187 protein-coding genes, 3 tRNA genes, 4 rRNA genes and 1 pseudogene (2 of these 195 only partly in view) are annotated in these 230686 nt (G+C 60.9%); 90 read left to right on the top strand and 105 right to left on the bottom strand.

What is annotated here, in order from left to right; all coding sequences use genetic code 11:
• The 7 genes from LOY67_RS01495 to LOY67_RS01465 all read right to left on the bottom strand — a co-directional run.
• Positions 1-165: the start of a GNAT family N-acetyltransferase gene (locus LOY67_RS01495; RefSeq protein WP_265065630.1), read on the bottom strand. Its footprint begins 273 nt before the window's first position; the window shows 165 of its 438 coding nt (coding positions 1-165); its start codon is at positions 163-165; its stop codon lies off the left edge, out of view.
• Positions 166-178: 13 nt separating this feature from the next.
• Entirely contained in the window at positions 179-925 is a 747-nt protein-coding gene (locus tag LOY67_RS01490) for a 2OG-Fe dioxygenase family protein (RefSeq protein WP_265065629.1), read from the bottom strand.
• 195 nt (positions 926-1120) lie between these two features.
• Complete coding sequence (locus tag LOY67_RS01485; protein ID WP_265065628.1) at positions 1121-1792, bottom strand: DsbA family protein; 672 nt, start codon at positions 1790-1792, stop codon at positions 1121-1123.
• A 290-nt stretch (positions 1793-2082) separates the two neighbouring features.
• The gene (locus tag LOY67_RS01480) at positions 2083-2277 is read right to left on the bottom strand and encodes a hypothetical protein (protein WP_265067679.1); all 195 of its coding nucleotides are present in this window, start codon (positions 2275-2277) and stop codon (positions 2083-2085) included.
• Positions 2278-2527: 250 nt separating this feature from the next.
• Complete coding sequence (gene aguA, locus LOY67_RS01475) at positions 2528-3634, bottom strand: agmatine deiminase (protein ID WP_265065627.1); 1107 nt, start codon at positions 3632-3634, stop codon at positions 2528-2530.
• Positions 3635-3637: 3 nt separating this feature from the next.
• Positions 3638-4516 carry an N-carbamoylputrescine amidase gene (gene aguB / locus LOY67_RS01470; protein ID WP_265065626.1) on the bottom strand — a complete coding sequence of 293 codons (879 nt, stop codon included), beginning with the start codon at positions 4514-4516 and terminating at the stop codon, positions 3638-3640.
• Between the two features lie 222 nt (positions 4517-4738).
• Positions 4739-7651, bottom strand: a complete 2913-nt coding sequence (locus LOY67_RS01465) for an aminotransferase (RefSeq protein WP_265065625.1) — start codon at positions 7649-7651, stop codon at positions 4739-4741.
• A 253-nt stretch (positions 7652-7904) separates the two neighbouring features.
• Between LOY67_RS01465 and rfbB the strand changes: the two genes are divergently transcribed.
• The 7 genes from rfbB to LOY67_RS01430 are packed head-to-tail and all read left to right on the top strand — an operon-like array spanning position 7905 to position 15031.
• On the top strand, positions 7905-8987 hold the full coding sequence (gene rfbB, locus LOY67_RS01460; RefSeq protein WP_265065624.1) for a dTDP-glucose 4,6-dehydratase: 1083 nt from the start codon (positions 7905-7907) through the stop codon (positions 8985-8987).
• Positions 8984-9859: a glucose-1-phosphate thymidylyltransferase RfbA gene (gene rfbA / locus LOY67_RS01455; RefSeq protein WP_265065623.1), complete on the top strand. Its 876-nt coding sequence runs from the start codon at positions 8984-8986 to the stop codon at positions 9857-9859. The genes rfbB and rfbA overlap by 4 nt, the downstream gene beginning before the upstream one ends.
• Positions 9856-10401 (top strand): dTDP-4-dehydrorhamnose 3,5-epimerase, encoded by a 546-nt coding sequence (rfbC, locus tag LOY67_RS01450; RefSeq protein ID WP_265065622.1) that lies wholly within the window; start codon positions 9856-9858, stop codon positions 10399-10401. The genes rfbA and rfbC overlap by 4 nt, the downstream gene beginning before the upstream one ends.
• Positions 10398-11282, top strand: a complete 885-nt coding sequence (rfbD, locus tag LOY67_RS01445; protein ID WP_265065621.1) for a dTDP-4-dehydrorhamnose reductase — start codon at positions 10398-10400, stop codon at positions 11280-11282. Before rfbC ends, rfbD begins: the two co-directional genes overlap by 4 nt.
• A 59-nt stretch (positions 11283-11341) precedes the next feature.
• Entirely contained in the window at positions 11342-13150 is a 1809-nt protein-coding gene (locus LOY67_RS01440) for a sensor histidine kinase (RefSeq protein WP_265065620.1), read from the top strand.
• Positions 13147-14538 carry a sigma-54-dependent transcriptional regulator gene (locus tag LOY67_RS01435; RefSeq protein WP_265065619.1) on the top strand — a complete coding sequence of 464 codons (1392 nt, stop codon included), beginning with the start codon at positions 13147-13149 and terminating at the stop codon, positions 14536-14538. The genes LOY67_RS01440 and LOY67_RS01435 overlap by 4 nt, the downstream gene beginning before the upstream one ends.
• 37 nt (positions 14539-14575) lie before the next feature.
• On the top strand, positions 14576-15031 hold the full coding sequence (locus tag LOY67_RS01430) for a thioesterase domain-containing protein (RefSeq protein WP_265065618.1): 456 nt from the start codon (positions 14576-14578) through the stop codon (positions 15029-15031).
• 34 nt (positions 15032-15065) lie between these two features.
• On the opposite strand, the gene cysQ is transcribed toward LOY67_RS01430, so the two are convergent.
• Together cysQ and nudE are read right to left on the bottom strand one after the other, a co-directional pair.
• Entirely contained in the window at positions 15066-15893 is an 828-nt protein-coding gene (gene cysQ / locus LOY67_RS01425) for a 3'(2'),5'-bisphosphate nucleotidase CysQ (protein WP_265065617.1), read from the bottom strand.
• Positions 15890-16456: an ADP compounds hydrolase NudE gene (nudE, locus tag LOY67_RS01420; protein WP_265065616.1), complete on the bottom strand. Its 567-nt coding sequence runs from the start codon at positions 16454-16456 to the stop codon at positions 15890-15892. Before nudE ends, cysQ begins: the two co-directional genes overlap by 4 nt.
• An 88-nt stretch (positions 16457-16544) precedes the next feature.
• Here nudE and yrfG point away from each other — a divergent pair, with 88 nt between their 5' ends.
• Positions 16545-17207, top strand: coding sequence for a GMP/IMP nucleotidase (gene yrfG / locus LOY67_RS01415; RefSeq protein WP_265065615.1), 663 nt, complete (start codon positions 16545-16547; stop codon positions 17205-17207).
• A gap of 97 nt (positions 17208-17304) precedes the next feature.
• Here the strand turns inward: yrfG and lysM are convergent, their stop codons facing one another.
• Positions 17305-17754, bottom strand: coding sequence for a peptidoglycan-binding protein LysM (gene lysM, locus LOY67_RS01410; protein WP_265065614.1), 450 nt, complete (start codon positions 17752-17754; stop codon positions 17305-17307).
• 137 nt (positions 17755-17891) lie between these two features.
• On the opposite strand from lysM, the gene LOY67_RS01405 reads away from it, so the two are divergent.
• The 4 genes from LOY67_RS01405 (at position 17892) to LOY67_RS01390 (ending at position 22738) form a co-directional block, all read left to right on the top strand.
• A complete protein-coding gene (locus LOY67_RS01405; RefSeq protein WP_265065613.1) occupies positions 17892-18779 on the top strand; it encodes a LysR family transcriptional regulator in 888 nt (295 codons plus the stop codon).
• A gap of 92 nt (positions 18780-18871) precedes the next feature.
• The gene (gene fdhD / locus LOY67_RS01400) at positions 18872-19711 is read left to right on the top strand and encodes a formate dehydrogenase accessory sulfurtransferase FdhD (RefSeq protein WP_265065612.1); all 840 of its coding nucleotides are present in this window, start codon (positions 18872-18874) and stop codon (positions 19709-19711) included.
• Positions 19708-22056 (top strand): FdhF/YdeP family oxidoreductase, encoded by a 2349-nt coding sequence (locus tag LOY67_RS01395; RefSeq protein ID WP_265065611.1) that lies wholly within the window; start codon positions 19708-19710, stop codon positions 22054-22056. The genes fdhD and LOY67_RS01395 overlap by 4 nt, the downstream gene beginning before the upstream one ends.
• Before the next feature lie 205 nt (positions 22057-22261).
• Positions 22262-22738: a glycine zipper domain-containing protein gene (locus tag LOY67_RS01390; protein WP_041024668.1), complete on the top strand. Its 477-nt coding sequence runs from the start codon at positions 22262-22264 to the stop codon at positions 22736-22738.
• Between the two features lie 66 nt (positions 22739-22804).
• Here LOY67_RS01390 and LOY67_RS01385 read toward each other — a convergent pair whose 3' ends face one another.
• From LOY67_RS01385 to LOY67_RS01375, 3 genes are all read right to left on the bottom strand, one after another.
• Positions 22805-23224 (bottom strand): acyl-CoA thioesterase, encoded by a 420-nt coding sequence (locus LOY67_RS01385; protein WP_265065610.1) that lies wholly within the window; start codon positions 23222-23224, stop codon positions 22805-22807.
• A gap of 42 nt (positions 23225-23266) precedes the next feature.
• Positions 23267-24484, bottom strand: coding sequence for a 3-hydroxyacyl-CoA dehydrogenase (locus tag LOY67_RS01380; RefSeq protein WP_265065609.1), 1218 nt, complete (start codon positions 24482-24484; stop codon positions 23267-23269).
• 107 nt (positions 24485-24591) lie between these two features.
• On the bottom strand, positions 24592-26520 hold the full coding sequence (locus tag LOY67_RS01375) for an ATP-dependent DNA helicase RecQ (protein ID WP_265065608.1): 1929 nt from the start codon (positions 26518-26520) through the stop codon (positions 24592-24594).
• A 254-nt stretch (positions 26521-26774) separates the two neighbouring features.
• On the opposite strand from LOY67_RS01375, the gene LOY67_RS01370 reads away from it, so the two are divergent.
• The 4 genes from LOY67_RS01370 to LOY67_RS01355 all read left to right on the top strand — a co-directional run bounded on the left by LOY67_RS01370 (position 26775) and on the right by LOY67_RS01355 (position 30455).
• Entirely contained in the window at positions 26775-27839 is a 1065-nt protein-coding gene (locus tag LOY67_RS01370) for a S8 family peptidase (RefSeq protein WP_265065607.1), read from the top strand.
• 464 nt (positions 27840-28303) lie between these two features.
• Positions 28304-28570 (top strand): hypothetical protein, encoded by a 267-nt coding sequence (locus tag LOY67_RS01365; protein WP_265065606.1) that lies wholly within the window; start codon positions 28304-28306, stop codon positions 28568-28570.
• Between the two features lie 119 nt (positions 28571-28689).
• Positions 28690-29184, top strand: a complete 495-nt coding sequence (locus tag LOY67_RS01360; protein WP_265065605.1) for a helix-turn-helix domain-containing protein — start codon at positions 28690-28692, stop codon at positions 29182-29184.
• Positions 29181-30455, top strand: coding sequence for a type II toxin-antitoxin system HipA family toxin (locus LOY67_RS01355; protein WP_265065604.1), 1275 nt, complete (start codon positions 29181-29183; stop codon positions 30453-30455). Before LOY67_RS01360 ends, LOY67_RS01355 begins: the two co-directional genes overlap by 4 nt.
• Before the next feature lie 53 nt (positions 30456-30508).
• Here LOY67_RS01355 and LOY67_RS01350 read toward each other — a convergent pair whose 3' ends face one another.
• From LOY67_RS01350 to LOY67_RS01340, 3 genes are all read right to left on the bottom strand, one after another.
• Positions 30509-32053, bottom strand: coding sequence for a phosphoenolpyruvate carboxykinase (locus LOY67_RS01350; protein WP_265065603.1), 1545 nt, complete (start codon positions 32051-32053; stop codon positions 30509-30511).
• A 178-nt stretch (positions 32054-32231) separates the two neighbouring features.
• Complete coding sequence (hslO, locus tag LOY67_RS01345) at positions 32232-33134, bottom strand: Hsp33 family molecular chaperone HslO (protein ID WP_265065602.1); 903 nt, start codon at positions 33132-33134, stop codon at positions 32232-32234.
• A 256-nt stretch (positions 33135-33390) separates the two neighbouring features.
• Positions 33391-33795: an RNA-binding S4 domain-containing protein gene (locus LOY67_RS01340; RefSeq protein WP_265065601.1), complete on the bottom strand. Its 405-nt coding sequence runs from the start codon at positions 33793-33795 to the stop codon at positions 33391-33393.
• Between the two features lie 241 nt (positions 33796-34036).
• On the opposite strand from LOY67_RS01340, the gene LOY67_RS01335 reads away from it, so the two are divergent.
• Both LOY67_RS01335 and rimK read left to right on the top strand, forming a co-directional pair.
• Positions 34037-34519 (top strand): ATP-dependent zinc protease, encoded by a 483-nt coding sequence (locus tag LOY67_RS01335; protein ID WP_041024672.1) that lies wholly within the window; start codon positions 34037-34039, stop codon positions 34517-34519.
• Entirely contained in the window at positions 34516-35421 is a 906-nt protein-coding gene (rimK, locus tag LOY67_RS01330) for a 30S ribosomal protein S6--L-glutamate ligase (protein ID WP_139646277.1), read from the top strand. Before LOY67_RS01335 ends, rimK begins: the two co-directional genes overlap by 4 nt.
• 133 nt (positions 35422-35554) lie before the next feature.
• On the opposite strand, the gene LOY67_RS01325 is transcribed toward rimK, so the two are convergent.
• Entirely contained in the window at positions 35555-36868 is a 1314-nt protein-coding gene (locus LOY67_RS01325; protein WP_265065600.1) for an ATP-binding protein, read from the bottom strand.
• Between the two features lie 112 nt (positions 36869-36980).
• Positions 36981-37721: a two-component system response regulator OmpR gene (gene ompR / locus LOY67_RS01320; protein WP_134922415.1), complete on the bottom strand. Its 741-nt coding sequence runs from the start codon at positions 37719-37721 to the stop codon at positions 36981-36983.
• Between the two features lie 358 nt (positions 37722-38079).
• On the opposite strand from ompR, the gene LOY67_RS01315 reads away from it, so the two are divergent.
• The 7 genes from LOY67_RS01315 (at position 38080) to tauD (ending at position 46425) form a co-directional block, all read left to right on the top strand.
• On the top strand, positions 38080-40404 hold the full coding sequence (locus LOY67_RS01315; RefSeq protein ID WP_265065599.1) for a Tex family protein: 2325 nt from the start codon (positions 38080-38082) through the stop codon (positions 40402-40404).
• The gene (locus tag LOY67_RS01310; RefSeq protein ID WP_047699945.1) at positions 40404-40787 is read left to right on the top strand and encodes a PaaI family thioesterase; all 384 of its coding nucleotides are present in this window, start codon (positions 40404-40406) and stop codon (positions 40785-40787) included. The genes LOY67_RS01315 and LOY67_RS01310 overlap by 1 nt, the downstream gene beginning before the upstream one ends.
• Positions 40788-41040: 253 nt before the next feature.
• Positions 41041-42624: a glutamate--cysteine ligase gene (gene gshA, locus LOY67_RS01305; protein WP_265065598.1), complete on the top strand. Its 1584-nt coding sequence runs from the start codon at positions 41041-41043 to the stop codon at positions 42622-42624.
• Positions 42625-42899: 275 nt separating this feature from the next.
• The gene (gene tauA, locus LOY67_RS01300) at positions 42900-43877 is read left to right on the top strand and encodes a taurine ABC transporter substrate-binding protein (RefSeq protein WP_265065597.1); all 978 of its coding nucleotides are present in this window, start codon (positions 42900-42902) and stop codon (positions 43875-43877) included.
• Positions 43878-43903: 26 nt separating this feature from the next.
• Positions 43904-44698: a taurine ABC transporter ATP-binding subunit gene (tauB, locus tag LOY67_RS01295; RefSeq protein WP_265065596.1), complete on the top strand. Its 795-nt coding sequence runs from the start codon at positions 43904-43906 to the stop codon at positions 44696-44698.
• On the top strand, positions 44695-45534 hold the full coding sequence (gene tauC / locus LOY67_RS01290; protein ID WP_265065595.1) for a taurine ABC transporter permease TauC: 840 nt from the start codon (positions 44695-44697) through the stop codon (positions 45532-45534). The genes tauB and tauC overlap by 4 nt, the downstream gene beginning before the upstream one ends.
• A gap of 48 nt (positions 45535-45582) precedes the next feature.
• Complete coding sequence (gene tauD, locus LOY67_RS01285; protein ID WP_265065594.1) at positions 45583-46425, top strand: taurine dioxygenase; 843 nt, start codon at positions 45583-45585, stop codon at positions 46423-46425.
• Between the two features lie 36 nt (positions 46426-46461).
• Here the strand turns inward: tauD and mgrA are convergent, their stop codons facing one another.
• Together mgrA and LOY67_RS01275 are read right to left on the bottom strand one after the other, a co-directional pair.
• On the bottom strand, positions 46462-47499 hold the full coding sequence (gene mgrA / locus LOY67_RS01280) for an L-glyceraldehyde 3-phosphate reductase (protein WP_265065593.1): 1038 nt from the start codon (positions 47497-47499) through the stop codon (positions 46462-46464).
• A 242-nt stretch (positions 47500-47741) separates the two neighbouring features.
• Entirely contained in the window at positions 47742-48632 is an 891-nt protein-coding gene (locus LOY67_RS01275; protein ID WP_265065592.1) for a LysR family transcriptional regulator, read from the bottom strand.
• Between the two features lie 120 nt (positions 48633-48752).
• Between LOY67_RS01275 and LOY67_RS01270 the strand changes: the two genes are divergently transcribed.
• Positions 48753-49493: an SDR family oxidoreductase gene (locus LOY67_RS01270; RefSeq protein WP_265065591.1), complete on the top strand. Its 741-nt coding sequence runs from the start codon at positions 48753-48755 to the stop codon at positions 49491-49493.
• Positions 49494-49505: 12 nt separating this feature from the next.
• Here LOY67_RS01270 and betT read toward each other — a convergent pair whose 3' ends face one another.
• Positions 49506-51467: a choline transporter BetT gene (betT, locus tag LOY67_RS01265; RefSeq protein ID WP_265067678.1), complete on the bottom strand. Its 1962-nt coding sequence runs from the start codon at positions 51465-51467 to the stop codon at positions 49506-49508.
• 461 nt (positions 51468-51928) lie between these two features.
• Here betT and LOY67_RS01260 point away from each other — a divergent pair, with 461 nt between their 5' ends.
• From LOY67_RS01260 to LOY67_RS01205, 12 genes are all read left to right on the top strand, one after another.
• On the top strand, positions 51929-52921 hold the full coding sequence (locus LOY67_RS01260; protein WP_265065590.1) for a D-cysteine desulfhydrase: 993 nt from the start codon (positions 51929-51931) through the stop codon (positions 52919-52921).
• 303 nt (positions 52922-53224) lie between these two features.
• Positions 53225-54025, top strand: coding sequence for a cystine ABC transporter substrate-binding protein (gene tcyJ, locus LOY67_RS01255; protein ID WP_265065589.1), 801 nt, complete (start codon positions 53225-53227; stop codon positions 54023-54025).
• Positions 54025-54690: a cystine ABC transporter permease gene (gene tcyL, locus LOY67_RS01250; RefSeq protein WP_265065588.1), complete on the top strand. Its 666-nt coding sequence runs from the start codon at positions 54025-54027 to the stop codon at positions 54688-54690. Before tcyJ ends, tcyL begins: the two co-directional genes overlap by 1 nt.
• Positions 54691-54693: 3 nt before the next feature.
• A complete protein-coding gene (tcyN, locus tag LOY67_RS01245; RefSeq protein WP_265065587.1) occupies positions 54694-55455 on the top strand; it encodes an L-cystine ABC transporter ATP-binding protein TcyN in 762 nt (253 codons plus the stop codon).
• Positions 55456-55896: 441 nt separating this feature from the next.
• Positions 55897-56667: a hypothetical protein gene (locus LOY67_RS01240; protein WP_265065586.1), complete on the top strand. Its 771-nt coding sequence runs from the start codon at positions 55897-55899 to the stop codon at positions 56665-56667.
• Positions 56668-56995: 328 nt separating this feature from the next.
• A complete protein-coding gene (locus tag LOY67_RS01235) occupies positions 56996-58237 on the top strand; it encodes an SfnB family sulfur acquisition oxidoreductase (protein WP_265065585.1) in 1242 nt (413 codons plus the stop codon).
• Between the two features lie 22 nt (positions 58238-58259).
• Positions 58260-59453, top strand: coding sequence for an SfnB family sulfur acquisition oxidoreductase (locus tag LOY67_RS01230; protein WP_265065584.1), 1194 nt, complete (start codon positions 58260-58262; stop codon positions 59451-59453).
• Positions 59453-60811, top strand: coding sequence for an LLM class flavin-dependent oxidoreductase (locus LOY67_RS01225; RefSeq protein WP_265065583.1), 1359 nt, complete (start codon positions 59453-59455; stop codon positions 60809-60811). Before LOY67_RS01230 ends, LOY67_RS01225 begins: the two co-directional genes overlap by 1 nt.
• 166 nt (positions 60812-60977) lie before the next feature.
• Positions 60978-61787, top strand: a complete 810-nt coding sequence (locus LOY67_RS01220) for a MetQ/NlpA family ABC transporter substrate-binding protein (protein WP_265065582.1) — start codon at positions 60978-60980, stop codon at positions 61785-61787.
• 2 nt (positions 61788-61789) lie between these two features.
• A complete protein-coding gene (locus tag LOY67_RS01215) occupies positions 61790-62908 on the top strand; it encodes a methionine ABC transporter ATP-binding protein (protein WP_265065581.1) in 1119 nt (372 codons plus the stop codon).
• Positions 62898-63542 (top strand): methionine ABC transporter permease, encoded by a 645-nt coding sequence (locus LOY67_RS01210; protein WP_265065580.1) that lies wholly within the window; start codon positions 62898-62900, stop codon positions 63540-63542. The genes LOY67_RS01215 and LOY67_RS01210 overlap by 11 nt, the downstream gene beginning before the upstream one ends.
• 57 nt (positions 63543-63599) lie before the next feature.
• Entirely contained in the window at positions 63600-64226 is a 627-nt protein-coding gene (locus LOY67_RS01205; protein WP_265065579.1) for a class I SAM-dependent methyltransferase, read from the top strand.
• A 179-nt stretch (positions 64227-64405) separates the two neighbouring features.
• Here the strand turns inward: LOY67_RS01205 and LOY67_RS01200 are convergent, their stop codons facing one another.
• A complete protein-coding gene (locus tag LOY67_RS01200; protein WP_265065578.1) occupies positions 64406-64972 on the bottom strand; it encodes a transporter substrate-binding domain-containing protein in 567 nt (188 codons plus the stop codon).
• Positions 64973-65105: 133 nt separating this feature from the next.
• Between LOY67_RS01200 and LOY67_RS01195 the strand changes: the two genes are divergently transcribed.
• Complete coding sequence (locus tag LOY67_RS01195; RefSeq protein WP_265065577.1) at positions 65106-65531, top strand: DUF4399 domain-containing protein; 426 nt, start codon at positions 65106-65108, stop codon at positions 65529-65531.
• Positions 65532-65728: 197 nt separating this feature from the next.
• Here the strand turns inward: LOY67_RS01195 and serA are convergent, their stop codons facing one another.
• Positions 65729-66958 (bottom strand): phosphoglycerate dehydrogenase, encoded by a 1230-nt coding sequence (serA, locus tag LOY67_RS01190; RefSeq protein ID WP_265065576.1) that lies wholly within the window; start codon positions 66956-66958, stop codon positions 65729-65731.
• 201 nt (positions 66959-67159) lie between these two features.
• Here serA and LOY67_RS01185 point away from each other — a divergent pair, with 201 nt between their 5' ends.
• From LOY67_RS01185 to LOY67_RS01170, 4 genes are all read left to right on the top strand, one after another.
• On the top strand, positions 67160-68554 hold the full coding sequence (locus tag LOY67_RS01185) for an FAD-binding oxidoreductase (protein ID WP_265065575.1): 1395 nt from the start codon (positions 67160-67162) through the stop codon (positions 68552-68554).
• Between the two features lie 41 nt (positions 68555-68595).
• Entirely contained in the window at positions 68596-69261 is a 666-nt protein-coding gene (locus tag LOY67_RS01180; RefSeq protein ID WP_265065574.1) for a fumarylacetoacetate hydrolase family protein, read from the top strand.
• 231 nt (positions 69262-69492) lie between these two features.
• Positions 69493-70425 (top strand): SdiA-regulated domain-containing protein, encoded by a 933-nt coding sequence (locus LOY67_RS01175; RefSeq protein ID WP_265065573.1) that lies wholly within the window; start codon positions 69493-69495, stop codon positions 70423-70425.
• Between the two features lie 116 nt (positions 70426-70541).
• Entirely contained in the window at positions 70542-71453 is a 912-nt protein-coding gene (locus LOY67_RS01170; RefSeq protein ID WP_265065572.1) for an SdiA-regulated domain-containing protein, read from the top strand.
• Between the two features lie 151 nt (positions 71454-71604).
• On the opposite strand, the gene rpiA is transcribed toward LOY67_RS01170, so the two are convergent.
• Positions 71605-72279, bottom strand: a complete 675-nt coding sequence (gene rpiA, locus LOY67_RS01165; protein WP_265065571.1) for a ribose-5-phosphate isomerase RpiA — start codon at positions 72277-72279, stop codon at positions 71605-71607.
• 137 nt (positions 72280-72416) lie between these two features.
• Here rpiA and ilvA point away from each other — a divergent pair, with 137 nt between their 5' ends.
• Entirely contained in the window at positions 72417-73931 is a 1515-nt protein-coding gene (gene ilvA / locus LOY67_RS01160; RefSeq protein ID WP_265065570.1) for a threonine ammonia-lyase, biosynthetic, read from the top strand.
• Between the two features lie 46 nt (positions 73932-73977).
• Positions 73978-74406: a DUF2269 domain-containing protein gene (locus tag LOY67_RS01155; RefSeq protein ID WP_265065569.1), complete on the top strand. Its 429-nt coding sequence runs from the start codon at positions 73978-73980 to the stop codon at positions 74404-74406.
• Positions 74407-74500: 94 nt separating this feature from the next.
• On the opposite strand, the gene LOY67_RS01150 is transcribed toward LOY67_RS01155, so the two are convergent.
• Positions 74501-75157, bottom strand: a complete 657-nt coding sequence (locus tag LOY67_RS01150; protein WP_265065568.1) for an HAD family hydrolase — start codon at positions 75155-75157, stop codon at positions 74501-74503.
• A 143-nt stretch (positions 75158-75300) separates the two neighbouring features.
• Here LOY67_RS01150 and LOY67_RS01145 point away from each other — a divergent pair, with 143 nt between their 5' ends.
• Positions 75301-75780 carry an RNA pyrophosphohydrolase gene (locus LOY67_RS01145; RefSeq protein ID WP_003186867.1) on the top strand — a complete coding sequence of 160 codons (480 nt, stop codon included), beginning with the start codon at positions 75301-75303 and terminating at the stop codon, positions 75778-75780.
• Positions 75781-75802: 22 nt separating this feature from the next.
• Positions 75803-78082, top strand: a complete 2280-nt coding sequence (ptsP, locus tag LOY67_RS01140; protein WP_265065567.1) for a phosphoenolpyruvate--protein phosphotransferase — start codon at positions 75803-75805, stop codon at positions 78080-78082.
• A gap of 131 nt (positions 78083-78213) precedes the next feature.
• Here ptsP and LOY67_RS01135 read toward each other — a convergent pair whose 3' ends face one another.
• A complete protein-coding gene (locus tag LOY67_RS01135) occupies positions 78214-78960 on the bottom strand; it encodes an NRDE family protein (RefSeq protein ID WP_265065566.1) in 747 nt (248 codons plus the stop codon).
• Between the two features lie 308 nt (positions 78961-79268).
• Between LOY67_RS01135 and LOY67_RS01130 the strand changes: the two genes are divergently transcribed.
• The 3 genes from LOY67_RS01130 to LOY67_RS01120 all read left to right on the top strand — a co-directional run bounded on the left by LOY67_RS01130 (position 79269) and on the right by LOY67_RS01120 (position 81952).
• The gene (locus LOY67_RS01130) at positions 79269-80051 is read left to right on the top strand and encodes a sulfite exporter TauE/SafE family protein (protein ID WP_041021511.1); all 783 of its coding nucleotides are present in this window, start codon (positions 79269-79271) and stop codon (positions 80049-80051) included.
• A 68-nt stretch (positions 80052-80119) separates the two neighbouring features.
• Positions 80120-80929, top strand: coding sequence for a prolipoprotein diacylglyceryl transferase (gene lgt, locus LOY67_RS01125; RefSeq protein WP_042730278.1), 810 nt, complete (start codon positions 80120-80122; stop codon positions 80927-80929).
• A 51-nt stretch (positions 80930-80980) separates the two neighbouring features.
• Positions 80981-81952: a thymidylate synthase gene (locus LOY67_RS01120; RefSeq protein ID WP_265065565.1), complete on the top strand. Its 972-nt coding sequence runs from the start codon at positions 80981-80983 to the stop codon at positions 81950-81952.
• A 142-nt stretch (positions 81953-82094) separates the two neighbouring features.
• Here LOY67_RS01120 and cadR read toward each other — a convergent pair whose 3' ends face one another.
• Entirely contained in the window at positions 82095-82541 is a 447-nt protein-coding gene (gene cadR / locus LOY67_RS01115) for a Cd(II)/Pb(II)-responsive transcriptional regulator (RefSeq protein ID WP_265065564.1), read from the bottom strand.
• Positions 82542-82628: 87 nt separating this feature from the next.
• On the opposite strand from cadR, the gene LOY67_RS01110 reads away from it, so the two are divergent.
• Positions 82629-84842 carry a heavy metal translocating P-type ATPase gene (locus LOY67_RS01110; protein WP_265065563.1) on the top strand — a complete coding sequence of 738 codons (2214 nt, stop codon included), beginning with the start codon at positions 82629-82631 and terminating at the stop codon, positions 84840-84842.
• Positions 84843-84986: 144 nt separating this feature from the next.
• On the opposite strand, the gene LOY67_RS01105 is transcribed toward LOY67_RS01110, so the two are convergent.
• From LOY67_RS01105 to LOY67_RS01075, 7 genes are all read right to left on the bottom strand, one after another.
• Positions 84987-88034 (bottom strand): efflux RND transporter permease subunit, encoded by a 3048-nt coding sequence (locus tag LOY67_RS01105; RefSeq protein WP_265065562.1) that lies wholly within the window; start codon positions 88032-88034, stop codon positions 84987-84989.
• A complete protein-coding gene (locus LOY67_RS01100; protein WP_265065561.1) occupies positions 88031-89095 on the bottom strand; it encodes an efflux RND transporter periplasmic adaptor subunit in 1065 nt (354 codons plus the stop codon). Before LOY67_RS01100 ends, LOY67_RS01105 begins: the two co-directional genes overlap by 4 nt.
• Positions 89092-90195: an efflux RND transporter periplasmic adaptor subunit gene (locus LOY67_RS01095; protein WP_265065560.1), complete on the bottom strand. Its 1104-nt coding sequence runs from the start codon at positions 90193-90195 to the stop codon at positions 89092-89094. The genes LOY67_RS01100 and LOY67_RS01095 overlap by 4 nt, the downstream gene beginning before the upstream one ends.
• A 623-nt stretch (positions 90196-90818) precedes the next feature.
• On the bottom strand, positions 90819-91601 hold the full coding sequence (locus LOY67_RS01090) for a MetQ/NlpA family ABC transporter substrate-binding protein (RefSeq protein ID WP_265065559.1): 783 nt from the start codon (positions 91599-91601) through the stop codon (positions 90819-90821).
• A gap of 180 nt (positions 91602-91781) precedes the next feature.
• On the bottom strand, positions 91782-92714 hold the full coding sequence (locus tag LOY67_RS01085; RefSeq protein WP_265065558.1) for a sigma 54-interacting transcriptional regulator: 933 nt from the start codon (positions 92712-92714) through the stop codon (positions 91782-91784).
• A gap of 49 nt (positions 92715-92763) precedes the next feature.
• Positions 92764-93345, bottom strand: a complete 582-nt coding sequence (locus tag LOY67_RS01080) for an alpha/beta hydrolase (RefSeq protein ID WP_265065557.1) — start codon at positions 93343-93345, stop codon at positions 92764-92766.
• Between the two features lie 213 nt (positions 93346-93558).
• On the bottom strand, positions 93559-93804 hold the full coding sequence (locus LOY67_RS01075; RefSeq protein WP_258629785.1) for a DUF2789 domain-containing protein: 246 nt from the start codon (positions 93802-93804) through the stop codon (positions 93559-93561).
• Positions 93805-93959: 155 nt separating this feature from the next.
• Between LOY67_RS01075 and LOY67_RS01070 the strand changes: the two genes are divergently transcribed.
• Positions 93960-94484 (top strand): NfeD family protein, encoded by a 525-nt coding sequence (locus LOY67_RS01070; RefSeq protein WP_265065556.1) that lies wholly within the window; start codon positions 93960-93962, stop codon positions 94482-94484.
• Position 94485: 1 nt separating this feature from the next.
• Positions 94486-95247: a slipin family protein gene (locus tag LOY67_RS01065; protein ID WP_144929741.1), complete on the top strand. Its 762-nt coding sequence runs from the start codon at positions 94486-94488 to the stop codon at positions 95245-95247.
• 137 nt (positions 95248-95384) lie between these two features.
• On the opposite strand, the gene LOY67_RS01060 is transcribed toward LOY67_RS01065, so the two are convergent.
• From LOY67_RS01060 to LOY67_RS01040, 5 genes are read right to left on the bottom strand one after another with little or no spacing between them, the layout of a single operon-like run.
• Positions 95385-96347 (bottom strand): sulfotransferase family protein, encoded by a 963-nt coding sequence (locus LOY67_RS01060; RefSeq protein WP_265065555.1) that lies wholly within the window; start codon positions 96345-96347, stop codon positions 95385-95387.
• Complete coding sequence (locus LOY67_RS01055; RefSeq protein WP_265065554.1) at positions 96335-97120, bottom strand: aspartyl/asparaginyl beta-hydroxylase domain-containing protein; 786 nt, start codon at positions 97118-97120, stop codon at positions 96335-96337. The genes LOY67_RS01060 and LOY67_RS01055 overlap by 13 nt, the downstream gene beginning before the upstream one ends.
• Positions 97121-97132: 12 nt before the next feature.
• Positions 97133-98644 carry a TolC family protein gene (locus LOY67_RS01050; protein ID WP_265065553.1) on the bottom strand — a complete coding sequence of 504 codons (1512 nt, stop codon included), beginning with the start codon at positions 98642-98644 and terminating at the stop codon, positions 97133-97135.
• A 47-nt stretch (positions 98645-98691) separates the two neighbouring features.
• Positions 98692-105012: an Ig-like domain-containing protein gene (locus LOY67_RS01045; protein WP_265065552.1), complete on the bottom strand. Its 6321-nt coding sequence runs from the start codon at positions 105010-105012 to the stop codon at positions 98692-98694.
• A 52-nt stretch (positions 105013-105064) separates the two neighbouring features.
• Positions 105065-105910: a sulfotransferase family protein gene (locus LOY67_RS01040; RefSeq protein ID WP_265065551.1), complete on the bottom strand. Its 846-nt coding sequence runs from the start codon at positions 105908-105910 to the stop codon at positions 105065-105067.
• 284 nt (positions 105911-106194) lie between these two features.
• Here LOY67_RS01040 and LOY67_RS01035 point away from each other — a divergent pair, with 284 nt between their 5' ends.
• The 3 genes from LOY67_RS01035 (at position 106195) to LOY67_RS01025 (ending at position 107880) form a co-directional block, all read left to right on the top strand.
• A complete protein-coding gene (locus LOY67_RS01035) occupies positions 106195-106782 on the top strand; it encodes a phage tail protein (RefSeq protein ID WP_265065550.1) in 588 nt (195 codons plus the stop codon).
• Between the two features lie 45 nt (positions 106783-106827).
• Complete coding sequence (locus LOY67_RS01030; protein WP_265065549.1) at positions 106828-107139, top strand: DUF6916 family protein; 312 nt, start codon at positions 106828-106830, stop codon at positions 107137-107139.
• 153 nt (positions 107140-107292) lie between these two features.
• Entirely contained in the window at positions 107293-107880 is a 588-nt protein-coding gene (locus tag LOY67_RS01025; protein WP_265065548.1) for a phage tail protein, read from the top strand.
• A 177-nt stretch (positions 107881-108057) separates the two neighbouring features.
• Here LOY67_RS01025 and LOY67_RS01020 read toward each other — a convergent pair whose 3' ends face one another.
• From LOY67_RS01020 to LOY67_RS01005, 4 genes are read right to left on the bottom strand one after another with little or no spacing between them, the layout of a single operon-like run.
• Positions 108058-108549, bottom strand: a complete 492-nt coding sequence (locus LOY67_RS01020) for a GNAT family N-acetyltransferase (protein WP_265065547.1) — start codon at positions 108547-108549, stop codon at positions 108058-108060.
• Between the two features lie 9 nt (positions 108550-108558).
• Positions 108559-110655: a biotin/lipoyl-binding protein gene (locus LOY67_RS01015; protein ID WP_265065546.1), complete on the bottom strand. Its 2097-nt coding sequence runs from the start codon at positions 110653-110655 to the stop codon at positions 108559-108561.
• A gap of 1 nt (position 110656) precedes the next feature.
• Positions 110657-111976, bottom strand: a complete 1320-nt coding sequence (locus tag LOY67_RS01010; RefSeq protein WP_265065545.1) for an efflux RND transporter periplasmic adaptor subunit — start codon at positions 111974-111976, stop codon at positions 110657-110659.
• Positions 111973-112752, bottom strand: coding sequence for an efflux RND transporter periplasmic adaptor subunit (locus LOY67_RS01005; protein WP_265065544.1), 780 nt, complete (start codon positions 112750-112752; stop codon positions 111973-111975). The genes LOY67_RS01010 and LOY67_RS01005 overlap by 4 nt, the downstream gene beginning before the upstream one ends.
• 477 nt (positions 112753-113229) lie before the next feature.
• Between LOY67_RS01005 and LOY67_RS01000 the strand changes: the two genes are divergently transcribed.
• Positions 113230-113919 (top strand): NYN domain-containing protein, encoded by a 690-nt coding sequence (locus tag LOY67_RS01000; protein ID WP_265065543.1) that lies wholly within the window; start codon positions 113230-113232, stop codon positions 113917-113919.
• Between the two features lie 27 nt (positions 113920-113946).
• On the opposite strand, the gene LOY67_RS00995 is transcribed toward LOY67_RS01000, so the two are convergent.
• The 10 genes and pseudogenes from LOY67_RS00995 to LOY67_RS00950 all read right to left on the bottom strand — a co-directional run bounded on the left by LOY67_RS00995 (position 113947) and on the right by LOY67_RS00950 (position 127504).
• A complete protein-coding gene (locus LOY67_RS00995) occupies positions 113947-116382 on the bottom strand; it encodes an alpha/beta fold hydrolase (protein ID WP_265065542.1) in 2436 nt (811 codons plus the stop codon).
• A gap of 9 nt (positions 116383-116391) precedes the next feature.
• Positions 116392-117834: a TIGR01777 family oxidoreductase gene (locus LOY67_RS00990; protein WP_265065541.1), complete on the bottom strand. Its 1443-nt coding sequence runs from the start codon at positions 117832-117834 to the stop codon at positions 116392-116394.
• Positions 117827-118315 (bottom strand): cell division protein, encoded by a 489-nt coding sequence (locus LOY67_RS00985; RefSeq protein WP_265065540.1) that lies wholly within the window; start codon positions 118313-118315, stop codon positions 117827-117829. The genes LOY67_RS00990 and LOY67_RS00985 overlap by 8 nt, the downstream gene beginning before the upstream one ends.
• A gap of 231 nt (positions 118316-118546) precedes the next feature.
• Complete coding sequence (locus tag LOY67_RS00980; RefSeq protein WP_265065539.1) at positions 118547-119413, bottom strand: ABC transporter permease; 867 nt, start codon at positions 119411-119413, stop codon at positions 118547-118549.
• 12 nt (positions 119414-119425) lie between these two features.
• Complete coding sequence (locus LOY67_RS00975) at positions 119426-120286, bottom strand: ABC transporter ATP-binding protein (protein WP_265065538.1); 861 nt, start codon at positions 120284-120286, stop codon at positions 119426-119428.
• A 5-nt stretch (positions 120287-120291) separates the two neighbouring features.
• Positions 120292-121316: pseudogene (locus LOY67_RS00970) on the bottom strand (ABC transporter substrate-binding protein).
• 36 nt (positions 121317-121352) lie between these two features.
• Positions 121353-122258 (bottom strand): TauD/TfdA dioxygenase family protein, encoded by a 906-nt coding sequence (locus LOY67_RS00965; RefSeq protein ID WP_265065537.1) that lies wholly within the window; start codon positions 122256-122258, stop codon positions 121353-121355.
• Positions 122259-122603: 345 nt separating this feature from the next.
• On the bottom strand, positions 122604-123971 hold the full coding sequence (locus LOY67_RS00960; protein WP_265065536.1) for an HlyD family type I secretion periplasmic adaptor subunit: 1368 nt from the start codon (positions 123969-123971) through the stop codon (positions 122604-122606).
• Positions 123961-126117, bottom strand: a complete 2157-nt coding sequence (locus LOY67_RS00955) for a type I secretion system permease/ATPase (protein ID WP_265065535.1) — start codon at positions 126115-126117, stop codon at positions 123961-123963. Before LOY67_RS00955 ends, LOY67_RS00960 begins: the two co-directional genes overlap by 11 nt.
• Positions 126118-126154: 37 nt before the next feature.
• Positions 126155-127504: a TolC family outer membrane protein gene (locus LOY67_RS00950; RefSeq protein WP_265065534.1), complete on the bottom strand. Its 1350-nt coding sequence runs from the start codon at positions 127502-127504 to the stop codon at positions 126155-126157.
• Positions 127505-127863: 359 nt separating this feature from the next.
• Between LOY67_RS00950 and LOY67_RS00945 the strand changes: the two genes are divergently transcribed.
• Together LOY67_RS00945 and LOY67_RS00940 are read left to right on the top strand one after the other, a co-directional pair.
• On the top strand, positions 127864-140121 hold the full coding sequence (locus LOY67_RS00945; protein WP_265065533.1) for a LapA family giant adhesin: 12258 nt from the start codon (positions 127864-127866) through the stop codon (positions 140119-140121).
• A gap of 119 nt (positions 140122-140240) precedes the next feature.
• Positions 140241-140579: a tryptophan synthase subunit beta gene (locus tag LOY67_RS00940; protein WP_265065532.1), complete on the top strand. Its 339-nt coding sequence runs from the start codon at positions 140241-140243 to the stop codon at positions 140577-140579.
• Between the two features lie 136 nt (positions 140580-140715).
• On the opposite strand, the gene LOY67_RS00935 is transcribed toward LOY67_RS00940, so the two are convergent.
• From LOY67_RS00935 to lapG, 3 genes are all read right to left on the bottom strand, one after another.
• Positions 140716-141075: a DUF6124 family protein gene (locus tag LOY67_RS00935; protein WP_265065531.1), complete on the bottom strand. Its 360-nt coding sequence runs from the start codon at positions 141073-141075 to the stop codon at positions 140716-140718.
• An 867-nt stretch (positions 141076-141942) separates the two neighbouring features.
• Positions 141943-143889: a cyclic di-GMP receptor LapD gene (lapD, locus tag LOY67_RS00930; RefSeq protein WP_265065530.1), complete on the bottom strand. Its 1947-nt coding sequence runs from the start codon at positions 143887-143889 to the stop codon at positions 141943-141945.
• Positions 143890-143903: 14 nt separating this feature from the next.
• Positions 143904-144527: a cysteine protease LapG gene (gene lapG / locus LOY67_RS00925; RefSeq protein WP_265067677.1), complete on the bottom strand. Its 624-nt coding sequence runs from the start codon at positions 144525-144527 to the stop codon at positions 143904-143906.
• Positions 144528-144792: 265 nt separating this feature from the next.
• Between lapG and LOY67_RS00920 the strand changes: the two genes are divergently transcribed.
• From LOY67_RS00920 to LOY67_RS00895, 6 genes are all read left to right on the top strand, one after another.
• Positions 144793-145482, top strand: coding sequence for a GntR family transcriptional regulator (locus tag LOY67_RS00920; RefSeq protein ID WP_265065529.1), 690 nt, complete (start codon positions 144793-144795; stop codon positions 145480-145482).
• A gap of 686 nt (positions 145483-146168) precedes the next feature.
• Entirely contained in the window at positions 146169-146945 is a 777-nt protein-coding gene (locus tag LOY67_RS00915) for a DUF3050 domain-containing protein (RefSeq protein ID WP_265065528.1), read from the top strand.
• Positions 146942-147874 (top strand): diiron oxygenase, encoded by a 933-nt coding sequence (locus LOY67_RS00910; protein WP_265065527.1) that lies wholly within the window; start codon positions 146942-146944, stop codon positions 147872-147874. The genes LOY67_RS00915 and LOY67_RS00910 overlap by 4 nt, the downstream gene beginning before the upstream one ends.
• A gap of 10 nt (positions 147875-147884) precedes the next feature.
• On the top strand, positions 147885-151385 hold the full coding sequence (locus LOY67_RS00905) for a non-ribosomal peptide synthetase (protein ID WP_265065526.1): 3501 nt from the start codon (positions 147885-147887) through the stop codon (positions 151383-151385).
• Between the two features lie 31 nt (positions 151386-151416).
• Positions 151417-151881, top strand: coding sequence for an SRPBCC family protein (locus LOY67_RS00900; RefSeq protein ID WP_265065525.1), 465 nt, complete (start codon positions 151417-151419; stop codon positions 151879-151881).
• 699 nt (positions 151882-152580) lie between these two features.
• Positions 152581-153549 (top strand): IS110 family transposase, encoded by a 969-nt coding sequence (locus LOY67_RS00895; protein ID WP_265064259.1) that lies wholly within the window; start codon positions 152581-152583, stop codon positions 153547-153549.
• Positions 153550-153654: 105 nt separating this feature from the next.
• Here LOY67_RS00895 and LOY67_RS00890 read toward each other — a convergent pair whose 3' ends face one another.
• Both LOY67_RS00890 and LOY67_RS00885 read right to left on the bottom strand, forming a co-directional pair.
• A complete protein-coding gene (locus LOY67_RS00890; protein ID WP_265065524.1) occupies positions 153655-155535 on the bottom strand; it encodes a methyl-accepting chemotaxis protein in 1881 nt (626 codons plus the stop codon).
• A 300-nt stretch (positions 155536-155835) separates the two neighbouring features.
• Complete coding sequence (locus LOY67_RS00885) at positions 155836-156909, bottom strand: fatty acid desaturase (RefSeq protein WP_265065523.1); 1074 nt, start codon at positions 156907-156909, stop codon at positions 155836-155838.
• A gap of 100 nt (positions 156910-157009) precedes the next feature.
• Here LOY67_RS00885 and LOY67_RS00880 point away from each other — a divergent pair, with 100 nt between their 5' ends.
• Positions 157010-158014: an AraC family transcriptional regulator gene (locus LOY67_RS00880; protein WP_265065522.1), complete on the top strand. Its 1005-nt coding sequence runs from the start codon at positions 157010-157012 to the stop codon at positions 158012-158014.
• Between the two features lie 126 nt (positions 158015-158140).
• Here the strand turns inward: LOY67_RS00880 and LOY67_RS00875 are convergent, their stop codons facing one another.
• From LOY67_RS00875 to LOY67_RS00865, 3 genes are all read right to left on the bottom strand, one after another.
• Entirely contained in the window at positions 158141-159379 is a 1239-nt protein-coding gene (locus tag LOY67_RS00875) for a type II toxin-antitoxin system HipA family toxin (RefSeq protein WP_265065521.1), read from the bottom strand.
• The gene (locus LOY67_RS00870; protein WP_201869661.1) at positions 159372-159620 is read right to left on the bottom strand and encodes a helix-turn-helix domain-containing protein; all 249 of its coding nucleotides are present in this window, start codon (positions 159618-159620) and stop codon (positions 159372-159374) included. Before LOY67_RS00870 ends, LOY67_RS00875 begins: the two co-directional genes overlap by 8 nt.
• Positions 159621-159730: 110 nt before the next feature.
• On the bottom strand, positions 159731-160417 hold the full coding sequence (locus LOY67_RS00865) for a Crp/Fnr family transcriptional regulator (RefSeq protein ID WP_265065520.1): 687 nt from the start codon (positions 160415-160417) through the stop codon (positions 159731-159733).
• Positions 160418-160502: 85 nt separating this feature from the next.
• On the opposite strand from LOY67_RS00865, the gene LOY67_RS00860 reads away from it, so the two are divergent.
• Entirely contained in the window at positions 160503-161027 is a 525-nt protein-coding gene (locus tag LOY67_RS00860; RefSeq protein ID WP_265065519.1) for a DUF962 domain-containing protein, read from the top strand.
• Positions 161028-161169: 142 nt separating this feature from the next.
• Here LOY67_RS00860 and LOY67_RS00855 read toward each other — a convergent pair whose 3' ends face one another.
• From LOY67_RS00855 to dibA, 9 genes are all read right to left on the bottom strand, one after another.
• Entirely contained in the window at positions 161170-163386 is a 2217-nt protein-coding gene (locus LOY67_RS00855) for a GMC family oxidoreductase (protein WP_265065518.1), read from the bottom strand.
• Positions 163383-163901, bottom strand: coding sequence for a sorbitol dehydrogenase (locus tag LOY67_RS00850; protein WP_265065517.1), 519 nt, complete (start codon positions 163899-163901; stop codon positions 163383-163385). The genes LOY67_RS00855 and LOY67_RS00850 overlap by 4 nt, the downstream gene beginning before the upstream one ends.
• The gene (locus tag LOY67_RS00845; protein ID WP_265065516.1) at positions 163898-165262 is read right to left on the bottom strand and encodes a cytochrome C; all 1365 of its coding nucleotides are present in this window, start codon (positions 165260-165262) and stop codon (positions 163898-163900) included. Before LOY67_RS00845 ends, LOY67_RS00850 begins: the two co-directional genes overlap by 4 nt.
• A gap of 257 nt (positions 165263-165519) precedes the next feature.
• The gene (locus tag LOY67_RS00840; protein WP_265065515.1) at positions 165520-166509 is read right to left on the bottom strand and encodes a sulfate/molybdate ABC transporter ATP-binding protein; all 990 of its coding nucleotides are present in this window, start codon (positions 166507-166509) and stop codon (positions 165520-165522) included.
• A gap of 3 nt (positions 166510-166512) precedes the next feature.
• A complete protein-coding gene (cysW, locus tag LOY67_RS00835) occupies positions 166513-167382 on the bottom strand; it encodes a sulfate ABC transporter permease subunit CysW (RefSeq protein ID WP_265065514.1) in 870 nt (289 codons plus the stop codon).
• 12 nt (positions 167383-167394) lie between these two features.
• Positions 167395-168213: a sulfate ABC transporter permease subunit CysT gene (gene cysT / locus LOY67_RS00830; RefSeq protein ID WP_175363839.1), complete on the bottom strand. Its 819-nt coding sequence runs from the start codon at positions 168211-168213 to the stop codon at positions 167395-167397.
• 188 nt (positions 168214-168401) lie between these two features.
• Positions 168402-169415 (bottom strand): sulfate ABC transporter substrate-binding protein, encoded by a 1014-nt coding sequence (locus tag LOY67_RS00825; RefSeq protein WP_265065513.1) that lies wholly within the window; start codon positions 169413-169415, stop codon positions 168402-168404.
• A gap of 130 nt (positions 169416-169545) precedes the next feature.
• Positions 169546-169728 (bottom strand): sulfur starvation response protein OscA, encoded by a 183-nt coding sequence (gene oscA / locus LOY67_RS00820; RefSeq protein WP_265065512.1) that lies wholly within the window; start codon positions 169726-169728, stop codon positions 169546-169548.
• A gap of 242 nt (positions 169729-169970) precedes the next feature.
• Positions 169971-171878, bottom strand: coding sequence for a phosphodiesterase DibA (gene dibA, locus LOY67_RS00815; RefSeq protein WP_265065511.1), 1908 nt, complete (start codon positions 171876-171878; stop codon positions 169971-169973).
• Between the two features lie 146 nt (positions 171879-172024).
• On the opposite strand from dibA, the gene desA reads away from it, so the two are divergent.
• Positions 172025-173209, top strand: a complete 1185-nt coding sequence (gene desA, locus LOY67_RS00810; RefSeq protein ID WP_265065510.1) for a delta-9 fatty acid desaturase DesA — start codon at positions 172025-172027, stop codon at positions 173207-173209.
• A 197-nt stretch (positions 173210-173406) separates the two neighbouring features.
• Positions 173407-174396 (top strand): GGDEF domain-containing protein, encoded by a 990-nt coding sequence (locus tag LOY67_RS00805; protein ID WP_265067676.1) that lies wholly within the window; start codon positions 173407-173409, stop codon positions 174394-174396.
• 128 nt (positions 174397-174524) lie between these two features.
• Here the strand turns inward: LOY67_RS00805 and LOY67_RS00800 are convergent, their stop codons facing one another.
• The 3 genes from LOY67_RS00800 to gabD form a co-directional block, all read right to left on the bottom strand.
• The gene (locus LOY67_RS00800) at positions 174525-175742 is read right to left on the bottom strand and encodes a response regulator (protein ID WP_265065509.1); all 1218 of its coding nucleotides are present in this window, start codon (positions 175740-175742) and stop codon (positions 174525-174527) included.
• Positions 175743-175876: 134 nt separating this feature from the next.
• Positions 175877-177154, bottom strand: a complete 1278-nt coding sequence (gene gabT, locus LOY67_RS00795; protein ID WP_265065508.1) for a 4-aminobutyrate--2-oxoglutarate transaminase — start codon at positions 177152-177154, stop codon at positions 175877-175879.
• 175 nt (positions 177155-177329) lie between these two features.
• The gene (gabD, locus tag LOY67_RS00790; RefSeq protein ID WP_265065507.1) at positions 177330-178772 is read right to left on the bottom strand and encodes an NADP-dependent succinate-semialdehyde dehydrogenase; all 1443 of its coding nucleotides are present in this window, start codon (positions 178770-178772) and stop codon (positions 177330-177332) included.
• Positions 178773-179121: 349 nt separating this feature from the next.
• Here gabD and LOY67_RS00785 point away from each other — a divergent pair.
• Positions 179122-179198 (top strand) — tRNA-Arg (locus LOY67_RS00785).
• Positions 179199-179416: 218 nt separating this feature from the next.
• Positions 179417-179992, top strand: a complete 576-nt coding sequence (locus tag LOY67_RS00780; RefSeq protein ID WP_265065506.1) for a hypothetical protein — start codon at positions 179417-179419, stop codon at positions 179990-179992.
• Between the two features lie 260 nt (positions 179993-180252).
• On the opposite strand, the gene LOY67_RS00775 is transcribed toward LOY67_RS00780, so the two are convergent.
• The 9 genes from LOY67_RS00775 to LOY67_RS00735 all read right to left on the bottom strand — a co-directional run bounded on the left by LOY67_RS00775 (position 180253) and on the right by LOY67_RS00735 (position 188336).
• Entirely contained in the window at positions 180253-180870 is a 618-nt protein-coding gene (locus tag LOY67_RS00775; RefSeq protein WP_265065505.1) for a hypothetical protein, read from the bottom strand.
• Positions 180867-181439, bottom strand: coding sequence for an RNA polymerase sigma factor (locus LOY67_RS00770; RefSeq protein ID WP_265065504.1), 573 nt, complete (start codon positions 181437-181439; stop codon positions 180867-180869). The genes LOY67_RS00775 and LOY67_RS00770 overlap by 4 nt, the downstream gene beginning before the upstream one ends.
• A gap of 162 nt (positions 181440-181601) precedes the next feature.
• On the bottom strand, positions 181602-183281 hold the full coding sequence (locus tag LOY67_RS00765; RefSeq protein WP_265065503.1) for a vWA domain-containing protein: 1680 nt from the start codon (positions 183279-183281) through the stop codon (positions 181602-181604).
• 147 nt (positions 183282-183428) lie between these two features.
• Positions 183429-184082 carry a DUF799 domain-containing protein gene (locus LOY67_RS00760; protein ID WP_265065502.1) on the bottom strand — a complete coding sequence of 218 codons (654 nt, stop codon included), beginning with the start codon at positions 184080-184082 and terminating at the stop codon, positions 183429-183431.
• Positions 184079-184438: a DUF4810 domain-containing protein gene (locus tag LOY67_RS00755; protein WP_265065501.1), complete on the bottom strand. Its 360-nt coding sequence runs from the start codon at positions 184436-184438 to the stop codon at positions 184079-184081. The genes LOY67_RS00760 and LOY67_RS00755 overlap by 4 nt, the downstream gene beginning before the upstream one ends.
• A 30-nt stretch (positions 184439-184468) precedes the next feature.
• A complete protein-coding gene (locus LOY67_RS00750; protein WP_258629676.1) occupies positions 184469-185149 on the bottom strand; it encodes a CsgG/HfaB family protein in 681 nt (226 codons plus the stop codon).
• A gap of 47 nt (positions 185150-185196) precedes the next feature.
• Entirely contained in the window at positions 185197-185766 is a 570-nt protein-coding gene (locus LOY67_RS00745) for a hypothetical protein (protein WP_265065500.1), read from the bottom strand.
• A 523-nt stretch (positions 185767-186289) separates the two neighbouring features.
• Entirely contained in the window at positions 186290-187603 is a 1314-nt protein-coding gene (locus LOY67_RS00740; protein ID WP_265065499.1) for an MFS transporter, read from the bottom strand.
• A 172-nt stretch (positions 187604-187775) separates the two neighbouring features.
• Positions 187776-188336 carry a YbhB/YbcL family Raf kinase inhibitor-like protein gene (locus LOY67_RS00735; RefSeq protein ID WP_265065498.1) on the bottom strand — a complete coding sequence of 187 codons (561 nt, stop codon included), beginning with the start codon at positions 188334-188336 and terminating at the stop codon, positions 187776-187778.
• Between the two features lie 138 nt (positions 188337-188474).
• Between LOY67_RS00735 and LOY67_RS00730 the strand changes: the two genes are divergently transcribed.
• Positions 188475-190010, top strand: coding sequence for an FAD-dependent oxidoreductase (locus LOY67_RS00730; RefSeq protein ID WP_265065497.1), 1536 nt, complete (start codon positions 188475-188477; stop codon positions 190008-190010).
• A 114-nt stretch (positions 190011-190124) separates the two neighbouring features.
• Here the strand turns inward: LOY67_RS00730 and pgaD are convergent, their stop codons facing one another.
• The 14 genes from pgaD to LOY67_RS00660 form a co-directional block, all read right to left on the bottom strand.
• A complete protein-coding gene (gene pgaD, locus LOY67_RS00725; protein ID WP_265065496.1) occupies positions 190125-190628 on the bottom strand; it encodes a poly-beta-1,6-N-acetyl-D-glucosamine biosynthesis protein PgaD in 504 nt (167 codons plus the stop codon).
• The gene (gene pgaC, locus LOY67_RS00720; RefSeq protein ID WP_265065495.1) at positions 190625-191980 is read right to left on the bottom strand and encodes a poly-beta-1,6-N-acetyl-D-glucosamine synthase; all 1356 of its coding nucleotides are present in this window, start codon (positions 191978-191980) and stop codon (positions 190625-190627) included. The genes pgaD and pgaC overlap by 4 nt, the downstream gene beginning before the upstream one ends.
• Before the next feature lies 1 nt (position 191981).
• Entirely contained in the window at positions 191982-193979 is a 1998-nt protein-coding gene (gene pgaB, locus LOY67_RS00715) for a poly-beta-1,6-N-acetyl-D-glucosamine N-deacetylase PgaB (protein WP_265065494.1), read from the bottom strand.
• Positions 193980-193991: 12 nt separating this feature from the next.
• Entirely contained in the window at positions 193992-196472 is a 2481-nt protein-coding gene (gene pgaA / locus LOY67_RS00710) for a poly-beta-1,6 N-acetyl-D-glucosamine export porin PgaA (protein ID WP_265065493.1), read from the bottom strand.
• Positions 196473-196710: 238 nt separating this feature from the next.
• On the bottom strand, positions 196711-198216 hold the full coding sequence (locus LOY67_RS00705; RefSeq protein WP_265065492.1) for a YdgA family protein: 1506 nt from the start codon (positions 198214-198216) through the stop codon (positions 196711-196713).
• Positions 198217-198372: 156 nt separating this feature from the next.
• Positions 198373-199008 carry an NADH:ubiquinone oxidoreductase subunit N gene (locus tag LOY67_RS00700; protein ID WP_265065491.1) on the bottom strand — a complete coding sequence of 212 codons (636 nt, stop codon included), beginning with the start codon at positions 199006-199008 and terminating at the stop codon, positions 198373-198375.
• 194 nt (positions 199009-199202) lie between these two features.
• A 5S ribosomal RNA gene (gene rrf / locus LOY67_RS00695) occupies positions 199203-199318 on the bottom strand.
• 108 nt (positions 199319-199426) lie between these two features.
• Positions 199427-199542, bottom strand: a 5S ribosomal RNA gene (rrf, locus tag LOY67_RS00690).
• A gap of 156 nt (positions 199543-199698) precedes the next feature.
• A 23S ribosomal RNA gene (locus LOY67_RS00685) occupies positions 199699-202589 on the bottom strand.
• Positions 202590-202835: 246 nt separating this feature from the next.
• Positions 202836-202911 (bottom strand) — tRNA-Ala (locus LOY67_RS00680).
• 30 nt (positions 202912-202941) lie between these two features.
• Positions 202942-203018 (bottom strand) — tRNA-Ile (locus LOY67_RS00675).
• Positions 203019-203100: 82 nt separating this feature from the next.
• A 16S ribosomal RNA gene (locus tag LOY67_RS00670) occupies positions 203101-204637 on the bottom strand.
• The 16S, 23S and 5S rRNA genes sit together here with 2 tRNA genes alongside, the layout of an rRNA operon.
• Positions 204638-205262: 625 nt before the next feature.
• Entirely contained in the window at positions 205263-206483 is a 1221-nt protein-coding gene (locus tag LOY67_RS00665; protein WP_265065490.1) for a CaiB/BaiF CoA transferase family protein, read from the bottom strand.
• Positions 206484-206496: 13 nt separating this feature from the next.
• Positions 206497-207678 carry an acyl-CoA dehydrogenase gene (locus tag LOY67_RS00660; protein WP_265065489.1) on the bottom strand — a complete coding sequence of 394 codons (1182 nt, stop codon included), beginning with the start codon at positions 207676-207678 and terminating at the stop codon, positions 206497-206499.
• A gap of 157 nt (positions 207679-207835) precedes the next feature.
• On the opposite strand from LOY67_RS00660, the gene LOY67_RS00655 reads away from it, so the two are divergent.
• From LOY67_RS00655 to LOY67_RS00610, 10 genes are all read left to right on the top strand, one after another.
• Complete coding sequence (locus LOY67_RS00655) at positions 207836-208732, top strand: LysR family transcriptional regulator (RefSeq protein ID WP_265065488.1); 897 nt, start codon at positions 207836-207838, stop codon at positions 208730-208732.
• Between the two features lie 435 nt (positions 208733-209167).
• Entirely contained in the window at positions 209168-210289 is a 1122-nt protein-coding gene (locus tag LOY67_RS00650) for a Re/Si-specific NAD(P)(+) transhydrogenase subunit alpha (protein WP_265065487.1), read from the top strand.
• Between the two features lie 15 nt (positions 210290-210304).
• Positions 210305-210625 carry an NAD(P) transhydrogenase subunit alpha gene (locus LOY67_RS00645; protein WP_003220416.1) on the top strand — a complete coding sequence of 107 codons (321 nt, stop codon included), beginning with the start codon at positions 210305-210307 and terminating at the stop codon, positions 210623-210625.
• A complete protein-coding gene (locus tag LOY67_RS00640; protein ID WP_265065486.1) occupies positions 210625-212061 on the top strand; it encodes an NAD(P)(+) transhydrogenase (Re/Si-specific) subunit beta in 1437 nt (478 codons plus the stop codon). The genes LOY67_RS00645 and LOY67_RS00640 overlap by 1 nt, the downstream gene beginning before the upstream one ends.
• Before the next feature lie 198 nt (positions 212062-212259).
• Positions 212260-213753, top strand: coding sequence for an acetyl-CoA hydrolase/transferase family protein (locus LOY67_RS00635; protein ID WP_265065485.1), 1494 nt, complete (start codon positions 212260-212262; stop codon positions 213751-213753).
• A gap of 324 nt (positions 213754-214077) precedes the next feature.
• A complete protein-coding gene (locus LOY67_RS00630) occupies positions 214078-214293 on the top strand; it encodes a DUF1127 domain-containing protein (RefSeq protein ID WP_024778486.1) in 216 nt (71 codons plus the stop codon).
• A 321-nt stretch (positions 214294-214614) separates the two neighbouring features.
• The gene (locus LOY67_RS00625; protein WP_265065484.1) at positions 214615-214932 is read left to right on the top strand and encodes a DUF2388 domain-containing protein; all 318 of its coding nucleotides are present in this window, start codon (positions 214615-214617) and stop codon (positions 214930-214932) included.
• A 105-nt stretch (positions 214933-215037) separates the two neighbouring features.
• Positions 215038-215346 (top strand): DUF2388 domain-containing protein, encoded by a 309-nt coding sequence (locus LOY67_RS00620; protein ID WP_265065483.1) that lies wholly within the window; start codon positions 215038-215040, stop codon positions 215344-215346.
• 26 nt (positions 215347-215372) lie between these two features.
• Positions 215373-215693, top strand: a complete 321-nt coding sequence (locus LOY67_RS00615) for a DUF2388 domain-containing protein (protein ID WP_092167636.1) — start codon at positions 215373-215375, stop codon at positions 215691-215693.
• Entirely contained in the window at positions 215690-217651 is a 1962-nt protein-coding gene (locus LOY67_RS00610; protein WP_265065482.1) for a DUF4105 domain-containing protein, read from the top strand. Before LOY67_RS00615 ends, LOY67_RS00610 begins: the two co-directional genes overlap by 4 nt.
• 154 nt (positions 217652-217805) lie before the next feature.
• Here LOY67_RS00610 and trpA read toward each other — a convergent pair whose 3' ends face one another.
• Positions 217806-218618, bottom strand: coding sequence for a tryptophan synthase subunit alpha (trpA, locus tag LOY67_RS00605; protein ID WP_265065481.1), 813 nt, complete (start codon positions 218616-218618; stop codon positions 217806-217808).
• Entirely contained in the window at positions 218618-219850 is a 1233-nt protein-coding gene (trpB, locus tag LOY67_RS00600) for a tryptophan synthase subunit beta (RefSeq protein ID WP_041024238.1), read from the bottom strand. Before trpB ends, trpA begins: the two co-directional genes overlap by 1 nt.
• Before the next feature lie 113 nt (positions 219851-219963).
• On the opposite strand from trpB, the gene LOY67_RS00595 reads away from it, so the two are divergent.
• Positions 219964-220881: a LysR family transcriptional regulator gene (locus LOY67_RS00595; RefSeq protein ID WP_265065480.1), complete on the top strand. Its 918-nt coding sequence runs from the start codon at positions 219964-219966 to the stop codon at positions 220879-220881.
• Here LOY67_RS00595 and LOY67_RS00590 read toward each other — a convergent pair.
• Entirely contained in the window at positions 220854-221180 is a 327-nt protein-coding gene (locus tag LOY67_RS00590; RefSeq protein WP_024778479.1) for a DUF883 family protein, read from the bottom strand. The genes LOY67_RS00595 and LOY67_RS00590 overlap by 28 nt on opposite strands.
• A gap of 168 nt (positions 221181-221348) precedes the next feature.
• On the opposite strand from LOY67_RS00590, the gene LOY67_RS00585 reads away from it, so the two are divergent.
• The 3 genes from LOY67_RS00585 to LOY67_RS00575 all read left to right on the top strand — a co-directional run bounded on the left by LOY67_RS00585 (position 221349) and on the right by LOY67_RS00575 (position 223387).
• Positions 221349-221564, top strand: a complete 216-nt coding sequence (locus LOY67_RS00585) for a dodecin (RefSeq protein ID WP_041024236.1) — start codon at positions 221349-221351, stop codon at positions 221562-221564.
• Positions 221565-221680: 116 nt separating this feature from the next.
• Entirely contained in the window at positions 221681-221905 is a 225-nt protein-coding gene (locus LOY67_RS00580) for a DUF1161 domain-containing protein (protein ID WP_265065479.1), read from the top strand.
• A gap of 243 nt (positions 221906-222148) precedes the next feature.
• On the top strand, positions 222149-223387 hold the full coding sequence (locus tag LOY67_RS00575; RefSeq protein ID WP_265065478.1) for a DNA cytosine methyltransferase: 1239 nt from the start codon (positions 222149-222151) through the stop codon (positions 223385-223387).
• Here the strand turns inward: LOY67_RS00575 and LOY67_RS00570 are convergent.
• Complete coding sequence (locus LOY67_RS00570) at positions 223326-224000, bottom strand: hypothetical protein (protein WP_265065477.1); 675 nt, start codon at positions 223998-224000, stop codon at positions 223326-223328. The genes LOY67_RS00575 and LOY67_RS00570 overlap by 62 nt on opposite strands.
• 96 nt (positions 224001-224096) lie before the next feature.
• Positions 224097-225104: an LLM class flavin-dependent oxidoreductase gene (locus LOY67_RS00565; protein ID WP_265065476.1), complete on the bottom strand. Its 1008-nt coding sequence runs from the start codon at positions 225102-225104 to the stop codon at positions 224097-224099.
• A gap of 231 nt (positions 225105-225335) precedes the next feature.
• On the opposite strand from LOY67_RS00565, the gene LOY67_RS00560 reads away from it, so the two are divergent.
• The gene (locus LOY67_RS00560; RefSeq protein ID WP_041024233.1) at positions 225336-225767 is read left to right on the top strand and encodes an OsmC family protein; all 432 of its coding nucleotides are present in this window, start codon (positions 225336-225338) and stop codon (positions 225765-225767) included.
• A gap of 132 nt (positions 225768-225899) precedes the next feature.
• Complete coding sequence (locus tag LOY67_RS00555; RefSeq protein ID WP_265065475.1) at positions 225900-226133, top strand: DUF1161 domain-containing protein; 234 nt, start codon at positions 225900-225902, stop codon at positions 226131-226133.
• On the opposite strand, the gene LOY67_RS00550 is transcribed toward LOY67_RS00555, so the two are convergent.
• Complete coding sequence (locus LOY67_RS00550; protein WP_265065474.1) at positions 226130-226555, bottom strand: hypothetical protein; 426 nt, start codon at positions 226553-226555, stop codon at positions 226130-226132. The genes LOY67_RS00555 and LOY67_RS00550 overlap by 4 nt on opposite strands.
• Before the next feature lie 39 nt (positions 226556-226594).
• Positions 226595-227008, bottom strand: coding sequence for a hypothetical protein (locus LOY67_RS00545; protein WP_265065473.1), 414 nt, complete (start codon positions 227006-227008; stop codon positions 226595-226597).
• Between the two features lie 60 nt (positions 227009-227068).
• Between LOY67_RS00545 and LOY67_RS00540 the strand changes: the two genes are divergently transcribed.
• Positions 227069-228145: an aminopeptidase gene (locus tag LOY67_RS00540; protein ID WP_265065472.1), complete on the top strand. Its 1077-nt coding sequence runs from the start codon at positions 227069-227071 to the stop codon at positions 228143-228145.
• Between the two features lie 81 nt (positions 228146-228226).
• On the opposite strand, the gene LOY67_RS00535 is transcribed toward LOY67_RS00540, so the two are convergent.
• On the bottom strand, positions 228227-228877 hold the full coding sequence (locus LOY67_RS00535) for an HAD family hydrolase (protein ID WP_265065471.1): 651 nt from the start codon (positions 228875-228877) through the stop codon (positions 228227-228229).
• 104 nt (positions 228878-228981) lie between these two features.
• Positions 228982-229527 carry a gamma carbonic anhydrase family protein gene (locus tag LOY67_RS00530; protein ID WP_265065470.1) on the bottom strand — a complete coding sequence of 182 codons (546 nt, stop codon included), beginning with the start codon at positions 229525-229527 and terminating at the stop codon, positions 228982-228984.
• 99 nt (positions 229528-229626) lie between these two features.
• Between LOY67_RS00530 and prlC the strand changes: the two genes are divergently transcribed.
• A protein-coding gene (prlC, locus tag LOY67_RS00525; RefSeq protein ID WP_265065469.1) for an oligopeptidase A crosses the window boundary here: on the top strand, positions 229627-230686 show its 5' portion. The gene runs 992 nt beyond the window's last position; the window shows 1060 of its 2052 coding nt (coding positions 1-1060); the start codon lies at positions 229627-229629; its stop codon lies beyond the right edge, outside the window.

Raw genomic sequence — 230686 nt, 5'->3', positions numbered from 1 at the left:
CAGGTACGCCGTGGTGGTCTCCTGCAACAACACCCCTCGCAAGAACCGCGCATCCTGCCATTCGCAGAACGACACTTCGTCGAAACCGCGAAAAAACTGCTCCATGCGCTCGGCGTCCCTGACCATCGCTCGGCGCAACAGTACCTGCGGCTCAGGATCGTCCATGGGGACCAGCTGTTCAGCGAACAATGTCAAAAGCGGTCCCGGGCCGCGAGAAGGAGATCGCCAGGATCTGCCTGAACGCCATCTCATGACTGTGGACATTGCGAGCAGGGGTCACGTAGTGACGCATGTCGCGATCGAGGAAGAAGGTCGTATCGAGGATGTCCTCGTAGGTAGTCGCCGCCAACTGTTCTTCCTGGGCAGTGTACAACCGGCTCTCCGCGCCCGCCACATTGTGACGTCCCCAGAAGTGTACGCCGCTGAATGGATACCCGTCGCAGTGAATCCCTTCGGGGGTGATTTCAAGTTGCTTGCCCGGCTTGATCTCGATGCGGATCTGATGGATCTGGCACTGCCAGATTTCATCATGCAGTTCCTGCGGCAGGACGTTCTTGTACACCTCGAAGTCCGTGTCGATCAGGCTGCGCATCACCGGGGAATTGATCACTTCGTTGGAGAAATCCTGGAAGTGCCGCTCCAATCCACCGACGTAGCTGTTGTTGGCCTTGGACTGGATATAGGCCCGGTGTTCGAGCTGCTTGAGCTCGCGGGTCTGGGGGTTGTACTCGAAGTCGCTGTAACGGCGAAAACGCATGCCTGACTCGGCCTGGCCGTAATAGCTGTCGGGTTCCATGTTGTCCCAGCTTTTGGTCAGCCGGACAAAATCGCCGAAATGACCGTAGAGATTGAAGTCTCCACCGCGGACGTTAACGTATTTGTCACGTCGTAGCGCTTCGCCCACTTCCCTGTTCAGAACGATCATTTTTATTAGGTCTCCACTGCATTGAGCGGCCTAATCTAGTAGGTGCAGAATTTCCGTCCATGAAAAAGAATTTGAGTCACTTCAAGCCGTACTTGAAACGAAGGGTGAAGGACCATTCGTACGACTTTTTATCGGGAAAACCGACGACTTCAGCGAGGTTTCTGGCGCCAAAAGCCAAAAAAACCGAGTCTGGTTTCATGAAGAACAGCCATCCAGGCTGCAGCTTTCCAAGGTGGTGGAAACCTGCGCCGGCAGCGATTGCTTCAACCACTCGGCGAAAGCCTCGGGTTTACCGAGCCAAGGGCCGATGTCCACCCGGGTGAACAGACCATCCTGCTCCAGAGCCAGTGTCGGGAAGCCCTGGCCGCCGACCTTGGCAAGCATGGCGCGACCGGCCTTGATATGGGCTTCTACATCGACTGCTGTGAAAGCCGACTGGAACGCCTCGGATTCGAGCCCGATAGACTGGACCAGCTCCAGCAGCACCGTTTCGTCGGCAATTCTCCGGCCTTCGACGTAGTGTGCGGTTTGCAACCGCTCCAAAAGGTCCAGGCCTCGACCGCCCAACTGTTCGGCAGCGAGAATCGCCGCAGTGGGCGGCGTCGAATCGAACACCGCGCCCTCATCCCGCAGCAGGCCGTCGAAATAGGCCTCGCCAAACGGCTGCCCGGTGTACTCGGCAATCCGCCGGTCATGGGGCATCACGTAATTGCGCAATTGAGGTGAAACCGGTTGGCGGTTGGCGCCGGTCATCATGCCGCCGCCATGGACAATCACCGGTAGCACCGTCCGGGCGGCGTGCACCAGCGGCTTGGCGCCGTAGCACCAGCCGCAGAGCGGGTCGTAGATGTAATGAAGAGTGGTCATGGAGACTCCGCTGGTCATCAGGCCTGAATAACGGCAGCGTAGCCTTGAACACCTCGGGGAAAAACGTCGGAATGGCTTTCAGTTTGTTTCATGAATCGGTCAAATGCCGGACCACCTGTGGGAGCGAGCCCGCTCGCGATAGTGGTGGATCAGCAACATCGATGCTAGCTGACACGCCGCCATCGCGAGCAGGCTCGCTCCCACCCTGGTCTGCTTGAAAGCTTGTGAGCCTGGCGCACAAAAAAAGCGCTGCCATCCCGGCCAGCGCTCTTTATCAATCCGTCGAATTCTTATCCTTGCATGACATCCCACAACGCTTCCAGCTCCGCCTCGCTGAATAGCCCAGCGGGATAGCGTTCCATGATCAATCGACGCGGATCAGGCTCTCTGATCTGACGCGTTCCATTAGACTTCAACCACTGCGCCAGGGCTTGAAGCGACTCACCATTAACGGCCAAGGGATGGCATGCGCGCTCGCTTATCATATTCACTCCAGCGCCCTCTCCTGGTTGATGAGCGGCCAATTTATCCAAGGTTTATTACAAAACAACTCAGCTCCGCTCCCCGGAACCGCCGGGATGCAGATACAAGAGCTATGCCAATGTATCCGACGACGCCAATAAACAGGCGCAAAAAAGCCCGCACCCCAATCGGGCTGCGGGCTCGCTGAAATGGATCCAAAAACGCCGGCGCAGAGCCGGCGCAAACGCTCTCACTTGGCTGTTACATCGCCACTCATTTTGTGTACGGCGCCGGTTGCTGTTGAGTAAGGCAATGGATATTCCCGCCCCCCAGTAACAGTTCGCGCCCCGGAACCATGACCACTTCGTGCTGCGGGAACAGGTTCTGCAGAATCTCCCTGGCCGTGGCATCCAGCGGGTCGTCGAAGCTTGGCGCGATGATGCCGCCATTGACGATCAGGAAGTTCACGTAGGAACCGGCCAGTCGCACACTCGGGTTGCGTTCCTGAGAACCTTCCACCGCATCCACGCCGGCGCATTCCGCATCGGTGGCATACAGTGGTCCCGGAATCGGCATCTTGTGCACCATGAACGAGCGCCCCTTGGCGTCGGTGCTGTTTTGCAACACATCCATCGCCGCGTGGCAGCGCGCGTAGTTCGGATCCTGTGGATCGTCGGTCCAGGCGAGCAAGACTTCGCCGGGGCGCACGTAGCAGCAGAAGTTATCCACATGGCCGTCGGTTTCGTCGTTGAACAGGCCGTCCGGCAGCCAGATGATCTTGTCCACCGCCAATTGGGCGCTGAGTACGGCCTCGATTTCCTCGCGGCCCAAATGCGGGTTGCGGTTGCGATTGAGCAGGCATTCCTCCGTAGTGATCACGGTGCCTTCGCCATCGACGTGGATGGAACCGCCCTCGAGCACGAAACCTTCCGTGCGGTAACGCGGGCTGCGCTCGATCTCGAGGATCTTGCTGGCCACTTGCGAATCCCGATTCCACGGTGCGTACAGGCCGCCATCAAAACCGCCCCAGGCGTTGAAATCCCAGTCGACGCCGCGTACTTCGCCATGATCATTGATGACGAATGTCGGACCGGTGTCCCGGATCCAGGCGTCGTCGCTGGACATTTCCACCACGCGGATGTTCGGAACGTCGAGGCGCGACCGGGCGTTTTCATATTGAGCCGCGGACACTGCCACGGTCACCGGCTCGAAACGGGCGATGGCCTTGGCGACCGCCACGTGGGCAGCCTGCGCAGGCTTGCCGCCCAGGCGCCAGTTGTCCGGGCGCTCGGGCCAGATCATCCAGACCTGGGTCTGGGTTGCCCACTCGGCAGGCATGTGGAAACCATCCGCGCGGGGAGTGCTGTGCAACGTTGTCATGAGTCAGGACTCCAGTGAGCCGTCGAGGGTTTTGATCGCTCCGTACAGGTTCGGACGGCGATCCCGGAAAGTGCCCCAGGCACTGCGAATGCGCTCCAACTCGTCGAGATCGAAGCTGTGTACCAAAATACCTTCTTCGGTTTCGTTCAGTTCCTGGACTTTTTCACCGAACTGATTGGCGATGAATGACGAGCCGTAGAAGGTGATGTCATAGCCATCCTGTTCCTCATTGCCAATGCGGTTGCTGGCCACCAGCGGCATCAGGTTGGCGCCGGCATGGCCTTGTTGCACACACTGCCAGTGATCGCGGGACGAAATGGTCTTGTCGTGCGGTTCGCTGCCGATGGCCGTCGGATAGAACAGTATTTCCGCGCCCAGCAGCGCCATGCTGCGGGCGCATTCGGGAAACCACTGGTCCCAGCAGATGCCCACGCCGATCTTCGCATAACGGGTATTCCAGACCTTGAAGCCGGTATCACCCGGGTTGAAGTAATACTTCTCATGGTAGCCGGGACCGTCCGGGATGTGGCTCTTGCGGTACACCCCCAGGTTCCGGCCGTCGGCATCGATGATTGCAATGCTGTTGAAGCGCGCACGTCCGGCCAGCTCGAAGAAACTGATCGGCAGCACGACCTGCAGCTCTTTCGCCAGCTTCTGGAAATGCTTGATGGCTACGTTCTCTTCGACCGTGGTCGCCAGCAGCAGGTAGTCCGGGTTCGGCTTCTGGCAGAAGTACGGAGTCTCGAACAATTCCTGGATCAGAATGATCTGGGCGCCTTTGGCTGCGGCCTCGCGAACCCGATTTTCAGCGGTCTCGATGTTGGCTTCGAGGTCCCAGGAACAGGCCATCTGGGTGGCGGCAACGGTAACGATACGGCTCATGAATCATCTCCGGGCGATGTGCAGCGGATGACAAAAGAGGATAAAGGCGGGCGCGAAGCGATCAAGGCTTCGGGCAACGAAGACTTTATAATCGATAAAAATCGGACTTTAAAGATAAAAAATTTTCCCAGGCAAAAAAAATCGCGAATATCATCGATAAAAATCGAAAAGTATTCGCGATCAACTGGAGAAGCGAACCTCCTGGGAAGCATCAACCTCGGGTCAGAGACCTTCGTCCAACACCTTCGACAGCATATCGACGAAGAAATCCACGCTCTGGCGGGTCGTGACCATCGGTGGCTTGATTTTGAGGATGTTCAGGTAGTCACCGGTGGGTTGCATGAAGATGCCCAGCTCCCGAAGGCGGTTGCACAGCATCGCGGTTTCCTCGGTCGCGGGCTCCAGGGTGTCGCGGTTGCGGATCAGCTCCAGACCCAGGTAGAACCCGGAACCATGCACCGCACCGACCAATGGGTATCGGTCGATCAGGGCTTGCAGCCGCGCCTTGAAGTGACCACCCACCACCCGGGCGTTTTCCCACAGCCCTTCTTCCTCCATGACATCCAGCACCGCGATACCGATCTGGCAACTGACCGGACTGCCGCCGGACGACGAGAAGAAATAACCCTCGGCTTCCAGCGCCTCGGCGATTTCCCGGCGGGTGATGACCGCGCCCAACGGCTGGCCGTTGCCCATGCCCTTGGCCATGGTAATGATATCCGGCACCACGCCTTGCTCTTCGAAGCCCCAGAAAAACTCGCCCATACGCCCGTAGCCGACCTGTACTTCGTCAGCGATGCACACGCCGCCGCGTTCGCGCACCAGCCCATAGACCTGTTTCAGATACCCGGGTGGCAGTGCGATACCGCCGGCATTGCCATACACCGGTTCGCAGATGAAACCGGCGAGCTGACGTTTCTGCTCGGCGATTTTCGCCAGGTTGTGCTCGACACTGCGCACGTAGTCCGGCGCGCTGTCAGGGCCACGGAATTCACCGCGATAAGTATTGGGAGCGGTCACCGGGTGCACCCAGTCCGGGCGGCTGCTCAGGGCCTTGGGGTTGTCGGCGATGGACGTCGAGACCGCATCCGCCGCCACCGACCAGCCATGATAGGCCTCCAACACACTGAGCATGTCCCGCCCGCCGCTGTAGGCCCAGGCCAGGCGGATCGCCAGGTCGTTGGCCTCAGTGCCGCTGTTGACCAGGAATACACGATCCATGTTTGACGGCGCCAGTGACAACAACCGCTCGGAAAACTCGGCAATCGCCGCGTAGTGGAAACGGGAGTTGGTATTGAGCAGCGACCACTGGCGGGCAGCCACGGCCGCCATGCGTGGATGACCGTGCCCCAGTACGGCGACGTTGTTGAGCATGTCGAGGTAGGAGCGCCCTTGCATGTCGATCAGGTGATTGCGCCAGCCACGCTCGATGCGCGGCGGGTCGACGTAATAGTGTTTCTGGGTACGGGCGAAGCTCGCATCGCGACGAGCCAGCAATGCCTTGGCGTCGATTTCCTCCTCGGCATCGCAGGCCAGCCCGAGCAACACCGCCGGTGAAGGGCACAATGCCTGCCAGGCCGAGGCTGAGGACGGCGTGCAGAACAGCGGTGGGTTCAAATGCGCACCCCGGCACAACTGAACCCGCAACGGGCCAGCCACTTCGCCCAGTACCTGTCCCTTGACCAGTGCGGCCCCGGAATGAAGCGGCGACGCCACACCCCACAGCCGTATGCTCAACTGCGCACTGTCCAATTGCAGCAGGCCGTCGGCGTGCTTGTGCAAAACCCCGGCGAACGGCGACTCCAGCGGCGTGCCGCGCGGTACATGCAATTCCACATGCAGGGGGTAGGTGTCAGGCTCTGCGGCACTGTCCGGCCGAGTGCGCGACAACCGGTACTGCCCGTAACGGCTGGCGGCCAAGCCGTGGACGGTGGCGGCTTCGCTCAGCAGACGCTGGTCGATGCCCGGCTGTTCCCAGTTGCCGGCCTCGAAATGCGGACTCAGCACACCCAGGTCGATCAAGGCGAACTCACGGCCCACCAGGGTCGGCAGCAGCGGTACAAAGCCTTCACTGACAATCGGCGGCAGATTTTGACCAACAGCGCTCAGGATCGCCGCTTCCATCAGCTCGAACGGCACCGAGTGGGCAACCCGGAAGATTTCCCATTCGTGCGCCAGGTTGGCGCGACTGTACGCGTTGTCCGGGTCGATAGACACCTGTTGCTCACCACTGAGCACCAGCACGGCGGCACGTGCCACGATCAGCGGCCAGAGCGCCAGCAGTTCTTCGCGCTGCAACGGGTTCGCCGCGTGATAAGCCTGGATCGCCGGCAGGATGAAGAACGGATCGCCATCGGCGTGGTGCAACAATGCTGCACAAGTCACCGACAGCTCGGTGATGCGCCAGGTGCGGATCAGGTCACCGAAATCGATGACACCTTGCAGTTGCCACTGGCGCTGGGCATCACGCTGCCAGACCACATTGTCATCGGTCAGGTCCATGTGGATCGCCTGCACCGGCAGGTTGGCCTTGAGCGGATGCAGGCGTCGTTCGGCCCGTTGCGCAGCCTCGGCGATCAGGCTGCGTTGCTGATCGTCCTGAATGACCGGCAGCAGGTGGCCGATCAACGTATTGGCATGGCGGGCATCCCATTGCAGGGTGCGCTCCAGGCCCGGATGCTCGAACGCGGCCAGGGCAAGGTCGACTTCCGCACACAAGCGCCCCAGGCCGCTCACCAGCTCCAGCCCCAGATGCTTGAGTTGGGTCAGGGGTTGGCCGTCGATGTATTCCAACAGCCGGACATGAACCGTCTGTCCGTCGACATCGAGCGTCAGCAGATCCTCGCCGTTACCGGCCACGATCACCCGCGGCACTTTAACCGTGCCGTGACCGGCCAGTTGCCTGAGGGCCGCATGTTGGGCCTGGAGCTCCTGGACGGCGTAGTCGCCATGGCAAATTTTCAACACAAAGCGCCCGCGCTCGCTGTCGACGCGGTAGTTGAGATCCTGCTGGCTGCCAAGGGGTCGCAGGTCGCCGCTGAGTCCGTAATTCAAGCGCAGCAGCACCAACGCCTGCTCGGCGTTGATCTGTGGGCTTGGCAAACTGGCACGGTGAACCAACGTAGCGAGTGGCATACAACGACCCCTGATGTAGTTTTTATTGAACACCTATCACGCCATTGAGCCGGGGAATAAGCAACCCCTCTCTGTGGAGAAAGGGTCATCCACACGCTTTTGCGGACTGACGGATACTTTTTGCGAGCTGCCTCATCCCGGTTGACCTGCGGATGCCGGGACACAGCCCGAAATATGCCACTTGCACCGTTACCTACATGCCGACAAGCTATGCTCCATATCTTTGTCGTCTCATGGAAAAAGGCTTAACCGGATGCGTATCCTCATCACTGGCGGTGCCGGTTTCATTGGCTCGGCCCTCGTACGGCATTTGATCCTTGATACCGAACACCAGATCCTGAACCTCGACAAGCTGACGTACGCGGGCAATCTCGAATCGCTGAGCAGCGTCGATCACAGCAGTCGTTATGAGTTCGTACAGGCCGATATTGTCGATCAACCCACCGTCAGTGCCGTGCTGGTGCGGTTCAAGCCCGATGCAATCATGCACTTGGCAGCGGAGTCCCATGTGGACCGGTCCATTGATGGCCCGGCGGACTTCATCCAGACCAATATCGTGGGCACCTACAGCCTTCTAGAAGCCACCCGAGCCTATTGGCAGAGCTTGCCTGAAGCCCGGAAACACGCGTTTCGTTTCCACCATATCTCCACCGATGAAGTGTACGGCGACCTACACGGCGTGGATGACCTGTTCACCGAAACCACCCCATATGCACCCAGTTCTCCTTATTCGGCCAGCAAGGCGGCGTCCGACCATCTGGTCCGCGCCTGGCAGCGCACCTACGGCTTGCCCGTGCTGCTGACCAATTGCTCGAACAACTATGGGCCGTTCCACTTCCCTGAAAAGCTGATTCCGCTGGTGATCCTCAACGCCTTGGCCGGTAAACCATTGCCGGTGTACGGCGACGGGCAACAGGTGCGGGATTGGCTGTATGTCGAAGACCATGCCCGTGCACTGCTGAAGGTCGTCACCGAAGGCGTGGTCGGCGAGACCTACAATATTGGCGGCCACAATGAGCAGAAGAACATCGACGTCGTGCGCAACATCTGCGCGTTGCTCGAAGAACTGGCGCCCAACAAGCCCGAGGGGATCGGACGCTATGTCGACCTGATCACCTTCGTCAGGGACCGCCCCGGCCACGACCTTCGCTATGCCATCGATGCCGGCAAGATCGAACGGGAACTGGGCTGGACACCCCGGGAGACCTTCGACACCGGCCTGCGCAAAACCGTGCAGTGGTACCTTGAGAACCTCCAATGGTGCCGACGTGTCCAGGACGGCAGCTATCAGGGCGAACGCCTCGGCTCGCTCGACGAAAAGGAATCGATTGCATGATGAAGGGCATTGTTCTGGCCGGTGGTTCCGGCACGCGGCTGCACCCCATTACCCTCGGAGTTTCCAAGCAACTGCTGCCGGTCTACGACAAACCGATGATCTACTACCCGATTTCGGTGCTGATGCTGGCGGGCATCAAGGACATCCTGGTGATCTCCACCCCGCAGGACCTGCCGCAATATCGCAGCCTGCTGGGCAACGGCAGCCAATTCGGTGTGCAGATCAGCTATGCCGAGCAGCCTTCACCCGATGGTCTGGCCCAGGCGTTCCTGATAGGCGAACAGTTCATTGGCAGCGATCCGGTGTGCCTGATCCTGGGTGATAACATCTTCCACGGACAGCACTTCGGCGAACAGTTGCAGACCGCCGTCAACCGACAGCAGGGTGCGACCGTATTCGGCTATTGGGTCAAGGATCCGGAGCGTTTTGGCGTGATCGACTTCGACGCTGAAGGTCATGCCCTTTCCATCGAGGAAAAACCCTCCGAGCCCAAATCCAGCTATGCGGTCACCGGCCTGTATTTCTACGATAACGACGTGATCCAGATCGCCAAGACAATAAAGCCCTCCAAACGCGGGGAACTGGAAATCACCGACGTCAACAATGCCTATCTGCAACGCGGCGACCTGCATGTCGAGCGCTTCGGCCGCGGTTTCGCCTGGCTGGACACCGGCACCCACGACAGCCTGCTGGAAGCCTCGCAGTACGTACAGACCATCGAGCATCGCCAGGGCCTGAAAGTGGCGTGCCTGGAAGAAATCGCCTATCAACAGGGCTGGATCAGCCGCGAGCACATGCTCGAGCGCGCCGAATACTTCGGCAAGACCGGCTACGGACAGTATCTGTTCAAGATCGCCGGAGAAACACGTTGAACGTCATCGCCACCCAATTGCCGGACGTCTTGATCATCGAGCCGAAAGTCTTCGGTGACGAACGCGGCTTTTTCTACGAAAGTTTCAACGCCCGGACATTTGCCGACGCCACTGGCTGCGACCTGCAGTTCGTCCAGGACAACCACTCACGTTCGGCCAAGGGTGTGCTTCGTGGCTTGCACTATCAGATCGAACAGGCCCAGGGAAAGCTCGTGCGCGTCATCGCCGGCGAAGTACTGGACGTGGCGGTGGACATTCGCCGCAGCTCGCCCACTTTCGGCCAATGGGAGAGCGTGCATCTGTCGGCGCAGAACCAGCGACAGCTGTGGATTCCGCCAGGCTTCGCCCACGGTTTCATAGTGCTGAGTGAGTCAGCGGATTTTCTCTATAAAACCACGGATTACTACGCGCCTGTGGCCGAGCGCTGCATCCGTTGGGACGATCCGGACCTGGCTATCGACTGGGAGCTGGAGGGCGCACCCACCCTCTCACCCAAGGACCAGAACGGCAAGTTCCTGCATGAGGCCGACCTGTTCCCATGAGTGAGTCCTTGCGAATCCTGATCATCGGCAAGAACGGCCAGGTGTCCCGGGCACTCCAATCGCGCCTGGCCAACACCGGCGAGCTTATTGTGCGCGGCAGCGATCAGCTTGACCTGGCACGCCCGGATCAACTGCGCGCGCACATCGGTGCCCTGCGCCCCAACCTGATCATCAATGCCGCCGCCCACACAGCCGTCGACCAGGCCGAGAACGAGCCGGAACTGGCCTTTGCCATCAACGCCGCCGCACCGGGGATCCTGGCCCAGGCCGCGAACGAGCTGGGCATCCCGCTGATCCACTACTCCACTGATTACGTTTTCGATGGCAGCAAGCCTGGGCCCTACACAGAAGACGACACACCCAACCCGTTGAGCGTCTATGGGCGCAGCAAACTGGCCGGCGAGGATGCCATCCGCCAAGCCGGCGGCCAGCACCTGATATTGCGCACCAGTTGGGTGTACTCGACCGAAGGCCGCAATTTCCTCCTGACCATGCAGCGTCTGCTCCAGGAAAAACCCCACCTGCGGGTAGTAGCCGACCAGATCGGAGCGCCGACCTGGGCTGGCACCATCGCCGACAGTACCGCCAGGGTTATCGAGCGCTGGATGGCGAGCCGCTGCGGTGCCTGGGGCACCTATCACCTGACGGCCCAGGGCGAGACATCCTGGTTCGGTTTTGCCCAGGCCATCGGCGAACGGTTGATCGAGCAGCACAAGCCTTGTGCGGTCATTGAACCCATCCCGTCCAGCGACTACCCGACGCCGGCCCCACGTCCGCTGAACTCGCGCCTGGATTGCACACGCCTGTTGCAGGAATGGGGGGTGAGCCAGCCAGACTGGCGAAGCGCATTGCAGCAGTGTCTTGCCGGACAAGCCCAGTAAATACTGTTTGTGAGGCAGGACACTGGGCATAATGCGCTTGTTCCTACAGGCGCACGCTCATGCATTCCACCCTTCCCCGCAGACCCCGTTGGCGCAGCCTGGCCTTGCTTGCGCTGTGCCTGGCGCCGTTGCTATGGCCGCTGGAGCATCTGGCCGAACGTTATTACCGCAGCGAACTGGCCGGGCAGAATCGCCAGACACTGGATCTTTACGTCGCCAACCTGTTGGGCACGCTGCACCGTTACGAGGTCCTGCCGCAGATTCTCGGCGACCTGCCGGCCCTGCGTGCGGCGTTGGCTGCCCCGGAGGATGAATTCACCCAAGGCAACGCCAATCAGCTGCTGAAGAAAATCAGCACCCAGACCGGCGCCGAGGTGATGTACCTGATGGACGCCAACGGCAAGACGCTGGCGGCCTCGAACTGGGACAAACATGACAGCTTTGTCGGGCGCAATTTCGCCTTCCGGCCGTACTACATCGAAGCCATGGCCGGACGCCTGGGGCGCTTTTTCGGCCTGGGCACCACGTCGGCCAAGCGCGGTTATTTTTTCGCCGCCGCCGTGCGTGAGCGCGACCGCGTCATTGGTGTGCTGGTGGTCAAGGTCGACCTGGACCACACCGAAAGCCTGTGGGGCAAAACCCCGGAGCAGTTGCTGGTCACCGATCACAACGGGGTGGTCATCCTCACGTCACGGCAGGAGTGGCGATTCCGCTCGACCCGCCCGTTAAACGACGATGAACATAACGCAATCAGCGCCGTGCAACCCTACCCGACCCGCGATCCCAAACCGCTGAACCTGGATCCACGGGCCTGGCTGACCCAGACCCAGACCATCGACGAAACGGGCTGGAGCGTGAGCATCCTCGCCCCACGCACCCTGATCGACCGCCCGGTGCGCACCGTCGTCGCCACCGGCGGTGCAGCGTTGCTGGTCTTGATGCTGTTGCTTGGCTTGATGATGCAACGCAGGCGGCACTACCTGGACCGGATCGCCTTCGAAGGCAAGGCGCGACACGAGCTGGAAGGCCGGGTGGCCGAGCGCACCAGCGACCTGGAAGGACTGAACCGACGACTGAAGCAGGAAGTCCTGGAGCGCGAGCAGGCGCAACAGGAGCTTGTCCGTGCCCAGGATGACTTGGTGCAGGCCGGCAAACTCTCGGCCTTGGGCACCATGTCGGCCAGTATCAGCCACGAACTCAACCAGCCGCTGGCAGCGATCCGCAGCTACGCGGAAAACGCCGAGATACTGCTCGACCACCAGCGCACCGAGGACGCCAGGGGCAACCTCAAGTTGATCAATGAACTGACCGGGCGCATGGCATCGATCATCGCTCACCTGCGGGCCTTTGCCCGCCGCGACCGTCATGCACCGGAAAGCGTCGCCTTGCAACCGGCCCTGGACGATGCCCTGGCGCTGCTCGCCAAGCGCCGGCGCAGCATGGAAGTGGAACTGATCCGCGACCTCCCGGCCGCCACGCTGTGGGTCGAGGCCGGGGAGACCCGCTTGCGCCAGGTGCTTGGCAACCTGCTGGCCAATGCCCTCGACGCCCTGACCGAAAAAGGTCCTCCGCGCAGACTCTGGCTCAGTGCCCAGGCCACTGAAACCGGCGTCAACCTGTACATCCGCGATAACGGCCCGGGTTTCTGCATGGAAGCCCTGGGCCGTGCCGGCGAACCCTTCTACACCACCAAGACCCGCACCCAGGGCCTTGGCCTGGGACTGGCGATCTGCGACACCCTGATGCGCGCTTTCGGCGGCGAGCTGTCGTTCGCCAACCACAAGGAAGGCGGCGCCCTGATCACCCTCAAACTGCGCGCCGGCGCGCCTGGGGTAAGCTTGCAACCGTCCGAGGACCGTAGCGTATGACCATCGATAACCGGATTGAGGTGGTGCTGATCGACGACGATCCCCATCTGCGTCAGGCCCTGAGCCAGACCCTCGACCTGGCCGGCCTGAACATTCTGTCCCTGGCCGAGGCCAAGGGCCTTGCCGGGCAACTGCCGCGGGACTGGCCGGGCGTGGTGGTCAGCGATATCCGCATGCCGGGCATCGACGGCCTCGAACTATTGAATCAACTCCACGCCCAGGACCCGGAACTTCCTGTGCTGCTGATCACCGGTCACGGCGATGTGCCGTTGGCGGTCCAGGCCATGCGCGCCGGCGCCTATGACTTCCTGGAAAAACCCTTCGCCAGCGATCATCTGCTCGACAGCGTGCGCCGGGCCCTGGCCTTGCGCCGCCTGGTGCTGGACAACCGCAGCTTGCGCCTGGCCCTCAGCGACCGTCATGAACTCAGCGCCCGCCTGGTCGGCCAGTCCACACCGATGCTGCGCTTGCGCGAGCAGATCGGCGCCTTGGCGGCGACCCGCGCCGACGTGCTGATCCTTGGTGAAACCGGTGCAGGCAAGGAAGTGGTGGCCCGTGCCCTGCACGACCTTTCGAGCCGGCGCAACGGCCCGTTCGTGGCAATCAACGCCGGGGCCCTGGCTGAGTCGGTGGTGGAAAGCGAGCTGTTCGGCCACGAGCCCGGAGCCTTCACCGGCGCGCAGAAACGTCGCATCGGCAAGTTCGAGTTCGCCAATGGCGGCACACTGTTCCTCGATGAAATCGAAAGCATGAGCCTGGACGTCCAGGTCAAATTGCTGCGGCTGTTGCAAGAACGCGTGGTGGAGCGCCTGGGAGGCAATCAACAGATCCCGCTGGACATCCGCGTCATCGCCGCGACCAAGGAAGACCTGCGTCAGTCCGCCGACCAGGGACGCTTTCGCGCCGACCTGTATTACCGCCTTAACGTGGCACCGTTGCGTATACCGCCGTTGCGCGAGCGGGGTGAGGATGCGTTGATGCTGTTCCAGCACTTCGCCGACGAAGCCAGCACGCGCCATGGTTTGCCGCCCCACGAGCTGCAACCGGCACAACGGGCGCTGCTGCTGCGCCACAGTTGGCCGGGCAACGTCCGGGAGTTGCAGAACGCCGCCGAACGTTTCGCCCTGGGCCTTGAACTGGCTCTGGACAACAGCACGCCGGATGGCACGCCCGGCACACCGGTGGAAATCATCAGCGGCGGCTTGAGCGAGCAGGTGGAGAACTTCGAAAGAACCCTCATCGCCGCCGAACTGGCTCGCCCCCACAGTTCGGTACGCAGCCTCGCCGAAGCCCTGGGCATTCCGCGCAAGACCCTGCACGACAAGTTGCGCAAGCATGGACTGACCTTCGGCGACAGCAGCCCTGGCGCAGCCGATGAGTCCGATTGAGTTATCGTAGTCTTCCCTTCAAGCAAGAGGCCCGGCAATGAACCGCGACAGCCGTTACCTGGAATCGATCCTGCACCACGACATTCCGTTGACCCGGGACATGGGTCTCAAGGTGCTCGATTGGCAGGCCCGACAACTGCGCCTGTTCCTGCCGCTGGAGGCCAACGTCAACCACAAGAGCACCATGTTCGGCGGCAGCCTGTATTGCGGCGCCGTGCTCGGCGGCTGGGGTTGGCTGCACCTGGCCCTGCGCGACGAAGGCATTGAAGACGGACATATCGTGATCCAGGAAGGGCAGATCAGCTATCCGTTGCCGGTCACCCGCGACGCGGCGGTCCTTTGCGACGCGCCAGAGGAGAAGGTCTGGAAGCGTTTCCTGGCCACCTATCAGCGTTATGGACGGGCGCGGTTGACCCTGCAGACGCGAGTGGTGAATGAGGGCAGCGAAGACGCAGCGGTGCGGTTCGAGGGGCAGTACGTGTTGCACCGCTGACAGGGCTGTCACAAACAAACAAAGCATAGATGACTCAGGAACGAGCGAGCTCCAGCAGTTTCTCACGCCACGCCGCCTTCGCCGGCAGCGCCAGGAACGACGCATTCAGCAGCGACTCCCGCGGCGGATAACAGAACCGCTCGCCGCTCAAATCCAACACCTCACCGCCCGCGCCTTCCAGCACACCCTGGGCCGCAGCGGTGTCCCACTGGGACGTCGGCGCCAGCCGTGGATAGCAATCCGCCGCGCCTTCGGCCAAAAGACAGAACTTCAATGAACTGCCGATGTTGGTGAGCTGCAACTCCCCAAGGCTCTGGCTCAAGCCGCTCAAGAGGCGTTCCTGCTCCGGGCTGGTATGACGACGACTGGCGACCACGGTGAATGCTTCGCCCGGCGCCCGCACGTTACGCACGCTTACTGGCACAGGCTCGGCGCCCTTGTCACCCCGCCAGGCGCCCAGCCCCGCGCCGCCGACGTAGAAGCGACCATTGGTGGGCATCGATACCACGCCAAACACCACGCGGCCCTGCTCGACCAGCGCAATGTTGACGGTGAACTCCTCGCTGCCGGAAATGAACTCCTTGGTCCCATCCAACGGATCGACCAGCCACCAGCGTTGCCAGCCGGCGCGCACATCCCGGGCAATATTGGCGTCCTCTTCGGAGAGGATCGGGATCTCCGGGGCCAGGGCCGTCAGCCCGGCCACAATGACATCGTGGGCAGCCATGTCGGCGGCGGTGACCGGCGACTCGTCAGCTTTGTGGACAACCTGCACATTGGCCCGCCAGAAAGGCAGGATCGCCTCGCCGGCCTTGAGTGCCAGTTCGACCACCGGGGCCATCAGGGAATGAGGGTAATTCATGCCAGGAACGCTCCGCGCAGGGTCAGCAGGTCACGGGCCAGGTACAACGCCGCCAAGGCGCGGCCCTCGGTGAATTGTGGGTTTTGCGCCAGGGAGGACAATTCGCGCAGGTTGACCTTGTCCACGCGCATCGGCTCAGGCTCGTCGCCTTCCAGCCGTTCCTCGTACAGGTCCGTCGCCAGCACCACCTGGATTTTCTGGCTCATGTAGCCGGGAGACAACGACAGCTCGGTCAGGTGCTCCAATTGACGCGCACCAAAACCGGCTTCCTCCTTGAGCTCCCGCTCGGCCGCCGCCAGTACATCCTCACCCGGCTCGACCAGGCCCTTGGGCAATGACAGCTCGTAAGCGTCGGTACCGCCGCAATACTCTTCCACCAACACAGCATGGTCGGCATCGAGCATCGCCACGATCATCACCGCACCGTAACCGGTGCTCTTGCCCGCCAAACGCTCATAGGTGCGCTCCACACCATTGGAAAAACGCAGTTTCAGTTCCTCCACGCAAAACAGGCGGCTGGTGGCGACGATCCGTCGATCGAGTATGGTGGGCTTCTGGCGCATAAACGGCTCCCTGGGCGATAGCAGGCTACTATACCCGGCCTATCCTGATTGTTTATGGCGGATATCCGATTACCGCTGGAGAAGTTTTATGGCCTTGCTGCCCTGGCACGAGATCGACACGGTGCTGCTGGACATGGACGGCACCTTGCTGGACCTGCATTACGACAACCATTTCTGGATGGAACACCTGCCCCAGCGCTATGCCGAACTGCATGGCGTAAGCCGGGCCATGGCCGAAATGGAGCTGCAACCGCTGTTCGAACGCAACGCCGGTCAGTTGCAATGGTATTGCCTGGACTTCTGGAGCACCGAGCTGAAGCTGCCGGTGCGCGAACTGAAACTGGAAACCGCGCACCTGATCGCCTTGCGCCCGGATGCCGATACCTTCCTGGCGGCGATCCAGCGAGCCGGCAAACGCGTGGTGATGATCACCAATGCCCACCGCGACTCGCTGTCCCTGAAGCTGGAGCGTATTGAGCTCGCGCCCTATTTCGAGCGCCTGATCAGTTCCCACGACTACGGTTTCCCCAAGGAAAACCCGCAATTCTGGGACGCGCTGAAAACCGACCTGAACTTCGACCCGGCCCGCAGCCTGTTCATCGACGACACCTTGCCGGTACTGCGCAGTGCCCGGGATTTCGGCGTGGCGCACCTGCTGGCCGTCAGCGAGCCGGACAGTCGCAAGGGGCCGAAGGATACGGGGGAGTTCGAGGCGCTCGGGGACTATCGGGATCTGATTGCAGGGCTTTGAACAGCGTTGTCCCCATCGCGAGCAGGCTCGCTCCCACAAGGATACTGGGCCTGTGGGAGCGAGCCTGCTCGCGATGGGGACAATGCGGTCTTGAGGTTTACTCGGGAATGCGCAGCACCTGCCCCGGATAGATCTTGTCCGGGTGCTTGAGCATCGGCTTATTGGCATCGAAGATTTTCTGGTACTTGTTCGCATCGTCATAGACACGCTTGGAAATCGCACTCAAGGTGTCGCCTTTTTCCACCGTAACGAACCTGGACTCCTTCGCGACCGGGCCGGTCACCGTGATCTGGTCATCGACACCACTGATACCCGCCACATTACCCAACGCCAACAGGATCTTTTCCTTCTCTTCCTGACTCGCGGCTTCACCCGTGGCTACGACTTTTTCGCCCTCGACCTTCACCTGGATCTTCGAAGTATCAATGCCTGTCAGCGCGTCCTGCACGTGCCGGGTCAGCGCTTCGCCATTGGCCTGCGCCTTGTCGGGTGTCAACGCATCAAGGATTTTCTCACCGGCATCTTTCAAAAAACTGAAAAGGCTCATCGTATTCTCTCCCTGGGTTTGAATGTCCAGAACGTAACAGCCTAGACCCGAACGAGACGGACCTCGTTGCCGGCCGACCAATGACCGCGCCACGCGCAAGCGCTAGAATCCGAATCTTCCCGCGCCCTGGAGCGAAGATGGACATCAAGCAGCTGAAATTTCTCATCGCGCTGGACGAAACCCGCCACTTCGGCCAAGCCGCCGCACGCTGTCACATCACCCAGCCGACTTTGTCGATGCGCCTGCGCAGCCTTGAAGAGGAACTGGATCTGCCGCTGGTCAATCGCGGCCAGCGCTTCGAGGGCTTCACCGCGCCAGGGGAGCGGGTACTGGCGTGGGCGCGCACGGTGCTGGCGGCTTATGACGGCCTGCTGGCCGAAGCGGCGGCCTGCCGTGGCAATCTGGTCGGTACCCTGCGCCTGGGCGTGGTGCCCCTGTCCGACTTCGATCCATTGTCGATGATGCAGCGCCTGCACGCCGAGCACCCTGACCTGCATTTCGAACTGTCATCCCTGAGCTCCGAACAGATCCTCGAACAACTGGCAAACAATCGCATTGACCTGGGCGTTTCCTATCTCGAGCGCCTGGACAACGAGCGCTTCGAATCCTTGCCGTTCAGTCCAACCCGCATGGGCCTGCTCTATGACCAGCGCTTTTTCTTTTTCGGTGAACAGCCACTGACCTGGCAGGCGCTGATCGAGTTACCCCTGGGCATGCTCACCAGCGGCATGCATTTTCGCCAGTCCATCGATCACAACTTCCACAGCCGCAGCCTCGCGCCCCGTCCGGTATTGCAAACCGACGCGGTGCACCAACTCCTGCAAGCCGTACACGGTGGACTGTGTTGTGCGGTGATGCCGCTGAACAGCGGCCTGGATGTCCTGACCGAAGACCTGCGCATGCAACCCATCGTCGATGCGCAAACCCTGGTCCCGCTGGGGCTCATCATGCGCCGCGGTGCCCCGCGCTCGGCGTTGGCAGAGGCCTGTTTCGCCCTCTATCAGAAATCAACAGCAACATCTTGATCGACGTCATCTATTGATAGATCGGTAATAGCGATTAGACGTGGCAGATTGCCGCATTTAGTCTTGTCACTATTCAAATCGTCGGTGATGCCATGAAAGCCAAGCCTCCGGCCTGTCCGGTGCCCGCCGCGCAAACGCCAGCGCCCAGTGCCAGCCAGAGCTATCACTACAGCAATCCGGACCATTCCCAAACGGACAGCACCGCGCTGGCCGAGGAGGTGGCGTTGGCGATCGCCTATAACGGCATCAGTCAGGCCGTCATGCTGGTCACCCCCACCGATCTTGAGGATTTCATCGTCGGCTTCAGCCTCGGCAGCGGCATCATCACCGAGCCGTCGGACATCTATGACCTGCAACTGAGCGGCACCGGCTCCGCACAGTACGCCCAGGTGACCATCGCCAACCGCGCCTTCTGGAACCTCAAGCAACAGCGCCGGCAACTGGCCGGTACCAGTGGCTGCGGGCTCTGCGGCGTGGAAGCCGTGGAACAAGCGCTGCCGGACCTGAAAGTGCTGCCCGGCGCAGCGCTGCCACCGGCGCAATGGCTCGATGGCCTGCGCCAGCGCATCGGCCAGTTCCAACCCCTGGGCCAGCACTGCGGCGCGGTCCACGCGGCGCTGTTCATGAATGGCCAAGGCGAATTGCTGCTGGGCCGCGAAGACATCGGCCGACACAACGCCCTCGACAAACTGATCGGTGCCTTGGTCCGGCAACAGATTTCGATGGTCGATGGCGTGGCGATCGTCACCAGCCGTTGCAGCCTCGAACTGATCCAGAAAGTGTTGCGGGCCGGCATCCAGACCCTGGTGAGCCTGTCGTCTCCTACCGGCCTTGCCGTGCAATGGGCCCGCAAACACAACCTCAATCTTATCCACCTGCCGCAGAAGAGTGCGCCGCGGGTCTACAGCCCTGCGATGGAGAAACACGCGTGAGCAAGCATCAACTAGCCGACCAGAAACCCGTACCGCGCTATAAGCCCTACAAGGGCCCGGCCGGTGGTTGGGGGGCGCTGATCAGCGTTGCCCAGGCCTGGCTGACCAGCGATAACGCGCTGAAGAACATCCGCATGATGCTCAAGACCAACCAGAACGGTGGCTTCGACTGCCCGGGCTGTGCCTGGGGCGACTCGCCGGAAAGCGGCATGGTCAAGTTCTGCGAAAACGGCGCCAAGGCGGTGAACTGGGAAGCGACCAAACGCCGTGTCGATGGTGCATTTTTCGCCCGGCACAGCGTTACTTCACTGCTGGAGCAGAGCGACTACTGGCTCGAATACCAGGGCCGCCTGACCGAGCCGATGAGCTACGACGCCGAAACCGATCGCTACAAACCCATTAGCTGGGAGGCGGCGTTTGCCCTTATCGGCAAGCACCTGCAAGGGCTGTCCAGCCCGAACCAGGCCGAGTTCTACACCTCCGGCCGGGCCAGCAATGAAGCGGCGTACCTGTACCAATTGTTCGTGCGCGCTTACGGTACCAATAACTTTCCTGACTGCTCGAACATGTGCCACGAAGCCAGCGGTGTGGCGCTGTCCCAGAGTGTCGGCGTGGGCAAGGGCACGGTGACGTTCGACGATTTCGAGCATTCCGACGCGATTTTCGTCTGGGGCCAGAACCCGGGTACCAACCATCCACGGATGCTTGAGCCATTGCGCGAAGCAGTGAAGCGCGGTGCTCAGGTGGTGTGCATCAATCCACTCAAGGAGCGTGGCCTGGAGCGCTTCCAGCATCCGCAGAACCCGTTCGAGATGCTCACCAACGGCAACAAACCCACCAATACCGCTTTTTTCCGCCCAGCCCTGGGCGGCGACATGGCCATCTTGCGCGGCATGGCGAAGTTCCTGTTGCAATGGGAACGTGAAGCCCAAGCCTGCGGCGCTCCCGCCGTGTTCGATCACGCCTTCCTCAACGAGCACAGCGCCAACGTGCTGGAATACCTGGCCGTGGTCGACGACACCCCGTGGGAGCAGATCGTCGAGCAGTCGGGCCTGGCCCTGGTGGAGATCGAGCAAGCGGCGCGCATGTACGCCAACAGCAAGAATGTGATCATGTGCTGGGCGATGGGCATCACCCAACATCGTCACTCGGTGGCGACCATCCAGGAAATCGCCAACCTGATGATGCTGCGCGGCAACATCGGCCGGCCGGGCGCAGGCCTGTGCCCGGTTCGGGGCCACAGCAACGTGCAGGGCGACCGGACCATGGGGATCAACGAGCGCCCACCGGCTGCGTTTCTCGACACATTGGAGCGACGCTTCCAGTTCAAGGTGCCACGGGAGGATGGCCACAACGTGGTCGAGGCGATCCACGCCATGGCCGATGGCCGGGCGAAAGTGTTTATCGGTCTGGGCGGCAACTTCGCCCAGGCCACCCCGGACAGCCACCGGACTTTCCAGGCCCTGGGCAACTGCGACCTGACCGTACAGATCAGCACCAAACTCAACCGCAGCCATCTGGCCCATGGGAAGCAAGCGTTGATCCTGCCATGCCTGGGTCGCACCGACATCGACCGGCAAACCGCCGGCTCGCAAGCGGTCACCGTGGAAGACTCTTTCAGCATGGTCCACGCCTCCAAGGGGCAACTGGAGCCACTGTCGAACCAGATGCGTTCCGAGCCCTGGATCATCGCTGGCATGGCTGCCGCCACCCTCGGTGACCGTCCGGTGGACTGGAACTGGCTGGTGGCCGACTACAGCCGCATCCGCGACCTGATCGCCGACACCATTCCCGGTTTCAAGGACTTTAACGAGAAACTGCACAACCCTGGCGGCTTCTATCTGGGCAACAGCGCCAGCGCACGTCGTTGGAGTACCCCGTCGGGGCGCGCCAACTTCAAGCCCAACCGCTTACCGGCTGACCTGGTGCATGAACGTACCCGCGCCACCGGCCAGTTGCCGGACCTGATCATGCAGTCCATGCGCTCCCACGACCAGTACAACACCACCATCTATGGCCTCAACGACCGTTATCGTGGTGTCAAAGGCCAGCGTGACGTGCTGTTCGTCAATGAAGCCGACATCATTCGCCTGGGCTTCAAGCCGGGGCAGAAGGCCGATATCGTCTCGCTCTGGGACGACGGCCGCGAGCGACGGGTCAAGGGTTTCACCCTGCTGGCATTCGACATCCCTGCCGGGCAGGCTGCCGCCTACTACCCAGAGGTGAATCCATTGGTACCGCTGGAAAGCACTGGCGACGGCAGCGACACGCCAACCTCGAAGTTCGTGGCAATCCGCCTGGAGGCGGCGAGCGAAAATGGAATGATCCTGGCCAGGTCGGCCTGATCTTTTAACCCGCGCACAAAAAAGGCCGTTTTCCATAGAAAACGGCCTGTCCGAAGTAGCTAAAGACCGGCGGAATTACGTTAAGTTCCGGCCAGAAAACAATAACTTAGAGAATTGTGCACAAGTCGTGTTACTCGTCGGATTTCGATTGTCACCAAGCGAAGCCAGCCTCAGGATCGCGCCGTCATCCCTTTGAGGCTCCTCTATGAAGTTCTCCTCCATTCTCTTGTTGTCCCTTGGCCTGATCAGTGGCGTCGCGTCTGCCGGCGGCACCGCCGAAGCAGGCGTCGGCGGCGCATTGGGCGGGGTTTTGGGTTCGGTTGTCGGCCAGTCCCTGGGCGGCAATACCGGTTCGACCATCGGTGCGGCCCTGGGCGGCGCGGGCGGTAGCGCCGTCGGTGCAGACAAGCACAGCCGCGGCGAAGCGGCGATCGGCGGCGCGCTGGGCGCAGCCGGTGGTAACGTGGTCGGCCGTAGCGTGGGCGGCAGCACCGGCAGCCTGATCGGTGCAGCAGCGGGCGGTGGCGCCGGCGGCGCACTGGGTAACTACATGGGCAAGGACGATGACGACGATCGTCGCTATGAGGGTCGCCGTGGTGACCGTCGCTACTACCGTGACGGTCATCCGGGTCGTGGCCATGCCTACGGGCATCGCAAGCATCACCGCTACTATCGCGACTAATAGCTGACTGATACCAGCTACTGAAAATCGCAGCCTACCGCTTGCCGGAGGCTGCGATTTTTCGTTTCAAACGACCAATTGCTCCAGGGCTGCACGCAACCGATCCGGAATTGCCACCGGCCGGTTCGATGCCCGATCCACGAACACGTGCACGAAGCGCCCCGCTGCGCAGGCCTCCGCCTCGCCCGCCTTGAACACCGCCAGTTCATATTGCACCGAACTGCTGCCCAACTTCCCGACCCGCAGGCCCACTTCAATGCGCTCGGGGAATGCGATGGAGGCAAAGTAGTCGCAGGCTGAACTCACCACGAACGCCACGACCTCCCCACCCTGGATATCCAGGCCGCCGACCTCGATCAGATAGGTATTCACCGTCGTATCGAAGAAGCTGTAGTAGGTGACGTTGTTGACGTGACCGTACACGTCGTTGTCATGCCAGCGCGTGGTGATGGGGTGCAGGTACGGGTATTCGTGGCGTTGGGGCATCGCTTGTCCTTTTCGGTTGTCAGTGGTCGTTGCGAAAGCTGGTTACCGCTGCGCGAATCCCTTGCCCTGCGCCGCAAGCTCCCCGATCAAGCGTGCCGGCCTCCACTGGTCTCCCTGCTTCGTTTCCAGCTCCAGCAGTCGCGCATGGATATCCTCAAGTCCTTGCTCATCGGCCCAGGCCATCGGGCCACCTTTGTCCGCCGGGAAACCGTAGCCGTTGAGGTACACCAGGTCGATATCGTGGGCCGAGCCGGCAATGCCTTCCTGCAGGATCTTCGCGCCCTCGTTGACCAGAGCCAGCAAGCAACGCTCGAGAATTTCCTCGTTGCCGATCTCCCGACGCTGAAAACCCAGTTCCTCACTGACCCGCTGCACCAGCGCATCGACCTCTACGTCGTGCTCGGCCTGTCGGCTGCCGGGCTCGTAGTGATAGTACCCGTTGCCGCTTTTCTGGCCGAACCGCCCGAGTTCGCACAAGCGGTTGTCCACCTGCACCTCGGGCGCGTCCTGGCCTTCGCCGGCCAGTTCCCGTGCACGCCACTCCAGATCGATCCCGACCACGTCGTACATCCGGAACGGTCCCATGGCAAAACCGAAGCCTTGCAACGCCGCATCAATCTGCTGGGGAAACGCGCCCTCCAGCAACATCTTGCGAGCCTCCAGCACATAAGGGTGGAGCATCCGGTTGCCGATGAACCCGTGGCAATTGCCCGACACCACACTGACCTTGCCCATGCGATTGCCCAGCGCCAGGGCTGCATCCAGCACCGCTCTGGAGGTTTGCCCACCGCGAACGACTTCCAGCAATTTCATGATGTGCGCCGGACTGAAGAAATGCAGGCCCAGAACCTGGCCTGGCCGGCGCGTGGCGGCGGCAATGGCATCGATGTCCAGGGCCGATGTGTTGCTCGCCAGAATGGCGTCGGGTTTGAGCAGGCCATCCAGCTCGCTGAAGATCTTCCGTTTGAGTTCAAGGTTCTCATAAACGGCTTCGATCACCAGGTCCACATCACGGATCGCCGCGTAATCGCCTGCCCGCGTCACCCTTGCGAGCCGAGCATCGGCCTCACCCTGGTCGATACGGCCCTGGCGCACGCCATGAGCGTAGGTCTCAGCCACGGCGGCCAGGGCCTGTTCGAGCATCTGCGGGTTGTTGTCCACCCAGCGCACCGTCACGCCAGCATTGGCCAGGCACATCACGATGCCCCGTCCCATGGTGCCTGCACCGATCACGGCGGCGTGCTCAATCGTCTGGCTCATGTCTGTTCTCTCATTGGCGATCCAAAGACAGCCTTCACCTTAGTCAGCCACAGGCTGTTTTTGAAATTTATTCGTGTGATGAACGGCATTCAGTGGATGGATGCAGCTCACAAGTGCGCCTGGGTCCACTGGCGAACCTGGGCGTACGGATACTCCTCCAGCGCGGCGTATCCCCGGATCGTCCGCGCCTTCAATCGGGTGAACAGCGGCATGCTGATTCCGCACAGAAACCGGGTCAGCCGCTCCGCAGACGGCGCGTTGCCCGTGTGCTGCCCGTGCCTGTGGATAAAGTCGCCACACAGCGCCTCGAAGTTTTTATCCACAAGTGCCGGCAACTCCGGTGGTTCCGGCAGGCGCGCGATCTGACCATGGCACACCGAGCAATGACCGCAGGGGTCTGGCGCATTGTGATCACCGAAATACTCCGCCAATCGGTAACCGAGGCAACGGTCGGCGGCAAACAACTCGAGCATCCCGTGGATCCGCGCTATTTCACTGCGCTCGTGCCCGGTGAAGCAGGCGTGCAGCTCGGCACCCAAGGCCTGCACATCAAGGTCCGCCTCCAGCACGCTGTAGACCTCGGTCATCTGTTTGCTTTCCAGCTCGATCCAGCCCTTCTCGTGGAAATAATCCAGCGCCTTGACCACGCGATGACGCTCAGCGTGATAGTGCTGGTACATCCCGTCGAAATTCACCGTGGCCCAGGTCCGGGCACGGCTTGAGGTCTGGATGATGGCCGAAACGAAGTCCTTTCGCTCCCCTTCAAAATGCTCCAGCAGCGCCTGCGGCTCGGTCAGGAACTTGAAGCGGTACTCCGCAAAATAGACATAGCGCGGTGCGATCAGCCGACGCAGCTCCAACTGGACCAGCAGCGTCTTGAGGGGTAGCTGGCGGATGTTGCTCTGATCCGCCAGCGGTCCCAGCAAGAACTCCCATTGCCCATCGGGGGCAGCGGCCTTCAACTCTTCGAGCACGCAACGAATGCCTTCCAGCTCCGGTGTATCGCCATAGACAAAGTTTTCCAGGACGTTGAGGCTGTCGCGGTTAGCCAGCACCAGGCAATCGGAGGGCCGTCCGTCCCGCCCGGCGCGGCCAATCTCCTGGCTGTAGTTTTCGATGGATTTGGGCAGGTCGAAATGCACCACGTTGCGGATATCGCTCTTGTCGATGCCCATGCCGAAAGCGATGGTCGCGACGATGCAGTTCGACTGACCACCCATGAACCTGCGCTGAATGGCTTCGCGTTGCTCATGGGGCAAGCCGGCGTGATAGGCCTCGGCGTCGATACCGTGCTGGCCCAGGTGGTCGGCAATCTGCTCGGCGGTTCGTTGCAAGGTCACGTAGACGATACTCGGTTGCCCGACACGCTCGCCCAGCCATTGCACCAGCCGCCCACGCTTGTCGGCACCGCGCACCGGCTCCACCAGCAGATTGAGATTGGATCGATAGAAGCCGGTGGTCACCACATCCTCGGCAGCGATGGCGAACCTGGCCTGCATGTCGGCGATGACCTGGGGGGTTGCCGTGGCCGTCAGCAGCAGCACCTGGGGAATATTGAATTGACGCTGATAATCGGGAAGCTTGAGGTAGTCCGGTCGGAAGTTATGACCCCACTCCGAAATGCAATGGGCCTCGTCCACCACCAGCAAGGAGATCGGTACCTGTTGCAGGAAATTGCGGAAACGCTCGTTCTTCAGCCGCTCCACCGAAATCATCAGAATCTTCAACTCACCCGCACGGGCCCGCGCCATGACGTCATTGGTTTCATCACGGCGCTGGGTCGAGTCGATACTGGCCGCCGCGATACCGTGGCGCTGCAGGAACGCCAACTGGTCCTGCATGAGCGCCAGCAATGGTGACACCACCACGACCAGGTGCGGCAAGAGCAGGGCCGGCAATTGATAACACAGTGACTTGCCGGACCCGGTGGGGAAAATGGCCGCGGCCGAGCGCCCGGCCAGTATTGCGCTGATGGCCGCCTCCTGACCGGGGCGAAACTGTGGGTAACCGAAGACCTGTTCCAGGGTGCTGTGCATAAGCGGTCGCTCCTTTGACTGCTGTGAAGCCAAAAGCCTAGCGGCACAGCGCAGCGAGTCGAGTAAAGGCCGGGATAAAAAGCGCTACCGGATGATACAGCCTCGGCAGCCTTTTTCTTTGCCACGAGGTGATACAAATCCGGGCACTTTGATGCCTCGTTCCTGCTTCGTTTGCAGGTTAAGGTGCGCCGTCAATTCGCATTACATCGGGCCAGGAGGCCTGGTGCTCAAGAACCCCGTTCAAGGACCGAACCATGCCCCACCTGTTTACCGCGCTACGCATCCTGGCGATCACGTCAGCCTCATTGCTGGTCGGCTGCCTGACCATTCCCGAACAATCCGGCGTGGAACCGGCCGTGTTCGAAACCCCTGAGTATCTCGCGCAACAAGGCCTGTCCGTCGTAAAAGCCTCGACCTTGTATGCACGTGGCGGCACCGGCCAGGACGTGACCGTGGCGCTGATCGACTCAGGACTCAACGCCCACCTGCAGGAGTTCGAAGGCAGGCTGGACGATCCGGGATTCGACCATGTCGAAAATCGTCCCGGCACAGTCGACCGCGTCGGCCATGGCACCCAGATGGCGGGCATCCTCGCCGCCAACAAGGACGATCAGGGCATGCATGGGATCGCCTTCAACGCCCGGCTGATCCCCTTTCGCTTTGGCGACGACAACGAGCCCTTTTTCTTCGACAGCGAAATTGCCCGATCCTGGCAAAGTGGCTTCGACAAGGGCGCCCGCCTGTTCAACAACTCGTGGGCCAACGCCATCCCCGCAACCGAAATCACCGAATCACGCTACAACCAGGTGATGCCCGCCTCCCTGGGCGTTGCCCGGAAACTGGTATCGGAGGGCGCCGTGCTCGTCTTCCCGACCGGCAATGAACTCAAGCGTCAGCCCCTGGCCGAACCGGGGCTGCCAGTGGCATTGCCTGAACTGGAAAAGGGTTGGATCGCAGTTGTTGCACTGAAGAACGACGGCAGCGCCATCAACGGCAAATCCAACTATTGCGGCGTCGCGGCAGCCTGGTGCATCGCCGTTCCCGGTGGCGACGCAGGTGCTCAGGCAGGCCTGCTCACTGTCGCCAAGGATGGACGTTACGTACATACCGCCGGCACCTCTCCGGCCGCAGCGTTAGTCACCGGCGCATTGGCTGCGCTGCAAAGCCTGTATCCACAACTCAGCCCGCAACAAGTACGCGAACACCTGCTGGCGACAAGCAATCGCACGGGCATCTACGCCAATAGCGAGGCCTATGGTCGAGGGTTGATGGACCTTGAAGCGGCGTCCCGACGCGTTCCTGGATCAATGGTTGATTGATTGGATTTTCAGAGGAAAAAACCATGACGTACAAGCTGACCCTGCTCATCGTGATTTCCGTATCCCTGCTGTTGGGCGGATGCATGAGATTACCCGAGGTACCGCCACTGCTTGCCAACTGCAAAGCCCCGGCTCTAACGCCTACGACTTCTTCATTGCTTGGCTGACCCTGCGCATAGAGGTGTTTTGCTCACCGAGGATCTGATGGGGCTGTGATCTATTACGGCCCTCTCAGAAGCAGCCTACCGCCTCTTGGGCGATACCTACAGCGCTTGTGTAGGACCTGACGGAGAGTTACGCGGAAAACGGGACAGCCAGCAAGAATCAGGAACAAGGCCCTTATCCGAACGTCAGACGCCGGTAAACGTCCTACGCAACCTGTCCCTCCAAGCCATATTGCGGTCCCCGAATAGAGCTCTCTATAGTCCACGGCGCGATTCAAAAGTCGTATTGAAGAGGCCCAAATGCAAATATCCCACCCGCCTGTCGAGCAATACCAGCGGCTCAACAGCACACCTGTGCTGGTCATCGACACCGAAGCTGATCTCCAACACCTCTGCGACGCCGCCGCCCAACGAATCCAAGCCTCCAGCAACCTGCTCGAAACCCTGCATTGTCTTTGTTTCAAGCATGCCGATGTGAAAGACATACCCAGCATTGTTCATGCGCTTTATCTGTTGGTTCAGGATGGTCATGAGTTGCTGGAGGTGGTGCGGCAGAGATTGCGCTAACCATTAGGCCCTGCGGAATAACGACAGAGTTAAGTGGCAATATTCTGGCTATTTTTGGCCCTCAGTTTAAGTGTTAATATTCTGGCAGTTAACGCGTATAACTGAAGGAATATTGGCATATGGCCAAGAAAACTGCGCCTCTGCTGCCGACATCATCCAGGCTATTGTCCGAATTTGGCGAACGACTGAAGCTTGCCCGACTACGTCGCAAGCTGACGGCCAAACAAGTCGCCGAGAGATCGGGCATGTCCCTGACCACCTTACGCTCTCTGGAATCAGGCGGGGCAGGAGTCACCATTGGCGCTTATCTGTCAGTCATGCAGGTGTTGGGCCTGGAGAGAGATTTGAACAAACTCGCGGCAACCGATGAAATCGGAAGGCAACTGCAGGACGCTCAATTGCTCCCGTTGGCAGGCACCCCGACTGCCAAGGGTCTGCGAGCACGCAGAGCAACCTCCGTAAAAAAATCCCCTACAACTGGCAAGAGCACGGATGTGGTTGAGAACAGCAATCGAATTTCTGATGTCTCTGCTGACTTTCCTTTCAACACCCAGTCGCTTTCCAATTTGTTGATCAAGGAAAAAAAGACCAAACCCTCCACAGGTGAACAATGACCCTGATTGCCGTATACGCCGACTGGGAAACTTTGGAAGGTCCAAGACGCCTTGGCTTCCTGCACACCAGGAAGGCTCGCTCCGCCAATGTGTTCGAGTTCGAATACGACCCCGCCGCGCTGTCCGACCCGGCACTCAACTTCACGCCTCTGGATCCTCGCATCAGTCTGTTTGCGGGTCGTCAGTTTCCCGGGCAGCATCAAACCCGCTTTGGCGTATTCGCTGATTCGAGCCCGGATCGCTGGGGACAACTGCTGATGAAGCGACGACTGGAGCGGGACGTTCGAGATGGCCTGCGTCCAAAAGACACCAAGCTGTACGAGGCCGACTACCTTTTAGGTGTTCATGACCAGTATCGAGTCGGGGCCATCCGATACAAACTTGATGATGAAGGCAACTTTCTCGACGATCGCGACCACGTAGCGGCCCCCCCTTTTGTTGAATTGCGCGCATTGGAACAGGCAAGCCGAGCGCTGGAAAACGATCCAGACAACACGTCGGCCGATGGCCGACAGTGGTTGAACATGCTGATCGCGCCGGGTGGTTCCCTCGGCGGAACCAGACCCAAGGCCAGCGTTGCAGACGAACACGGCCATTTGTGGATAGCCAAATTCCCAAGCCCCCGCGATGACTATGATGTCGGCGGTTGGGAAATGGTGGTGAACGCCCTGGCCAATCATTGTGGCTTACAGGTCGCTACCGGTCTCGCTCGACGCTATGCGAGCGATCATCACTGCTTCATGATCAAGCGTTTTGATCGCACAGAACGAGGCGGCCGGTTACATTTCGCCTCAGCCATGACCATGACTGATCGAGTGGACAGTGATGACGCGTCTACAGGTGCCAGCTATCTCGAACTCGCGGAGGTCTTGATGGAGCATGGTTCGGAAACCAGGGCGGACTTGCGTGAGCTATGGTCACGAATTGTGTTCAACATTCTGGTTTCCAATACCGACGACCATCTGCGCAACCACGGTTTCATCCTGGACCCCGGCCGGGGATGGCGTCTGTCCCCGGCCTACGACATGAACCCGGTATCACACGCCGATGGCCTGAAACTCAATATTACCGAAGCAGACAATGCCTTGGACCTGGAGCTTGCCCTGGAAGTAGCTGAATACTTTCGGGTCAACCAGGCAAATGCGCATGACATCATTGCGCAATTTAAAGAGGTAGTCAGCCAATGGCCCGTATTGGCTGGAGCCTTGGGGTTGTCCAGGCGTGATCAGGACAGCATGGCACCCGCCTTCCACCTCTCCTCACACAAATAGCCGCCCACAAAAAACCGCCCCGAAAGGCGGTTTTTTCATTCGCTGACCCAACCTTACAACTGTGGGCCCGCAGCCTTGATCGCGTCGCTCACTTCGAACTTCTTGAAGTTCTCGATGAACAGGCCGGCCAATGCCTTGGCGGCGGCGTCGTAGGCAGCCTTGTCGGCCCAGGTGTTGCGTGGGTTCAACAGGCCGGTCTCGACGCCTGGAACGGCCAGCGGCACGTCCAGGTTGATGATGTCCAGGTGTTCGGTTTCAGCACCGATCAGCGCACCGCTCTGGATCGCTGCGATCACCGCACGGGTGGTCGGGATGTTGAAGCGTTTGCCGACGCCGTAGCCACCGCCGGTCCAGCCGGTGTTGACCAGGTAGACCTTGGAGCCGAAGCCACGGATACGCTTGATCAACAGTTCCGCGTATTCACCGGCAGGGCGCGGGAAGAACGGAGCGCCGAAGCAGGTGGAGAAGGTCGACTTGATGCCGCTGCCCGAACCCATTTCGGTCGAGCCCACCAGTGCGGTGTAGCCGGACAGGAAGTGGTAGGCGGCTTGTTCTTCGCTGAGGATCGACACCGGTGGCAGGACGCCGGTCAGGTCGCAGGTCAGGAAGATCACGGCGTTAGGCTCGCCACCGAGGTTTTTCGGTGCGCGTTTTTCGATCAGTTCACGCGGGTAGGCGGCACGGCTGTTCTGGGTCAGGCTGTCGTCGGCGTAGTCGGCTTTCTTGCTGACCGGGTCCAGGACGACGTTTTCCAGTACGGCGCCGTGCTGGATGGCTTTCCAGATCACCGGCTCGTTCTTCTCGGACAGGTCGATGCACTTGGCATAGCAACCGCCTTCGATGTTGAAGACCACACCCACGCCCCAGCCGTGCTCGTCGTCACCGATCAGGTAGCGGCTTTCGTCGGCGGACAGGGTGGTCTTGCCGGTGCCGGACAGGCCGAAGAACAGGGTCACATCGCCCTCTTCGCCCATGTTCGCGGCGCAGTGCATTGGCAGTACGTCAACGGCCGGCAGCAGGAAGTTCTGGACGGAGAACAGGGCCTTCTTCATTTCACCGGCGTAGCGCATGCCGGCGATCAGGACTTTCTTGGCCGCGAAGTTGATGATCACGGTGCCGTCGGAGTTGGTGCCATCACGCGCAGGCTCGCACACGAAGTTCGGTGCGTTGAGGATCTGCCATTCATCCTTGCCGCCGGCGTTGTACTGCTCGGGGTTGATGAACAGGCAACGACCGAACAGGTTGTGCCAGGCAGTCTCGGTGGTCATCTTGACCGGCAGGTAGTGCGCAGGATCGGAACCTACATGCACGTGAGACACGAAACGCTCGCGCTCGCCTAGGTAGGCTTCAACACGACTCCACAGGGCATCGAACTTGTCGGCCGGGAACTTGCGGTTGATCGGGCCCCAGGCAATGGCGTTCTGGGTGCTCGGTTCTTCTACGATGAAACGGTCGGCTGGCGAGCGGCCGGTACGATGGCCGGTACGAACAACCAGCGCGCCAGTATCGGCAAGCTCGCCTTCACCGCGATTCAGGGCTTCTTTGACCAGATCATCAACACTCAGATCGGTATACACGGCGTTATTGGCTTGCGTCATGTGGTTCCCCATCGGCCCTTGGCCGAGTGCTCCAAACGTTTTGTAGTAGGAAGTCGCGCACTACTACCCGAAAAAAGTGGGCCGGATTATGCCAGAAAACCCCAAAAAGAGTAGGGCCCTCCCGTCAGTACGGCGTAAATCCGGCGTTTGTCAGGAGATTTACCTGCACTGAACCGATTCAGTGACGAGTATCTGACGGTGCGTCGACACCCGCTCCGGCGAACAATTGGGCAACGTCCGCCCCATCGAACAGGTAGCGCTCATTGCAAAACTGACAATCGATCTCGATGGCGCCGCCATGCTCGATGACCAGTTGCTGCGCATCTTCCAGACCCAGACTGACCAGCGCATTGCCGGATCGTTCACGAGAGCAACTGCATTGGAAGCGCAGCGGCAGCTCGTCGAACAGGCGCACGGCTTCTTCGTGGTAGAGACGATGCAGTACCGTTTCGTTGTCCAGGCCCAGCAACTCGTCGGCGCTCAAGGTGCCGGCCAGAGCGGTAACGTGCTGCCAACTGGCATCACGCTCTTCCGGATCGCGAATGCGGTCGACGGGCAGTTGCTGCAGCAGCAGGCCACGGGCGCGCCGCCCGTCGGCATAGAGCCAGAATCTGGTGTTGGTCTGCTGGGACATGACGAAGTAATTGGTGAAGCATTCAGCCAGGGACGCGCCGTCGAGATCGACAATGCCCTGGTAGCGCTTGCCGTGGGTCGGATCGACCGTCAGGGCCAGCACACCATTGGGCATCAGGTCGGCCAGCGTCGCGCCAGGGGCGATCTGATCGGCGTGATAGCGGGCCAGGCCTCGAATTTCGCGCTCGCTGGAGCATTCGATCATCAGCATCGGCACCGGGCCTTCGGAGCGGGCCTGGAGGATCAGCAAGCCATCGAACTTCAACGTGCCGATCAACAGCGACGCGGCCGCCATCAATTCACCGAGCAGTTGCGCAACCGGCTCCGGATAGGGGTGCTTGGCAAGGACTTCGGCATAACTACGCTCCAACGCCACCAGTTCGCCACGGGCGTCGATGTCATCAAAGATGAAACGTTGGGTGCAATCGTTAACCGGTAAATCAGTCATAGGGGTGGGTATCTGAGGTGATGGCAAAGGATGCCGAACATTTTATGGGCATTCGAGGGTGGTTCCAAGCAAGGAAGGGAGTGGGGCTGGACAGCCGCACCGTTCGTTGCATCCAGCCCCCCTTTTGTGGCGAGGGGATTTATCCCCGCTGGGCTGCGTAGCGGCCCCAAAAAAACAGGGCCGCTGCGCGCCCCAGCGGGGATAAATCCCCTCGCCACAGATACCCCCCTCAGACATTGCGTATCTGAAAGTACTTTTATTCACTGTTGCTGCCGCGAAACTTGAACAAATCCCGGCGCTGCTTCTTGCTCGGCTTGCCATCGGTACTGACCCCCAGGGCACCGGCCTTGCGTTGGGCAGCGGCGGCTTCGCGCCTGGCGACGCTGGCTTCGGTTTCGCGATACAGGGTCTGCGCTTCAGGCGCCCCGCGCCGCACGATCGACAACGCCTCGACCACCACGGTTTTTTCATCGAACCCGGCGCGAATGACGAACTCGTCGCCGATGCGCGGCTCTTTGCCCGGTTTGCAACGTTCGCCCCGATGATGAACCTTGCCGCTTTCGATGGCGGCCTTGGCGAGTGCACGTGTTTTATAGAATCGCGCCGCCCACAACCATTTATCGAGACGGACCTTGTCGTCCTCTTCCTGTTTTTGTGCCACTGCAATTCCTCTTTCTGCCAATACCCAGAACTGTACTACCGTTTTTGTCGGGCGCACGAATCCACGCCGACAGATAGAATGCCCACCGAACCGGCCGCACTGACAAATCCTGGTGCCGAAGTCGAGCTGCACGAATTAGCCACAGGCCACTGGATAACTGTCGCCATTTTGTGATTATTCTGTGGGAATGCCGCGACTCGCAGGCCCCATGATCCGACGTACCGATCACAGGTTGTTTTTATTGAAGACTTTTGACCATTTGACCGTTGTCGGTCTGCGCGAGTGGGTGGCGCTCCCGGATCTGGGGGTCGCGGGCCTACGGGCAAAAATAGACACCGGCGCCAGTACCTCCAGCCTGCACGCCACCGACATCGAGCCATTCGAGCGTGACGGTGAAAAGTGGGTACGCTTCACCGCGCACCTGGGCACGGTGGTACAACTGCGTCATCGCCGCTGCGAAGCCCCGCTGGTGGCGCGCAAGACGATCAAAAGCTCCAACGGTCATGCCCAGGTCCGCTACGTGATCAGTACCACCCTGGCACTCGGGGATCGGATCTGGCGGGTCGAGTTCACCCTGGCTTGCCGCAAATCCATGCGCTATCGCTTGCTGCTGGGCTCCAAGGCCTTGATCGACGGCCAGTTGGTGGTCAATCCAGGCATCAAATACGTTCAAGACAAGCCGGCATTCCCGGTGTCCACTACCTCTGCCACAGGTGTTGCATGAAGATCGCTGTGCTGTCGCGTAATCCGCGTCTGTATTCCACTCGTCGCCTGGTTGAAGCCGGGACTGAGCGTGGCCATGAAATGGTGGTGATCGACACCCTGCGCGCCTATATGAACATCGCCAGCCACAAGCCGCAGATCCACTACCGGGGCCAGCCGCTGGAAGGGTTCGACGCGGTGATCCCGCGTATCGGCGCATCCGTGACCTTCTATGGTTGCGCCGTGTTGCGTCAGTTCGAAATGATGGGAGTGTTCCCGCTCAACGAATCCGTGGCTATCGCCCGTGCCCGGGACAAGCTGCGTTCGCTGCAACTGCTGTCGCGGCGCGGCATCGGCCTGCCGGTCACCGGTTTTGCCCATTCTCCCGACGACATCCCCGACCTGATCGCGATGGTCAATGGCGCACCGCTGGTCATCAAGGTGCTGGAAGGTACCCAGGGTATCGGCGTGGTCCTGTGTGAAACCGCGACGGCGGCAGAATCGGTGATCGAAGCATTCATGGGCCTGAAGCAGAACATCATGGTCCAGGAGTACATCAAGGAAGCGGGTGGCGCGGACATCCGCTGTTTCGTGGTCGGCGACAAGGTCATCGCGTCGATGAAGCGTCAGGCCCGGCCTGGGGAGTTTCGCTCCAACCTGCATCGCGGCGGCAGCGCCAGCCTGATCAAGATCACCCCGGAAGAACGCATGACCGCCCTGCGCGCCGCAAAGGTCATGGGCCTGGCCGTGGCGGGTGTCGACATCCTGCGCTCCAATCACGGCCCTTTGGTGATGGAGGTCAACTCCTCGCCAGGCCTGGAAGGCATCGAGACCACCACGAGCAAGAACGTGGCGGGGATCATCATCGAGCATCTGGAAAAGAATGGCGGGCCGAACATGACCCGGACCAAGGGCAAGGGTTAACGTCCCCCTTGTGGGAGCGAGCCTTTGTGGGAGCTGAGCTTGCTCGCGATAAACGATAACGCGGTTTCAGGTGAACTGCGGCGCCTTCATCGCGAGCAAGCTCGCTCCCACAGGGCTCGCTAGCACAAGTTTGCTATACCGCATCCCTGGGCAACATCAACCCCAACGGCAACCGCACCCGCGCTTCGAGCCCGCCACCAACGCGGTTGCGCAGCTCGACGTTGCCACCGTGCATCGAGGCAATGCGCTTGACGATCGCCAGGCCCAACCCCGTGCCCTTTCCACCCCGGGCACGGTCGCCACGGGTGAAGGGATTGAAAATGGCTTCCAGCTCCGACGGATCGATCCCGGCACCACGGTCCATGACGCTCAGCACCACATAAGGCGCGTTGGTGTCGCCAGAAACATAGGCTGCCACCTCGACGCCAGTGCCGGCATGGTTCAGGGCATTGCCGATCAGGTTGTTCAGCAACCGCTTCATCGACACCCGACGCAACGGGAACGGCTGGATCGGCTCCAGTTGCAGATGCACTTTTTCGTCGCCCTGGTTGTAGGGCGCGACCACTTCGCGCACCAGCTCGCTGAGGTCCACTTCCTCCACCGACTCATCACGTCCGTCGCGGATGAACGCCAGGAACTGGTCGAGAATCGCATCCATGTCTTCGATGTCACGGACCATTTCATGGGTCAGGTCGGTATGCTCGCCCATTAGTTCCAGCGACAGCCGCAACCGGGTCAGCGGCGTGCGCAGGTCATGGGAGACACCGGCGAGCATCAGCTCACGCTCGCGTCCGGCCTGCTCGACATCCTCGGCCATCTGGTTGAAGGCCCGGTACACCTCGGTCATTTCACTGGGCGTGTCACTGATGGGCAGCCGCACGCTGCGCCCCTGGCCCAACTGTCGGGCGGCATAGACCAGGCGTTTCAACGGCTGGTTGAGCTGGCTGACAAAGATCCACGCCGACGCCGTCGACAGCAGGCCGATGGCCAGGAACCAGCCCAGCACGTTCCAGATTTTCTGCCCACGCAGGGGATGCGGGTACAACGGCACCTTCAGCCAGCCATCCCCCAGGCTCGGAGCGCGCACCCACAGCGCCGGGGGCGAGTGCATGCGCAAGCGCACCTCGGTATCGGCGCCTAGTTCGGCCTGCATCTGCCGTTGATAGATCTCGCTGTAGGGCCAGTGCTGTTCGCCTTCCGGTACACCGGCACCGACCACCCGGATCAGCGTCGCCGCCTCGGCGATCTTCGCCCGATTGGTTTCATCGGCCGCCCAATAGGCCCGCAGGGTCAAGGCAACGCCATGACTGTACTGGCGGTCCACCAGGACGTCTTCGTTCATCAGCAGGTAGACCAACGTCAGCGCCTTGGAAAAGAGCACGACGATCAGCACCAGCCAGAGGGTGCGGGAGAAGAAACTCTGGGGAAACCAAACCGGGGTTTTCATGGATAACCGCTACATACTTGCAGGAGCGAGCGATGCTCGCATACTGACGGACCGCGAGTCGCCTGGAAGAAGAACTCAACCTGCCAGGCCACCCGTTCCTACAAATCGCCGATCATTTGCCGGCGGCGCCATCCGGCACGAATACATAGCCCACGCCCCAGACGGTCTGGATATAGCGCGGCTTGGAAGGATCGGGTTCGATCATCCGGCGCAGACGGGAAATCTGTACGTCGATGGAGCGCTCCAGCGCATCCCACTCGCGACCACGGGCCAGGTTCATCAGCTTGTCCCGGGTCAACGGTTGACGAGCGTTCATCACCAGGGCCTTGAGCACGGCGAATTCGCCGGTGGTCAGCATGTGAACCTCGTCGCCACGCTTGAGCTCACGGGTGGCCAGGGACAGTTCATAGTCGCCGAAGGTCACGCTTTCATCTTCGCTGCCCGGGGCACCCGGCACCGGGGCCGACTGACGACGCAGGACCGCCTTGACCCGGGCCATGAGCTCGTCCGGATTGAACGGCTTGGCCAGGTAGTCGTCGGCGCCCAGTTCCAGGCCCTTGATACGGCTCAGCTCATCGCCCTTGGCGGTGAGCATGATGATCGGGATCTGGTTGTTCGCGCCGCGCAGGCGGCGGCAGGCTGTCAGGCCGTCCTCGCCAGGCAGCATCAGGTCCAGTACCACCAGGTTGAAGACTTCACGGGCCAGCAGCCGATCCATCTGTTCGGTATTGGGTACGGTGCGGGCGCGGTAGCCCTTGCTGACGAAAAAACGCTCCAGCAGGCTGCTCAGCCCCGGGTCGTCGTCAACGATAAGAATTTTTTCGCCTTCAGCAGTTTGTGCAGTGCTGCTCATAGGAAGCTCCTTTGATCTCGGCGCGCATTATGGCCTAGCTGCCGTTATACGCACCGTGTGCATTGTTAGCAGATTTTTCCTCCATCTCCACAAATATGGGTATCGGGCCTACAGACCATGACGCCCCCGAAGGACGGAACGCTGGTTATAATGCGCGGCCTTTTGTGCCAGGGAATGTCGGATCGTTACCTTCGACGTGCCTTTTTCCTTCTGGCCAGGCAGCACTTTTTGAATTTCGCGGGTCAACAGGCAGCCCCTCTTGACCCAGGCAGCGGCCCACGCCAGGCCGCTCAACCAGTCTCGCCGAGCCTTGTTTCTGCGCCGGCGGGCCTGATTTCATAATTTGTCAGGTGGTTTTATGGACAGCATCAACAGCCGCATCGCCGAGGAACTCGGCGTACGCCCGCAACAGGTCGAAGCGGCCGTAGCGCTACTCGATGAAGGCTCCACGGTGCCTTTTATCGCCCGTTACCGGAAAGAAGTGACCGGCAGCCTCGATGACACCCAATTGCGTCATCTGGAAGAGCGCCTGCGCTACCTGCGTGAACTCGACGAACGGCGCATCAGCATCCTGGCCAGCATCCAGGAACAGGGCAAGCTGACCCCGGCGCTCGAACGCGACATCAAGTTGGCGGACACCAAGACCCGCCTCGAAGACTTGTACCTGCCCTACAAGCAGAAGCGTCGGACCAAGGGCCAGATCGCCCTGGAAGCCGGCCTCGGTGAGCTGGCGGACGGGCTGTTCAACGACCCGACCCTGGCGCCGGAAGCCGAAGCCGCGCGTTTCGTCGATGCCGCAAAAGGCGTGGCCGACGTGAAGGCGGCGCTGGAAGGCGCCAAGTACATCCTCATGGAGCGCTTCGCCGAAGACGCCAACCTGCTGGAGAAACTGCGCAGCTTCCTCAAACAGGAAGCCATCCTCAGTGCCCGCGTGATTGCCGGCAAGGAAGAGGAAGGGGCGAAGTTTCGTGATTACTTCGAACATGACGAACCGCTCAAGAGCATGCCGTCCCACCGCGCCCTGGCGATTTTCCGTGGCCGCAACGAAGGTATCCTCAGCTCCGCGCTGAAGGTCGGCGATGAGTTGCCCGGCACCATGCACCCCTGCGAAGGCATGATCGGCCAACAGTTCGGCATCCAGAACCAGAACCGGGCCGCCGACAAATGGTTGGCCGAAGTGGTGCGCTGGACCTGGAAGGTCAAGCTCTACACCCACCTGGAAACCGACCTGCTGGGCGAACTGCGCGACAACGCCGAGACCGAGGCCATCAACGTCTTCGCCCACAACCTGCACGACCTGCTGCTGGCCGCACCGGCCGGCCCACGCGCCACCCTGGGCCTGGACCCGGGCCTGCGCACCGGCTGCAAGGTGGCGGTGGTGGATTCCACCGGCAAGTTGCTGGATCACGCGACAGTCTACCCGCACGTGCCGCACAACAAATGGGACCAGACCCTCGCGGTGCTCGCCGCCCTGTGCGCCAAGCATTCGGTGGACCTGATCGCCATTGGCAACGGCACCGCCAGCCGCGAGACGGACAAACTGGCCGCCGATCTGATCAAGAAATACCCGGCCATGAAGATGACCAAGGTCATGGTCTCCGAGGCCGGCGCTTCTGTTTACTCCGCATCGGAACTGGCCTCCAAGGAGTTCCCGGACCTGGATGTGTCGATCCGTGGCGCGGTATCGATTGCCCGCCGCTTGCAGGATCCCCTGGCGGAGCTGGTGAAGATCGACCCGAAATCCATCGGTGTCGGCCAATACCAGCACGACGTGTCCCAGCTGAAACTGGCCCGCGGCCTGGACGCCGTGGTGGAAGACTGCGTGAACGCCGTGGGTGTGGACGTGAACACCGCTTCGGTGGCGCTGTTGGCGCGGATCTCGGGCCTCAACGCGACGCTGGCGCAGAACATCGTGACTCACCGCGATGAGCACGGCGCATTCAAGACCCGCGCCGCGTTGAAGAAAGTCCCGCGCCTGGGGGAAAAGACCTTCGAACAGGCCGCCGGCTTCCTGCGCGTCATGAACGGCGACAATCCCCTGGATTCGTCGGCCGTCCACCCCGAAGCCTATCCGCTGGTACAACGCATCGCCGCCCAGACCGATCGCGACATCCGCTCACTGATCGGTGACGCCTCGTTCCTCAAGCGCCTGGATCCGAAGAAGTTCACCGACGAAACCTTCGGCCTGCCCACCGTCACCGACATCCTGCAAGAGCTGGAGAAGCCGGGCCGCGACCCGCGTCCCGAGTTCAAGACCGCCGAATTCCAGGAAGGCGTCGAAGACCTCAAGGACCTGCAACCCGGCATGATCCTCGAGGGCGTGGTGACCAACGTCACCAATTTCGGTGCGTTCGTCGATATCGGCGTGCATCAGGACGGTCTGGTGCACATTTCGGCGCTGTCGGAGAAGTTCATCAAGGACCCGCGCGAAGCCGTGAAGGCCGGTGACGTGGTGAAAGTGAAGGTCATGGAAGTCGACATCCCGCGCAAACGCGTCGGCCTGTCGATGCGTATGAGCGACACACCAGGCGAGAAAGTCGACGGCGCCCGCGGCCCTCGTCCAGGCTCGGCACCGCGCCCGTCGCAGAACACCGCGCCGCGCAAGGAAACCGCCACGGCGGCCCCGGCCAACAATGCCATGGCCTCGCTGTTCGCCAATGCCAAGCAATTGAAGAAACGCTGATGGACGCGCCGGCCGGGTTGGTGGAAAGCGCCTTCTTCAAGCTGCTCGGCTGCCGCCTGCACAGCCTGGGGGACGGGGTCGCGCAAGTTGCCCTGGCCCTGGAGCCGCCGCTGCGCAATCGTGGCGGCAAGCTGCACGGCGGCGCGCTGTTCAGTCTGGTGGACATCGCCATGGGCCTGGCTTGCTCCAGTGTCCATGGCTTTGATCAGCAGAGCGCGACCATCGAATGCAAGATCAACTACATTCGCGCCGTGTCCGACGGCGAGGTGCTGTGCACGGCCCGGGTCCTGCACCCGGGCCGACGCACCCTGGTGGTCGAGGCTGAGGTGACCCAGGGCGACAAGCTGGTCGCAAAAGCACAAGGCACCTTCGCTGTCCTATAGCTCCCTGTCATCGATTTGGGTTAATTTCGGCGCAATCCCCCTGTGGGAGCGAGCTTGCTCGCGATAGCTGTGTGTCAGTCAGCATTAATGCCGCCGATGCACCGCTATCGCGAGCAAGCTCGCTCCCACAGGGATTGCGGTAATCAACTCTTGGCCGTACAAAACCAGGCGATAACGCCAGTTTCAACTTCACCCTTGTAGAGCGCCTTGCCCACCCCCATATTGGGGCGACTGACGCGTGAAGGAATTCAACTTGAGCGACCTTTTAAACCGCCGCCTGGCCCTGCTTGGCGAGCGCGCCAACCTCTCCCTGCTCGAGCAGTGCCTGCACGGTATCGAACGTGAATGCCTGCGCGTCACGGACGGCGGGCGCCTGGCGTTGACCGCGCATCCCGAAGCCCTGGGCTCGGCGCTGACCAACGAACAGATCACCACCGACTATTCCGAGTCGCTGCTGGAGTTCATCACTCCGGCCCTGGCGGACCCGGCCGAGACCCTGAGCAGCCTCGACAGGATCCACCGGTTTGTCTACAGCAAACTCGGTGATGAATACCTGTGGAGTCCGTCGATGCCGTGCCCGCTGCCGGCGGAAGAAGAGATCCCGATCGCGTACTACGGCACCTCGAACATCGGTCGGCTCAAGTACGTCTATCGCCAGGGCCTGGCGCTGCGCTATGGCAAGACCATGCAATGCATCGCCGGGATCCACTACAACTTCTCCCTGCCGGAAAAACTCTGGCCGCTGCTGCGCCAGGCCGAGGCGGCAGATGTCAGCGACCGTGATTTCCAGTCGCTGGCCTACATCGCGCTGATCCGTAATTTCCGTCGTTACAGCTGGTTGCTGATGTACCTGTTCGGTGCCTCGCCGGCCCTGGACGCCGGTTTCCTGCGTGGCCGCCCGCACCAGTTGGAGCAACTGGACCCGGACACGCTATACCTGCCCTATGCCACCAGCCTGCGCATGAGCGACCTGGGTTACCAGAGCAACGCCCAGGCCGGCTTGACGCCGTGCTACAACGACCTGGCCAGTTACACCGACAGCCTGCGCAAAGCGGTGGCGACGCCTTATGCACCGTATGTCGAGGTCGGCACGCATCAGAACGGCGAGTGGGTACAGCTCAACACCAACATCCTGCAGATCGAAAACGAGTACTACTCCAACATCCGCCCCAAACGCGTGACCTACACCGGCGAACGTCCGATCCAGGCCTTGATGGCCCGGGGCATCCAGTACGTTGAAGTGCGCTGCCTGGACATCAACCCGTTCCTGCCGCTGGGCATCGATGTCACCGAATCCCGTTTCCTCGATGCGTTCCTGTTGTATTGCGGCCTCAACGAGAGCCCGTTGTTCGAAAGCAGCGAATGCGGCAATGCCACGAACAACTTCCTGACCGTGGTCAAGGAAGGCCGCAAGCCGGGCCTGCAATTGCAACGCCAGGGCCAATCGGTGGACATGCAGGCCTGGGCCATCGAACTGCTGGAACAGATTGCGCCGCTGGCCTCGTTGCTCGACCAGAGCCACGGTGGCGATGCTCACCGCCAGGCCCTGGATGCGCAACTGGCGAAGGTGCGGGATCCGTCCCTGACCCCATCCGCCCAGGTACTGGCGGCCATGGCGGAACATCAGGAAAGCTTCGCCCAGTTCTCCCTGCGCCAGAGCAAGGCCCACGCCGAGTTCTTCCGTGCCGAACCATTGCCTGCCCAGGAACAGGCCGCGTTCGAAGCCTCCGCTCGCGAATCCCTGGCCCAGCAAGCCGAACTGGAACAGAACGAAGTCGGGGATTTCGACGTGTTCGTGGGTTCGTACCAGGCGAGCATTCTGGCGATCAGTAACTGAGGCGTTTGCCGCCGCTCGGCTCTCTGTAGGAGTTGCCGCAGGCTGCGATCTTTTGGTCTTTCAGTTGAGACTCAAGTGTCAGGGAAAAGATCGCAGCCTCGCTTCGCTCGACAGCTCCTACGGGCCCAGCGGGAGCGAGTTTCCTCGCCACATGGGTCTCGCAATCAACTTTTCCGCTGATAAGCTAATGCGAAAAAGTTATTTATTTTTGAATTCTTAGATCATTTAGTCTCCTCAAACGCCGAACATCCGGCGGCCTATCGAGGAGCTTTCCCATGACTTTGAGTTTTCCCCTTCGCCTTCTCGCCGCCGCCTCCCTGGCCGCCGCGAGTCTGTTTGCCCAAGCCGCCGACCTGACCGTCGCCTACCAGACCACCGTCGATCCGGCCAAAGTCGCCCAGGCCGACGGCGCCTATGAAAAAGCCACCCAGGCCAGCATCGACTGGCGCAAATTCGACAACGGCGCCGACGTCATCACCGCCATCGCCTCGGGCGACGTGCAGATCGGCTACCTCGGTTCCAGCCCGCTGACCGCCGCCATCACGCGCAAGGTCCCGGTGGAAACCTTCCTCATCGCCACCCAGATCGGCGCCGCCGAGGCCCTGGTGGCCCGCGACGGCTCCGGGATCAAGACTCCGCAGGACCTGATCGGCAAAAAAATCGCCGTACCGTTCGTTTCCACCGGCCACTACAGCCTGCTCGCCGCGTTGAAGCACTGGAACATCGACCCATCGAAGGTCACCGTCCTCAATCTCGCGCCACCGGCCATCATCGCCGCCTGGAAGCGTGGCGACATCGATGCCACCTACGTCTGGGACCCGGCCCTGGGCGTGGCCAAGGAAAACGGCAAGGTGTTGATTACGTCGGCGGAGCTGGCCCAATTCGGCGCGCCGACTTTCGACGCCTGGATCGTGCGCAAGGACTTCGCACAGAAGCACCCGGAAATCGTCACCGCTTTCGCCAAGGTTACCCTGGACGCCTACGCCCAATACCGCAAGGATCCGCAAGCCTGGTTGGCCGACACCGCCCACATCGAGAAACTGGTGAAGCTCTCCGGCGCCAAGGCCAGCGATATCCCGCTGTTGCTGCAAGGCAACGTGTTCCCACTGGCGGCCGACCAGGTCGTGAGCCTCGGCGCACCGACCACCCAGGCCATCACCGCCACCGCCGCGTTCCTCAAGGAGCAAGGCAAGGTGGAAGCGGTACTGCCCGACTACGCCCCTTACGTCAGCGCCAAATACATCACTCGCTGACTCGCACCGAAAAAGGAGTCACTGCAATGGCCTTGCTACAGCTGGAGCGCATCGGCGCACAGTATCCCGGTGCGTCGGAAGCGGTGTTGACGGACATTTCACTGACCCTGGGGCCGCAGCAACTGCTGGTTGCCCTCGGGCCGTCCGGCAGTGGCAAGACGTCGTTGCTGAACTTGATTGCCGGGTTTGTCGAGCCCAGCGCCGGGCAGATCACCCTCGACGGCGTGCCCGTCAAGGGCCCGGGCGCCGAGCGCGGCGTAGTGTTCCAAGACGATGCGCTATTGCCTTGGCAGGACGTGCTGGCAAACGTCGGGTTCGGCCTGGAACTGGCGGGTGTTTCAAAGGACAAGCGCGAAGCCCGGGCCCGGGAAATGCTGGCCCTGGTGGACCTGGCCGGTTTCGAGCAACGCCGCGTCTGGCAGCTCTCCGGCGGCCAGAAGCAGCGCGTCGGCCTGGCCCGGGCGCTGGCGGCCGATCCACGGGTGCTGCTGATGGACGAACCCTTCGGTGCGCTGGATGCGTTCACCCGTGAACAGATGCAGGAGCTGTTGCTGCAGGTCTGGCAACGCACTGCCAAACCGGTGTTCCTGATTACCCATGACATCGAAGAGGCCGTGTTTCTCGCCACCGAACTGATCCTGCTGGCGCCCAATCCGGGACGGATTGTCGAGCGACTGAGCCTGGACTTCAGCCGGCGCTACGGGGCCGGGGAGTCGGCGCGGTCGATCAAGTCCGATCCACGCTTCATCGAAATCCGTGAACATGTGCTTGCCAAAGTGTTCGCCCAACGCAGCGCCACCCGACGCCAGGAGACGGTATGAGCAGCTATGAAATCCCGGTCGTAGTCAGTGAACCCGCGACCAGGCAACCCGCCCGCCGCGCCCGGCGTCCCGTGAGTACGCAGTGGATCAGCGGCCTGACCTTGATCACGCTGCTGAGCCTCTGGTGGGCGGTTACGGCAAGCGGGTTGATCGAACCATTGTTCCTGCCCTCACCTTCCGCCGTCCTGCAAAAAGGCTGGCTACTCGCGACCAGTGGCTACATGGATGCCACCCTCTGGCAACACCTGGGCGCCAGCCTCGGACGGATCGGCCTGGGCCTGTTGCTGGCCGTGCTGACGGCGGTGCCGGTGGGCATTGCCATCGGCTCCAGCCGTATCGCCCGGGGCGTGTTCGATCCGCTGATCGAGTTCTACCGGCCGATTCCGCCACTGGCCTATCTGCCGCTGATCGTGATCTGGTGCGGCATCGGTGAAGTGTCGAAAGTGCTGCTGATCTACCTGGCGATTTTCGCCCCGATTGCCATCGCCACCGCCACCGGCGTACGCACGGTCGACCCGGCCAGGGTACGGGCTGCGCAATCTCTGGGCGCAACCTCGGCACAGTTGATTCGCCATGTGATCCTGCCCAGCGCCCTGCCCGACATCCTCACCGGCATTCGCATCGGCCTGGGTGTGGGCTGGTCGACACTGGTGGCCGCCGAACTGATCGCCGCCACCAGCGGCCTGGGGTTCATGGTGCAGTCGGCGGCGCAGTTCCTGGTCACCGATGTGGTGGTGCTGGGAATCCTGGTCATCGCCCTCATCGCCTTCGCCATGGAAATGAGCTTGCGCGCCCTGCAACGCAAGTGGGTGCCGTGGCATGGCCAGGCCCATTGAGATCGAATGACCACGCCGACCATTCGGCGCCCAATCCAGGAAACAACGATGAGCCACCCAACCGTCACCCCGTTGAGTATCGCCCTTGGCGCGCAGATCAGCGGGATCGATATCAGCCAGCCGCTGAGCGTGGAACAGCGCAATCTCATTGAACAGGCATTGCTCGAACACCAGGTGCTGTTCTTTCGAAACCAGCCCATCGACCCGGTCCAACAGGCACGCTTCGCCGCCTGTTTTGGCGACCTGCATATTCATCCCATCTACCCCAATGTACCCGGGCAGCCCGAAGTGCTGGTGCTCGACACAGCCGTCACCGATGTTCGCGACAACGCCGTCTGGCACACCGACGTGACCTTCCTGCCGACCCCGGCCATGGGTGCAGTGCTCAGCGCCAAGCTGTTGCCGCCGTTCGGCGGCGATACGTTATGGGCCAGCGGTATTGCGGCGTATGAAGCCTTGTCGGCGCCTTTGAAAAGCCTGCTGCACGGCCTGACGGCCACCCACGACTTCACTCGGTCCTTTCCCCTGGAGCGTTTTGGTCATACCGCCGCGGACCAGGTTCGTTGGGAAGAAACACGGCGGAAAAATCCACCGCTATCCCATCCAGTGGTTCGCACCCATCCGGTGAGCGGTCGCCGGTCGCTGTTCGTCAACGAAGGCTTTACCACCCGCATCAATGAGCTGTCCGAAACCGAAAGCGAAGCCATCCTGAAACTGCTGTTCGCCCATGCCACCCGCCCGGAGTTCACCCTTCGCTGGCGCTGGCAGGTCAATGACGTGGCGTTCTGGGACAACCGCGTGACCCAGCATTTCGCCGTGGACGACTACCGCCCTGCTCGACGCGTGATGCATCGGGCGACGGTGCTGGGGGATGTGCCGTTTTTCGAGTAATAGAAAATTGGGTCACCTTTGTGTTCGGCTTGGGTATTACTCCGCCGACGAAGGCTTTTCCCAGAGATTGATACCGCCCTCCCGAGCAAACCGGTCGATCTGCGCCAGCTCCTCGGCACTGAAGCTCAGGTTCTGCAGCGCCCCGACGTTCTCGATGATCTGCTCCGGACGGCTGGCACCGATCAGGGCGGACGTCACCCGTGGATCGCGCAGGGTCCAGGCCAAGGCCATTTGTGCCAGGCTCTGGCCGCGCTGCCGGGCGATCTCGTTGAGGGCGCGCACATGGGCGATGTTCTCTTGCGACAGGTGTGAAGCCTGCAACGAACCGCCACCCGGACGATTGACCCGTGCATCGGACGGGATGCCCTTGAGGTACTTGTCCGTGAGCAGACCCTGGGCCAGCGGGGTAAAGGCGATCACGCCGGTACCCAATTCGTCGGTGGCGTCCAACAGGTCTTTTTCCACCCAGCGGTTGAGCAGGTTGTAGGCCGGCTGGTGGATCAGCAACGGGATTTTCCAGTCCTTGAGCAGCGCCGCCATTTCCCGGGTCTTCACCCCGGAATAGGAAGAAATACCGACGTACAAGGCCTTGCCCTGTTGCACCGCCGTAGCCAGGGCACTGGCGGTTTCTTCCAGCGGGGTATCCGGATCGAAGCGGTGGGAATAGAAAATATCCACGTAGTCGAGCCCCAGGCGTTGCAGGCTCTGATCGAGGCTGGCCAACACATACTTGCGCGACCCGCCACCCTGGCCATACGGTCCCGGCCACATGTCCCAACCGGCCTTGCTGGAGATGATCAACTCGTCGCGGTAGTGCTTGAAGTCTTCACGCAGCAACCGGCCAAAATTGACCTCGGCACTGCCATAGGGTGGGCCGTAGTTGTTGGCCAGGTCGAAGTGGTTGATGCCCAGGTCAAACGCCGTGCGCAGCAAGGCACGCTGGGTGTCGATCGGCGTGCTGTCGCCGAAGTTGTGCCACAACCCCAGCGACAATGCCGGCAACACCAGCCCGCTGCGACCAACTCGACGATAGGGAATGGACTCGTAGCGATTTTCAGCAGCGATGTAGGTCATCGAGGGCTCTCTGTTCGGAAACGGTGCGGATGGCAGAAGCTAACATTTCACAGACGCATCGTTCAGGTCGAAAGTTCTCCTCTCAGTCGTGAAAGCAACAGGATGGCAGCGAGATCAAATGTGGGAGCGAGCCTGCTCGCGATGGCGGCATGTCAGACGCTGATGCTCTGGTTGATAAGGCCTCATCGCGAGCAGGCTCGCTCCCACAAATGGCGCAGCGTTCACGAGTCCGCAATAAGCCCCTAACCCGCCCCGGCAAACACCTCCGTCACCCAATCCACGAACACCCGCACCCGCGGCGACAGGTGGCGGTTGTGTGGGTAGAGCACCGAGATCGGCATGGGCGGCGGTGGGGTGTCGATGAGGACTTCCTGGACCAGGCCCTGCTGGATCTGCGTTTCCATCCGATAGTGCGGGCATTGGATCAGGCCCAGGCCGGCGATGGCCGAGGCAGCGTAGATTTCAGCACCGAACACCGAGAGCGCGCCTTCGATAGCCACTTCCTTGAGTTCGCCTTCGACCATGAATTCGAACGGATACTGTTTGGCGGTGGTGCGCGACACGTAGTTCACCGCCCGGTGCCGGCTCAGGTCGTCGAGGTTCTTCGGTTCACCGTATTGACGCAGATAGGCGGGGCTGGCGCAGGTGATCTGGCGCAGGGTGGCGACACGCCGGCCAATCAATGATGAATCCCCCAACGTGCCGGCCCGCAGCACGCAATCGACCCCTTCGCTGATCAGGTCGACGAAACGATCGGCCTCGCTGATGGACAGCTCGATGTCCGGGTAACGGGCCATGAACTGTGGCAGCGCCGGGATCACGAAATGCCGGGCCAGGGTGCCATGCAAGTCCACTCGCAGCCGCCCCTTGGGTGCCACGCTGCGAAACGCCAGTTCGGCTTCTTCGAGTTCCGCCAGCAGTTGCACGCAACGCGGGTAATAGGCCTCGCCATCCAGCGTCGGCCGCACCTTGCGGGTGCTGCGCTCCAGCAGGCGTACGCCCAGCCAGGCTTCGAACTGATTGAGGGTATGGGTCAGCGTGGCCCGGGGCAGGTTCAGGTCTTCGGCGGCCAGGGTAAAACTGCTGCGCTCGTAGATGCGCACGAACACCTTCATCGCCCTGACCTGATCCATCGGATTCCCACGCATTGATTGTTGGTGATTATTGAACAGTCAAGGCAACTTTCGTGCATTTATCGACCTGAGTAAACATGTGAATCTGGCTTCACTCCACTCAACGAAGGACTGCCCGCCATGTCGACTCAAACCTCAAAAGTAGCCATCGTCACCGGCGCCTCCCGCGGCATCGGTGCTGAACTCGCCAGGCAATTGGCCCGCGACGGCTTCGCTGTCGCCATCAACTACGCCAACAGTGCTACCGAGGCCTCGAAGCTGGTGGTGCAACTGCGCCAGGCCGGTCACCGGGTCATCGCGATCAAGGCCGACGTTTCCTCTGCTGCCGACGTTCGCCGGATGTTCGATGAGACAGAAGCGCAACTGGGCAAGGTCGATGTATTGGTCAACAACGCCGGCATCCTGCAGGTGATGCCCCTGGCGCAACACAGCGACGAGTTGTTCGAGCAGACCTTCGCGATCAACACCCGTGGCACCTTCAATACTTTGCGCGAAGCCGCGATCCGCCTGAACGAAGGAGGCCGCATCGTGAACTTTTCCAGCAGCACCGTGGGCCTGAACCTGCCCGGCTATTCGGTGTACATCGCCAGCAAGGCAGCGGTGGAATCGCTGACCCAGGTATTCGCCAAGGAGCTGCGCGGCCGTCAGATCACGGTCAACGCCATCGCCCCCGGCCCGGTGGCGACCGAACTGTTCATGCACGGCAAAAGCGAGGAGCAGATCCAGCAGCACGCCAAGATGCCGCCCCTGGAGCGCCTCGGCCAGCCGGAAGACATCGCCAGCATCCTGTCCTTCCTGGTGAGCCCCGCCGCCGGCTGGGTGAATGGCCAGGTCCTGCGGGCCAACGGCGGGCTTGTCTGAAACCCCGTCGGATCAGCGCACCAGATGCAGGAACTGCATGTGCCGCTCGTACTGATCGAGGATGTCGTTGATGACCTGCTCCTTGGTATAGCCCACCAGGTCGTAATCCTGGCTGCCTTCGCTCAAATGCACCTCGGCCCGGTAGTAACGACGGTTGTTGATCTGCTTGGAGCCCATGCCGCCTCGGGCGAAGGATGGCGTGAAGTAACCGCGCATCTGCACCTGATAGATGAACGGATGCTGCTCGCCATGGCCGATCTCCAGGCTGACGCTGTCGTTGGCCGGGTCTGGCTGGGTCATCACCGTCAGTCCCTTCTCGGCGAACACCGCCTTCACTTCCTCGATGGCCGGACGCACCGTGGTGTCGAGGAAGCGATAGACCTCGTCGCGGGACGGAAAATGCACCGCCTGGCTGAGGCGCTGGCGCCAGCCGCCCTTGCCTCGACGTGAAGCCGACACCGGCGCCAGGGAATGCAATTGCGCGATCTGTTTCTGGGACTCGAGGTGAAACGCCTTGTGCAGGCCCCACATCATCAACAACAGGATCAGCGAAAATGGCAGTGAAGTCAGCACAACCGCCGATTTCAACGCATCGATGCTGCCGGAAAACAACAGCGCGCTGGTCACCAGGGCGGTCATCGCTCCCCAGAACACCCGCAGCCATTTCGGTCCGTCTTCATCAGGGTTGCCGCCCTTGGCCGAGAGCGTTGAAAGCACCACGGTGCCGGAGTCGGCCGAGGTGACAAAGAACACGAAGCTGATGAACACCGTGACCGCGATGACCGTCTTGCTCCACGGGTAGGTTTCCAACAGCAGGTAAAGACTCATCGACGGATTGTCCAGGGCTGACATACCCAGGGCGCTCATGCCGTGGTTCAGCACCTGATCGATGGCGCTGTTGCCGAAAATCGACATCCACGCGAGGGTGAAACCCAAGGGAATCAGCAACACGCCAAACACGAATTCACGAATGGTACGGCCCCGGGAGATCCGTGCGATGAACAGCCCCACGAACGGCGACCAGGCAATCCACCAGGCCCAATAGAACACCGTCCAGCCCCCCAGCCAGTCGCTGGGTTTGTTGTAGGCATACAGATCGAAACTCTTCATCGGCAGGGCGCCGAGGTAATCGCCCACGTTCTGGATCAGGGTGTTGAGCAAATGCTGAGTGGGTCCGGCGAACAGCACGAACAGCAGCAGCGCGCAGGCCAGCAGCATATTGATGTCGGACATGACCCGCACGCCCTTATCGACGCCAGCCACCGCCACGATAATCGCCGCCCCCATCATCAGCACGATCAGGCCAACCTGAATCCATTGGGTATGCGGGATGCCCAGCAGGTAGTCGAGGCCGGAGTTGAGGTGCAGGACACCGAACCCCATGTCCGCACCGAGGCCGAACACGGTCGCGATGATGCCGAAGCCATCGACGGCATAGCCGATGGGGCCATTGATGCGCTTGCCGATCAGCGGATACAACGCCGAACGCAGGGCCAGCGGCAGGTTATGTCGATAGGCGAAGTACGCCAGGGCCATGCCGACGAACGCAAACACGCCCCAGCCGTGCAGGCCCCAATGCAGAAACAGGATCTGCATGGCCTGGCGTGCCGCATCGGCGGTGCCGGCTTCGCCCTGGGGCGGCTGCGCCAGATGGGTCAACGGTTCGGAGACGCAAAAGAAGAACAGCGTGATGCTGATCCCGGCGGCGAACAGCATGCCGGCCCAGGACAGGTAACTGAATTCGGGCTCGTCGTGATCGGCACCGAGCTTGATCTTGCCGTAGCCGGACAAGGCGGTGACCACCACGAAGACCAGGTACAGGGCCATCGCCAGCAGGTAATACCAGCCGACCGTGTTGGCCGCCCAGTTCTGCGCCGCCAGCAGCCAGGCGCCGGCCTGCTCGGGCAGGGCAATCACCACCAGGCCGAACAGCAGGATGAAGGTCGCCGCGAAGTAGAACACCGGCGGGTTCATGCGGACCAGGCCGCTGGGTGGAAGGGATGAGGCACTCATGAGCGAAGCACCCCGATGTAGGAAACCGTGACAGACGATAACGGACTCGGCAAAGGCAAGCCTCCTGTTGTGAGCGGGCAGCAAACCGATGGTTTAACTTGAATGAGCGTTCAATTTAAACATGAATAGGCAGCTAAGGACTAATCGCCGGGCTCGGCGGTACGTGTCCCACATAGATGACGCCGCTTCGCCTACATTTGTTCAGTGGGCACCATAGGTTCCAAGTAAACAAGGACCCTGTGGGAGCGAGCCTGCTCGCGATAGCGGTCTGTCAGACACATTGTATGTAGCAGGTACACCGCTATCGCGAGCAAGCTCGCTCCCACAAGGGACTCATCTTTAGCCGCTAGCTCGGTCCCGGGGTTGCCCACGAATATCGGCGTGCCTATAGTCCAGACATTGCCTGCAACCAGTACGGACTCATGATCAAACAACAGCTGTCCCGTTTTAACCGTCTCAACCTGCTCGGCCATCCAACACCGCTGGAAAAACTCGAACGCCTCTCCACCTGGCTCGGCCGCGACCTTTACATCAAGCGCGACGACCTGACGCCCCTGGCCCTGGGTGGCAACAAGCTGCGCAAACTCGAATACCTTGCCGCCGACGCCCTGGCCCAAGGCGCCGACACCCTGATTACCGCCGGCGCAATCCAGTCCAACCATGTGCGCCAGACCGCTGCACTGGCGGCCAGACTGGGCCTGGGTTGCGTGGCCTTGCTGGAAAATCCCATCGGCACCGAGGACGCCAATTACCTGGGCAACGGCAACCGATTGCTGCTGGAGCTGTTCGACGCCAAGGTCGAGCTGGTGGAAAACCTGGATAACGCCGACGAGCAACTGCAAGCCCTGGCTGCCCGGTTGCGCAACAACGGCAAGAAGCCGTACCTGGTGCCGATTGGCGGCTCAAACGCCCTGGGGGCATTGGGGTATGTGCGCGCCGGCCTGGAACTGGCCGAACAGATCAAGGACACCGGCCTGGACTTCGCCGCCGTGGTGCTGGCCTCGGGCAGCGCCGGCACCCACAGCGGCCTGGCCCTGGCCCTGAGTGAAACCCTGCCGCAACTACCAGTGATCGGCGTCACGGTCTCGCGCAGCGAGGAAGACCAGTTCCCGAAGGTCCAGGGGCTGGCCGAACGCGTCGCCCAGCTACTTGAAGTAGCGCTTCCAGAGGCCTTCAAGGTGAACCTGTGGGATGAATATTTCGCCCCTCGCTACGGTGAGCCGAACGCCGGTACGCTGGCGGCGGTCAAGTTGCTGGCAAGTCTGGAGGGCCTGCTGCTGGATCCGGTCTACACCGGCAAGGCCATGGCCGGCCTGCTCGACGGCATCGGCCGCGACCGTTTCGATGAAGGTCCGATCATCTTCCTGCACACCGGCGGGGCCCCGGCGCTGTTTGCTTACAACGCCGCGTTCTGAAGCCGGGAAAGTCCAAATGTGGGAGCGAGCCTGCTCGCGATCAGCGTTGGATCAGTCACAAAGATGCTGACTGACACACCGTTATCGCGAGCAGGCTCGCTCCCACAGGAAACAACTAATTTTGGAATACAAGGATGATTTAATATTATTTTCCAATCTATCAAAGCCGCCCTATAGTCGTGCCCGCTGGCCTATTTGCCACAAGACGCACACGCCGCTTTAAGGCAGGATGTGGCAGTCTTCCAGATCGCGGCTACACCTTCTAATCCAACACTTCTTCATAAGAAAACACAGGGGCTTGTCATGAATTTTTCTGCATTACGTCGCAACCTGTTGATCGGTTCGCTGGGCCTGGCATTGAGCGCCGGCCTACTGGGGCAAGCGGTTGCCGGTGAGCAGCTGCAAAAAATCAAGGACGCGGGCGTGATCAACGTCGGCCTGGAAGGCACTTATCCACCGTTCAGCTTCGTCGATGCCGACGGCAAGCTCGCCGGTTTCGAAGTGGAGTTTTCCGAAGCCCTGGCCAAGGAGCTGGGCGTGGAGGTGAAGCTGCAAGCCACCAAATGGGACGGCATCCTGGCTGCGCTGGAATCCAAGCGCCTGGACGCGGTGATCAACCAGGTGACCATCTCCGAAGAGCGCAAGAAAAAGTACGACTTCTCCGAGCCGTATACCGTCTCCGGTATCCAGGCACTGGTCCTGAAGAAAAACGAAGAAAAACTCAACATCAAGGCCGCCGCCGACCTGGCTGGCAAGAAAGTCGGCGTAGGCCTGGGCACCAACTACGAACAATGGCTCAAGGACAACGTGCCCAAGGCTGACATCCGTACCTATGAGGATGATCCGACCAAGTACCAGGACCTGCGTATCGGCCGTATCGACGCGATTCTGGTGGACCGCCTGGCCGCCTTTGAACTGGCGAAGAAAGCCCCGGATACCGCCGTTGCCGGCGACGCCTTTTCCCGTCAGGAAGCCGGTGTGACCCTGCGTAAAGGCGAACCCGAGCTGCTGGCGGCGGTGAACAAAGCCATTGATAAGCTGCGCGCTGACGGCACCTTGAAGAAGCTGTCCGAGAAATACTTCAACGCTGACGTCACCCAATAATGGAAGCAAAGCTCCAGCTCGTCCTCAGTTCCACGCCCTTTTTGCTTCAGGGCGTGTACTTCACGGTCGTCCTGAGCCTGGGTGGAATGCTCTTCGGCTTCCTGCTCGGGTTTGGCCTGGCCTTGATGCGCCTGTCGCGCTTCAAGCTGGTGGACTGGTTCGCCCGGGTCTACGTCTCGTTCTTCCGCGGCACGCCACTGCTGGTCCAGCTGTTCATGATGTATTACGGTCTGCCGCAAGTGGGTATCGAGCTGGACCCGATACCCGCAGCGCTGATCGGCCTCTCGTTGAACATGGCAGCCTACATCTGTGAAACCCTGCGGGCCGCCATCAGCTCCATCGAGCGCGGCCAGTGGGAGGCGGCTGCCAGTATCGGCATGACCCGCGTGCAGACGCTACGCCGGGCCATCCTGCCGCAAGCCATGCGCACGGCCCTGCCACCCTTGGGGAACAGCTTCACCTCGCTGGTCAAGGACACCTCGCTGGCGGCCACCATCCAGGTGCCTGAACTGCTGCGCCAGGCGCAATTGGTTTCCGCGCGGACCTTTGAAATTTTCGCCATGTACCTGTCGGCTGCCTTGATCTACTGGATTCTTGTCAGCGCCCTGGCGCATGTGCAAAACCGTCTGGAAGCGCGGGTCAACCGGCATGAGCAGGAGTCTTGAAGCATGATCGTGGTTGAAAAGCTGACCAAACAGTTCAAGGGTCAGACGGTGCTCAACGGTATCGATCTGCAGATCGAGGAAGGCGAAGTCGTTGCAATCATCGGCCCCAGCGGCTCGGGCAAGACCACCTTCCTGCGCTGCCTGAACTTCCTTGAAGAACCCAGCAGCGGCCGGATCAAGGTCGGTGACATCGAAATCGATGGCAGCCGCCCGCTGAACCAGCAGCAGGGCCTGGTGCGGCGTTTGCGCCAGCAGGTGGGCTTCGTGTTCCAGAATTTCAATCTGTTTCCCCATCGCACCGCCCTGGAAAATGTCATCGAGGGCCCGCTGGTAGTGAAGAAGACCCCGCGTGCCGACGCCGAAACCCTGGGCCGCAAGCTATTGGCCAAGGTGGGCCTGGCCGGCAAGGAGGACGCCTATCCACGACGCCTCTCCGGCGGCCAGCAACAACGGGTGGCGATTGCCCGGGCACTGGCGATGGAGCCGCAGGTGATCCTGTTCGATGAGCCGACCTCGGCGCTGGACCCGGAACTGGTCGGAGAAGTCCTGGCGACCATTCGTGGCCTGGCCGAAGAAAAACGCACCATGGTCATCGTGACCCACGAAATGGGCTTTGCCCGTGACGTGGCAAACCGCGTGGTGTTTTTCGACAAGGGCGTGATCGTCGAACAAGGTGAAGCCAAGGCGATGTTTGCAGCGCCCAAGGAAGAACGCACCCGACAGTTCCTCAGCAAGTTCCTCTCGGCGGGCCACGGCGCGCAGTAAGTTACTGATACTGCTTACTTCCAGGGAAGGAAGTGGCTGTCGATCTGAAACTCTTTGATCATTTGATGTGCGGTATATACATACCTCTCGTAACACTTCCCAGCACGCTAAGCTCTCTTCCTGCTCACGCTCTGCCAACCTTCGCCCAGGCTTTCGAGCCGAGGTAAAGGGCGGTGCGCGCAGTGTATTTTTAACATCGGCACGTAGGATATTTCTGAAGAGCTACACAGCCAACTATTAACCAAGCGTCTCTATTGACACTGAAACTATCGACCCCGTATCTAGTTGGCCTGCAGGCGACGCACATTATTTTAGTTTTACGCAGCGAATAACCGCAGAGACAGGTTTAAGACTGGGCAATAAAAAATCATGTCGCGATGATCAAGCGCCTTTTGCTCTTTCCGAAACGGACGTCGTTTTTCAAGCATCAAGGAGAACACCATGACATGTACGTCAACCATCCCGGAACTGGCCGCCCCCTCCCTGGCCAATGCCTGCCGCACCGGCATCAGCATCACCGGCGCCGCTCGCCTGGAAGTGCTCATCGCCCCTTATCCCGGCATGGACGCCGGCGACCTGATCGAACTGTTCTGGGATAACTGCTACGTCGGCTCCCGCCTGCTAACCGAGGCGGATGCACAAGACAACGTCACGTTGCGTGTACCGGAGAGTTTCATCGTCAACGGAACCTCGCGGATCCATTATCGCGTGATGCAGGTCGGACGCGGGCCGGCGCTGTCGGCAACGCAACGGGTGCAGGTCAAGCTCGACTGCCCCGGCGGCCAGCCGTCGACCCTGAGCGGCGACGAGAACCAGGGGCTGGCGCCGGTGCGTATTCCAGAGGCCATCCGCCGCCAGGGGGTGAACCCGAGCCAGATCAAGCGCGGCGTCCCGCTGACCATCGAGCCCTACCTGAACATGGCCATCGACGATGCGATCACCTTGCGCTGGGGCGATGTGCGCATGGACCTGCCCCGGATCAAAGCCAGCGAAGTGGGCCAGCCGATCAATATCTGGGTGCCGCCGGAAATCATCCTCGAGGCGGGGGAAGACCTGCGCCTGGAAGTGACCTATTGCATCCTCGATCGCGTGGGCAACAACTCCCATTGGGCGCCACCCCGAACGCTGACAATCGGTTGCGCCAGGTCCTATCTGAAAACCCCGCCGAAAGAGCCCCTCATGGCCGCCGAACCGCGACGTAAAAAGCCTTGATACAACAGACTCCGAGTGAACGACTTCTGTGGCGAGGGGATTTATCCCCGTTGGGTTGCGAAGCAGCCCTAAATTTCAGGGCCGCTCCGCGCCCCAGCGGGGCGGTGCGACGTTTCGCTAAATCCCCTCGCCACAACATCACTCGGCGAAAGACCTCTATGTATATTCCTAAAGGTTAGTTCAAAAATAATTTACATCCGTTTAGGGTATATAAACCGGACCACCGGACATTCCTGATTTTCTTGAGATGTGAGGTGGGTATGGAACGGAACACAATCATCCCGGCGCAAAACGCCCAGGCCCTGCCTACAGCCATGGAGCGGCTGTGATGTCCGGTCTGGCGCAAGCAAAGATCCAGAGCGACCTGGACGTCGCCCCCCCGCTGTTGCCCGCCCAGGTGCTGCGCAACGATGCCGAAGCGATCAAGGCTGCCCATGAGCTGGCACAGGTTGCCCGCCAACAGGCCGCGCGACGGGATCAACAGCGAAAGCTGCCCTGGTCGGAAATCGAGCAATTCACCCGCAGCGGGCTCGGCAGCATCGCCGTCCCTCGGGAATACGGTGGCCCGCAAGTCTCGTTCGAGACCATTGCCGAAGTCTTCTCGATCATTTCCGCTGCTGATCCGGCCCTCGGACAGATTCCGCAGAACCAGTTCGGCGTGCTCCAACTGATCCTCGGTACGGGCACCGAACGGCAGAAAGAAATCCTCCTGAACAGCGTGCTCGAAGGCTGGCGCATCGGCAACGCCGGGCCGGAACGGGGTACGCGCAACACCCTGGAACTCAAGGCGCGGATCAGCGCCGACAGCCGCGGCTTTGTCATCAACGGCCAGAAGTTCTATTCCACCGGCGCACTGTTCGCCCACTGGGTGGCGGTCAAGGCATTGGATGACGAGGGCCGGCAAGTACTGGCGTTCGTGCGACGCGGCACACCGGGCCTGCGCATCGTCGACGACTGGTCGGGTTTCGGCCAGCGCACCACAGCCAGTGGCACCGTGCTGCTGAACAACGTGCGGGTCGATACCGACTTGGTGCTGGACAATTGGCGCATCAACGACACGCCGAACGTGCAAGGCGCGATCTCGCAATTGATCCAGGCCGCCATTGACGCCGGCATCGCCCGTGGCGCTATCGACGACGCCATTGCCTTCGTGCGCGAGCGCTCTCGCCCCTCGATCGACGCCAAGGTCGAACGAGCCAGCGACGACCTGTATGTGATCGCCGATATCGGCAAGCTGAAAATCGACCTGCACGCCGCCGAAGCGCTGCTGCGCAAGGCCGGCCGGGTGTTGGATCAGGTCAGCGTCGCGCCCATCACCGCACAGTCCGCCGCCCGGGCCTCGATAGCTGTGGCCGAAGCCAAGGTACTGAGCACCGAGATCGCCCTGCTGGCCAGCGAAAAACTGTTCGAGCTGGCCGGCAGCCGCGCCACCCTCGCCGAATTCAATCTCGACCGTCATTGGCGCAACGCCCGCGTCCATACCCTGCACGACCCGGTGCGCTGGAAGTACCACGCGATAGGTGCCTATCACCTGAACGGTACCTTGCCGGCCCGGCATTCCTGGATCTGACACCCGACTTCTGGAGCTGCACATGACGCTTTCCCAACACGTCGCGGTGATCACCAGCGATGAACAAGCCCTGGTCATCGCCAGTGACCTGGCCCATGACTTCAAGCGCGACAGCGCCCTGCGCGACCGCGAACGTCGCCTGCCGCACCCGGAGCTCGAAGCATTTTCCCGCTCCGGCCTGTGGGGCATCAGCGTGCCGAAGGCGTATGGCGGCGCGGGCGTTTCCAACGTCACGCTGGCCACAGTCATTGCGTTGATCACCCAGGCCGACGGCTCTCTGGGACAGATCCCGCAAAATCACTTCTATGCCGTGGAAGTGCTGCGGGTCAACGCCAGTGAGGCGCAGAAACAGCGCCTGTACGCCGAGGTGCTGGCCGGCCAGCGGTTCGGCAACGCCCTGGCGGAACTGGGCACCCAAACCGCCCATCACCGCACCACTCAACTGCGCCGCGACGGCGACGGCTATCGCATCAACGGTCGCAAGTTCTACGCCACCGGTGCGCTCTATGCCCAGCGCATCCCCACTTCAGTGGTGGATGAAAACGGTGTGCAGCAACTGGCATTCGTTCCGCGCAACAGCCAGGGCCTGACGGTGATCGATGACTGGAGCGGTTTCGGACAGCGCACTACCGGCAGCGGCTCGGTGGTGTTCGAAGACGTGTATGTCGCGGCCGAAGACGTCCTGCCCTTCCAGAGCGCCTTCGAACGACCGACGCCGTTGGGGCCGCTGGCGCAGATTCTTCATGCCGCCATCGACACCGGCATCGCCCGCGCCGCCTATGAAGATGCCCTGCATTTTGTCCGTAGTAAAACCCGGCCGTGGATCGACGCCACCAGCGACGTCGCCACCGAAGACCCACACACCCTCAAGAGTTTTGGCCAACTGAGCAGCCGCCTGCACGCTGCCGAAGCACTGCTGGAGCGAGCCGGGGAATTTCTCGACCGGGCCCAGGCCGACACCAACGCCGACACAGTCGCCGCCGCGTCGATTGCCGTGGCCGAAGCCCGCGCCATCAGCACCGAAATTGCCCTGGCGGCCGGCAGCACGCTGTTCGAGCTGGCCGGCAGCCAGGCGACCCTGGCCGAGCATGGCCTGGATCGCCATTGGCGCAACGCCCGGGTGCACACGCTGCATGACCCGGTGCGCTGGAAATACCACGCGGTGGGCAACTTCTATCTCAACGATGAAAAGCCGCCGCTGCGGGGGACCATTTGATGGCGCCCGGCAAAAAAAAGATTCTGCTCAACGCGTTCAACATGAACTGCATCGGGCATATCAATCATGGGCTGTGGACGCATCCCCAGGACACCTCCACCCAATACAACACGCTCGAATACTGGACCGGACTGGCGCTACTGCTGGAGCGCGGGCTGTTCGACGGCTTGTTTATCGCCGATATCGTCGGGGTCTACGACGTGTACCAGCAGTCGCTGGACGTCACCTTGAAGGAGTCGATCCAGCTACCGGTCAATGACCCGTTATTGCTGGTCAGCGCAATGGCGGCCGTGACGAAAAACCTGGGCTTCGGCCTCACCGCCAACCTGACCTACGAACCACCGTACCTGTTCGCCCGCCGCATGAGCACCCTCGACCATCTGAGTCGTGGCCGGGTCGGCTGGAACATCGTCACCGGCTACCTGGACAGCGCCGCCAAGGCGATGGGCCTGACTGCGCAGGTCGAGCATGACCGCCGCTACGACCAGGCCGACGAATACCTGCAAGTGCTCTACAAACTGTGGGAGGGCAGTTGGGAAAACGACGCGGTGCTCAACGACCGCGAACAGCGGATCTACGCCCAACCGGAGAAGGTCCACAAGGTCCGTCATCAGGGCGAGTTCTATCAGGTCGAGGGTTATCACCTCTGCGAACCTTCACCCCAGCGCACACCGGTGCTGTTCCAGGCCGGCAGTTCGGAGCGCGGACTGCTGTTCGCCGGGCGCCATGCCGAGTGCGTGTTCATCAGCGGCCAGAACAAGGCCGCGACCCGAAGCCAGGTGGACAAGGTTCGCGCCAGCGCCGTCCAGGGCGGACGCAAGCCCGAGGACATCAAGGTGTTCATGGGCCTGAACGTGATCGTCGGCGAGACCGAAGCCGTCGCCTGGGCCAAGCATGCCGAGTACCTCAGCTACGCCAGCGCCGAGGCCGGGGTCGCGCATTTCTCCGCGTCGACGGGCATCGATTTTTCCGAGTACGCACTGGATGAGCCGATCCAGTACGTGAAGAACAATGCCATCCAATCCGCCACCCGGATCCTGCAGAACAATGACTGGACCCGGCGCAAGCTACTGGAACAACACGCCTTGGGTGGCCGCTACATCACGCTGGTCGGCTCGCCCGAGCAGGTGGCCGACGAGCTGGAATCGTGGATTGCCGAAACCGGTCTCGACGGCTTCAACCTGACCCGCATTGTCACACCGCAAAGCTATGTGGACTTCATCGATCTGGTGATTCCCGAACTGCAACGGCGTGGCTCGTACAAGACTGAATATGACAGCGGCACCTTGCGGGAAAAGCTGTTTCGGGCAGAGGCTCATTTGCCCGAACGGCACACTGGTTCGCACCACCGACGATAGATGCTGCACTTCCTGTAGGCGTGCCGAAGGCTCGGGCCGCGTTCGGACGATCTTTTGATCCTGATGTTCGCTTGGGACTCAATTGTCTGGGACAAGATCGCAGCCTCGTTGCACTCGACAGCTCCTACAGGGGGCAACCCGTGCCTCAATGACTGGAATAATCGACATGACTACACAACGCCTGACCCGACCGGTCAAAACACTGGCCCTGGCCTTCAGCCTGTTCAGCTCGGCGCTGTTCGCCGCCGATGCACCGCTGAAAATCGGCACTACCGCCGCATTCGCCATTCCCCTGGAAGCCGCCGTGGCCGAGGCAGACAAACAAGGCCTGAAGGTCGAGCTGGTGGAGTTCAGCGACTGGATCGCACCGAACGTCAGCCTCGCCTCCGGCGATATCGACGTGAACTATTTCCAGCACATCCCGTTCCTGGAAAATGCCAAGGCTGCCGCCGGGTTCGACCTGGTGCCGTTCGCGCCGGGGATCATCAACAACGTTGGTCTCTACTCGAAGAAGTACAAAAGCTTCGACGAACTGCCCGAAGGCGCGAGTGTCGCCATTGCCAACGATCCGATCAACAGCGGTCGCGGCTTGCAACTGCTGGCAAAGGCCGGGTTGATCACGCTCAAGCCGGGAGTGGGCTACAAGGCCACCGAGGATGACATCGTCGCCAATCCGAAGAAGCTCAGGATCCTGCAGGTCGAAGCCGTGCAACTGGTGCGCGCCTATGAAGACGCCGACCTGGTGCAGGGATACCCCGCCTACATCCGCCTGGCGAACACCTTCGATGCCACCTCCGCGCTGCTGTTCGACGGCCTCGACCACAAGGAATACGTTATCCAGTTCGTGATCCAGCCCAAGAGCAATAACGATCCGCGGCTGATCAAGTTCGTCGACATCTACCAGCATTCCCCTGTGGTGCGCGCAGCCCTGGACAAGGCCCATGGCAAGCTCTACCAGGCCGGCTGGGAGGGCTGACCATGAGCGTCGCCAATGTTCGCCTGAGCACAGAAACACTCATTCCCCTCAGCGCCGCCCACACCGAACTGCATCCGGCGCTCAACCGCGCCCACGTGCGCTTCATCGGCGTGGGCAAGACCTACGACGGCACCCGGGTAGCCGCGCTGCAAGGCATCGACCTGGCGATCCAGCATGGCGAAGTGTTCGGCATCATCGGCCGCAGCGGTGCCGGCAAGTCATCGCTGATCCGCACCATCAATCGCCTGGAACAACCCAGCAGCGGACGGGTGCTGATCGATCAGGTGGACATCGGCGGCTTCGATGAAAACCGCCTGGTGGAATTGCGCCGACGCATCGGCATGATCTTCCAGCACTTCAACCTGATGTCGGCCAAGACCGTGTGGCAGAACGTCGAGCTGCCGCTGAAGGTCGCCGGCGTGCCCAAGGAGCAGCGCCAGCGCAAGGTCCGCGAGTTGCTGGAACTGGTCGGCTTGCAGGACAAGCACAAGGCTTACCCGGCGCAGCTCTCGGGCGGCCAGAAGCAGCGCGTCGGTATCGCCCGGGCGCTGGTGCATGACCCGCAGATCCTGCTGTGTGACGAGGCCACCTCGGCCCTGGACCCGGAGACCACCCAATCGATTCTCGGCTTGCTGCGCCAGATCAATCAGCGGCTGGGCCTGACCATCGTGTTGATCACCCATGAAATGGCAGTGATCCGTGAAGTCTGCGACCGCGTGGTGGTGCTCGAGCAAGGGCGCATCGTTGAACAAGGGCCGGTCTGGGAGGTGTTCGGCAACCCTCGGCATGAGGTCAGCCGGACCTTGCTGGCGCCGTTGCAACAGGCCTTGCCGGAGGAACTGCAAAGCCGTTTGCAGACGCAGCCAGCGTCGGCGGATGCGGCGGCTGTGCTGCGCCTGCAATTCACCGGCACGGGGCGGGAGGAACCGGATCTCGCCGCGCTATTCAGTGCCTTGGGCGGACGGGTGCGGCTGCTGCACGGGGGCATCGAGCGGATTCAGGGGCACGGGCTGGGGCAGTTGCTGCTGGCAGTCAGCGGCTCGTCCTGGGGCGCCGAAGAACTGCGACAACGCGCCGGCAATTGGGCACAACAGGTGGAGGTGCTGGGCTATGTGGTTTGATCGGTTGTTGCAGGGGTTTATCGACACGCTGCTGATGGTAGGCGTGTCATCGCTGATCGCGTTGCCAACCGGCATTGCGCTGGCGGTGGTTCTGGTCACCAGCGGCAAGGGCGGGATCTACGAAGCGCCCACGCTGAACCGTGCCCTGGGCGCGTTCGTGAACCTGTTCCGTTCGATACCGTTTCTGATCCTGATGGTGGCGCTGATCCCGTTCACGCGGCTGATCGTCGGCACGACCTACGGCGTATGGGCTGCCGTGGTGCCGTTGACCATCGCCGCCACACCGTTCTTCGCCCGCATCGCCGAAGTCAGCCTGCGGGAGGTCGACCATGGCTTGATCGAGGCCGCCCAGGCCATGGGCTGCCGACGCTGGCATATCGTCTGGCACGTGCTGTTGCCGGAAGCGCTGCCGGGCATCGTCGGCGGGTTTACCATCACGTTGGTGACCATGATCAATTCCTCAGCCATGGCCGGTGCGATTGGCGCCGGCGGCCTGGGGGACATCGCGTACCGTTATGGTTACCAGCGCTTCGACAGCCAGATCATGCTCACTGTGATCGTGCTGCTGGTAGCACTGGTGGCGCTGATTCAATTGGGTGGTGACCGCTTGGCGCGAGGCTTGAACAGGCGCTGAGTCGATGCCGGTGACGATGGGGTATAGTCGGCCTTCGCTCCCCACTCAAGCCTGGCCATGAAACACTCCCCCGACGACCTCCACGCCATCACCACTACGACCCTGGGCCATTACAACTCGGTCGCCGAAAGCTTTCGCGATGGCACTCGCGATCACGATGTCAGCCAGAACATCGACGCACTGTTGCGGCATATCCACGGCCCGGCACCGCTTCATATTCTCGATTTCGGCTGCGGCCCGGGGAGGGACCTGCAGACATTCACCCGCATGGGGCACGTTGCGGTGGGGCTCGACGGCTCTCAAGCGTTTGCCCAAATGGCTCGCCAGGACAGCGGTTGCGAAGTGTGGCAGCAGGATTTCCTGCAACTTGATCTGCCAAGCGAACGCTTCGACGGGATCTTCGCCAACGCCGTGCTGTTCCATATCCCCGTCCAGGAACTGCCTCGAGTGCTCCAGCAGTTGCATGCCACCCTCAAACCCGACGGCGTGCTGTTCAGCTCCAACCCCCGGGGCGAGAACCAGGAAGGCTGGAACGGCCAGCGCTTCGGCGCCTATCACGATCTTGAGGCCTGGCGCACGCAGCTCACCGCCGCCGGTTTTGTCGAGCTGGAGCACTACTACCGGCCGGCGGGGCTACCCCGGGAGCAGCAGCCATGGTTGGCGAGTGTCTGGCGCAAGTCTTAAGGCCCACAACAACCCCCTGTGGCGAGGGGATTTATCCCCGCTGGGGTGCGAAGCAGCCCTAAAAGCTAATGCCTCGAACTGTCAGGTTGATCGGTTTCGGCAGTATGGGGGGCGCTTCGCACCCCAGCGGGGATAAATCCCCTCGCCACAAAGACCGCGCCTGACTCTTTAATAACCTGTCATTGCTGCTTACCCAACCACTTCTGCGACAACTGCTCCAGCCTCCCGTCATCCTTGATACGCGTCAGCGCATTGTCCACGCTGGCCTTGAACGCCGGGTTGCCCTTCTGGAACGGAATCACCAGGCTCGGTGCCGGGCCGCTCTTTTTTTCCGACTGGAAAGACTGCGCCATCATGAGCGGGGCTTGTGTTTCCTCGCTGCTCGCCAGCAGTTGTGCATCCGGACGGCTGTAAGCCGCACTGGTGTCGAAACGTTCCGCCAGTTCCGGGGTCATTGCTATGTGGTTGATGGCGACGTCGTACTTGCCGCTTTCCACGCCGCTCAGCAGATCCGCGGCATCGGTGACCACAAAGTCGGCGCGTACATCGAGTTCATTGGCCAGCATCTGGCCCAGTTCCACTTCAAACCCGGTGAGTTTGCCGTCTTCCTTGAAGTTGAAGGGCGCGGCATTGGCTTCGAGGGCGATGCGCAGTTCGCCACGGTCGTTGATGTCGTCGATCAGTTCGGCATGGGCCAAAGGGCTCAAAAGGGGTAGCAGGCAGATCAGGCCAGGCAGCAAACGCATGGTCACTCCTTTGTATTAGTACAAGCGACGCTCGTTTCAGGCTCGCTTTGCTATGGTTGTTGCAGGCTTCGACAACGATTGGTCATGAAGTTGTCACGACCAATAGGATTTCACGGAAAAACTGGAGAAAAAAATGAAAAGCTTTATGTCACGTGCCGCATTGGCCGGCCTGTTGCTCGGCACTTCGATGCTGGCAAACGCCGCGACGCCAGCTCCCAAGGGGGCAGAAGTATTCATCGTTTCCCCGGCCGACGGGGCCACTGTTGCCCAGGAATTCAAGGTCAAGTTTGGCGTCAAGGATATCGCTTTGGCGCCGGCGGGTGATGTAACAAAAAATACCGGGCATCATCATCTGCTGATTGATGTCGACAAGTTGCCTGCCGCAGGCGCCCCGATTCCAAACGATGCCAACCACATGCACTTCGGCAAGGCGCAAACCGAGGCCACCATCAAACTGGCCCCGGGCAAGCACACCTTGCAACTGGAGCTGGGCGACAGCGGGCATATGCCGTTCGATCCGCCGATTGTCTCCAAAAAAATTACGGTGAACGTGAAGTAACCACACGACCCCTTGTGGGAGCGAGCCTGCTCGCGAAAGCGTCGGATCAGTGACATCTCCGTGCGCTGATGCGCCGCCTTCGCGAGCAGGTTCGCTCCCACAGGTTTCGCGGTGTGTCAGGCTATAAAAAAAACGGGAGCCCTCTTGGACTCCCGTTTTTTATTGCAAGCCCAACCTCAACTTGCCGCCCAGTCTTTTTAGAACAACACGCGGGACCGAATGGTGCCCTTGATGTGCTGCAGCTTCTCTTGCGCCAGGTCCGAGTATTCGGCATCGACGTCGATCACGACGTAGCCGACTTTCTCGTTGGTCTGCAGGAACTGACCGGAAATGTTGATGCCGTTTTCCGCGAAAACCTTGTTGATCTCGCTCAACACACCCGGGATGTTCTCGTGGATGTGCAGCAGGCGGTGCTTGCCAGGGTGCGCCGGCAGGGCTACTTCCGGGAAGTTCACGGACGATACCGAAGTACCGTTGTCGCTGTACTTGACCAGTTTTTCCGCCACTTCCAGGCCGATGTTGGCCTGGGCTTCAGCGGTGGAGCCGCCGATGTGCGGGGTCAGGATCACGTTGTCCAGGCCACGCAGCGGGCTTTCGAAGATATCGTCGTTGGAGCGCGGCTCCACCGGGAACACGTCGATGGCGGCGCCGATCAGGTGCTTGTCCTTGATCGCGTCGGCCAGGGCGTCGAGCTTGACCACGGTGCCGCGAGCGGCGTTGATCAGGATCCCGCCCTTCTTGATGGCGCGGATTTCCTTCTCGCCGATCATCCACTGGGTAGCCGCGGTTTCCGGCACGTGCAGGGTCACGATGTCGGACATGCCCAGCAACTCATGCAGATCGTTGACCTGAGTAGCGTTACCCAGCGGCAGCTTGGTCACGGTGTCGTAGAAAAACACCTGCATCCCCAGGCCTTCGGCCAGGACCGACAACTGGGTACCGATCGAGCCATAGCCGACGATGCCCAGCTTCTTGCCACGGATTTCGAAGGAGTTGGCCGCGCTCTTGATCCAGCCGCCACGGTGGCAGGAAGCGTTTTTCTCGGGAATGCCGCGCAGCAGCAGGATCGCTTCGGCCAGCACCAGCTCGGCAACGGAACGGGTGTTGGAGTACGGCGCGTTGAACACCGCGATACCGCGCTCGCGAGCCGCATCGAGGTCAACCTGGTTGGTGCCAATGCAGAAGCAGCCGACCGCCACCAGTTTCTTGGCGTGGTCGAAGATCTCTTCGGTCAATTGAGTGCGGGAGCGAATGCCGATGAAATGAGCATCGGCGATCTTTTCCTTGAGCTGGGCTTCCGGCAGAGAACTGGTGATGTACTCGATACTGGTATAGCCCGCCGACTTGAGGACGTCGACAGCCGATTGGTGGACGCCTTCGAGGAGAAGGAACCTGATCTTGCTCTTATCGAGTGAAGTCTTGCTCATCTGCGTAAACCTGTGTCCCGGAAAAAATGGCAGGGAATCGGACAGCGCATGCTGGCCCGATCGGCGTGATGGCCGTCGCCGCAGAACGACCTTCGGCACTGTCCTGCGGGGGCGGTATGCTAGCATATGCGACCTGTAAACACTCATTCTGCGACATGAAGCGTTCTCAGGGTGACCATGAATTGTTCGAGAGTCCTGTCGATGACCAATCCTCTCCTGATAGAAGAGCTGAAGACCCTGGTCGAGCCCGGCAAGGTCCTGACCGATACCGCCTCCCTGCAAGCCTATGGCAAGGATTGGACCAAGCACTTCGCCCCGGCGCCGGCCGCCATCGTCTTTCCCAAGACCATCGAACAGGTCCAGGCCATTGTGCGCTGGGCCAACACGCACAAAGTTGCACTGGTGCCTTCGGGCGGGCGCACCGGGCTTTCCGCCGCAGCGGTGGCGGCCAACGGCGAAGTGGTCGTGTCATTCGACTATATGAACCAGATTCTCGAGGTGAACCTCACGGACCGCACCGCCGTCTGCCAACCGGGCGTGATCACCGAGCAATTGCAGAACAAGGCGCAAGAGCACGGGCTGTACTATCCGGTGGACTTCGCTTCCGCCGGTTCCAGCCAGATTGGCGGCAACATCGGCACCAATGCCGGCGGGATCAAGGTGATTCGCTACGGCATGACCCGCAATTGGGTGGCCGGGATGAAAGTCGTCACCGGTAAGGGCGATCTGCTGGAACTGAACAAGGACCTGATCAAGAACGCCACCGGCTACGACCTGCGGCAGCTATTCATCGGCGCCGAAGGCACCCTCGGTTTCGTGGTCGAGGCCACCATGCGCCTGGATCGTGCCCCGAAAAACCTCACCGCGATGGTGCTGGGCACGCCGGACTTCGATTCGATCATGCCCGTGCTCCACGCCTTCCAGGGCAAGCTCGACCTGACTGCCTTCGAGTTTTTCTCCGACAAGGCCCTGGCCAGGATCATGGGCCGTGGCGACGTGCCGGCGCCGTTCGAAACCGACTGCCCGTTCTATGCCCTGCTGGAATTCGAAGCCACCACCGAAGAGGTTGCCAATCACGCCCTGGAAACCTTCGAGCACTGCGTGGAGCAGGGCTGGGTGCTGGACGGCGTGATGAGCCAGAGTGAAACCCAACTGCAGAATCTGTGGAAACTGCGCGAGTACATCTCGGAAACCATCTCCCACTGGACGCCGTACAAGAACGATATTTCGGTGACCGTCTCGAAAGTCCCGGAGTTCCTCAAGGAAATAGACGCGATCGTCGGCAAACACTATCCGGACTTCGAAGTCGTCTGGTACGGCCACATCGGCGACGGCAACCTGCACCTGAACATCCTCAAGCCGGACAGCCTGAGCAAGGACGAGTTCTTCGCCAAGTGTGCGACAGTGAACAAATGGGTGTTCGAGATCGTCGAGAAATACAACGGCTCGATCTCGGCCGAACACGGCGTAGGCATGACCAAGCGCGACTATCTGACTTATAGTCGCTCGCCGGTTGAAATCGAATACATGAAAGCCATCAAGGCCGCGTTCGACCCTAACGGCATCATGAATCCAGGGAAGATTTTCGCGGCTTGAGCGTAATAACATCGGATGAACCCCACAAACAGGAGTCGGTAATGAGTTATCAGCACCAGTATGTCGACGGTACCCGCATACATTTCCCGGTGGGAAAAGTGGTATGCATTGGCCGTAACTACGCCGAACATGCAAAGGAACTGGATAACCCGGTGCCTACCGAACCCTTGCTGTTCATCAAGCCCGGCAGTTGCGTGGTACCGCTGGAAGGTGGCTTCAGCATTCCTGTCGAGCGGGGCTCGGTGCACTACGAAGCGGAAATTGCCGTGCTGATCGGCAAGCCACTGTCGACCCGACCAAGCGTCGAAGAAGTGCTCGATGCCATCTCCGGCTTCGCCCCGGCCCTGGACCTGACCCTTCGGGACAAGCAGGCCGAACTCAAGGCCAAGGGCCTGCCATGGGAAATCGCCAAGTCCTTTGACGGTGCGGCGGTGATTGCGCCGTTCGTATCCAGCGCTCTTTTTGCCGACCTGGCCGATATCCCCGTGCGCCTGACCATCAACGGTGAAGTGCGCCAGGACGGCAACAGCAGCCTGATGCTCAATCCCATCGTGCCGATGATCCAGTACATGGCCGGCTGTTTCTCACTGCAGGCCGGCGACGTGATCCTCACCGGCACCCCGGCGGGCGTCGGGCCGCTGAATGCAGGGGATGAGCTGGTGCTGGAACTGCCGGGCGCAAGTCGTTTCGAAAGCAGCGTTCGCTAAAGCGCAGCACAGTTTCCTCTGTGGGAGCGAGCCTGCTCGCGATAGCGGCGTGTCAGCCAACATCAATGTCGCAGGACAAACCGCTATCGCGAGCAGGCTCGCTCCCACAAGGGTTTGAAGGCGCCCACCCCACGATTTACCGTTTTTTTCACATGCCATCCGGATAATTCCGGAGAATGCGGCATCTGAGCCAGCCATTCCCCTGCCCGAATCCCTGGAACGCATTCACCGATGGCCAAGACCCAAGCACTGCCCCACGCCAAACCTGCCCGCCGCTCCCGCTTTGCCCTGCCCTGGTATGCCTGGTCGCTGCTGGCGGTGGCTGCCGCTTATGGGCTGGCGTTTGCGATGCATTGGGATGATCGGGGCCTGCTTTGGGTTTCGGAACACTTTGAGAGCCCGGCCCAACGCCAGGAAAGCGTCTGGCTGCCGGACTACACAGCCGTGATCGATGCCAAGCCGCTCCCGGGCATGGAGAAGGATGAAGCGTCCGATGTGACCTACAACCCACAGACCAAGACCCTGTTTGCCGTCATGGGCAAGAATCCGTTCCTGGTGGAGCTGACCTTGCAGGGCGATGTGCTGCGCAAGATGCCGTTGGTGGGCTGGAGCAACCCTGAAGGGGTGACCTTCATGGAGAACGGACTGCTGGCCATTACCGACGAGCGAACCCACACACTGTCGATCGTCCATGTCGATGCCAATACGCGCGAACTGAACAACAGCGATTTCCCTCACTACGACCTTGGCCCTTCAAAGAACCAGAACAAGGGGTTCGAGGGGGTTGTCTGGGACCCTCGCAACCAGCAACTGGTGCTGGGCGAAGAACGCCCGCCGGCATTGTTCACCTGGAAAAGCGATGGCAGCCTGTTGCTCAAGGGCGACAAACAGATCCACGCCAGCAATGAACTGGATCTGCGCAACCTCTCGGCCCTGGCGATAGATCCTCGTACCCGTCACATGCTGGTACTTTCGGCCGACTCGCACCTGCTGCTGGAACTGGATGAAAAAGGCCAGCAGGTCAGCTTCATGACCTTGCTGGGCGGCTTCAACGGGCTGAAGGACACCATCCCCCGCGCCGAAGGCGTCACCGTGGATGAAGCCGGCAACCTGTATATGGTCAGCGAGCCGAACCTGTTCTATCGTTTCGATAAACACCGCTGATAGCGCAACTCTGTAAGGTAATTCCTCCTTCGCTGTAGGGTGTGGCACACGGCCATTAAGCTTCAGTTCAGGCAGCCGTGGTATTTCCAACCACCTGTTCTTACCCGAGCCCACCCATGCGCCGACTTGCCCGTCCCAAACCCTTGATTCTGATGTTGCTGGCAGTCGCCCTGATCGTCCTGATCGCGGCGGGTCAGTACCTGCGCCTGTTCGAACGGGCCTGGTTCAACCTCAATACCCTCTGGCAACCCACCAACGAGCAGGCCATCGCCCTGGACCAGTACCGGGTCACGCTGGAAGCCCAGGTGATCGAAGGTCTCGACGACGTTTCGGCACTGACGTTCGATCCGGTACGCAAGAGCCTGTTCACCGTCACCAACAAGAATGCCGAGCTGATCGAACTGTCACTGGACGGCAAAATCCTGCGCCGGGTGGCGCTGATCGGGTTCGGTGATCCGGAAGCGGTGGAATTCATCAGCGAAGACATCTACGTCATCAGTGACGAGCGCCAGCAACGGCTGATCAAGATTCACCTGGATGAAGACACCCGGTTTCTCGACGCGGCCGACGCCGAACAAATGACCCTCGGCGTGCACATGAGCAAGAACAAGGGGTTCGAAGGGCTGGCCTACGACTCAACGGGCAAGCGGCTGTTCGTAGCGAAGGAACGCGACCCGATGCTGATTTATGAAGTGCAGGGTTTTCCCCATCACAATTCGGAAAAATCTTACGCAGTCCACGTCATCAACAACCCGAAGCGCGATGCCGGGCTGTTCGTGCGCGACCTGTCGAGCCTGCAATACGATGAGCGCAGCGGCCATCTGCTGGCGCTGTCCGATGAGTCGCGGTTGATCATCGAGCTGGATATCGACGGGAAGCCCCTGAGCACACTTTCGTTGAGCAAGGGCCGCCAGGGTCTGCAAAAGAATGTGCCCCAGGCCGAAGGCATCGCCATGGACGATGACGGCACTCTTTATCTGGTGAGCGAGCCGAACCTGTTCTACGTGTTCAAGAAACCGCAGCCCTGATCCTGGCCTGCCATGGATCCAATGTGGGAGCGAGCCTGCTCGCGATAGCGATTCACCCGTCACATCAGCGTTGAATGTGAAACCGCTATCGCGAGCAAGCTCGCTCCCACAGGGGCCCGGCGTCAATCAACAGACCGGGCACTTCCTCGGTTTACTCGGCGCGCAGGGTCTTCACACCTTCACTCGTTCCCAGCAACAGCACATCCGCCGGGCGGGCAGCGAACAAACCATTGGTGACCACGCCAACGATGGCGTTGATCTGGCTTTCCAGCTCCGTCGGGTTGGTGATCTGCAGGTTATGCACATCCAGGATGATGTTGCCGTTGTCGGTCAGCACACCCTCGCGATACACCGGGTCGCCGCCCAGCTTCACCAGTTGGCGGGCCACGTGGCTGCGAGCCATCGGAATGACTTCGACCGGCAACGGGAATGCGCCGAGCACCGGCACGAGCTTGCTGGCGTCAGCGATGCAGATGAAGGTCTTGGCCACGGCCGCGACGATCTTTTCCCGCGTCAGGGCCGCGCCACCGCCCTTGATCAGGTTCAGGTGCGCGTCGCTTTCGTCAGCGCCGTCGATGTAGAACTCCAGATCGCTCACGGTGTTGAGCTCATACACCGGGATCCCGTGGCCCTTGAGCCGCGCAGCGGTGGCTTCGGAACTGGCGACCGCGCCGTCGAACGCGCCCTTGTGCCGGGCCAGCGCGTCGATGAAGCAATTGGCCGTGGAGCCGGTGCCGACCCCGACGATGCTCTTGTCATCCAGTTTCGGGAGGATGAGGTCGACGGCGGCCTGGGCCACGGCCTGTTTGAGTTGATCCTGGGTCATGCGGGCTCCGAAAACGGGCAGGGAGTAAAGAGGGGCGCGAGTATAACCCAACAAAACCTCGGGATTCGTGTGGTCGCCCGGCCAATAGCCGGGTTAGACTCCCAGGCCCTGCCCAACCCGCCCAGTGATGCTTTCCGATGCTTGAACAGTACGTCAAAAAGATCCTCACCTCGCGCGTCTACGACGTCGCCGTAGAAACCCCGCTGCAGACCGCTCGCCAACTTTCCGAGCGGCTGGGCAACAGCATCTGGCTCAAGCGCGAAGACTTGCAGCCGGTGTTCTCGTTCAAGATTCGCGGGGCCTACAACAAGCTGACCCAGCTCAGCGAAGAAGAGCGTGCACGTGGCGTGGTCACGGCGTCGGCGGGCAACCATGCCCAGGGCCTGGCCCTGGCGGCCAAGGTCCTGGGCGTGAAGGCCACCATCGTGATGCCCAAGACCACCCCGGAAATCAAGGTCGAAGGCGTGCGCTCCCGTGGCGGCAAAGTGGTGCTGCATGGCGACTCGTTCCCCGAGGCCCTGGCCTATTCGCTGAAACTGGTTGACGAAAAGGGTTACGTCTATATCCATCCCTACGACGATCCCCACACCATTGCCGGGCAGGGCACGGTGGCGATGGAGATCCTGCGTCAGCATCCGGGGCCCCTGGACGCGATTTTCGTTCCGGTGGGCGGCGGCGGGCTGATCGCCGGGATCGCGGCCTACGTGAAATACCTGCGGCCTGAAATCAAGGTCATCGGTGTCGAACCCGATGATTCGAACTGCCTGCAAACCGCCATGGCCGCCGGCGAGCGGGTGGTGTTACCGACCGTGGGGCTGTTCGCCGACGGCGTCGCCGTGGCGCAGATCGGTCAGCACACCTTTGATATCTGCAAGCATCACGTCGATGAAGTCATCACCGTCAGCACCGACGAGATCTGCGCCGCCATCAAGGATATCTACGACGATACCCGCTCGATCACCGAACCTGCCGGCGCCCTGGGCGTGGCGGGAATCAAGAAATACGTCGAGTCACGCGGCATCAGCGGCCAGACCCTGGTGGCCATCGACTCCGGCGCCAACGTCAATTTCGACCGCCTGCGTCACGTGGCCGAGCGCGCCGAGCTGGGCGAAGGCCGCGAAGCAATCATCGCGGTCACCATTCCCGAGCAGCCGGGCAGCTTCAAGGCGTTCTGCGAAGCCATCGGCAAGCGTCAGATCACCGAATTCAACTACCGCTACAACACCGGCAGCGAAGCGCACATCTTCGTGGGCGTACAGACGCACCCGGAAAACGACCCGCGCAGCGCACTGATCGCCAGCCTCACCGAGCAGGGTTTCCCGGTACTGGACCTGACCGACAACGAACTGGCCAAGCTGCACATCCGCCACATGGTCGGCGGGCATGCGGCCCACGTCATCGACGAAGTGGTGCTGCGCTTCGAATTCCCGGAACGTCCGGGCGCGCTGTTCAACTTCCTCAACAAGCTGGGCGGTCGCTGGAACATCTCGATGTTTCATTACCGCAACCATGGCGCGGCGGACGGCCGTGTGGTCGCCGGGCTACAAGTGCCCCACGACGAGCGCCATCTGGTGCCGGCGGCCCTGGAAGAAATCGGCTATCCGTACTGGGATGAAAGCGATAACCCGGCGTACCAGCTGTTCCTGGGTTGATAAAGCCAAGCTAGGCTGTTGGGCACGGCTTTAAGGAAATCGAACAATGGAAACATTGACTGCGCTGAAGATCGCCCACGTCCTGGCCACTGCCCTGTTGTTGGTGGGCGCCGTGGGGCTGGCGATCTGGGTTTGGCGGACACGCCGCAACGGTGACGCCACGGCATCGGCCCGCATACTGCAACGCCCACGGGTGTTTGTCTGGCTGGTGATGGGACTTTCCCTCGCAAGCCTGCCATTCACGGGATGGTGGATGGTCCATCAGGTCGGCTGGCCGCTGGGACAGACCTGGCTGCTGGCTTCCAGCATCCTCTATACCCTGGCGGCGCTGGCGGGGTTCTGGCTGTTGGTGCGACTGAACAAACGGCGCAAGCTGCCGACGGCGGGCAATGGCACATTTACATTGGCCTTGGCGCTGTTCAGTTTTGTCTGCCTGATCGCCATTGCCGGGTTGATGGGGGCCAAGCCGGTTTAGGGCTTGGGGACCGCGTCGCTTCCATCGCGAGCAGGCTCGCTCCCACAGGGATACGCATTCCAATGTGGGGGCGAGCCTGCTCGCGATGACGATTTCAGCCGCGCAGACTGATCACCGGCCACCCCCGCTTCTGCGCCTCAGCCCGCAAATTCGGATCAGGATCCACCGCCACCGGACGCGCAACCGCCTCCAGCAACGGCAAGTCGTTCATCGAATCGCTGTAGAAATAGCTGCCTTCGAGGGAATACCCGGTTTCTTCCAGCCAGCGATTCAGGCGGGTGACCTTGCCTTCGCGAAAGCAGGGGATGTCGGTGCTGCGCCCGCTGTAGCGGCCGTCGACCATCTCGCACTCGGTGGCGATCAGGGTTTCGACCCCCAGGCGCTCGGCAATCGGGCCGGTGACGAAGCGGTTGGTGGCGGTGATGATCACCAGTTTGTCGCCGGCGTCACGGTGTTTTTTCAACAATTCGATGGCCTGGGGCAACACGATGGGCTCGATGCAATCGCGCATGTAGTCCAAATGCCATTGGGCCAACACATCCATTTCGGTACGACCGAGGATTTCCAGGCAGAAGTTCAGGTATTCGGCATTATCGAGCTTGCCGGCCAGGTAATCCTGGTAGAACCCATCGTTGCGCGCCTTGTACGTGACGGCGTCCAGGAAGCCTCGCTCACACAGGTAATCGCCCCAGGCGTGATCGCTGTCGCCGCCCAGCAGTGTGTTGTCCAGGTCGAATAAGGCCAGCCGCATTGCAGTTACTCGCTGAAATTTCTGAAGAAAGGCGCTCAGAATACGGACTTTTCACAAGAGTGCACATAACCTGGGCAGGCTCGTTGCTGCTTTAACAACCTTTGTGGAACAATGCGGCGACATGCGCTTGCGAGGTTGTTGCCGTGATCGATCCCGATGGTTTCCGACCCAATGTGGGGATCATTCTTACGAATGATGCCGGGCAGGTGCTGTGGGCTCGCCGTATCAATCAAGACGCCTGGCAGTTTCCCCAAGGCGGGATCAACCCCCAGGAGACGCCGGAAGAGGCTTTGTACCGCGAGTTGAATGAAGAAGTGGGGCTGGAGCGCGAAGATGTTGAAATACTCGCCTGCACCCGCGGCTGGTTGCGCTATCGTTTGCCGCAACGCCTGGTCAGGACGCACAGCCAGCCGCTGTGCATCGGCCAGAAGCAGAAATGGTTTCTCCTGCGCCTGATCTCCAACGAGCAGCGGGTGCGGATGGATTTGACCGGTAAACCGGAGTTCGATGGCTGGCGCTGGGTCAGCTATTGGTATCCGCTGGGCCAGGTGGTGACATTCAAGCGCGAGGTGTACCGACGCGCCCTCAAAGAGCTTGCCCCGCGCCTGCTGACGCGCGACTGATGACGGAGTTCGACCCCGAGCCATGCTCAATACGCTGCGCAAGATCGTCCAGGAAGTCAACGCCGCCAAGGATCTCAAGGCGGCGTTGGGGATTATTGTATTGCGCGTCAAAGAGGCCATGGGCAGCCAGGTCTGCTCGGTCTATCTGCTGGACCCCGAGACCAACCGTTTCGTGCTGATGGCCACCGAGGGCTTGAACAAGCGCTCGATCGGCAAGGTCAGCATGGCGCCCAATGAAGGTCTGGTCGGTCTGGTCGGCACGCGCGAAGAGCCCCTGAACCTCGAAAACGCTGCGGATCACCCGCGCTATCGTTACTTTGCCGAAACCGGCGAAGAGCGCTACGCCTCGTTCCTCGGCGCGCCGATCATCCACCACCGCCGCGTCGTCGGCGTGTTGGTCATCCAGCAAAAGGAGCGCCGCCAGTTCGACGAGGGTGAAGAAGCCTTCCTCGTGACCATGAGCGCACAACTGGCCGGGGTTATCGCCCACGCCGAGGCCACCGGCTCGATCAGCGGCCTGGGTCGCCAGGGCAAGGGTATCCAGGAAGCCAAGTTCATCGGCGTGCCGGGTTCACCGGGCGCGGCCGTGGGTACGGCGGTGGTCATGCTGCCGCCGGCCGACCTCGACGTGGTGCCGGACAAGGCTATCAGCGACATCGATGCCGAGCTGGGGCTGTTCAAGACCGCCATCGAAGGCGTGCGCGCCGACATGCGCGCCCTGTCGGCCAAACTGGCGACGCAGCTGCGCCCCGAAGAACGCGCGCTGTTCGACGTCTACCTGATGATGCTCGACGACGCCTCCCTGGGCAGCGAAGTGACCACGGTCATCAAGACCGGCCAATGGGCCCAGGGCGCGTTGCGCCAGGTGGTGACCGACCACGTCAACCGTTTCGAACTGATGGACGACGCCTACCTGCGCGAGCGCGCTTCGGACGTCAAGGACCTCGGCCGCCGCCTGCTGGCCTACCTGCAGCAAGAGCGCCAGCAGACCCTGGTCTACCCCGACAACACCATCCTGGTCAGCGAGGAGCTGACCCCGGCCATGCTCGGCGAGGTGCCCGAGGGCAAGCTGGCGGGGCTGGTCTCGGTCCTGGGTTCGGGCAACTCCCACGTCGCGATCCTCGCCCGGGCCATGGGCATCCCCACGGTGATGGGCCTGGTGGACCTGCCGTATTCCAAGGTCGACGGCATCCAGATGATCGTCGACGGCTACCATGGCGAGGTCTACACCAACCCCAGCGACGTGCTGCGCAAGCAGTTCGCCGATGTGGTGGAGGAAGAAAAGCAACTGTCCCTGGGACTGGACGCACTGAAAGACTTGCCATGCGTGACCCTCGACGGCCACCGCATGCCACTGTGGGTCAACACCGGCCTGCTGGCCGACGTGGCCCGGGCGCAGAAACGCGGCGCCGAGGGTGTGGGCCTGTACCGCACCGAAGTGCCGTTCATGATCAACCAGCGCTTCCCCAGCGAAAAGGAACAACTGGCGATCTACCGCGAGCAACTGGCCGCCTTCCATCCGCAACCGGTGACCATGCGCAGCCTGGACATCGGCGGCGACAAGGCCTTGTCCTACTTCCCGATCAAGGAAGAGAACCCCTTCCTCGGCTGGCGCGGGATTCGCGTGACGCTCGACCACCCGGAAATCTTCCTGGTCCAGGCCCGCGCCATGCTCAAGGCCAGCGAAGGGTTGAATAACCTGCGCATCCTGTTGCCGATGATCTCCGGCACCCATGAGCTGGAAGAAGCCCTGCACCTGATCCACCGGGCCTGGGGTGAAGTGCGCGACGAAGGCACCGACGTGCCGATGCCGCCGGTAGGGGTGATGATCGAGATCCCGGCAGCGGTGTACCAGACCAAGGAACTGGCGCGCCAGGTGGATTTCCTCTCGGTCGGCTCCAACGACCTGACCCAGTACCTGCTGGCCGTGGACCGCAACAACCCACGGGTGGCCGACCTCTACGACTACCTGCACCCTGCCGTGCTGCAAGCCTTGCAGACCGTGGTGCGCGACGCCCATGCCGAAGGCAAGCCGGTGAGCATCTGCGGTGAAATGGCCGGCGACCCGGCGGCAGCGGTGCTGCTGATGGCGATGGGCTTCGACAGCCTGTCGATGAACGCCACCAACCTGCCGAAAGTGAAGTGGATGCTGCGCCAGATCAACCTCAGCAAGGCCCAGGAACTGTTGGCGGAAGTGATGACCATCGATAACCCGCAGGTCATCCATAGCTCGTTGCAACTGGCGCTGAAGAACCTTGGGCTGGCGCGGATGATCAATCCGGCTTCGAGCAAGACGCTCTAACCGGCGGTGCCGCCATCGCGAGCAGGCTCGCTCCCACAGTGGATCTCTGTCGGACACAGATTCGGTGTTCGCTGGAGATCCAGGGTGGGAGCGAGCCTGCTCGCGATGAGGCCGGAAAAATCACTACATCACTAAACCCTGACCTCAACCTCCCCCAAATGCCCCCCATGGGGCCCGAAACTGCGCTCGACCATGTGCCGCGTACCATCGGCCTGGACGATCAACGCGGTACTCGCCCGCGTCCCATACGCCGGGCTGGCAATGAACACACTCGACAACAGCGTCTCCGTCGCCAACCCCACACCGGTGTCCGGCAGCTCCGCCACGGGCGCCGGTTGCGGATCGTTCAGTAGCGCCAGCAGGCTCTGGGGCTGCGGATCGCCAAGCACCTCGACCAGGGCCGCCCGGGCCTTGAGCAGCTTGGGCCAAGGCGTGTTCAGCCCGGCGTTCGACAGCCCGTAGACGCCTTCGGCCAGTCGCTGTGGCCGGGCATCGCGGGCGTTGTGGTGCCACAGCTCGGAGCCATCACCGAGCAGCAGGTTGAACCCGCCATACTCGCCGGCACGGGGCACGATTTCGCTCAGGTAATCGGCAATCGACAGATGCCCGGTCAGATATCGCGCCACCAGCTCGCCACGCGACTTGAACGCCGGCACCTGGCCTGGATCACGGATATTCGTCAGCGCCGCAAAACGACCGTCGGCACCGATGCCGAGCCAGGTGCCGCCGGCTTCCAGGTCACGACCGGCATGGACATGGGGGGCGTCAGACCACTGGGCCAGGGGCTGGGTCGGGCGCGCGTAGAACTCGTCACGATTGGCCGCCACGATCAGCGGTTGGGCGTGACCGGGTCGCCAGGCAAATACGATCAGGCACATCAGGTAGCCCCCGTTATAGAAGACCCAGTACAGTTCCTGTGGCGAGGGGATTTATCCCCGCTGGGGCGCGAAGCGGCCCCAACGCGATCTATCTGGCACACCGAGGTGCCCGGTTTCAGGGCCGCTTCGCGCCCCAACGGGGATAAATCCCCTCGCCACAGATAAACCCCTCGCCACAGGGTTTTGCATCGGATTGACGTTCCACTCTAACCGACACATCGCCCGCGCATCCATCGCCTTGAGTAGAGCCCAAGGCCATGGATCCGTTACCATGCCGCTCTTGTTTCGGGGATGGGTGGGGGACGCTGGTGGAATTCGTGATCTATCTGCTGCTCGGCGCCTGCGCCGGGGTGCTGGCCGGGTTGTTCGGCGTGGGTGGCGGGATGATCATCGTCCCGGTGCTGGTGTTCAGCTTCACCTTGCAGGGTTTCGACCCACAGGTCTTGACGCACCTGGCCGTCGGTACGTCCCTGGCCTCGATCATCTTCACCTCGGTCAATGCCGTGCGCGAACACCAGCGCAAAGGCGCGGTACGCTGGCCGATCTTCGCCTGGATGACCGTGGGCATCCTGATCGGCGCCGGCTTCGGTGCAGTCACCGCCGAGGCGATTTCCGGCCCGCACCTGCAAAAGATCATCGGCGTGTTCGCCATGATCGTCGCCGCGCAGTTGGCCCTGGACTTCAAACCCAAGGCCAGCCGCACGGTCCCCGGCAAGGCCGGCCTGACCCTGGCCGGCACGGTCGTCGGCTGGGCCTCGGCGATTTTCGGCATCGGCGGCGGCTCGCTGACCGTGCCGTTCCTGACCTGGCGCAGCGTGCCCATGCAGCAGGCGGTCGCCACCTCGTCGGCCTGCGGTTTGCCGATTGCCTTGGTCAGTGCATTAAGTTTCATGATTCTGGGCTGGCACGATCCGCTGTTGCCGGCCCATAGTCTCGGTTTTGTGTATTTGCCGGCGCTGCTGGGCATCGCGCTGACGAGCATGGTCTTCGCCCGCGTCGGCGCGCGACTGGCCCATCGGCTGTCGCCGCGCTTGCTCAAGCGGCTGTTCGCGGCTTTGCTGTTCTGCGTGGGCCTGAGTTTCCTGCTCTGACGCAATCCTGGCTTAATCCCGAGGTGACAGGGTCACCCGCTATTTTTTGACGTTTACGAGGAATATCAATGCTGCCTTACCCGCAGATCGATCCGGTGGCCCTGGCCATCGGCCCGCTGAAAATCCACTGGTACGGCCTGATGTACCTGGTCGGCATCGGCGGTGCCTGGCTGCTGGCGTCGCGACGGCTCAACCGTTTCGACCCGACCTGGAACAAGGAAAAGCTCTCCGACCTGGTGTTCTGGCTGTCCATGGGCGTGATCGTCGGCGGACGCCTGGGTTATGTATTGTTCTATGACCTGAGCGCCTACCTGGCGAACCCGACGCTGATCTTCGAGGTCTGGAAGGGCGGCATGTCGTTCCACGGTGGCTTCATCGGCGTGATGCTGGCGGCAGTCTGGTTCGGCAAGCGCAACAACAAGTCGTTCTTCGAGCTGATGGACTTCGTCGCGCCGATGGTGCCGATCGGCCTGGGCGCCGGACGCATCGGCAACTTCATCAACGCCGAATTGTGGGGCAAGCCGACCGATGTGCCGTGGGCGATGGTCTTCCCACCGTTCAGCGATCCGGCGCAGTTGCCGCGCCATCCGTCGCAGCTGTACCAGTTCGCCCTTGAAGGCGTGGCCCTGTTCCTGATTCTCTGGCTGTTCTCGCGCAAGCCGCGGCCGACCATGGCTGTGTCGGGCATGTTTGCGCTGTTCTATGGGATCTTCCGCTTCATCGTCGAGTTCGTCCGTGTTCCGGATGCCCAACTCGGCTATCTGGCTTGGAACTGGCTGACCATGGGCCAGGTGCTGTGCCTGCCGATGATCGTCGGTGGCCTGGTGCTGATCTGGCTGGCTTATCATCGCGCGCCGGCTGCGGCGGCCAAGGCTTAAAAAATTCGAACCCCGAGGCGCTGGCCTCGGGTTCAAGGACACAGGTAACCCATGAAGCAATATCTCGACCTGGTGGCCCATGTCATCAAGAACGGTACCAAACAGGCCAACCGCACTGGCGTCAACACCATCAGTTTTCCTGGTGCGATGCTGCGCTATGACCTGAAGGACGGTTTCCCGGCCATCACCACCCGCAAGATGGCGTTCAAATCAGCCATCGGCGAGATGTGCGGTTTTCTCCGTGGGGTCAACAACGCCGCCGAGTTCCGTGCCCTGGGCTGCAAGGTCTGGGACCAGAACGCCAACGAAAACGCCCAGTGGCTGGCCAACCCGTTCCGCCAGGGCGAGGACGACCTGGGCGAGATCTACGGCGTGCAATGGCGCAAGTGGCCGGCCTACAAGCAGATCCCCGTGAGCAACCCGGCGGCCATCGAGCAGACCTTGGCCTGCGGCTACCGGCAGATTGCTGAAGGCGAGGAAAACGGCCAGGCCTATGTGGTGCTGTACAAGGCCATCGACCAGGTTCGCCAGTGCGTCGACACCATCATCAAGGACCCGGGCAGTCGGCGCATCCTGTTCCACGGCTGGAACTGCGCCCAGCTCGATGAAATGGCCCTGCCGCCGTGCCATCTGCTCTATCAGTTCCACCCGAATGTCGAGACCAGGGAAATTTCCCTGACCCTCTACATCCGCTCCAACGACCTGGGCCTGGGCACGCCGTTCAACCTCACCGAAGGCGCCGCGCTGCTGAGCCTGATCGGCCGCCTGACGGGCTATACGCCGCGCTGGTTCACCTATTTCATCGGCGATGCCCACGTCTACGAAAACCACCTGGACATGCTCAACGAACAACTCACCCGCGAGCCGTTCCCGATGCCAAGGCTGGTGATTTCCGAGCGCGTGCCGGAGTTTGCCAAGACCGGTGTGTACCAGCCGGAGTGGCTGGAGTTGGTGGAGCCGGGCGACTTCTCCCTCGAAGGCTACCAGCATCACGCGCCGATGACCGCGCCGATGGCGGTCTAAAGCACACCACTATCCCCTGTGGGAGCGAGCCTGCTCGCGATTGCGGTGTATCAGTCGAATCATTATTGTCTGACCCACCGCTATCGCGAGCAGGCTCGCTCCCACATTTGATTTGCGTGCCGTTCAAGAATGTCTGCTGGGCTCAATGCCCATGACTCCTGCCCACATGTGAATGCTCCACCTCCGGCGCCACCGCCCCGCTCACTTCCAGGCGCTGCAAGATCCCGCATTGATCCGGGTCCGGCCCTTCGCCGCAGCGATGGCGCAGGTCGATCAGTTGCGCCTGCAAGGCCAGCAAGCCGTCGATGCGGGCCTTGACGTGAAGGATGTGTTCGTCGACCAGCGCGTTGACGCTCTCGCACTGGTCCTGGGGACTGTCGCGCAGGGCCAGCAGGCTGCGGATTTCTTCCAGGGTCATGTCCAGGGTGCGGCAGTTGCGAATGAACGTCAGCCGCTCGGCGTGGGCCTGGGTGTAGACGCGGTAGTTGCCGTCGCTGCGGGCCGGCTCCGGCAACAGGCCTTCGCGTTCGTAGTAACGGATGGTTTCGACCTGGCAGTCGGTGATTTTCGCCAGCCCTCCGATTTTCATGGCGCTACCTCTTCGAATTGATGCTTGACCCTATAGTGGCTACAGGGTCTTTACTCTGCAACAGGCACTTTTCACGGACGTAACCCGATGAGCGATTCCCTCCACATCCACAAGCCCGCCCACGGCCATGACCACGGGCATTCCTGCTGTGCGTCGAAAGCCGCACCGTCAGTGGTCAATCTGGGCAAAGCACCGACGGACGGCGCACGGTTGAGCAGTTTCCGCATCGAAGCGATGGACTGCCCTACCGAGCAGACGCTGATCCAGAACAAGCTCGGCAAGCTCGAAGGCGTGCAGCAACTGGAGTTCAACCTGATCAATCGCGTGCTGGGCGTGACCCATGACCTGCCCGACGATGCGCCGATCATCAGTGCCATCCAGTCCCTGGGCATGCAGGCCGAGCCGCTGACGCCGGGCCAGGAGAAAGAAACCCATAAACTGCCCGCCCCGACCAAGCCCTGGTGGCCACTGGCGTTGTCGGGTGTCACCGCCCTGGGCGCCGAAGTGATCCACTTCACCAACGCCGCGCCAGGCTGGGTAGTCGCGGTGGTGGCCCTGGTGTCGATTCTCAGCGGCGGCCTGGGTACGTACAAGAAGGGCTGGATCGCCCTGAAGAACCTCAACCTGAACATCAATGCATTGATGAGCATCGCCGTGACCGGCGCGGTGTTGATCGGCCAGTGGCCGGAAGCGGCCATGGTGATGTTCCTGTTCACCGTGGCCGAACTGATCGAAGCCAAGTCCCTCGACCGGGCGCGCAACGCTATCGGCGGCCTGATGCAGATGGCCCCCGAACAGGCCACGGTGCAACAGACCGATGGCTCGTGGCAGGTACAGGAGGTCAAGGCCATCCCCCTTGGGGCAAGGGTACGGGTTCGCCCCGGTGAGCGCGTTGGGCTGGACGGAGAGGTGGTCGCCGGTCGTTCGACCATCGACCAGGCGCCCATCACCGGCGAGAGTCTGCCGGTGGAAAAAACCGTGGGCGACAAAGTGTTCGCCGGCACCATCAACCAGGCCGGTGAGCTGGAATACCGCGTGACCGCGGCAGCCGACCAGTCCACCCTGGCGCGGATCATCCATGCCGTGGAACAGGCCCAGGGCTCGCGGGCGCCGACCCAGCGCTTCGTTGATCAATTCTCGAAAATCTATACCCCGGCGGTGTTTGCCCTGGCGTTGGCGGTGGCCGTCATCCCGCCCTTGTTCATGGGCGCGGCGTGGTTCGACTGGATCTACCGGGCACTGGTGCTGCTGGTGGTGGCCTGTCCTTGTGCGCTGGTGATTTCCACCCCGGTGACCATCGTCAGCGGTCTCGCGGCGGCAGCGCGCAAAGGCATCCTGGTCAAGGGCGGCGTGTACCTGGAGGGCGGCTACAAGCTCGATTACCTGGCTCTGGACAAGACCGGCACGATCACCCACGGCAAACCGGTGCAAACCGACTACGTGGCGCTGGACCCAACCGTGAAAACCACCGCCCCGGCCCTGGCCGCCAGCCTCGCCGCCCGCTCCGATCACCCGGTGTCACGGGCCATTGCCGCTGTGGATAAACAACCGGCGCCGCAGTCTGTGGATAACTTCGAAGCCCTTCCCGGACGAGGGGTGCGAGGCGATATCAATGGCCAGACCTACCACTTGGGCAATCATCGACTGGTGGAAGACCTCGGCCTGTGTTCCCCGGAACTGGAAGAGCAACTCTTCGCCCTGGAAAAACAAGGCAAGTCCGTGGTGCTGCTGCTCGACGGCTCGGGTCCCCTGGCGCTGTTCGCCGTGGCCGACACTGTGAAGGACTCCAGCCGCGAAGCCATCCGGCAGTTGCATGAGCTGGGCATCAAGACCCTGATGCTCACCGGCGACAACGCCCATACCGCCGAAGCGATTGCCGGCCAGGTCGGCATGGATCAGGCGCGAGGCGACCTGCTGCCGGCTGACAAGTTGCAGGCCATCGAAGAGCTGTACGCCCAGGGTCACCGGGTCGGCATGGTCGGCGACGGTATCAACGACGCCCCGGCCCTGGCCCGCTCGGAAATCGGCTTCGCCATGGCGGCGGCCGGCACCGATACCGCCATCGAGACCGCCGATGTCGCCTTGATGGACGATGATCTGCGCAAGATCCCGGCGTTCATCCGCCTGTCGCGGCAAACCTCAAGCATCCTGAAACAGAACATCGCCCTGGCGCTGGTGATCAAGGCGATCTTCCTCGGGGTGACCTTTGCCGGGTTCGCCACCATGTGGATGGCGGTCTTTGCCGACATGGGGGTGAGCTTGCTGGTGGTGTTCAATGGGTTGCGGTTGTTGCGCAGGTAAGATGTTGAGACCCCGCCAGGCTCTGTAGGAGCTGCCGAAGGCTGCGATCTTTTGATCTTGATCTTTCACTTGCGACTCAATTGTCTGGAGCAAGATCGCAGCCTCGTTGCACTCGTCAGCTCCTACAAGGGCTGCGCAGCGGCCCTATGACTTGCGCGGTTCGCGAATCTTGTACCAGGCTACATACAGCGCCGGCAGGAACAGCAGGGTCAGCAGCGTGGCGATGATGATCCCGCCGATCATCGCGTAGGCCATCGGTCCCCAGAACACTTCCCGGGCAATCGGGATCATCCCCAGGCTCGCCGCAGCCGCCGTGAGCAGGATCGGTCGCCGCCGGTGCTGCGTGGCTTCGACCACCGCGTCCCAAGGCTCATAGCCGTCACGCTCATACTCATCGATCTGGGTAACCAGGATCACCGAGTTGCGGATGATGATGCCGATCAGCGCCAGGATCCCGAGAATCGCCACGAAGCCCATGGGCGTGCCTGTGGGGACCAGCGCCAGCACCACGCCGATCAACCCGAGGGGCGCAACGCTGGCCACCAGGAACAGCTTCTGTACGCTGTGCAGCTGGATCATCAGGAACGTCGCCATCAGGAACAACATTAGCGGCACGACACTGGCAATCGGCCCCTGGGCCTTGCCGCTCTCTTCCACCGTCCCCCCGGTGGCGACCTTGTAGCCCACGGGCAGGCCGGCGGCGAACTTGTCGATGTCCGGCTGCAACTGTTTCACCAGATCGGTGGGCTGGATTTCATCGCGCACGGCAGCCTTGATGGTGATGGTCGGCTTGCGGTCGCGACGCCAGACCAGCGGCTGTTCCAGTTCATAGCGCACGGTAGCGAACGCCAGCAATGGAATCGACGTACCGCCCGGCGTGACGATCTGCAGGTTCTGCAAGGTTTCCGGTGAGCCGCGTTCGCTGTCCACGGCACGCCCGACCACGTTGATCAGGTAGATATCGTCGTCGACCTGGGTCACCGGCGATCCGCTGACGATGCTGTTCATCAGCTTGGCCACGTCATCCGAGGACAACCCCAGTTGTCGCGCCTTGTCCTGGGCGATGTCGATGCGCAGGACCTTGCCCGGCTCGTTCCAGTCGTAAATGATTTCGCCGATGTGCTCGTTCTTGTCCAGCTCGGTGGCCAGGTCAATGGCGTGCTTGCGCACCTGGTCGATGTCCTTGCCGCTGACCCGATACTGGATCGGCCGGCCTACCGGCGGACCCATTTCCAGGGCCTGCACGTAGCTGCCGATGCCGACGAAGTCCTCGCGCAGGCGTTTTTGCAGGCGCTCGGTGAGGGCCGTGCGCGACTCCAGGCCCTTGCTGACGATCACCAGTTGCGCGTAGTAGGGGTTCTGCAGTTGTTGGTCCAGCGGCAGGTAGAAACGAATCGCGCCCTCGCCGATGTAAGTGCTCCAACGCTCGATGTCCGGGTCGCCCTTGAGGGTCGCCTCCAGGCGGTCGACGGCCTTGCGCGTCTCGTCCATCGAGGCGTTCTGCGGCAGGTTGAGGTCCACCAGGATCTCCGGCCGGTCCGAAGACGGGAAGAACTGGTTCTGCACGAAGCGCATGCAGAACACCGCCAGCACGAACAACAGCACGGTGATGCCGATGGCCCACCAGCGATTGCGCATCGCCCATAGCAGCCCGCCATTGAACGCCCGGCCGATTCGCCCCGGCTCGGTGTCGTGGGGTTTCACGTTGGTACTGAGAATATGCACGCCGATCACCGGGGCGAACAGCACCGCGACGATCCAGGACACCAGCATTGCCACGGCGATCACCGCGAACAGGGTGAAGGTGTACTCGCCGGCGGAACTGGCGTTCAGGCCGATGGGCACGAAACCGGCGACGGTGACGAGGGTGCCGGTGAGCATCGGGAACGCGGTCGAGGTGTAGGCGAAGGTCGCGGCCTGCTCCCTGGTTTCGCCTTTTTCCAGGCGCGTGACCATCATTTCCACGGTGATCATCGCGTCGTCCACCAGCAGGCCGAGGGCGATGATCAGCGCGCCGAGGGAGATCCGCTGCATGGTGATGCCGCTGTATTCCATGAACACAAAGACCATCGCCAGCACCAGGGGAATCGAGCAGGCCACCACCAGCCCGGCGCGTATGCCCAGGCTGATGAAGCTGACCACCAGCACGATCACCACCGCCTCGAACAAGGCGCTGGTAAAGCCGCCGACTGCCTCTTGCACCACTTCGGCCTGGTCCGACACCGTGTGCACACCGACGCCCACCGGCAGGTCGGCGGTCAGTTCGTTCATGCGGGCATGCAGCGCCTTGCCGAATTCCTGGATGTTGCCGCCCTTCTTCATGGCGATGGCCAGGCCGATGGCCGGCGTGCCGTTGAAACGGAACAACGGCGTAGCCGGATCGACGTAGCCGCGACTGATCTCGGCGATGTCGGCCAGGCGATAGAACCGGTCATTGAGTCGCAGGTTGACGTTGGCCAGGTCCTTTTCCGATTGGAACTGCCCGGACGTGCGCACGGAAATCCGCTCCGGCCCGGCGTCGATCACCCCGGCGGGCGTCACTGCGTTCTGGGATTGCAGGCTCTGCACCACCTGGCGCTGGTCGATGCCCAGTGCCGCGAGTTTGCGCGTGGAGAAGTTCAGGTACAGCACTTCATTCTGCTCGCCAAGCATTTCCACCTTGCCCAGGCCGGGCACGTCGCGGATCTCGGCCCGCACCTGTTCCACGTAGTCGCGCAACTGGCGCATCGACAGGCCGTCGCCGGTAAAGGCATACACCGAACCGTACACATCGCCGAACTCATCGTTGAAGCCCGGCCCCTGCAAGCCCTCGGGGAAGTCGCCACGGATGTCGTTGATCTTCTTGCGTACCTGGTACCAGATCTGGGGAATGTCCTTGGCGCTGGTGGTGTCGCGCAGGTACACGAATACCGTCGACTCGCCCGGCCGGGTGTAGCTTTTGACGTAGTCGAGGGAGTCGAGCTCTTCGAGTTTTTTCTCGATGCGGTCGGTGACCTGCTTGAGGGTTTCCTCCTGGGTCGCACCCGGCCAACGGGTCTGGATGATCATGGTCTTGATGGTGAACGACGGGTCTTCTTCGCGGCCCAGGTTCACGTAGGAAAACACGCCCATCAACAACGCAACGAACATCAGGTACCAGACAAACGACTGATGCCGCAGGGCCCATTCGGACAGATTGAAAGGCCCTTTCATCGTGTGTCCTCGTCGAGTTTCACTTTCTGCCCCGGCTGGAGGCTGTTGACGCCGGCGCTGACCACACGGTCGCCGGGCTTGATGCCGTTGGCCACCAGCACCGAGTCGGCCGAACGTTCGAGAATCTGCACCTCGCGGGGGGAGACGGTCTGGCTCTGCGGGTCGACGAGCCAGATCCGCGCCTTGCCATCGATTTCCTGCAACGCACTGAGCGGCAGCTCGATGCGCGGTTCGATGGCCGAACTCAAGGTCACGCTGATGGCCGTGCCCAGACGCAGGCCCGGCGGTGTGTCGGTCAAGGTCAGGCGTGCACGACGGGTGCGGGTGGCGCTCTGGGCCTGGGGCTCGATCTCGCGCACGATGGCCGTGGTGTGGATGCTCGGGTCCAGTTGCGCCGAGACTTCGAACACCACGTCCTCGGGCAGGCGCTCGGCCAGCCCGGCCGGCAGGTCGATCACCGCTTCCTTGATGTCCGGGCGGGCCAGGGTCACCACTTGCTGGCCGGCGGTCACCACCTGCCCGGCTTCTGCGCTCCAGGCCGTGACGACCGCGTCATGGTCGGTGCGCAGTTCGCTGTAGTTGAGCTGGTCACGAGCCTGCTCCACCGCGGCCTGGGCCTGTTCGAGGGAAGCGCCGGTGGTTTTCAGCTCGGTCTGGGCGATATCCAACTGCGCCTGGGCACCGACACCCCGGTCGAACAACTGCTGCTGGCGACGGGCGTTGGCCTGGGCATTGATGTACTGCGCCTCGATCCGCGCCAGGTCGCCCTGGGCAGCACGCAAGCGGTTCTGTTGATCGGTGGGGTCGAGGATCGCCAGCAGGTCGCCTTTTTTCACTTCGGCGCCAACATCGACATTGCGGCTGGCGATTCGCCCCGGTACGCGGAAACCCACATTGCTCTCGTAACGCGCCTGGATATTCCCGGCAAAGCGCCCGAGGGCCTGCTGGTCGAGCGCCCGGACCTCGATGGATAACACCGGACGCACCGGCTCCGGCGGCGCGTCCTCCTTCGAACAGCCCGCCAGGACCAGGCTCGCCAGGACCATCCACGCGCGCTTCATGGCTGGGCTCCTGCCGGGGGTTTGTCAGGGGTGTTTTCAGCAATCTCGACGCCCACCCCAGGATGCAGCAATTGCCCGCCGGCCGTGACGACTGTCTCGCCGCCCTTGAGCCCGTCGCTGATGATGACTTTTCCGGTCAGGTAGCGGCCGACGGTGACAGTGTGCAATTGCGCTTTGCCCTCGCCATCCACCAACCACACGGCCGGTTCGCTGAGGTTCTTGGTCAGCGCCGACCAGGGCAGCTCCACAGCCGTCTTGCCGGCGGACTTGGCCGTAGCACTGACCACTGACCCCAGGCGCATGCCTTCGGGCAGGTCGTTGAGGGTGACCTTGACCTGCACGGTGCCGGTTTCGGCGGACACTGCCGGGGTGATCTCGCGCACGGTGCCGGTGGTCTGGACGGCCGGGTTGTCCAGCAGGCTGATGACAATGGCCGGATCCGAGGGTGGTTCGCTCAGCAGCGATTCGTAGATATTGAACACCGCGTCCCGCTCACCGTCCCGGGCCAGGCTGAAGATCGGCTCCGTGGCCTGCACCACTTGGCCGACCTCGGCCTGGCGCGCCGTAATGATGCCCGGTGCCTCGGCGATCAGCGCGGTGTAGCTCAGTTGTTCCCGCGCATTGGCCAACTGGGCCTGGGCGGCCGTCAGCGCACTCTGGCTGCTGCGCAGTTGTGCCTGGGCCGCGTCGTATTCGCTCTGGCTGGTGTAGCCCTTGGGCAGGAGTTTCTGCTGGCGCACGAAGGCCGCCGCGCTTTGCTTGACCCGCGCCTGCTCGGCGGCCACCTGGGCCTCGGCGGAATCGACGTTGGTCTGCAGGTCCCGCGGGTCGAGCCGGGCCAGCACCTGCCGGGCCGAGACCCGGTCACCCACATCGACCTTGCGCTCGATGATCTTGCCGCCGACACGAAACGACAGATCGGTCTGCACCCGCGCCTGGACATCGCCGGTCAAGGTCACCGAGGCTGCATACTCGGTCGGCACGGCTTGCTGTACGAACACCCGCGGCAGGGCTTTTTCACCGATTTTTTCATCACCGCATCCCGCCAACAACGCACACAAGCCCAAGCCAACAACCAGTTTGATTCGGGGACCAGCCATGCAGACTCCTTTGCGCTGTACGAGCGTACCAGTGACGATACGACTGTGAGCTTAGAACAGGGTTCAATGGATGCACAGGCAGGGCCAGGCCCAGAAAGCCGGGACAGGACCGGTCAGGTCGGTGATCCGGCAGGCATGGAGGTTTGCGTAGCGCAAGGGGGCCGTCTATCTTTCCGGGAGCTGCAGACAGGCGTTGGTGAAAGGAATCTCTCCACGGAACCATAGCCCTTATCACAAGGAGATACCCATGGCTGACGTGAAAGCCCCGCAACCCCTCGACCCACAAGACCTCGTCAAACTGCTCGTGGCCCTGCGTCGCGCGTTGAAGATGCGGCCCGCGTAGACTACCGCCCCACGCTGGCCCCGTCGTAGGAGCTGTCGAGCGCAGCGAGGCTGCGATCTTTCCCCAGGCGCTTGAGTCGGATTCTGTAGGAGCTGGCGAAGGCTCGGGCCGCGTTCGGACGATCTTTTGATCTTGATCTTTCGCTCTGAACTCAAGTGTCAGGGGAAAGATCGCAGCCTCGCTGCGCTCGACAGCTCCTACGACGGGGCGGGGCGGGGCGGGGCGACGTTTCCCCCTTCGCCACAGGAACTGCGAGCAGCTTCGAACATGAGGTGTTCGATCAGAACGCCGGCAATACCGCGCCGCTGTATTTCTTCTCGATGAACGCCTTCACTTCAGGACTGGTCAGGGCCTTGGCCAGTTTCTGCATGGCCGGGCTGTCCTTGTTGTCCGGACGGGCCACCAGGAAGTTGACGTAAGGCGAATCCGAACCCTCGATCACCAGCGCATCCTTGGCCGGGTTGAGACCCGCTTCCAACGCGTAGTTGGTGTTGATCATGTCCAGGTCGACCTGATCCAGCACCCGCGGGAGCATGGCCGATTCCAGTTCCTTGAACTTGAAGTTGTGCGGGTTCTTGGCGATGTCTTTCGGCGTCGCCAGGGCGTTTTTCGGATCCTTGAGTTCGATCAGGCCAGCCTTTTGCAGCAGGATCAGGGCACGACCGCTGTTGCTGCCTTCGTTGGGGATGGCAATGGTGGCGCCGTCTTTCAGCTCGGCCAGGCTTTTGACTTTCTTCGAGTAGCCGCCAAACGGTTCGACGTGTACACCGATCACGGTGACCAGGTTGGTGCCTTTGCCCTCGTTGAAGCTCTTGAGGTACGGCAGGGTCTGGAAGTAGTTGGCGTCCAGACGCTTCTGATCGACCTGTACGTTAGGCTGCACATAGTCGGTGAAGACCTTGATCTGCAGATCCACGCCCTCTTTTGCCAGGGCCGGCTTGATCAGCTCGAGGATCTCAGCGTGGGGTACCGGCGTAGCCGCTACCACCAGTTTTTCCGCCGCCTGGGCCAGGCCCGAAGCCAGCGCTGCCGCCAATGCGGTGAACAACAGAACCTTTTTCATGCAGTGTCCTTATCGAAAAATCATGGTCGTCATGAACGACGGCCAAAGAGTGAGGTGCCAGCGAAGTGCTATCGCTCGCGTGAAGCGGACGATACCGATTTTTTTTATTCCTTAACAATACCTTTTATTCAAGTTCATATTCATTTTACTCATATGGATAAAGCGCTGGTGCCACAGGTTCTAGAGGAGTTGGTCCAGACGGGTAAGCAATGTCTTGAGCGCCACGCGCTCGGCAGTCGTCCCGCTTGCAAGCACCTTTGCAGCCTGCTCAATGGTGTCGAGTGCCTGGGGTAGTGACGGCAGGTTCAAATGCTCCGGCAAGATCTCGTCGCCACGGCTTACCAGCAACGCAAAATGAATGACGTTCTCCAGCTCGCGGGTGTTGCCCGGCCAGCTATGTCGCTCGAGCGCCTGCTGGGCCGCCTCGCTGATCAGCGGCATGGTCAGGCCGAGGCGCTGGGCATAGATGCCCAGGAAATACTCGGCCAGCGGCAGGATATCGCCCACCCGCTCGCGCAGGGCCGGCAGTTCGAGACGACCTTCGCTGAGGTAGTGGTAAAGCCGCTCATGAAACTTCCCGGCGGCCACCGCTTGCGCCAGATCAATACTGGTGGCCGCCACCAGCCGTACATCCACGGGGCTGGGCTGGTGAGCGCCGACGCGGGTGACCTCGTGGTTTTCCAGGGCCGCCAGCAACTTGACCTGGATCGGCAGCGGCAGATCACCGATTTCATCCAGGTACAGCGTGCCGCCATTGGCCGAGCCGAACCAGCCGGCCCGACTGCTGGCCGAGCCGCTGTAGCTGCCGGCCGCATAGCCGAACAACTCGGCGTCGGCGTAAGTCGGACTGATGGCGCCGCAATTGACCGAGACGAACAACCCGCCACGGTCGCTTTCACGGTGGATGTGCCGGGCAAGCAATTCCTTGCCCGTGCCGGTTTCGCCGCGAATCAATACCGGAATCGCGCGCGGCGCCAGTTGCTCCAGCGCCTGGCGTAACTGACGTGAACGTGGGTCAACGAACACCAGCGCCTTGGCGCGGATGCTCAGGGGGCTTTTTTCCGCATCGGGAAAGGTCAGCAACGGCTGACCGAAGGTTTCATGCAGGCTCATGGCAAACTCCCGCCCCACACCGCCGGGAAACGGAAGGGCGTTAAAAAATTCAGGCGCGACGTAGAGCGTGATGCTCCATGCGGTTTTGCAGACGATAGAGATAGGCGAAACCCTGCTCCCAGCGCTGATGGCCGGACTGCACGTTGATGTGCCCCGCCCCGCTCAGGATCCCGGCTTCGGCCCCCCAGTTACGCGCCAACTCCAGCGCACGCGGCGCACTCACCGCGGCGTCGTTGTCGGAACTGACCACTTGGCTGGGAAAGGGCAACGGGTCGGTGGGAATCGGTGCGAAATTGCGCAGCGCAGGCGCACAGGCCGGCCGCTCGACATCCGCCGGAGCCACCAGCAACGCCCCGCGAACCTGCCGTAGCAGTTGCAGCGGCGCGGTGGCGGCCCAATGGGCAACCGTGATGCAGCCCAGGCTATGGGCAATGAGGATCACCGGCGTGCTGTCGGCGGCAATGGCCTCGGCCAGCGCGGCCACCCAGTCTTCACGTCGGGGCGTCAGCCAGTCGTCCTGCTCGACCCGGGCGCTGTTGGGCAAACTGTGTTGCCAATGGGTCTGCCAATGATTTTCCGGCGATCCTTGCCAGCCCGGCACAATCAGGTAGCGAGTCGATTCGTTGCGCATGGGTGCTCTCCTGCGTGTCTGTTCAGGGACGAGTATAGGGAGGAGAGTTATATTACTTAAGGAATAAGAAGCTATTTATTAATAATAAAAAGTAATAATAAATGCTTCTGTGGGAGCGAGCCTGCTCGCGAAAGCGGTCTGTCAGCCAAATCGATGTAACAGAGCGATCGCTTCGCGAGCAGGCTCGCTCCCAGAGGTTTTGTTGCATCTACATCAATCACTGCGCCCCTTTCTCAACAACTCATTCAACCGATCCACAACCATCGCCCAATCGGCATCCTCGAGGATTTCGTCGCGCAGCAATTGCCGCTGACCCTCGTTCCAGAAAAACGCGTCAGCCAAATGCAATTCGGGCTTGAGGGGTGAATGGCTGGCAATGAACTGATCGATGCTGACGGCATCGTCGGGCAGGCCCAGTTGCTTGAACAGGGCGGGAAGGCTGTGGATGGGGGTTTCCATGGGCACTCCTGACATGGCTGGATGCGGTCTCTCTCCCAGCAGTCTAGCCTCTGGGGCATCGTAGGACTGCTCAAAATTCGATCAATCCACGCTTCGACTAGACTGAGAGTAACGACTGTGGACAAACGTCACGCACAGGCGTTGCGGAGGGTCCAGTGAATATTCGCTGCTTGATGCTCGCGCTGTTGGCCATGAGCGGAACGACGCTGGCAGCCGATGGCCCGGTGCTGTTGGTCGCCAGTCCCCTGGGTTTCTGGCTGATTGCCTTGGGCGTGGCCTTGCTGGTCGCCGAGGCGGCTTTGCCCAACTATGGCGTAGCTGGGCTGGGCGGCATCATTTTGTGTGTCATCGGCGCGATTATCCTGACCAATGCCGATGTGCCTGTTCCCTTGATGATCGGGCTGGGCCTGGTCAGTGCCTTGCTGCTGATCTTCCTGTTGATCCGCGCACTGAAAACCCGGCCGCGCCAACCGGTCAGTGGCGATGCCGCGTTATTGGGAAGCGTCACCGCGGTGACCACCCTGCAGGCCGGCAATCATCACCACGGCTGGGTGCAGTTGGAAGGCGAACGCTGGCAAGTGACATGCGCCACGTCGCTACGGCCTGGACAAGCGGTGCGCGTCATCGCACGCAAGGGCCTGCTGCTGGAAGTGGCCCCCGCTGACTCACAAGGAGCATGAGATGGGTATGCAAATCGGTTTTGTAATGCTGCTGTTACTGTTGATCGCGCTGGCGGCTTCGACGTTTCGGATCCTGCGCGAATACGAGCGCGCGGTGGTGTTCCAGCTCGGCCGGTTCTGGCAGGTCAAGGGGCCCGGGCTGATCCTGCTGATTCCAGTGGTACAGCAAATGATCCGCGTCGACCTGCGCACCATCGTGCTCGACGTACCGCCGCAGGACGTGATCACCCGGGACAACGTCTCGGTTAAGGTCAATGCGGTGCTGTACTTCCGCGTCCTCGACCCGCAGAAGGCAATCATCCAGGTCGAGAACTTCCTCATGGCGACCAGCCAACTGGCCCAGACCACCCTGCGCGCCGTGCTTGGTAAACATGACCTGGACCAACTGCTGGCCGAACGCGAGCAATTGAACGGCGATATCCAGCAGGTGCTGGACGCCCAGACCGACGCCTGGGGTATCAAGGTGGCGAACGTCGAAATCAAGCATGTGGACCTCAACGAATCGATGATTCGCGCCATCGCCCGGCAAGCCGAGGCCGAACGGGAGCGGCGGGCCAAGGTGATCCATGCCGAAGGCGAGCTGCAGGCTTCGGAAAAACTCATGCAGGCCGCCGAGATGCTCGGGCGCCAGCCAGGCGCCATGCAACTGCGCTACATGCAGACGCTGGGGTCGATTGCCGGGGACAAGAGTTCAACCATCGTTTTTCCCCTGCCTATCGAATTGCTGAAAGGGATGGCGGAGCTGTCACCGAACAAGCCCTGACGTATGATCCTGGGGAGAGAGGCATGCCCCTGTGGCGAGGGGATTTATCGAAACGTCGCACCGCCCCGCTGGGCCGCGGAGCGGTCCTAGAATGTCGGGGGTTGCTGCGCAACCCAGCGGGGCGGTGCGACGTTTCGCTAGATCCCCTCGCCACAAAGATCATTGCGCAGATTCTCCAACGCCTCATAGGACCCCCGCGCCCAACGCTCCATCCGCTCGCGCAGCAATGGCGAAGCCTCCCGGCGTTTTTCATCGCTGTCATCGGCAAATACCTGCGCCGGCTGTTTGGCGTGCCGTCCCACCGCCGCGAAAGCCTGCTTGAGTTGTCCATCGTCCAGCCGGAAAAACCCCGCCAACCTTCCCGTCATCGCCTCGGGCAGCTCGTGGTAGTTGACCGCCAACCCACCAGAGCCGCGGCAATGCTCCAACCCCACCTGCAACAGCCGGCCCAGCCGTCGCGCAATGAAATCTTCCTGGCCGGTGAATGGCAGGCCGTCGTCCAGCACACTCGCCCCGATCATCCCCGGCACCATGTGCATGCCGGGACGACGCAGGTGGGAGACGGCGATTTCCACAGGATCGCGGTACAAAAAAAGCCAAGGCGTATCGGGATAACATTCCAACAGCAGGAGGAGTTCGCCGATGTTCCAGGCGTCGAGCTTGATCACCAATCGCTGCTCCACGCCCAGACGGCGCTGTCCATAGGACGACAGCAATCCCTTGATCGCTGCGCACCGCTCGGCATGGGGTATATCGCTGCGCAACAGCGTGTCCAGCGGCGGCGGTTCGGAGATAACGATATGGTCATCCAGTTGCGCAAGCATCTGGCTGATCAATGTCGAGCCGCAGCGCGAAGCATGGAAGATGAAAGCTCCGGGGGCCAGGCCTGGGCTTTGTTGCTGCCACTGACCGAGCGCGTCCAAGGGCGTCTGACGGCGGAACACCTGGTTGAAGGGTAGGCGCAGAGCGTCTTCCACCGAATCGCCAAAGAATGGTTGCGACAAGCGTCCGTTCCCGAACCAGCACCAGCCGACCCGCCACTGCCCGGCCTCCTGCCACACGCGGATCGGCAGCCAGCCGTCCAGGTTCAAGCCTTCCATTGTTCACGCCATTGCCGACGACCGTTGCGCATGGCCGCTCGCAATTGCTCCCGGCCGACATGCAACCCTTGTCGGGCAGCCAATGTCACGGCGCATTCGATGAAAGCGTCCGTGTCTTCCAGGCTCTGTAGGGTCCGGGCGAGTTGGGGATCGCTTGCCACCTGCTGCTGAAAGCGCAGAAAGTCGCTGTGCCCGTCGCGGGCAGTCGGGGTGGTGGGCAACCCATCGAGAATCTGCTGCTCCAGCCAGGGGCCGGGGCGACAATCGAGCACCAGATGGACCCGTGGCAACCGGTCCCGATTATCGACACGGTGGGGCCGCGACAGATCGAGAAACCAGCACTCACCGGCTTTCATCGGAACACGTTGCCCTTCCAGCCAGAAATCCACGTCAGGCGGACTGAGCAGCGGCACATGCAGGCGCAGGTCGGCGTCCGGCCCGCCCAGGTCATAGTCACGGTGCTCATGGATCTGTCCGCCGGGCCCGAGCCGCAACAGCCGGGCCGAAACGACCTCCAGGGACCAGCCACACAGCGCCCGGTGCCAGCGATCATCGTTTGACCAGGGCGCCCGATGCAAAGGCTGACCCTGGCCAGGCGACAATTCGGTCAGCGCATCGGCCGCCGAAATCAGCGCCACGCCGCTCCAGTCGCCGTGGTAGTAGGCGCTGTTGAAATGCCCCTGCCAGCGATCGTCTTCAATGGCCGCCAACGCTTGCAACAGCAGGGGCAGGTCCACCGTCACCGGCAGCCGGGAAAACGCCGGGCGCGTCATGCTCACGCCCGGTTATGGCTTCACTGCCGCTTTCGGCACCGTGATGTCGCCCTGGGCCCAGGCTGCTTCACGGTTGGCCAGTGCCGTGGCAATCGACTGCACCTGGGTCGATTGCACTTCGTCGGGCATCGGGTCAAGACCGGCGCTGGCGAAGATCTGGCCGTAGGCATTGCGCAGGTCGGCGTAGGACAGATCCCGTCGCAGGTCGGCTTGCAAGGTGTTGAGTTCGCCCTGGATCAGGTCCAGTTCGCCAATACCGGCGGCCTGATGACGGCTGCGCAACTGGCCGACAATCTGTCCGTCGATGTCCGACAGTTGCTGGTTGGTCTTGAATTGGCGCAGCGCATCACGATAGTTGGCATTGGCGACGTACAACTGCGCCAGCACGGCAATCGACATTGCCTGACGCCGCGCCGCCGCCACTTCCTCACCGGCCTTGGCCACGTCGATGGCCGCCGGGGCGGAGATCACGTTGAACAGGTTCCAGGTGACTTTCACGCCGTAGTCGGCCCAGCCCTGCTCCACCAGGAACGAGTTGCTGTCGTAGTGCCCGCCGGCGGAAAACTCCAGCCCCGGCAGCAGGCGCAGCATGGCCTTGCGGGTTTCGGCGGCGGTGATGCGGGTCTGGTAATCCTGCTCGCGCAGTTCCGGACGGCTGGTCAGGGCTTCGTGCTCGAGACGGGCCATGTCGACCTTGAGTTCAGGGATCTCGTACTCATCCGGAGTCGCGAGGGTCAGCTCGGTGCCCAGGGGCAGATTGATCAGGGTGGCCAGTTCGGTCTTGGCCAGGGACAACGCACGCCGCTGCTCTTCGAGCTGGCGAGTGGCCTGGATCAGCGAGCGCTGGTAACCCAGGGCCTGTACCGGGTCACCGATGCGCTGCTCGCTCATGCTCTGGCTGTTGTTGCGCGCTGCTTCGACCCGGGCCATCAGGCTGTCGATCTGCTTGAGCAGGCGTTCGGCGGCCATGGCGCGCCAGTAGGCGGAACGCACGTCCTGGACGATGGTGTTGATCACCTTGCGCCGGCGTTCCTGGACGATCAGGCGCTGGTCACCGGCCTGCTTGGCGCTGATGTAGCTCACGCCGAAGTCGAGCACGTTCCAGACCATGGTCAGGTCGGCCACTTCACGGTCACGGTCCTGGGAGGTCGACGGCTCCAGGGACTGGGTGCCGGTTTCCACGCTCTGGCTGCTGGAGGCGTTGACGTTGTTGCGGCCCACGTAGCCGGCATCCAGCGCCATGCGTGGCAGCATGTCGAAACTGGCCAGGTCCAGCTGCCGCTTGGCCAGCGCCTCCTCCATGATCTTCAGGCGCCCCTCCAGGTTGTACTTCACCGCCCGGGCCATGGCCTGGTGCAGGGTCAGCGGGCCGCTGAGGGGCTCCTGGCCCTTGTACATGTTCTGCAGATCGGTTTGGGCGCGCTGTTCGCTGACGCTGCGATCGATCGGCTCACTGGTGACTGCACACCCACTGACCACCACTGCCAGCAGACTCATACTGAATAACTTCTGACTTCTATTCATTCCCTGGAATGCCCCTGGTTGTCGCACAATTTTTTTTATTGAGTTCTTCAGGCCTGTACCTGGCTGACACCTATCTGTTGTAGCGCCATTGCCAGGCTGTCGACCTGACGCTGCTCAGTGTCCTTGAGGTGTTGCAGTTGCTGGCCCAAGGTCGGTGCACCGAATATCCCGCGCGCACCTTGAGACGCATCACCGCCTGGGACTGAAGGATGGCCGAAGGCATCCATCGACTCGCTTTCAGCACCGGAATCATGGTTGAACAGAGTCGAGATGGTACTGCTGCCGAACACCCCGCCATCGCCCCCGCCAAAACCCAGGAACCCCTGTCCCGAGCCATCGCCGGAGGCATCCGTGCTGAACACCTGGGCGATATAGCTCGGTGCCAGTTCGCCACGGTTGATGAAAATATCGCCTATCGGCCGCAGGCCGCCGCCCACATCCCGTTGCTCGAACAGCGGTGGGAAGCCCAATGGCGAACCCAGGTCGCCCGTCGGCGGCGTGAAGACGATTGGCTGCAGCGGCACATCGGACGGCGGAACGACCGTGACGGGATCCGTGGTCAGGAACTCCGGTGGTGGCTTCACGTCGTTGGGCACCACGGTGTCGATCGCGTAATTGTTGGACACCGCCACGCTGGCCCCGGCATTGCCCGCCACGTCGTTGACATTGCTGGTGTCCAGAGCGATGAAGTTGCTCGGATCGGTGAGATTCACCGTGGGGGTGAAGGTCGCCGTCCAGGTCTTGCCGCCGTCGCTGCTGGTCAGGTTGGTCAGTTCGCCATTGGTGACGCTCAGGTCCGACAGGTCGAAGCCGCTCACGGCCTCGCTGAAGGTGATAGTTACCAGGGTTGTCTCGCCCACCGTCAGGCTCGGGTCGGCAACCACGATGGTCGCGGTCGGCCGGGTGGCATCGAGTACATAGTTGCTGGAGAAGGCGATACCCGCGCCGGCGTTGCCGGCAATGTCCTGCACGGTGCTGGCGTCGAGCAGGATCAGGTTGGTGGCGTCGTTGACCCCCGCCGTAGGCGTCAGGGTCGCCGTCCAGGTCAGGCCACCGTCGCTGCTGGCGAGATTGGACAACACACCATTGGCGACACTGAGGTCCGACAGGTCGAAACCGGTCACCGCCTCGGTGAAGCTGATGGTCACGGTGGTGGTCTGGCCGATGCCCAGGCTGGTATCGCCCACCACGATGGTGGCGCCCGGGCGCACGGTGTCGACCGCGTAGTTGTTGGAGTCCACCACGCCGACACCGCTGTTGCCGGAAACGTTGACCACGCCGCTGGTGTCCAGGCTGATCAGGTTGCTGGTGTCGGAAATACTGGCACTCGGGGTAAAGGTCGCTGTCCAGGTCACACCGCCGTCGGAGGACGACACATTGCTCAATGTGCCGTTACTCACGCTCAGGTCCGAATTGTCGAAGCCGCTGACCGCTTCCGAGAAGGTAATGGTCACCAGGGAGGTTTCCCCCACCGTGAGCGAACTGTCCGCCACCACGACAGTGGCGGTCGGCACCTGTGTTTCGACCGCGTAGTTGGCCGAGTTGGTCGTACCTGTCCCGGCGTTGCCGGCCGCATCGCTCACGCCGGTATTGTCCAGGACGATGAGGTTGGAGGCATCGCTCACGCCTACGGTCGGCGTGAACGTGGCGGTCCAGGTCAGGCCGCCGTCGCTGCTGCTGACCGCACTCAGGCTGCCATTGGCAACGCTCAGGTCAGCGTTGGTGAAGCCGGTCACCGCTTCGGAGAAGGTGATGGTCACCAGGGCGGTTTCCCCCGGCCGCAGCGTTGAGTCGCTCAACACGATGGTGGCCGTCGGACGCTGGGTATCGAGGGCGTAGTTATTGGAGTCGGTGGTGCCGGTGCCGGCATTGCCCACGCCGTCGACGACGCCGGTGTTATCGAGGGTGATCAGGTTGCTGGTGTCGTTGACGCCGACAGTCGGTGTGAATGTCCCGGTCCAGGTAACTCCGCCATCGCTGCTGCTCAGCCCGGTCACCGTACCGTTGGCGACAGTCAGGTCGGCGCTGGTGAAACCGCTCACTGCCTCGCTGAAGGTGATCGTCACCAGCGAGGTTTCGCCGGCACCAATGGCGGTGTCGGCGACGACGACGGTCGCGGTGGGGCGCACGGTGTCGACGGCATAGTTGTTGGAGTCGGTGGTGCCGACCCCGGCGTTGTTCGCACCGTTGCGCACGCCGGTGTTGTCCAGGGTAATCAGGTTGCTGGTATCGGAAATGCCGACGCTCGGGGTGAAGGTGGCCGTCCAGGTCACTCCGCCGTCGCTGCTGCTGACGTTGGTCAGGGTGCCGTTGCTGACGGTCAGGTCACTGTTGTCGAACCCGTTCACCGCTTCGTTGAAGGTGATGGTCACCAGTGAGGTTTCACCGATACTCAACGAAGAGTCGGCGACCACGATGGTGGCCGTCGGCACGTTGGTGTCGACCTGGTAGTTGTTCGAGTTGGTCGTGCCGGTACCGGTATTGCCCGCTGCATCAGTGACGCCGGTGTTGGTCAGCACGATGACGTTGGTGGCATCGACGATTCCGAGGGTCGGTGTGAGGGTCGCAGTCCAGGTAATGCCGCCATCGCTGCTGCTGACTGCGCTCAGCGTACCGTTGGCAACGCTCAGGTCAGAGTTGTCGAAGCCACTGACCGCTTCGCTGAAGGTGATGGTCACCAGCGAGGTTTCGCCCACGCTCAGCGCGTTATCGGCCACAACGATGGTGGCGGTCGGGCGTTGCGTATCGACGACGTAGTTGTTGGAGTCGGTGGTGCCGGTTCCGGCATTGCCCACGCCGTCGACGACGCCGGTGTTATCGAGGGTGATCAGGTTGCTGGTGTCGCTGATGCCGGCACTCGGGGTAAAGGTTGCGGTGTAGGTGATGTTGTCGCTGGTGCTCAGCCCGCTCAGGATACCGTTGGCGGCAGTCAGGTCGGCCAGGGTGAAGCCGGTCACCGCCTCGCTGAAGGTGATCGTCACCAGCGAGGTTTCGCCAGCGGCGAGCGCCGTGTCGGCAATCACCACGGTGGCGGTGGGGCGCACGTTGTCGATGGCGTAGTTGTTGGAATCGGTGGTGCCGCTGCCGGCGTTGCCCGCCGCATCGCTCACCCCGGTGTTGTCCAGGGTGATCAGGTTGCTGGCGTCACTGGTGCTGGCGCTCGGCGTGAACGTCGCCGTCCAGGTGATGCCGCCATCGCTGCTGCTGACCGCGCTCAACGTGCCGTTGGCAATGGTCAGGTCGGCGTTGGTAAAGCCAGTCACCGCCTCGCTGAAGGTGATCGTCACCAACGAGGTTTCGCCGATGCTCAACATAGCATCGGCAACGACAATGCTGGCGGTCGGCCGCACGGTGTCGATGACGTAGTTGTTGGAGTTGGTGGTACCGGTGCCCGCGTTGCCAGCGGTGTCCGCGACGCCGGTGTTGGCCAGGGCGATCAGGTTGGAAGCGTCGTCGACGCTGGCGCTCGGCGTGAACGTCGCAGTCCAGGTGATGCCGCCATCGCTGCTGCTGACCGCGCTCAACGTGCCGTTGGCAATGGTCAGGTCGGCGTTGGTGAAGCCGGTCACCGCTTCGCTGAAGGTAATCGTCACCAGGGACGTTTCACCGATGTTCAGTGCCGTGTCGGCCACGACGATAGTCGCAGTGGGACGCACGGTATCGATCGCATAGTTGTTCGAATCGGTGGTGCCGCTGCCGGCGTTGCCGTTCAGGTCCGCCACCCCGGTGTTGTCCAGAGTGATCAGGTTGGTGGTGTCGCTGACGCTGGCGCTCGGCGTGAACGTCGCGGTCCAGGTGATGCCGCCGTCGCTGCTGCTGACCGCGCTCAACGTGCCGTTGGCAATGGTCAGGTCGGCGTTGGTAAAGCCGCTCACCGCTTCGCTGAAGGTAATCGTCACCAGGGACGTTTCACCGACGCGCAGTGCCGTGTCAGCCACGACAATACTCGCGGTCGGCCGCACGGTGTCGATGGCGTAGTTGTTGGAGTTGGTCGTGCCAACGCCAGCGTTGCCGCTCAGGTCCGCCACCCCGGTGTTGGTCAGGACAACCAGGTTGGTGGTGTCGGTGACACTGGCGTCCGGTGTCAGGGTGGCCGTCCAGGTAATGCCGCCGTCGCTGCTGCTGACCGCGCTCAACGTGCCATTGGCAATGGTCAGGTCGGCGTTAGTGAAGCCGGTCACCGCTTCGCTGAACGTGATAGTCACCTGCGAGGTCTCGCCAATCCTCAAGGCGGTATCGGCTACCACAATGGTCGCCGTGGGCGCCACGGTGTCGTTGACGACGTAGTTGTTCGAGTTGGTGGTGCCTACGCCAGCGTTGCCCGCCAGGTCGACAACACCGGTGTTGTCCAGAGTGATAACGTTGGTGGTATCAGCGATGTTGCTGGCCGCCGTCAGCGTGCCGGTCCAGGTGATACCGCCATCAGCGCTGCTGAAAGCACCCACGGTGCCGTTCTGCACCGTCAGGTCGGATGAGGTAAACCCCGTCACGGCTTCGGAGAAGGTGACGGTCACCAGCGACGTACCGCCGGAGTTCAGACTGGTATTGGCCACCACGACCGTCGCGGTCGGCGGGGTCAGGTCCGGTACATAGTTGGTGTTGATGGTGCCGCCGTCGCCGTAGACATTGGCGACGGAAGCCGGTGAATTGCCTGCGGTGCCAGCACTGCTGCCGCCAACGCCGCTGCCGCCGACGTTGCCCGACAGGGCCGCGAAGTTGGCCGCGGTGATCAGGATCGCACCCTTGTTCCAGATCGCGCCGACGCCAACGCCGCCCGCGCCGCCGGTATGGGTGTAGCCACCTCCGGCACCGCCGCCACCGCCACCACCACCGGCGCCGATGTTGTTGGAAATCACCGAATTGCCGATGATGCGCAAGGTTGCGCCGGTGTCGTTGTAGATACCACCAACCGCACCGCCACCGGCGCCGCCGATAGCGTTATAGCCGTCACCGCCACCGCCGCCGCCAATGGACAAGCCAGCGCTGGCCGCCGTGCCGCCGGCCGATCCGGTGCTGTAGCCCGGGTACGCGGCACCACCGGCACCACCGGTGGAGTTGCCGCCGCGACCGCCCATGTTGAAGAAGCCGCCACCGGCGCCGCCTTGTCCCGTCGAACCGACGGAGCCCGTGGCATTGAGCGTATCGCCGCCGCGGCCACCAGTACCGCTGCCGACCGCACCACCGCCGCCGCCGCCACCACCGGCATATTGCGGCGTCACGCCGCCACCGCCGCCACCGCCCGATGCGGCGTTCGCGGTAATCGTGACGTTCCTCAGGGTCAGGGTTCCAGCGTTGTAGATACCGCCGGCCTTGGCAACCGCAGCGTCGACACCACCATTGCCCCCGTCACCCGCCACCATGCCACGGGTAATCACCAGGCCATCGAGGGTTGCCGTCGTACCGGACGTCACGTTAAGGACCTGGGTGCGGAATTGCCCGTCGAGGGTGACATCGGCCACGTTGTCGTTATTGAGGTCGCCATCGATGGTCACGTTCCTGTTGACCACCAACACCTGGGTCAGCGCCACGGTCATGCCGCTGCTGAAGGTGACGATGTCGCCGTTCTGCGCAGAAGCCAGGGCCGCGCGCAGGGAGCCGACGCCGGTATTGGCGTTGTTGGTGGCGGTCCAGGTGGCGAGGCCCCACTGGTAGTCGCTCATCGCGTTGGCCGACAGTACGTTGGCGCTTTCGATGTTGCCGGTGGCAATTTCCAGGTCCCAGTCGCCACCGAGGCCGGTACGGTCGTTGGACGCCGCCACGTCGCGGCCGGTCAGTTGCGCCAGCGAGTCGACCAGTTCCAGGCCACGCTCGCCTTGAGCGGTGTAGCAGCCGTAGATCAGGATATCGCCACCGGCGTTCATGTCCTGGCCGATCTGCGCCAGCACCTCGCTGCGGGCCTGGACGTTATCCGCCGACAGGTAGACGTTGCCCAGCCACAGATCACCGGCGTTGCCATGGGCGATGATCTGTACCGAGCTGACGCCCTGGTGGGTGTCCAGGTAATCGGCGATCTGTTGCAAGCCGTCCTTGGTGGCGTCCAGTTGCACGACCTGGGTGCCGGGCGCCACGCCTTCGAGCAGGCTCGCGGCATCCTTGACCCGGGAATCGACGAACACCACGGACTTGCCCGGAACGGCGGCATCGGTGGCATCGGTCTGGCCCTGGGCCGCGTGGGTATCGCTGGCCTGATCGGCCGTAGGCGTCTTGGCCGCATCGGCGGTGGGATGGGCGTCCGGCTGCGCGGCATCGGCCACGGTCGCGGCGACGGCGCCGTCGAACAGCATCCGCGGTTCCAGGGACATGATCATTGGCGATGCCAGGGCCTGTGCGCCCTCGGTTACCCGCGATTTACCTTTGCTCCACCACATGACGTTCACCCGGACTCGAACTGCTTGAACACGCAAATGAAAAAAACCGCGATCAGCTGATCGCAGCGTCGGTTTTCATACGAATGACATTGGCCGCGCTGGCAGACCCATCGCGCCAGAACGACAACTCGGCAAACTTCTCGAACAGATCCGGCGGCAACAGGGTCCGTCGCGCTTGCGGCGCAACCCTGGGCTTGACCTTGTGCAGGCCGGCAACGCCCAGGGCCTGATCGAAGGCCGGTGCGTCGTAGGTCAAGTGATTGAAATCGTGTTCGAACCAGGGTTCGTCGATGAACTCATAGACCAGCCGCATCACCCGTTCGGGCGCCTGGCTCAACAGGTCGTAATCGACGATCAGCAACGACTCGGCGTTTTCGCCGTAATAGGCTTCCTTGAGCGCCGTCCAGGCGAACCCCACCAGGCGATTGCGCTGGGCCAGGGTCTCGCAGCGGCTGTAGACGGTGTTGCGCTCGTCGTCGTCATTGAACAGCTTGGTGTTTTCGAACGGGTTGGCGCGGTAGAGCCGTTCCAGGCTGTCGAGCACCCAGGCGACGTTGCGCACGCAGGCGATGGTCTTGGCTTGGGGAAACAGATCCTGCAGCGCCGGCAAACGCGCGCACCACTGGCGGTTGGTGTCGAAGATGACGGGCTTGTCGGCCTTGTCGGCATAGTACGAGTCGAACAGCCCACTCAGCAGACGACGGCGCAGTTCGGTGTCGATCACCGAACCGAATTCGCTGCCGGCGCTGCACTGCTGCAACACGCTGCTGAACAGCGTACCGACGGGGCTGGTCATGCCGGCGTGAAAGCGCGGGTTCTGCAACAGAATCGCGGAAAGCAGGGTCGAGCCTGAGCGCGGTAGACCGGAGATAAAGTGAAACTGTGACAATCCCTTCACCGTTTGTAGTCCCTTTGTGTCCGAAGCGTAGACGAGGAATCCAACCTCGACTAGTACTACTTTGATATCAAACACGCCTGAACCTGTAAAAAAGATGGACGGTATAGATCCACCCAAGCCTGAATCGATTAAGCCAGGCGGCAGCAGTTTTCGGTCCTTGCGACCCGGCAGAATGAAATAACCCCGTCTACGCTCAGCCGTGCGCGACCAGGCCAGGTGATCGCATCTTTGCCCGTTGTATCCGCCAGGTACCGCAGACCAATAACCTGAAGGATGAGGATTCTATGGAAGTATTCATCGGCACTATCCAGTCGTTCGCCTTTAACTTCGCACCCAGGGACTGGGCCCTGTGCAACGGGCAGACGCTCAGTCTTGCCCAGTACCAGACCTTGTTCGCCCTGATCGGCGTGACTTACGGAGGCGACGGCCAGACCACCTTTCTGCTGCCCAACCTGCAAGGTCGGTTGCCCATTGGCCAGGGCAACGGCCTGGGCCTGACCCCTCGGGTGATCGGCACCGTCTCCGGCACCGAAAACGTCACGGCGACACTGAACAACCTGCCCAACCACACCCACGCCCTTACGGGCATCACCGCCGCAACCACCCTGCAACTGGCGAACCCGGCCAGCAACCCGGTGAACACGCCAACGGCCACCAACTCGTTCATCGGCACCTCGGGCACCGGGCCAGGCGCGGCGAATATCTATTCCGACCAGGTAGGTGCCTCGCCGGTACCGCTGCAAGGTGTGACCACGACGGTCAGCGGTACGGTTGCTCCCGCGGGCGGCAGCACACCGATGGCGATCATGAACCCATTCCTGGCGATCAACTTCAGCATCGCCCTGCAAGGCTATTTCCCGTCCCGAAACTGAAGACTCGCCGGAGGAGTTTAGACCTCGGCCATTTGGAGCACCGCTATGCTACAACAGGTTCATAGCCACCATTTCCAACCACTGCTGGGCCAGACCAGCAGCCTGACCCTGCCCGACGGCAGTTGCTTGCCCGTGCGGATCGAAACCCTCGAGGAGACGCCTCGGGCGAAAATGCCGAATACAGAGCGCATGCCGTTCAGTGTGGAATTCAACAGCTTGCAGCCCACTGATTTCGTAGACGGGTTGTGCACGCTGGAAGTGCCCGAACTGGGCAGACTGGAAGGGGTGTTCGTGTCGCGGGTGCCGCCCATGGGACGGGATCCGGCAGTGGGGTATTTCTATATCGCGTTCAATTAGTGTGGGATCTGTAGTGAAGATCCACCCGGCAGAGCGCGGCAACCGCGTCTACGCTCAGCCATGCGTGACCAGGCCAGGGAATGAAGGAATCGGGCTGAACGCAATCTTCTCCCCTGGCAACACCAGAACGATAACCTGAGGGACGAGGAATCTATGGAAGTATTCATGGGCACTATCCAGCCGTTTGCCTTTAATTTCGCACCCAGCGGTTGGGCGCTGTGTAGCGGGCAGACGCTCGGCATCTCGCAGTACCAGGCGCTGTTCTCATTGCTCGGCACCTACTACGGAGGCAATGGCTCGACCAACTTCATGCTCCCCAACCTGCAAGGCCGCCTGCCCATAGGTCAGGGCAATGGCCTGGGCCTGACTCCACGGGTCATTGGCGAGGTTTCCGGCACCGAAAATGTCACCGCGACACTGAACAACCTGCCCAACCACACCCACGCCCTTACGGGCATCACCGCCGCAACTACCCTGCAACTGGCGAACCCGGCCAGCAATCCGGTGAGCGCGCCCACGGCGACCAACTCCTTCATTGGCACGTCGGGGACCGGGCCGGGCGCGGCGAATATCTATTCCGACCAGATAGGCGCCTCGCCGGTGCCGCTCAAAGGCGTGAGTACGACGGTCAGCGGTACGGTTGCCCCCACGGGCAATGGCTTGCCGATGTCAATCATGAACCCATTTCTGGCCGTCAACTTCAGCGTCGCCCTGAATGGGCTGTTCCCATCCCGTAACTGACAACCCTCGGAGGGTGCAGTCCTGTACCCGTAGGAGCTGTCGAGCGTAGCGAGGCTGCGATCTTTCCCCTGACACTTGAGTCTCACGCGAAAGATCAAAAGATCAAAAGATCGCAGCCTCGCTGCGCTCGACAGCTCCTACAGGGGCCCAGGGGATATTTGTCTCAATCATGCCCCGTCAGTTGCCTTTCGGATACCAGACCAACCGCTCCGCCGCCGGGTTGCGCTCCTGCACTTCGAAGCCCAGCGCCAGGTAATGCCGCCGTGCGTGAGGGTTGCTGGCCCAGACCACGGTCGCCACCGGGCAGCGGATCTGTTGCGCGGCTTTCTGCACCCCTTGCAACACCGTCCGGCCATAGCCCTGACCGCGCGCCTGGGGAATGAAGGCCAGGTACAGCACACGAATTTCATTGGGACCGAAATCGGTGCTCAAGGCGCCGATGGCGGTGCCGAGTTTTTCCACGACGTAATGCATGGCGTTGGGAAAGTTGTCCCCCAGGCCCTGCTCCTGCACCTGGAACTGCTGGGCGATCACCTGCTGCACTTGCTCATGCTCGCCATCGATCCATTGCAGATCCGGCCGCGCCGCCTGATAAAGGCTCTGCAAAAACGGACCGTCGCTGACCCGCGACGGCCGCACCACCAGTCCCTCTGCCGCTACTGACTCCATGTACGCTCCTTAAAACCCGCTTTCCCTCACACCCAACGCCGCCAACCGACGCCAGGCCGCTCCCAGTATCGATTCACCCTGCCCCTGCAACACCACCACGCCACGCAGCGGTTGCAGCGGCGCAGCCTCGTCATCTACGACGCTCAGGCGCACGCCATATTGCGCCTGCACGGGCTCGGCCCGCTGCTGCGAATCCCGGCGCACGGCAATCGGGCCATGATGATCGGACGTCAACGCCTGCTGCTCGACCCAGGCTGTGCCGTTGGTGTCGACTTCATTCAGTTGTACGGCAATCGAAGGGTGCATCGGATCATCAGCGATGAATCGCCCTGTGGCACCAGGCCCGACCCGCCAAAGCTCGGCCTCCGTGAGGTAGCCGCGCAGACGGGCATCGGCCTGCACCACTCGCACCAACGGTTGCGTAGGTGACAACCAGCGGCCTACCGCCAATTGCGGCAGCAGGTCACGCACCTGACCGGCATGGGGCGCACGCAGCAACAGACGCTCTCGTTGGGCGACCAGACCACGGTACTCGGCAACAGCTTCGGCCAGTTGCTGCTCGACGATGCCCGCGTCGGCGGCGGTTTCGCTACGGCCGGCCCGGCGACGCATCTGCAATTGCTGGATCTCGATTTCCCGGCGCACGATGCTCAGGCGTGACGCCATGTCCGGCGACTCCAGTTCAATCAGCACATCACCCTGGGCCACGACCTGCCCATCGTGCACATTCACCTGTTTGACCCGTGCCGCCACCGGCGCGTACAAGGCACTGGCCCGTCCGGCCTCAAGCATCGCCGGCACTTCCACGGCGCTGCGCCAGGGCAACAGCAAGGCCAGGACCAACGCCAGCAAGACCAAACCAGTCAGTAGCACCCGTGGCCCATGGGCCTGCTCGCGGCGCTGCCACCACTGTCGCCATTCATTCACGATCGGCATGAAAATGAACCAGACCAATTCCACCATCATCAGGAAAATGCCCAGCACCTTGAAGAACAGGTGATAGACCGCCAGGGCGATGCCGAAAAACAAAGCGGCACGCCACAACCAGGAGCCGTATCCCCACACCAGCAAGCGGCGGCGCATTTTCGGCGACCAGGGTTCCGGTGCCGCCACGCCATAACCGAACAGGGCTTCGCGCAGGCGCCAGCGACACAGGGCGAACGCCCGCCCCTGGAGGTTATCCACCGCCCAGAAATCACTGAGCAGGAAATAACCATCGAAGCGCATGAACGGGTTCAGGTTGATGACCAGCGTCGTGATCCAGGTGGCACTGGCCAGCATGAACGCCGCGGTCCGCGCCGGGCCATCGGGCAGCAACGACCAGGCCAGCAGCGCGATACACGCCAGCAACAGTTCCGCCAGGACCCCGCCGGCACCGATCAGCAGGCGGGCACGCCGATCATTGACCCGCCAGGCATCGCTGACATCGGTATAGAACATCGGCAACAGCACCATGAATGCCACGCCCATGCTTTGCACACGGCAACCGGCGCGCTTGGCCATGAAGGCATGGCCGAACTCATGGCACAACTTGGCGAAGAACAGCGCCACCCCGAACGCCAGCGCGCCGCCCAGGCTGAACAGGTGCGGGAACGTCGCCACGAAGCGCTGCCAGTCCCGCGACACCAGGAAAATACCCAAGCCCAAGGTCAGCGGCATGCCATAACGCAGCAGGCCAGGACCGAACCGGGCGAGCCAGGGCCAGGCACGATTGAGAAAGGTATCCGGACGCCACAGCGGGATGCGGAAAAACAGGTATTGATGCAACAGAATCTGCCACAGGCTCTGGCGCCGGGCAGCCGTCTTGAATTGATAACTGTCGCGCTGTTGCGGGTCCATCGCGCTGATCAGATCGTGACCGCGCAGAAAGCCCAACAACTGCTCCAGCGACTCCCCTGTAAGCGGCAAGCCCGGCTCACGGTTCGCGGCATGCAGCACTTGCGCAGGATCGCCAAGGGACCAGTGGCGCAACAGGCGCATCGCCGCCGCGCCGAGCTTGAAATAACGCCCACGCACCGGATCGGCCAGGGTCCATTGCGGCGAGCCGTCCGGGTCCGGGGCGGCCGGGGATAATTGCAGGTCCGGTCGCAGGCTCGGCAACTCCATGCTACAGACCTACGCTCTGGCGCAGGCCGGCCAGTGGCCGACGCAACAGGTACAGCGCCAGCGGGGCGCGATCACCAAAGATCTTCGCCGTGCCACGCAGGCCAATGCGCGGCGCCGCTGCATCGAAGCGCGCATCCAATCGATAAGCAAGCTGTCCCGCAGCCGTGGGTTGCGCCTCGTAGGCCGAACGCTCGAGCCAGGCCACATGCCGCTGCAACGGATCGCTGTCGAGAAACAACGCGACTTGCGCACCAGGAGCCAGGCTTATCGCATCGCCCACCGCCAGCTCGATGCGCAGCTCGGCCTGGTTGGGGTCGGCAATTTCCATCAAGCGCTCGCCGGTCTGCACCGGCTTGCCGAGCCAGCGTTCGACATCGGCAAACACCGCGATGCCATCCCGCTCGGCGCGAACTTCACTGCGCTTGAGCAACTCGAGGGCATAGTTGCGCTCGGCACGTTTCTGTTCGACGCGGGCCGCCAACAGGTCGATCTTGGAGCTCGATTCGGCATCGGCAAATGAGCGCTGGGAATTGGCCTTGAGCTCTGCCTCGGCCACGTCCAACGCGCGCTCGGCCACATCGGCCTGGGCCTTGAGGGTGGTGCTTTCGAAACGCAGCAACAGGTCGCCGTTCTTGACGGCCTGGTTGGGCTTGACCATGAATTCGGCGATCACGCCGTCCAGCGGCGCCGCCACCACCTGACCACCCAGCGGCACCACTTCAGCCGGGGCCAATACCGACTGGCGCACCGGGACCAGCAAGCCCAGCAACAACACCGCCACCAGCGCCACCTGGCGTTTACGCGTCCACCGCAGGCGCCACGGCTTACGTGGTTGCAACGCCAGCCAGGCGTGGCTGTAGGTGTCGCCCAGTTGCGACAACAGCACTTGCTCGGCCGGGGTCCAAGGCAGGTCGCGAGCCAGCCACAGGCCACCGAAAACCAGACCCTTGTGATCGATCAACGGCAGCCAGAATACCTGCGCGGCCGACAGGCTTCGCCAGTCCGCCTGAACGGCTTCGCTCACGCCATCGGCGGCAATCACCCGGGCCTGCTTCAGCACGCCTTGCTTGAATAGCTGCGCCACCGCCTGCTCGACAAACGCCACAAAGGGCGCATTCGGCTCCACGGCACTGATACCGGTCACCGCCTGCACCTTGCCGGCAATCAACAGGGCGGCATGGCGAAACCCGAACAGCGCCTGACCATCGTTGACCAGGCTGTAGCTCAGTTGCGCCGGGTTACGCGCGGCTCGCGTCTGGCGCTCCAGATCGAGGAAGCGGGCAAACACCTGCTCGGCGCTGCCCATGACCGGCGCGTTCACTTGGACTCCGGGAAACGCGCCGTGCCGCTCATGCCGGACAGCAGGCCACTGGCGTCAGGCAGGCTCGCCACCAGCAGCAAGGTCTGGCTGCCCTCATCGATACGTGCGCCAAGGCGCTTGACCGTCGCTTGCAGCGGCCGGCCGGTTTCGTCGGGAATGAACGTAAAGGATTGGCCCGGCTTGAGCTTGCCCATCCAGCGCGACGGTACCAGCAGATGAATCTCCAGGGTGCGGTTGTCGACCACATCCAGCAACGGTGCGCCGGCCGCCACGCTTTCATAGCGCTGGACCTTGCGCGCCACCACCTGCCCATCGAACGGTGCGATCACACTGCAGCGCTTGACCTGAACCTGATACACCTGGGATTGCGCCTGGGTCTCGCTGACCCGAGCCTCGGCCCGTGAAACTTCGAAACGCCCGACGGACTTCAATTCCGCCAGTTGCCGGTTATGCGCCAGCTCCTCGCTGGCACCCCGGCTCGCCGCCTGAGCCGCATTGAGCTGGGCCTGATAGGCCGAGCAATCGAACCGCGCGAGGGTATCGCCCTTCTTGAACGACTCGCCCTCACTGAAAGGCAATTCGACGATACGTCCGGCCAACTCACTGGCCAGCACCGCCTGATCCTTCGCCCGAAGCACCCCTCGCGCCTCGTTGCCACCCGACACACCGGCCGCGCCGTTGCCCTCGAGCAGCGGATCGTCCGCCACAGGCGTCTGCGCCTGGACTACGCACGCTACAAAGGTCAATCCCACAACCCAACTGCCAAAACGCTGCATGACCGTTACTCCCTGACGGATGGTCGGAGTCTACGACAGCGGTGGGGAGCGTCAAGGGCGTTGCTGTCAGGATGGGGAAATCTCTTGTTTCAAAAACGCTGGAAGAAGGGCCGAAAGGTGCTTGGTTTTTTGCTGACGTTGGCTGGTATCAAATCCCACAAGGGTTTAGGCAGATCCGCTCGCTCTAATCAGTAATAGGTGATGGCTTTATTCAGCCTTTAAACAAATACCAACCTTACGGAAAATCATTGAAATACACTTTGATAAATCGGCTCAAAAATACCTTGCCCCCAAGCCATAAAGCCGCACAACACTCAACCTGCCGGTGCTGGAGCTTACCCGTCCACGGTTGACGCAAGATCATCCCAGATTAGGATTTGCCCACTGCTCAACCCCGTACGCAGAGATTAAGTTCTCTGGCCGTTGGGGTGAAAACACCGGCTTCGGCCGGTTTTTTCGTTTCTGGGGATTGAGTTTGTGCGCACCGCTTTTTTCGTTGACGGCTATAACGTTTTTTATGGGTTGCTCGCCGGTACACCTTATAAATGGTTGAACTTGGCACAGTTGCTAGCGCATATAGCCCGGGTTGAGAATCCTCAGAGTTCACTTGTCTCCGTTGATTACTTCATGTCCTCCGTCAAACCGGAATTGGCAACCCGGGGGATCGTCTCCAAAGAAGCCCAAGACGCTTATGTCCGCGCCCTGAAGGCCAACCAGGTTACCGTCCACTATGGACGCCATCAGCTCGAACGAGCCAATGCGCCCCGCTTTATCAGTAAAAAGGTCAATGCCTCACGCCAGGACACGGTTGCTATCTGGAAGCTTGAAGAAAAGGAAACAGACGTCCACATTGCAATCAGCATGTATCGCGTAGCTTCCAGACAAGAGATGTTGCCATGGGGAAAGCGTGTCGAGCAGCTTGTGCTGGTGTCTGGCGACACTGATATGGCTCCAGCCTTGAGAGCAGTTCGTGAAGATTTTCCCCATCTCAGAATCGGCGTAGTGCTCCCCTACCGAACCGGCTCCAAACGTCTTGCCCCCGGATCCTTGAAAGAACATGCCCATTGGATGCGCCGTATTGTCACTTGCGACGAGCTCCAATCTCACCAATTCCCCAACCGGGTCCCCACCCACAAGGCACCCACCATCAAGCCGGATTACTGGTAGTCACACCCCTTCGCCCCCCGCCGCGCCCTACTCCACCAACGTCAACTCCCCATCCCGATACAACACCTCGCGCCCCAGCCACGCCGCATTCACCTGCGGCAGCACCGCCGAGGGTTTGCGCAGTTCGCGCAGCAAGGTCGAGCCGTGGGACAAGCGTCCGCCCATGCGCGCAATCACCGCCCGGGCGTTTTGATAGTGTGCATGACGGCCTGGGTCCAGGGTGTCTTCAAGCAGAATGTCTTCGCCCAGAATGCCTTGCACCTGTCCCGGGTAGATCAGGAATCCGCTCGCTTGCTCGGTGCCCTCGCGACCATCCTGCCAGAAGCTGCCCTCGCGGCTGCGGATGTCCGGATGCGGCGTAAACCAATGCGCCCGTTCGGCCGTCGGCATGGCGTGATGCAAGCGAAAGAAAATCCGCATCAGGTTGTCGCGATACCACTCGCGCACTTGCAGGTAGTAACCGCGCAATCCCGGCAGACCGCTCGAATGGGCCAGGCGAACCGCCAAGGGCCATTGGGGGAATGCCTGCAACGGCAACTCGGTCGGTGCCGGGCGGAGCGTAGCCGGGTCGGTTTCCCAGGGCAGTCGATGCGGGACGGATTCGAGGTTGTCATAGGCAGTCGGGGGCCGGCCCAGCCAGTCGCCACCGCTGCTGGCCAATGCGGTGGCGATGCACAGGTTGCCCTGGACCACGAATACGTAGAAGCGGGTGAACCAGTCGGCCAATTGCTGCCCATCGGCGCCTTGTCCGGTCAGTTCGAGCAGCTCCCGGTCGAAGCGTCGCAAACCGTTTTCCAGCGTCGGCAGGTGTCCACGGGCGATGCGCTGCATACGCAGGAACAACGGCAGCGAACGGATCAGGCGCAGCGGTCGCCAAGGCAGATGCGGTGTGGCGCCGCCGACCTCATCCGCGTAGTGGCTGGCGCTGATGCCCCAGTCCGCCAAGCGTGCGAGAAACAAGTCGTTGTTGATGTACGAAGCGCCGCCAAACACCGCGGTGAAGGGTTCGTTGTCCTGCAATATCCGCGGATCCCAGCGTGCCATGATCGCGGGAATGCTCGCGGCTGCACGACGCTGGGCATACTCCACCAGAACACTGGGTTGCGGCGGCAGGATCTCGGCGATGTTGGCGGCGGTCAGGTGTCGACGCCAGCCGTAATCGCTGATCGGCCGGTACTGCAGCAGCCAGAGCTGGCTGCCGTCCCAGGCCCATTCAACGTCGCCAGGCACATAGTGGAAAACCCGCAACACGCCCTGCAGGAAACGCCATAGCTGATCGGCGGTCAGGCCGTGTGCTGGCTTGAAGGTGTCGCTGTTCCACGCCTTACCCAGGCGGGAAATGATCGCGCGCTCGGGGCTCGCCTGACCGTCGGCCAACGATTCGAGATGACCTTCGACCCACTCCAGCTCGACAGCCAGGTGACGGACGAAGGCGATCCCGGACAGCCGCGGCGTGATGAACCGCTGCACCACCACTTCCTCGACACCCGTTGCACTCAATTCGGCAATTCGACCCGACACATCCTGCGTCGCTACCCGCAGAAAGGTGGTGCTCAGACCCGCATTCGCCGCATCGGCCTGGTCTTCGCCATAACTGGAGGAGCGCACCGCCCAGAGCACGTCCGCTTGGCCGTCGAGAAACGTCGGCAGGCGCGGATCCTGGCAATCGTTGAGCGACAGCGCCGGGGGCACCGCTTGCCCAGCCAGCGCCGCCAGGCGCAAGCGCCCACCCTTGGTGTGTGCGACAAACCCTCGCTCGCCCGACTCCAGCCACGCGGCGAATTCGCCCGGCGCGTCAATCCAGGGATAGTGACCCCAGCCGGGTTTCAGGCTGATGGTCAGATCGGCGCGGGCGAGAATGGCTGACCATGCCGCGGCCTGTTCGATACCCAGCACGTTGTCCTGGTCGCCCCAGACCAGTTCGACCGGATCGGTGATCCATTCCAGCAACGGCAACGCGGTGTCCGCACGCACCAGGTCCCAGTGCGGCACAAAGGCGCGACAGCGGGCGTACCCGGCGCCCATGCGCTGGTACTGCGCAGGCGTCCAGGTCCGGTTGGAAAACTTGCGGGCAAACAGCGTCGGCTTGTTTGCCAGCAACCAATGAATGGTTTTGCGCACCGGCAGGGGCGACATCAACGCCGGCAGGCGCCGCTGCCATAAAAACGCACCCACCGGCGCCAGCAAGACACTGCGACAGAAATGCCCTGGCCGACGCTGCAACGCATGCAGCACCAGCAGCGCATTCACCCCGACCGCGGTGATCGCGTTGCCGGGGATCGTCATCTCCAGCAAAACCTGGGCATAGGCGGCCAGATCTTCGCAGGGTGCTTGTGGATGATCGCCAAAGCCGGGCAGCTCCAGCGGCACCACGTCGTAGCGCTCGAAGTGCGGCAAGGCGTCGTCCCACCAATCGGCGGCGCTGCCGTTGCCGGCCAGCAGGTACATCAAAGGCTTGCTCATGAGCGGTCCTCAGGCCAGGTCGCGCAGGGCAGCGTCGAGGGTCGGATAACGGAACCTGTATCCGGCCTCGGCGAGACGGCTCGGTACCACGCGTTGGCCGTCGAAAAACAACTGGGCCATTTCACCCGCCAGGGCACGCACCGGTGCGGCAGGGATGTGCAACCATACCGGGCGCTTGAGAATCCTGCCGACGCTCTCGGCGAACGTCGCCTGGCTGACCGTCTCCGGCGCCACCAGGTTGTAGGTGCCACTCAGGCTCTCGTCGTCGAAGGCCCGGGCGATCACCTGGATCACATCGTCGCGGTGTATCCAGCTCATGATCTGCCGACCGTCGCCCATCCGCCCACCGAACCCCAGGCGAAACGGAATCAGCAAAGGCAACAACGCACCGCCCGGACCAAAGACCACACCCAGGCGCATCACCACCTGACGCACGCCCAGTTCGACGGCAGGCAGCGCCGACGCTTCCCACCGCGCACAAAGCTCAGCCATGAAACCATCGCCCTTGACCGCCTGCTCATCCAGGCTCTCGTTGGCATCACGCACGCCATAAAAGCCAATGGCCGAGGCCTGGACCCACAGCGCCGGCTTGTTCCGGGCATGCTTCAGCCAAGTCATCAACGCTTCGGTGGTATTGACTCGGCTGGCAATCAGTTGCGCCTGGCGCTTGGGAGTCCAGCGCGGACCTGCCACCGGTGCGCCCGCCAGATTGATCACCACATCGAAGATTTCGTCGTGGCCCAGTTTGCTCAGCGAGCGCAGGCAACGGGCACGGCCGTCGAACAGATAGGCCGCTTTCAACGGATCACGGGCCAACACGCTGACGGTGTGCCCGGCATCGAGCAACTGATTGACCAGCGTCTCGCCGATAAACCCGGTGCCGCCGGTCACCAACACGCGCTTATGGGCGCCGCCGGCGAACGGATTGCCAGGCTTGCCCTGGCGCTGCATGCGCAGCGCCGCCAGCCCGTCACGAATACCCGAGGCGCTGACGCCAATGGCGAACAGCGTCAGCAACCAGCCGCGCCAGCCCAGATCGAGGGCACCCAGGCCGGTAGGCAAACTCGCCCATTGCGCCAGTTGCACCCCGTACAGCGCGAAGAACGCCCCACCGTTGACCGCCAGCACCGTGTGCATGATGCGCTCGATGGCCGGCAGCTTGCGGCTGCGGTCTTCGACCACGAAATCCCAGAGCGTCAGGCCGATCTCCAGGGCGAACAACAGCCCGATGACAATCGCCCACGTCCCCTGGAAAGCCAGGTGGGCGATACCCAGGAACAGGATCCCGTAGAAGCACGAACGCAAGGCATGGATCGACAGCTCCAGCCGGGCGCTGTGGCGATAGGGCAAGGCGACGGTCAGTTCATGGTGATAGAGGGTATCCAGCGCGCCCAGGACGGCCTGGGCAATCAACAATGTGATCGCCCAGTCGAGGAGAGAAAAATCAGCCATGGTTTGACTCATTCAGTGGGTTGTCGACGAGGGAGTTGCAGCGATCATGACGGTAGAGCCAGAACAGCGGCGGCAGCAATACCAGCAGCGCAAGGCTGTCGAACCATAGGTGCGACCAGACCTGCGCCTGGGCAGAGATCAGCATGTCCTGGGGCGCCCAGAGCACAATGCCGGCGATCAACCACCCCCAGGGCATCGCGCGTTTGAGGCGGTTGCCGATGTGGACGAGGGCCAGCATGTACAGCGAATAGCTTTGCAATGTGGCGCCGAACAATGCCAGCCACCAGACCTGCTGCGCGCGGGCAGCCAAAGGCACCGCAGCGCCGGACCAGAAAGCCTGTTCGAGGGTGTGCAGATAGCCGTCGAGCAAGCCCGAATGGCCTGCCCAGGTCAGCGTGATGCTGACGAACAGATGCATCAGGGCTGCGGCATACAGCCAAGCGACCAGGGCTTTGCGAAGGGAGCTGGGAGGAGCTGGCATTCCGTGTCCTGAAGGCTTGCTTGAGGGCTGCAAGTCTAAAGGAAAAGAAAGCGGCTTTACCTGGCTATTTGGGGTGGGTTGAAGTCCGCCATCGCGAGCAGGCTCGCTCCCACCGGGGATGGGTGTGACCGCAGATATCACCGTCATCACAGGCCCCATGTGGGAGCGAGCCTGCTCGCGATGGCGCCCGCCCAGACAACCACTTACCTGAACATCATGGCGGGGGCCCCATCAACGTTGCATCCCCCAACGCTTCACCGTCACCCGCTCCAGGTTGTCGAACACCAGGTTCTCCACCAGCAAGCCGATCAGGATCACCACTGCCAACCCGGCAAAGACCTTGTCGGTGTACAGCTCGTTGCGGTTCTGGAAGATGTACCAGCCCAGGCCGCCCTTGCCGCTGGTGGCGCCGAACACCAGTTCAGCGGCGATCAACGTACGCCAGGCAAAGGCCCAGCCGATTTTCAGCCCGGCGAGGATCGACGGCAGCGCCGCGGGAATCAGGATGAACAGCACGAAGCGCAGGCCCTTGAGCCCATAATTGCGCCCGGCCATGCGCAGCGTTTCGGATACACCGAGAAACCCCGCGTACATGTTCAGCGCCAACGCCCACAACACCGAATGCACCAGCACGAAAATCAGGCTGTTCTGTCCCAGGCCGAACCACAGCAATGCCAGTGGCAACAGGGCGATGGCCGGCAATGGATTGAACATCGACGTGAGGGTGCTGAGCAGGTCGCGCCCCAACTGGGTCGACACCGCCAGGGTCGTCAGCCCAAACGCCAGGACGATACCCAGCAGATACCCCTTGAGCAGCACCACCAGGGAAATCCAGACCTTGCCCGGCAGCTCGCCGCTCAGCAGTCCGTTGTACAAGGCGCTGGCGGTTTGCAGGAAACCCGGCAGCAACAGGTCATTGTTCTGGTACCGGGCCACCGCCTCCCACAACAGCGCCAGCAGCAAAAGGATCAGGCTCTTGCGCAGCCAGCCCTGCTGCAACAGACGCTGGCCCAGGGGCAATTCCCGCTCCAGTGGGACGTGGGCCAGGGGTTGCAGGTCAACTTCATATTCTTCGCGCACAGGCGCTAAACGGCTCATGGCTCGTCCCTCTCAATACGCGATACGGATGTCGGCAAAATCCAGCTCTCGTTCGGTGTCAGGGCCGGAGCCTTGCTCGAACAGCAGCCGATGTATCCGCCGGGCCGTCTGCTGGAATGCCACGCCACCCAGGCTATGCAGATCGAATTGATGGCTGTGGATTTCCGCCCGTACACGCCCCGGATGCGGTGAGAGCAGCAGGATACGATTGCCCACTACCAGCGCCTCTTCGATGGAGTGAGTGACGAACAGCAGCGTGAAGCGCACCTCTTCCCAGAGCAGCAGCAATTCCTCCTGCATCTTGCGGCGGGTCAGGGCATCGAGGGCGGCGAAGGGCTCGTCCATCAAGAGGATCTTCGGTTGCATCGCGAGCGCCCTGGCGATGGCGACACGGGCCTTCATGCCACCGGACAACGTGTGAGGATAGGCATCGACAAAGGCGCCCAACCCGACCTTGTCCAGGTAATGCAACGCCCGCTCTTCGGCCTCGTCGCGCTTGAGGGTGCGCGAGGCCAGGAGTGCGAACATCACATTCTGCTTGACGGTTTTCCAGGGCGGCAGTTGATCGAATTCCTGGAACACCACGACCCGGTCGGGCCCTGGTGCGTTGACGGCTTCTCCTTGCAGGCGGATCTCGCCTTCCTGCGGTGCGATGAAACCGCCAATAGACTTGAGCAACGTGGACTTGCCGCAACCCGACGGGCCGAGCAGCACGAAGCGGTCCGCCGGATCGACGTCGAAACTGACTCGATGGGTGGCCCGCACCACACGCTGCGAGGTGCGGTACTCCAGGCTGACGTTATCCACTGACAACAACGGGGTATCGGTGCGAGCGGGGCTGCTGGCCGCGTGGCCTTGCAATGGCGCGTTCATGACGGTCAGCTCCCCTGCAGCGGCTTGGCGTCCTGGAAGAAATAATCCTCCCAGGAGGCCGGCTTGTTCTTGATCGCGCCGACGCGGTACAGGAATTCGGCCAGCGGGTAGGTGTTCTTCGGCGTGACCGTGAATTCGATCTGCGGGTTCTCGATGATTTTCAGCAGCGTCGCCCGGTCGATCCTGGCCTGGGTCACTCGCAGGTAGGTATCCGCCGCCGCGCCTTTGTCCTTCTGGGCAAACTCGGCCGCTTCGGTCAGCGCCTCGACGAACGCCTTGTAGGTCTTCGGGTTCTCATCGCGGAACTTCTCGGTGGCGAACAGCACCGTGGGCGAGTTCGGTCCCAATACATCATAGGAATTGAGCACCACGTGAACGCCAGGATTCTGCAGCGCCTGGTCCTGGAATGGCGGGTTGGAGAAATGCCCGGTCAACTCCGTGCCACCGGCGATCAAAGCCGCCGTCGCGTCCGGATGCGGAACGGCCAGGGTGTACTTGTCCAGGCGATTGAATTCCTTGTCACCCCATTGCTTGGCGGCGGCGTACTGCAGGAAACGTGACTGCACCGAAACGCCCACCGCAGGCACCGCGATACGGTCCTGCTCGGTGAAGTCGGCGATGGTCTTGACCTTGGGGTTGTTGCTCAACAGGTAATAGGGAAAGTTGCCCAGGGAAGCCACTGCCTTGACGTTCTGCTTACCGCGGGTGCGGTCCCAGATGGTCAGCAATGGCCCGACCCCGGCGCCGGCAATGTCGATGGAGCCCGAGAGTAACGCATCGTTGACTGCCGCGCCGCCGGACAACTGGGTCCAGTCGACCTTGATGTCGATGCCTCCTGCTTGCCGTGTTTCTCGATCAACTGCTGATCACGGACCACGTTCAGCAGCAGGTACACGATGCCGAACTGCTCGGCGATCCGAATCTCACCCTCGGCGCGGGCGCTGGAAGGCGCCACCAGGCTACCGGCCAGCAGGCTGAATCCCAGGCCGATGGCAGCAGCCAACGGCGCAAAAGCAATGCGCTTGGACATGTTGATTCTCCGGGCTCTTTGCGCGTGCGCAGCCGATCAGAAAGGGGCGTCGCCCTGGATGGTGGTGCGGAACAACTTGCGGCGCAGATGACTTGGGCAACCGGCAGCCAGATGGATCAATGAACGGTTGTCCCAGAACACCAAGTCGTGGGGCTGCCATTGATGGCGATAGATGTTCTGGGGCAACACGCTGTGTGCGTGCAGCTCGGCCAGCAGCGCTTGGCTTTCGTCCTCCGGCAGACCGACGATGCGGGTGGTGAAGCCTTCGCTGACGAACAACGCCTTGCGCCCGGTTTCCGGGTGGGTGCGCACGATCGGGTGGACGACTTCGGCGACCTGGGCCAGTTGTTCCGGTGTCAGGGTCGGTCGCCAGTTGCCTTCGAATTTGCTTTCGCTGTAGCGCGCCGTATAGGAGTGCGCCGCCAAACGGCCCTCCACCGCTTTACGCAATGCCTCGGGCAAACCGTCCCAGGCCTTGTGCATGTCGGCGAACAGGGTGTCGCCACCTTCGCTCGGCAACTCCTGGGCGTGGAGCATCGACCCCAGGCTGGGCAATGGCTTATAGGAAAGGTCGGAATGCCAGAACTTCCCGGCGTCGCCCAGGCCGATGGACTGGCCGTTCTCGATGATATTGGAGACGATGAGAATTCCCGGATGCCCGGCCAACAGGAACTGCTTGAGCACATGAATCTGCAGCACGCCAAAACGACGGCTGAAGGCGATGTGCTGGTCGGGGGTGATGCGCTGGTCGCGGAACACTACGACGTGGTGGTCCAGATGCGCCCGATGGATACGGGCGAAATCCTGATCGTTGAGCGGCCGGGACAGGTCCAGGCCAAGGATCTCGGCGCCAACGGCGTCGTTGAACGGACGGATTTCGAACCTTTGCGACGCGATATGCTCGCCGCTTGGAAAATCCGAGGAATAGGAAACGGCTGGCATACATCACTCCCACGCACGGCGCGCTTCACGGGCGCGCATCGATCAAAAACTCACGGCATGGCCGTATGGGTTCGTGTCGTGCGGCGCGCCGATTGGTCGGCAGGTACGCAGGGGTATGACTTTATAGGTATAAAAATCGAAATTTAAATACCGTTAACGAATAACTATATGGCGTTTATAGAAATGAGCAGCATGCGGAACCTGTGGCGAGGGAGCTTGCTCCCGCTGGGTCGCGCAGCGGCCCCTGAAAAGCGATGAGCGCTTCGCACTCAAGCGGGAGCAAGCTCCCTCGCCACAAAAGCTTCAAGCTCTCAAACTCAAACTCAAGTTCTCAAGCAGCCAAGGCTACCGCTCGTGCAACGCCTCGGCCCGGGCCTTGATGATGGGTTTGAGCAGGTAGCTGAGCACGGTTTTCTTGCCGGTGATGATGTCCACCGAGGCCACCATGCCTGGGATGATCAGCAGCGGTTTTTCATCCGTGCCCAGGTGGCTGCGCTCGGTGCGCAGCTTGATGATGTAGTAGGTGGTTTTCTTGTCTTCGTCGGTGACGGTGTCGGCACCGATCTGTTCCAGCTTGGCTTTCAGCCCACCGTAGATGGTGTAGTCATAGGCGGTGAATTTCACCGTGGCATCCTGGCCGGGGTGCAGGAAGGCGATGTCCTGGGGACGGATTTTCGCTTCCACCAGAAGAGTGTCGTCCAGCGGCACGATTTCCACCAGGTCGCTGCCGGGCTGGATCACCCCGCCGATGGTGTTCACCAGCATCTTGTTAACGATACCCCGTACCGGCGACGTTACCAGGGTCCGGCTCACGCGGTCCTCCAGGGCCTTGCCGGTCGCCTGGGCCTTGTTCAGGTCGGTACGCGCCTCGTTGAGCTGGGTCAGCGCTTCACTGCGGAACTTGCCACGGGTCTCGTCGATCTTGCGTTGCACTTCCTTGATCGCCGATTCGGCGCGAGGAATCGCCAGCGTCGTGGCATCCAGTTGCCCACGGGTCTCGACTTCAGCGCGCTTGAGCCGCAACACTTCCACCGGCGACACCGCGCCCTGGGCCACCAGCGGTTCGGACATGTTGATTTCCTGGCGTTGCAACGCCAGGCCGGAACGGTACTGCGCCTGCTTCGAAACGAACTCACGCAACTCCTGCTGGCGCTGGACCAGTTGTTCCTGCAACCCGCCGATTTCATCGTGCAACTGCTGGCGACGGCTGATGTACAGCGACTCTTCACTGGCGGCCTGACCCGGCACAGCCTTGAGTACATCGGCCGGGAAGTTCAGCGGCCGGTCATCGACCTCGGCACTCAATCGCTCGACCCGCAGCAGCATCGACAGGCGATCCGCCTCGGTTTCCCCCACATTCGAGACAAACCGTGTGTCGTCCAGGCGAATCAAAGGCGCACCGGCCTCGACGATCTGCCCTTCCTTGACGAACAGCTCGGCGACGATGCCGCCCTCCAGGTTCTGGATCTTCTGGATCTTGGACGACGGAATCGCCTTGCCATCGCCCTTGGTCACTTCGTCGACCACGGCGAAGTTGGCCCATAGCACCAGGAACACGAAGAACGCGATGATGCCCCAGATCGTCAGGCGCACCACTCGCGGGGCGTCTTCGATCAGGGCCTTGTTGACCTCCGGCAGGGGCTGGCCGTGCAACGAAGCGGAGCCTTTGAAATAGCGGCTCACGGAATCCTTGAAACCCGACTTAAGCAACACTGATCTGCCCCTTCTTCAACGCTTCCATCACGGCAGCTTTCGGGCCGTCGGCCAGGATCTGTCCACGGTCGATCACCAGCAGGCGATCCACCAGCGACAGCAAGGATGCCCGGTGCGTCACCAGCAGCACGGTCTTGTTCTCCACCACCGCGGCCAGGCGCTGCTTGAGGCGCTCCTCACCGGTGTTGTCCATGGCGCTGGTGGGTTCGTCCAGCAGCAGGATGGGTGGGTTAAGCAGCAACGCGCGGGCCAGGGCAACGTTCTGGCGCTGGCCGCCGGACAGGTTCTGTCCGCGCTCGCCGACCTGCAGCTCATAGCCTTGTGGATGCAGGCGCGCAAACTCATGCACGCCCGCCAGTTCGGCGGCCTGGAGCACCAACTCGTCTTCGACGTAGCGGGCGCCTGAGGTCAGGTTATCCCGCAGGGTGCCGGCCAATAGCTGGATGTCCTGAGGGACATAGCCGACGTTGTAGCGCAACTCGCTGACATCGACCTGGCGGATGTCCACGCCGTCCACCAGCAAGGCGCCATCGTCCGGCTGGTAAAGACCCACCAGCAACTTCGCCAGGGAGCTCTTGCCCGAACCGCTACGGCCGATGATGCCGATTTTTTCACCGGGCTTGATCACCAGGTTGATGTTCTTCAGCGCGGGGTTCTGCTGGTTCGGGTAAGTGAAATTCAACTGGCGGCATTCGATGGCGCCCTGCAGGACCTTGCGGCTCAACGGGCGCTCGTCGAAATTGCGCTCCTGGGGCAGCTCCATCATCTGATCGACGGACGTCATGGTTACCCGCGCCTGCTGGTAGCGGGTCAGCAAGCCCGACAACGACGCCAACGGGCTGAGGGCGCGGCCACTGAGCATGTAGCAGGCAACCAGCCCCCCCATGCTCAGGTTGCCGGCGATGATCAGGTAGACACCGAAGACGATCATGATCACGCCAGCCAGTTGCTGGATCAGCAAGGTGATGTTCATCGCCAGCCCGGAGAGCATTTTTACCCGCAGCTCGAGACGGCTGAGGGTGCCGATGGTCTGTTCCCACTGGTATTGGCGTTCGCTCTCGGCGTTGTTGACCTTCACCGCATCCAGGCCGGCCAGGGTCTCGATCAGGCTGGACTGGCGCTCGGCGCCCAGGGCCATGGTCCGTTCCATGGTCGCCACCAGGGGCTTCTGCAACGCGTAGCCGATCAACAGGGCAATCGGGAACGCCAGCACCGGAATCCACACCAGGTGCCCACCGATGATCGCGATGACCATGAAGATCAACAGAGTGAACGGCAGGTCGATCAGGCTGGTGAGGGTCAGCGAGGCGAGGAAGTCCCGCAGGCTCTGGAACTCATGAATGTTCTGGGCAAAGCTGCCGACCCGTGCCGGACGGTATTTCATCGCCATGCCGACGATACGCTCGAACAGCGTGGCGGAAATGATCAGGTCGGTTTTCTTGCCCGCCAGGTCCAGGCACAGGCTGCGCAACATTTTCAGGATCAGGTCGAACAGATAGGCACCGGTAATGCCGATGGCCAATACCCACAGGGTCGACTCGGCCTGGTTCGGCACCACGCGGTCATAGACGTTCATCACGAACAGCGGCGCGGCCATGGCGATGATGTTGATCAGCAGGCTGGCAGCAATCGCATCGGCGTACAGCCAACGGGAACGCTTGAGGGTGTCGCGAAACCACGAGCGCGCCCGGGGAATGAGCGTGCCGTGGTTCACATCGAATTTGTGCTGGGGTTGGGCGAAGAAGACCTTGCCGCTGTAGTCGTCGGCCAGCAACTCACGACTGACCGTCACTTCGCCGCCGTCGCTTTCGCTGAGCAGCAGCCGCGCCTGGTCATCACCGACCCAGCCCAGCAACACGGCACTGCGACCGTCCTTGAGCAGCAACAGGGCCGGCATCGCAATGGTCGGGATCTGCTCGAGCCGGCGTTGCAGTACCCGGCCTTGCAAGCCGGCCCGGGCCGCCGCGCGCGACAATAATTCGACGCTCAACCGCTGCTTGGGCAGCGGCAGGCCGGTGGTGAGCATCGCCGCGCTGGCCGGTTTCTGATGCAGCATGCAGAGCGCCAGCAACCCGTCCAGCAGCGGGTCGTCGTGCAGCGTGCGCGGGTCATGGACAAGTTCGACGCGACTGACTTCTGATTCCACGCTCTGCACTCTTGACTAATCAAACTGGATGGATGACTCAATTCATCCCAGGCAACTGGACCTTGGGTTTCACGTCATTCTGCACAACGGATGCCAACGGCGCGACTACCCCCTGACTTTTGAGCAACTCGCCCATGGTTGCCTTGATCCGGTACTGGGTGAACAGCTGCACGTTCTTGATTTCCGCCAACCGCCGGGAGGCGCTGAACAGCTCGTTTTCGCTGTCGAGCAAGTCGAGCAGGGTCCGTTCGCCGAGGCTGAACTGCTTCTGGTAGGCGTTGCGCACGCTGGCGCTGCGGTCCACGTATTGCTGGGCAATCGGCACCTGGGCGTTGGCGTTGTTGAGGGCGTTCCAGGCCAGGCCCAGTTCTTCAGTCAATTGGCGCAGGGCGTTGTTGCGGATATCCAGCGCCTGGTTGGACAGGTAGGACTTGGATTCCAGATCCGCCTTGTTGCTGCCGCCGGCATACAGGTTGAAACGCATGCGCAGCATGGCCTGCCATTCGTTGTTGTGACCGTTCTGGCCGTCCAGATCGTTATCGGCGGTGCGGCCCAGCTCGGCGTCGAAGCGTGGGTAGAAGCTCGACTTGGCGGCTTCATACTGTTTCTCGGTGGCGACAATGTCTGCTTCGGCCGAGCGCAGCACCGGGCTGTTCTCCAGCATCTGAGCGCGAGCTTCAGTCAAGTTGGCCGGCAACAGCGCCATAAAATCGGCGGGGCGCTCCAGTTGGTCGGGCAGTTGGCCCACGGCACTGAGGTAGTTGGTCTCGGCGTCGGCCAGATTGGTCTGTTCGGTGATCAAGTTGTTGCGGGCCTGGGCCACACGTGCTTCGGCCTGGTCGTGGTCGGCGCGATTGCCCACGCCGCGCTCGGTGCGCAACTTGATCTGGTCGAAGATGCGCTCGTGGCTCTTGAGGTTCTCTTCGGCCAGGCGCACGAACTCGCGCCGGGTCAGCACATCCAGGTAGACCTGGGCCACGGTCAGCCCGGTGCGCTCGGAGGTATCGAGCAACGAATAGGCGCGGGCATTAACGGTGGCTTGTTGACGCCCCACTTCGCTGGAGGTCGCAAAACCGTCAAAAACCATTTGTGTCAGGCGCAGGCTCGACTCGCTACGGTTCAGGGTTTCCCAGTGATTGTTGTTGCCCGACCGGGTGGTGACGCTGTCGGTGCCTTCGCGACCGTACCCGGCGGCGAGGTCCACCCTAGGCAAATAACCGCCCTTGGCAGCTTTCAATTGGTAATCGGCAGCCAGTCGGCTGTTCACGCCGGCCTGGATTTCAGGGTGGACATCCAATGCCTGTTGCATGGCCTGCGGCAAGGTTTGTGCTTGAACGAAACTGGCGGCGAGAGCGAAAGGTAAAGCCGTGAACAAGTGCGAACGCATGGTGTTTTTTCTTCCTGAAACGCTTGTCTTGGATCACAGCGAAACGAGGCGCTGCATCGGATGATGGCTACCGTAATTACCGTATGTCGGAAAATTCGAAACAGGTACTGAATCTTGCACCGAAAGAACGGGTCGCCGCTTAAATATCAATGTGACATGACCGATACAATTGTTTAGGATGCCCGGAAGAAGGTCAATAGTTTGGCGGAAACAAAAATCATGGAAATTTAAGCCAAATAATTGACATTCGGAAGCGTCAAAACAACCTTACTTAGTAAAGCCAAAACGTCCAGACCGCGGCTATCCACAGCTTGCGGGCCCATGGAAGTTTACTGAACGTGGCATCCGGAGAGTCATCAATGAGCAGCGTTATTGCCGTCGTCAAAAGCATTGTCGGTCAGGTTTTCGCCGTATCCCCGGAGGGTATCCGGCGCGTACTCATTGAAGGCGATCGCCTGTTTACGGGCGATCAGTTGGACACCGGCCCTGCCGGCTCCGTCACCCTGGACCTGGCCGATGGCCGCACACTCGACCTGGGTCGGGACACCCAGTGGAGCGCCAACGCCCCGGACTCTTCCACTGACCTTGCACAAGCCACTGCCCAGGCCGCTCCGTCGGTAGAAGAACTGCAGCAAGCCATCGCCGCCGGTGTCGACCCGACCACAGCCCTGGAAGCCACCGCCGCCGGAGCTGGCGAAGCGAGTGCCGGTGGTTCCGCCGGGGGCGGCCACAGCGTTGTAGTGCTGGATGCCACGGCCGGCAACGTCAATCCGACTGTCGGGTTCCCGACTGAAGGCTTGGGCGCGACCGCCACCACAGACAACAACATCACCGGCCTGGCCACCAACGCCAATACCACTGCCAACACCCTGATCAATTCGACGCTGACGCTGAGCGCCACCCCGACCCTGACCGAGGCCGGTGGTGTACTGGTCTATACCGCGACCGTTACCCAGGCGCCCCTGACCGACCTGACCGTGACGCTGTCCAATGGCTCGGTGATCGTGATTTCCGCCGGACAGACCACCGGCAGCGTCAACGTCCCACTGGCACCGAACGACACCGTCTACAACGATCCGAGCCAGATCAACGTGACCGTGACCGGCGCCAACGGTGGCAACGGCATTGCCGTGACCCTGCCGACCACACCGGCCGTGACCCAGATCACCGACACCATCGACACCACCAACGTCACCCTGACCGCAGGCGAGACGGTGACCGAAGGCGGTCAGATCACCTACACAGCGACATTGACCAACCCGGCGCAAACGCCAGTGACCGTGACCTTGAGCAATGGCTCGGTCATTACCATCGCAGCGGGGCAGACCACCGGCACTGTTGCCGTCGATACTCCTGCCAACGACGTCTACAACAATGGCAGCACGGTCAGCACCACCATCACCGGGGCAACCGGCGGCAACTTTGAAAACCTGGTGCAGAGCACCGCGCCGGCGGTCACCACCATCACCGACTCGATCGACACCACGACCGTGACGTTGACCGCTACACCGACCGTGAATGAAAACGGCACCATCACTTACACCGCGACCCTGACCGATGCCCAGGGCAATCCAGTCACTGCGCAAAACGGTCCAGTCACCGTCACCCTGGACAGCGGCAAGACCATTACCATCGAAGCCGGTGCAAGTGCGGGTACGCTGGACGTGGCCGTTGGCAACGACGTGTACCTGGGGCCGGCCACCATCAGCGAAAGCATCAGCACCGCGACCGGCGGTAATCTGGAAGCCATCGCACCGAATACCGCTCCGGTCAGCACCGTCGTCAACGATGTGAACGACACCACGACCGTAACGCTGACGGCCACGCCGACTGTCAATGAAAACGGCACCATTACCTACACCGCTACGCTGACCAATGCCCAAGGCAATCCAGTCACTGCGCAAAACGGTCCTGTAACGGTCACCCTCGACAGCGGCAAGACCATCACCATCGAGACCGGTGCAAGTGCGGGTACGTTGGACGTGGCCGTCGGCAACGACGTGTACCAGGGTCCGACCACCATCAGCGAAAGCATCAGCACCGCGACCGGCGGCAATCTGGAAGCCATTGCCCCGAATACCGCTCCGGTCAGCACCGTCGTCAATGATGTGAACGACACCACCACCGTAACGCTGACCGCGACGCCGACTGTCAATGAAAACGGCACCATTACCTACACCGCAACCCTGACCGATGCCAAAGGCAACCCGGTCACCGCGCAAAACGGGCCTGTCACCGTCACGTTGGACAGTGGTAAAACCATCACCATCGAAACCGGTGCAAGTGCGGGCACGTTGGACGTGGCCGTTGGCAATGATGTGTACCAGGGTCCAACCACGATCAGCGAAAGCATCAGCACCGCGACCGGCGGTAATCTCGAAGCCATCACACCGAATGCCGTTCCGGTCAGCACTGTCGTCAATGATGTAAACGACACCACCACCGTGACGCTGACCGCTACACCGACCGTGAACGAAAACGGCACCATCACTTACACCGCGACCCTGACCGATGCCAAAGGCAACCCGGTCACCGCTCAGAACGGTCCAGTCACCGTTACCCTCGACAGCGGCAAAACCATCACCATCGAAACCGGTGCAAGTGCGGGTACGTTGGACGTGGCCGTTGGCAATGATGTGTACCAGGGTCCAACCACGATCAGCGAAAGCATCAGCACCGCGACCGGCGGTAATCTCGAAGCCATCGCACCGAATACCGCTCCGGTCAGCACCGTCGTCAACGATGTGAACGACACCACGACCGTGACGCTGACCGCCACGCCGACCGTGAATGAAAACGGCACCATTACCTACACCGCTACGCTGACCGACGCTCAAGGCAATCCAGTCACTGCGCAAAACGGTCCAGTCACCGTCACCCTCGACAGCGGCAAGACCATTGCCATCGAAGCCGGTGCAAGTGCGGGTACGCTGGACGTGGCCGTTGGCAACGACGTGTACCTGGGGCCGACCACCATCAGCGAAAGCATCAGCACCGCGACCGGCGGTAATCTGGAAGCCATCGCACCGAATACCGCTCCGGTCAGCACTGTCGTCAACGATGTGAACGACACCACCACCGTAACGCTGACCGCTACGCCGACCGTGAATGAAAACGGCACCATCACTTACACCGCGACCCTGACCGATGCCCAAGGCAACCCGGTCACCGCGCAGAACGGTCCTGTAACGGTCACCCTCGACAGCGGCAAGACCATCACCATCGAGACCGGTGCAAGTGCGGGTACGTTGGACGTGGCCGTCGGCAACGACGTGTACCAGGGTCCGACCACCATCAGCGAAAGCATCAGCACCGCGACCGGCGGCAATCTGGAAGCCATTGCCCCGAATACCGCTCCGGTCAGCACCGTCGTCAATGATGTGAACGACACCACCACCGTAACGCTGACCGCGACGCCGACTGTCAATGAAAACGGCACCATTACCTACACCGCTACGCTGACCAATGCCCAGGGCAACCCGGTCACTGCGCAGAATGGTCCGGTCACCGTCACCCTCGACAGCGGCAAGACCATCACCATCGAAGCCGGCGCAAGTGCAGGTACGCTGGATATCAGCGTCGGCAACGATGTGTACCAAGGTCCAACGACGGTTACCGAATCGATCAAAGATGCGACCGGCGGCAACCTCGAAGCCATTGCTCCGAATACCGCTCCGGTCAGCACCGTCGTCAACGATGTGAACGACACCACCACCGTAACGCTCACCGCTACACCGACCGTGAACGAAAACGGCACCATCACTTACACCGCTACGCTGACCGATGCCAAAGGCAATCCAGTCACCGCGCAGAACGGGCCAGTCACCGTCACGCTGGACAGCGGCAAGACCATCACCATCGAAGCCGGTGCAAGTGCGGGCACGTTGGATGTCAGCGTTGGCAACGATGTTTACCAAGGCCCAACGACGGTTACCGAATCGATCAAAGATGCGACCGGCGGCAACCTCGAAGCCATCGCACCGAATACCGCTCCGGTCAGCACCGTCGTCAACGATGTGAACGACACCACCACCGTGACGTTGACTGCCACACCGATCGTGAACGAAAACGGCACCATCACTTACACCGCCACGCTGACCGATGCCAAAGGCAACCCGGTCACTGCGCAGAATGGTCCTGTAACGGTCACCCTCGACAGCGGCAAAACCATCACCATCGAGACCGGTGCAAGTGCGGGTACGCTGGAGGTCAGCGTTGGCAACGATGTTTACCAAGGCCCAACGACCGTTAGCGAATCGATCAAAGATGCGACCGGTGGCAATCTCGAAGCCATTGCCCCGAATACCGCTCCGGTCAGCACTGTCGTCAACGATGTAAACGACACCACCACCGTAACGCTGACCGCTACGCCGATCGTGAATGAAAACGGCACCATCACTTACACCGCGACCCTGACCGATGCCCAAGGCAACCCGGTCACCGCGCAGAACGGTCCTGTGACGGTCACCCTCGACAGCGGCAAAACCATCACCATCGAGACCGGTGCAAGTGCGGGTACGCTGGAGGTCAGCGTTGGCAACGACGTGTACCAAGGCCCAACGACGGTTACCGAGTCGATCAAGGACGCAGCCGGTGGCAACCTCGAAGTCATCGCTCCGAATACCGCTCCTGTCAGCACCGTCGTCAACGATGTAAACGACACCACAACCGTAACGTTGACTGCTACACCGACCGTCAATGAAAACGGCACGATCACCTACACCGCAACCCTGACCGATGCCCAAGGCAATCCAGTCACCGCGCAGAACGGACCGGTGACGGTCACGCTGGACAGCGGCAAAACTATCACCATCGAAACCGGTGCAAGTGCAGGTACGTTGGATGTGGCCGTTGGCAACGACGTGTATCAGGGTCCAACCAGCATCAGCGAAAGCATCAGCACCGCTGCTGGTGGCAACCTTGAAGCCATTGCCCCGAATACCACTCCGGTCAGCACTGTCGTCAATGATGTAAACGACACCACCACCGTAACGCTCACCGCTACACCGACTGTCAATGAAAATGGCACCATCACTTACACCGCCACGCTGACCGATGCCAAAGGCAACCCGGTCACTGCGCAGAATGGTCCTGTAACGGTCACCCTCGACAGCGGCAAAACCATCACCATCGAAGCCGGCGCAAGTGCAGGTACGTTGGATGTGGCCGTTGGCAATGACGTGTATCAGGGTCCAACGACGGTTACCGAGTCGATCAAGGACGCAGCCGGTGGCAACCTCGAAGTCATCGCTCCGAATACCGCTCCTGTCAGCACCGTCGTCAACGATGTAAACGACACCACAACCGTAACGTTGACTGCTACACCGACCGTCAATGAAAACGGCACGATCACCTACACCGCAACCCTGACCGATGCCCAAGGCAATCCAGTCACCGCGCAGAACGGACCGGTGACGGTCACGCTGGACAGCGGCAAAACTATCACCATCGAAACCGGTGCAAGTGCAGGTACGTTGGATGTGGCCGTTGGCAACGACGTGTATCAGGGTCCAACCAGCATCAGCGAAAGCATCAGCACCGCTGCTGGTGGCAACCTTGAAGCCATTGCCCCGAATACCACTCCGGTCAGCACTGTCGTCAATGATGTAAACGACACCACCACCGTAACGCTCACCGCTACACCGACTGTCAATGAAAATGGCACCATCACTTACACCGCCACGCTGACCGATGCCAAAGGCAACCCGGTCACTGCGCAGAATGGTCCTGTAACGGTCACCCTCGACAGCGGCAAAACCATCACCATCGAAGCCGGCGCAAGTGCAGGTACGTTGGATGTGGCCGTTGGCAATGACGTGTATCAGGGTCCAACCAGCATCAGCGAAAGCATCAGCACCGCTGCTGGTGGCAACCTTGAAGCCATTGCCCCGAATACCGCTCCGGTCAGCACTGTCGTCAACGATGTAAACGACACCACCACCGTAACGCTGACCGCTACGCCGATCGTGAATGAAAACGGCACCATCACTTACACCGCGACCCTGACCGATGCCCAAGGCAACCCGGTCACCGCGCAGAACGGTCCTGTGACGGTCACCCTCGACAGCGGCAAAACCATCACCATCGAAACCGGTGCAAGTGCAGGTACGTTGGATGTGGCCGTTGGCAACGACGTGTATCAGGGTCCAACCAGCATCAGCGAAAGCATCAGCACCGCTGCTGGTGGCAACCTTGAAGCCATTGCCCCGAATACCACTCCGGTCAGCACTGTCGTCAATGATGTAAACGACACCACCACCGTAACGCTCACCGCTACACCGACTGTCAATGAAAATGGCACCATCACTTACACCGCCACGCTGACCGATGCCAAAGGCAACCCGGTCACTGCGCAGAATGGTCCTGTAACGGTCACCCTCGACAGCGGCAAAACCATCACCATCGAAGCCGGCGCAAGTGCAGGTACGTTGGACGTGGCCGTCGGCAACGACGTATACCAAGGTCCAACGACGGTTACCGAGTTGATCAAAGATGCGACCGGCGGCAACCTCGAAGCCATCTCTCCAAACACTGGCGCCGTCAGCACCGTCGTTAACGATGTGAACGACACCACCACCGTGACGCTGACCGCCACGCCGACGGTCAATGAAAACGGCACCATCACTTACACCGCTACGCTGACCGATGCCAAAGGCAACCCGGTCACTGCGCAGAATGGTCCTGTAACGGTCACCCTCGACAGCGGCAAAACCATCACCATCGAAGCCGGCGCAAGTGCAGGTACGTTGGACGTGGCCGTCGGCAACGACGTATACCAAGGTCCAACGACGGTTACCGAATCGATCAAAGATGCGACCGGCGGCAACCTCGAAGCCATCTCTCCAAACACTGACGCCGTCAGCACTGTCGTCAACGATGTGAACGACACCACCACCGTGACGCTGACCGCTACGCCGACCGTGAACGAAAATGGCACGATCACTTACACCGCTACGCTGACCGATGCCAAAGGCAATCCGGTCACCGCGCAAAATGGCCCTGTGACGGTCACCCTCGACAGCGGCAAGACCATTACCATCGAAGCCGGTGCAAGTGCGGGCACGCTGGACGTCACTGCCAGCAATGACGTTTACCAAGGCCCAACAACCATTACCGAGTCGATCAAAGAAGCCTCCGGTGGCAACCTCGAAGCCATCGGCGTCGACAAGACCGACGCATCGACGGCTATTGGCGACTCGGTCGACACCACCACCGTCAGCATCAGCGGCAGCACGTCAGTCACCGAAGGCCAGGCCGCGACCTACACCGTCAGCCTGACCAACCCGGCACAGACCGAGGTCACCCTCAAGCTCGTCTACAGCGGCACCGCTGCCGACGGCACGGACTTCACCGGCGTCTACACCGTGAAGATCCCGGCCAACGCCACCAGCGCGACCTTCGACGTGGCGACGCTGGACGACAAGATCACCGAAGGCACTGAGAACTTCGTGGTCAAGATCGATTCGGCGACCGGTGGCAACTTCGAGCAATTGGCGATCAGCGGCACCAACGGCAGCGTCAGCACCTCGATCATCGACAACGATGCGCCACCGGTACTCGACCTGGATACCAACAACTCCAGCGGTAAGACCGGAGCCGACTACCAGGTCACCTTCACTGAAGGCACCGCCGGCCCTGGCGTGTCGATTGGCGATACCGACCTGAAGATCACCGACCCGGACAGCACCCTGCTGACCGGCGCCACCGTCGTGCTGACCAACCGCCAGCCGGGCGATGAGCTGAACCTGGGTAACAGCGTCAACGGCATCAGCATCAACGCCAACAGCACCAACGGCACGGTCACGCTGACGATGTCGGGCAACGCGACGCTGGCCGACTACATGCAGCAGATCAAGAACATCACCTTCATCAACAACAGCGAAGATCCGAGCAGCGTGCCGCGCATCATCACCGTGACGGTGACCGATGGCGGCAATTACTCCAACACCGCCACCACCACCGTGAACGTGGTCGGGGTCAACGATGCACCAGTGGCTGCCGGTGGCTCTGTAACCGGTACCGAAGACACTTCGCTGGTCCTCGGCTGGTCGACCTTTGGCGTCAGTGACGTCGACAGTGCCGCCTCCAGCCAGGGCGTGAAGATCACCGGCCTGCCGGGTGACGGCAAGTTGCAGTACCTGGACGGCGCAACCTGGAAGGACGTGGCCAACAACCAGACCTTCACCAAGGCTGACATCGACGGCGGCAAGCTGCGCTTCACACCGGATACCAACGAGTCCGGGGCCAATGGCAACCCGGCCGGCGTGGGCGACCAGAAGTCCGATTACGCGCAGATCCAGTTCCAGCCCACCGACGGCCAGGCGCTGGGCAGTACCAGCACCGTGAAGATCGACATCACCCCGGTGGCAGATGCGCCGAGCCTGAGCGTGGCCGGCAACAACGTGACCTCCACCGGCCTGATCAAGGAAGTCTGGACCGGCCTGTCGGGCCTGGGCACCGATGGCAGCGGCGCGGCGTCCGGCACGCTCAAGTCGGTGATCGATGCCGCCGGCACACCGAACAGCACCAGCACCGTGACCAACGTGCAGTCCGACAGCAACGTGAACGCCGGCACGGCGTCGAAAACGTCGGGCCTGATCTACCTTGAAGCGGGCAAGACCTACACCTTCAGCGGCACCGGCGATGACAGCCTGCTGGTGACCGTCGGCGGCAAGGACGTGGCAGGCATCACCTGGGGCGCGGGCGGCAAGTTGAACGGCTCGTTCACGCCGACCACCAGCGGCTACTACACCCTCGATATCTACCACCACAACCAGACCGGCCCGGGCAGCTATGACGTCAATCTGTCGGTCAACGGCAGCACACCAGTCGACCTCAGCAACGCAGGCGTACCGCTGTACACCAGCGTGACCGATCTGACGAACGCCGGCGTGACCGTCTCCGACCTGCACGGCACCAACGGCGAAGGCTACTACGACGGCTTCAAGCTCAACGAAGGCGTCGCAGGCACCAGCGTGCATCTGTCGAAGATCACCACCGCCCTGACCGACACCGATGGCTCCGAAACGCTGAGTGTGAAACTCAGCGGTATCCCGCAAGGCAGCGTGCTGAGTGACGGCGCGGGCCACACCGCGACCGTAGGCGGCAACGGTGAAGCCGTGGTCAGCGGTTGGAACCTGGGTAGCCTGACCCTGACGCCACCGGCCCAGTACAACGGCCAGTTCAACCTGACCGTCACCTCGACCTCCACCGAAAACCTCGGCGGATCGGCAGCCACCACGGCGCAGATTCCGGTCACGGTGTACCCGGCGGTCAATGCTGCACCGATCCTCGACCTGGACGCCAACAACTCCAGCGGCAAGACCGGTAGTGATTACCAGACAAGCTTCACCGAAGGCACCCCGGGGCCAGGCGTGTCGATCGGCGACACCGACCTGAAGATCATCGACCCGGACAACACCCTGCTGACCGGCGCCACCGTCGTGCTGACCAACCGCCAGCCGGGCGATGCGCTGAACCTGGGCAACAGCGTCAACGGCATCAGCATCAACGCTAACAGCACCAACGGCACCTTCACGCTGACGCTGTCGGGCAACGCGACGCTGGCTGACTACATGCAGCAGATCAAGAACATCACCTTCATCAACAGCAGTGACGACCCAAGCAGCGTGCCGCGCATCATCACCGTGACGGTGACGGATGGCAGCAACTACTCCAACACCGCCACCACCACCGTGAACGTGGTCGGGGTCAACGATGCGCCGGTCGCCACCGGTGGCGCAGTGACCGGTACCGAAGACACGTCACTGGTCCTCGGCTGGTCGACCTTTGGCGTCAGCGACGTGGACACTGCCGCCGCCAGCCAGGGCGTGAAGATCACCGGCCTGCCGGGTGACGGCAAGTTGCAGTACCTGGACGGCGCAACCTGGAAGGACGTGGCCAACAACCAGACCTTCACCAAGGCTGACATCGACGGCGGCAAGCTGCGCTTCACACCGGATACCAACGAGTCCGGGGCCAATGGCAACCCGGCCGGCGTGGGCGACCAGAAGTCCGATTACGCGCAGATCCAGTTCCAGCCCACCGACGGCCAGGCGCCGGGCAATACCAGCACCGTGAAGATCGACATCACCCCGGTGGCAGATGCGCCGAGCCTGAGCGTGGCCGGCAACAACGTGACCTCCACCGGCCTGATCAAGGAAGTCTGGACAGGCCTGTCGGGCCTGGGCACCGATGGCAGCGGCGCAGCGTCCGGCACCCTCAAGTCGGTGATCGATGCCGCCGGCACGCCGAACAGCACCAGCACCGTGACCAACGTGCAGTCTGACGGTAACGTAAACGCCGGCACAGCGTCGAAAACATCGGGCCTGATCTACCTCGAAGCCGGCAAGACTTACACCTTCAGCGGCACCGGCGACGACAGCCTGTTGGTGACCGTCGGCGGCAAGGACGTGGCTGCTACTACCTGGGGCGCGGGCGGCAAGCTGAACGGTTCATTCACAGCGACCACCAGCGGCTACTACACCCTGGATATCTACCACCACAATCAGCATAACGTGGGCAACTACGACGTGAATCTGTCGGTCAACGGCAGCACGCCAGTCGACCTCAGCAGCGCAGGCGTGCCGCTGTACACCGGCGTGGCCGATCTGGCGAACGCCGGCGTGACCGTGTCCGACCTGCACGGCAGCAATGGCGAAGGCTACTACGACGGCTACAAGCTCAACGAAGGCGCCGAAGGGACCAGCGTGCATCTGTCGAAGATCACCACCGCCCTGAGCGACACCGACGGCTCCGAAAAACTGAGCGTGAAGATCGCAGGCATGCCAGAGGGCAGCGTGCTGACCGACGGCGCGGGCCACACCGCCACCGTGGGCAGCAACGGCGAAGCATCGGTCAGCGGCTGGAACCTGGGTAGCCTGACCCTGACGCCGCCGGCCTACTACAACGGTCACCTGGACCTGACCGTGACCTCCACGTCCACGGAAACCCTCGGCGGGTCGGCGGTGACCACCGCGCATATTCCGGTCACCGTGTACCCGGCGGTCTACAACGCCGCGACCGCGACCTCGGGCAGTGACAACGTCACCGGCACCGATGGCAACGACATCATGGTCGCCGACATCGGCGGGTTGACCGTGGTGCCGGGCGTCAACTACAACATCGCGTTCATGGTCGACAGCTCCGGCAGCATGAGTTCGGCGTCCGTCGCTGCGGCCAAGGACTCGTTGGCCCAGGTGTTCAACACCCTCAAGCAGAGCCTGGGCAGCAATTCCGGGACGGTGAACATCTTCCTCGCGGACTTCGACACCCAGGTGAACAAGAACGTTGCGGTGAACCTCAATGACCCCAACGCACTGACACTGCTCAAGAACGTACTCGACTCGATGGTGTCCGGCGGCAGCACCAACTACGAAGACGTGTTCAAGACCACGGCGAACTTCTTCAACAGCACACAGGCCCTGAGCAACACCGGCGCGAAGAACCTGACGTACTTCATCACCGACGGCCAGCCGACCCTCTACCAGTCCGGCGAACAGACGAACCCGACGCTGTACGGCAACGTCAAGCTCGATGATGTCTTGAGCGCGGCCGACTACACCGTCGGCAAGTACTACACCCAGACAATCGACAACAAGCACAAATTCACCATCTACGAAGACGGTGACATGTACCTGTCGACCAAAGACGGCAAGCATTGGGATGACAGCTATGTCGGCACGGTGCATGCCCAAGGCGACGGCACTTTCGAATTCTCCTACCTGGACGGTACCGGCTATGCCGATTCCTGGGCAGCGACGGGGTCGAGTGCCAGCTTCACCCTGCTCAAAGGCCTGAGCAACGTCGAAGCCATCGGCCTGAACAATGACGTCACCCTGAACGACCTCAAGCCATACGACTCGGATCAGACGCCACAGACCAACATCGACCCGAGCAACCTGGCCAACTCGATCATCGGCCACACCGAAGCGACCCTGCCGGGCGCGGATACGGTCAACGGTGGCGAAGGCAACGACATCCTGTTTGGCGACCTGGTGAGCTTCAACGGCGTCACCGGCGAGGGTTACCAGGCCATCCAGGCGTTCGTGGCCCAGCAGAGCGGCGTGGACGTCAGCAAGGTCACCACCAGTAACGTGCACCAGTACATCACCGAGCACTACACCGCGTTCGATGTGTCCGGTGCCCACGATGGCAACGACACGCTGTTGGGCGGCGGTGGCAATGACATTCTCTTCGGCCAGGGCGGCAACGACTCGCTCGACGGCGGCAAGGGCAATGACATTCTGCTCGGCGGTACTGGCAACGACACGCTGATCGGTGGCCTGGGCGGCGATACCTTTGTCTGGAAGGCCGGTGACACCGGCAACGACGTGATCAAGGACTTCAAGGCTGCCGATGGCGACCGAATCGACCTGCGGGATCTGTTGCAAGGTGAATCCGGCAGCACCATCGACCACTTCCTGCAGATCAGCACAGTCGATGGCGTGTCGTCGTTGCAGGTCAGCACCACCGGCCAGTTCAACGGCGCCAACGGTGCATCGGCCGCGCCGGACGTGACGATCAAGCTGGAAGGCAACAACTGGTCGAACGTCAACCTGAACACGTTGATCGCCGGCAGTGACCCGACCATCAAGGTCGATCACAACAACAGCTGAACCTGACACATAAACGGTGGCGAGGGCGTTTGTTCCTCGCCACCGGATAAGTGTTCATACTCGCGCACAGTTGGCCTATGCTGCTCGGCATGACGCCGTTTATCCATGAGGGATGCCCGATGTTTTATGTGCAACGCGATGCACAAGGCCTACTGGTGCGCGTAGAAGCCATCGCCTATGCCGAGGCCAGCGAAACCCTGCCGGCCGACAGCCACGAGATCCAGGACTGGTTCGCCAACCAAGCCGTGGAAAACAGCCTCAAACAACTCAAGCAGAGCGACCTGGAGATGATCCGGGTACTCGACGACCTGATCCAGGTGCTGACCAGCAAAGGCGTCATCCGCGTCACCGACCTGCCCCCGGCCGCCCAGGCCAAGTTGATGGACCGCAACCAGGCCCGGGAAGCATTGGGCGGGCTGAGCCGGTTGATCGATGATGATGAGAAGGGGTTGATCTAGGCGCCCGGACCGACGCCATCGCGAGCAGGCTCGCTCCCACAGATGATCAGTGCTGACCGCAATATTCGGGGCAACACCCATCCCTTGTGGGAGCGAGCCTGCTCGCGATAGCGATCTTCAAGCCACCGGAAACCTCTCAGCCCGACGCCTGGGCTTCAAGCCGATCCATCGCCCGCTCCACCAACAAATGCACCCCATCGGCCATCCGACTGATCGCCAGGATCACACTGCGGCGTGAACCGTCGACATCGTCCGCCAGATCGGTGGCAATGGCGCTGATGGACAGCAGGTCTTCGGAGGCGTTGGCCAACAGGGTTTCGGTGTCGATGTCCGGGGCGACGATGAAGAGCTGGCCTGATGGAGGCTCGTCGACGGGTTTGGGTTTTAGGTAGTAGTCGAGGGCGCGTTCGGCGGCTTCGTCGAGTTTTTTGGCTTGCAGGGTTTCGACACGGGATTTGGAAGAGGGTTGTGGAGGGTTGGGCGTAGGTTTGAACATGGTCTGGGCTTCCTATTCAATTCAGAGCCGCCCTGGCTCGCTTGCACGCGATGAAGGGTGGCAGCTATGTGTGAGTGTGCAAGACCGAGTAAGACAACGCCCAGAACCTCGGCAGACCCGAAGGTCTCCCACACACAGCTACCATAAAACACGAGCACGAATGCACGACCGATGGCTGGTGAGATATTGGACGTTCTTTTAACCGGCTTGCACGCCAGTGTCACCGTTTTTTGAGTGACAAACCCAGATTAGCCATGAGTCCGGCGCCGGACAAGTTCACCAACTTCGCTACAACTTGAAGGAAATCTCCTAGGACCTGACTGTCCCATGCATCTGCAAGGGGCTCGGTTGTCTGGGCTGACGCCATCGCGAGCAGGCTCGCTCCCACAGGGGACTGAAGTACAACCGGGAGAGATAGGTCGGCTGTAAGGCCGCCTTCGCGAGCAAGCTCGCTCCCACAATGGGATTGAGGTACACCCGAAAGAATCAGGTCGGCTTTAAGGCCGCCTTCGCGGGCAAGCCCGCTCCCACAGTGGGATTGGAGTACACCTGAAAGAGTCAGGCCGGCTATAAGGCCGCCTCGCGACGGACGTTGATCTCGGCGCCCCGTTAACCACGCTGGCCGAACGCAGGTATTGCGCAGTGGGCATCCCGGCATGGATGCCGGGATAGCCGCGCTGGGCCATGGATGGCCCTTCGCGGCGGGCCCACGGAGCAATGCCTGCGTTCGGGCACACCGAGCCTAAGCGAGGTGCCGAGTGGTGGGGCATGAGCGCTTTGGTTACTTTCGCGCTTTTCGAAAGTGACCCGCTGTAAAAGCGGAACCCTAAGTGGCCGTTACCGCAGCAACGGATATGTACTCAAGCATCAACCCCAACGCTTAGGCCCCCCAACCAACTGCCCCTGCACCCCAAACAACCCCATCTCCCGAATCACCGCCAATTCCCCCTCAGTCTCCACCCGCTCGGCAATCAACGGCAGATCGATGCTATGGGCAGCCCGCTGGATAGCCTCGATAAACAGACGCTTATCGCTCTCCAGATCAATAGCCCGGATATAACCGCCATCGATTTTCAAATAGGCCAACCCCAACCGCGACAAGTTGCCGATCATGCTGAAACGCCCACCAAAACGCTGCAGGCTCAAGGAAAAACCGAGCTCACGCAGGCGTCGGGTCAGTTGCTCCAGCACCGCCTGCTCAGGCAGTTGCTCCTCACCAATCTCCAGGGTCAAGCGAGGCCCGAGGTTGGAATGAGCCCGCAGAATTTCAAAGACTTTATTCAACGCCTGCGGATCGGCCAGGGTGGCAGAGGACAGGTTCAGCGCCAGGGCCTCTTCGTGCCCGGCCATTTGCCTGAGCACCTGCTCGAGCATCAGGCGGTCCAGCCGCGCCGTCCAGCCGAAGCGCTCCAGCCAAGGCAGGAAACGCCCGGCGGGAATGGTCTGGCCCTGCTCGTCGAGCAGTCGCGACAGCACTTTGTAGTGCAGCACCACCTGGGTGTCCAGGGCGGCCACCACCGGCTGGAAGTACAGCTCGAAACGCTGCTGGCTCAGGGCCTGATCAAGCAGCGTGTGCCAGGCATGGTGGTCGTCGCCGACGCCGGCCACCGCGCTGTGGTCCAGGCAGGCCCAACTCGGCTCGCCCTGGCTTTCGGCCTGGGCCAGGGCCTGGTCGCCAAGCTGCAGCACCGCTTGCGGCGAGTCACCGTGGACGAATGGCGCCAGCCCGATAGCGGCCACCGATGCCATGTCGGTCGCGCCGGTAGCGTGCAGGCTCGCCAACGCGCTTTCGAGGTTCTGCGCCAGTTGCAAGGCTTCCTCGCGCACCAGCCCCGGCGCCAGCACGGCGAATTCCCCGCCGCGGACCCGCGTCACCAGGTTCTGGGTTTCCGGATACCGCTCGCACTCACGCAGCAACTGCTCGCCCACGGCCTTGAGCAACTGGTCGGTGCGCTGCCCACCCAAGCGCTGGTTCAGACCGGCCAGGTCCCTGACCCGCAGCAACAACAGATAGCCGGAACTGGCTTGCTCCGGGTTGCTCACCCGGGCATTGAGCTGCATTTCGAAATAACGCCGGTTGGCCAGGCCCGTGAGGTTGTCCTGGTAGGACTCGACCCGCAGCTTTTCACTGCGCTCGGCCTGCTCTTCGAACAACGCCTTGAGCTTCTCGACCATCTGGTTCATCGCCTGCACCACGCGGCGCAATTCAGGGGTGCGCGGCAGCTGCGGCAGGCTCAGGAACTCGCGCCGGGCGATGGCATGGGACTGGTGCACCATGTAATCCAGCGGCTTGAGCTGGCGACGCAGCAGCAAGGCCCCCAGCACCGCACTGGCGGCACCGCACAGCAGCAACCAGCCCAGGCTGCCCAGTGCGCTCTGCCACAGCTTGGCGAGGGCGAACATCGGGTGGCTGACCACTTCGACCCGCGCCGCCTGTTCCCAGCCACGGCTGACGATTGCATCACCGCCGGCCGGCTCCAGGCCGATGAGTTTGACGAACCACTGCGGCACGCTGCCGGCGTCCGGCGTGCCGGTGCGCTCGACCAGGGTCTTGTCAGTGGCCACGTCGACCACGCGGATGCTGGCGTAGTAACCGCTGTCGAAGATCGAGCTGACCATCAACTCCACCATCGCCGGGTCGTCGATGTTCGGCGTCAGCGACAACGCCAATGCCGTGGCTGCGTCCTGGGCGTGGGAGCGTAGCTGATTGACGTATTGGGCCCGCGAGCTCTCCAGGCTGACCATGAAGCTGCCGCTGAAGGCAACCACCAGGAACAGACAGATAGCGATCAACAGTTGTTTGAACAAAGACATCTGAGCGCGCGCTCCTAATTAGTCGTCTCGACCGGAAAACCTTCGGCCTGCATTTTCTTCAACACGTCCTGCCACCGCGACAGGCGCTTGGTGTCACTGACTTTCTTGTTGCCCTTGGTGCCCGGCAGCCACAGCCCCTCGGCATTGAAAGAGTAGACCGGCAGCAGGTCGGTTCGCTGGCTGGCCGGCTGGATCGCGTCGATCAGGCTGTCGAGCACCAGCGGCATGGCCTCGGGCGTGGCGTAGTAGGTAAGCACCATGTGCGCACGGTTCTGTCGCAACGCCTTGACGTAGGTGATGCGCAACTTGTCACTGGACACCCCGAGATGCCGCAGGCTGAAGTACTTGGCGATGGCATAATCCTCGCAATCGCCGGCGCCCTTCCATAAAGCCTGGATCGGGGTTTCCCAGTAATCGACCTCATGCCACAGGTCGATGTCTTCCACGTAGCGCACCTGTTTGTTGAAGAACAGGTTCACCACCTTGAGCTGTTCCAGTTCAGGCGTCTGCTTCTCGGTCGCCAGCAGGTGCTGCCAGGCATCGATCCGTTGCTGCCCCTCGCCCAGTGGCCCGTACAGTGCCTGCGCCCGCCGGCTGATCTGCGCAAAGTCCCAGTCGGCCTGCAAGCCACCCAGCATGAGGCCGGCCAGCAATAATGCCGAACACAGCCAGCGCAGGGACCTGAGGGCAGGGAACGGTGCAGCCAAGGGAATGCGTCCAAAAAAGACCGTTGAGGATTCGTTGGATGGTGAAGCCTGGCCCGGCAAAAGACAATGGCAGGGTGCAATCACTCCAGGCACGCTAAACTTTAGTTTATGAACCCCGGCCGCGAGACTTTGACGGGCTGGTAATCTGTCATTAATGTTGGCATGGATCCAATTCCGTCATTCAGGGTGCGTGGTCGTGACAAAGAAGCCCAAGCCGTTAAGCACTATCCAGGTCAACGGGCCCATTCCCGCTGCCCAGGCCCGTTCGATCATCGAGGGCTCCCTGCGCGAGGCCATCCTCGACGGGCGCCTGCCCTGCGGCACGGCCCTGCGCCAGCAGGAACTGGCCGACCTGTTCGGCGTGAGTCGCATGCCCGTGCGCGAGGCGCTGCGCCAGCTCGAAGCGCAATCACTGCTCAATGTGGTTCAACACAAAGGCGCCGTGGTCGCTCCGCTGATCACTAACAACGCCATCGAAACCTACGCGCTACGTGCGGTACTGGAGTCTTTCGCCTTGCGCCTGTCGGTGCCGTTGCTCGAAGCCGACGACCTGGCGCAGGCCGCCCACTACATCGACCAGTTGGAAGCACAAACCGATCATGCCGAGATCGGCAAGCTCAATCGGTTGTTCCACATGTCGCTTTATCACAAAGCACCCAACAGCAAGTTGTTGGACCTGATCGAACGCGAGCTCAATGAAGAGGAGCGCTTCCTGCGCTTTCATCTGTCGTCCATGGGGCTCGGCAAGCTGACCCAGGACGATCATCGCGCACTGCTCGAGGCCGTGAGTATCAAAGACATCGATTCCGCAGTAGCCCTGCTGGAACGACACCTGGAAAAAGCCTGCGTCACGATTCGACGGTATCTGGAACAGTCATCCAACTGATCGCTCGCCGGCCATCTGGCCGGCGTATCACTTTCTTACATATCCTTCCTACCCGTCTTCCCGCCCGCCTGACGCGGCTTGGCCGTGTCTGCGACCCGCCGCCACATCAGTTCAATGGCACTGCCGTCGATTTGGGCTCACTCTTGCGTTTGTCGATTCAAAAAAAGACCTGAAGAAGTCAGCGCCTGGCGACAAGCCGGGCGAATCGAAGCCACCACGCAAGGAGCGTCGCCCACCGGCGGGAGAATCGAGTGTCCGACCGACGTCCCGCCCATAAAACACGAACTTCTTTATTCCCTGTTCCCTGAAGTGCTCCGGGTGAGGCATTCACTCGAACTATCGATTCTGATCGTCACCAATCGGAAGGAGCAACTTCGCCTCAATAAAACTTACTGAATAAGTTTTATAAAGCCTCTTCATGCCCGATAAAACTGCAAGTTTAAATAATTAAAAAATTGCTTGCCGCTGACTTGTTTCATGTATTAGTTTTTTCTACGTCGAATTGTTATCGACGACTTAAGTTTCCACCAGCCACCTGAAATCAGGGCTTTCAGGCCTACCAACCGAAACAGCAGCACACACTTGCATAACTTGGGTAATTCATGGATTCCGGTTCAGGCACCCGCTCGCCTTATTAACAATAACGAGCACCTTTCCGGACAAACATCATTGATGAGGACGTTCAAATGCAGCCAACCAAAGAACAACTTTTTTTGAAAAAACGCGAACTTGGCCAACACCCTGTTTTTTCCGAAATAACATCAATCGACCTGTTGCGCCGTTTTATGGAAAGCCACGTTTTTGCCGTGTGGGACTTCATGTCGCTGACCAAGCGGCTGCAGCGGGAGCTGACCTGCATTCATCTGCCCTGGCTGCCACCGGCCGACCCGCAGGCGGCACGCCTGATCAATGAAATCGTGCTGGGAGAAGAGTCCGACGATCGCCCCGGCGCAGGGTATTGCAGCCATTTCGAACTGTACCTGGACGCCATGCGGGAAGTCGGTGCCGACACCCGGGCGATTGAACAATTCATCACCCTGCAACAGGAAGGCGTCAGTCCTGAAACCGCCCTGGACAGCGTCGAGGTCGAGCCCGCGGCGGCCCGGTTCGTTCGCCAGACCCTGCACACCGCCCTGCATGCCCCTGCCCACAGCGTAGCCGCCGCGTTCGTGCATGGTCGCGAAAGCGTCATCCCGCAGATGTTCCAACGCATGCTGGATGCGTGGGGCATTGGCCTGGATCAGGCGCCGACGTTTCGTTACTACCTGCAACGGCACATCGAAGTCGACTCCGAAGACCACGGCCCTGCAGCGGAGAAACTGCTGGCCCGATTGATCGACGGCGACCCACAGCGCGAAACCGAGGTGCTGTCCGCCGCGCTCGCTGCCGTCCACAGCCGGGCGGCCCTGTGGGATGGCCTGCGCCAGAGCATGACCCAAGCGGTCGCGCAGGTGACGCCATGAACGCCATCCAATACCAGTCCTTCGCCGACGCCTGGGAAAGCCGCGCCACGATCCGCACCCGACCACGACGCCGGGTCGAGAACGACGACAAGCTGATCTTCCCCATGAGCCGGCAACCCCTGGTGCACAGCCAGACTTTTCTCAGCCATTGCCCGCAACTGCGCGATTACGCGCTGGTGCAGAGCCTCTACAAGTTCATCAACGATGTGGTGATTTTCGAGACCGAACTGGTGGACCACACCGCCCGGCGCATCGCCAAGAATCGCTTCGGCATCGAGTTCCCGTTCGCCTGTCGCTACGACGCGATGACGGTGGTGGTGGACGAGGATTATCACGCGCTGGTGGCAATGGACTTCATGCAGCAGACCATCGACATGACCGGCATCGACCCGATCCCGCTGCCGGCGCAGATCGAACTCAGCCGCGCCATACCGGCAACGCTGGCCCAGGCGCCGGAGCATCTGCAGAGCGCCGTGGAGCTGATCTGCATCGCAATCGCCGAAAACACCGTGACCAACGAAGTCGCGGCGTTCGCCCGGGACGATTCGGTCAAGGCGTCGATCAAGGGACTGATGGCCGATCATCTGATGGACGAGGGACGGCACTCGGGCTTCTGGACGCGGCTGGTGCAGATGTACTGGCGCGCAGCCCCCGAAGAGGACCACGAAGCGATTGCCCGGTTGATGCCCGGTTTCATCGTCCAGTACCTGGCGAGCGATCTGCAGCAGGCCTTCGATTTCGAGCTGATCGCTCATCTGCCCGTCGACGAATCGGTGCGCCAGTCGCTGCGCGAAGAGGCCAGTGCCTTGGCCTACCCCATCAATCGCTTCCATCCGTTGGTGGGCAACATCACCCGTTTTTTCCGCAGCAGTTCGATGCTCGCTTCCCCCTGCGTGCGCGATGCCCTGGCCGACTACCTGACCCCATGAGGAGCTGCCGATGAGACGCCTCGAAATTGCAGTGCCTGGCACCAGCCAGGCCATGGCCGAACTGGCCCAGGAACTCGAACTGCACGGCCATGGTGTCGTGACGGTTCAATCACCGGCGATCGACCTGTTGATCGACGACGGTACCGCGCCCTCCACTATCGAAGCCCGCTTCTGCCTTCAGGTGCGCTTGGCGTTACGGGCGGTGCCCGGCGAAGCACTGCCGCAACCGGTCATTGTTTTTCGCGACGGCGCGCAGCGATTGTTGTGCCAGGAGGTCATCGCCCCCGAAAACGGCAATGGTCAATCCTTGCGGTTGCGGACGCTGGCGAGGGTTGTTGAGATCGGTGCGCGACTGGTCAGCCAACTGTCCCGCGATGACAGCGGCTTCGATCACTGGCCGACGGTGCAGGCCGACGCCGAACTTGCTCTGCATGGGCTCGATGCCCTGGAGTCGCTGGCCTTCGAGCATGGCCTCAACCGGCCGCCAGTGCCCTGGCTGCTGGCCGCCGCTGAAGTGCCGGTGATGCATGGCATTGAACAGCGCATGCTCGATGACGCGCTGCAACCGGCGCTGTGGGTTGCAGGTGGGGTCACCGACTACAAGACCTTGCGCAATCAGGCTCTGAGGCTGCAGCAGGCAATGTTGGAGCGGCTGGGACAGGCACAACCGGAGGGGGCAAGGCTTGCCCGCGATGTCGACACAGCGGTACCCAACCAGACCGAGTCATTCGTCCCAGGCAAGCCTTGCACGCACAAGCCTAGCTCTCAAATGGTGATTGCGGTGTGTTTGCCCAAATCCGCCCCGTTATATGCAGCGATCCTGGCGGTGCTGGGCTGTGGCGCCGTGTACCTGCCACTGGATCCGCAACACCCCGCGCAACGTCGGCGCTTCATCCTGGAAAATGCCAAGGCGGACCTGCTGTTGCACGACGGCGACAGCGACCTGGGCGATCTGCCCGTGCCCGCGCTGAACATACACCGGCTGCCAGCGCTCAAGCCAGGGATCCCCGTCTCGCTGATTCGCCGCTCGGTGGACATCGACGAACCGGCTGTGGCGATCTACACCTCCGGCACCACCGGCCAGCCCAAGGGCGTATTGCTCAGCCATCGCAACCTCAGCCATTTCTGTGCCTGGTACAGCGACTACGTCGGGTTGCAGCGCGCCAGCCGGGCGTTGCAGTTCTCCACCATCAACTTCGATGCATCGCTGCTGGACATCCTGCCGACCTTTATCCAGGGTGCATTGCTGGTGGCGCCCAGCGAAGACCAGCGCCGAGACCCGCAGCAACTGGTGGCGTTGATTCACCAGCAGCGTGTCACCCACGCCTTCCTGCCGCCCGCGCTGCTGAGCGTGATGCCGCTGGAGGCACCGCTGGGCCTGGCGCACCTGATCACCGGCGGGGATGTCTGCGAGCCGTTCGTGATCGAGCAGCTCGCGCCCCAATGCCGGTTCCACAACATCTATGGCCCGACCGAAACCACCGTGCTTGCCACCACGCGGCAGTTTGGTGTTGGCGACAACAACCGCAACCTCGGCGCGCCCATCGCCAACGGCCGGGTGCTGATCCTCGATGAACAGCTGCAACCGGTGCCCCAAGGCGTACCCGGCGAGCTCTACATCGCCGGGCCGGGCGTCGGCCTGGGGTATCTGCATGACCCGACACTGACCGCCACGCGGTATCTCAACCTGACCCTGCCTGACGGACAGCGGCTGAGGGTCTACCGCACCGGCGATATCGGCCAGTGGAGCGACAACGGCGTCGAGCTGTGTGGCCGGCGCGACAATCAGGTGAAGGTCCGGGGCTTTCGGGTCGAACCCGAGGAGATCGAACATTGCCTGCGGGAGAGCCAGTTGTTCCGCCAGGTCGCCGTGGGTGTGGACGAGCGTCGACGGATCCTGGCGTTCCTGGTCCATCCCCGGGAAGACCAGCCCGGTGCCGCGCTCCAGGCGCTGCGCGAGCATGTGCAGGACACGTTGCCCAGCTACATGCACCCTGGCGCCTACGTCGAACTGCCCAGCCTGCCCTACACCAGCAACGGCAAGGTCGATCGCCGTGCCTTGCTCGCCATGGCAGTGCAAGTCCAGGTCGGTGGTCAGCGCCTTCAGCCGCAGAATCCCTTGGAAACCCAGTTGCAGCTGTTGTGGGCCGAGCTGTTGGAACTGCCGGCCGACGACATTGCTACCGATGAGAGCTTCTTCAACCTCGGCGGGCATTCGATCCTGCTGTCGCAACTGCTGCTGAGCATCCGTCAGACCTTCGGGCGCAGCCTGTCAATCAATCGCTTCATCGAGGCGCCAACACTGATGACCTTGGCGAAGCTGCTCGACGGCCCTGAACAAAACGACGCATCGGTGCTCAGTCCCCAGGCTTTCATCGATGCCGAAGCCGAACTCAACATCGATCCGCTGCCCATCAGCCAATGCGGTGATGTGCACAAAGTGGTGGTGACCGGCGCCAACAGCTTTCTCGGGGTACACATTGTCGAGGCGCTGCTGGCCTGGGGCGCCACCGAGGTCGCTTGCCTGGTGCGTGCGTCCGCCGGGCAAAGCGCGGCGGAACGCTTTTCCCAGGCGCTGCAGGACAATCGCCTGACTCATCTGGACCTGAGCCGGGTCAGCGTCTATGCCGCCGACATCACCCAACCGCAGTTGGGTTTGCCGGACGAGGTCTATGCCCGCATCGACCGGACCTTTGGCGCCCTGGTGCACAACGCGGCCCACGTCAACCATGTGCTCGATTATGAGTCTCTGGCGCGGGACAACGTAGAACCGATCTTCGAATGCCTGCGCCTGTGTGAAGGGCGCAGCAAGAAGATCTTCAACTTCGTCTCCACCCTATCGGCCTCTAGTGCCCTGGGCGCCGACGGCCAGGTGCTGGAGCAACCCGCCGCACCGACGCCACCGATCTACATCAAGAACGGTTACAACCTGTCCAAATGGGTCGGCGAACGGATCCTGCAACGGGCGCGGGATCGCGGGGTGTGGGTCAACCTGTTCCGCCCCGGCAACATCAGTTTCAACAGCCTGACCGGGGTCTGCCAGCCCCACAAGAACCGCCTGATGCTGATGCTCAAGGGCTCGATCCAACTGGGCCAGGTGCCGGATCTGTCACTCAACTTCGACCTGATGCCGGTGGACTTCCTGGCCCGCTTCATCGCCTTCCACGCCAGCCGCTACCAGCCGGCGCAAGCGGTGTTCAACCTGCACAACCCCGAGCCTTTGAGCTGGGACGCCTACGTGGCGTCGTTCCGCGACAGCGGCCGGGAGTTTTCCCTGGTGAGCGTCGCGGACTGGCAGCGGCAACTGGGGCGGGTCGATGCCGACAACGCGCTGTTCGGCGTGCTGGGGTTCTACCTCAACGGCTTCGAAGAAGACATCGGCGACATCTCGATGATCCGCCATGACAACGCCCGGACCGGGGTACGGCAGATGGGTGCCCGTTACCCGGAAAAATCCCCGGCCCTGCTGCGACGCGGTGCCGACTACCTCAAAGCCATCGACTTCATCTGAAGCCATCCAACCCAAAGCAAGGAGCAAGACCATGAATGCATTTCAACCCGACACCCTGATCAGGAACCCTCACGCCTGCCAAGTCGAAACCTCAGTGGAGGTGGCGGCCGACGCGGCACAGGTCTGGGAACTGGTGGGCGACTTTGGCGGTTTCAACCGTTTCATTCCGGCACTCGAGCGTATCGAAATGACCGGCGAGGGCGTGAGGTCCCTGCGCAAGAAGTTCTTCGTCGATGGGCAGAACTTGGTGGTGGAACAGCTCAACAGCCGTGACGACCAGGCCATGCACATGACCTGGACGCTGATCTACAACACCCTGGGCATCGACAACCTGTGGGCCGCCATGCGCGTCGAACCCTTGGCGGACAACCGTTGCCGCGCCACCTGGACCATCATCGCCGACCACACCGACGCCCATTCGCCCTCGGGCTTCAGGGACTTCCTGCAAGGGTTTGCCGATGAAGCGATGGGGAATGTACGGCAGATGTTCGCCTAGCTAATGCCCTTGTGGGAGCGAGCTTGCTCACGATAGCGCTGGGTAAGTTGACGATGATGTTGACTGTGCCGCCGCCATCGCGAGCAAGCTCGCTCCTACACTGGGTTCCGGGTGGCTACAAAATATGAGTCCACCGTAAATCCCTGTGGGAGCGAGCCTGCTCGCGATAGCGCTGGGTCAGTTGACGATGATGTTGGCTGTGCCGCCGCCATCGCGAGCAAGCTCGCTCCCACACTGGTTTATGGGTGGCTACAAAATATGAGTCCACCGTAAACCCTTGTGGGAGCGAGCCTGCTCGCGATAGCGCTGGGTCAGTGACGATGATGTTGACTGTGTCGCCGCCATCGCGAGCAAGCTCGCTCCATACTGGTTTATGGGTGGCTACAAAATATGAGTCCACCGTAAATCCCCTGTGGGAGCGAGCCTGCTCGCGATAGCGCTGGGGCAGTTGACGATGATGTTGGCTGTGCCGCCGCCATCGCGAGCAGGCTCGCTTGTATGGTAGGACTTGAAGGGAGGAGGAGGGACAAGGTTCGCTTCTGACTGTTCGCAGCAGTACAGACCGTGGGAGATTTTACCCCTCCTCCTTTCACCCAAGCGCCGATAAAGAATGCATCTGGCCTAGACCGACGATAGGAACAAGCCTGCGCCTCTGGGTGAACCCTTCAAGTGTTCAAACCTTAGCCCGGAGAGTTTTCAATGGCAATGCCGATTCCCCTCGTCAAGCCGATTGTGGGTGTGGATGTCGCCAAGGATGAGTTGGTGATGTATCACGCCGAAACCGATCAGCTTGAGATAGTCCCCAATAACAAAACTGCGATTAAGAAGTGGCTCAAGGCCTTGTCCATGCAGGTGGATATTGCCATCGAAGCCACCAATATCTATCACCTGGAGTTCGCCGATCTGGCTCACAAGGCCGGCTGCGTGATCTACATGGTCGGTGGCTATGAGCTCAGTCACTACCGCAAAGGCGTGAACGTGCGCGCCAAAACCGATGCACTGGATGCTCGCCTGTTGGCCCGTTACCTGAAGAACGAAGGCCAGGAACTGCATCCCTGGAACCCGCCATCGCCCTTGTATCGCCGGCTCGTAAGCCTTTTCCGACGCCGTGCGGCTGTGGTCCAGGCCCGTGTCAGCCTGAGCCAAAGCTGGGCGAACGAGCCGTTACTCAAAGCCGCGTTCAAACGCCAGATAGGCGCGATGCAACGGCTGGAAACCCTGGTCGAAAAAAAGATCCAGGATGAGCTGAAGGACGCAGGCTTGCTGGGTCAGCTCAAGCGCTGCATGAAAGTTGAAGGCATTGGCCTGTTGACCGGCGCCCGGTTGCTCACCTCGTTTCAGCGGGGGGATTTCAAAAATGCCGATGCCTTCATCGCTTTTCTGGGGCTGGACCTGCGCATATCGCAATCAGGGCGAAAACAGGGTCGCCGCTGCTTGACCAAACGAGGTGATCCAGAAGCTCGCCGACTGCTGCACAACGCAGCGATGTCGGCAAGGCGCACGGAGCGATGGAAGGGGTTCTATGAGGCGTTGCTGGCACGGGGACTAAGTACAACTCAGGCCATGGTGGCGCTGTCGCGCAAGCTTGCCCGCGTAGTATTCGCTCTGCTGCAGAATCAGAGCGAATACCAGCCAGAAAGGCATTTGAAGGCTAGTCATGCACCATAGAATCTCCCACACTGGTTTATGGGTGGCTACAAAATATGAGTCCACCGTAAATCCCCTGTGGGAGCGAGCCTGCTCGCGATGACGGCAGTACAGCCTGCGCGCCTGTCAGATCTTGAAGCTATCCACCAACTGCTTCAGCCGATTGGCCTGTTGAGACAAAGCATCGCAGTCCCTCAGGGTTTCATTGAGGTTGGCCACGCTTTGCTGGTTCAGCAGGTTGATATGGCTGACGTCCATGTTGAGGGTTTCCACCACAGCGGTCTGTTCTTCGGTGGCGGCAGCCACCGACTGGTTCATGCCGTCGATCTCGCCGATCCGCTGCGTCACGCTGACCAGTCGCAGGCCGGCCTGGTTGGCGACTTCCACGCTTTCCTCACTGGAAACCTGGCTGGCGTTCATCGTCGTGACCGCTTCACGGGAACCGACCTGAAGCGAGGTGATCATCTTGTGGATTTCTTCTGCCGACTCCTGGGTGCGGTGCGCCAGGTTGCGCACTTCGTCGGCCACCACCGCAAAACCACGCCCGGCTTCACCGGCACGGGCCGCTTCGATGGCGGCGTTCAAGGCCAGCAGGTTGGTTTGCTGGGAGATGCCCTTGATCACATCCAGGATGTGCCCGATGTTGTCGGTGCTGGCGTTCAGGGTTTCGATCTGGGTGCACGAAAGGCTGATTTTCTGCGACAGCTCGGTCATGGCCTGAATGGTTTTTTCCACCACCTGGCGACCGTCGTCGGCCTGCTCGCTGGCGCCGCTGGCCTGTTGCGACGCGTCGGCGGCATTGCGGGCGATTTCCTGGGTCGCGGCGCCCAACTGATTGATGGCTGCTGCCACGCTGTTGGTGCGGGCGCTCTGCTCATCCGAACCGACGAGCGAAGCGTTCGACGACGTCATCACCCGCTGCGACAGGTCATGTACCTGGCGGGTGGCGGAAGACACTTCGGAAATCGAGGCGTGAATCCGCTCCACGAACTGGTTGAACGAGCCGCCCAATACCGCGAACTCATCCTTGCCTTGCACCGCCAGGCGTCGGGTCAGGTCACCTTCGCCCTGAGCAATATCCTGCATGGCACGGCCCATGGTGGTCAGCGGACGCATCAGCACCTGAATCAACAGGCTCAGCAGCAGCGCAATGGCCGCGACCGCGACAAACATCGCAATCAGCGCCGAAGTACGGAACTGGCTCAGCGGCGCATAGGCCTTGTCCTTATCGATCGACAGGCCGATGTACCACTCGGCGCCCGGCAGGCCAGTGACCGGGGTGAACGAAAGAATACGATCCTGCCCCTTCAGCTCGACTTCCTGCATGCCTTTGCCAATGCGCACCGGTGTGCCGGGGTAGATGTCCTTGAGGTTCTTCATCACCTGGTCCTTGTCCGGGCTGACGATCACCTGACCGTCGCCGCTGACCAGGAAGGCATGGCCGATGCCGCCGAAGTCCACCGAGTTGATGATTTTCACCAGGGTATCCAGGCTCAGGTCGCCGCCCACCACACCCAGCAATTCGTCGCTTTTCTTCACCGGCAGGGCAATGGTCACCACCAGCCCGCCAACGGCCGCCGAATAGGGCGGGGTCAGCATGGTTTTATCGGCGGTCACCGCCTGCTTGTACCAGGGGCGCTGACGTGGGTCGTAGCCGTCGGGCATTTTGGCATCAGGGCGCTGGGTGAAGACCCCGCTGGCCTGGCCAACGTAGGTGAATTGGAAATTCGACGTCAGCGCCGGTTGATCGATCAACCCCGCCAGATCGGCACTGGCACCCTGATGAGCAATGTTCTGCCCCAGGTTTTCCAGCACCAGCACCCGGCCGCTCATCCAGTTCTGGACGCTGCTGGCCGTCAGGTCGCCGGATTGCTCGATGGAGGATTCGAGGCTGCGGCCTATGGTGTTTCGTTGCAGGTAGTCGTTGTAGAGGGTGAACAGGGCAAACGCCAGAACCACCACACCAGAGGCGGCCAGAAGGATTTTATGGCTGAACTTCAAATTCATCGATGAGGCTTCTTATGCAGGGAGTGGGGGTGCATTCCGGTTGCAACCGTTCACGTAACAGCTCGGAGCAGGACTTGTGGTCCGCTCCACTTTGGTGCACGCATATCAGTCTGTCGGCAAGCTTCTGGAAAAAATTAGGGCTTTTTGGGATGGGGCGACGAGAGGATGAGCGTAGTCGTTATACGCAAGCCTGCTCTGGCCGAGGGGCTGGGGTGTTGTTCCGGGGAATCAGCGTGGCGAGGGGGGCAAGCTCCCTCGCCACGGACTGTGGGTATATCGACGACGTGTTTGAAGGCGTCCTCAGACTCGAGCAGTATTCACCTCTTGCGGCATTGATTCCTCTTCGCCCGCAAACCGGTTCGCCCGGCCAAAAGTGCCGAAATCATTGAATCGCACGCCCATCTCGCGCATCACCTTGTGGGCCACCGGCACCGTCAACTGACGGATGTAGAACGGCTCCTTCACCGCAAAATGATGGATCCCGTGACTGCTACCGAAGTTGAAGCAGAACGCCTGCAACGGCCACAGCCACCAGGGGTTGAGCACCTGGGTTTGCTGGATGACATTGCCCGGCTCGACGTCGCCGTAGTAATGCATGTTGGAACTGATGAAGTGCAGGCAGAAGGTGCGCAGTACATTTGGGCCGATGATCACCACCGCCGCGATGTCGATCACGTGCATCATCGCCAGGGTGTCCGCCGACCAGTCAATCGAGATACCGAACAGGCCAGCGACACCATTGGCGCCATGGAAACCGAGGAACATATACCAGGCCCCCCAGTGCAGCAACGCCAGTGGGAAGTACACCTTCAGCGTGCGTTTGAGGATGCTGCGCCTGTGCGCCCAGGTCTTGGCCCGCAACAGGCGGATGAAGGCCGACATCACGTTGTCGCCGACCATCAGCAACCGCGCCAGCCCCCAGGGCTCGCCGTTGGTGATGGCCCGCTCTTCCAGGTCGGCCTCGGTGCCGGAGACCTTGTGGTGATTGAGGTGCAGATGTCGCCGGATCCACGGGTTGATGGTGCTCGGCCGCGCCAGCCACACCAGCCCCATCATCAGGTTGTGGGGCAAGCGCCGCTTGCGAAAGTACATGCTGTGGATCAGGTCATGCTCCAACTCGTGGGTCAGCGAGGCGAAAAAAGCGTTGAGCAGCAGGCACGCCCAGCCGGCCAGATGGCCGTTGATGTAGAGCAACGCCGAGCCGATCATTCCCGCCAGGGCAAACGCCAGAATGCCCGCACCCAAGGCATCCTGATGCAGCAGAATCGGGTAGCGTCGGCGCAATTCTTCGCCATGGGCCAATACCACCTGGCGAATATGGGCGGATCGCTGTGGTGCATTCAATCGCTCGGGACTTGCGCTACGGCCATGCATGGCTTAAATCCTCTGTTAGAGATGTGCTCATCCTGACGAGCGTTGCGCCGCCGGGTGGTAGCCGTAGACGCCAACCTGTTGACCGCAAGCGCCAATCGCCATGACTGAACCGACCACCCTCGCCAGCTGGACCCGCGCCCTGCGCAAACAGCTCGATGCGTTGGGCCTGGATGGCCATGCCTTGTGCCTTGAGGCCGGCCTTGACCCGCAACTGATGGACGACCCGAACGCCCGCTACCCGCTTTCAGCCACCACCCGCCTGTGGGCGCTGGCGGTGCAGGCCAGCGGCGATCCGGCAATCGGCCTGCGGGTATCGCGCTTCGTCAGTCCCACGACGTTTCACGCATTGGGTTACGCCCTGGTGGCCAGCGGCAGCCTGCGGGAAGTGTTCGAGCGCATCGTGCGCTATCACCCGGTGGTCAGCGATGCACTGACGCTGCAACTGAGCCGCTGCGAGGACCGTTATCGCTTCACCCTTGACCTGCCCCAGGGCCGCCCTGTGCCGGCCTTCGAAGCCATCGACGCGTTCGCCGCGATTTACGTGCGCACCTGCCGTAACCGCTTGGGGCGCGACTACGCACCGCTGGCGGTGTACCTGCGACGCCCTGAACCGGCGGACCCGGCGCCCTGGCATAAAGTGTTTCGCTCGCCGGTGCATTTCGCCGCCGAACAGGATTACCTGGAGTTCAGCCTCGCCGACTTCGACAGCCACCTGGACGACGCCAACCCGGAACTGGCCGAACACAATGAAGCGGTGCTCAAGCGCACCCTCGCCCACCTCCAGCCGCTCACTTGGGAGCGCAAGGTACGTGCCGCCATCGAGGCCCAGTTACCCGAAGGCGAACCCAGCGCCGAACGCATCGCCCAAGCCATGCACCTGAGCCTGCGCAGCCTGCAACGACACCTGGCCGACGAAGGCTGCCGCTTCGACGCGCTGCTCAACGAGTGCCGGGAAAACCTGGCGCTGCTGCACCTGCGCGATCCCCAATGCTCGCTGAGTGAAGTCGGCTACCTGCTGGGCTTTGCCGACGCCAGCAGCTTCAGCCGCGCCTTCAAGCGCTGGACCGGGATGACACCGGGGCAGTTTCGGGAGGGGTTGCGTTAGGGATCTGCGATAGCTGGGCTGGCCCCTTCGCGAGCAGGCTCGCTCCCACAGGGGATAGGCGTTGCTGTGGATATCATGGCGAACACAGACCCATGTGGGAGCGAGCCTGCTCGCGAAGGCGATGGGTCAGTCGACCGAGGGCTTGAGGCTGCGTTGGAGCCCGGCCGTCCAAGCCTCTGTCATGGCTTCCCCGGTTGCTCTGAACCGTTCGTTAGCACTCATGTAATGGCGCATTTCCACCCTAGCAAGGTCCATCCCATGGATCACTTGCTCTATCAGCTCATTACAGCGTCCTTCGGTCAGGTTGCACGCCGAACGACCAAACCGTGTAAGCATTTTGTGCTTTGGCCAGGCTTTTGAGCCGCCCAGCAACAACGCCATGTTGTCATTGCGGATATACACTGCAGTGCTGACGATGTCATAGGCTGGCGCAAGCCTGATAGACGCATCCGCGCCGCAATGGTCATATAGCACTCCGAAATTCTTCAGATGTGCATCGCCATTTTTCAGGCCGGCCGAGAGTGCAACGATCTTGAACAAGGACTCCAGCGCCTGATTGAGTAAATGAGGTGAGACGAATGCCTTGATCTGCCGGGCCGCTCCTTCATATGAGCCGTCGTACTTGGTCCTGGATGGTGCGCCGTTGAGCACACAGAAATCCTCAAAACCAAGATAATTCCCGGGCCCCGGTAAATCAAAGCGCTTCACGATCAGAAATTTTCCGCGTTCGCTCAACTCGAGTTCGGGGATCTCAAGCCCCGAGTGCAGGGCGGCCCGCATGCAGAAAAACTCATTCGCGGCCAGTTCCGGGAACTCGTCGGAGCGAAAAGCCTTGATCAAATGCGTGGCCCCCCGATGGGTCAACCGATCGATTGCCGTCCCACTGTCACGCACCAGAACCTTGGGTTGTACTCCCGAGACACCGGAATACTGCCCATAAGTGTGCAGCAGATCCTCGAACAGCCCTTCGGCCCCGTCATGCACCAACAAGTCCGCCAGACTGGTTTCGGGCGGTCCGACCTCGCTCCGCAAGCGACCGATACCAACCCGACCCAGTTGATGGGGTCCCACGATGGAAAGCATGGAAAAGTCATCGAAACCTCGGACCGCTTTGCTGAAACGACGAACCAACTCGTCACGCAAGGCACCTTCGGGCAAATTCATTTCGAAAATCGGCGGTACCCCTGATTCCCAGTCATAGCTTTCAAGACGCGCGGGCATGGTCAGCGAAACGGACTGTTCTTCAGTCGTGTTGGCAGCATAAGAAAATACCGAGTCGCTGCGCATCTGACCCCGCCCAAGAGTGCCAACGGCCGTTTCGCTGACCGAGACCTGCAACCTGTCCAGTCCTTGCTCGTCAGCCATGGAAAGACTCCTTTTTCAGCGAGTCGAGCGTTGGACGTTTCGAGGGTCGAGCAATGGCGGCCAACTCGTAGCCAAAACCATTGAGGATCGCTTCGACCTTACGGATCCCAACTTCAGGAATGGTGTTGTTCTCGATACCCGAAATCGTGGCACGGCTCATACCGTATTGAGCTGCCAAAGCCTCTTGGGAGAGATTCCGCTCTTTACGGAGTCGCCTGATCAATTCACCGAGCGTTTTCATACTGATAATCCGCATCATATACAATGCAAAAGCATTACTTTAATGAATATTGCATTGTATTTAGTTCAATTCACGCACGAGTGTAGCGTATTCAAATTTTTCGGGGGCCCTCAAATCGCGGTAAAAACCCGCAACCGCCCGATATCAAGAATCTCGATCTCGCCATAACCGAGGTGAAGAATGCCTTGGGCCTGCAAGTCCTTGAGGATCTGGTTGGTGGTCTGGCGTGACAGCGAGAGCATCAGCGCCAGTTGTTCCTGGGACAGTTGCAGGACCTGACGCGCCGGTTCGATTTCGCCGTAGCCTTCGGCGATCAGCAGCAGGCGATGGGCAACGCGTGCCGGGGCAGGCATCAGGCTCAGGTGTTCGAGGTTGATGAAGGTCAGGCGCAGTTTGTGGCTCATCAGCAACGCGAGATGCCGCCAGTAGGCCGGGTGTTGGTCGAGGAAGGCCAGCAACGTCGCCTGGGGCAGGTGCAGCAGCGTGCACTGCCCCACGGCCAGCGCATCATGGGTGCGTGGCTGGCCGTCGAACAGGCAGATTTCACCGAACCAGTGGGGCGCTTCCACCACGCTCAGCAGCGCTTCCTTGCCGTGTTCATTCACCGAGCCGACCCGCACCGCGCCCTCCAGCACGGCGTACAGGCCGCACGGTGGATCGCCGCGCTGGAACAGCCGATGCCCCGGCAACAGGCGGCGCACCCGCGACATGTCCAGCAGGCTATCCTGTAACGAGGCGGGCAAATGGCTGTACCAGTGGCCGGCCATCAGGTGCGAATGCCAGGGGTGCGAATTCATGGAAACTCCCGCAAGTGTCGGCTAACTGACAGAGCGCCTTGTAGATCCTGGGCATCATGCAGGCATCACCTCAGGAGGAACAACAATGAAAAGCCTCGTCGATCATCTCAGTCAATACGCCACCTATCACCGCGACCCGCGCAATATCGCCAGCCACTTCATTGGCATTCCGCTGATTTTCGTTGCCGTCGCCGTGCTGCTGTCACGGCCGGCCTGGCCAGTGGGTGCAGTGCTGGTGTCGCCGGCGCTGCTGGTCGCGGCGGCCAGTGCCTGGTTCTACCTGCGCCTGGAGTTGCGCCTGGGTGTGCTGATGACGCTGCTGTTGGGCTTGGCCGTGTGGCTGGGGCAGGTATTGGCCGCGCAAAGCACATCGGTATGGCTGGGCAGTGGCCTGGGGATGTTTGTGGTGGGCTGGGTGATTCAGTTTGTCGGCCACTATTACGAAGGCCGCAAACCGGCGTTCGTCGATGACCTGACCGGGTTGATCGTCGGGCCGTTGTTCGTGGTGGTCGAGGCAGGATTCCTGCTGGGACTGCGCAGCGAGCTGAAGCAGGCCATCGAGGAACGCGCCGGCCCGGTGGCCTTGCGTAACCAGCGCTCGGCCGCCTGATCGACAACGACAAGGCTGTCTGGGCGAACCCTGTGGGAGCGAGCCTGCTCGCGATAGCGGTGGGTCAGTCAACACGCGGTGACTGGCAGGACGCAATCGCGAGCAAGCTCGCTCCCACAAAGGTTTGCATACCCCTCGAGGGTTATAGGGTGCCGAACTCGATCCCCACCGTCAGCGCGCCCTGGTTATCACTCAGCCCCGCCCCGTACTCCCCGTTCAGGTCATCGTTGATGCACAGTTGCAGCTCGCCTTTCTCCCCAGTCGGAATCTGCGCCAGATCGCCGATCAGGAACGGGGTTCCGTTGTCGCCGACACGGCCGATCAAGGCACCTTCGGCAGCACCCGGCAAGGTATAACCGGACTTGGCGGTGTAGTTCGGATTACCTTTTCCATCCACCCATCCACTGTCCGGGCTAGCGTTCCAGAAGCCCAGAATCCAGCGGGCACGACGCGGCACGACACCGTCGATCTGCACGCCAGTTCCCTGCCAGGCCTTGTCCGCCACAACTACCGCCGCCGCGGCCCTCAAGTCATTGGCCAGGGTATCCCCGGCCTGGAACGACAACGCCGCGATGGTCAGGCTCGGATTCGAGGTCCCGCTGCTGGGGAAAACACCATCGCCCACCAGGAACAGGTTCTTGTGATCCCAACTGCGCTGGTCTTTGTCGACCACCGATTTGGCCGGGTCACTGCCCATGCGATAGGTGCCCATCAGGTGCCCGGCACCTTGGAAGCTCATAGGTTCGTTGTAAGTGAACGTCCCCGGCTTAAGAGGCTGGGTCAGCTCCACGGCGCCAAGCAGGTCTTTGATAATGTGAGTGGCCAGCCGTTTTGCCTCCAGGAACCCCTTCTGGGTGTACTTGGACAGTTCATAGTGGATTTCCGGCCGGGGAATGCCGAGCAGGTCCTTGTAGTCGGCGGACGGCACGATGTAGCACTTGGCGTTATCGGGATCGTCTTCCACCTGCTCTACCAGAAACGCGATACGGAACTGACGGATGAAGATGTCGTTGAGTTTCTGCACCAGCGCTGTTCCATAAAGCGCTTCAGAAGGGGCTTTGGGATCTTGGTTCGGGTTCACCGGGTTGACGCAGTTGTTGTTCGTGCCGTCGATGAAGTCGGCCACCGTGTTGTAGGGATCGTTGGCCGGCCAGTTCCAGCCCTCATTGCCGATTTCAATGCGCCACGCCGCTCGCTGACTGCGAAAGGCACCGTCTCGCAGACTCTCGATACCCGCGGTGGACAGGGGACCGCGGTACGGAAAAATCGCCTTGCCTTCAGGCATCAGGCCCCACGCCAGGTAGATCGGGTGGTCGGCCAGGCTGCGTCCCACCTGACCACTGCTGTTGGCCACGCCCTTGGGCCAGGCGGGCGTGGCGGAGTTGAGCAACAGCTTGGGGGTTTCGATGGCATGGGCGGCGATCACATAACGTTGGCCGAGGGCCACGCCAGTGCCGGTGACCGGTCCGTCACCCAATTGATACTGCATAAACTCCACACCGCTGACATTGTTGTCCGCACCCACGGTCACTTTGCTCGCCACGGTTCGGTACAGCACCTTGACCTTGCCGGTGGCCAGGGCCTTGGTCATCGTCACCGTGGCGTCGTACTTGGCCTGGATCGGGCAGATCGGTGTGCAGTTGGTATTGCCGGCACACACCCGGCGTCCCGCGTAGGGCTCGGAGTTGCGTCCAGCCGGTGTCGGACTGACCACCAGCGGCAAGCCGTCGAAGGTCTGCCCCGTCACCGCCGCGACAAAACTGCCGTCAACCATCGACAACGGAATGCTGTGCATCGGGAAGGCGTAGCCTTCGGGAAAGGTTATGCCCAGGTACGCCTGGTCGGCGACGTTGGCCGAGACGCCGATTTCCGCTTCGGCCCGGCAATAGGCGCTCTGCAAGTCATCGTAGCCGATAGGCCAGTCCACCCCGACGTTGTACAAGGATTTCAGGCGAAAATCGTTCGGCACCATGCGCAGGCTCGTTCCGACCCAGTGCCAGGTGGTCCCGCCGCCCACTCGCTCATAGGTGCTGGTGAAGGGCATCGGGCCTTTCTGCACCAGGTAACTGACTTTTGGATTGTCCCAGCCCAGGATCAGGTCGGCGATGGTCGCACGTGGGGCGTTCTGCCCGGCCGGGTCACGGGGCGGGTCCAGGCTGGTGACGGGTGGATAGGGCGATTCCGGGGTTTTCAGCGTGGTCGTGTAGAACCGCTCCAGGTATTGAGCCCGATTGACCGGGATCTCCGGTCCCGACTCGAGCACCAGCACCTCCACCCCGGCCATGGCCAGTTGATAGGCGACAATGCTGCCGGCCAGTCCGGCGCCAACGATCACCACTTCGGCTTGTTCAGTACTCATGACCGGTCTCCTTGTTGTGCATCGGAGGATGCGGTGGCGGGTACGCCGGTCAAGTCCTCGAGGCTCGGCGGCTGTTCGTTCCAGTAGCCAAAGAACGATTCGCTGTAGCCCATTGGGTGAGCCTGGGCAGCTTTCCAGGCCCAGCTGTTGATATACGCCTGGTCGGACACCACCGCCGAGTCACCCTTCTTGTAATTCCCCGCGTCATACGGTTGGTACCAGACACCCAGGAACCAGAGCTTCATGATTGAACGCGCCGCCAGCACGGAGTTGGGGGTCGGTTGCGTAGTGACCAGCACCTGCTGGGCGATCTTATCCGGAGGCACCTTGTCGGCCGCCAACGTGGCGTACTGCGTCAGCAACGGGTTGAGCACATCGGTGGTGATGCGTGGGGTGACGTAATTGAGAAAGAGTGGTGGCAGACCTATCGGGTCGAGCTGTGGCGCCAGGCGCGCGATGGGAATACCGGTCAGGGCCGATGACAGGCCGACGAAATTGTCCAGGTCAGTGCTCATTGTTTGGCTCCTTGTCCGGAAGTGGACTGCGCGCGTTCGAGCAAATAGGTGAAGTCCGCGAAGCTGGTACGCGGGGATTCGGTGACATGGGTGGCTGCGTTGCCATGACAGGCCATGCAACTGGAAGATGCCTGGGGCGTGGTGCCCTGTATGTAGGTTTCCAGCGTGGCGTTGGCCAGGAACGGGGGAGCGGGATTGCCCAGCGGGTTGGCGGCTGAAATCTGGCAGTTCGGTGGCGGCGTGGCGCTCGGCCATTGGGTGCTGACCAACTGATAGTTGGCCCAGACACTCTGCGGGTTGGCCGTGCGCAACAGGGCCTGGTAATGGGCGTTCAAGTCGTTGGTGGGCCCGGTCAGCGGCACTTCGCGCACGATCTGCGAAGGCGTCGCCTTGACGGCCGGATTCCATGGCCGTGGCGGAGGATGGTTGACCGGGCTGTCGCTGGAGGCGTTGTAGAACAGGTACGGGCCTTTGCGCTGCGCCACCGGTGTGGATTGCTCCGGCACGTTGTTCACGTGCTCGAAGGTCGACCAGACCCACTGCGGTGCGTTGGCGGTCTTATGGACGATGTGCAAGCCCACCAGACCGACCGACTGGGACGCACACGACTCCTCGACTATCGGCCCGTGGCTCGGGTCGCTGTTGCCCGGCGTATAGACCAACGCGTCGACCGTGTGGAAATCCTGCGGACGGTCGTTGGCGCCCAGTACCTTCCAGGATGCCTTCACCATCACCGAGCCGACCTCGCTCGTGTCGTTGGAGCCACAGCTGAACGCCACGGTGTTGGTCTTTTTCGCGGCAAAGAATTTCTGCTGGCCTTCGATGCTGTACAGACCGTTGTCGACGATCCCGTTGAACATCGATTGGTTGACCACGATTTCGTTGCGCGTATAAGCGCCGTTCTGATCCACCAGCGGGCCGCTATCGAAGGGCTGGATAAACTCATCCAGCATGTCGGGGACCTTGCCCATCTGCTGCAGCAACCGCCCAGGCTTGAGCTGCTTGCACACCTCGGGAAGCGTCGCCGGCGCATCCCAGGGCAAGGGTGTCTGGCCCTTGGCGCGGAAAATCTGGTAGCTCTCTTTCCAGCTTTCCCAGACCGTGGCCCCATCCTGCTTGCCAATGGTGGTGCCGGTATTGGGATTGCCGTTGTCCAGGGCCGGCCAGTTCAGGGCGATGAAGGTCTGCCACGACAGTTCATCGAAATTGCCTTGCAGGCTGGCCAGGGAGATAGGTTGAGTAGCCGTGACATCGAAGGGTATCTGCGGCGACAACGAGGGGGCGGCGCTGGCGAAGGGGCACAGCAAAACGCCGAACAAGGCACAGCCCAGCGGGCCATGCCGACTGACTTCCATTCTCATGCTTGATCTCCTTGGCATCAGGGCGCCAGGAAATCACACCGGTCCGTCATGGACTCTCACTGCCTCCTGGCACGTCAGAGTCTAGGTAGGGTTTTATGCAAGAAGAGGTGTGGAGGTAGAACCAATCGAAGCAAAGCCGGGAGGAGTTATTCGGATTCAGATGGCGGTGTGGTGGAGGACGCCATCGCGAGCAGGCTCGCTCCCACAAGGAGACCACGATCCCTGTGGGAGCGAGCCTGCTCGCGATGCGCTTGATCTTAAAGGTTGGCGACCTTCTGCCAGACCTTCGGCTTGAAGAACAGCGTCTCACCCTTCGCCAATCCCACCAGGCTGTCGTGATCCTTCACCACTTCAGCCTCGATCAGTTCACTCTGGCCCTCCACTTTCAAGGTCACCCGAGTTGTTGCGCCCAGCGGACGAATGTCCCGCACTTCGGCGGCGTGGTGATCTTCCAGCTCAGAACGCGACAGCGAGACTTCGTGGGGACGGAACAGCACATGCCGGTCTTCCCCCAGGTGCAGGCGGTTCGAGTCACCAAGGAAGTGATACACGAAATCACTGGCGGGGTTTTCATACACCTCGCCCGGCGAGCCGATCTGCTCGATCACGCCCTTGTTCATCACCACGATGCGGTCAGCGACTTCCATGGCTTCTTCCTGGTCATGGGTCACGAACACCGAGGTCAGGTTGATGTCCTCGTGCAGCCGCGCCAGCCAGCGGCGCAGTTCCTTGCGGACCTTGGCATCGAGGGCACCGAAAGGCTCGTCCAGCAGCAACACCTTGGGTTCTACCGCCAGTGCGCGGGCCAGGGCGATACGCTGGCGCTGGCCACCGGAGAGTTGCTCGGGGTAGCGGTCGGCGAGCCAGTCCAGTTGCACCATGTTCAGCAGCTCGTGAACCTTGGTCGCGATCTGGCTTTCGGTCGGGCGCTGGCCCTTGGGTTTCATGCGCAGGCCGAAGGCGACGTTGTCGAACACCGTCATGTGGCGGAACAAGGCGTAGTGCTGGAACACGAAGCCGACGTTGCGATCACGCACATCGTGGCCGGAGACATCCTCGCCGTGAAAGACGATGTTGCCCTGGTCCGGGGTCTCCAGGCCGGCGATGATCCGCAGCAGCGTGGTCTTGCCGCAGCCCGACGGGCCCAGCAGCGCCACCAGCTCACCGCTCCGGATGTCCAGACTGATGTCGTCCAGGGCCCTGAACGCGTTGAAATTCTTGCTGACGTTACGCACTTCGATCGACATGACTTATTCCTCCGCGGCGCTGGCGCGCAGGCGGTTGATTCGGTTTTCGCTCCACTGCTTGAGCAGCAGGATGAAGAGCGCCAGGATCAGCAACAGGCTCGCCACAGCGAACGCGGCCACGTGGTTGTATTCGTTGTAGAGGATCTCGACGTGCAGCGGCAGGGTGTTGGTCACTCCGCGAATGTGCCCGGACACCACCGACACCGCGCCGAATTCGCCCATGGCCCGGGCGGTGCACAGCACCACGCCATAGATCAGACCCCACTTGATGTTCGGCACGGTGACATGCCAGAACATCTGCCAGCCATTGGCGCCCAGCAGGCGCGCGGCCTCTTCTTCCTGGGTGCCCTGCTCCTGCATCAGCGGGATCAGCTCACGGGCCACGAACGGCACGGTGACGAAAATCGTCGCCAGCACGATACCCGGCAGCGCAAACACGATCTGGATATCGTGGTCCGACAGCCACGGCCCGAACAGGCCCTGGGCACCGAACATCAACACGTAGACCAGGCCGGCAATCACCGGCGAAACCGAGAACGGCAGGTCGATCAGGGTCACCAGCATGCTCTTGCCACGGAACGAATACTTGCTCACGCACCAGGCGGCGCTGACCCCGAACACCAGGTTCAGCGGCACCGAAATCAGTACCGCGATCACCGTGAGCTTCAGCGCCGACAACGCGTCGGGTTCGAAGATCGCGCTGAAGAATGCCCCCAGGCCGAGCTTCAGGCCCTGGGACACCACGATGAACAGCGGCAACAGCAGGAACAGCGCAAAGAACAACCAGCCAAAGCCGATCAGGACTCGTCGCGACGTCGCGCTGCCGCGGCGGGCGGCGTTGGTGGAGGTCGCGGAAATAGACGATTGGGACATGCTCGCGCCTCCTTATGGGGTTTCGATGCGCCGCTGCAGCAGGTTGATCAGCAGCAACAGGACGAAGGAAACCACCAGCATCAGCACGCCGATGGAGGTGGCGCCGGTGTAGTCGTATTGGTCGAGCTTGACCATGATCAGCAGCGGCAGGATCTCGGTTTTCATCGGCATGTTGCCGGCAATGAAAATCACCGAACCGTACTCGCCCACGCCACGGGCAAACGCCAGGGCGAAGCCGGTCAGCCAGGCCGGCAACAACGCCGGCATCAGGATATGGCGGAACACCTGCCACGGCTTGGCACCCAGGCAGGCGGCAGCCTCTTCGACCTCACGCGGGATATCCGCCAGCACCGGCTGCACCGTGCGCACCACGAACGGCAGCGTCACGAAGGTCAGCGCCAGGGTGATGCCCAGCGGGGTATAGGCGATCTTGAAGCCCAGGTCGGTGGCGAACTGGCCGACCAGGCCGGTCGGTGCGTACAACGCCGTCAAGGCGATACCGGCCACGGCGGTGGGCAGGGCGAACGGCAGGTCGATCATCGCGTCGATGATCTTGCGGCCGGGAAAGGTGTAGCGCACCAACACCCAGGCCAGCAGCGTGCCGATCACGCCATTGATGATCGCGGCGCACAACGCGGTGCCGAAGCTGAGCTTCAAGGCCGCCAGCACTCGCGGCGCCGAAATGATCGTCCAGAACTGGTCCCAGGTGAGTTGGGCGGCATGCACGAACATCGCCGCCAGCGGTATGAGCACAATCAGACTGAGGTACACCAGGGTGTAGCCCAGCGTCAGCCCGAAGCCGGGTATGACGGGGGAGATGCGACGCGACATAAAAGTCCTTGGTTGTATGGCGAGGAAGCTTGCTCCTGGTGTGTTCTGTAGGAGCTGGCGAAGCCTGCGATCTTTTGATCCTGACCTTTCACTCTCGACTCAATTGGCAGTCGAAAGATCGCAGCCTCGTTGCACTCGTCAGCTCCTACAGGGTTGAGCCCGGTAGCCTGAATCGAACTCTGTCCAGCTTACTGCGCCTGATAGATCTGGTCGAACACCCCACCATCATTGAAGAATTTCGGCTGGGCGGTTTTCCAGCCGCCGAAGTCCTTGTCGATGGTCACCAGCTCCAGTTTCGGGAACTGCCGGGCGTACTTGGCGGCCACGTCCTTGTCCCGCGGGCGATAGAAATTCTTCGCGGCGATTTCCTGACCAGCCGGGCTGTACAGATGCTTGAGGTAGGCTTCGGCGATTTCGCGGTTGCCTTTCTTCTCGGCGTTCTTGTCCACCACCGCCACTGGCGGCTCAGCGAGGATCGACAACGACGGCACGACGATGTCGAACTTGTCGGCGCCCCCTTCTTCTTTCAGCGCCAGGAAGGCTTCGTTTTCCCAGGCCAGCAACACGTCGCCCTGACCGTTGTTGACGAAGGTAATGGTCGAACCGCGGGCGCCGGTGTCGAGGATCGGCACATGCTTGAACAGCGCCTGCACGTATTCCTTGGCCTTGGCCTCGTCACCCCCGTTGGCCTTGAGGCCATAGGCCCAGGCCGCAAGGAAGTTCCAGCGGGCACCGCCGGAGGTCTTCGGGTTCGGGGTGATGACCGAGACGTCATTCTTGATCAGGTCACCCCAGTCCTTGATACCCTTGGGGTTGCCCTTGCGCACCAGGAACACGATGGTGGAGGTGTAGGGCGTGCTGGCTTCCGGCAGCCGCTGCTGCCAGTCCACCGGCAGGGATTTGCCCAGCTTGGCGATTTCATCGATGTCGCCGGCCAGGGCCAGGGTCACGACGTCGGCCCGCAGCCCATCGATCACCGCCCGGCCCTGTTTGCCCGAGCCCCCATGGGATTGCTGGATCTTCACGCTGTCATCCGGGTGCGTCTGCTTCCAGAAACTGACGAATTCGGCGTTGTAATCCTGGTATAGCTCGCGGGTCGGGTCGTAGGACACGTTGAGCAGTTCGTAGTCCTTCGCGACGGCGGAACCTGCGAAAACAGCGCTGGCCAGGGCGGCCAGGGCATAACGGCGAATTGGCGACATGGTGAAAGCTCCTGGAATTCTGGTTTCTTATGGCTTCTGGCAGATCGGGTGGCCTTGAAAAGACCGCAGCCTGGGGCAGTTCCTGCATCCAGTCCCCATGGGACTGCCGCGAGCTGCGATCTCTTGATCCTCAGCCCGGCTTATGGCCTGGCTGCTGCAGGCGGAATTTTTCCTTGCGTTCGATCTGGACCACCTGTGCGTTGTGCACGGTGATTTCCACCGCGCCGAAACGCAGATCGCGCAACGCGCTCTGGATCTCGCGCATGATGGTTGCTTCGTCCTGGCCGTCAACGCTACGTAGGGATGCGCTCATGCTGCTGCTCCTTGAATGAATGCCTGGCAGTGGGCGGCACTGCTTGCGGCGTGGGAGCAATACTAGATAAGCGCAGATATTCTTAAAAAGACTATTTAAGAATTTTTATATAACCAAAAACCAACCAACACCCACACACCCTGTGGGAGCGAGCCTGCTCGCGATAGCGGTGGGACAGTCAACATTTTTGTCTCTGGCAGACCGCATCGCGAGCAGACTCGCTCCCACAGTTTTTTTGTCTGTCAGGTGATGGCTGGTGCCCGCTCCCAATCCAGCAGCTGCGCCGGCACCGGCCGGCCGAACCAGTAGCCCTGTCCCAGCTCACAAGCCTGTTCGAGCAAAAATCCCGCCTGCTCGCGCTGTTCGATGCCTTCGGCATGCACCTGCATGCCCATGCTGCGGGCCAGGGCGATGATCACCCGGACGATCGCCGCGTCGTCCTCGTCCCACGGCAGCCCGGCGACGAAACCCTGGTCGATCTTAAGCTTTTGCACCGGTAGGCGTTTGAGCCGCAGCAACGATGAATAGCCGGTGCCGAAGTCATCGATCGCCAGCCGCACACCCAATTCCCGCAAACGATGCATCTGCTCCAACGCCACTTCCGGGTCCGCCATCACCGCGCTTTCGGTCACTTCCAGCTCCAGGAGCGCCGGATCCAGACCGGTTTCATGCAGTACCTGGGCGACCTGCTCGTACAACGCACGGTGGGCGAACAATCGGCTGGAAACGTTCACCGCGACGAACGTCAACGCAATCCCGGCCTGTTGCCACTGGCACATCTGTCGGCAGGCCTGGGCCATGACCCAACCATCGATCTGGGCGATCAACCCGGTGCGCTCGGCGACGGGGATGAATTCGGCCGGCGAGATCAAACCACGCACAGGATGTTCCCAGCGCACCAGCGCTTCGACACCGATCAGGCGGCTGGACGCCAGGTCGTGCACCGGCTGGTAATGGACTCGCAGTTCCTGCTGGGCCAGGGCGCGACGCAGTTCGAAGGCAATCTCGACCCGTTGTTGAGCGTGGGCGGTCAGCTCTTCGGTGTACAAGGCGTAACTGTCGCGGCCGGCGCTCTTGGCCTTGAACAGGGCCGAGTCAGCATTACGCAACAATTGCCCGGCGCTGAGTGCATCGCCGGGAAACAGGCTGATGCCGATGCTGGCGTTGATGAACAAGGCCCGACCGTCGAACCGCAACGGCTCTTTCAGCACGTCGAGAATACGCTGGGCCTGGACCGCTGCCTGCCCGGGCTGGGAGCAGTTTTCCATCAACACGGCGAATTCGTCGCCACCCAGGCGAGCCAGGGTCACGCCCGGCGCGAAGAGCGCCTGGAACCGCTCGGCCACGCCCTTGAGCAGCTCGTCGCCAACCGCATGTCCGAGGCTGTCATTGATGTTCTTGAAGTGGTCCAGGTCCACCAGCAGCAGGGCACAACCGCGCTTGTGAAGCTGTGCCGAGGCCAGGGCCTGCTCCGCACGGTCGGAAAACAGCACGCGGTTGGGCAAGCCGGTCAGCGGATCGTGATGGGCCAGGTGTGCGAGTTCGTGTTGCGAATCCTTGATCGCACTGATGTCGGAGAACACCGCGACGTACTGATTGACCTGGCCGTTGTCGTCGACGAGCGCCCGGATCGTCTGCCATTGCGGGTAGATCTCACCACTCTTGCGCCGATTCCAGATTTCACCGCTCCATTCACCCCGTCCGCTCAGGGAGGCAAACATGTCGCGGTAGAAATCCGCCCCGTGGCGGCCGGATTTGAACAGATTGGGGCGCTGGCCCAACACCTCGTCCCGACCATAACCGGTGATCGCCATGAAGGCCCGGTTAACATGCACGATCAGGCCGCTGCGATCCGTCACCAGCACCCCTTCGCGGGTGCAATCGAAGACCGCAGCGGCCTGGCGCAGGCGCTCGCGATCGGCCAGGTGCTTGCCTTCACCAAGCGACCGGGACATCCGCATCCGCGCCATGAAGATCAACCCGGCGCTGATCAGCATCCAGGCATAGCCGTTGATCAGTTGCCAGCGCTGCCTGTCAGCGGATTGATCGAAGAAATTGCTTAATAAATAACCAGCCAGCTGCAGCCAGGCGACTGACAGCACGAGGTAAAGCAGCGCTTCGCGCAGGGCGATGCGGTGATGGGCAGTCATTCGGTCGTCCATGTCCCTACAAAGAGGCCGGGATTATAGAGGAAGAAACATCCTGCCACTCTTATCTGAAAGGCCGACTGGTTTTATCTGTAGGGCTGGTGATAATGCAACGGCTGTTTCTATCTTTATCGAGGGCCCTACAGCCTATGTGGTACGAAGGTTTTCTTGGCTTGTCGCCTTGGTCACTGGTGGCGGTCACCCTGCTGATGACCCATGTCACGATCATCAGTGTCACGGTCTACCTGCACCGTTATTCGGCGCACCGCTCCCTGGAGCTCAACGCTGGCCTCAAACATTTCTTCCGCTTCTGGCTGTGGCTGACCACCGGGCAGAACACCCGCGAGTGGACCGCCATCCACCGCAAGCATCACGCCAAATGCGAAACCGTCGACGATCCCCACAGCCCGGTCGTCAAAGGCCTGTCCACCGTGCTGCGCAAAGGCGCCGAGCTGTACCGCGCCGAAGCGGAAAATCCGGAAACCCTGCGCATCTACGGCAAGAACTGCCCCGAAGACTGGATCGAACGCACCCTCTATAGCCGCTTCCCGCTTTTGGGCGTGGCGATCATGGGCGTCATCGACCTGCTGCTGTTCGGCACCATCGGCATCACCATCTGGGCCATCCAGATGATGTGGATCCCGGTCTGGGCCGCCGGCGTGGTCAATGGCCTGGGCCATGCCGTGGGCTATCGCAACTTCGAGTGCCGTGACGCGGCGACCAACCTGGTGCCCTGGGGCATCCTGATCGGTGGCGAAGAGCTGCACAACAACCATCACACCTACCCTAATTCGGCCAAGCTGTCGGTACGCAAATGGGAGTTCGACCTGGGCTGGGCCTGGATCCAGGTGTTCCGCTTCCTGCGCCTGGCCAAGGTCCAGCGGGTCGCGCCGATCGCCCACCGGATCGAAGGCAAGGGTCATCTGGACATGGACACCGCCATCGCGATCCTCAACAACCGGTTCCAGATCATGGCCCAATACCGCAGGCTGGTGATCGCCCCGCTGGTCAAGCAGGAGCTGGAAAAGGTCGATCATTCGGTGCGCCACCAGTTCCACCGGGCCAAACGCCTGCTGTCGCGGGAAACCAGCCTGCTGGATGACCGTCATCACCTGCGCATCCAGAACATGCTGGAACACAGCCAGGCACTGAAGGTGATCTACGAAAAACGCCTGGCTCTGCAGCAGATCTGGGCCAAGACCAGCAGCAACGGCCACGACATGCTCGCTGCCATCAAGGAATGGGTCCACGACGCCGAGGTCAGCGGCATCCAGTCCCTGCGGGACTTTGCCGACCAGCTCAAGACTTACTCGTTGCGGCCGGCTACGGCTTGATAACCAGACCCCGCCATTCGGCGGGGTTTTCCTTTCCTGCACGATCCACAGATTTGGCTCCGGCAATCCGCCCTTCGTCGCCTGAAAAGGAACTTCACTCCGAATCCCCTATCTCAAGAGCACTTCGCCATCCAGGCGGGCTTTGGAGCAAGCGCGTGCGAACCTTCAACAGTGCACGCTCTTTGAGATTTGTGCCGATGGTCGACAAGAACCTGCAGGATTCAACCCAACCGCATTGGCCCGAGGCGGCCCAGACGCTGATGGCGCTGATGCACGCCCAGGGCGAAGTGGCGCGCCTGAGCGAACGTGAGCAGCTTTTCAGCTCGTTGCTGGTCAGCGTCAACGCGGTGCTCTGGGCGTTCAACTGGGAAACCCGGCAACTGCTCTACGTCAGCCCCGCCTACGAGCGGATCTTCGGCCGGCCCGTCGGCCTGGTACTGGCCGACTTCAACGAGTGGCGTGACGCAATCTACCCCGACGACCTGGACTATGCCGAGCGCAGCCTCGCCGACGTGCTGGTCAAAGGTGCCGTGGAGGATCGTGAGTACCGCATCATCGCCGCCGATGGCCAGATCCGCTGGCTGAGCGACAAATGCTTCATCAACCGCCAGGCCGAATCGGGGCAACCGGTGATTGTGGTGGGGATCGCCGAAGACATCACCGAAAAGAAGCTGCTGGAAAGCGAACTGCAACGACTGGCGACCACCGACGTACTGACCCAGAGCAGCAATCGCCGCCACTTCTTCGAATGCGCCCACCGCGAATTCGAGCAGGCACGATTGCAGGGAACGCCCATGGCTTTCCTGTTGCTGGACATCGATGACTTCAAGGTGATCAACGACACCTATGGTCATCAGGAAGGCGATAGCGTGCTGCAGAAAATCGCCGAAAGCGGGCGGACCGTGCTCCGGCGCGGTGACCTGTTCGGACGGATCGGTGGCGAAGAGTTTGCCGCCGTATTCCCCGGCTGTGCCCCGGACATGGCGATGCAAGTGGCCGAGCGCCTGCAACGGGAGATCCAGCGCCTGACCTTCCGCAGTGGGGAGCAGGGTTTCGGTATCACCGTCAGCCAGGGCCTGACCAGCATCACCGAAGAAGACCAGACCCTCGACAGCCTGTTCTCCCGCGCCGATGCCGCCATGTATGAGGCCAAGCGCCAGGGCAAGAATCGGATCATCGTCGGCTGATCGACTTGTTGCACAAAGCCCCTGTGGGAGCGAGCCTGCTCGCGAAAGCAATCTTACATCCGGCGATGCAGTGACTGTCAGACCGCTTTCGCGAGCAGGCTCGCTCCCACAATGGTAAGTCGGTGGTTTTACTTCCTGCGCAAGCGCATCAGTTCCGGCAACCCGATCTTCAGCAGACGCGCCGTGCGCCCCCGGGCCAGTTCCTCAAGCCCTTCATGCTCGGTCAGGTGAGCCATTTGCGCCGCCATGTTCATCACCAGGGCCTCGCGGGAGTACACCCCGCCACCGAGGCCGTAGACCGCCGCAATCAACTCCCGCAGCTCCAGCGGCAAGCGCCAGCGGGTACGCAGCGCCGAGCCGAAACCGGCGCCATACTCCTCCAGGGTGTTCCCCACTTCCTCCAATTCATCCAGTTCGCCCTCGGCCCGCTTCCATTCTTCCAGGCAACGCAGCACCGCCAATTCACCCAAGCGATGCAGCAGCCCGGCGCAATAGCAGCGCTCCTGCTCCAGATCCAGCAAACGGGCCATCGCCCGGGCGTATTCGGCGGTGTGCAGCGATAACAGCCAGTAACGCTCGGCATAGTCCGCCAGGCAGGGGTCAGTGAGCCGGGCACAGCGCTTGAGGGTCAGCCCGAGGATCAGGTTCATGCTCTGCCCGGTGCCGAGCTGGTGCAGCGCCTGGGCCACGGTCTGCACCGGACCGCCACCCTGATGCTGGGCGGCGCTGTTGGCCGCAGCGATCAGCACGGCGGTGATCTGCGGATCGGTGCGGATTTCCTCTTCCAGCAATTTCAGGTCCAGGCCGCTGGGGTTGAGGCTGCGCTTGACCGCCACTTGCACATCGGTCATCAGCGGCGCGCCTTCGGACAGGTCGCGCCGACGCTCAAGGAACGCCGCCAGGGTCAACGCGGGCCCAGGCGTCGGTACGTCGCTGGCGGCTTCTTCAGTGCCACTCAACAGCAAGCCTTGCAGACGCTGGGTCAGGCTTTCCCGGTTCAAGGGTTTGGTCAGATAAGCGGCCGGCGCCAGTGGCAACACCTCACGTACGCTAGCGCTGTCATTGCGTCGACTCATCAGGATGAAGGGCAACGGCGGGGTGCGGTGCTGATGGCGAAGGCCGCGCAGAATACTCAGGCCATCGACACCCGGCAGCTCCCAATCGGCAATCACCAGGTCGTAAGGATGATGCGCCAGCAACTCCAGCGCCTGCTTGCCCTCGCCACACGTGTCCACCCGCGCATCGCAGCGCAGGCCCGACAACACCTGTTCCAGCAGCTCACGGGACGCCGGGTCGGCCTCGGCGATCAACACGCGGGGTACAGCGGGTAAATCCACAGCAGTCATGCGGCATCGCTCCCTTGCAATACCTGCACCTTAGACAATGGCCGCCGTTGCAGACAGCTCGAACCCTCAGGATAGGTGTCCGAACATGAAAAAACCCGCTAAAAAGCGGGTTTTTTGTGGATCAGCTCACAGCGTCAAAGCTCGGAGAAGCACTCTTCGATGATTGCCAGGCCCTTGTCCAATTGCTCGTCCGGCGAGGTCAACGGCACCAGCACCCGCAGGACGTTGCCATAAGTGCCGCAGGACAACAGGATCAGACCCTTGTCGCGGGCCTTCGCCACAACCTGGGCGACCGCTGCGGCGTTCGGCTTATGGGAGTCGCCGTTTTCAAACAACTCCACGGCGATCATCGCGCCCAGGGCACGGACTTCGCCGATCACCGGGTACTTCTTCTGGATGGCCTTGAGGCCACTGACCAGACGCTCGCCCACAGCCTTGCAGCGGTCCAGCAGGTGCTCTTCTTCGAACACTTCCATCACCGCCAGCGCAGCCGCGCAAGCAATCGGGCTACCAGCGTAGGTGCCACCCAGGCCACCCGGTGCGATGGCGTCCATGTACTCGGCCTTGCCACAGACTCCGGCCAGCGGGAAGCCGCCCGCGATGGATTTGGCGAAGGTGGTCAGGTCGGCAGCAACACCCATCTGCTCCATGGCGAAGAAGGTGCCGGTACGGCCTGCGCCGGTCTGCACTTCGTCGGCGATCAACAGAATGCCGTGCTGGTCGCACAGGGTGCGCAGGCGCTTCATGAACTCCTTCGGCGCCACATAGAAACCACCCTCGCCCTGTACCGGCTCGATGATGATGGCCGCGATGTCACGTGGCTCGGCGTCGTTCTTGAAGATGCGCTCGATGCTGGCGATGGAGTCGTCGATGCTCACGCCGTGCAGTTCGTTCGGGTACAGCGCACGGAAGATACCGCCAGGCATCAGGCCCATGCCGGCCGAGTACGGCACGACCTTGCCGGTCAGGCCCAGGGTCATCATGGTGCGACCGTGGTAGGCGCCGGTGAAGGCGATTACACCGGCGCGGCCGGTGGCGGCACGGGCGATCTTCACGGCGTTTTCCACCGCTTCGGAACCGGTGGTCACCAGCAGGGTTTTCTTGGCGAAATCGCCAGGTACCTTGGCGTTGATTTTTTCGCACAGTTCCACGTATGGCTCATAGGCCAGGACCTGGAAGCAGGTGTGGGTCAGCTTGTTCAGTTGCTCGGTCACGGCGGCGATGATTTTCGGGTGCACGTGGCCGGTGTTCAGCACGGCGATACCGCCGGCGAAGTCGATGAATTCACGGCCTTCGACGTCGGTCACCGTGGCGTTCTTCGCCGACTCGGCGAAGATCGGGTGAATCTGGCCGACGCCACGTGGAACGGCAGCGGTACGACGGGCCATCAGGTCAGCGTTAGTCTTGCTCATTACAGTCCTCATTCGCCGCTCATCGGTCGGCGTGGTTCAAGGATTACACGGCGGGGAGTCAACGGCGGCAGCATGCGATGATCGACTGCCACGGCGTTCCCGGCCGCAGAGAAAAGTGCAGTTTGAAACGGCGCAAAGGGACAGCGCTCTCGTGCCCTTTGCGCTTGCAGCAGGATCAGATACCCAGGCAGAGGTATTTGATTTCCAGGTAGTCCTCGATGCCGTACTTGGAACCCTCACGGCCCAGGCCCGAAGCCTTGATGCCGCCGAACGGCGCGACTTCGTTGGAGATCAACCCGGTGTTGACGCCGACCATGCCGTATTCCAGGGCCTCGGCCACGCGGAATACGCGGCCCAGATCGCGGGCATAGAAGTACGAGGCCAGGCCAAACTCGGTGTCGTTGGACATCGCGATCACTTCAGCTTCGTCTTTGAAGCGGAACAGCGGCGCCAGCGGACCGAAGGTCTCTTCCTTCGCCACGGCGGCGGTTTTCGGGACGTTGGTCAGGATGGTTGGCTCGAAGAAGTTGCCTTGCATCGGCTTGCCACCGGCCAGTACGGTCGCGCCTTTGCCCACGGCATCGGCGATGTGTTCCTGGACCTTGGCGACGGCCTTCTCGTCGATCAGCGGACCGGTGGTGGTGCCGTCTTCCAGACCGTTGCCGATCTTGAGCTTGGCCACTGCCGCCTTGAGTTTTTCCGCGAACGCGTCGTACACCGAATCCTGGATGTACAGGCGGTTGGCGCAGACGCAGGTCTGGCCGTTGTTGCGGTATTTGGAAATGATCGCGCCTTCGACGGCTTTATCCAGGTCCGCATCGTCGAACACGATGAACGGTGCGTTGCCGCCCAGTTCCAGGGAGACTTTCTTGATGTCCTTGGCGCATTCGGCCATCAACTGGCGACCGATTTCGGTCGAACCGGTGAAGGACAGCTTGCGCACGATCGGGTTGCTGGTCAGCTCGCCGCCGATGTCGCCGGCACTGCCGGTGACCACGCTCAGCACGCCTTGCGGAATACCGGCACGGTGCGCCAGTTCCACCAGGGCCAGGGCCGAGAACGGCGTTTGCGAGGCCGGCTTGATGACCATGGTGCAACCGGCGGCCAGGGCTGGACCGGCCTTGCGGGTGATCATCGCGGCCGGGAAGTTCCACGGGGTAATGGCGGCGGTCACACCGATCGGCTGCTTGATCACGATCAGGCGCTTGTCGGGCTGGTGGCCGGGAATCACGTCACCGTAGACGCGCTTGGCTTCTTCGGCGAACCACTCGATGAACGACGCGGCATAGACGATCTCGCCCTTGGCTTCGGCCAGTGGCTTGCCCTGTTCCAGGGTCATCAGACGACCGAGGTCGTCCTGGTTCTCGATCAGCAATTCGTACCAGCGACGCAGCTTGTTGGCGCGCTCCTTGGCGGTCAGCGCACGCCAGGCCGGCAGCGCCTTGTCGGCGGCTTCAATCGCACGACGGGTTTCGGCAGCGCCCATTTTCGGCACGGTACCCAACACTTCGCCCGTTGCCGGGTTGGTGACCTTGATCGTCTGACCATTGTCCGCATCGACCCAAGCGCCATCGATAAAGGCTTGCTGGCGGAACAACTGGGTGTCTTTAAGCTGCATGTCGGCTTTCCTTAACAGCACCGCGCGCACGCGGAGCGAATTAGAGTTGTAGAAAGGCGCCTTATGGGCTGCCGTCAGGGAAATCATTCACCGGGCTGAAGCACAGAAATAACGCACAACAAGCATAGACGTGCGGTTCAGCACCCAGACAAGAGCGTTTGAAATCTCAAACGAATCCTAGGGCCGATGGGGGTGAAGGACAATAGGCTGTTCGAAAAAAAGAACGAAAAAGACGAAATTGACCGTTTTTTCTGATCAGCGTAGCCAACGTATGCCCAAAGCCTGGAAAACAACGGCAAATCAGCAGCATGGACGCCCGGCGTGCATATGAGTATCATGGCGCCGCGTTGCACCAGTAGCTCAGCTGGATAGAGTACTGCCCTCCGAAGGCAGGGGTCGTGGGTTCGAATCCCGCCTGGTGCGCCATATAGTCTCTGGAGTTGTCTCAGACATTCCATGAAACATCTCAAGAAGCCCGCCCAGTGCGGGTTTTCTTGTTTCTGGCTGTACCTCGTTGTATATCCGGTAGCTTCACACCGTACATGCCTTGTATGGCCCATGATTCAGAAACGCTGGAGCGTTACTCGGAGCTATGCAAGAGAAGTATTGGAAAGACCATCAGGACAAGAAACATATAGAGATCGATGGGGTTTGCTGGCTTCTGGATCATCTTCGCCCGTTCAGCTTCAACATTCCCTGCTGCCAACGGTCAGCCAGCCGTAACCTTGACCATAGAACTGGAATACAGCTCCCACTGCATCAGTCGAGGCCCCAGGAAAAATGAGGAAATCGATTTCCAATCAGCAGGATACGAGCGTTTGGTGATCGACCATCGGGAAATCAGGCGTGAATTCAAGCAGGACCGACATGCCCTATCCTTCCTCCTGCCAAGTATCGTAACGACGCTTCGCGACCGTCGATGCTTCTTCACTGGCAAGGAAAATTTCCTGACATTCGAGATCGGCGAAATCCTGCCAGGCTATGCCAAGGACACCAAGTACGAGATTTTTTTCAACGTGAGGAGAGGCGACGCACGCAACTCTTTACGACTCTTCATCGAGAGCGCATATGTTCGAGATGAGGAAGCGGATAATGAACCAGTGAACTTCAAAAAGTCCGACAAAATCACGGCCTGGAAGCTTTTTTTGAAAAAGTCGCGGGGTGAATCGATCAAGGCACCTACGGGCAATGGCCTCCAACGTAATAGACGCCGTCAGTAGCCAGAAAAAGCAAACCCTCCAACGAGGGAATCGAAGGAGGGTTTCGCGGATGCCCTTAGGGATAACCCCTTCAACCGGCACGGCCGAGAACCTGTGGCGGCATCTGAACACCTAGGCCTTATATGGCCCAAGCTCCGTATATATCCAGACGCGCTCAGGCTAATCAAAATTGAACAACACGTCAATGTGACGTCGGTAACGTCCGTCGGCTGGAGTCTTGAACCTATTACACGAAAATCGGACTCCAGCGCTTGGTTCACTCAACGCTTGCGCAACGCCTCCAGCCGCGCCGGCAAATCCTCCTTGGGAAAGCGCTTGTGCAGCGTAAGCAGCTTCTCATCCGCCGCCTTGGCCTCCCCCGCCTGGCGCAACCGCAGGATTTCCAGCAGCTCCTGCTCCAGCGAAGGCGGTGCGGCGGGCACAGATTTGCTCTTTTTCGCCATGGGTTCATCTGCCTGGACTTGCACAGGCTTCTCCGGGGCCTGGCTCAGTTCGCCCATTGGCGCCGCCATGCGCGCCAATGGTGCCGGGGCAGCAGGGGCTGCCGGAGAGGGGGCAACGGCGAGCTCCTGTCGGGCAGCGGAATAATCCAGTGATGCCGGTGCAACCAAGTCGTCCTTCGGCACCGGCGAGCGCAGCACCAGGCTAATCATCAGCGCAACACCCGCCACCGTGGCGAACGCCACTTGCCAGCGCGGCCGTTGGCAAGCCTGCAGCCAACGTTGCCACAGGCCCGGCCTGGGCGCCGGCGCCTCGCGGTGGGCGGTAGCGAGGATGAAGGCGTCCAGGGAGGCGGGGGGCTCGCCGCCGGCGTGTTGGCGGAAATGCTCGATCAGCGCTTCATCAGTGGGATCCGGGGTCTGTCGGGAATCAATCATGCGGGTACCTCCTCGGCCAGCAGCCGATGCAACTTCTGCTGGGCGTAACGCAAGCGGCTCTTTACTGTTTCCAGCGGGACGCCGGTCAGGGCGGCGATCTGTGGCAGTTCCAGGTCACCGTGCAGGCGCAGCAGGAAGACTTCTCGCTGGTCTTCGGGCAAGGCCTGCAACGCGGCCTCCAGGCGGCCCTGATCGCGGCTCAGGCTCAGTTGTTGCTCTGGGCCACTGGACTCGTCAGGCTGGACGTGAAGCTGTTCGTCGTAGCTGTCATGCAAGGGGGTGTGCACGCCGTGCCTGCGCCAGTGATCGATCAAGCGGTTGCGGGCAATCTGGAACAGCCAGGTACGAAAACTCGCCCGTCCTTGTGGCTGGGTGCTGCTGCGGATCAGGCTGAGCCAGGTGTCCTGAAAGACTTCCTCGGCCAGCTCGGCCTTGTTGCTCAAGGACACGAGGAAACGATAAAGCCCCTGCCGATGCCGCGCATACAGGATTTCAAAACTGGCGCCATCACCGTTGCGGTAGCGGGCCAGCAGCGATTCGTCACTGACTGAGTCAATCGGGGCGGGCATTTGGGTGGCGGACTCCTTCCAATTGAAATGCGATTCTGCAAACAGCACTGTCCCACTGTGGGAGCGAGCCTGCTCGCGAAGGCGGTGCAACAGTCGATAGACATGCTGACTGGAAAACCGCTATCGCGAGCAGGCTCGCTCCCACATGGATCCTCCATGTACTCAGGATCCGTGTTTGATCTCAGGCTTGAGGCTCTGCGCCAGTTCGACCATCTGCACGAACTCGGCACGTAATCCGAACGGATCATTACCCCGGGCAGAACGGGCCAACTGAGCGGTGTCCTTCAAGCTCATCGACCCAGTGTAGCGCCCCTCGCCCTTGAGCTGCTGCGCAAAGGCCGCCACCGCCGCCGAGAAACGCAGGTCATCGCTGGCCTTGCCTTCGCCCTGTGCACTGGCGATGGGACGCTCGAGCAATCGGCTGCTGCCGCCTTCAGCGGGCTTGTAGCGTACCCGCAACATCGCCAGCTCGCCGGCCTTGCCTTCCGGTTGGGGTTGCGTGCTGGCATAGCGCAGCGGTTCCAGCCAGCCCTGCTCACCTTTTGACACGATTTCATACAGCGCCGTCACCGTGTGCCCGGCGCCGATTTCGCCGGCATCGACCTTGTCGTTGTTGAAATCCTCACGTTTCAGCGCGCGGTTCTCATAACCCAACAGGCGATACTCGCTGACCTGAGCGGGGTTGAATTCCACCTGCAACTTCACATCCCGCGCCACCACCGCCAGGGTCGAGCTGAGCTGGTCCACCAGCACCTTGCGCGCTTCGAGCAGGTTGTCGATGTAGGCGTAGTTGCCGTCGCCGGCGTCGGCCAGTTGCTCCATCAGGTGTTCGTTGTAGTTATCCACACCGAAACCCAGGGTCGTGAGGGACACGCCACTCTTGCGCTGGTCAACCGCCATTTGCTTGAGGCTGTCGAAGTCACTGACGCCGACGTTGAAGTCGCCATCGGTGGCCAGCAGGATGCGGTTGATGCCTTTGTCGATGAAGCTCTCCCGGGCCATCTGGTAAGCCAGTTCGATACCCGAGGCGCCTGCGGTGGAACCTCCGGCGTCGAGCTGATCAATGGCATTGCGGATTTTCACCTTGTCGCGACCCGAAGTCGGCTTGAGCACCACCCGCGACTCACCGGCATAGACCACCAGGGATACCCGATCCTGATCGCGCAACTGGTCCACCAGCAGTTTCAGCGTGCTCTTGACCAGCGGCAGGCCTTCGCGACGGTCCATCGATCCGGAAACATCCACCAGGAACACCAGGTTGGCCGGCGCCAGGTCAGCCACGGCGCGGTCGGAAGCCTTGATGCCAATGCGCAACAGGCGGGTGTGAGGGTTCCACGGCGACGGCGCCACTTCAGTGGTCACGCCAAAGGGCGAGCCATCGGTGGGCAGCGCGTAGGTGTAGGGAAAATAGTTGACCATTTCCTCCAATCGCACAGCGCCTTCGGGCGGCAGACTGCCTTGGTTGAGGAAACGTCGCACATTGGCGTAGCTGCCGGTGTCGACATCCACGCTGAAGGTGGAGACCGGCGTTTCGGCCACGCTGTGGATGGGGTTGTCCGGTAGTTTTTCGTATTGCTCCCGAGGCTCGCTGCGGTAATCCGCAACGGCGGCATCGTTTGCCACCAGTAGCGAACCAACCGGCGCCGGCACGGCCATGCGCTTGGCCTGAGTCTGCGCGGGGGCGATCTCGCGTTGCAGTTCAGGCTTGGCGGCCGCTGCGGCGGGTTCGGCGGTTCTGGCAGTCTCTCGAGACGAAGACAACCCACAACCCGCCAGCGCCACCAATAAGGTCACGGTGAAGCCCTGGGCTGCAGGACGAAGAAATGGACGGGGACGGGACATGGGCTGAACCTCGTGAGTGGATGATCCGTTCACAAGCTCAGACGAGGGGGATGTGCGGTTCGGGTTAATGGTTGGAAAGTTTTTACAGGATCCGAAGAACAACGCCTGGCCATCCAGAAGGAGACCAGGCGCTTGACTACAAGTGGATCAATCCGAACCGTACTTGGGCGAACGTGGTCCATACAGGATCCCGGTGCGTTGCCCGGCCGACAGCAACCGTGCGCTGGTAATACCGGCAATTGGATGACCCGCGTCTGTGGAGCTGTTGATCACTTGCTTGACCGCCGCCGTGATCAGCATGCCGACCAGCCCACCGGCGTTGCTGTTCCCGCCCTCCTCGCTGGATGCACGAGCGGAGCCAGTCCACAAGGTGGTGCCGCTACGCAGGTCCACCAGCTTGGCCGAAGCGGTGACCGCCGTTTCACTGGAGATCAGCATGTAACGGGTACCATATTCACTGATGGTGATGTACAGCGCCGCGTCCGCGCCGAAAATATCATGCAGCTTGGCCGGGGCCACGCCCTGGATATCGTTCGGTGTTGTCAGGCCGTTCTGGCGAAAGGTTTCATCCACCAAGGCAATCGGCAGCACGTAGTAACCCGCTTCGGCCAAGGGGTAGGTCACTTGGGAAACCAGGCTATAGGAAGCCTGTACCTCAGGGGATTCGTTGATCGGCGGCAACACCAGGATCGACTTGGGTCGAGCCTGTTTGAAGGCCGAATAGTCGATGGTCTTGGGAGCTGCACAACCGGCCAGCAACGCCACGGCCAGCAGAGCGCCGGCCCATTTCAAAAGGCTCATTTGACGTCTCCGGTCTTGGCGTTCTTGAGCAGCATGTCCATGTAGGTCGCGGACTCAGGGAACAGCGCCTTTTCGGTGCGCAACTCCTGCACCATCTGGTCATCCTTGCCCATGCTCAGGTACAGCATGCCCAAGTGGGCATGGTAGCCCGGCGGAGCCTTGCGGCCACTGGCGTTGATCTTTTGCAGATCACGCTCCAATGCCTCGACCTGCGCTTCCTTGGGCTCACCTTTGAAGTATTCGTAAACCTGCGGCTGGTAGCTTTCCCATTGATACAGAGTCGCAGGCGCCGTCTGGCACCCCGCGACCATCGCGACTGCTGTTAGCGTCAACGCCAACTTCACTGCCTTGCTCATCCTTGTACTGCTCCATGAAAATGCTGCTGATCAGTTGCGCGGGTTCCAGGCGCCGGCGTTGATGCCGTCCACCAGGCGGTTGATTGCCTCGCGCATGGCCAGGTCCAGGACCTTGCCATTGAGAGTGGAGTCATAGCTGGCGGTGCCGCCGAAGCCGATCACTTCACGGTTGGACAGAGCGTATTCACCCGCGCCCTGGGTGGAGTACACCACTTCGGAAGTGCTGATGTTGACGATATTCAGATTGACCTTGGCGTAAGCCACCTGGGTCTTGCCACGGCCGAGGATGCCGAATAGCTGACGGTCGCCGGTCTCTTTACGGCCGAATTCGGTCACGTCGCCAGTCACTACGTAGTCAGCACCCTTGAGCTTTTGCGCGGTGCCTTTGATCGCGGCCTCCTGGGAGATCTCACTCATGTTGTCGCGGTCCAGCACGCTGAAGCGATTGGTCTGTTGCAAATGGGTGATCAGGATGGTTTTGGCCTGACCGCCAAGACGATCGACACCATCGGAGAAAATCCCACGCATGTAGCTGGAGCGGTTATCGAACTTGCCTACGGCAATCGGCACGCGCACACCGGAATAGACGACGCCGGCACTGGCAACTTTCTCGATCGGCAACGCACGAGAGCTTTCCGAGGCACAACCGGCCACCGTCAGCAACGCCGCGGCGGCGAGGCCCGACAGCAAAATTTTGAACAATGTCTTCACGGGGTACTCCTGGGGTAAGAATCAGCGTTGCGTGGGGTCAAAAATATTCAACGAGACGGAATGGCCTGCAAGTCATCGACGATAAAGCCGCTCAACGCACTGGTGTAATAACCCTCGACATCGGAGTTACCCTTGTTGGTCAGCGCGCCCAGCATGCTTTTCATCCCTATCGGGCCTCTGAGCATCAGGCCCTCACGGGCCTGGGCAAAGTGCAACACCTCGGCGCCGGCCTTCTTCACCTTGACCTGATAGGTGAAATCGACGCTGGCAAGGTATGTACCGTCGGCGACGATCTTGTTCATGAAGCCGCCCTGGGTGTCCTGGATGCGGCGCGCATAAACGGTATTCACATCCAGCAGATAATCGGCCGTCTCCCGGCTGGAGGCATAGCGATTGGCATCGAGCAGGCGCAGGACCAGGTCGCCATTCAATTGCTCGCGAACGGTTTCGTCGGGCAGAAAGCGCTCATTCTTGCCGACGACGTCAACGTTGAAGGTATCGATCCAATAGGTGGCGGTCTTGGGGATCGCTACCGGCGCGGGGGAAATGTAGTAATCGGGCTTGGAGGCACAGCCCGCCATAAGGCAGAGGGCCAGGAATGTGGCGAGAAAGCGCATATCTGAATTCGTCCCTGAAGAAGTAGCGATACAACGGCGGCCGCAGTTTACGAGGTTTCGAAGGGTTATCAAGTCGCTTCGCAGCAGACTGCTGGAGACAACAGGGGGCCAAAGCCATCATTGACAATGACTTGGCCCGCTCCTTGTTACTTGATCAGGTCAGGCCGGCTGCTCTTGAGCATGGCCTCGGTCACGCTGCCTTGAACCGAGCACGTCAACATTCCCTTGCTGGTCTTGGCCAGGTCCTCTGGACCAGGCTCGACCATCAATATCGAATGAAGGCGTTGCCGCGAAGGTGCTTGCACAGGTAACGAGAGCAGCCATCGGGACAAGCAGGTGACGCAGTTTCATCGGACTATTCCTTCAGCCAAGGCGGGGACGAAGCGATACAGCGCGGACCAAATGAAGCATGGCTGGCCCGTGCCTTCATTTTGATCGTCGGCATTCTATCGATCCGGTGAACAGATTGGGTAGGCCGCGTGATCACCTTGTAACGATAAACACGCGTTGCTCCCTCGCCGCTCTACGAACCACAGGTCAGGGGGGCTCGCGAAGCGCTCACACTCCGCCCTGGAAAATACAGCGCCGCCGCGACGCCTACCGCCCCCATCACCACGCAATACCCCACACACACCCACGGACTCCACGGCACCAGCGCAATCAGCAACAACGGCGTAACACTCGCCCACAGCGCATAGGCGATGTTGTAGGTGAACGAGATGCCGGACACGCGAATCTTCGCCGGGAACAGGTTGACCATCACCGAAGGCACCGCGCCGACCACGCCACAACCCAGGCCGGCCACGGCGTAGGCCAGGCCCAGCCAGGCGCCGCCGTTGATCAGGCTGGCGTAGAGCACGGAGATGCCCAGGGGCAGCAGCAGGCTGTAGAGCATGACGGTGCGCCAGGCGCCGATGCGGTCGACGATGAGGCCGGCCAGGACGCAGCCGATGTTCAGGAAAACGATGCCCAGGCTGCTCAAGGCGAATGTCTGGCCGGGCGTCATGCCGAAGCTTTTCTGCATCACGGTCGGGGTGATGACCACGAACACCACCACGGCGGAGGTCAGCACGCAGGTCAGAATGGCGGCGGGCAGCAAGGCGTGGCGATGGTCCCGCAGCACCGTGCGCAGCGGCAGTTCCGCAGCGCCATCACGGTTGGCTTGCAAGGCCATGAAGATCGGTGTTTCGCTGAGCCAACGACGCAACCAGACGCCGATGACGCCAAAGACCCCGCCCAGCAGGAAGGGCAAGCGCCAGGCGTAATCGAGGATCTCCGCTGGTGTGTAGAAACGGGCCAGCGCCGTGGCGGTCAGCGCGCCGAGCAAGTAGCCGAAGGTCAGGCCTGCCTGGAGGAAGCCCAGGGCGTAGCCGCGATGGTGGAGCGGTGCATGTTCGGCCACGAACACCCAGGCACTCGGCACCTCACCGCCCACCGCCGCGCCCTGCAGGATGCGCAGCGCCAACAGCAGCAACGGTGCGAAGTAGCCGATTTGCGCGTAGGTCGGCATCACGCCGATGAGCAGGCACGGCAAGGCCATCATCAGGATGCTCAGGCTGAATACCCGCTTGCGTCCCAGGCGATCAGCGAAGTGCGCCATGAGGATGCCGCCCAGTGGCCGCGCCAGATAGCCGGTGGCGAAAATCCCGAAGCTTTGCAGCAGGCGCAGCCAGTCGGGCATTTCCGGTGGGAAGAACAACTGGCTGAGGGTCAGGGCGAAGAAGACGAAGATGATGAAATCGTAGATCTCCAGCGCCCCACCCAAGGCGGCAAGCCCCAGGGTCTTGTAGTCGGACCGGCTGAACCGGTCGCCTGGCAGATGGGTGATGGCTGTCATGGGCGGATTTATATCAGGTTATTGAATGGCGGGGCCGCACCTTGTAGGAGCTGTCGAGTGCAACGAGGCTGCGATCTTTCCACTGCCGATTGAGTCGAGAGCGGAAGATCAAAATCAAAAGATCGCAGGCTTCGCCAGCTCCTACAAAGTCCAGCGGGGTTCATAGGATGAATCAGCGGTGGTAACGCCGCACGACGCTGCTGTTGCGCAACACGTGGCCGTTGATCTTTTCCATCAATTGGGCGCGGTTCAGCCCCGCGGGCAACGCATCCGGCGGCAGGTCCAGGGCAAAGAGCTGGATCAGATAGTGATGAGCGCTGTCACCGACGGGAGGGCACGGACCGATATAACCATGGGTGTTCTTGCTGTTGATACCGCTCATGCCTTCCAACGTGGTCTTGGTGCCCGCGCCTGCCGGTATTTGCCGCGTGCTGGCCTTGATGCCGTAAAGGACCCAGTGATCGACGCCCTGGCCTCTTTGGCCATCCGGATCCAGCATGACGATGGCATAGCTGAGGGTACCCGGCGGGCCAGCGTTCCAGCTCAAGGCCGGGGAAATGTTCTTGCCACCGCAATTGTTGGCGTCGCTGGCAGCCGCAGCGGTGAAGAGGCGGTCGTCCGACACGCCGGGGATGTTGAGGGTGAAACGCTCCTCGGCCTGGACAGCCCCCTGTGCGCACAGCACCAGGGCGATGGCCGCCAGCCAGGGGTTGAGAGAGGTCAATCGGGTCATACCGGGCACCTTATGCGGGTCAGGCCATGGACGGCTTGCGCACTATAGCCTCAGCGCCGCCCGGGTTGCAGTGACAATTATGCTGAACCTCGTTCCGCCCCACCGGTTCTAATGGGAAACGCCTGTCGGAGAACGACCATGCCCCTGCATAACGTCGCCCGCTTCGCGGATATACGCGAAGACCGCGGCCTCGAAGTCAAGATCAACGACACGCCCCTCCTGCTGCTGCGCGCAGGCGGCCAGGTGCGCGCCTTCCAGGGCCGATGCCCCCACGCCGGCGCGCCGCTGGCCAAGGGTGCGGTGTGTCATGGAAGGCTGATCTGCCCCTGGCACAAGGCGGCGTTTCGGGCCGAAGACGGCGCCCTGTGCGAACCGCCGGCCCTCGACAGCCTGGAGCGCTATCACGTCGAGGTGCGCGATGGCGACATCTGGGTCGACGACCAACCGTTGCCCGCGGAAAAAATCCCGCCGGCCGACGACCCACGTACCTTTGTCATCATCGGTGCCGGAGCCGCCGGCACCGCCTGCGTTGCGGCATTGCGCGAGAAAGGCTTCGGCGGCCGAATCCAGATGATCGATCGCGAAACCGATGCCGGATATGACCGCACGGTGCTGAGCAAATATGTGCTGGCCGGTGACATGACGGTCGACGAGACACCCACGCTGCGCGATGAAACTTACTTCACCCAGCAACGCATCGAACGGATTCACGGCGAGGTCGTGGGTCTGGATAGCACTTCTCGCCAGATTCGCCTGGCCGACGGGCAGACGTTGAGCTACGACGCAGCGTTGATCGCCACTGGCGGAGCGCCCAAGACCCCGGACCTGCCCGGCATCAATTTACCCCAGGTGTTCGTGCTGCGCTCAATGGAACACACACGGCGGATCCTCGACAGCGCTCGACCGGGGCAACAGGCGGTGATCATCGGTGACAGTTTCATTGCCATGGAAGTCGCCTCGTCGCTGCGTAAACGCGGGCTGGACGTCACCGTCCTGGCCCGTCACCCGGTGCCGTTCGCGGCGCAGTTGGGCGACACTGTCGGCCAGGCTATCCTGGCCCGGCATCGAGCCAACGGCGTGGTGTATCACACCGATGGCGAAGCGGCGCGAATCGAAGGTGCCGGCAAGGTGAAGGCCGTGGTGCTGGATAACGGCCAGCGCTTTGCGGCAGACCTTGTAATTGTCGGCATCGGCGTGCGGCCGGCCACCGAACCGTTTGCCGATTTACCCCGGGAAGAAGACCAGTCATTGACCGTCGACGCCGGCATGCGCGTGGCCGAAGGATTATGGGCGGTCGGCGATATCGCGACGTTTCCTCTCAACGGCCAGCCCCGGCGAATCGAACACTGGCGCCTGGCCCAGCAACAGGCCCGGATCGCGGCAGCAAACATGCTCGGTGGTGAAGAGCATTACCTGGACGTGCCGTTTTTCTGGACCTATCACTTCGGCAAACGCTACGACTACCTCGGTCATGCCGAACAATGGGACGAGGTGCAGTTCAAGGGCACCCCCGAGCATCCGCCCTTCATCGGCCTGCTGGGCAAGGACGGCCTCGTTGCCGCCGCGGTGGCCTGCGACGAAGGCCGGGCCATGGCGGCGCTGGCCCAACGCATGAAACAACCGCTGTCGGTGGACGAGGCGTGGCGGTTGATCCGGGATTTTTCAAGCGCCTGACCCATCGCCTTCGCGAGCAGGCTCGCCCCCACAGGAATTGATGTTGAACACCAAGTTCGTAGGCAACGCAGCTCAATGTGGGAGCGAGCCTGCTCGCGAAGGCGTCAGTAGCGTCTACATCGAATGATCGGCCGGCAGCTGGATAACCCGCGCCTGCTCCGGCGGCGCCAAGGGAGGTGGCTGCAATTCCTTGCTCAACACATGAAAGTGCGGCACGACGTGGCTGATATCACCGTCCTGGTTGTTGTGGATGATTTTTGAGCCCGGCCGGCGCAGGGTGTCCAGGCGCTCGTCGGTCAATTTGAAACTGTCGCTCAAGCCTTGATCGTCGACGACCGGCGCCGGCAATCGACGCTGGGCGAAACTTCGGCTTTTGCGCTGCTGATAACGCGCCCAGGTAATCAGCAGCACCGCGTTGACCAGTGCCACCCAGCCGTAGATCTGCAACGTCCCTAGCGTGTCCAGCCACGCGCCGCCGAAGCGCGGCCCGGCGTGACTGTCGAACAGCGGCCAGAGCCCATTGGCCAGCAGGTACAACAACCCAACCCACGCCAGCACCGTGAAGAACACATCGATGAGCACCAGAAAAGGCCTTTGCCGGGTCCTGATAATTTTCATCGGATCACTTCCTCTTCTTCATCACCAAACGGCTTGATACCGCGATCCGGGCTGACCCAGCGCGCACGCTTCTGATGCTGGCCGAACAGTACTTTCGGAAAACTCACCAGGGTGGTGAGCAGGCTGATCAACCAGAACACCAACGGGTACCAGACCACCCAGAACATGATGTGCCACAGGCCTTTTTCGTAGCGGCGATCAATGAGGATGCTCACCGCGAACTGCATCAGGCATACCACCGCCAGCAACAACCCGGTGAAGGCCGGCGGCATGAGATGGTCGACCGCAATGGCCGCCGGCATCTCGACAAATTTACCGGCACCCCAGAACACCACCGACAGCAGGAACGTGAACGCCCAGCCGGTGGACAGGCAATACTCGAACAGCAGCGGCCACAGGTAGCGATGCCGGTATTGCCAGATGCCACGGATATTCTTGAACAGCACCTCGGCGCCGCCCTGGGCCCAGCGCAGCCGCTGCCGCCATAGCCCGCGCAGGGTTTCGGGCATGAGGATCCAGCACAGCGCACGGGGCTCGTAGAAGATGCTCCAGTGGTCCAGTTGCAGTTTCCAACTGATATCAATGTCCTCGGTGATCATGTCCGGGCTCCAGTAGCCGACCCGGTGCAGAGCGGTGCGACGGAAGGCGACGATCACGCCGGAGACCGTAAAGATCCGCCCGAAAACCCGCTGGGTACGCTTGATCAGGCCGATGATCGATGAGAACTCACCGACCTGGACCCGACCCACCAATGTTGAACGGGTGCGGATGCGCGGGTTGCCGGTCACCGCGCCAAGACGGGCGTTCTCCAGCATCGGCGCCACCAGATAGGCGCAGGTATTGGGTGCCAGCAGTGCATCGCCGTCGATGCACACCAGGTACTCGCTGCGGGCCGCGATGGCGCCCATGCGCAGGGCCACGGCCTTGCCCTGGTTCTCCGCCAGGTGCAACACCCGCAGGCGTGGATCTTCCAGCGCCAACATATCGAGGGCCTGGCCGGTGTTGTCCTTGGAACCGTCGTTGATGGCGATGACTTCAATGTTCGGATAGTGCTGGCCCAGCGCCGCATGGATGGTGTCGGCAACGTTGTCACCCTCGTTGAAGCAGGGCACCAGGATGCTGATCAGCGGCTCGCCGGCCAGGGGCGGCGGCAGGGTGTCGTCCTTCCACGGCCAGTGACGCTCCCAGTGCAACCAGAAATACAGGCCACCGGCGATCCACAGGGCGGACATGAACAACGGATAGAAGAACACGAAGTCCATCAGGAATTGCCCGGTGACCAGGAAGATCAGGCCCAGGGGCACCCCAAGGACAATCGCCAGCACCAGCAGGGCGAGCAGTCTGTCGAGCATGTCAAGGATTCCACTTGTTGGAGAGCGCCGGCCGCACGGTTTTCACCGCGGGCTGGTCTTCGATGAAGTTGTCCGGGTAGTAGCCGAAACTGGTCACGCCCTGGCGCTTGAGGCGTCCCATCCAGTCGGCCAATTGTTCGCCCTCAATATCGCTGACCGGTTTGCTGTCCCAGTCACGGGCCTGCAATTCGAACACCGTGCGCTTGAGGGCGCCGGGACGGGCCTTGACGGTCTGGACCAGACGCTCCAGCCAGGGGCCGGACTGCGCACGGGTCTGTTTCTCCATCAACGGCATGGCCATCGGTGCCGTCCAGTCGTAGGCACCGAGGAAATCGTCGAGGTTCTGGGCGAACCAGGCTTCGCTTTCAGGGTTGAGCATCGGTTCGGCAAAGATATTGCGCGCCGTCAGCACCTGCGGACCGCGAATCGCCCGGACCTTGGCGGTGAGTTCATGGGTGAAGTCGATGAGGTAGCGGCTCTTGAAGCGGGTCCAGCGTTGCAGCGCAGCCGGGTCTTCGCGCAGGGCGGCGATGGACGTCGGCAGGCCGTTGGCGGCATAGACCTTCAGGGCTGCGGGGCTGGCATCCTCGAAGTCGGAGAACACGGCGTCGTCGTGGTACAGGACGCCGTCCAACGAGCTCATTCGTGCCAGGTCTTCGTAGATTTCGCCGATGACTTTGCGCACGTTCGGATCGAACGGCGACAAGCGCACGTACTGGTCCGGGGCGATGGCGGTCCTGCCGGTTTCCGGATCCCAACGCTGTACTCGCTGCAGCTTCGCATCCAGGGCAAAACTGAGCACCGGCATCCAGGCATAGACCTTGGCGTTGGCCCGGGTGCGCAGTTGCCATGCAACCCGGTCGAACAGATCGGCCCGTACCGGCAGGTGACGGTTGGGGAAATACAGTGAATGCACCAGGCCGTCGCCCTTCGGATCGGCGAAGGCCTGCAAGAACACCGTGTTGGCGCCCAGGTCGGAAATGCGCTGGATCAGTTTGCCGACATTGGCTTCCTGCTGCACGGGGTCGGGGTCGTAGACATAATCCAGGTCAACATGAACCACGCGCATCGGGTCCAGCGTCTGCACCGAAACGATGCTCTCGGCGAAATGTGCGCCATCCGGATCGGAAGCCACCAGAAACCGCGGCCCGCTCATCAGGTTATCGAGGCTGTCGAGGCCGTCCTCCAGGGTCAGGGCCATTTTATAACCCTCGCTGTCGATCACCTGCAGCGCGGTACCATCGGCCTCCCCGTAAGGCCAGACCCAGATTCGCGGACGGTAGCCGGTGACCTTGCGGATTTTCTCGGAGATCGACGCGACGTCCTTGCGCAGGCGCGCCTGGAAATCGGCCTCGGCTTCATAGCGGCCAGTGACGGGATCGTAGCGCCGGGTGGTGGCCGCGGGTTGCTGGTTGCCTTGCGGGTTGGCGGGAATGCCTTTGTGATTGGCGTCGGTATGAGCAGCGATCTCCACCAGCCCCGATTTCGACACTTCACGAATCTGCTCCCAGGTCAGGAACTCGGAGCGCTTGCGCGGTACCCCGGCGAAATCCACCGGCTGGTTAAGCGGCGTATCAATCCAACTGCCTACCGGCGCCAGGATTGCCGGCCAGTTATAGGCGCGCAGGATCGGCATGACACGGGTATAGAAACTCGAATAGCCGTCGTCGAAGCTCAGCAGCACTGCACGCGGCGGCAGTTCAGGGCCGCCATTGCGGGCGGCGATGATCTGGTCCACGGTGACCGGCTGATAGTTGTTTTCCCGCAGCCACGCCAGTTGTTCGATCAGCCGCTCGGTGCGCACGGCCACCAGCGCCTGGTCCGGATCAAGATCCTCGACGTCGTGGTAGGCGATGCCGAGCACATGATTCTTCGGCCACGGCTCATCGTTGGCCGCCAGCGGGCGTTGCGAGGGCGGCGTGAACGCCGGGGCCTGCTGGGCACACGCGCTGATCAGCAAGACCCCCAGCAGAAGGATGAATCGCGAAATGACAGGCATCTTCAAACTCTTCTAGAAGCGGTAGGTGAGGTCGACGAGCAGGCGCAGATCGCTTTCACGATCGCCGTCGTAAGGGCGGTTGAGCCAGCTCAGGGTGGCGCCGGCCTCAAGCACGTCGTTCCAGATGAAACGCTGGCCGTAGCCGAGCAGTCCCATGGCGCCGGTGCCGTGGTCGCGCTGGCTGTAGCTGCCGGCACCGACCTGGAATTGCTGGCTCCACGTGGTTTCGTAACGACGATGCAGCACGTGGTTGGCCGTGACGGTCGGCATGACGCTGAAGTCCGACTTGGGGTTGAAGTAGGGCACTTCGTTGGAACCACTGTTGCGGCTGGCCTCCACGTCCAGGCCCAGTTCCACTTGCAGGCGTGGGGTGCTGTAGATGCCTTCGCGGCCGGTCAGCAGGGTCTCGAGACGGTTGTTGCCATCGCTAAAATGGGAGGGGCTGACCGTCAATCGCCACTCACGGCTTTCATGGGCCCGCCAGCGGATGAAGCCGCTGCCGCCGTTGGCGCGAATGCCGCTGTTGAGCGCACGCAGCGGCGTGTTGACCGAGAGATAATCCAGACTGCCGCCGTACTGCCAGTGATCATCGATATCCCGGGCCACCGCCACGCGGGCGCCCTGTTTGTCACCGGAGCCATAGGCGTGGTTGGAGACCTCCGCTTCCAGGGTCATGTCGCGGCTACGGCGCTCGACACCCAGGCGCTGCCAGCGGTGATGGCCGGTGCCTTCCTCGAAATCGCCAGTGGCGTAACCGACGCCGCCGAACAGCCGCCAGTCCTCGTCGATGGGTGGGCTGTAGAGCAATGTTTCGATACCGAAGTCCCGGCTGCCGGTGACCGCGCCGGCGTCACCGTTGCCGCCGCCATAACTTTTTCCGGTGTAGGCCTCGATGCGCAGTTCAGCCATGTCGTGCACGTCGCGCTGGCGTTGCAAGCGTTTGACATGGGCGTTTTCCGGATAGCGAGCAACCACGTCATCCGTCAGCGCATCCAGCTGCCGCCATTCCTGCAAATCCATGGCGGCGCGGGCCTGGGCGATTTCCAGGTCACGGTTGCGCGGGGTGGTCGCCTCGACTTCCTTGAGCAGACTTTCCGAACGTCGCGGCCAATCCCGCGCCTGATACAGATCAGCCTGGGCCAGCCGCAGGCCGATATTGCCCGGTCCTTGATTGACCAGGGTTTCCAGGCGTGCCTCGGCGGACGGCAGATCAGCACCATACGTCCCGGATTGGGCGGCGAGTTGCTGGGCATCCATCCATTCGTCGTTGGGATTACCGATTGGCAGCCCCTTGAGCTCGACCCGTGGACGCTGGGACTTCGCCAGGTCCTCGGCCAAGGCACGGGCCTCTTCAGACTTTTCGCTTTCCAGCAGTGCGTAATAAAGCGCGGTACTGTCTTCGAAGCGATCCGCCGCATCGGCGTCCGGCGCCGTCAGCACTCGTCGGTACAGGTCGACAGCGATCTCCGGCTCACGCTGCTCCAGGTAGGAGGACGCCACCCAGCGCAGGGCATAAGTGGGAATACTCACGCCTTCGGCGATCAACTTCTGGTACTCGGCAATCACTTCCGCCCGACGGGCCCGGGCATTGAGCGCGCCCATGCGGTCGATTCGCCAGCGGAGTACGTCATCATGGGCCTCGGCCACCGGGGTCCAGGTGGCGAGCAACTTATCGTAATCGGCCAGGGCACGGTCAGCGATGACGAAGCGCTCCTTTTCGCTGCGACTGGCCATGTCCGCCAGGCGAACCCGTTCGGCTGCCACGTCGCCTTCCAGTCGACGCTGCACGCCACGGTCGATCAGCCCCGGCTGGAGACGAGCCAGACGCAATGCCGGCTCCGGCAGGCGTGCACGCTGCAAGGCATTGATGTATTCCCCGGCGATTTCGGGCCAGTTGCCCGCACGCGAGAAGGCCTGGTCGTACTCGAACAGTGCCTCGTGAGGATTGCCGGCGCGGGTCAGGGCATAACCCAAGGCCATTCGACGCGTCGGGTCTTCAGGCTTCTCGGCGACCATGGCCCTGGCCCGATTGACGGCTTCATCAGGCTTGCCGGCATCGGCCTGGGTCAAGGCCAGGCCGAGTTGCAGGTCGGGGTTCTGAGGATCGATCAGCAGCGCCTGGCGGTACAACTCGGCAGCCGAATCCCAGCGCTTGAGGTTGCGATAGGCGCGGGCCGTTGCGCTCAGTGCCTGGACCGGCAGGTCATGATGGTGCCCCTGGGTCTCGTAGACCTTGACCACTTCGGTATCCAGGCCGGCCCAACTGGCAATCTGCAGATGATCACTGATCTGCGCGGCGCTGGCCCGTCCGGCCGGTAGCTGACGCAGCATGGTCAACGCAGGCATGTAGTGGCCGGCACGGGCGTCGAGCACGCTCTGGTCATAGGCGGTATCGGCGAATGCGAAGGCCGGCCAGCACAACTGGCTGCACAACACGGCGCCAAACAACGGGCGCAAACCGCATTGAATAAGAGGACCCACAATACGCGGCATTCGTCAGCATCCTTACATGGCCAGCCGGGTCGCAATGCCCCCTTGCCCATCAAACAGGAAGCCGGATCAAAGGAATCCAGCCAAGCTCTAATGGGCTTAGTTTTGCATTGCCGGGTGGGTCATTTTCCAGAACGCCACAATTCTTCAGAATCGATACAGATTCGACACTTATCAAAAGATGAAAAAAAACCGGCCCGTGCTCAATGCACGGACCGGTTCTTGATGTTGCACAAGGCTGTTACTGAACGGCGACGCCGCCACCCACCTGGTTCATCACAAACGCTGTGAATTCTTCGACTGTCATTTTCTGACCGTTGAAATCAACCTGGTTATTGGCGTAGCGCAGCTTGGTCACCACATCGTTGCCTTCCAGTGTCGCCAGTTGTGTGCCCACTGCCATAGAGCTGAACATATCGCTGGTGGCAAGGGCCTGATCAGCGATCAGTTTAGCGTCCGTCTGACCTTCCATCTGGGCTTGCACGGTCGCCAGGTCTACCAGCATCGGCTTGGACACTTTCACGTTGAATTCCAGCAGGGCGAGCAATTGACGACCCAGCTCATCAGGCGGCAGGTCCATCGATTGCGGCTTGGCCAGATTGACGACCAGGCTCGCACGGCTTTCACCGCTGGCGGTACTGAACGACAGATTCTCCAACGCCACCTGCGGACCACCGGCCAGGAGTTTTTCCAGGTCGGCCTTGACCTGTGCCTCTTCGGCCTCGGTCAGGCTCAACTCCGGAGCGGGCTCACCGGCTTCAGCGGCCTCGGCAGCGGCTTTTTCATAGGGCTGCAGCTTGGCCTGATAAACCTGCATCAGCGACATGGTTGCGGGGATGTCGAGGTTCTTCACACTGATTGCCATCTGCGCGGCGCCAATGGTCTTATCGTTGAACGACAACTCTCCGATCTTGTAATCGGCACGCCCCGAAGCGCTGGTGCCGCTTTCGGTGCTGCTGTTCTTCATCTCGATATTCTTCAGGCCCACCACGGACTTCTGCTCACCGAAGCTGGCCTTGGTGTTGCTCAGGATCAGGGCGTTATCGCCCATGTAATAGCCGTAGGTGCTTTTGCTCAGGTTGCTGGCAAGCGTCAGGCCATTCAGCTCGACCAGTACCGGGCTCTGATCTTCTGCGACGCTGGTCAGCTTGAGACTGTCCATGTAACCGTCGGCCTTGATCTTCTGTGCCTGGGCGCTGGCGGCCAGGTCGATTTTGAGGCCGGAGAAGACAACCTGGGATTGCTCATCCAGCTTGGCATCCAAGGGCAGCAATTCCAGCGTGCCGTTGACCGACTGGTCGTAGCCCAGGTTGAACACACCTTTAACAGGAGATTTGTCCTTGGCGGCAGCGAACCATTTTTCGGTCAGCGGGGTCCGCTCGATCTCGGTGTGACTGGTGGCCATGACCGGCAACCACTTGAGCGTCACCAGACGCGAAAAAGGCAGCGGACCGTGTTCGATGTTGTCCACGAACAGCAGCTCAACCGCTTCGCCACCAAACATATCGCCTGCGCCTTTGAGGCGATAATGGGCGGTGCTGCTGAAGATTCCACGGTCCAGCGAAACCAGCTCGATCGAGGAGGAGCTGTTGGAGCCGGCCAGGGCAGTCACCATCTGCTTGTTACTTTCAGCAATGGCAGTTTGCAGCACGCCCTCAAGCTTGGTCCCGGTGTACCAGGCGCCGCCCGCACTGACAGCGCCGATCGCTACAACGATTCCCAAGAGTACGCTTGCTGATTTATTCATAAGTGACCCGATCGATATCCATGGTTGAAAAAAGCCGTCGTCTTCCCTGACCCACGAAGGGTGTGGCTTGACGCCGTAAAGTGGGGGGAGATTACCATCAGGCACCCCTGGGGGCCCAATGTTTAAAGGGGGAAAAGCAAATTCTTGAGAGGTGGTCTACGAATATTCGACTTCAATTTCGTCCAGCTGATGGTCGAAAGTCCTGAGCCGTGCCGTCCAGGTGTACACCAGTACTTCGAAATCGCGGTTGATCACCGCTGCGCCCGATGGCTCTGCACGGGGGTCGCAGAAGTCCAGCTGATAACGCTCACGGGCCATGGCATTGGCGACATCACACAGCTCACGGGCATTGCTGAGCCAATGCCAACTGCCCTGAGCGACTTGTTTGTCCAAGGCGGCACATTGGATTTTCAGGGCTTCGAGGCTTTTTTCCAGCGGAGTACCTGTGAGCTCGCCCATGACCTCCTGAAAGGTGCGACCAGGCTGCCAGTAGCTGCCCCAGAAATAACGATCGAACACTGTTTCGACCCGTCGTAATGCGACCTTGGTGTCCCATATCAGCACCAGGGTCTTGCCTTGTCCTAGATGTTTCTTCTTGATGCGTTGCCCTTGCAGCGAAGCCCAGGCGACGACAGCAATGGATATCACGCCGATCAGCGCAGACGCACTGTCCAGGAATATCAGCGCCTTTTCGATCTGATGAGTCAGCATGACGCCATAGAAATAAGTGGCCGAAAGCAACACCAAGGCTGCGATGGCACACCAGAAACCGGGAGCATAAGGGTTTTTCATTATTGGAATCCCCATGACCAGTGACGCGTTGACGTCGCGGGTTCCGTTTTTTGCCAGTCCCCCGACACTCACAGCATAGCAACGGCACCAGGGTTTGCCGGGGTGTCGACAGCAATCAGGGGTACGATCCGATTACCGGCCCAAAACGACAAAACCCCTGTCTGCGTCAGCAGACAGGGGTTTTGGGAATTCAATCTTGACGATGACCTACTCTCACATGGGGAAACCCCACACTACCATCGGCGATGCATCGTTTCACTGCTGAGTTCGGGATGGGATCAGGTGGTTCCAACGCTCTATGGTCGTCAAGAAATTCTGTGACCAGCCCGTTCAACAGCAACGAGCCGGAGAAAATCGATAACTTCTACTAAAAACAAAACCCCTACCTGCGTCAGCAGATAGGGGTTTCGGAATTTAATCTTGACGATGACCTACTCTCACATGGGGAAACCCCACACTACCATCGGCGATGCATCGTTTCACTGCTGAGTTCGGGATGGGATCAGGTGGTTCCAACGCTCTATGGTCGTCAAGAAATTCGGGTACTGAGTCGGGACCGGTTGGCCTCGCTTCAGCAAATTGGGTATGTGACAGTCGGTGTTTTGCGAGTCAGTCGAACTTTCGGTTCACTTCGTCTTCACACACCGCAATCTGGTGCCCTTTCGGGTCAGCAAATTGCTTGGGTGTTATATGGTCAAGCCTCACGGGCAATTAGTACAGGTTAGCTCAACGCCTCACAGCGCTTACACACCCTGCCTATCAACGTCGTAGTCTTCGACGGCCCTTCAGGGAGCTCAAGGCTCCAGTGAGATCTCATCTTGAGGCAAGTTTCCCGCTTAGATGCTTTCAGCGGTTATCTTTTCCGAACATAGCTACCCGGCAATGCCACTGGCGTGACAACCGGAACACCAGAGGTTCGTCCACTCCGGTCCTCTCGTACTAGGAGCAGCCCCTCTCAAATCTCAAACGTCCACGGCAGATAGGGACCGAACTGTCTCACGACGTTCTAAACCCAGCTCGCGTACCACTTTAAATGGCGAACAGCCATACCCTTGGGACCGGCTTCAGCCCCAGGATGTGATGAGCCGACATCGAGGTGCCAAACACCGCCGTCGATATGAACTCTTGGGCGGTATCAGCCTGTTATCCCCGGAGTACCTTTTATCCGTTGAGCGATGGCCCTTCCATACAGAACCACCGGATCACTAAGACCTACTTTCGTACCTGCTCGACGTGTCTGTCTCGCAGTCAAGCGCGCTTTTGCCTTTATACTCTACGACCGATTTCCGACCGGTCTGAGCGCACCTTCGTACTCCTCCGTTACTCTTTAGGAGGAGACCGCCCCAGTCAAACTACCCACCATACACTGTCCTCGATCCGGATAACGGACCTGAGTTAGAACCTCAAAGTTGCCAGGGTGGTATTTCAAGGATGGCTCCACGCAGACTGGCGTCCACGCTTCAAAGCCTCCCACCTATCCTACACAAGCAAATTCAAAGTCCAGTGCAAAGCTATAGTAAAGGTTCACGGGGTCTTTCCGTCTAGCCGCGGATACACTGCATCTTCACAGCGATTTCAATTTCACTGAGTCTCGGGTGGAGACAGCGCCGCCATCGTTACGCCATTCGTGCAGGTCGGAACTTACCCGACAAGGAATTTCGCTACCTTAGGACCGTTATAGTTACGGCCGCCGTTTACCGGGGCTTCGATCAAGAGCTTCGCGTTAGCTAACCCCATCAATTAACCTTCCGGCACCGGGCAGGCGTCACACCCTATACGTCCACTTTCGTGTTTGCAGAGTGCTGTGTTTTTAATAAACAGTCGCAGCGGCCTGGTATCTTCGACCGGCGTGGGCTTACGCAGCAAGTGCTTCACCCTCACCGGCGCACCTTCTCCCGAAGTTACGGTGCCATTTTGCCTAGTTCCTTCACCCGAGTTCTCTCAAGCGCCTTGGTATTCTCTACCCAACCACCTGTGTCGGTTTGGGGTACGGTTCCTGGTTACCTGAAGCTTAGAAGCTTTTCTTGGAAGCATGGCATCAACCACTTCGTCACCCAAAGGGTAACTCGTCATCAGCTCTCGGCCTTAAGATCCCGGATTTACCTAAGATCTCAGCCTACCACCTTAAACTTGGACAACCAACGCCAAGCTGGCCTAGCCTTCTCCGTCCCTCCATCGCAATAACCAGAAGTACAGGAATATTAACCTGTTTTCCATCGACTACGCTTTTCAGCCTCGCCTTAGGGACCGACTAACCCTGCGTCGATTAACGTTGCGCAGGAAACCTTGGTCTTTCGGCGTGGGTGTTTTTCACACCCATTGTCGTTACTCATGTCAGCATTCGCACTTCTGATACCTCCAGCAAGCTTCTCAACTCACCTTCACAGGCTTACAGAACGCTCCTCTACCGCATCACTTACGTGATACCCGTAGCTTCGGTGTATGGTTTGAGCCCCGTTACATCTTCCGCGCAGGCCGACTCGACTAGTGAGCTATTACGCTTTCTTTAAAGGGTGGCTGCTTCTAAGCCAACCTCCTAGCTGTCTAAGCCTTCCCACATCGTTTCCCACTTAACCATAACTTTGGGACCTTAGCTGACGGTCTGGGTTGTTTCCCTTTTCACGACGGACGTTAGCACCCGCCGTGTGTCTCCCATGCTCGGCACTTGTAGGTATTCGGAGTTTGCATCGGTTTGGTAAGTCGGGATGACCCCCTAGCCGAAACAGTGCTCTACCCCCTACAGTGATACATGAGGCGCTACCTAAATAGCTTTCGAGGAGAACCAGCTATCTCCGAGCTTGATTAGCCTTTCACTCCGATCCACAGGTCATCCGCTAACTTTTCAACGGTAGTCGGTTCGGTCCTCCAGTCAGTGTTACCTAACCTTCAACCTGCCCATGGATAGATCGCCCGGTTTCGGGTCTATTCCCAGCGACTAGACGCCCTATTAAGACTCGCTTTCGCTACGCCTCCCCTATTCGGTTAAGCTCGCCACTGAAAATAAGTCGCTGACCCATTATACAAAAGGTACGCAGTCACCCAACAAAGTGGGCTCCCACTGCTTGTACGCATACGGTTTCAGGATCTATTTCACTCCCCTCTCCGGGGTTCTTTTCGCCTTTCCCTCACGGTACTGGTTCACTATCGGTCAGTCAGTAGTATTTAGCCTTGGAGGATGGTCCCCCCATATTCAGACAAAGTTTCTCGTGCTCCGTCCTACTCGATTTCATGACCAAGAGATTTTCGCGTACAGGGCTATCACCCACTATGGCCGCACTTTCCAGAGCGTTCCGCTAATCTCAAAGCACTTAAGGGCTAGTCCCCGTTCGCTCGCCACTACTAAGGGAATCTCGGTTGATTTCTTTTCCTCAGGGTACTTAGATGTTTCAGTTCCCCTGGTTCGCCTCTTGCACCTATGTATTCAGTACAAGATAACCATCTTATGATGGCTGGGTTCCCCCATTCAGACATCTCCGGATCACAGTCTGTTTGCCGACTCCCCGAAGCTTTTCGCAGGCTACCACGTCTTTCATCGCCTCTGACTGCCAAGGCATCCACCGTATGCGCTTCTTCACTTGACCATATAACCCCAAGCAATCTGGTTATACTGTGAAGACGACATTCGCCGAAAATTCGAATTTCTCAATTACGAGAACTCACAAATTTTACCTTAGCCTGAACACCACCAGTGAAAGTGGCCTTCAGTCTATCTTTCTATCACATACCCAAATTTTTAAAGAACGATCTAATCAAAAGACTAGAAATCAACATTCACCATCGTCTCGATGGAATGCTCATTTCTAAGCTTTCAGCAACAGAAGCAGTAGTGGTGGAGCCAAGCGGGATCGAACCGCTGACCTCCTGCGTGCAAGGCAGGCGCTCTCCCAGCTGAGCTATGGCCCCGTATTTCTACAGGCGTTTCCCACACAAAATTGGTGGGTCTGGGCAGATTCGAACTGCCGACCTCACCCTTATCAGGGGTGCGCTCTAACCAACTGAGCTACAGACCCAATTTCGGGCTGCTTCTAATCGTCTTCTTCAATGAATCAAGCAATTCGTGTGGGAGCTCATGGAGCAGCTGCTGTCGTCGATTAAGGAGGTGATCCAGCCGCAGGTTCCCCTACGGCTACCTTGTTACGACTTCACCCCAGTCATGAATCACACCGTGGTAACCGTCCCCCCGAAGGTTAGACTAGCTACTTCTGGTGCAACCCACTCCCATGGTGTGACGGGCGGTGTGTACAAGGCCCGGGAACGTATTCACCGCGACATTCTGATTCGCGATTACTAGCGATTCCGACTTCACGCAGTCGAGTTGCAGACTGCGATCCGGACTACGATCGGTTTTATGGGATTAGCTCCACCTCGCGGCTTGGCAACCCTCTGTACCGACCATTGTAGCACGTGTGTAGCCCAGGCCGTAAGGGCCATGATGACTTGACGTCATCCCCACCTTCCTCCGGTTTGTCACCGGCAGTCTCCTTAGAGTGCCCACCTTAACGTGCTGGTAACTAAGGACAAGGGTTGCGCTCGTTACGGGACTTAACCCAACATCTCACGACACGAGCTGACGACAGCCATGCAGCACCTGTCTCAATGCTCCCGAAGGCACCAATCCATCTCTGGAAAGTTCATTGGATGTCAAGGCCTGGTAAGGTTCTTCGCGTTGCTTCGAATTAAACCACATGCTCCACCGCTTGTGCGGGCCCCCGTCAATTCATTTGAGTTTTAACCTTGCGGCCGTACTCCCCAGGCGGTCAACTTAATGCGTTAGCTGCGCCACTAAGAGCTCAAGGCTCCCAACGGCTAGTTGACATCGTTTACGGCGTGGACTACCAGGGTATCTAATCCTGTTTGCTCCCCACGCTTTCGCACCTCAGTGTCAGTATCAGTCCAGGTGGTCGCCTTCGCCACTGGTGTTCCTTCCTATATCTACGCATTTCACCGCTACACAGGAAATTCCACCACCCTCTACCATACTCTAGCTCGACAGTTTTGAATGCAGTTCCCAGGTTGAGCCCGGGGCTTTCACATCCAACTTAACGAACCACCTACGCGCGCTTTACGCCCAGTAATTCCGATTAACGCTTGCACCCTCTGTATTACCGCGGCTGCTGGCACAGAGTTAGCCGGTGCTTATTCTGTCGGTAACGTCAAAACCATCACGTATTAGGTAACGGCCCTTCCTCCCAACTTAAAGTGCTTTACAATCCGAAGACCTTCTTCACACACGCGGCATGGCTGGATCAGGCTTTCGCCCATTGTCCAATATTCCCCACTGCTGCCTCCCGTAGGAGTCTGGACCGTGTCTCAGTTCCAGTGTGACTGATCATCCTCTCAGACCAGTTACGGATCGTCGCCTTGGTGAGCCATTACCTCACCAACTAGCTAATCCGACCTAGGCTCATCTGATAGCGCAAGGCCCGAAGGTCCCCTGCTTTCTCCCGTAGGACGTATGCGGTATTAGCGTCCGTTTCCGAACGTTATCCCCCACTACCAGGCAGATTCCTAGGCATTACTCACCCGTCCGCCGCTCTCAAGAGGTGCAAGCACCTCTCTACCGCTCGACTTGCATGTGTTAGGCCTGCCGCCAGCGTTCAATCTGAGCCATGATCAAACTCTTCAGTTCAAACATCTTTGGGTTTTGAGAAAACCCTAAACTTGGCTCAGCAATCGTTGGTTACATCTTTGATTTCTCGCGGAGTAACTTGTGATGCTGATAATCTGTTGACTAGCAGCCTGACTCCACAAGCACCCACACGAATTGCTTGATTCAGTTGTTAAAGAGCGGTTGGCTGAGCCTTTCGTCTCAACCGAGGCGCGCATTCTACAGCGCCTGGCGTTACTGTCAAGCGGTTATTTTAAGAAGTTTTCCAAGTTTCCTTATCAACTTCAACCACTTGCGCTTCCGATCTCTCGTCAGCGGGAGGCGAATTCTACAGCGTTACTCGCTGCTGTCAACACCTCTTTTTCACCGCTTTCGACCGAGACGATCGAACCGTCGATAGAGCCAAACAACACTGCTCTACCCACTCCTTCCGGACTTCGATGAACTGAAGCCCTGCGCCGCCTCAAAACGTCTAACTCATTGAAACTCAAGGAGTTTTCCGTTTCGACTGCGCCGGAAGTGGGGCGAATTATAGAGACTCAGAATCTGCCGTCAAGTCCTAATTTTGCTTTTCTATCAATACGTTGCAACACACCGGATAAAACGCCGCTTGCCAAGCTCTTCTATATAGAAATAGAAGAAATTTTCAAAGCACGCCCGCTTCCTTGAAAGCAGCCACCGTCGCCTCATCCAACCCCAGCACCCGCTGCAACACCTCCAGCGTATGTTCCCCCAACAAAGGAGGCGCCCGGTGGTATTCCACCGGCGTCCTGGACAAGCGAATCGGGCTGGCCACCTGGGGCACCTTACCGGCCAACGCATGAGGCAGCTCCATCGCCAGTCCGCGAGCCTGCACCTGTGGATCGGCAAACACCTGCGCCAGATCATTGATCGGCCCACAAGGCACACCGGCCCGCTCCAACTGAGCAACCCATTCGGCAGTGGTCTTGAACACCGTCGCTTGGCGAATCAGCGGGATCAGCACAGCCCGATTCGCCACCCGCTGCTTGTTCGTTACGAAACGAGGGTCATCAGCCCACTGCGGTTGACCGGCAACTTCAGCAAACTTGCGGAACTGACCGTCATTGCCCACGGTAAGAATGAAGTCACCGTCAGCCGTAGGAAAATCCTGATAAGGCACGATATTGGGATGAGCGTTGCCCAACCGCTTCGGCGCATTGCCCGTCGTCAGGTAGTTCATCGCCTGGTTGGCCAGGCAAGCCACTTGAACGTCCAGTAATGCCATGTCGATATGCTGCCCTTCACCCGCCTGGTCGCGGTGAGCCAACGCCGCCAGGATGGCAGCGGTCGAATAGAGCCCCGTGAGGATATCCGTCAGCGCAACCCCCACCTTCACCGGCCCCGCGCCTTCATCACCTTCAGGCCGACCGGTGAGACTCATCAAGCCCCCCAGGCCCTGGATCATGAAGTCATAACCGGCGCGCTTGGCATAAGGACCGGTCTGGCCAAACCCGGTGATCGAGCAATAGATCAACCGCGGATTGATCGCCTTCAGCGAGTCATAATCCAGACCATAAGCCGCGAGCCCGCCAACCTTGAAGTTCTCGATCAGGATATCGGACTTGGCCGCCAGCTCCCGCACCAGGTTCTGCCCCTCGGGCCGGGTGAAGTCGATGGTGACCGATTGCTTGTTGCGATTGGCAGATAGGTAATAAGCCGCCTCGGTCGTATTTTCGCCCCGTCCATCCTTCAGGAAGGGCGGCCCCCAGGCACGTGTGTCGTCGCCATTGCCCGGGCGCTCGACCTTGATGACCTCGGCTCCCAGGTCCGCCAGGATCTGGCCTGCCCACGGCCCGGCCAGGACTCTCGATAAATCCAGTACCCGCAGGTGCGATAGCGCGCCCATGGCCGTCCTCCTATTAATAGAACGCCTGGATACCGGTTTGCGCACGACCGAGGATCAGCGCATGAACGTCGTGGGTGCCCTCATAAGTGTTCACCACTTCCAGGTTCACCAGATGACGGGCAATGCCGAACTCATCGGAAATGCCATTGCCACCCAGCATGTCCCGCGCCATACGAGCGATATCCAGGGATTTGCCGCAAGAGTTGCGCTTCATGATCGAAGTGATCTCCACCGCCGCCGTACCTTCATCTTTCATACGCCCCAGACGCAGGCATCCTTGCAGGGCGAGGGTGATCTCAGTCTGCATGTCGGCCAGCTTCTTCTGGATCAGCTGATTAGCCGCCAGCGGGCGACCAAACTGCTGGCGATCCAGCGTGTATTGGCGGGCGGTGTGCCAGCAGAATTCGGCGGCGCCCAAGGCACCCCAGGCAATGCCATAACGCGCCGAGTTCAGGCAAGTAAACGGACCTTTCAGGCCGCGTACATCCGGGAAGATGTTTTCTTCCGGGACAAACACGTTATCCATGACGATCTCGCCAGTGATCGAAGCACGCAGCCCGACCTTGCCATGAATGGCCGGCGCGCTCAGGCCCTTCCAGCCTTTCTCCAATACAAAGCCCCGGATATCACCGGCGTCGTCCTTGCCCCAAACGACAAACACATCGGCAATCGGACTGTTGGTGATCCACATCTTGCTGCCCGTCAGGCTGTAGCCACCTTCGACTTTGCGCGCACGGGTAATCATCGCGCCCGGGTCGGAACCATGGTTCGGCTCGGTCAGACCGAAGCAACCGATCCATTCACCAGAAGCCAGCTTCGGCAGGTACTTCTGCTTCTGGGCCTCGGTGCCAAACTCGTTGATGGGCACCATGACCAGCGACGACTGCACGCTCATCATCGAGCGGTAACCAGAGTCAACGCGCTCCACTTCCCGAGCGATCAGGCCATAGCTGACGTAATTCAAGCCACTGCCGCCGTACTGTTCAGGGATGGTTGCGCCCAAAAGCCCCACTTCACCCATCTCACGAAAGATCGCCGGGTCGGTTTTTTCATGACGGAACGCTTCGAGCACCCGTGGCGCAAGCTTCTGCTGGGCGAATTGCTCGGCAGTGTCGCGGATCATGCGTTCTTCTTCGGTGAGTTGCTGGTCCAGCAACAGTGGATCGATCCAGTTGAAGCTCGCTTTACCGGCCATGAAAAAATCCTCGCCAATCAAATGAAAAATCGTGGATTGATCCTAGGCGCGGTTTCCTACGAGGGCAAACGACGATTCCGCATGTGCTTGTGCTAATTTCTCACTCCGTAAACAGCAAAAGCCCTGTTTATAACAACGATCAGTGAGGTCACCGTACATGCGCCGCAAGATCCCCAGCACTGCCGCACTGGTCAGCTTCGAAGCCGCGGCACGCCATGAAAGCTTCACCAAGGCCGCACAGGAGCTTTCTCTCACCCAAGGGGCGATCTGCCGACAGATCGCCAGCCTGGAAGACTTCCTCAGCGTGGAGTTGTTTCGACGCTCGCGGCGTGGCGTCAAACTGACTGAGGCCGGCCTGTCCTATAGCCGCCGGGTTGCCACTCAGTTGGATGCCGTAGAGCGCGATACGCTTTCGGTGATGGGCCACACCGGTGCGAACGTGATCGAGCTGGCCGTGGTTCCCACGTTTGGAACCCAATGGCTGTTACCGCGCCTGAAGGACTTCCAGCAGCAACATCCGGAAGTCACCGTCAACCTGACCAACCGCACGCGCCCCTTCCTGTTTGCGGACACGGACTTTGACGCGGCCATTTATTTCGGCGACGCGGACTGGTCCGGTACCGAATCCCACAAACTCATGGGCGAAAACCCCATGCCAGTCTGCAGCCCTGCGCTGCTGGGCGAGCGCAACGACCTGACACCACAAGCCATCGCCGAGCTGCCCCTGCTCCAGCAGACCACCCGCCCATATGCGTGGAGGCAGTGGTTCAACGCGCAAGACCTGAACGTTGCGCGCGACCTGACAGGCCCGCGTTATGAACTATTCTCCATGCTTGCCCAGGCAGCCATGCACGACATGGGAATAGCCTTGATTCCGCCCTTCCTGATTCAGCGGGAGCTGGCGGAAAAACGCTTGGTTATTGCCAACAGCAATGCGCTATCGAGCATCAAAGCCTATTACCTGATGATCCCGGAACGAAAGGTCGAATCCGCGTCCCTGCGGGCTTTTCGTGACTGGCTGATAGGCCAGGCCAAAGCCTATCTGCTTGATTAATAAAGGAATCATACATAACCGACTCTGGTAGTAAGCTAATAAAAAGCGCTACAGATATAAGTTTTTGTCGCAATCAGTCAATTTGTGTAGAAATCAGTACAGTAGTCTCAGAAGCGTTCAAATACGTGGCTTTGCGCCATATCGCCCCATTCATCACGGCTCATTCATCTGGCCGATGGGAAAATTTATCAATTTGAGCCTGAATCCGTGAAAGGCACGGCCTGCAAGGGCTAAGGACCGATAATTGCGACATTCGGTCACAGGGTGACTTGTAGTTAATTTTTCGTCACCCGTCATAATCCCTTGAAGGGCTGTATTTTCGCCTGCAAAATGCCGCGCCCCGCCTGATTCGGCGGGATCGTGCTGATCCGCCGCCCCAACCGCACCATCCGAAGTGCATGGGTTTACTCAATAAGATCACGCAGGAGATTTGACGTGCACATTGGTGTTCCTCTCGAAACCCAGACAGGTGAAACACGGGTTGCTGCCACCCCGGAAACCATCAAGAAGCTGATCGGCCAAGGTCATAAAGTCACTGTTCAAAGTGGCGCGGGTCTCAAGGCCAGCGTTATCGACAGTGCCTATGAAGCCGCAGGCGCGACCATTGGCAGCGCCAGCGAGGCGTTCGGAGCCGAACTGATCCTCAAGGTGGTGGCTCCCAGCGATAGCGAGCTGACGCTGATCAAGAACGGCACCGTTCTGGTGGGCATGCTCAATCCGTTCAACAACGAAACCATCGCCAAGCTGGCCGAATGTGGCATCACCGCCTTCGCCCTCGAAGCAGCGCCACGCACCTCCCGCGCCCAGAGCCTGGATGTGCTGTCGTCCCAAGCCAACATCGCCGGCTATAAGGCTGTGTTGCTGGCCGCTCACTACTATCCACGCTTCATGCCGATGCTGATGACGGCGGCGGGTACCGTGAAAGCGGCGCGCGTGCTGATTCTCGGTGCAGGCGTGGCCGGGTTGCAGGCGATTGCCACGGCTAAACGCCTGGGCGCGGTGATCGAGGCTTCGGACGTGCGTCCGGCGGTGAAGGAACAGATCGAATCCCTCGGGGCCAAGTTCGTCGAAGTGCCTTATGAAACCGATGAAGAGCGCGAATGCGCCGTCGGTGTCGGCGGCTACGCTCGCCCCATGCCCGCAAGCTGGATGCAGCGCCAGGCCCAGGCGGTGCACGAGCGCGCCAAGCAGGCTGACATCGTCATCACCACCGCGCTGATCCCCGGCCGCAAGGCACCGACCTTGCTGAGCGCCGAAACCGTGGTACAGATGAAACCCGGCTCAGTGGTCATCGACCTCGCGGCAGCCCAGGGCGGTAACTGTCCGCTGACCGTGGCCGATCAGGTCGTGGTCGAGAATGGCGTGACCATCGTCGGCCCGACCAACCTGGCCGGCGAAGTCGCCGCCGACGCTTCGGCGCTGTACGCCCGTAACCTGCTGGACTTCCTGAAGCTGGTCTTCACCAAGGAAGGTCAGTTCGACGTGAACCTGGAAGACGACATCGTCGCCGCGTGCCTGATGTGCCGCGACGGCCAGGTCATCCGCAAAAACGCCTAAGCAGGGATTCAGACAATGGAAGAGCTTATCTCCCCCGGTATCTACAACCTGATCATCTTCGTGCTGGCGATTTATGTCGGTTACCACGTGGTCTGGAACGTAACGCCTGCACTGCACACACCGTTGATGGCAGTGACCAACGCCATTTCGGCGATCGTGATCGTCGGTGCGATGCTCGCCGCCGCGCTGACCGTGACACCACTGGGCAAGACCATGGGCACCCTGGCCGTGGCCCTGGCCGCAGTCAACGTATTCGGTGGCTTCCTGGTGACGCGCCGCATGCTCGAGATGTTCAAGAAAAAAGCCCCGAAAGCAAAAGAAGAGGCGCCCAAGTAATGAGCATGAACCTGGTAACGACGCTGTACCTGATCGCGTCGATCTGTTTCATCCAGGCCCTCAAGGGCCTGTCGCACCCGACCACGTCCCGTCGCGGCAACCTGTTCGGCATGCTCGGCATGGCACTGGCGATCGCGACTACCGTGGGCCTCATCTATAAGCTGGGGGCCGAGCTTGCCACCGCCGGCATTGGTTATGTCATCGTCGGGCTGCTGATCGGCGGCACCGCCGGTTCGATCATGGCCAAGCGTGTCGAGATGACCAAGATGCCCGAACTGGTAGCGTTCATGCACAGCATGATCGGCCTGGCGGCGGTGTTCATTGCAGTTGCTGCCGTCGTCGAACCGCAATCCCTGGGCATCGTCAAGCAACTGGGCGATTCGATTCCGGCCGGTAACCGCCTGGAGCTGTTCCTCGGCGCAGCCATTGGTGCAATCACCTTCTCCGGTTCGGTGATCGCCTTCGGCAAGCTGTCGGGCAAGTACAAGTTCCGCCTGTTCCAGGGTGCGCCGGTGCAGTTCGGCGGCCAGCACAAGCTCAACCTGATCCTGGGCCTGGCGACACTGGGACTTGGCGTGACGTTCATGGTCACCGGCAACTTCGGCGCGTTCGCCCTGATGCTGGCCCTGGCATTCGTGCTGGGCGTGCTGATCATCATCCCGATCGGCGGTGCGGACATGCCGGTGGTGGTGTCGATGCTCAACAGCTATTCGGGTTGGGCGGCGGCCGGCATCGGCTTCTCGTTGAACAATTCGATGCTGATCATCGCCGGCTCCCTGGTGGGCTCAAGCGGTGCGATCCTCTCGTACATCATGTGCAAGGCCATGAACCGCTCGTTCTTCAACGTGCTGCTGGGCGGCTTCGGCAACAGCGCCGATGCGGCAGGCCCGGCCGGTTCGAAAGAAGCGCGGCCAGTGAAGTCGGGCTCCGCGGATGACGCAACGTTCCTGCTGACCAACGCCGACACTGTCATCATCGTGCCGGGCTATGGCCTGGCGGTAGCGCGGGCGCAGCATGCCTTGAAAGAGCTGACTGAAAAGCTCACCCACCATGGCGTGACCGTGAAGTATGCGATCCACCCGGTAGCCGGTCGCATGCCCGGGCACATGAACGTGTTGCTGGCCGAGGCTGAAGTGCCTTACGACCAGGTGTTCGAGATGGAGGACATCAACTCCGAGTTCGGCCAGGCCGACGTGGTCCTGGTGCTCGGCGCCAACGACGTGGTCAACCCGGCGGCGAAGAACGATCCGAAATCGCCGATTGCCGGCATGCCGATCCTCGAGGCCTTCAAGGCCAAGACCATCATCGTCAACAAGCGCTCCATGGCCAGCGGCTATGCCGGCCTGGACAACGAGCTGTTCTATCTGGACAAGACCATGATGGTGTTCGGTGACGCCAAGAAAGTCATCGAAGACATGGTCAAAGCCGTGGAATAACGCTTTCTGCTTCACTAAAACGCCCCGACTTGTCGGGGCGTTTTGATTTGTATCAAGGCCCGACGTTACCGATCCGGTAATGATGTTTTGCCTGAAACCCCCGTAATAGACGCCTTAAATGCGACTTTTGTCGCGGGTCGGGTACGGCGCGAATTCACTAGACTGCGCATCCATGCTCCCAGCCCGAGAAAACACTCCATGTACCGTGACCGCATTCGCCTGCCTTCGTTATTGAATAAAGTGATGAGCGCTGCCGACGCCGCCTTGTTGATCGAGGACGGCATGACTGTCGGCATGAGCGGCTTCACCCGCGCCGGTGAAGCGAAAGCGGTCCCTCACGCCCTGGCCGAGCGCGCCAAGGTCAGTCCGCTGAAAATCAGCCTGATGACCGGCGCAAGCCTGGGTAACGACCTCGACAAGGAGCTCACTCAAGCCGGCGTGCTGGCGCGGCGCATGCCGTTCCAGGTCGACAGCACGTTGCGCAAGGCGATCAACGCCGGCGAGGTGATGTTCATCGATCAGCATCTTTCGGAAACCGTCGAGCAACTGCGCAACGCCCAGCTCAAGCTACCGGATATTGCCGTGATCGAAGCCGTTGCCATCACCGAGCAAGGCCACATCGTCCCGACCACATCAGTGGGCAACTCCGCCAGCTTTGCCATCTTCGCCCGACAAGTGATCGTTGAAATCAACCTGGCTCACAACCCGGACCTGGAAGGGTTGCACGACATCTATATCCCGACCTATCGCCCAACCCGCACACCGATTCCCTTGGTGAAGGTCGACGACCGTATCGGCAGTACCGCCATCCCGATTCCGCCGGAAAAAATCGCCGCCATTGTCATCACCGACCAGGGCGACTCGCCGTCAACCGTCACACCACCGGACAGCGACACCCAGGCCATTGCCGATCACTTGATCGATTTCTTCAAGCGCGAAGTCGCGGCCGGGCGCATGACCAACAAACTTGGCCCGCTGCAGGCCGGTATCGGCAATATCGCCAACGCTGTGATGTGCGGGTTGATCGATTCGCCCTTCGAAGAGCTGACCATGTACTCCGAAGTCCTGCAGGACTCCACTTTCGACCTGATCGACGCCGGCAAACTGAGCTTCGCCTCAGGCAGCTCCATTACGCTGTCGGGCCGGCGCAATGCCGATGTGTTCGCCAACCTGGAAAAGTACAAGGACAAATTGGTCCTGCGGCCGCAGGAGATTTCCAACCATCCTGAAATCGTCCGCCGCCTGGGCATCATCGGCATCAACACCGCCCTGGAGTTCGACTTGTATGGCAACGTCAACTCCACCCATGTCTGCGGCACACGAATGATGAATGGCATCGGCGGCTCGGGAGACTTCGCCCGCAACGCGCACCTGGCGATTTTCGTGACTAAGTCGATTGCCAAGGGGGGCGCTATCTCCAGCGTCGTCCCCATGGTCAGCCACGTGGACCACACCGAACATGATGTCGACATCCTGGTTACCGAGGTCGGCCTGGCCGACCTGCGAGGCCTGGCACCGCGGGAACGGGCGCGGATGATCATCGACCATTGCGTGCATCCGACCTATCGCCAGGCCCTGAATGAGTACTTCGAAGCGGCGTGCGCCCTGGGTGGGCATACGCCGCACATCCTGCGCGATGCGTTGAGCTGGCACCTGAACCTGGAGGAAACCGGACGCATGTTGGTCGTTTGATACAGCTGGATCAGCGCTACAGCAAATACAGTTTTGGTCGATCAACGGCTTACGATCAATAGTGACGAAAACTGTACTGCTGTACCGGTGTTTTTCTGTCGACTTTTCTCACGCAACACCCTCTTCAGGCCAAAAACGCACCAATATGGAGCGCATAGGTACAGTTGCCTTAATATTGACCAGTACACCACCCTTTAACAGTTAACTGGTCGCGCACAATACAGGAGAACTGTATCTACAGAGTCTGGCCAAACGAGAGGATCATGGGCACCAGTTAAAGTTAAACCACTACCTAATCCCGCCATAAGCGGAAGGATGTCAACCATGGAACGTACACTCAGTTCCGAGCTGTTTTTCGAAGACAACGCTGCAAAAAACCAGGCTTCCCTGCCTCTTCGCGTAATCGCCAACCTGATGTTGTGGCAGCGCCGCATTGCCAGCCGCCATCAACTGGCTCGCCTGGATGCTCGCCTGCTGGCAGACGCCGGTATCAGCGAAGCACAACGCTACGAAGAGCTGAGCAAGCCGTTCTGGCGCTAACTCAGCGTCGCTGGCCCTGACCCAACGGGTCCACCGCCAGCACTGAATTGAACAAACAAGACCCGTCGCGGGAAACCGCGACGGGTCTTGTCGTTCCAGGGCTCTGAATCAACGCCCAGCCACGAACAATTACAGTTTTATATTTTTTAATTTCAATAGGTACAGTTTTGATTTGCGGCACTTCGAGAGTGGGCGCTCTTTATCAGAGCTGTCCTACGCCGCGATCTGACTTACTATCCAAGCGAACGTGGCGAAGCGAGTCGAACAGGCGTCTCCTCTCAGCTACAAGAATCGGTATTCACACATCCAAGGAGTTTCATCATGATCCGTCTTCGTCTGCTCAGCGCTGCAACCCTGCTGGCCGTAGCCGCCCATGCCAACGCCAGCAGCTTCATCGTCACCACCGATTCCCTCGTAGGGGCGCTCAAGGCCACGTCCGATGCAACCTCCGATGCGACCTCGTCGCTGCGGGACAATAAAATCGTCCAAGCGGCCCGTGACGATGCCGCCAGCTTCGTGGCCAGCGAAGGCGCCATCCGTGGTGTGAAACTGGAAAGCGCCCTGGATTTCATCCGCCAGCAGGCCCCTCAGTTGAATGCCACCGATGCCCAGTTGGCCCAGGCGATCCTGGTGATCTGATCAACATGAAACATCGGGTGGATGAAGGTATCCCGATGTTTCAGCGCTGGCTCTGGCCCGGCGGTTTGCGCTAGCCTTCAGGTTCGCCATCAACCGTCGAGTGCCATGCGTTTTACCTCAGATCTGCCTATCGCTTTGTTCCTGGTCGCTGCCTGCTGGTCCGTTTCGGCTCATGCCTTCGATGTATCCACTCAACAGGTGGTGATCAGTGGCTATGCCACGAGCATGGTGACCTCCGCGCCCTTCGACCATAAACTGATCGTCGCCGCTCGCGATGACGCAGCGGCATTCGTTGCCAGTGACGGGCAGTTGCGAGGCGCACGACTGGAATCGGCCCTGGCTTATCTACACCAGACCCAGCCAAAACTTCATGTCAGCGACCTTGAACTGGCACAGGCAATTCTCGTCCAATAGTTATCCCTACTTTCCGGAGTCGTTCCATGCGTAGCCCGCTGATTGCTGCCGCCCTAGGCCTGCTGGTATTGGCCGATGTGGCCCAGGCCCATACCCTGGTAGCCACCAGTAACATCATCGTTCGCGCCTCGCAGCGCACGATCGATTTCACCTCCGATACCACCACTTCCATCCGTGATTCGAAAGTTGTCCGCGAAGCCCATGACGACGCCGCCAGCTTCGTCGCCAGCAACGGTGAAATCCGTGGTGCTCACCTCGAGGCGGCCTTCGACACCTTGCGTACCCGCGTGCCGGAAGCCCGCGATGCCAGTGACCAGGTCCTCGCCGAAGCCATCCTCGCATTGTGAGGCTGCTCGCCGCCTGGCTGGCGGCCGGGGTCCTGCTGCTCATGGGCGGTACTGCTCAGGCCGGCCTGCGACTGCACCTCAATGGCGAAGGCCTGAGCTCCGCGCAGCAGCAGGCTAGTCAGGCGCTGCTCGATGAAGCCATGGCGGCCTTGCCGCCGCGCTTCATCGAACAATTGGACCGTCGTATCGATGTCGGCTGGACCGACCAGATGCCAGCCAACGCGTATGGCCAAGCCTCGCTGGTGTCGCAGCTCGACCTCAACAGCAATCTGCTCGACAGCCTCACGGACGGCAGCGCCGCTACGCAAAAGACTCACCGTCCCCACGGCACCGTGCGCCGGGAAATGCTCGCCACCGTCCTGCATGAACTGACTCACATCTATGACCGCGCGCGTTTATGGCCGGATGCCGAGCGTGCGTTGATCCAGCGCTGCACACGACGCAACAACAGCGCCGGGCTGATCGGCCTTCCGGATGAATGCCGGGGTCAGAACGACCGCCGCTTTACCCTCAGTGATGATCCCCGCCTGCTGGACCTCGCTGGCTGGCCACAGTACGTCGGCCGTCGCGGTGAACGGGAGCAGCACAACCGCCAGGTCGCCCGCAGCCCGGACCTCTACGAGACCAGCAGCCCCAAGGAATTCGTCGCGGTCAACATGGAGTACTTTCTCCTCGACCCGAGCTATGCCTGCCGACGGCCCGCGCTGTATCGCTATTACCGGGAGCACTTTGGTTGGGCCCCGCCCGCCAAGGATACCTGCGCCAAATCGTTCGCCTTCCTCAATGCCGGCAACGACTTCGCCAGGACGCCACTGGGCAAGGTCGATCCAGAACGGGTCTACGCCATCGACTACCTGTTGGCCGAAGCCAATCAGAACTGGGTCAGCCGCTGGGGCCACAGCATGCTCCGCTTGGTGATCTGCGCACCCGGCCGGCCGCGTGGGCCGGATTGCCGGCTGGATCTGGATCAACACCTGGTGCTGTCGTATCGCGCCTTCGTGGGTGATGTGCAACTGTCGAGTTGGGACGGGCTGGTGGGCAAATACCCGTCACGCCTGTTCGTACTGCCGCTGGCCCAGGTGATCGATGAATACACCAAGACCGAACTGCGCAGCCTCGCATCCGTGCCGCTGAACCTGTCACGGACCGAAATTGAGGAAACCGTCGAACACGCTGCCGAAATGCACTGGAGCTACGACGGCAACTATTACTTCCTGTCCAATAACTGCGCGGTAGAGAGCCTGAAGCTGTTGCGCAGCGGTAGCAATAACGAACAACTCAAGGGTCTGGACAGCATCATGCCCAACGGTTTGTTGGAAGTGCTCAAGGGACGCGGCCTGGCGGATACCAGCGTGCTGGATGACCCCAAGGAAGCCCTGCGCCTGGGCTACCAATTCGATTCGTTTCGCGATCGGTATCAGGCGATGTTCGATGTGCTGAAGAAGTACCTGCCGATCAAACAGCAGACGGTGGAAGACTGGCTGGCCCTGGACGCCGCCGAGCGACGTGTCTGGTTCGAACAGGCTGACCTGCGCACCAGCGCGGCATTGTTGCTGCTGGAACAGGCCAGTTATCGCCGGCAATTGCTGCTGGCCCAGGATGAGGTGAAACAACGCTACCTGGGTGCCCGCGAATTGCAGAACGGCGGCATGGAAAGGGCCAACGCAACGCTGCAACAGATCCTCGCCAACAGCGGTTTCCTGAGCCGTCCCGCCGAGTTGCTGGCCAGCAGCGGCTACGGGTTGCCACAACCCAGCGAGTGGCAGCGACTGGAATCGGAAAGCAGCCTGCGCCAGAAACAGCTCCAAACACTGACGGGCGATCTGGACAAGGAAGTCCGGGCTCTGCTCGAGCCAAGCCGCGCCGCCGAAATCGCCGCGAGCGAGGCGAACGTCAAGGAACTGGGCGAGCATCTGCGCAAGCTGCACAAGGCAGGGGGTGGGTTGGAGTTGCCCTGACAGGACCTCTATCGTTTGTGGCGAAGGGATTTATCCCCTCGCCACAAAAAGCAGGACTGGGAAACCATTGCAGATCATTTCATGCATGACAAAAAAGGGGTTCAGAACCAAATTCTGAACCCCTTTTTCATTATCAGCAGGTTGACCCGGTCACTCAACTCACGCGCGCATTACGCACACCGTCAGCCAGGGCGGCGCACAGGCTCAGCACGCCGTCCACCGCCTGCTCCGACGTCTCGGCGCTGGCGATATGGTCGATCAACGCCGAGCCGACCACGACGCCATCGGCCAACCGGGCAATGGCCGCGGCCTGCTCCGGCGTGCGGATGCCGAAACCGATGCTGATCGGCAAATCGGTGTGACGACGCAAACGCGCGACGGCTTCTTCCACATGCTCCAGCGTCGCGGCACCGGCGCCGGTCACGCCCGCCACCGACACGTAATACACAAAGCCCGAACTGCCGTTGAGCACGGTCGGCAACCGCACATCATCGGTGGTCGGTGTGGTCAGGCGGATGAAATCCAGGCCCGCCGCCTGGGCCGGATCGCACAGCTCGCCGTTGTGCTCGGGCGGCATGTCCACCACGATCAGGCCGTCAACGCCGGAATCCAGCGCCGCACCAATGAAGCGTTGCACACCATAACGATGGATCGGGTTGAAGTAGCCCATCAACACCAGGGGTGTCTCGCTGTTGTCCTTACGGAACTCACGAACCATCTGCAGGGTTTTCGCCAGGTTCTGTTGGGCACCCAGCGCGCGGATGTTCGCCAACTGAATCGCCGGGCCGTCGGCCATCGGATCGGTAAACGGCATGCCCAGCTCGATCACATCGGCACCGGCCGCCGGCAGGCCCTTGAGGATTGCCAGCGACGTGTCGTAGTTCGGGTCGCCGGCGGTCACGAAGGTCACCAGGGCAGCGCGGTTCTGTTGCTTGAGTTCGGCAAAACGGGTTTGCAGGCGGCTCATCAGTGTTTCTCCTGCTGGGACTGTTCCATGTGGTGCATCACGGTTTGCATGTCTTTGTCGCCACGGCCGGACAGGTTGACCACCATCAGGTGATCCTTGGGCAGGTTCGGTGCGCGCTTGAACACTTCAGCCAGGGCATGGGAGCTTTCCAGCGCAGGAATGATGCCTTCCAGGCGGCAGCATTTGTGGAAGGCGTCCAGCGCTTCGGCATCGGTGATCGAGGTGTACTGGACGCGACCGATGTCGTGCAACCAGGCGTGTTCCGGGCCGATACCCGGGTAGTCGAGGCCGGCGGAAATCGAATGGGCGTCGATGATCTGGCCGTCGTCGTCCTGCAACAGGAAAGTGCGGTTGCCGTGCAATACACCGGGGACGCCACCATTGAGGCTCGCCGCGTGCTTGCCGGTTTCGATGCCGTAGCCAGCTGCTTCGACGCCGATGATGTCGACGCTCTTGTCGTCCAGGAACGGGTGGAACAGGCCCATCGCATTGGAACCACCGCCGATGCACGCCACCAGGCTGTCCGGCAGGCGGCCTTCCTGGGCTTGCAGTTGATCGCGGGTTTCCTTGCCGATCACCGCCTGGAAGTCACGCACCATGGCCGGGTACGGGTGCGGACCGGCCACGGTGCCAATCAGATAGAACGTACTGTCGACGTTGGTGACCCAGTCGCGCAGGGCTTCGTTCATGGCATCTTTCAGCGTGCCGGTACCGGCGACCACCGGAATCACTTCGGCACCGAGCAATTTCATGCGAAACACGTTGGCCTGTTGGCGTTCGATGTCGGTGGTGCCCATGTAGATCACGCAATCCAGGCCGAAACGTGCGGCCACGGTGGCGGTAGCCACGCCGTGCATACCGGCACCGGTCTCGGCGATGATGCGTTTTTTGCCCATGCGCCGCGCCAGCAGGATCTGACCGATGCAGTTGTTGATCTTGTGGGCGCCGGTGTGGTTCAGCTCTTCGCGCTTGAGATAGATCTTCGCGCCGCCACAGTATTCAGTCAGGCGCTCAGCGAAATAGAGCGGGCTCGGACGACCGACGTAGTCCCGCTGGAAGTAAGCCAATTCCTCAATGAACGCAGGATCTTCCTTCGCCACTTCGTATTCGCGGGCCAGATCGAGGATCAACGGCATGAGGGTTTCGGCCACATAGCGGCCGCCGAACGCACCGAACAGGCCGTTGGCGTCGGGGCCGCTGCGCAGGTTGAAAGGGGTCGTAGGCTGGGTCATGGGAACGCTCCAGGCAAATGCGTGAGAAGACAATGAGGCTCACTCTACCCCTGACATCTCGCCCTGAAAACCGATAAGATCGCCACAACCTGTCAGGAAAACTCACAGATACCATGAGCCACGATCTCCCACCGCTCAACGCCTTGCGTGCCTTTGAAGCCACCGCTCGCCTGAACAGTGTAAGCCAGGCGGCCGAACAGCTTCACGTCACCCATGGGGCCGTCAGCCGACAGTTGAAGGTGCTGGAGGAACATCTCGGTGTCAGCCTGTTCGTCAAGGATGGGCGCGGCCTTAAACTCACAGATGCGGGCATGCGCCTGCGCGATGCCAGCGCCGAGGCTTTCGAGCGCTTGCGTACCGTCTGCGCCGAGCTGACCCAAAGTACGGCGGATGCGCCGTTTGTGCTGGGCTGTTCGGGCAGCCTGTTGGCACGCTGGTTCATTCCTCGCCTGGGCCGGCTCAATGCCGACCTGCCAGACTTGCGCTTGCATCTGTCCGCCGGTGAAGGTGATCTAGACCCCCGACGCCCGGGGCTGGACGCTTTGCTGGTCTTTGCCGAGCCGCCCTGGCCGGCAGACATGCAGGTGTATGAGTTGGTCAGCGAGCGGATCGGCCCGGTCATGAGCCCTCATTACGCCGGTTTCGTCGGCCTGAAATCCGCCCCGGCCAGCGCGCTGCTGGGCGAGCCGTTGCTGCATACCACATCGCGCCCACAAGCCTGGCCGACCTGGGCACGGCAGAACCACCTGGAACCCCAGGCGCTGAAGTTCGGCCAAGGATTCGAGCATCTGTATTATTTGCTGGAGGCGGCTGTGGCAGGGCTGGGCGTGGCGATCGCGCCCGAACCGCTGGTGGCCGAGGATGTGCGTGCCGGGCGCCTCGTCGCGCCATGGGGTTTCGGTGAAACCCCGGCGCGACTGGCGCTGTGGCTACCCAAGCGCGCCGCGGACGGCCGCGCCCGGCAGTTGGCCCAGTGGCTCAGGCATGAGCTGAGCCAACCGACTCAGTCGCCGCGTTTGCACAGCAGATAAGCGGCCAACAAACCCAGGGCCCCGACGGCGACTCCGGCGGTGGTCCACGGGTGTTCTTGAGCGTAATCGCGCGTGGCGAGCCCGGTTTCACGGGTTTTTACCTTAACCTCTTCATACGCATCGCTGAGCAGATGACGGGAATGTTTCAACGCATTTTCGGCGTTCGCCTTGAGCGACTTGAGGGTCTTACGCGACTCGTCCGAAGCGTCGTCCTTCAGGCTTTCCAACGACTTGAGCAGATTCTCGATCTCCGCTTCCATGCTTTGCAACGAGGCTTTACGTAACGAATTGCTGGCCATGGTGGCTCTCTCCTTCAGTGGTTGAGTGCGTGTGAAAGTTGGGACTCCAGCCGTTTCTGAAAGTGCAGTAAATCTGAACTTCAGCGCGTGAACGGCACCACACGTAAGGCGAAAAATCGCTGCTAGGCTCTTTGTAGCCAAGCGGCTAGACAACCTAAGGAGAACGTCATGACTGATCATCACACGTACAAAAAGGTCGAGCTGGTCGGCTCGTCTCCCACCAGCATCGAAGACGCCATCAACAATGCCCTGGCCGAAGCCAGCAAAAGCCTCAAGCACCTGGAATGGTTCGAAGTCACCGAAACCCGCGGGCATATCGAGAATGGCCGGGCCGCGCACTTCCAGGTGACCCTCAAGGTCGGGTTCCGGATTGCAAATAGCTGAGGGCGCTTGGAACTTGCACGCTGGCGGAGTGCCATAGGAATGGCGATGCGCTATCCGGCGAGTGCATCCGTCCTGTTTAATACCAGCCTTACTGATCCGACCAAGGAGTGCGAGCGATGAAAAAGTTGATGGTTGCTGTGGGTTTGCTGAGCCTTGCGGGTTCCGTGTTTGCCGCCGCCAAGCCCTGCGAGGAGCTGAAAAGCGAAATCGCAGCGAAGCTCGATGCCAAGCACGTGACGGGCTATTCGCTGGAAATCGTCGATAAAGGTACGGCGAGTGACGGAAAGGTCGTTGGTACTTGTGAGGGTGAGACGAAGGAAATCGTTTACAAGAAGCCCTGATCCATTGTGGGAGGGAGCTTGCTCCCTCCCACAATGATCCACCAGCTCCAAGTAATACAACACATCGTTTTTCATGAAGGCGAATAAGCCTGTTCCGCCTTGCGCCAGCATATGGACACGGACAGCCGATATTCCCCATAAAGGCCACCACTTGGCAGACACAAAATTCATCAGAAAGCAGCTGACTTTTACGAAAAGGACTGGTAGGATGTCCACCAGTTTCAGATATTTCGGGAAAACCTCATGGCGTCTACTGCTTCGGTCTATAAAAACTCTTCAAAGCGGGAGTACGTACTTACCGACGAGCAAAGAAACGAATATCGCCGTATTTCTCTTGATTCACGCCTAGCTAAATCCTCCGCCGAGCTTGGCCTATCTTCCTCCGCCCATCATATTAATACTCCAAAGCTGGACCCCTGCTCGCTCATGGAACAGCTTGAGCAAAACAAATTGCGTTGCTTGAGCCTATTTTCCGGAGGAGGAGGACTCGATTTAGGCTTCGACAGAGCCGGATATGAACATGTTGCTTCCTACGAGCTTATTCCTATATGCAAGGAAACGCTTAAATTAAATAGGCCGAAATGGAAAGTTTTTGGCGGAGTTCACGAAGGTGACGTGACCAAAATCGATTGGAATATATACCAAGACGCAATAGATGTTATACACGGCGGACCACCTTGTCAGCCTTTTTCAATTGCAGGCGAACAGAAAGGCATTGACGATGAGCGAAATATGTGGGGAGAGTTCATCCGTGCCGTCAACACGATTCGGCCCAGTGCCTTTGTCGCAGAAAATGTCTTGGGCATACTCAATCCCAAGTTTGATAGCTTCGTGCAGATCTATATCTTAGACAAGCTACAAGACTATACCATAACAAAATTTGAGATGAATGCAGCCGACTACGGGGTGCCTCAGATTAGAAGAAGGGTATTTTTTGTAGGCTTCAAAAAAGTTAACGATTTCAATAAATTCAACATCCCCAAAGCAACCTACAATGCAGATCATTTTCTTTCCCAAAAGAAAATGCCGTCACTATTCGATAGTGAGCTTCCAAGGACTCTGGGTGTACGCGCAGCACTAGGGTTGCCAGAAATTGGATTTGACAATTTAGCACCCACTATAAGAAGTGCATTCACGGGAAAAAGAAATACCACATCTATCTTGAATAGCTCAGCGGGCCAAAAATCTTGGGGAGACATGGAAATTTGGCCCAATGGTGTTCAGCTAGATCGGGTGAAGGCATCAAAGTTCCCAGCCAAGAATGATCACTTTCGATTATCCGTCCAAGACGTAGCACTTCTGCAAGGTTTTCCAGAGAGCTGGAAGTTTGCCGGAGCGGTATATCAAGTTCTTGGGCAAATCGGCAACTCAGTAGCCCCTCCAGTGGCCTACCAAGTCGCCAAGCATGTCGCTGCAGCGCTTAGCCCTCACTCAGCTCTTTCTCAGCCAAGTATGTCGCCACTAATGCGCGTAGCTGGTTAGCATGATTATCTTCGATCCGTATCCATCCCTCAAAATAAGATAGAGGGATGTGCGGATTATTAAGTGTACTCCCGCGTGTCATTAGATAGGTGGTACGGGCCTGCAGGATTTCCAGCATCCTATTTGGACTGTATCCATTTTCCCTATCCATGAGCTCACGATATTTTGATACCGTATACTGCTTTTTCTGTAAAAGCTGAGCATCCGATATGGAATAAATATCTTTCTCCCCCAAAGTATTTATTAAATCAGCCAAGGTCAGCTTTGAAGCAGCAAGAGCGGCCAATTTTATATCTGGAGCTATATATTCTTCTTTAGAGCTAATCCAAGGGGACATAGCACAAGGGGAACCATACATATAAAAATTGTTGCCCGCATGAAAGAATCCAATCAGCCAGTGCTTACCCTTCCATTTTTCTATATGATCAACCCCAAAGTCTCGTACAGTAGTAACTGACCCCTTGGAGGTGGTTTTTAGTTCAAATGGAATGATTTTCCCTTCGAAATCGAGAAAAGCATCGATCCCCGACCGTCCTTCTGTTTCGTCCTTCCGAAGGGCGAACAGATCACACATTTCTTTCTCTCGCGTGTCATCCTGAAAATTGCCACTCATTGCTTCCCTCAACAGGCATGGTTTTAAAAGGCCAGTATTATTTCAAAATTGGCTTTTTAAAGCAGCTTTTTTCTTCATAGATAGCGAGCTGTGAGGTTATTTGTTGCCCCTCATAATCTGCGCCAACAATTCATACGAACGCAAACGATCGGCATGCTCATACAGATCGCTGGTAAAAATCAGCTCATCGGCCTGGGTCTGCTCGATCAACACCTCGAGTCGGGCACAAATTTTCTGCGGACCACCGACCATCGCCAAGCCAAGGAAATCACCCACGGCCTCTTTCTCATGGGGTAGCCAGAGACCGTTCATGGTTTCGACCGGCGGACGCTGCACCAGGCTCTGGCCACGCATCAGCGCGAGGATCCGCTGATACACCGAGGTCGCCAGATAATCAGCCTGCTCATCGGTATCCGCCGCGACCAGAGGCACGCCAAGCATCACGTAGGGTTTGTCGAGTACCGCCGACGGTTTGAAATGGTTGCGATAGATGCGAATCGCCTCATGCATATAACGCGGTGCGAAATGTGAGGCGAAGGCGTAGGGCAAACCGCGTTCACCGGCCAGTTGCGCACTGAACAGGCTGGAGCCCAGCAACCACACCGGGACGTTGGTCCCGGTACCGGGCATGGCGATGATGCGTTGATCGGGAGTGCGCGGGCCGAGATAGCGCATCAGCTCGGCCACGTCGTCGGGGAAATCGTCCGCGCTACCGGAACGCTCGCGACGCAGGGCCCGGGCGGTCATCTGATCGGAGCCGGGGGCACGACCCAGTCCCAGATCGATCCGACCCGGGAAGAGACTTTCCAGGGTGCCGAACTGTTCGGCGATGACCAACGGTGCATGGTTGGGCAACATCACCCCGCCGGAGCCGACACGAATGGTCGAAGTACCACCGGCCAGATAGCTCAGCAGCACCGCCGTCGCGGAGCTGGCGATGCCATCCATGTTGTGGTGCTCGGCCACCCAGAAACGGGTGTAGCCGAATTTTTCCACGTGCTGCGCCAGGTCCAGCGAGTTACGCAAGGAGCGGGCGGCATTGCCATCCTCGCGAACAGGCACGAGGTCGAGGGTTGAGAATTTCACTTCGGACAGCTGTTTCATGGGCCGGCGTCTCCAACGGGGCTTTCCTACGGGCAAAAGCCTGCCGTTTTCTGTAGGTGTGTTCCCTGCAATGTGGGCATATACCCGAGTTTCAATAGTTGCAATGAATTTTCCTACTAAATTAGTCGACTAATCGATGAGGTGAACTTTATCGAGCGGTCTATCCTCACAAGCCTGGCAGTCAAAAAACACCCAGCGCGAATACTCGCGCCGGATCTTGAGGAGGCAGACATGGCTATCATTAAGAAAGCATCGGCTCACTGGGAAGGTGACCTGAAAACCGGCATCGGCTCCATCTCCACCGAAACCGGCGTGCTGCGCGAAGCACCCTACGGCTTCAAGGCCCGTTTCGAAGGCGGCCGCGGCACCAACCCGGAAGAGCTGATCGGCGCGGCCCATGCTGGCTGCTTCTCCATGGCATTTTCGATGATCCTCGGGGATGCCGGGTTCAAGGCCGACAGTATCGATACCAACGCCGAAGTGACCCTCGACCAGGTCGACGGCGGCTTTGCCATTACGGCGGTGAAGTTGATTCTCAAGGCGAAGATTCCCGGCGCCAGCCAGCAGCAGTTCGAAGAACTGAGCAACAAGGCCAAGGAAGGGTGTCCGGTGTCCAAGGTGTTGAATGCCAAAATCACCCTGGATGCCACGCTGGTGAACTGACGCTATGAATAAGGATCGCAGCCTGTGCAGCTGCGATCTTTTTATCCGGTTACCTCGAAAGCATTTTGTGGTCGAATGCAGGTGTGCAGTTTCAACGTACAAGCGGTGCGTGCTGCAGCGAGGAATTCGAGCATGAAACGGTTAGCCCTGGTCATCATCAGTTGTGCATTGACCACGTCGGCCCTGGCGGCGCCAAAATCCTGTGAAGAACTGAAAGCGGAAATCGAAGCGAAGATCCAGGCAAACAAGGTGTCGTCCTATACCTTGGAAATCGTCGAGAACGAAGACGTCCACGATCAGAACATGGTGGTCGGCACCTGCGAAAACGGCACGAAAAAAATCATCTATCAGAAGAACGACAACTAAGGAATGCAGTTGACCTGCCGATCCTCGGCAACAATCTCACGCTTGGCGTTGTAGAGCCGGGCGCTTGGGGTAAATGCCAGGTTGCGGGCTTCCAGACGATAACGCTGGCCGGCCTCGAAATGATCGTAGCGCACGATCATGTAGCACAACCGCTCCTGCGGTTCGGCTTGCATACCCAGCCCTCCACCGCCCATGACCTCGAAGTCGAAACGCACTTTCAGCTCATGGCTGCCCGGCGAAACCTGAAAAAACCGCCCGTCCCGCAGGCGTTGTCCATCCAGGCCCTCGGCCATGAGCATCTTGCCGCCCGGCATGGGCGTCGCAAAATCGACCCAGGCCATGTTCGGATCGACCGGGGGCGGCGGGCTGGATGCGCAACCGCTCACCGAGACAAGGGCCAGTAACAGGATATGAAGGCGCATGATGAATTTCCTGAAGTCAGGCACTGAGCATAGCGCCGATCAACTCTGCTGGCAGCCCGCCGGCGTACCTTGGCCCACCACTTTGCGTTGCTGGTCATAGAGCTTGGCCCACGGCCGGAAACCGATGCTGCCCGCCTGCAACTGGTAACGCTGGCCTGCGTTGAAGTCCTTGAACTTCACATTCATCCGGCAATCGCGCCACAACGGCTCGGCATCCGGGCCTATATTCCCGGGCTCGACGGCAAATTGATAACGCACGGTCAGCTCATGAGCCCCGGGTTGCACTTCAAAGTAACGTTTGTCCAAGGACGTCTTGTCATCGACTTCCAGCGCTTGCAGCACCGAGTCCTGATGGTTGCCAAGATCGATCCACGCTTGCGAAGGATCAGGGTCGGGCAAGCTGGCACAACCGGTCAGCAGCAACAGGCCACTCGTCAGCATCAACATGCGCATAGCGAAGCTCCGGGCAGGCGGGATAGTCTTGTGGGCAGACTTTTCCCAGGGTGATTCCAATTGATCAGGCCGCTTTCCAGCCATCGGTTACTCGACCGTGTTTTCAGGATTTTGTTTCCGGGCCTCCTGCTTTTGTTACTTAACGGTTGTTCCAATGTCGGTTACTACGGCCAACTCATCAGCGGGCAACTGCGACTGTTGCAGGCCCGGGAGCCTGTCGACCAAGTGATTGCCGACCCCGCCCGCGATGCCCGGTTGCGGCAGCATCTGGCCCAGGCCCGCGAGGCACGCACCTTCGCCAGCGCTCACCTGCATCTGCCGGACAACAAAAGTTACCGCCTGTACGCGGACATTGGCCGGCCTTACGTCGTCTGGAATGTCTTTGCCACGCCGGAATTTTCCCTGGCCCCGCGGAACCACTGCTTCCCCATCGCCGGTTGCGTGGCATATCGCGGCTTCTACAGCCAGAGCGCCGCCCGTGGCGAAGCGGCCTTGCAGCGCTTGCGTGGCATGGATGTGTCGATTGGCGGGGTAGAGGCTTATTCGACACTGGGCTGGTTCAACGACCCGATCCTGAGTTCGATGATGCACTGGGGCGACGAACGCCTGGCAACGCTGATTTTTCATGAACTGGCGCACCAACGGTTCTATGTACAGGATGACACCGAGTTCAACGAGTCCTTTGCCACCTTCGTCGAACAGGAAGGCACCCGGCAATGGCGGGCCAGTCGCGGTCTGGCACCGGACAACGGCAAGCAGATACTTCAGCGCGATCAGTTCATCCAACTGATCCTCGACACCCGCCAGCGGTTGGAAAAGCTCTACGCTCAGCCCCTGCCAGCCGCACAGATGCGCCAGCAAAAGGCACAGTCATTCGAACGCCTGCGCGCCGAATATGCGCAGATGCGTGACAACCAGTGGGCCGGCGACAAACGTTACGACGCCTGGGTCTATGCGCCGCTGAACAATGCGCGGCTGCTGCCCTTCGGGCTGTATGACCAGTGGGTGCCGGCGTTTGCGGCGTTGTTCCGGCAGGCGTCGGGCGACTGGGTGGCGTTTTATGCTGCGGTGGAAAAGCTCGGCAAGCTGCCGGTGGATGAGCGCAAGGCGGCGTTGAAGGTGTTGGCAGGGTCATAGATCTCGGGTGATTGAGCGGGCCTCATCGCGAGCGGGCTCGCTCCCACAGGGGATTTCATGTACTCCACTGATCTCTGCCGATCAGGTCCGTAAAAACGCCTGATGCAGCTCATCCACCGTCTGAAAGTGATACGCCGGACTCTCGGCCACGAGTTCCTCACGACTGCCAAACCCATACCCCACCGCCGCCGCATCCAGGCCATTGCTGCGAGCGCCGATCAGGTCGTGTTTGCGGTCACCGATCATCAGGGTATTGGCCGGGTCGAGGCCTTCTTCGGCCAGCAGGTGGGCGATCAACTCGACTTTGTTGGTGCGCGTGCCGTCCAGTTCACTGCCGTAGATCACCTTGAAGTGCCGTGCAAAATCGAAGTGACGGGCGATTTCCCGGGCGAAGATCCAGGGTTTGGAAGTGGCGATATACAATTGCCGGCCCTGATTGCCCAGGGTTTCCAGCAGCGGCATCACCCCTTCGAACACACGGTTTTCGTACAGCCCGGTAACTTTGAAGCGTTCACGGTAGAAGTTCACCGCCTCCCAGGCCTTCGCTTCGTCGAAGCCATAGAACTGCATGAAGGCCTGCAACAGTGGCGGGCCGATGAAATGTTCGAGGCGGGTCAGGTCGGGTTCATCGATGCCCAGTTGGCTCAGGGCGAACTGGATCGAACGGGTGATGCCTTCACGCGGGTCGGTGAGAGTGCCGTCGAGGTCGAACAGTACGTTTGGGTGGTGCATGGAGGCTCCCAGGGTGAATGAATCAGTAGCAAGAGAATTCATCTGTGGCGAGGGGATAAATCCCCTCGCCACAATGATTCATTCAATGCCATTAAGTAGATGTTTCAGATTTGGTCGTAACCTTCAGCCAGGTGCAAATCCTTGAGCTTCACATAGTTCGCCGCGCTGTAGGTGAAGAAGGCGCGTTCCTTGTCGGTCAGCGGCCGGGCTTGTTTCACCGGGCTGCCCACGTACAGGAAACCGCTCTCCAGTCGTTTACCCGGCGGTACCAGGCTGCCGGCGCCGATGATCACATCATCCTCGACCACCGCGCCGTCCATGACGATGCTGCCCATGCCGATCAGCACACGGCTGCCCACGGCGCAGCCATGGAGCATGACCTTGTGGGCGATGGTCACGTCATCGCCGATCAGCAACGGGAAGCCATCGGGATTGAAAGGGCCAGCATGGGTGATGTGCAGCACACAGCCGTCCTGGACGCTGGTACGGGCGCCGATGCGGATGCGGTGCATGTCGCCGCGAATGACCGTCAGCGGCCAGACGGAGCTGTCTTCGCCGATTTCGACGTCGCCGATCACCACCGCAGTGCTGTCGACGAAAGCGCCCCGGGCAAGCCGTGGGGTGTGATTCTGGTACGTGCGAAGGGTCACGATAGGCTCTCTCTTGTCTACTGATAGTCGCTGCTAGCTGCGGTGAAGGTCGATTGTAATTAAGATGGGCCGATGTTTCTTCCAGCCAAGGTGCCAACCGTGAGCGTGAACAACCCTCTTTTACAGCCCTATGACCTGCCGCCATTCTCGGCGATCCGTGCCGAGCACGTGCAACCGGCCATCGAGCAGATCCTGGCTGACAACCGTGCCGCCATCGCGCAGATCCTCAAGGCCCAGGGCCAACAGCCGACCTGGGCCGGCCTGGTGCTGGCGATGGATGAGCTCAACGATCGCCTGGGCGCCGCCTGGAGCCCGGTGAGCCACTTGAACGCGGTGCGCAACAGCCCTGAACTGCGTGAAGCCTATGAAGCCTGCCTGCCAGCCCTGAGCGCCTACTCCACCGAGCTGGGCCAGAACCGGGAATTGTTCCAGGCCTTCGAAGCCCTGGCGAGCAGCCCTGAAGCCGCCGGTTTCGACGTAGCGCAAAAAACCATCCTGGAACATTCCCTGCGAGACTTCCGCCTGTCGGGTATCGACTTGCCGCCGGAGCAGCAGAAACGCTACGCCGAGGTGCAAAGCAAGCTGTCCGAGCTGGGCAGCCGCTTTTCCAACCAACTGCTGGACGCCACCCAGGCCTGGACCAAGCACGTCACCGTTGAAGCCGCCCTCGCCGGCCTGACCGACTCAGCCAAGGCACAAATGGCCGCGGCCGCCCAGGCCAAGGAGCTGGACGGCTGGCTGATCAACCTGGAATTCCCCAGCTATTACGCGGTGATGACCTACGCCGAAGACCGCGCCCTGCGCGAAGAAGTCTACGCGGCCTACTGCACCCGCGCGTCGGACCAAGGCCCGAATGCCGGTCAGAACGATAACGGCCCGGTGATGGAAGAGATCCTCGACCTGCGCCAGGAACTGGCTCAATTGCTGGGTTTCGCCAATTTCGCCGAGTTGAGCCTGGCGACCAAGATGGCCGAGTCCAGCGATCAGGTCCTCAGTTTTCTCCGTGACCTGGCCAAGCGCAGCAAGCCGTTCGCGGTCCAGGACCTGGAACAACTGAAAGCCTTCGCCGCCGAGCAAGGCTGCCCCGACCTGCAAAGCTGGGACAGCGGTTTCTACGGTGAGAAACTGCGCCAGCAGCGCTACAGCGTCGCCCAGGAAG

This window comes from Pseudomonas sp. B21-056, from assembly GCF_026016325.1.
Taxonomy (GTDB): Bacteria; Pseudomonadota; Gammaproteobacteria; order Pseudomonadales; family Pseudomonadaceae; genus Aquipseudomonas.
The sequence above is the reverse complement of the archived record's forward strand: the minus strand, read 5'-3'. Positions and strand labels throughout refer to the sequence as shown.

Excerpts from the sequence above, each read along its gene's own strand:
- LOY67_RS00625 (WP_265065484.1), top strand. The coding sequence starts at position 214,615 with ATGATCCGTCTTCGTCTGCTCAGCGCTGCAACCCTGCTGGCCGTAGCC.
- LOY67_RS00575 (WP_265065478.1), top strand. The coding sequence starts at position 222,149 with ATGGCGTCTACTGCTTCGGTCTATAAAAACTCTTCAAAGCGGGAGTAC.
- LOY67_RS01020 (WP_265065547.1), bottom strand. The coding sequence starts at position 108,549 with ATGGAGTCAGTAGCGGCAGAGGGACTGGTGGTGCGGCCGTCGCGGGTC.
- LOY67_RS01240 (WP_265065586.1), top strand. The coding sequence starts at position 55,897 with ATGACATGTACGTCAACCATCCCGGAACTGGCCGCCCCCTCCCTGGCC.
- LOY67_RS00950 (WP_265065534.1), bottom strand. The coding sequence starts at position 127,504 with ATGCGTTCGCACTTGTTCACGGCTTTACCTTTCGCTCTCGCCGCCAGT.
- tauA (WP_265065597.1), top strand. The coding sequence starts at position 42,900 with ATGACTTTGAGTTTTCCCCTTCGCCTTCTCGCCGCCGCCTCCCTGGCC.
- LOY67_RS01220 (WP_265065582.1), top strand. The coding sequence starts at position 60,978 with ATGACTACACAACGCCTGACCCGACCGGTCAAAACACTGGCCCTGGCC.
- LOY67_RS00805 (WP_265067676.1), top strand. The coding sequence starts at position 173,407 with ATGGTCGACAAGAACCTGCAGGATTCAACCCAACCGCATTGGCCCGAG.
- LOY67_RS01150 (WP_265065568.1), bottom strand. The coding sequence starts at position 75,157 with ATGCGGCTGGCCTTATTCGACCTGGACAACACACTGCTGGGCGGCGAC.
- LOY67_RS00590 (WP_024778479.1), bottom strand. The coding sequence starts at position 221,180 with ATGGCCAGCAATTCGTTACGTAAAGCCTCGTTGCAAAGCATGGAAGCG.
- LOY67_RS00545 (WP_265065473.1), bottom strand. The coding sequence starts at position 227,008 with ATGCGCATGTTGATGCTGACGAGTGGCCTGTTGCTGCTGACCGGTTGT.
- LOY67_RS00555 (WP_265065475.1), top strand. The coding sequence starts at position 225,900 with ATGAAACGGTTAGCCCTGGTCATCATCAGTTGTGCATTGACCACGTCG.
- cysT (WP_175363839.1), bottom strand. The coding sequence starts at position 168,213 with ATGTCGCGTCGCATCTCCCCCGTCATACCCGGCTTCGGGCTGACGCTG.
- LOY67_RS01185 (WP_265065575.1), top strand. The coding sequence starts at position 67,160 with ATGACCAATCCTCTCCTGATAGAAGAGCTGAAGACCCTGGTCGAGCCC.
- LOY67_RS01315 (WP_265065599.1), top strand. The coding sequence starts at position 38,080 with ATGGACAGCATCAACAGCCGCATCGCCGAGGAACTCGGCGTACGCCCG.
- tcyN (WP_265065587.1), top strand. The coding sequence starts at position 54,694 with ATGATCGTGGTTGAAAAGCTGACCAAACAGTTCAAGGGTCAGACGGTG.
- LOY67_RS01480 (WP_265067679.1), bottom strand. The coding sequence starts at position 2,277 with ATGATAAGCGAGCGCGCATGCCATCCCTTGGCCGTTAATGGTGAGTCG.
- pgaC (WP_265065495.1), bottom strand. The coding sequence starts at position 191,980 with ATGCTCGACAGACTGCTCGCCCTGCTGGTGCTGGCGATTGTCCTTGGG.
- serA (WP_265065576.1), bottom strand. The coding sequence starts at position 66,958 with ATGAGCAAGACTTCACTCGATAAGAGCAAGATCAGGTTCCTTCTCCTC.
- LOY67_RS01155 (WP_265065569.1), top strand. The coding sequence starts at position 73,978 with ATGGAAACATTGACTGCGCTGAAGATCGCCCACGTCCTGGCCACTGCC.
- trpA (WP_265065481.1), bottom strand. The coding sequence starts at position 218,618 with ATGAGCCGCCTGCAAACCCGTTTTGCCGAACTCAAGCAACAGAACCGC.
- LOY67_RS01440 (WP_265065620.1), top strand. The coding sequence starts at position 11,342 with ATGCATTCCACCCTTCCCCGCAGACCCCGTTGGCGCAGCCTGGCCTTG.
- fdhD (WP_265065612.1), top strand. The coding sequence starts at position 18,872 with ATGAAAGCCAAGCCTCCGGCCTGTCCGGTGCCCGCCGCGCAAACGCCA.
- LOY67_RS00620 (WP_265065483.1), top strand. The coding sequence starts at position 215,038 with ATGCGTTTTACCTCAGATCTGCCTATCGCTTTGTTCCTGGTCGCTGCC.
- pgaD (WP_265065496.1), bottom strand. The coding sequence starts at position 190,628 with ATGAAAATTATCAGGACCCGGCAAAGGCCTTTTCTGGTGCTCATCGAT.
- LOY67_RS01430 (WP_265065618.1), top strand. The coding sequence starts at position 14,576 with ATGAACCGCGACAGCCGTTACCTGGAATCGATCCTGCACCACGACATT.
- lapD (WP_265065530.1), bottom strand. The coding sequence starts at position 143,889 with ATGTCTTTGTTCAAACAACTGTTGATCGCTATCTGTCTGTTCCTGGTG.
- LOY67_RS00825 (WP_265065513.1), bottom strand. The coding sequence starts at position 169,415 with ATGTCGCCAATTCGCCGTTATGCCCTGGCCGCCCTGGCCAGCGCTGTT.
- LOY67_RS01135 (WP_265065566.1), bottom strand. The coding sequence starts at position 78,960 with ATGTGCCTGATCGTATTTGCCTGGCGACCCGGTCACGCCCAACCGCTG.
- LOY67_RS00990 (WP_265065541.1), bottom strand. The coding sequence starts at position 117,834 with ATGGCTGATTTTTCTCTCCTCGACTGGGCGATCACATTGTTGATTGCC.
- cadR (WP_265065564.1), bottom strand. The coding sequence starts at position 82,541 with ATGAAAATCGGAGGGCTGGCGAAAATCACCGACTGCCAGGTCGAAACC.
- LOY67_RS01060 (WP_265065555.1), bottom strand. The coding sequence starts at position 96,347 with ATGGAAGGCTTGAACCTGGACGGCTGGCTGCCGATCCGCGTGTGGCAG.
- LOY67_RS01360 (WP_265065605.1), top strand. The coding sequence starts at position 28,690 with ATGGCCAAGAAAACTGCGCCTCTGCTGCCGACATCATCCAGGCTATTG.
- LOY67_RS00900 (WP_265065525.1), top strand. The coding sequence starts at position 151,417 with ATGAATGCATTTCAACCCGACACCCTGATCAGGAACCCTCACGCCTGC.
- rfbA (WP_265065623.1), top strand. The coding sequence starts at position 8,984 with ATGATGAAGGGCATTGTTCTGGCCGGTGGTTCCGGCACGCGGCTGCAC.
- LOY67_RS01210 (WP_265065580.1), top strand. The coding sequence starts at position 62,898 with ATGTGGTTTGATCGGTTGTTGCAGGGGTTTATCGACACGCTGCTGATG.
- LOY67_RS01005 (WP_265065544.1), bottom strand. The coding sequence starts at position 112,752 with ATGCAGCGTTTTGGCAGTTGGGTTGTGGGATTGACCTTTGTAGCGTGC.
- LOY67_RS00645 (WP_003220416.1), top strand. The coding sequence starts at position 210,305 with ATGGAAGAGCTTATCTCCCCCGGTATCTACAACCTGATCATCTTCGTG.
- LOY67_RS01375 (WP_265065608.1), bottom strand. The coding sequence starts at position 26,520 with ATGCACAGCACCCTGGAACAGGTCTTCGGTTACCCACAGTTTCGCCCC.
- LOY67_RS01380 (WP_265065609.1), bottom strand. The coding sequence starts at position 24,484 with ATGAGCCAGACGATTGAGCACGCCGCCGTGATCGGTGCAGGCACCATG.
- LOY67_RS01195 (WP_265065577.1), top strand. The coding sequence starts at position 65,106 with ATGAAAAGCTTTATGTCACGTGCCGCATTGGCCGGCCTGTTGCTCGGC.
- LOY67_RS00945 (WP_265065533.1), top strand. The coding sequence starts at position 127,864 with ATGAGCAGCGTTATTGCCGTCGTCAAAAGCATTGTCGGTCAGGTTTTC.
- LOY67_RS00850 (WP_265065517.1), bottom strand. The coding sequence starts at position 163,901 with ATGAGCACTGACCTGGACAATTTCGTCGGCCTGTCATCGGCCCTGACC.
- LOY67_RS01310 (WP_047699945.1), top strand. The coding sequence starts at position 40,404 with ATGGACGCGCCGGCCGGGTTGGTGGAAAGCGCCTTCTTCAAGCTGCTC.
- LOY67_RS00870 (WP_201869661.1), bottom strand. The coding sequence starts at position 159,620 with ATGAAAACGCTCGGTGAATTGATCAGGCGACTCCGTAAAGAGCGGAAT.
- cysW (WP_265065514.1), bottom strand. The coding sequence starts at position 167,382 with ATGTCCCAATCGTCTATTTCCGCGACCTCCACCAACGCCGCCCGCCGC.
- gabT (WP_265065508.1), bottom strand. The coding sequence starts at position 177,154 with ATGAGCAAGACTAACGCTGACCTGATGGCCCGTCGTACCGCTGCCGTT.
- LOY67_RS01490 (WP_265065629.1), bottom strand. The coding sequence starts at position 925 with ATGATCGTTCTGAACAGGGAAGTGGGCGAAGCGCTACGACGTGACAAA.
- LOY67_RS01385 (WP_265065610.1), bottom strand. The coding sequence starts at position 23,224 with ATGCCCCAACGCCACGAATACCCGTACCTGCACCCCATCACCACGCGC.
- LOY67_RS00740 (WP_265065499.1), bottom strand. The coding sequence starts at position 187,603 with ATGACAGCCATCACCCATCTGCCAGGCGACCGGTTCAGCCGGTCCGAC.
- LOY67_RS01215 (WP_265065581.1), top strand. The coding sequence starts at position 61,790 with ATGAGCGTCGCCAATGTTCGCCTGAGCACAGAAACACTCATTCCCCTC.
- tcyJ (WP_265065589.1), top strand. The coding sequence starts at position 53,225 with ATGAATTTTTCTGCATTACGTCGCAACCTGTTGATCGGTTCGCTGGGC.
- nudE (WP_265065616.1), bottom strand. The coding sequence starts at position 16,456 with ATGCGCCAGAAGCCCACCATACTCGATCGACGGATCGTCGCCACCAGC.
- LOY67_RS00875 (WP_265065521.1), bottom strand. The coding sequence starts at position 159,379 with ATGGCTGACGAGCAAGGACTGGACAGGTTGCAGGTCTCGGTCAGCGAA.
- yrfG (WP_265065615.1), top strand. The coding sequence starts at position 16,545 with ATGGCCTTGCTGCCCTGGCACGAGATCGACACGGTGCTGCTGGACATG.
- LOY67_RS01045 (WP_265065552.1), bottom strand. The coding sequence starts at position 105,012 with ATGTGGTGGAGCAAAGGTAAATCGCGGGTAACCGAGGGCGCACAGGCC.
- LOY67_RS00840 (WP_265065515.1), bottom strand. The coding sequence starts at position 166,509 with ATGTCGATCGAAGTGCGTAACGTCAGCAAGAATTTCAACGCGTTCAGG.
- LOY67_RS01065 (WP_144929741.1), top strand. The coding sequence starts at position 94,486 with ATGGGTATGCAAATCGGTTTTGTAATGCTGCTGTTACTGTTGATCGCG.
- trpB (WP_041024238.1), bottom strand. The coding sequence starts at position 219,850 with ATGACCCAGCCTACGACCCCTTTCAACCTGCGCAGCGGCCCCGACGCC.
- LOY67_RS00560 (WP_041024233.1), top strand. The coding sequence starts at position 225,336 with ATGGCTATCATTAAGAAAGCATCGGCTCACTGGGAAGGTGACCTGAAA.
- LOY67_RS01325 (WP_265065600.1), bottom strand. The coding sequence starts at position 36,868 with ATGAAAACCCCGGTTTGGTTTCCCCAGAGTTTCTTCTCCCGCACCCTC.
- lgt (WP_042730278.1), top strand. The coding sequence starts at position 80,120 with ATGCTGCCTTACCCGCAGATCGATCCGGTGGCCCTGGCCATCGGCCCG.
- LOY67_RS00570 (WP_265065477.1), bottom strand. The coding sequence starts at position 224,000 with ATGAGTGGCAATTTTCAGGATGACACGCGAGAGAAAGAAATGTGTGAT.
- LOY67_RS00580 (WP_265065479.1), top strand. The coding sequence starts at position 221,681 with ATGAAAAAGTTGATGGTTGCTGTGGGTTTGCTGAGCCTTGCGGGTTCC.
- gabD (WP_265065507.1), bottom strand. The coding sequence starts at position 178,772 with ATGCAGCTTAAAGACACCCAGTTGTTCCGCCAGCAAGCCTTTATCGAT.
- LOY67_RS00985 (WP_265065540.1), bottom strand. The coding sequence starts at position 118,315 with ATGCCAGCTCCTCCCAGCTCCCTTCGCAAAGCCCTGGTCGCTTGGCTG.
- LOY67_RS00735 (WP_265065498.1), bottom strand. The coding sequence starts at position 188,336 with ATGACCCGATTGACCTCTCTCAACCCCTGGCTGGCGGCCATCGCCCTG.
- ompR (WP_134922415.1), bottom strand. The coding sequence starts at position 37,721 with ATGAGCAGCACTGCACAAACTGCTGAAGGCGAAAAAATTCTTATCGTT.
- LOY67_RS01120 (WP_265065565.1), top strand. The coding sequence starts at position 80,981 with ATGAAGCAATATCTCGACCTGGTGGCCCATGTCATCAAGAACGGTACC.
- LOY67_RS01205 (WP_265065579.1), top strand. The coding sequence starts at position 63,600 with ATGAAACACTCCCCCGACGACCTCCACGCCATCACCACTACGACCCTG.
- LOY67_RS00855 (WP_265065518.1), bottom strand. The coding sequence starts at position 163,386 with ATGAGTACTGAACAAGCCGAAGTGGTGATCGTTGGCGCCGGACTGGCC.
- LOY67_RS00705 (WP_265065492.1), bottom strand. The coding sequence starts at position 198,216 with ATGAATAAATCAGCAAGCGTACTCTTGGGAATCGTTGTAGCGATCGGC.
- LOY67_RS00935 (WP_265065531.1), bottom strand. The coding sequence starts at position 141,075 with ATGTTCAAACCTACGCCCAACCCTCCACAACCCTCTTCCAAATCCCGT.
- tcyL (WP_265065588.1), top strand. The coding sequence starts at position 54,025 with ATGGAAGCAAAGCTCCAGCTCGTCCTCAGTTCCACGCCCTTTTTGCTT.
- LOY67_RS01170 (WP_265065572.1), top strand. The coding sequence starts at position 70,542 with ATGCGCCGACTTGCCCGTCCCAAACCCTTGATTCTGATGTTGCTGGCA.
- LOY67_RS01390 (WP_041024668.1), top strand. The coding sequence starts at position 22,262 with ATGAAGTTCTCCTCCATTCTCTTGTTGTCCCTTGGCCTGATCAGTGGC.
- LOY67_RS00910 (WP_265065527.1), top strand. The coding sequence starts at position 146,942 with ATGAACGCCATCCAATACCAGTCCTTCGCCGACGCCTGGGAAAGCCGC.
- dibA (WP_265065511.1), bottom strand. The coding sequence starts at position 171,878 with ATGACTGCCCATCACCGCATCGCCCTGCGCGAAGCGCTGCTTTACCTC.
- LOY67_RS00905 (WP_265065526.1), top strand. The coding sequence starts at position 147,885 with ATGAGACGCCTCGAAATTGCAGTGCCTGGCACCAGCCAGGCCATGGCC.
- LOY67_RS01175 (WP_265065573.1), top strand. The coding sequence starts at position 69,493 with ATGGCCAAGACCCAAGCACTGCCCCACGCCAAACCTGCCCGCCGCTCC.
- LOY67_RS00595 (WP_265065480.1), top strand. The coding sequence starts at position 219,964 with ATGAGCCACGATCTCCCACCGCTCAACGCCTTGCGTGCCTTTGAAGCC.
- oscA (WP_265065512.1), bottom strand. The coding sequence starts at position 169,728 with ATGAGCGCATCCCTACGTAGCGTTGACGGCCAGGACGAAGCAACCATC.
- LOY67_RS00980 (WP_265065539.1), bottom strand. The coding sequence starts at position 119,413 with ATGAGCCGTTTAGCGCCTGTGCGCGAAGAATATGAAGTTGACCTGCAA.
- LOY67_RS01370 (WP_265065607.1), top strand. The coding sequence starts at position 26,775 with ATGCCCCACCTGTTTACCGCGCTACGCATCCTGGCGATCACGTCAGCC.
- LOY67_RS00770 (WP_265065504.1), bottom strand. The coding sequence starts at position 181,439 with ATGCCCGCCCCGATTGACTCAGTCAGTGACGAATCGCTGCTGGCCCGC.
- tauB (WP_265065596.1), top strand. The coding sequence starts at position 43,904 with ATGGCCTTGCTACAGCTGGAGCGCATCGGCGCACAGTATCCCGGTGCG.
- LOY67_RS01030 (WP_265065549.1), top strand. The coding sequence starts at position 106,828 with ATGCTACAACAGGTTCATAGCCACCATTTCCAACCACTGCTGGGCCAG.
- LOY67_RS00630 (WP_024778486.1), top strand. The coding sequence starts at position 214,078 with ATGGAACGTACACTCAGTTCCGAGCTGTTTTTCGAAGACAACGCTGCA.
- LOY67_RS01225 (WP_265065583.1), top strand. The coding sequence starts at position 59,453 with ATGGCGCCCGGCAAAAAAAAGATTCTGCTCAACGCGTTCAACATGAAC.
- LOY67_RS00535 (WP_265065471.1), bottom strand. The coding sequence starts at position 228,877 with ATGCACCACCCAAACGTACTGTTCGACCTCGACGGCACTCTCACCGAC.
- LOY67_RS01035 (WP_265065550.1), top strand. The coding sequence starts at position 106,195 with ATGGAAGTATTCATCGGCACTATCCAGTCGTTCGCCTTTAACTTCGCA.
- LOY67_RS01015 (WP_265065546.1), bottom strand. The coding sequence starts at position 110,655 with ATGGAGTTGCCGAGCCTGCGACCGGACCTGCAATTATCCCCGGCCGCC.
- LOY67_RS01180 (WP_265065574.1), top strand. The coding sequence starts at position 68,596 with ATGAGTTATCAGCACCAGTATGTCGACGGTACCCGCATACATTTCCCG.
- LOY67_RS00860 (WP_265065519.1), top strand. The coding sequence starts at position 160,503 with ATGAAAAGCCTCGTCGATCATCTCAGTCAATACGCCACCTATCACCGC.
- LOY67_RS00965 (WP_265065537.1), bottom strand. The coding sequence starts at position 122,258 with ATGCCAGCCGTTTCCTATTCCTCGGATTTTCCAAGCGGCGAGCATATC.
- LOY67_RS01095 (WP_265065560.1), bottom strand. The coding sequence starts at position 90,195 with ATGGCTGGTCCCCGAATCAAACTGGTTGTTGGCTTGGGCTTGTGTGCG.
- LOY67_RS00635 (WP_265065485.1), top strand. The coding sequence starts at position 212,260 with ATGTACCGTGACCGCATTCGCCTGCCTTCGTTATTGAATAAAGTGATG.
- LOY67_RS01435 (WP_265065619.1), top strand. The coding sequence starts at position 13,147 with ATGACCATCGATAACCGGATTGAGGTGGTGCTGATCGACGACGATCCC.
- rfbB (WP_265065624.1), top strand. The coding sequence starts at position 7,905 with ATGCGTATCCTCATCACTGGCGGTGCCGGTTTCATTGGCTCGGCCCTC.
- rimK (WP_139646277.1), top strand. The coding sequence starts at position 34,516 with ATGAAGATCGCTGTGCTGTCGCGTAATCCGCGTCTGTATTCCACTCGT.
- LOY67_RS00640 (WP_265065486.1), top strand. The coding sequence starts at position 210,625 with ATGAGCATGAACCTGGTAACGACGCTGTACCTGATCGCGTCGATCTGT.
- LOY67_RS00765 (WP_265065503.1), bottom strand. The coding sequence starts at position 183,281 with ATGTCCCGTCCCCGTCCATTTCTTCGTCCTGCAGCCCAGGGCTTCACC.
- LOY67_RS00775 (WP_265065505.1), bottom strand. The coding sequence starts at position 180,870 with ATGATTGATTCCCGACAGACCCCGGATCCCACTGATGAAGCGCTGATC.
- LOY67_RS01090 (WP_265065559.1), bottom strand. The coding sequence starts at position 91,601 with ATGAAAAAGGTTCTGTTGTTCACCGCATTGGCGGCAGCGCTGGCTTCG.
- LOY67_RS01105 (WP_265065562.1), bottom strand. The coding sequence starts at position 88,034 with ATGAAAGGGCCTTTCAATCTGTCCGAATGGGCCCTGCGGCATCAGTCG.
- pgaA (WP_265065493.1), bottom strand. The coding sequence starts at position 196,472 with ATGCCGCGTATTGTGGGTCCTCTTATTCAATGCGGTTTGCGCCCGTTG.
- LOY67_RS01365 (WP_265065606.1), top strand. The coding sequence starts at position 28,304 with ATGCAAATATCCCACCCGCCTGTCGAGCAATACCAGCGGCTCAACAGC.
- LOY67_RS00780 (WP_265065506.1), top strand. The coding sequence starts at position 179,417 with ATGGGGTTTGCTGGCTTCTGGATCATCTTCGCCCGTTCAGCTTCAACA.
- LOY67_RS01055 (WP_265065554.1), bottom strand. The coding sequence starts at position 97,120 with ATGACGCGCCCGGCGTTTTCCCGGCTGCCGGTGACGGTGGACCTGCCC.
- LOY67_RS01235 (WP_265065585.1), top strand. The coding sequence starts at position 56,996 with ATGTCCGGTCTGGCGCAAGCAAAGATCCAGAGCGACCTGGACGTCGCC.
- desA (WP_265065510.1), top strand. The coding sequence starts at position 172,025 with ATGTGGTACGAAGGTTTTCTTGGCTTGTCGCCTTGGTCACTGGTGGCG.
- ilvA (WP_265065570.1), top strand. The coding sequence starts at position 72,417 with ATGCTTGAACAGTACGTCAAAAAGATCCTCACCTCGCGCGTCTACGAC.
- LOY67_RS01025 (WP_265065548.1), top strand. The coding sequence starts at position 107,293 with ATGGAAGTATTCATGGGCACTATCCAGCCGTTTGCCTTTAATTTCGCA.
- rpiA (WP_265065571.1), bottom strand. The coding sequence starts at position 72,279 with ATGACCCAGGATCAACTCAAACAGGCCGTGGCCCAGGCCGCCGTCGAC.
- LOY67_RS00755 (WP_265065501.1), bottom strand. The coding sequence starts at position 184,438 with ATGAGCAAGGCAGTGAAGTTGGCGTTGACGCTAACAGCAGTCGCGATG.
- LOY67_RS01270 (WP_265065591.1), top strand. The coding sequence starts at position 48,753 with ATGTCGACTCAAACCTCAAAAGTAGCCATCGTCACCGGCGCCTCCCGC.
- LOY67_RS01100 (WP_265065561.1), bottom strand. The coding sequence starts at position 89,095 with ATGAAGCGCGCGTGGATGGTCCTGGCGAGCCTGGTCCTGGCGGGCTGT.
- LOY67_RS00730 (WP_265065497.1), top strand. The coding sequence starts at position 188,475 with ATGCCCCTGCATAACGTCGCCCGCTTCGCGGATATACGCGAAGACCGC.
- LOY67_RS00565 (WP_265065476.1), bottom strand. The coding sequence starts at position 225,104 with ATGAAACAGCTGTCCGAAGTGAAATTCTCAACCCTCGACCTCGTGCCT.
- LOY67_RS00660 (WP_265065489.1), bottom strand. The coding sequence starts at position 207,678 with ATGGCCGGTAAAGCGAGCTTCAACTGGATCGATCCACTGTTGCTGGAC.
- LOY67_RS01110 (WP_265065563.1), top strand. The coding sequence starts at position 82,629 with ATGAGCGATTCCCTCCACATCCACAAGCCCGCCCACGGCCATGACCAC.
- hslO (WP_265065602.1), bottom strand. The coding sequence starts at position 33,134 with ATGACTGATTTACCGGTTAACGATTGCACCCAACGTTTCATCTTTGAT.
- LOY67_RS00745 (WP_265065500.1), bottom strand. The coding sequence starts at position 185,766 with ATGCGCTTTCTCGCCACATTCCTGGCCCTCTGCCTTATGGCGGGCTGT.
- LOY67_RS00975 (WP_265065538.1), bottom strand. The coding sequence starts at position 120,286 with ATGAACGCGCCATTGCAAGGCCACGCGGCCAGCAGCCCCGCTCGCACC.
- LOY67_RS00915 (WP_265065528.1), top strand. The coding sequence starts at position 146,169 with ATGCAGCCAACCAAAGAACAACTTTTTTTGAAAAAACGCGAACTTGGC.
- ptsP (WP_265065567.1), top strand. The coding sequence starts at position 75,803 with ATGCTCAATACGCTGCGCAAGATCGTCCAGGAAGTCAACGCCGCCAAG.
- LOY67_RS00665 (WP_265065490.1), bottom strand. The coding sequence starts at position 206,483 with ATGGGCGCGCTATCGCACCTGCGGGTACTGGATTTATCGAGAGTCCTG.
- LOY67_RS00885 (WP_265065523.1), bottom strand. The coding sequence starts at position 156,909 with ATGCATGGCCGTAGCGCAAGTCCCGAGCGATTGAATGCACCACAGCGA.
- betT (WP_265067678.1), bottom strand. The coding sequence starts at position 51,467 with ATGAACCCGCCGGTGTTCTACTTCGCGGCGACCTTCATCCTGCTGTTC.
- LOY67_RS00890 (WP_265065524.1), bottom strand. The coding sequence starts at position 155,535 with ATGAATTTGAAGTTCAGCCATAAAATCCTTCTGGCCGCCTCTGGTGTG.
- lapG (WP_265067677.1), bottom strand. The coding sequence starts at position 144,527 with ATGCTGGGTGGCTTGCAGGCCGACTGGGACTTTGCGCAGATCAGCCGG.
- LOY67_RS01200 (WP_265065578.1), bottom strand. The coding sequence starts at position 64,972 with ATGCGTTTGCTGCCTGGCCTGATCTGCCTGCTACCCCTTTTGAGCCCT.
- LOY67_RS01405 (WP_265065613.1), top strand. The coding sequence starts at position 17,892 with ATGGACATCAAGCAGCTGAAATTTCTCATCGCGCTGGACGAAACCCGC.
- LOY67_RS00655 (WP_265065488.1), top strand. The coding sequence starts at position 207,836 with ATGCGCCGCAAGATCCCCAGCACTGCCGCACTGGTCAGCTTCGAAGCC.
- LOY67_RS00800 (WP_265065509.1), bottom strand. The coding sequence starts at position 175,742 with ATGACTGCTGTGGATTTACCCGCTGTACCCCGCGTGTTGATCGCCGAG.
- tauC (WP_265065595.1), top strand. The coding sequence starts at position 44,695 with ATGAGCAGCTATGAAATCCCGGTCGTAGTCAGTGAACCCGCGACCAGG.
- LOY67_RS00845 (WP_265065516.1), bottom strand. The coding sequence starts at position 165,262 with ATGAGAATGGAAGTCAGTCGGCATGGCCCGCTGGGCTGTGCCTTGTTC.
- rfbD (WP_265065621.1), top strand. The coding sequence starts at position 10,398 with ATGAGTGAGTCCTTGCGAATCCTGATCATCGGCAAGAACGGCCAGGTG.
- LOY67_RS01485 (WP_265065628.1), bottom strand. The coding sequence starts at position 1,792 with ATGACCACTCTTCATTACATCTACGACCCGCTCTGCGGCTGGTGCTAC.
- lysM (WP_265065614.1), bottom strand. The coding sequence starts at position 17,754 with ATGAGCCTTTTCAGTTTTTTGAAAGATGCCGGTGAGAAAATCCTTGAT.
- LOY67_RS01350 (WP_265065603.1), bottom strand. The coding sequence starts at position 32,053 with ATGACGCAAGCCAATAACGCCGTGTATACCGATCTGAGTGTTGATGAT.
- LOY67_RS00615 (WP_092167636.1), top strand. The coding sequence starts at position 215,373 with ATGCGTAGCCCGCTGATTGCTGCCGCCCTAGGCCTGCTGGTATTGGCC.
- LOY67_RS00880 (WP_265065522.1), top strand. The coding sequence starts at position 157,010 with ATGACTGAACCGACCACCCTCGCCAGCTGGACCCGCGCCCTGCGCAAA.
- LOY67_RS00700 (WP_265065491.1), bottom strand. The coding sequence starts at position 199,008 with ATGAAAAACCCTTATGCTCCCGGTTTCTGGTGTGCCATCGCAGCCTTG.
- LOY67_RS01050 (WP_265065553.1), bottom strand. The coding sequence starts at position 98,644 with ATGAATAGAAGTCAGAAGTTATTCAGTATGAGTCTGCTGGCAGTGGTG.
- aguB (WP_265065626.1), bottom strand. The coding sequence starts at position 4,516 with ATGAGCCGTATCGTTACCGTTGCCGCCACCCAGATGGCCTGTTCCTGG.
- LOY67_RS01275 (WP_265065592.1), bottom strand. The coding sequence starts at position 48,632 with ATGGATCAGGTCAGGGCGATGAAGGTGTTCGTGCGCATCTACGAGCGC.
- aguA (WP_265065627.1), bottom strand. The coding sequence starts at position 3,634 with ATGACAACGTTGCACAGCACTCCCCGCGCGGATGGTTTCCACATGCCT.
- LOY67_RS01465 (WP_265065625.1), bottom strand. The coding sequence starts at position 7,651 with ATGCCACTCGCTACGTTGGTTCACCGTGCCAGTTTGCCAAGCCCACAG.
- cysQ (WP_265065617.1), bottom strand. The coding sequence starts at position 15,893 with ATGAATTACCCTCATTCCCTGATGGCCCCGGTGGTCGAACTGGCACTC.
- LOY67_RS00995 (WP_265065542.1), bottom strand. The coding sequence starts at position 116,382 with ATGAGCAAGCCTTTGATGTACCTGCTGGCCGGCAACGGCAGCGCCGCC.
- LOY67_RS01355 (WP_265065604.1), top strand. The coding sequence starts at position 29,181 with ATGACCCTGATTGCCGTATACGCCGACTGGGAAACTTTGGAAGGTCCA.
- LOY67_RS00585 (WP_041024236.1), top strand. The coding sequence starts at position 221,349 with ATGACTGATCATCACACGTACAAAAAGGTCGAGCTGGTCGGCTCGTCT.
- tauD (WP_265065594.1), top strand. The coding sequence starts at position 45,583 with ATGAGCCACCCAACCGTCACCCCGTTGAGTATCGCCCTTGGCGCGCAG.
- LOY67_RS00760 (WP_265065502.1), bottom strand. The coding sequence starts at position 184,082 with ATGAGCCTTTTGAAATGGGCCGGCGCTCTGCTGGCCGTGGCGTTGCTG.
- pgaB (WP_265065494.1), bottom strand. The coding sequence starts at position 193,979 with ATGCCTGTCATTTCGCGATTCATCCTTCTGCTGGGGGTCTTGCTGATC.
- LOY67_RS00895 (WP_265064259.1), top strand. The coding sequence starts at position 152,581 with ATGGCAATGCCGATTCCCCTCGTCAAGCCGATTGTGGGTGTGGATGTC.
- LOY67_RS01230 (WP_265065584.1), top strand. The coding sequence starts at position 58,260 with ATGACGCTTTCCCAACACGTCGCGGTGATCACCAGCGATGAACAAGCC.
- mgrA (WP_265065593.1), bottom strand. The coding sequence starts at position 47,499 with ATGACCTACATCGCTGCTGAAAATCGCTACGAGTCCATTCCCTATCGT.
- LOY67_RS01260 (WP_265065590.1), top strand. The coding sequence starts at position 51,929 with ATGATCAAACAACAGCTGTCCCGTTTTAACCGTCTCAACCTGCTCGGC.
- LOY67_RS00550 (WP_265065474.1), bottom strand. The coding sequence starts at position 226,555 with ATGCGCCTTCATATCCTGTTACTGGCCCTTGTCTCGGTGAGCGGTTGC.
- LOY67_RS00940 (WP_265065532.1), top strand. The coding sequence starts at position 140,241 with ATGTTTTATGTGCAACGCGATGCACAAGGCCTACTGGTGCGCGTAGAA.
- LOY67_RS01080 (WP_265065557.1), bottom strand. The coding sequence starts at position 93,345 with ATGCGCAACGAATCGACTCGCTACCTGATTGTGCCGGGCTGGCAAGGA.
- LOY67_RS01075 (WP_258629785.1), bottom strand. The coding sequence starts at position 93,804 with ATGGAAACCCCCATCCACAGCCTTCCCGCCCTGTTCAAGCAACTGGGC.
- LOY67_RS01085 (WP_265065558.1), bottom strand. The coding sequence starts at position 92,714 with ATGAGCCTGCATGAAACCTTCGGTCAGCCGTTGCTGACCTTTCCCGAT.
- LOY67_RS00865 (WP_265065520.1), bottom strand. The coding sequence starts at position 160,417 with ATGAATTCGCACCCCTGGCATTCGCACCTGATGGCCGGCCACTGGTAC.